A 230686-nucleotide genomic window follows, 5' to 3' on the forward strand; every position below is an offset into this window, starting at 1 on the left:
AACAATCCCCCAACTTTTTCACTTGATCCAATAAGGGCCCAATGCATTGCCCTGTGACCTGGAACTTGTAACCTGTAATTAAAAAACAAAGCGCCCCGTTTTTAACAGAGCGCTTTTGTGAAATCTTGTTCAGGTACTTTGGACGGTTTTACTAAGGACTGGTTTGCTGATAGAGATTTCTGGTTTTCATGATATTGGATACGGGGTACGGATCAAAACCAAAAAACTATGAATAAAAATAATTAGGGTTTAGGGGCTATTCTACTGTTCAGGGAACAAGGCGTTACTTGTTTTCCTGATTCGTTTTATTAGGGTACGTCAACAACGTTTTGACCCTACAAAGATGTAGCTATTTGCGCGGTGGTTGAACTTTATTCGATCAATGGCAGCCCTTCCTCGTTTAATGATGACAAATACCGGTTTAAGCCCGGCACATTCGCTGAAACCCTTACTGGAAGGGCATTTCAAACATACGATTTTATCAAATGTTTGATCTGGATCAACAAAACGCAACCCGTGTTTTGCGCGCTTTCGTAATCTTACCTGACCATTTCAGCAATACTACGCATATCAGTAGTGGATAGCTACTAGTTCTGCAGTAAATACCGAACGATTTAAATCGAGAGTTTCTGCTCTTGTTAACATTTTTAACAATAGTACCTTTGTTCCAGAAGTTGATTGATTACTAATCAATCTATTCCAATGTTCAAAGAAAACCGTCAACGTCCAATATCCAATAGAAAATCAAGAAATCCGGTACCAATCAACTTCAATTTGAATAATCCAATATCATTCATAAAATCCATTATCCAGATCCAATGTCCGTGACAACCGAATATCCCGTGAAAACCACCAAGTATATCCTTTGATTAACCGTAATTAAAATCCAACGTCCAAAGACCGAGGTAGTTCCAATTCCTGTGTGTTAAAAACCGTCTGCTTAACTCCAATAACCCCTCCTGCTAAAACCGACAATGCTTTTAGCAGGAGGAGCAGCGGTCTCCCGATCAAAGTTGCAAAACACGGCTTCCTTCTCAAACCATCCTTTCACTGTTTTTTCCTTTTCCTAAAGAGTAAGAGTAGTTTCAAAAATGTCTGCGGCCTGTGGCTGACAGCTTATCGCCTGGTCTCAATGCGTTGCCTTTTCCTCCTGTAGCCTGCATTTTTTTTGACCTGGTCCTGTATTTAGTACCTTTGGCGCTTTCAAAGCATACCAGTCATCCCATTAATCACAGTAAAAAATGCCAGTCTACATCGATCAGTTGGGCCGTGTTGTTGAGCTGCCGGCTGCACCCCGCAGCATTGTATCGCTGGTTCCTTCCATTACCGAATTACTGTACAACCTGCAACTCGATGAAGCTGTAAAGGGCATTACCAAATTCTGCGTTCATCCCGAAAGCTGGTTCAGGCATAAAACAAGGGTTGGCGGCACCAAGGCCATTAACACCACCGTCATTCATGAAATACAACCCGACCTCATCATTGCCAATAAAGAAGAGAATGTAAAAGAGCAGGTCGATGAGCTGGCAAAACATTATCCGGTTTGGATAAGTGATGTAAACAACCTCACCGATGCGCTGGAGATGATTGAAAAGATCGGCCTTATCACAAACAGGGTGAACAATGCCATACACCTGATCAGCCAGATCAATACAGCCTTTACCTCTTTGAAACCGTACAACGCCTTACGCAATGCCTGTTATCTCATTTGGCGCAACCCCTATATGACCATCGGCAAGGATACCTTCATTCATGATATGCTCAGCCGGTGCGGGTTAAAAAATATCTTTGGTCATACCACTCGGTACCCGGCCATCGATACCTGGCAATTGTCGCAATGCGATCTGTTATTGCTTTCTTCGGAACCCTTCCCCTTTCAGCAAAAACATATTGAAGAACTGAAGCCGCATTTACCCAATACGAAGATGGTGCTGGTTGATGGGGAAATGTTCAGCTGGTATGGCAGCCGGTTGTTACATGCACCTGCCTACTACACCAGCTTATTACAAAGCATAGCGTAACTTTGCGTTGTAAAATTGAAAAGCAGGTTACCAGTTACCGGTTTCCAGTTACCGGGAATTACAAAATGCAGACAGCTATCTGCAATTAGGCCCCGGTAACCGGGACCTGGCAACCGGTAACTTTTCATCATTGACCATTCACCATTGACCAATTATGCATTCGATCGATAATAACGAACCCAACAAGCCTTCACGCAAAAAGCCGATGTTCCCGGTGCACGACCGGTTACGTGCCTATCTTAAAAATCATGGCCGTGAGGTGAAGCTGCCCGTTTTGTACAACGACCTGCTACGCATTACCTACTCACTGCCTTTAAAAGATAAAAAAGGCAACGATACCTATTGGGAAACGGTGGTTTATGATATGCGCGACTGGGAGTTTATCAGGGATGGGCTTGTACAGATGTATGCGATCCTGAAAACAGAAGGTGATCTTACTTTTACCAGCCACCTCGATGTGGCGCGGATCGACTATTGCAGTTTTGGGAATTCGAACCCCTTTCGCATCCGCATCGTGAACAAGTATAACGACAACTACGACCATTACTATATCAAAATAGCCGATGCTTCGCGTATTTATGGGTTAGAACTGGAACATATACTGTCGCCCAACCGCATCACCTATCTTACCAACCAGAATACCCTGGTTGAAGAACATATTCCCGGCATTCCCGGCGATGTATTCATTGCCAACCACCTGAACGATCCGCATACAAACAAGATCAGGCTGGCCAAGGAATTTGTAAAGTTCAATGAACGGTGTTTTGTAAGGTTGCTGGGCGATATGCGTTCATACAATTTTGTGGTTGATATTACACCCGATATTGAAGACTATCAATACCGCATCAGGGCTATCGATTTTGACCAGCAATCGTACGAAGGCCGCAAGAATTTATACATGCCCCAATTTTTCAAGGAGAACAATGAGCTGGTTAACCTGTGTGCCAAACTGCTCAATAAAGAAAGCATTCATCAGTATCAAACCGAAGAGCGAACGATGATGGCTTTCCGCGTGGCCTCCTCCCGCTTCCGGCTGATGGAGCTTTTGAACATTATGGCCAAGGACCATATTTCGGTTCCAGACAAATTACATCAGCTTCGCGCCGAGTTGGGCGATTATTTTCACAACCCGCAATTTTACAAATGCAGCTCCATGGGGCAACTGGTAAAACGCCAGCTGAAACAAACCCTGCAAAAGAACCTAAAATTGATTCAGAAGAACCTGGGTAAGTTTGAAGATTAAGCCAGGATTCGCCAACCAACCAATTCCCGATCGTTCATGCAGTATACTATAACCGGCTATTCAACAGCCTTATTTTCTACCTGGTATTTTATTGAAGAGCTGCGCCTGCTTTTTGATGCCGGCGAAGGCCTTACCTCGAGCCTGTTGCAAAAAAGCCGGAAGATCAATCATGCGTTTATTTCGCATGCTGACCGCGATCATTTAACCGGCTTGTTGCAGTTTAACCAGTTGAATGCGCGGCCTGGTTTTCCTGTTATTCATTATCCGAAGGACAGCGGTTCTTTCCCGGCTTTACAGGAATTTTCAACCCGTTTTGATCCACACGTTGCTGGTTCTGTATGGGTACCGGTATCGCCTGAAACTGAGGTCCGCATCAAAGACGATATAATAGTTAAACCAATTGCCAACGGACATGTGCTGACAGCCAATGGCCTGGTTAAAAGCCTTAGCTATAAAGTCATTCAATCAAAAATGAAAATAAGGCCTGAGTTGGCCAAATTACCGGCTGAAGATATAAAGCACCTGATTGAAGAACGGGGTAAAAGCCGGACCCACACAGAAATACGAACCAATTTAATAAGCTATTCGGGCGATACACCGGTTGAAGACCTCACGCGTTGGGAAAACTCAAAGATCCTGATTCACGAGGCCACCTTTTTGCGCGACGAAGAAGAATTCATAAGCCCCCACAGCAACAAGCACAGCTTTCTCGAAGAAGTGATGGAAATGGTAAGCGGATCGAATATAGAACAGCTCATTTTGGGCCATTTTTCTTCCCGGTATTCTCCTGAAGTGATCGATCGCCGCATATTGGAGCTGTGTAACAAATATGCCATCAATATTCCGGTGTTCAGGATATTGCCGGGCCTCGTGGCAACCGATATCCTGAAAACCAAACCCATCAACTTCGCGTAATTCCGGGCTAAAGCCTGCCAAAGCACATATTACAATCATTTAACATTTCCAACACCCCGGGCGGGGCGCCAATAAATCAATTGGTTATAAAAACGGGCCCTCAATCATGTAACAAATACACCAACTTTCATTGCTAAATTAACTATCTTCGCCGCTTATTAAAAAAAGGGATAATTCATTAAATAATTTCCAACGCTTTTGATATTCAACTAACTAATAACACGCTTTAATACTAAAAATGATGAAGAAATACAAACCAGGGATACTTTTTGGTGAAGAACTGGAGGCCTTGTATAAGGATGCCAAAGACAATCAGTTTGCTTTACCTGCCGTAAATACAATTGGAACTAATACGATCAATGCGACCCTTGAGACAGCCGCAAAAGTGAATTCTCCCGTTATCATTCAATTTTCTAACGGTGGTGCACAATTTATTGCCGGTAAAGGCATGCCCAATGATCAGTTACAGGGCAATATTTCCGGCGCCATTTCAGGTGCGTTGCATATACATAACGTTGCAAAATACTATGGCGTACCGGTAGTGCTGCATACCGACCATGCTGCTAAAAAATGGTTACCCTGGATCAGCGGCCTTATTGATGCCGGTGAGCAATTCTTCAAAGAGAAAAAACAACCTTTGTTCAGCTCGCACATGCTCGACCTGAGCGAAGAGCCTATCGAAGAAAACATTCATACATCTGTTGATTTTTACAAACGCATGGCGCCCCTGGGCATGGGTATTGAAATTGAGCTTGGTGTAACCGGTGGTGAAGAAGATGGTGTTGACAACAGCGGTGTTGAAAACGATAAATTATATACCCAGCCGCAACACGTGGCATATGCCTATGAGCAATTGGGCAAAGTTGGCCGCCTGTTCACGGTAGCTGCAGCTTTTGGTAATGTGCATGGTGTGTACAGCCCCGGTAATGTGGAACTGCGCCCCGAGATCCTGAAGAACAGCCAGGACTATATTCAAAAAACATACAAGACCGGCGAAAAGCCCGTTTACTTTGTATTCCACGGCGGTAGCGGTTCTCCCCAACACCAGATCCGCGAGGCCATCAGCTATGGCGCTATCAAAATGAACATCGATACCGACCTGCAATGGGCTTTCTGGGAAGGTGTGCTGAACTATTACAAAAAGAGCGAGGCTTACCTGCAAGATCAGCTGGGTAACCCCGAAGGAGCCGATAAGCCAAACAAAAAATACTACGATCCGCGTGTGTGGTTACGCAAAGGCGAGGAAACATTTATTAAACGTTTAGAAATAGCGTTTAATGATTTGAATTGCATCAACAGAAACGCCTAAAGTTTAGAATTTAGTTTCCTATTCCGTTACGCGGTTGAACGATTATGATATCAGCCCCCCGATGCATCGGGGGGCTTTCGTTGTATGGCACCCTTCGACGGCATATCTTTGCGCAGCATTCGCAATTGACGAACCTGGCTTGTGGCAAACGAATTGCATTCACGATTGACAATTCACACAATCTAAATAATAAGTATGCCGTCAAAAAAAATCATCGATCTGCTTGGTGACAAAGCCTCTTATTTGCTCGAGCACAAGAGCACAGCCATTGACAAAACAACCATCACCCTACCCTCGCCCAACCACATTGAAGAAATTTGGCTCAACAGCAACCGCAGCAACCAGGTGTTGCGCAGTATACAGGCCCTGTTAAGTAACGGACGTTTGGCCAACACGGGGTTCTGCAGCATCTTCCCGGTTGACCAGGGTATTGAACACAGCGGCGGTTCGGCCTTTTCGCCCAACCCTATTTATTTCGATCCTGAAAATATTATCAAACTCGCCATTGAAGGCGGTTGTAATGCCGTAGCCAGCACGTATGGCGTATTGGGCATCATGAGCCGCAAATATGCACACCGCATTCCGTTTGTAGTAAAGATCAACCACAACGAATTTTTAAGTTTACCCAACAGATACGACCAAACCATGTTTGGCACTATTAAAAGCGCCTGGAACATGGGCGCCGTAGCAGTTGGCGCAACCATTTACTGGGGTTCGGCCGAAAGCGCCCGCCAGTTAAAAGAAGTGGCCGAAGCATTTGAGATCGCGCATGAGCTGGGCATGGCCACCATTTTATGGTGCTATACCCGTAACAACGGTTTTAAAGTTGATGGGGTTGATTATCATACTTCAGCCGATTTAACCGGCCAGGCCAACCATTTGGGCGTTACGCTGCAGGCCGATATTATTAAGCAAAAACTGCCTACCAATAACGGTGGTTACCTGGCTACCAAACATGGTAAAACATCACCACTGGTTTATGAAAAACTTACAACCGATCACCCCATCGATCTGTGCCGGTACCAGGTGTTGAATTGTTACAGTGGCCGCGTAGGGCTTATCAATAGTGGTGGTGAAAGCAAGGGCGCCAGCGACCTGGCCGATTCAGTGTATACTGCCGTTATAAATAAAAGAGCCGGTGGTATGGGATTGATCCTGGGCCGAAAAGCATTTCAGCGGCCATTCAGGGAGGGTATTGAGTTACTCCATTCTACGCAAGATGTTTATCTTGACAAGGATATTACTGTTGCCTAGGAATACGAAGTAAGAAGTAGGAAGTAAGAAGTAGGAAGTAAGAAGTAGGAAGTAAGAAGTAGGAAGTAAGAAGAGAATTATACTTCAGGACTCAATATAAAATTCGAGAAACAAAAAGGTGAGCATCGCATTTAATCGCGAGCTCACCTTTTTATTAACTTCTTATTTCTTACTTCCTACCTCTTACCTCATGCTTCAGCTTCTTTGTACTACGAAGTACCAATTACAGCAAATACTAACTACCAACGATCATGACCACGCCCGTGCCCATGTCCGTGCTCTTTGTAATGGCCGTAAGCATGTCCGCGCGGACCGTCGTCATCATAATCACCACGACCACGATCATAATCACCACGACCCCGGTACCTGCCATATTCATTCGGGCAATCGCGCCACATGCGTTGTTCGCCTCTGTAACCTCTGTAGCGGGCATAGGCTACGCGGTCGCGGTCGAAGTGGCAATACGGCCTTGGGCCTTCACACACCACTTTATAACCGCTGTACAGGTCATAACCGCGGTAGCGTGACGGCAGGTCGTACGAGAATACCCAGTTAGGGCCGCTCATATAAACGAACTGGCGTCTTGGAACATAATAGTAACATTCAATATCGGGCAAATAATAATAATCAACAGAAGCATAACCGGCGGGCCCCCACATGGGTTGCGCACCTATATTTACGCTAACACTTACCTGCGCCTTTGATGAAAAAACTGATGCTGTAGTTAAAATGGCAATGATCGGTAACACTTGTAAAACCCGTTTCATAAATCATCGATTTGGTTACTTCTCAGAATCCAAAAGATATGCCCTGTTTAATGCCAGATGTGGATAAGCCATCTATTAAGAAATTTTTAAGTATAATCTGATTAACAATGCCTTAAATAGTTAAGAACCCTATAAAAATACGGTCCGGCGCAACCATTTGCATTCTTTTAAGAGTTACTATCCTTTCTTTCCCCTGCCATGGCCCTGACCTCCGCCTTCACCATGACCCTGCCCATGTCCTTCACCATGACCTTGCCCATGTCCTTCACCGTGACCTTCTCCATGATCCTGTCCATGGCCTTTACCATAACCTTCACCATAACCTTTACCATGACCTTTACCGGGATTACCACCACTATTTCCCTCGCCCCGCATTTTGTAATGCCCATTTGCATTGCCGGGATGGCCTTTCACCACAAAATATTTGGGGTCTCGGCTATCACGGATCACCACCTGTTTCCCTCTGGCGCCTTTATACCTGGCATACTTCACTTTATACTCGTCAAAATGTAGATATGGTTTTGGCTCATTGATCACTACTTTATAACCTGAATACAGATTGTAACCACGATAACGGGCCGGCAACGAGTTTACAAAAACCCAGTTACCACCGTTCAGATAAATGAACTGATGCGACGGTACATAATAATACATCTGCAGATCGGGCAAATAATAATATTCCACCACATCGTACCCCGCAGGTCCCCACAGCGGCTGCGACCCGATATTGATGTTTACATTCACCTGCGCCTGCGAAGTGGATACAGATAGCCCGGTAGCCAAACAGGCTGCTATCAATAGACAAACTATATGTTTCATAATGGTTGTTTTAAATTGTTCAACCATATTATTTCAAATTACATGCCCTTGTAGCGCTTTATAATGAGGTGGTTATGAATGGCCATGATCGATATTCAGGGAACCGGTTTTCATGTACACAACGGGGAATGGGGAATAACTATAGAATAGTTAGTGTATATAGTTTATTGTGGGCTCACTGGCACAAAAAAAAGACAGCCAGCCATACGGCCGACTGTCGTGATCTAGCAACCCCTAAACCAGCGAAATCATTAAACGGGTAATTTATAAGCAAATCACATCTGCTTGTATGAACAAAGCTTCACCCGCTACTAATTAAAGCCGGTACTAAGACACCTCTCACCTCCGGGATATCTTAATTGTAATTATATATAAACGATTTCAGACAATAGTCTGCACGATCGTAATATGCCTACTTAATCTCTAATTCTTTTTATTTAAATTCAATAAACAGCCCCAGTTGTTTAAAAGCCAGGCTTAACAATAATTTGAAAGCAATTCACAATACGTAGTACAAGATCTAATAGGGAGGAGTTTGCTATATCCGTTTGTTCCTGCAAGTTAGTGGTAAAAAGAACATAAAAAAATTTTTTTACCGTTTTTTATAATAAAACGAATGAGCATTTGATCACGTGAATTGCTTGCCCTGCCAGCATTTGCGCCGATTTGGTGTTCCTGTTTTAAATGCAGTTTTGCGCCTTGTTCATCGCACTGCATTTCAATAAAATACACATAGTCATCATCGTAAAGCCCCCGATTCGCCAGCTGGCAAATCGGGGGCTTTACGATTGTATATTAATCTTTTAGCTTTTAGAACCCTTTTTTAGGTTCTTCCGCTGCTGTAGTTTTCAAATTCTCAGGCATTTGTATCGCCAGGAATTCATTTCCTTCGAGCACCAGTTTGGCCGCCTGCTGCACATCTTTAGGCGTAAGCATTTTAACGTATTTGTCATAATGCACAAACCGGTCAGGATTGCCACCCTGTTGTTTGTATTGCAACAACTTTTCTACCCATACACCATTATCCTTGATGCTCACCTTGTGCTGCTCAAGCCAGGCCTTCTTTACTTTGTTGAGGTAGGTTGTATCAGGGCCCTTCGCAATCATATTGCTGAACTCATTCTTTATGGCTTTTACCAGTGTATCAACTTTTTGCGGGCCGCAAGGCAACTGTACTATAAAACTGTAATTACTGTAAGGATATTTCTCCATTTCAACATAGGTTCCCCCGCCATAAATACCCTGTATCTTTTCGCGCAGCTCTTCAATTATACGAATGTTCAACACTTCGCTCAATGCATGCGCTTTCAGCTCCATATCCTCGTTATATGGCGTTTCTCCTGTATAAAACGCCAGGATCAGGCTTTGCTCTTCTTTCCCTTTATTTACCGTGAAGGTTCTTTTACCACTTATTGGCCGCACCTTATTATCTGCAAAGCTGAATTTTTTACCGGTAACAGGCAGGCTCGCAATATATTTTTCGATCAGGGGTTTTATCTCCGCTTCCTTAAAGCTGCCGGCAAATACAAAATGCATACCGCTGCAATCGCCCAAACGTTCTTTCCTGATTGCCATTACCCGGTCGTAATTGACATTATCGAAGAAGGCACTATTAGGCACAGTAACAGGCGCCAGCGGATTATTATTGAACAATGTTTTATACAGCGTATCAACAAAGCTGGCCCTGGGGTTGGCGCCTATCATGGCAAACTGCGATTTGTTCCTTTGTAAAAACGCCCTGAACAAAGCCGTATCGCCACGCGGCGCCGTACTTTGCAGCCAGGTTAACTGAAACAGGGTCTCCAGGTCCTTTACACTGCTGCTGCCATGAAACCCTTCTGAAATGGCAGTGAACACCGGATCAACGCTCACTGTTTTACCAGCCAGCGCCTTACTTAGATCGGTAGGCGAAAACTGCCCCACTCCCATGGCCACCGTGGCCGGCACCATGTATTCGGCATTGTATTTATCAGCAAGCCCGTAATTGTTCTTTCCGCCCGCGCGGGTAGCACCCATCAGTATTTGATCGTTCTTGAAATCAGTTGGCTTCAGCGTTACCGTAATGCCATTGCTCAATGTATATTCGGTTGTACCCAACATTACATTTTTTGAAATACTAAGCACTTTGCCGGCTTTAGGCGCCTTGCTCAACAGGGAAGTAGCCACTGCTTTTTCTTCATAAGGTTTAATATCGGCATTGGCCTTTGCATCGATGATAGCCAGCAGGTCTTTTTCGGAAGGCAGCTTATCGGTATCCTTCTCGGGACCGCTCATGTATACAAAAAGGTTCTTCTGATCTTTTATTGGTTTCATTACGGCATTCACTTCATCGAGCGTAATAGCTGGCATCAGGGCTTTCACATATTCAAATTCCTTTTCAATGCCCGGTATAGGTTCCCGGGCCAGAAAGTTGTTCATGTATTCATCCACCAGATCGGCTGATTCGGTTTTAGCGCGGTTGTTATACGTTCTTTCATATTGGGCTATGATCGTTTTTTTAGCGCGTTGCAATTCAGAAGCGGTAAACCCAAACCGTTTTACGCGTTCAATTTCTTCGGCCAGCGCATTCGTGGCCTTTTGTATATCGCCGGTTCCCGCCGCCGCCATGGCATTAAAAGATTCATACCCTCTGGCATACGAATCAAAATCAGCGGCCGCATAAATGAACGGTGGATTTTCTTTTTGGGTAAGTTCCTGCAGGCGTTCGTTCAGCATGGACACAAACATCTGTTGTAAAAGTTCGTTGCGGTAATCCCGAACGGTTGCCGTTATGTCTTTCTTAATTGCAGGATAATTGATGGCCACCCGGTAATTGGTAGCTTCTTTATCGGTTACCACCATGGCCTGTGAGTTTGCATAGGGCGGCACATCGGCCAATTCCCTTTTGCGTTCAGTGGCCGGATTGGTTAACCCGGCAAAATGTTTTTTCACCATGGCTTCGGCTTTGGCCACTTCCATATCACCCACCACAATTACAGCCATGAGATCGGGCCGGTACCATTCTTTATAAAAACGGCGAATGTTGTTCGCCGGGAAATTTTTGATGATGCTGTCGACCCCGATCGGTAACCGCTTTGCATATTTTGACCCCTCAAACAGCTGTGGATACACCTTTCTGAAAATGCGTTCATTGGCGCCTTTGCCCAGCCGGCTTTCTTCCAGAATGATGGCCCGCTCACCGTTGATATCCTCATCGAGATAAGTAACGTTATGCGCCCAGTCTTCCAGTACCTGAAAGCCTTTTTCGAGGTTTCCGGGTTTATCGGTTGGTATAGGCAGAATGTACACCGTTTCATCAAAACCGGTATAGGCATTCAGGTCGTTGCCAAAGCCAACGCCAATGTCCTGTAAAAATGAAACGATATCATTTTTTTTGAAATGGGTGGTGCCGTTAAAGGCCATGTGCTCGGCCATATGGGCAAGCCCCTGCTGGTCTTCATCTTCGAGTATAGAACCGGCATTCAGCACCAGGCGCAGCTCTACTTTCTGTTCCGGTTTTTTATTCTGGCGAATGTAATAGGTTAACCCGTTATCCAGCTTTCCGATCTTTACTTTCGCATCGACCGGCAGTTTACTATCCATATTTAACTGGGCCGTGGCAAGGTGCATGATCAATATGCCAGCCAGTAGCAACAGCCACCGGGCCCCGGCACGCAATGAGTATATCATGATAGGTGTTTTTTGGTATACAAAAATATCGTTGCCTGCCTATATTGAACCGCCATTTGTAAAATAAATAACCTCTCAGGTAATAGCCTGGAGAAATAAGAGGTACGAAGTAGGAAATAAGAAGAGAACCATACCTCAAGCCTCACGATTAAAGGCAGAATTTTAATAATATTAATAAAAACAAAAGGTGAGCTTCGCATTTAGCGAGCCCACCTTTTTATTATCTTCTTATTTCTTACTTCCTACTTCTTACTTCCTTTGTCCTATATACAACAAAGCTTAATGTATTACTTAATTTTACTTTGTAACCTCCTCGATCACCTTTCCCACACAACCGCTGGGCATTTGAATATGCAACAGGGCAGCCAGGGTGGCCGCAATATCGGTCATATAGGTTTCGCGATTGGTTTTTCCGGCGGGGATGTGCCAGCCGTAGAACAGCAGGGGAATATGAGCATCATAAGGGTTCCAGGCGCTGTGAGTAGTGCCGGTAGCGTAGCCTTCCATATAACCAGGTTGCAACATCACTTCAATATCGCCGCTCAAATGCTGGTTATAGCCATTGGCCACCATATCCCGCTGTTTGGCTGTTAAAGGCACTTCCATCAGTTTACACAGGTCGAACACCTGCCCTACTTCGGGTTGGCGGTTCAGGTATTCAATTATGGTTTTCTTGATGGCCACTTCATCGAGCTCCATTGAATCGATCAACGGATGATTGAGGTACAGCTGGTGGTTGTAATTGCCAACAAGCAGTTTGGTGCTGCGAAATTTTGCGTTCAGGATCTTTTCCAGGTCTGTGTTCCATTTACTGTTGGGCGCCAGTCCGCCAGGCAATTTATGCTCTTTGCTGAAACCGGGCACATGGGCCACCGCATGGTCGGCAGAAAGGAATACCACGTACTGTCCTTTACCCACTTTTTGATCGAGGAAGTTAAAAAAGCTGCCGAGGTCTTTATCGAGGCGCAGATAATCATCTTCCTGTTCAACAGAATTGGGGCCAAAAGCATGACCGATATAATCAGGCGAAGAAAAGCTGATGGCCAGCAGATCGGTAATGTTATCGGCGCCCAGTTGCTCTCCAACGAGGGCCGCCTTGGCCATTTCAATCGTCATGGAATTACCATACGGAGTGGTGCAAATGTTGCCATAGTTGGTGGTGGCGAATTTCTTCAGATCGTACGGGAATCCTTTTTGTTCGGGGCCAAAAGGTGTGCCTTCGTATGATTTTTCGTCGGCAGTGCTTTGTACATAAGAGTTGATGGGATATAAAGTATTCCACCCCATGCCATAATATTTATCAACCAGTTTCTGGGCATTGAAATCCTGCGCCCATTTTGGCAGTTCTTTCATGTAATAAGTAGAAGTGATCCAGTTACCATTACGTGAATCGTACCAGTAAGCTGCATTGGCCGAATGACCGGCGGGCAAAATACCGCCTCTGTCTTTCACCGCAATGCCAATTACTTTACTTCTGAAGTTGGTGGCCAGGTTCAATTCATCGCCAATGGTGGTAACCTTCATATTGCGGGGGCTCATGGAGCCGGGAACGCCGGCTTCAGCGCCAACGGTAGCAACGGTAGAATCTTCGGTACAATAAACGCTGCGTTTGGTTAAAGGATCGTACCAGCCGTTACCAACAATACCGTGAATGGCGGGCACGCTACCGGTATAAATACAGGTGTGGCCACATGCAGTGATCGTAGGAACATACGGCACCAGGGTGTTCTCGCAGGAATAGCCCTGGTTCAAAAAACGTTTGAAACCACCATCAGCAGCATAACGGTCGTAATAGCGATACAGATAATCCCAACGCATTTGGTCTATTACAATACCAACTACGAGTTTGGGCCGGCTTAATACAGTGGTCGCAGGATTGCTTATTTTGGTTTGAGCGGGTGTAGTAAAACAAAACAGCAAAAAACAGATCGTTGCTAAAAGGAGGCGCATTAAAATTAGTTTTCGCAAAGATAACCGGCAGTGACTTCCACAAGATTAAAATTTCTTAAAATCTGCCAGACAATCGATTGTTTAACCGTCTGATTGTAAAATGTTTTCAGCATGCCGGTTTTGCACATTCCGCATTGTCTTTCAAATATTCAGGCGCATTATCCGTTAATCGATATAGCCCCTAAACAGGTATTAACCCCCTGTCAGGGGGCCAATAAACCATTAAAAACGCTACCTTTGCGCCGGTCAATTAACACAGCAATAACCCTTTAATTAAAATCCATATTATGGCAGATATTTTCGAAAGATTACTAAAGAATTATGGTCCAATAGGTCAACATCGTGAAAGGGCTCATGGTTATTTTGCGTTTCCTAAACTGGAAGGCGAGATCGGGAGCAGAATGAAATTCAGAGGCAAGGAAATGATCGTGTGGAGTTTGAACAATTATCTGGGTTTAGCCAACCATCCTGAAGTACGGAAAGCCGATGCAGAGGGAGCCGCTGATTTCGGACTGGCATTGCCCATGGGCGCCCGCATGATGAGCGGAAACAGTAACAACCACGAGCTGCTGGAAAAGAAGCTGGCCGATTTTGAAAGTAAGGAAGATGCCATTTTGGTGAATTTTGGTTACCAGGGTATGGTAAGCCTCATTGATGTACTGTGCGGCCGTCACGATATCATCGTATACGATGCGGAAAGCCATGCCTGTATTATAGATGGTGTTCGTTTACATCCCGGTCACCGGTATGTTTTCAAGCACAACGATATAGAAGATCTTGAAAAGCAATTGCAACGCGCCACAGCGCTGATCGAAAAACAAAAAGCCGGCGGCATTCTGGTGATCACTGAAGGTGTTTTTGGTATGGCCGGCGATCAGGGCAAGCTGAAAGAGATCGCAGCATTGAAAAAGAAATTTGAATTCCGTTTACTGGTCGATGATGCTCACGGCTTCGGTACCCTGGGTAAAACAGGAGCCGGCGCCGGGGAAGAACAGGGCGTACAGGATGAGATCGATCTGTATTTCTCCACCTTCGCCAAATCAATGGCTTCTATTGGTGCTTTCATAGCAGGTCCCAAATCGATCATCGATTATATCCGTTATAACATCCGCAGCCAGATCTTCGCGAAAAGCTTACCCATGCCGTTGGTAATAGGTAACCTCAAACGCCTTGAGTTGCTGCAAACCCGTCCTGAGTTAAAGAAAAAGCTGTGGGATGTAGCTACAAAACTGCAAAAAGGCCTGAAGGAAAGAGGTTTTGATATCGGTAAAACCGATTCAGTGGTTACGCCAGTATACATGAAAGGCGGGGTTGAAGAAGCCACTGCCATGGTGATGGACCTGCGCGAGAACTATGGTATTTTCTGCTCTATTGTAGTATACCCGGTAATTCCGAAAGGACATATCATTTACCGCCTCATTCCCACTGCAGCCCATACCGATGAGGATATTCAAAGAACGCTGACCGCATTTTCTGAAACCAAGCAAAAGCTCGATGCCGGCGCTTATAAAGTGTCTGCCATCCCCGATATGGCTGAAGCTTAATTTTGAAAATTTATTGCAAATCAATATGTTAATTCGGTTCCTGAACGGAGCCGAAGGATCCCGGAGCCAGCCTCCGGGATTTTTTTATCCACCAGTGATGTAATAAATAAGAAAGTAACCTGATAAGCGTTATTACCTATTAGTGATCAATGGTTTCAAATAGTAAATTGACGAAGAAAAAGTACTCAGCATGAATTGATTTTTATTCCGGTACCCAAACATCAATATCTATGAAAGTGGTGTGTGTGCTGATCTTGCTGATCACGCTTTTAAAATCCGAAACAGCAAGGGCACAAGGAAAAAGAACCCCCGACAGTGTGAACGTCCTGATCCGTTTACACCCCCGGAGTGCCAAAAATCCGCGGGTCGACTCTGTATTGGTGATCTTTGACCGGTTCGATCACACCGGCGCCGGAATTGTTAAAAGAATTTACCACCCAACTGATAATCAATTCTCTATTCCCCACGTGCCTGAAGGCAAATATTTTATTACCATCTATTGCCTGGGTTTTTACCGCGATGTGTTCAATGACCAACTATTCATCAGCAAAAGACATAGCAATAACCTGCGGTATAAATTGAAGCAGTCTGAAGAATATGTTCCCGGCACTTTTATCCCCGATATGGAAATTGATTTTACCAACCTGGCTATTACGAATATCAAGGCGTTCAGATAAGTCGCTTGCGTATTATTTAAGGCCCCGATAAGCAGGTAACAATTAGTTCACAACCTGTTTACAATGAAGTAATAAATAAAAGTTTGATTTGTATAGTTTCCCTGTAGCGACCCTTTCAACTCCCGATAAAAAAATAGCCTCCCGGAGGGGAGGCTGCACTAATCAAATACCATTAACCATTAAACCTTATCCTATGAAAATTCAAATATAGTGTGAATATCTCAAAGTATAGGTCGTATCAATATTAAATTTTTGACTGAACGAATATAATTGACTGAGGTCAATGTAAAAATAATCTAATTTCCGCACGCCTTTTCCTATCTGAATAACCTACGCAACCGTTTGCGTTTACATTTTATTTATCACTATATTAAGTATTATCAGAGCGCTTTGCAGGTTCAAATTTTATAGACCAAACACACTTAATTTAAACAACTGGTTATTATAATTATACGCATATAGTTCACTTCTGTACCATCTTCAGCCTAACAATTTGACGATGGTCAAGTTCTACGGGCTAAAAAGAAGAAATACATTACGTTTATTGCATATTTAAGCATATGTGGCTTTATTTCAAGCGCCCTTCTTCTCCCCTACCAATTCGATTTAAAACTCTTCTGATATTCATCAAACGGCACTTTACCGTATTTGCCTTCGCCGAAATATTTGGCGATGAGCTCAAACTCATTCGGGGCCAGATAACCGGGAATTGCCTGCGGTTCGCCATCAACGGGAATGATCACTGTAGTAGGATATGATAACTGTCCATTCGTGAGATAAATGGCAAAATCATGGGTCTTTTGCGCTGTATTGAAATCGTAGGTTTTTCCATTCCAGGTAATGCTTTTGCGTCCTTCGGCATCAAACTTTACCGGATAGAACTTCTGCTGCACATAGCTGGTGACATCTTTGTTTGAATACGTTTTTTTATCCATCACCTTACACCAGCCACACCAGTCGGTATACAGATCGATCAACACCGGCCGCTTCTCCTTTTTCAGGCCTGCCGCCGCATCATCAATGCTCAGCCATTTCAGTTTTTCTGCTGCCGCTTCATTGCCCGTTGGGCTCAATTTCATATTCTCTGCCGTCACGGCCGGCTTTTCTGCACAGGAAAAAACAACCAGCCAGCAAAAGAAAACCGACATTTTCAATGTTCGCATGTGTACTTTTGTTTAACAACATAAATTTAAGTCTTTTCCATGCATAAAATTGTCTTGGCTATTACAGGCGCCAGTGGAAGCATTTACGCCAAATTGCTGATTGAGAAATTACTTACGATTAAAGATCAATGGCAGGATGTTGGCGTGGTAATGACCGATAACGCCAAACAGGTGTGGGAAACCGAACTCGGAAATGCCAGTTATTCCCAATACCCCGTTAGTTTTTATTCAACCAAAGACTTCACTGCACCTTTCGCTTCCGGTTCGGGCCGTTACAATACCATGATCATTGCCCCCTGCTCTATGGGTACTTTAGGCCGTATTGCCTCGGGCGTTTCGAGCGACCTTATTTCACGCGCTGCCGATGTTGTGCTGAAAGAACGCCGCAAACTTATTTGTGTGGTGAGGGATACGCCGTATAACCTGATCCACATCCGCAATATGGAAACCGTTACCCTGGCCGGCGGTATTATTTGCCCCGCCACCCCTTCTTTTTACAGCCGCCCTGCCACCATTGAAGAGGCGGTGGCCACTGTTACCGACCGGGTGCTTGATTTAGCAGGGTTGGATATCTCTACTTATCGATGGGGCAATGAGAAATAAAACTGACATTAATACCTATTAAAGCGTTACAGGTTACAAGTTGCAGGTTACAGGGCTTTAACTCCTTGTAACCTGAAACCTGTAACCTGTAATTTATATCCTGAATCCAGTACCGAAACCGGTATTCCGGATAAACTATCTTAAGTCTATAACTTCTACCCCGGGGTATTTGCTTTTATCAAACACAAACAGGTTATCGGGTAAGTTAGCGCTGCCATTCATGTTAGGTACAGTATATACCACCACATTGCCCGATTTATCGAGCACGCGGGTGCTGTAAATGGTTTTGGCCTGTTTATCAACGAGCAGGTAAACCTTGTGGAAGGGTTTGGTTTTATCAACCGGCGTCATCTCAATTTCCTGTACCGCTTTCTTGTTCACCACTTTATCGCCATTCAGCTTATACAGGAAGTCCTTATCATAAAAATTGGTAAACAACTTTTGCATGCTGATCGTACTGGCCGAAGGATCGGGTTTGGTGATGGTAACTTCATTGGCCGATTTATCGTACGTCCAAATGTTGGCGCCATCGCAGAAGATCTCCTGGCCGGTACCGGCAACACTGATGCGGTAACGCGAACCTTTCATGGAAGCTGTACCCTTTTTGGTACCCAGCACATGGCCCTTGCTGTCTTCATTGCTCAGGGTAAATACGGCCTGAACCGATTTAAAGGTTTTGAACTTGGCGCTCACGGCATCCAGTATTTTTTTGGCGGCGGGATCGCTTTGTTGACAATAACTTATGGAGGCTATAAAGAATGTAAAAATTAATGCAATTAGGCTTTTCATTATATGTGCTTTGTGTAAAGGCCGCAAAGATATTGGTTATAACCTTTAGCGGCAATAATAAGACGCCAATTGTTAATGGAGGTTGTATTTTAAAAACACATTAACAAATTTCTAACCCTATATTAAATCGGCCAAATGGCGTTCGAGGTCGGCCTCCGTCTTAATAAGTACATCGCGGGCCTTGCTTCCCTGGCTGGGTCCTACAATACCGGCTGCTTCCAGTTGGTCCATCAGGCGGCCGGCGCGGTTATAGCCCAGTTTCATCCGTCGTTGCAACAGGGAGGTAGAGCCCATTTGGCTGGTAACGATCATGCGGGCAGCGCTTTCGAACAGGGTATCGCGGTCGTCGAGGTCGAGTTCCTTGCCTTCGAATTGCTTTTCATCAACATATTCAGGCAGGAAGAAGGCCTGCGGGTATCCTTCCTGGGTACCAATGAAATCGCAAATACTGTCCACTTCGGGCGTATCAACAAAGGCGCATTGCAGGCGGGTGATCTCCCCGTTATAGGAGATCAACATATCACCTTTACCGATCAACTGCTCGGCGCCACCGGCATCGAGGATGGTGCGGGAGTCGATCTTTGATGACACTTTAAACGCAATACGCACCGGGAAGTTGGCCTTGATGGTACCGGTGATGATATTCACCGACGGGCGCTGGGTGGCAATGATCAAATGGATACCTACCGCGCGGGCCAGCTGCGCCAACCGCGCAATCGGCATTTCCACCTCTTTACCAGCCGTCATAATGAGGTCGGCAAACTCATCGACCACCAGTACAATAAATGGTAAGAACTGGTGACCCTTTTGCGGGTTCAGCTTCCGCTTTATAAACTTCTCGTTGTATTCACGAATGTTACGGGCGCCGGCTTCCTTCAACAGATCGTACCGGTTATCCATTTCAATACACAGGGCATTCAGCGTATGAATTACCTTTTTGGTATCGGTAATGATGGCTTCTTCTTCGCCCGGTAATTTGGCCAGGAAGTGCGTTTCAATATTGCGGTACAGGCTCAACTCCACTTTCTTGGGGTCAACCAGTACCAGCTTTATTTGCGAGGGATGTTTTTTATACAACAGCGATACCAGGATGGCGTTCAAACCAACCGATTTACCCTGACCGGTAGCACCGGCCATAAGCAGGTGCGGCATGGTGGTAAGGTCAACTATAAAATTCTCGTTATCGATCTTCTTACCAATGGCTATCGGCAGGCTGAAGCTGTTATGCTGGAATTTCTCAGATGACAGCATGCTGCGCATACTCACTACGGTCTTCTTCACATTGGGCACTTCAATACCCACGGTTCCCTTACCAGGGATAGGCGCAATGATACGGATACCCAGGGCCGCCAGGCTAAGGGCAATATCATCTTCAAGGTTCTTGATACGCGAAATACGTACCCCCGCAGCCGGCACAATTTCATACAGGGTTACCGTTGGGCCTACGGTTGCGCTGATCTTTTGAATATCGATATCATAGTTCTTCAGTGTGTTGATGATCTGGTTCTTGTTGGTCTCCAGTTCGGCAGGGTCCTGAATGATGCGCTCACTGCCATGCAGCTCCAACAAGTCAAGCGAGGGGTATTTATAATCGCGCAGATCGAGCGAGGGATCGTAGGGCTCCTGGTTAACAACAGGCTTTTGTTCAACTTTCGGTTCTTCAACCGGTACTTCTGGCTGGTCTACTTCGGGATATGTTTTGATCTCCAGTTCCAGTTGGGGCGGCGGTTGTTTGCCCTTTCCTTTTTGTACCAGCGGTGTTTCCACGGCCAGCGGGATCTCCGGAGTGTCCTCTTCTTCTTCCTCTTCCATTTCTTCTGCTGAAACAGGTTCTTCCCCAACCGGTTCTTCTTTTTCAACAAAGTTTAACTCAACGGGCAGCTCTTCTTCATTTTGAGTTTTGGGTACTTTTTTCATGGTACCCATACCATCTTTCAGCTTGTTAGGTGTAATGACCTCAGGTGTTTCTGTTGCTGTGGTGGCAACCACCAGGGTGGCCCCTTCCTTAACGGGTTCTGCTGTTTTGGGTTTTGAAAATGTGGGGGCTTTGAACACCGGGTTAAAACGCCAGATGATATACGCCAGGCCGCCAAGCAGCAATAAGGCGCCGGTTCCAACACTGCCAATCATGCGCACCAGCCAGTCGCTGCATAAATTTCCTACAGCCCCGCCCCAGGCAAATGAGCTGCTGCGGAACACAAACGAGAACACCACACTGAAAAATAACAGGCCTACTATAACGTAGCGCACATTGCGCCAGAGGGAAAATATCTTACTGCCCAACAATGCATTTACACCTATTACAAAGAACAGGCTGCAGAACATGAAGGAGGCCGCGCCAAATCCTTTATAAAAGAACAGGTGCGAAATATAGGCGCCGAGATTACCCAGCAGGTTGGTGGTCTTTACCTCTTCACCGGGCAATAATATAGCTGCGCCTCTGAATACCTTGTCCTGGTCTTCCTTCCAGGTAAACAGGTACGATGCAAAGGCGATAAATAAAAACAGGCTGATCAATAAGGCGAAGGCACCAGCTATCTTGTGGGTACGTTCGTCTTTTACCAATTGTTTTACCGAAACCTGAACTTCTTTCTCAGGTTTGAATTTTTCCGGATTAGCTGGCTTTTTCTTGTCTGCTTTTTCTGCTTTTAAGCGGTTGGCCATGTTCGCAAAGATAAGTAGTTTAAGGTATAAGGATTAATGTTGGCAAGGAGGCCATAGCTATTGAAATTGTTAACTTTTGTACTCAATGGTGGCCTTTTTTCGTACATTCACCCTTCGAAACTAACGCCCCCGGCTAAAACCCGGGTACTTTATGAGACCGATAAGCCATCCTCGATTTGTATCCACCAGCGCTACTCACCGTTCTCCTTTTCGTAAGGCCATCAAACATACCTATTTTTATATCCTGCTTTTTTGTTTTGCAACCAATAGTTATGCACAATGGGCCGATTCCATGATCATCGATGTTGCCGAGATCCGTTATCAGAAAACAATATCCAAACAAGCCTTTTTCACTTCCCAGGCCAAACACCAGGTGCCGGATGCCAACATCATAAACCTGCCGTTTAAACAAAATTCGGGCGCCTACCTGCCCCATGACCTGCCCGGCAAATTAATTGAGCAGGATTGTTTTTTACAATTCATATTAAAGAACAGTTCCGATACCGGGATCACGGTTTGTTTTATTCCCGGTACCTATTGCCGGGATATTACCCTTTTTAAAGCGCAGCCTGGTGCGCTGCAAACCAGCTTTGCACGCCTGCCCGACAGCAACACCATCGATGCCCGGTACGCTGGTGTAAGACGGATCGAATTGCAGCCCCATGAACTATCAGTTTATTATTGCCGGTTCAACTTTGTGCGTACCAATGTAAATTCCCTTATTCCCCGCATTATCAGGTACGATTACCTGTATCAATGGAACATGTTGCAACGCGACCGCGACAGCCTGCTCGATGTGTTTTCCTACACGGTATCGGGTGTATTATTGTTCATGATCTTTTATTCGCTGGCCGTTTATATACAAAGCAGGAATAAGGAATTTATCTTTTATGCCTACTATACTTTGCTCACCTGTTCGCTCATGTTCCTTAAGTCGTACCTGAACAACAGCGCATCGGCCTTCAATTATTTTTATGAAGAGTACCTCGACTTTATGATCATGACGGGCAGTGTTGTTACCTACCAGCTCTTCGTACGCAAATTCATAAACAGCAAGGAGAATTATCCGTTACTCGACAGGTTCCTGCATTATTTTTCCCTGTTGCTGGTAGCCTCCAGTATTGTTTTTTCAATGGTGTACTTTTTTACCGACGAGTACATTCTGTTAAATATCATGGAGAACCTGATCAAGCTGTTCTTCTTTTTAACCGGTGTATTCTTTATTGCGTACAGTCTTAAAAAGAAGAATCCCCTGCTCAATTACCTGGCAGCGGGCAATTTCGCCCTGGTATTATTTGCAGTGATCTCCTATATCATTATCATAACGGGCTGGAAGCTGATAGAAAGTAATACCACCTCCATCTTTAACCGGGCCATGTTCTATTATGAACTGGGTTTGGTGCTGGAACTGGGTTTCTTTTTGAGTGGACTGGCCTATAAAAACCGCCGCGATATTATTGAACGGGTAAAAGAACGGGAGCGCCTGAAGCTGGAGAACGAACGGAAAGAATTTGATAAACAAATGGCGGTGATGGCTGCCAAACAGGAAGAACGGAACCGCATTTCGGCCGATATGCACGATGAGCTGGGTTCGGGCGTAACCGCCATCCGCCTCATGAGTGAGATCATGAAGAGCCGGTTAAAGGGCGATGTGGTTCCCGAACTGGAAAAGATCTCCAACTCGGCCAATGAACTGCTGGGCAAGATGAATACCATCATCTGGACCATGAAAAGCAGTAACGATACCCTGGAAAGCCTTATCGCCTACATCAGGGCGCATGCGATAGAATACTTTGATTCAACACCCATTGAATGTAAGGTGCAGTTACCCGCGCTTATACCGCAGGCAGAAGTAAGCGGAGAAAAAAGAAGGAATATCTTTTTGAGTATAAAAGAAGCATTGAACAATGCCCTCAAACATTCGCAGGCCTCGCAAATTCAGATCATCATTGTCACCAATGATAAACGGCTCATCATAAAAGTGGCCGATAATGGCGTAGGCATCGATGCCGATAAACTGCGCCGTTTCGGGAACGGCCTCAGCAATATGCGCCGCCGGATGGAAAGCATTGACGGTTCTTTCAAAATAGAATCGAACAGGAACTGTGTTCTTACCTTTGAGGCGCCGATTTAATACCCCCCACCTCCTAAAGGGGGAGCAAATACCGGTTACCTGATCGCACGATTCACTATGACCTTTATGCTTTCTTATTACCAAGGCCTAAAAACAAAAAGATCCATCCTGCAATAAAGAACACGCCACCTATAGGAGTAATGGCCCCAATGCCGCGTAACCCCACGGTGTTGGTTGCCTGTAATAAAGTAAGGGCGTATAAAGAACCGGAGAACAGTACAATACCGGTAATAAAACAAACGCCGGCATACCTGATATTGCGATGCGGGAATTTTTCGAACAAAATAGCAATGGCCAGTAAAGCGAAGGTATGATAGAACTGGTACCGCACGCCTGTTTCAAAAGTACTGACGGTTTCGGGCGGCACCATTGTCTTTAACCCATGTGCGCCAAAAGCACCCAGGGTTACGGCCAGTGCTCCCAGCACAGCGGCCGTACGCAAAAAACCTTTATGCATGTAAAACGGTTTGTATAAAGTCGTTCATCGAGATGGCATCTTCCTTACTGATAATTACATCGGCCTGCTCATAATACATGCGGCGTTCATTCAATTTACGAATGATGTAATGTTTCAGGTCTTCGTCCCTGATATCTTTCAGCAATGGCCGTTGTACGCGCTCTTTCAGCAGTCGATGCAGCAATACATCAACCTGTGTATTGAGCCATACCACAGTACCATACTTTTTCATGAATTCGATATTATTGAAAAAACAGGGCGTGCCGCCACCGCAGGACAATACCATATTGGTATTTTCATCGACAATTTTCTCCAACACTTCTTTTTCCCTGCTGCGAAAATACTCTTCGCCCGATTCACCGAAGATATCGGGGATGCCTCGCTTTTCTTCTTCCACAATCACTTCGTCGAGGTCATAGAACGGTAAACTCAGCCGTTGCGCAACCTGTTTGCCCCAATGCGTTTTTCCGGAACCCATAAAACCGATCAAGAAAATCCTCATTACCGCGCAAGTTATTTAAAAGCGTTGAAACCGGTAACATCCATACCAGTTATCAGTAAATGTATATCATGTGTGCCTTCGTAAGTAATTACACTTTCAATGTTCATCATATGCCGCATGATGGAGTATTCGCCGGTGATGCCGGCGCCGCCAAGCATTTGCCGCGCCTCGCGGGCAATGGTGGCTGCCACATCGCAACCGTTGCGTTTGGCCATGCTCACCTGTTGCGGCGTGGCTTTCTCTTCATTCATCAAAACGCCCAATCGCCAGTTCAATAACTGCGCCTTGGTGATCTCGGTGACCATTTCGGCCAGTTTTTTCTGCTGCAGCTGAAATGCCCCAATGGGTTTATCGAACTGTTTCCGCTCTTTCGAATAACGCAGGGCGGTATCGTAACAATCCATGGCCGCCCCAACCACGCCCCAGGCTATACCATACCGGGCTTTGGTTAAACAGCTAAGCGGCCCCTTCAACCCTTTTACACCGGGTAAAATATTTTCTTTGGGCACTTTTACATTGTCAAAGACCAGCTCACCGGTTGCAGAAGCCCGCAAACTCCATTTATTATGGGTTAGCGGGGCCGTGAAACCCTTCATTCCCCGTTCCACGATCAACCCGCGGATCTCGCCCTCTTCATCCTTGGCCCATACAATGGCCACCTTTGCGTAAGGAGCATTACTGATCCACATTTTGGCGCCATTCAGGATTACATGATCGCCGGCATCGGTAAAATGAGTGATCATGCTGCCCGGGTCGCTGCCATGGTCGGGTTCGGTAAGCCCAAAACAGCCCAGCCATTCGCCATTGGCCAGCTTGGGCAGGTATTTGCGCCGCTGGTCTTCACTGCCATATTCAAAAATGGGAAACATTACCAGCGAGCCCTGTACCGAAGCGGTAGACCTTACTCCACTGTCACCACGCTCCAGCTCCTGCATCATTAAACCGTAGCTGATATAATCGAGCCCGCCACCCCCGTACTCTACGGGTATGGTTGGTCCAAAGCAACCCAGCTCCCCCATTTGCTGCACTATTTGCTCGGGGAACTCGGCTTTTTGGGCAAACTCTTCAATGATGGGAGAAATCTCTTTTTTTACGTAATTACGAACAGATTCTCTGACAAGTTTCTGTTCGTCGGTCAATAACTCATCCAGTAAAAAGTAATCCGGGCTGGTGAACAAATCGGTTCTGGTACCCATGACTAAACTGATTTTCGATATTAGGCTAAAAGTAAGAAAAACTAATTTGCTAATTCGCTGATTCTAATGAAAAAGGGCTGCCGGTAATTCAAATTGCCTGCTCCCTCCTTTCATCAGGCCATTAAACCATTCGGCCCAACATTTATACTAAAACCATTCCACATGCAACATGCGGCTAAAACGTATGTCTCTTTATAAAACAACCTAAAAAGATCATTTTGGAGCTGACTGCAAACATTATCCGGGATGAACTGGTAGAGGGCTGTAAACGGGGCGATGCCCAGTGTTTCCAGCTTTTGTACCGGAAATATTCCAAAGCCATGTATAACACCAGTTTACGCATAGTAAACAACACAGCCGACGCGGAAGATGTGCTGCAGGAATCGTTTCTGGACGCATTTCGTTCACTACACGATTTTCATTACCGCAGCACTTTCGGGGCCTGGCTGAAAAAGATCGTCATCAACAAATCGATCAACATCCTTCGTAAAAGAAGGCATGACCTTATCGATATGGAAAGCACCGAATTGCAGGACATGACCGAAGATGAACCGGTTGACGAGGCAGCCATGCAATACCGGGTGGATGAAGTAAAAAAAATGATCACCCGGTTACCCGATGGTTACCGTACGGTGCTGAGCCTGTACCTGCTCGAGGGCTATGACCATGAGGAGATATCACAAATACTGAATATCTCTCATAACACGGTTCGTACCCAGTATGTACGCGCCAAACAAAAACTGCTTACTTTAATAAAACAAGGAGTTTGAATATGAGTAAAGGTTTAGAACAATTTATACGTGATAACCGCGACCAGTTTGATACAGATGAACCCGGTGAACAGGTATGGTCGACACTGGAAAAAGAACTGACTGCCAAAAACCAGAACGGGCAACCACAACCTTCAAAGGACCGCAAAACTATAGTGTTCACGATCCTGCGCTGGAGCGCGGCAGCCGCCATACTGATACTCGCCTGCATAGGTATTTACTCCTTATTGGGCAAACGCAATACCACCGGGAACGATGTGGTTAAACAAAATGTCAGGGACACCCCAGCAGTGAATGATCCCATGCTGAAAGCCATTAACCCAGCTTATGCCCGGGAAGTATACCAATTCACCCAGCTCATTGAATTGAAGCAGACCGAACTGAAACAGATGGAAAAAGAGAACCCCCATTTGTATAAAAAGTTTGTTACTGATATCAATAAACTCGATAGCTCCTATAACGCGTTGAAAAGGGAGCTACCGGAAAACCCCAACCGGGAACAATTGCTGGAAGCAATGATTGAGAACCTGAGGCTGCAGACTGAGATCCTCAATCAGCAATTAAGCATTATTAATCAAATCAAAGCATCAAAAAGCACGAATCATGACAGCAACTTTAAAAAAGTATAGCACCCCTTTATTATTTGCCTGTTTGTTAACATCGGCACAGGTACGGGCCGAGGGTCCTGATGTGGAAAAAAAGAAAACCTACACCAAATCCTACACCGTAAGCAACAGCGATAATGTCTCATTCAACAACCAGTTTGGCGAATTGAAAATAAACACCTGGGACAAGAACGAAGTGAAGGTTACGGTAACCATTACCGCGGAGGCCAGCACCGATGAAAAAGCGCAGACCATTCTCGATCACATCAGTATTGAAGATGGCAAAACAAACGAAGGGGTATACTTCAATACAAAATTAGACAAACAGAGAGATAACAATTGGTCGAATGGCGAAAAAACAAGATTTCGCATTGACTATGTGGTAAACATGCCGGCCCGCAATCCGTTGACCGCAAAGAACGACTTTGGCCCCATGGTCATCGATGATTACAGTGGCGAAGTTACGCTCGAAAGCAAATACGGCAGTATGACTACCGGCAAGCTCGGCAACGTTAAAAGAGTGGATATTGAATACGGGAAAGGAACCATTGAAAGTATTAACAATGGCAGCCTGATCATAAAGTATTCAAAAGCATCTATCGGCAACATCGATGGTAATGTAAACGCAGTGATTGAATATAGTACCGTATCAAAACTGGGGGTTGACAATAACGCGAAGGCGCTTACGGTAAAAAACAGTTATTCGAAACTGAATGTTAATGTCAATGCAAACATTTCTGCCAATTTTGACATCAGTACCAGTTATGGTAACCTGCACAACAATACCAATTTCGACATAAAAGAAGAAGGGGCCGATGGTGACCGCTATGGGCCAAGGTTCAACAAAAGATACCAGGGCAAATCGGGCAGCGGGAATATAGCCATGAAAATTAAGTCAGAATATGGGCAGGTAACGTTAACCCATGACTCGAACAGTGACATGAATGACGACGACAACAGGAAGGAAAAGAACAAGAATAAGGATAAAGACAAGGAGAAGGATAAAGAAAAAGACAAGGATAAAAAAACTGCAGTGAGGATCTAAAGCAGCACGCTGATCCTATTGCTCAACTAGCAGTCAGCAGAGTCGAGACTCTCTACAACGGGAAACCTCCCCACTAAAGTCGGGAGGCCCCGTTTTTAACATAAAAAAAAGCTCCCCTCCAGGTTTAGCCTGGAGGGGAGCTTTTTTATAATGAGATATGTAAGTTCGTCAGAACAACCAGTACCAGGTAGCCCACACTTTTGCATCGGCAATACTCACCTGGTCATACGTAATGGAACTGGTTTGAACAAAATAATACCCGCTGGACTGGAACATTTGCTTTCGGGTAAGGTCACCCGGTCCTGTAGCAGGCCATGCCGAACGGATCTGGTATTCATTAAACTTCGATTCACCGGTACTGGTGGTAATGTTCATGGTAACCCAGGACCCCGATTCCACATCGAGTGAGTTATCGAGTGTATCGCGGTAAATGGTAAAGAAGGCATCAACGCCATTGGTATTGGGTTTATACAGCAGGAAGTAGAATTTGGCTGAATCGTTCTTGATCGATTTTAAGTTGTAAGCATCATCTACCCCATTTGAATGGAACCCGTCGAAACAGATCCAGTAATAGTCACTGGCCGCGCCAAACGTCCACCACCGGTTGGCGGCATCTTTTACATCAGGATTAATGGGTGAGCTGAAGCCGCTGATGATGGCCGCAGCCCCATTCACCGTTACATTCATGATCTGCGAACCGGAACTAAAGCTGTTGATACTAAAGCCGGGAATGGAAACAGAACCATTGACTACAGGGTCGGAGAAATAAATACCATTTGCCCAGAAATAATAGCCACGCGTCACCGAATTGGTGCGGGTTCCGCTTATCCAGGATACGGTCACTTTTTTAATAGTGGTATCGAATTGTAATTCGTATTGAGTGCCACTGTAGGTCAACCGCCTGAAATAAAGCAGGAACTTCCAGTAATTTTTAAAATTCACTACTCCATTGGTCACCTGCCCGTTTGCCCAAACAGCACGGTCGCCCTGCGCTGCTTTGCGCAAGCTGAGCTTACTGCCATTGAAACGGCCGGTTAAGCTGATGCTGTCGGTGGTAACGGTATCGACCCGGAACTCAAAATCAGATTTTAACCCCGAACCGTAGGTCCCGTTATTCACGCTGGCATCGGGATCGCTCAGAATGTGGATGTAGGAATACGTATCGAAAATAAGACTGGGTTGCTGCAATGCTTTTAACCGGTAGCTGCTCTCCTTGATAACGGTAGCGGTGGTACTGTCAAAATCACTGTACATCAGTACCCGGTTGCTATCGTTGAAACTAAAATAAAACCGGTAAGAGCCGCCATCGCCGGTGATCAGGTTGGCATTCCAACCATAAGAGGAACCGGTTAAAGCCTTCTGGTACGCTGTCAGGGTTTCATTCAACCGCTCGTCGGGCGATTTATTAAACGCATTGTCATCGTTCTTACGGCACGAAGCAACCAGGGTTATAGCGAGTAAAAAATATAATAGGTTCTTATTCATACCTGTGTCTTTTATGGTGAATGGTCAATGGTGAATGGTCAATTACATGCACCTTTAGCCCATTTCTTATTTCATGACGTTACTTGATCAATGCCTCAATAGAAGCACGCGTGCGGGTTTGTAAACTATAGAAATTTATTCCCCACACGTCTTTATAATAATTTACCACGATGGCTTCTTTCTGGCGCAGTTTGCTTACCGCTGCTGCATTTGATATGCTGCTGATGATGGCTTCATACCCGTTCCTGCCTTCCGACAACATCATGGAGATCATTTCTACAAAGTCTTCATCGGGGCCCGACTGGGCATACGCCGTGATGAATCCTTTTTCATTCGCCTGCTTATCGGTTGTATTGTTCCAGTTAGAGGTATAGTCGCCCACCGAAATGCGTTTCCAATCCTGGGGATACAAAACAGTCTGGTGCAAAATGTGGCCAAACTCGTGCTCGATGGTATGGAACATCATTTTAATATTGATTGAATCGCCGGGCACATAACCGGTCATGCCTTTTACCCTGAAATCGTTCAGCACATACAACACAATACGGCGGCCGCCTTCTGCCGTTCCCAGCGTAATGGTTCCGTCAATATTCCAGTTGGCGCTGCCCACCAGCACAAAGAACTTGGGTACATACTTTTGCATGAATGTTTTTCCGGCTTCCATTACATAATTATCGATCCATACTTTTTTTATGGAGCTCAGCACCGGGATGATCTTTTCTTCTTTGGGCGGGGTAAGTGTTTTATCAAAATCAAGCTCACCCTGGTCCCATTTATATTTGGCCGTTATGTTAAAAGGCTTGGTGAGGGTATCCCTGATCCAGTTGTCGATTGGTGTGGCGGCCCAGGTATCGCCACCCAACCCCGGTATTGTGCTCACATCACCCAGGTCGTCTTCCTTTTTACATGACGCGAATACAGCCAGCGCCAGTATGACAAGGTATATTTTATGTTTGAACATATATCGGTTTGTTATTTGTGTTTTTGGTTTTTGGTTCTTTCTTATTGTTTATCTCGGATTCAAAGGCATACCCGACGATTTAACCGATTCAGGCAACTGGAACACCCGTTGCAATGAGGTTCCCGACAGGGTTAAAGTTTGTCCATCAGTGGTTGTATGGGTAACCCCAATATTATACCGTAACATATCGAACCAGCGCATGCCTTCCTGCACATATTCAGCACGTTTAAAATCGAGCGTTGCATTCAATAAATTCAGCCGCAGATTGGAAGAACCGTAAAAATTCTGCAGCTTGGTGGCGTCGATATTGTGTTGGGAAACATTGTAATTAACAATACGGGTGCTTGCATAGGTGTTAAGGTCCTGCAAGGCGGCTGTGGTATTATTCAGATAGATGTAAGCCTCTGCCCGGTTAAACAATACTTCTTCTGCAGTTAGCAGGGGTACCATTACATACGGATACCCGATATTGGCATTCACCGAAGAGCGCACAAAATATTCATTGATCTTGGGTATTAAATAGTTATTGGTACCGGCCGTGTATACCTGATAGTTGAAAGCCCAATCGCCTCCTGTAACATTACTGCCCAGGATCTCATCGCGTTTGGCTGAATTAAGGCTATAGCGAACGGTATAATAATTACGCGCCCAAAGAGATTGGGTTTCGCACAACAGCAGGTTTGCCGTTTCCGTTGCTTTTTCATAGATCGCAAACATATCGGCCGGCGTCAACGTGCGGTAAGTGGTATTCCAGGGCCGCAACATATTTACTACATTACCTGCAGCAAATACGGCATTGGCATAGGTGACCACTTTGGCAAAATCCTGTTTAAACAAATAGAATCGGGCAGCAAAGGCATTGGCGGCCGCTTTGTTAAAATGATAACGGGGTATTGTGTATTTGGTTTCGTCGATCAATGGCAGGCCCTGGGTAAGGTCCTGTTCTATCATCTGATAAACATAAGCTACCGTTTTACGATCGTATTGTTTGAACACCACTTTTTCCGGCACGGTCACATAAGGAATGCCCATATCGGTACTGGCGGTATTGGGGTTGTATACTTTTGAAAAGAAGGTCACCAGCATAAAATGTGCGTATGCCCTGCATAGTAATGCTTCCCCTTTTTGCGCCTTGTATAACGTTGTATCCGGGGCATTCTTTATTGTTTCCAGTGCCTGGTTGGCTGCTGCAATGGCAGTATAACAGGCATCCCAGTAATACTCCGGTGAGTCCTGATCTATATTTGTTACATCACGGAAAAAATAAGGGTCAATATTGGTTTTGTCCTGCGTACCTGTGCCTTTATCCGTTACATTATCAGAAATGGATTCACAAAAGGCCATATAGTTTGCCTGCGGATAGGCCGTTCCCAGTAATTGTGATACCTGGTCGGGTGTATTCAGCGAAGCCCGGTTATCAGGATTCTTTTCCAGGAACTTTTTACACCCTGTTATGGTGAACAGCAGTGCAAAAGCAGTATATGATAATATTTTTTGCATGTTCGCTTAGTTTCGAGTTACACTTTTCAGATTCAATTGATTTTAGATCCCCAGCTTCACAGTGAGCGTGATCTGCTTTTGAACAGGTTGGGCAACACCACCGGTATTGAAGAACTCGGGGTCCTGACCTTTTAATTTACTATCTGAATAAATCAACCAGGGGTTATTTGCCACTGCCTGTAATGCGAGGCTGTTCACGCCGATCTTTTTGTACATTTTTGCCGGCACCTGCCAGGTAAACGAAACATTCTTTAACCGCACCATATCGCCTCTTGCTACCCGTTCGGTTGAGTAATTGTAGTTTTTATAGGGATTGGTTCCGCCCAGTTGCGATTGCTCAAAAGCACCCAGTATGGAAGGTACATTCGTATATTTTTCATCGCCGGGCATCGTCCACCGGTTATAGAATTCTTTGGGCATGGCATCCAGGTCAGAGTAGTTGTTCTTGAAAGCGGGGTATAACCTGATCTTATTACCGGCCTGGTAAGTGACGAAGATGCTCAGTGTAAAATCTTTATAATTAAAGCTGTTTAACCAGCCGCCGGTGAGTTTGGGATCAACAGGTCCTTCATATACCAGGTAGCTGGTGTTTTGGTCCTGCAGATATACATCGGAGTTTGTTTTACCGGTTGCATCAACAAACGTGGGTTTACCCGTAAAGTGTTCCAACCCTTTAAAATTAAGCGAGAACAAACTATGCACGGGGTATCCTTCTTTATTACCACCTTCTGCTACTACCAGGTCCCAGATGATGGGCTCATTCTTGGCATTGGTGATCTTGTTCTCATTGTAACCGGCTGTTAAATTGGTGCGCCATTTAAAGTTTTTAGTATTTACCAGTACATAGCCTACCAGCAACTCAATACCCTGCGATTCCATATCGGCCACGTTGGCTGCTTTATACGGTTCACCTCCAACGCCCGATGTTTTTACGCGGCTAATGAGGTCGAAGCTGTTGCGATGGTAAATATCAATGCTGAAGTTAAGGCGCTTGTTTAACAGGGTGGCATCCAAACCCAGGTTGGCTGTATATAATTTCTCCCAGGTAAGTTCGCTGTTCTCGAGGTTGGCCAGTTGTATCACCGACTCTCTTTCTGTTAAGTATGTTCTGTTGGTGGTAAGGTTCTTTAATACAATGCTTGAGTTGGTGGCGGGCCCCATGCTGGCGGTTAACCCATAGCTTCCGCGCAGGGTAACGGCATCGACCCAGCCTATATGCTCCATGAATTTCTCCTGTTCCAGATTCCACGAACCGGCCACGCTCCAGGTGGGCAGCCAGCGGGCGCGTGTTGATTTACCCAACCGGTTCGACCCATCGTACCGAACGGTTCCCGTAAGGTTATACCTTGAATTGTAGGTATAAGTACCCGATCCGTAAAAGGCCACAAAGCGGTCATAATCTTTCGACATGCCATAATACGGGAAGTTGAGCTCGATTGTCTGTTTCAGGATGCGGTAATCAATAAAGGGCACGCCTCCATTATCATACTGATATCCATAACCGGTATTCGAGAACTGCTGCCGGTCGGCATATTTTACCTGCTGACCCACCAGCGCGCTGATGGTATGCTTATCGTTGAATGTTTTATTGTAGTTAAGGCTGTTGCGGAAATCATAGTTGAGCAACTGGTCTTCGGTACGGTTATAAAAACCTCCATAAGGCAATACCACCACTGGTTCTGCATCGGGGTCTTCAGGATCGCGGTACAGGAACTTGTTGTTCGAGCGAATGGTAGAGGTTCCGGCCGCCCGGTAGGCATTGGCCATATTCGAGCTTTCGGTGATCTGGTGTTCGCGGCTCGATTTCACAAAGCGCAGGGCGCCTACAAATTCATAGCCCAGCTCGGGCGTGATCTTGTATTTAAGGCTTCCCTGCAAACGCAGGTCAATCACCTTCAGGTCCATGTAATTGTTCTCCAGCTCAGAGAGAATGTTGAACGGAGCGAAGTTGCGGCGGAAATATTCCCGGTTGCCTTTTTCATCGAATGCCGTTAAGGTACGGCTTGAGTTGAGCGCATAGCTGAAAGGATTGATGTCAAAATCACGGTCGAAGCTGCCCTCAACGGGGTTGCTGACACGCGACAGGGCGCCGGGAGCCCGTTGTTGCCGCACCGATCCTACGGTAGTGAAATCGGCCGACAGCTTTTCATTGAATTTATAGTTATTGCGGAAGTTGAGGGTGTAGCGGCTTACTTTATCGGCCACCGTCCATCCGTTATCGCCATAATAGCTGGTAGAAAAATAAGATTGGGAACGGTCGGTTCCGGAAGAAATGCTGAGCGAGTGTTCCTGGATGAAATTATTGCGGAACAACAGATCGAACCAGTCGGTATTGGCCTTTGCATACCGCATTAAAAAAGCCTTTCTTGCGGGCTGCGTATTTTCAAGGGCAAAGGTACCATCGGGGTTCAGGGTGTTCACCAGTTCATACATTTTACCATACACCCCATTATCTGCCCGGTCGAGAATATTGGGGTTGAGGCTGCCTTTACGTTCCAGCTCGGCCAGCACCGACATTTGCTGGGCAGAATTCATGATATTGAAATCGCGATAGGTTGGCTTCAGGTAAGAACTGAAATTACCACTGTAATTTACGTTTGGCTTTCCGGCCCGGCCACGCTTGGTAGTGATCACCACTACCCCGTTCATGGCCCGTGCGCCATAGAGGGCGGCGGCAGAAGCATCTTTCAAGATGTCGAAGCTTTCGATATCGTTGGCGTTTAACCCGGCCACTGCCGAACCCAGCAAGGTTGTGGGGTCGCCGCTCGACAGCTGGTCGTTCGAAATGTTCACAATATCTTCCAGTACCACACCATCTACCACCCATAACGGTTTGTTGTCGCCGTTGATGGAGGTGGCGCCACGCACCCGCACTTTGGGGGCCGAACCAAAGGTGCCCGACACGTTCTGCACCGATACCCCGGCCGCCCGTCCCTCGAGCATGCGGCTGATATCGGTTTGCCCGTTCAGTTTGGCCTCATCCATTTTTACGGTGGCGGCCGCACCGGCAAATTTCTTTTTTTCGATGGTCTGGAAACCGGTTACAATAACTTCCGACAGCGCTTTCCCGCCTTCATTCAACTGCACATCCAAAAACTTTGCGCCGCGGTATATAATGGTTTGCGCCGCCTTTCCGGTATAACTAAACCTTAGACTATCGCCCCGGCGCGCGCTTATAGCAAATTCTCCGTTTGTATTGGTAAAAGTTCCCTTTCCGCTCACCAGGTTCTGAACCGATACCCCTGGCAGTACGCTTCCTTCTTCGGAACCAGTGACCTTACCACGCACCAGCGCGGTATCCTGGAAAAACCGGGTATGTTTTATTGAAGTGGGGATCTCGAATGCGTGGGTGGTTAGCGGCAAACAACCAGCAACAATCAACAACAACAGCAGTCTTTTGCAGGTTGTTGGTACTGCCTTCGCCTCTGGAGCGTTTTTTTTAAAACGCATAGCAATTAGTTTTTGATTAACTGAAGAATAGGTTAACAACAATGGTCCTAAACGTACGTTCAAGTAAGCAGCCAGGCCTGCGCATGGTTGCACGCGCAGGCCCAACGAGCTATCTTATATCTGATTCACTCTCGATTGGAAATAAATACGATTATTCTTTTCATCCGGTTTCCCGGAAAGAATGGTTTCTTTAAGGAAACAGTCTACAGTTTATGAGTTTTGCAGTGTTCTCAGTCTTTAATACCTAAATCCTTTGCCACCTGCTGGTAATTGTTCCAATAACTAGCATCTTTTCGGGCCGGCACACTTCCTGTGATAAGGATGTACCGGTATTGGAAATACTTGTTACCTGCAGAAGTTGTGGTACCGGCATTTACATTCGAAATAAGGTTAATGCTTCCTACTTCAAAATCGGGGTTAATGATCACACCGCCGTCAAAATACGGGATTGGGGAAATATCCGGAGATGTAGGCGTTCCAAAATTAATATACACTTTTATTTCGCCTTTGTCAATAACATCCTTGGTGAGCTTGGGAGCAGAGATAGAAGCCGACCATATAGTATCGCCAGGTTGAGGCACCTGTCTGGTATACGATACATCCTGCCAGGCCGAATAGATCATGTTAGCAACACCAGTATCCCCTTTGGGACCAGTATCACCTTTTTTACAGCTCACATTGGTCGTTGACAGAAAGATCGTGAAAAAAGCCACGCAGGTAACAGAGAGGACCGAGAAAACGTGTTTCATAAAATGTAATTTTGATTATGTAGATGATCACTAAGCCCTATACGTTAAAAAACCCTTAAAGGCTGGGTATTATTGCAATTTAAGGATTTTTACACTCTAACTTCTTTAATATGAAATACTCCAGAAAGCCGGTTGATTTGCGCAAACAGCAATGATTTTCCCCGGCAGGCGCTTCAAACGGCGCCCGGCGCGAACAGTACGACAATGATTACAATAAATATAATGGGAAAAACCGGGATTTCCGGGGCAAAAATAAAGCCCCCGGCGCAACCGGTGAAACCGGAGTCCGGGGGCTTATCAATATTGTTCTTTTCCTTTATTCAGGTGCAGGAATGGCGCGGGTGTAACCTGTGGGAAAAACTCCCTTGCGGTAACCATCATACCTGGCCGTTCATCGATGAACCTTTGCGCATTATCGGCATGAAACGAGCGTTTGTCTATTTCCGTTGCCGATTCGGGCTATTGGTTCAGCATTTTGAACACCACGCGCCGGTTCTTTTCACGGGCTGCGGGGTTATCACTTCCATCGGGGTTGGTTTCCTTCTCAATTGGGCAACATTCACCAAATCCTCTGGGCGATAGCTGCCTGGGCGATACCCCGGCGTTTATAAGGTATTCGGCGCAGGCATTTGCCCGGCCTTTCGACAGGAACTCGTTCGATTTTACCGATCCCAGCCCATCTGTATGCACATCGATCTCCAGCACAACGGTTGGGTTGGCCTTCAGATAGCCGGCAATAAGATCAAGGTATGGGTACGATTCTTTTGCTATTTCTGTTTTCAGCTCAAACACGATCTGGTAGGTAACCTCGGTCTTGTTTTTGAACGGATCGGGCTTTTTGGATAAACATAACTCCTGGGCATAAACGGTATCGCCTTTTGACGGATAGGCCGTCAGCAACCCGCTTTGGTAGTCTTCCTGGTTACCGCTGATCTGCAGGGCCAGTCCGGCATCTGTTTGAATAGTATACCGTCCGCCGGCCTGGGTCTTAATGGTCGCGATCTCATTGCCACGGGGGTCTTTCGCTGTTACGATGGCCCCTTCAAGCGGTTTTTTGCTATCACAGTCGAGCACCACACCCGTAAATACCTGGTGATAATTCTTATGTATGGAGAACAATTCCAAACAACATAATGAGGCGCGATCGCTGCTGATGATCGCATCTTCGAACAATCCTTTTCCCCGGCCTACAAAATAAATATCGTCTTTTTCAGAGTTCACCGGGTAGCCGAGGTTTAGGGCTACCGTCCAGGAACCGTTGAAATTGCCGGTTGTAGAGTACAGGTCGAAACCGCCCATGCCGGTTCGGCCATTGGAGGCAAAAACAAGCGACTGGCTGCCGCCATGGTAAAAAGGCGCCTCTTCATCGCCCGTTGTATTAACGGCGGGTCCCATGTTGGTTATTTGGCCGGGCATCCCTTTGCTATCGAGGGGTGCATACCAGATATCGAAACCGCCAATACCATCTTCGCGGTCACTGGAGAATAACAGGTATTTGCCATCGGGCGTTACCTGGGGCTGCCGTGAGTTGAACGATTGCTCAGTGAGCTTTCCGTCAACAACAACCGGCTCGCTCCATCGTTCGCCATTGCGTTCACTCGTATAAATAGCTGAGATCTTTTTATCACCTTTAACCAGCCAGCTTGTAAAGAACATTCTGGACCCATCGGGGGTAAAAGCTGGTGTACCCAATTGGGCATTTCTGGGCGCGGCTACGTTTATTTTCTCCACTTTTCCGAATCCACCGTCCTGATAGGAAGCACTGTACAGGGCATTGGTATATCCTTCGGCCCGGGTTGAAGTAAATGCCAGGGTATTGTTGTTTACCCAGCTGGCCGCATAATTGGCGCCTTCCTTATTGATGTTATTATTGAGTCTTTCAATTTTAATTCCCGTGGGACCGTTCGACAGCTGCTGCACTATGAATGCACAGTTATCGATTTCCTGTTGCGCCGATTTGGTGTACTGGTCGCCCACGGTGTTCGCCTGCATAAATTTACCCAGTTCCTGCTGCGCAATATTGTAGTTACCATTAGCGCGCAGGCAAATGCCATAATAATAGCGGGCCAGCGGAAAAGTGGTGGAATCTTTCTGCAGCAACAGTTTATACCACTGCTCGGCATGAATGAAATCATTCAGCTTGTAGTAACAATCACCCATACGGTTTAACAGGTTACCATCGAGCCCGCCAAGGTCGTTATGATTGATCAGCGCAGCCCCCTGTTTTTGTACCACATAGGCATTATAGCCCGAATGGGTGGGTGTTTTTCCACTTAAGTACTTTTCAAAGTAGTGAGCGGCTGAATAATAATCGCCTTTGGCATAAAATTGTTCTGCCACCCGTTTAAAATTGGTTGCCTGCGCATGAACCGCAGTGGCAGCCACTCCCAAACCGGCAATTATTATAAGTTGCTTAATCATGTATAATCAATTTGCGAATGTGATAAATTGGTGAATGGTCAATACGTTACGACCTTCTTTTACAATCTCGGACAAACAAACGGTACGGCATCCTGCTTAACCGATTTGCGGCCGATGAGCGTAATGGATATTTCAAAATTATTGGCATTACCGGCTACCTTCCCCAGGTCGCTCATGTTTACATCATAGCTCGCACTGATCATATAATTTTTGTAGTAAACACCAACATAGGGCGATACTGCATCTTTGAACCGGTAGTTGGCACCCAGTAAAAAATCGGTGGTTTCATTCACCCGCATTTGTGCATAGGCGCCTATCATTTTTTCTTCACTTTTCCCCTGGCGCATATATAACAGGTTGGGTGTAATGCTCACATCTTCATTCACGTTGAATTTAAGACCCCCATGGGCTGTTAACCGCATGGGCATTTTTCCATGGGAAGCGGTGTCACCGCTAAGGAACGGGTCCTGTGGTTGTGTTAAATGATAAGCCGAGATACCGCCAAAGAAATTGGCTTTTTTACCGGGGGTACCGTCATAGTACACAGCCCCCACTCCGGCATCGAAGGCAATAGCCGAGGTTTTGGCTAATGGTTCCGAGAAAGTCTCGTTGGTATATCCGGTATTCGGGTTCCACATGGAGCCGGTCGTGAACTTACCGGGATCGAAGCGGCGGTTGATGACCCCGAACGCCATCCCCATTGAAATTTGATGATAGCCAAAGCGAACGCCGTTGTAGGCCATGGTAGCGTAACCGGTTAAATAGCCGTATCCAATGGAGCCGGCCCGCAGGTTCATGATATTCAATCCAAGGCTTACATTTTTATTCGTGACAATATCTGCTGAAACACCGGGTGTTGAAAAGGGATTACTGATACCCCCCCACTGGCTGCGGTACATGGCCGTAACCCGGTAATTACCGTCAATGGCGCCCGTTAAAGCCGGGTTCAGCCATAGCGGGTATGCATAGTATTGTGAAAAATGAGGGTCTGTTTGAGAATGACCTGTTATCGCTGTGACCAATGTCATCAGTAACAAGCCGGTTTTTATAAGATATCGCATTACAAACAGTTTTATTGGATTTTTTTACCGGATCAGATTGAATGTTCCTCTATAAGTTACTTTGTTGCCATCGGGCATTGTACCTACTACCACGTATACATACACGCCAATTGGTTGTGGTTTTCCTTTATAGGTTCCATCCCATTTACCCTGCAGATCGCTGGTTTCAAATATTTTTTCACCCCACTGGTTAAACACCATCCAGTGCACCGATTTCAACACATTGGAATATACCATAAACTCATCGTCCTTCTTATTGCCATTTGGCGTGAATGTGTTGGGGATGAATACGCCATCGGCGAGCGCGCGGGCAGTATCCCTTTGAGAGATATAATCAGGGCAATCGACCCTTGTGCCCAGGGCCTTCACCTGCAACCCTATGCTATCGGTTGGTTTTAAACCGGTATAGGTTTGGGAAAGGCCAAAGGCGCCTGAAGAAGGAATTGTCCAGTTAACACCATCGCGCGATACGCGGTAACCAGTGGTATTTGGAACGGCCGTCCAGGCAAACCGGATAGTATTTACACCAACCGAATCAACCCTGAGCACCGGCGTGGTGAGTGGTTGACATATAGAGAATTCATAAGCGCCGATATCGGGGGTGGTAGTACTTCTGGTAACATTCAGGATGTCGTTGGTAACACCAACGTAGGTACCCTTGTTTTCAAACGGGATCTTGGTAGGGGTAAGATCGCCAACGGCAGGATCGTAGAACACCGGATCCATGGAAATAGAGCTGGCATCTTTACCGGTAGCCTGCCAGCTGCTCAAAGTAGGATAATTTATTCCCGTTGTAACCGAACCTATATGGCCTATGGCATTGGTAGTGCCATTGGCCGCAAGCATGTAATAATTATTATTATTTGCAATCAAACTGGCATTGGCCACACTCAGGTAAATACACCATTTGCCGGCGGCGCCACCCCGCTTTATAACAACATTATTGTCTTTTACTACAATGCCGGTATATGGAGCCCCGAAGAAAGAGATACCCCGGGTATAACCAGCGGCTACAGTAATTGCAGACGTGTCGTCGAGCGCGATCGTATTGTGGTATTCATTCAAATTTAAACTGCTAAAATTATATATCCCATGCTGTACACCATTACCCCTGAAGTTATAGATCACATTATTGCTCACATTGACCGGTTGGGCAACCGTCGTCGTTTGAACCGCGTCAATATAAATGCCGTCCAGCTCAATAACAGAGGTCTTCATTTTTTCCAGTAAATTATGGATCCTGTTTCTTGTAATGTTCAAATTGTAGTTTGCCCTGTTTGCATATATGCCTATGAATGAGTTATTAAGGAAAACCGTACGGGTGGGATGGCTGATATCGTTGCTATCTACCAAAACATTGGTATTACCGGTTATATAGATCCCGAATCTGATGCCATCGTGTAATTTATTACCCCTGAAAATATTCCCCACAGCATTCGCATCGCCTTGATCGGAAACGGAAGTACAGGTAATTCCATAAAAACCGCCATTCACTGTATTATTTAAAACCAGGTTGCTATCGCAATAGCTATTATCAGTACGGTATTCGATAGGGTCCTGATCAGACGGGCTGATCACTATACCTGCATAGTAGTCAATGATAGAGTTTTGGGGCAGGTTCACCGTGCAACGTTTGATGGTATTGTGGTCAGCATTGTTTTTCAGGTGAAAACCAAAACCAAAACCCGGGTCGTTTTCAACGTTTACAGTAAGGCTGTCGAAGGTAATATAGTCAGCATCCTCCAGTTTTATAACACCCCTCTGGTCTGGATCAGTGGGAGTAAATTTAAGCGTTTCCCCATTTCCGTTAAAGGTGACCGTTTTTGTTGGGGAAGTACCCAGATCTGGTATGATCATTTGTTCAGTATAAGGACCGCTGCCGCTTGTTACATTAAATACAACCGACCCTGAGAAACCGCATTTGAGTTGATGCAAAACATCCCTGAATGAAGCAAAATTAATACCTGCAGTTGGCTGGGCTGAGTTAATGGTATAAGTACCGGGTGAAAGCGTATAGCTTACCAGTACGCGTACAGGATTTGAATAGGCAGTAGTAGCACCACAGGTTGATGCAACCCGGTAATACAGGGTGCTACTGGCTGTGCCCGTGTAATATGGATAAACAAGCGCACTGGTAACATCGGTATAGGTACCGGAGGGTGTAGTAGACGTTTGCCATTTATAGGTTTGCCCGGCCCCGCCCGAATTTCCTTTTAAGCCAAGAAACACCGTTGCCGCTCCACAAAACATAGAATCGGGAAGTACGTATGCTGAACCACCTGTGACCGGTGTTGTACAGGGCGCCGACAGAAATTCATAACACCCCGGATCGGGAAAGGTGGCACTGCGTGAAGCACCTGAGATATCATTATTCACCCCCACATACACACCCATGTTATCGATGGTTTGTTGTGTTGGCCTGAGATCAAAAGTGGCCAAATTGGTAAATGCCGGATTATCTTCTCTGGAAGTATAATCATAGCCCATCTGTAGTTGCCAATCGGTCAATGTAACATAATCAACAAGATTAGAATGTCCCCAGGCACATATAAACGCGTTCCCCTGCGGAATATAAAAATCATTCCGGTTCGAGGTTGTATTTAATGGGGTGTTCTCAAAGTAAATTCCATAGTTCCAGTTTGTTGCCACCCGGGTAATGCTAACAATATTATTGGCAACATTCACATCAGTCACTGTGTAAAAATAAAACCCAAATGTTTGGCTGCCCGATACAACCTGATCATCGAACGAAACCGTGTTATGATATACATTAAGGTAAGAACCGGAATAGGTAGTAATTGGATTGGCCGATGCAATGCCATATATCGTCTGGGGCGATTGAAAATCATAAACAGCATTATTGGCTATGAGGCAAGGCTTACCGGCAACGCTTTCTGAAGAAACAAGAATACCATACTGATAGCCGGAAACACAATGAAAAGCATGAATGCGGTTGCGGGTAATATTAATACTTTGGTTGTATTTAACAAGGTATATACCGGTTAAATCATAAATGGCATCGGGCCCGCCAGTTATGTCGTTGGCATCAACCACTGTACCGGTATTATAATACATTTGAATGCCATAGTGAATGGTATTCGTTATTGTATTACTGATTATACTATTCCCCGACATGAAAACACCTGAACCGCTCACCGGTACCGATGACAGGGTTATACCTATGGTTCCCCCCGAAATAGTATTGCCCTGTATGAGGTTATTATCACATTTACTATCGCCCGCGGCAGTGGCGCCGGCGTCATTTCCATTGATCACGATACCCTGGTGATTATCGGGTGCATTCCAGTCAATTTTATTGGTAATGCGGCAATTTTTGATGGTGTTATTATCGGCATCATTTAATAAATGAAAGCCATAACCATACTCACCAACATTGCCTGCCAGCGGTAAAACGGTGAGGTTATCGAAGGTTACATAATTGGTGCCATTCAGCTTTATGCCAGCCCTGCTGGAAGAAGTGGTAGAAAGGAAAGTAAGCGTTACACCATTACAATTAAAGGTAATGGTATTGGTAGCCGATGTACCGGAAATAGCATTAAACACTACCTGTTCATTATACGGGCCACTGCCAGACTGTACATTGAATACAACCGGGCCGTTAACGCCACCGGCCAAAAAAGCAGCAGCTGCCGTAAATGTATTGAAATTGGATCCGCTGGTGGGTAATGCAGAGTTAATGGTAAACGTACCGGACACCTGTGCATGGCTTTCAACCATGAAAGATAAACCTAAGCTAAGGGTAAACAGGATTTTATACAATACGTGCCCGCGTAAAATTTTTCGCATAGCCGATAATTGGATTTTGAATTTCTGTAGGATATCGGATTTCTATTATATTATCAAAGTATTACAACCTTAATAACCAATTATCAGTACTATGTTGATCATTGGTTAATGGTTCCCATGTAACAGTATAACCCATGTATGAATATACTATTCAAACAGGGGTGTACGGGTTGGGCTGTAATGGTGTCAACGGTTAAATACCAGCTGCATTTTATCTACCGAACGTAGTATTACGATTCACCATTTCGTACATCTTCGACCTTCTATTCAAATCACCGATAGCGGCATCGAAAAAAGGCATCTGGTATCTTTACGTCTCAAACCAATTAAGAACGCTTTTTAACGCCCGCAATTGTGTGCACCCCTACCTGTTATTGGAAAAATAATTCACATTTTACAAGTCGAACTGTGTGAAAGTAAATCCCTTATGAAGTTTAAAAGGAATGAAAAATTTGTAAAAGCATCCATTCTAATTAGGTTCTAATCATTTAGCGGCAAACACCTGGGTCCAGTAATTGCCATCCCGGCCTATGCCCATTCCATTACATTGACGCTCATAATATTTTTACAATGGCCTTCGCTTTATAACCAGCCGTTCATGACCGCCTGTTCAGTGGTATGCCCTTAGGCAATATTTATTACAGGTACCCGGCCATTTCCTGTTGATATTCTTTTGCAATTAGCATTGCTTTAACTGCGAAATCTTCCTCACCTGACGCATAAATAACAGCGCGGCTGGCATTCACCAACAGCCCTACTTCTTTATTCATCGCCTTCTCAGAGATCTCTTTCAAACTGCCGCCCTGGGCCCCTACTCCGGGAACCAGATAAAAATTATTGGGTGTTATGCTGCGGATGTTGGCAAATTCTGAAGCCTGGGTGGCGCCTACCACAAACATTAGCTGATCGGCGGTGCCCCATTGAGCGGCGGTGCGCAATACTTTTTCATACAACAATTCATCGCCGGCTTTCTGCAATTCAAAATCACGGGCACCCGTATTGGAAGTTAAACCTAATACGATCGTCCATTTGTCTTTGTATTCCAGAAAAGGCAATACACTGTCGGCCCCCATATACGGCGCCACAGTGATGGCATCAAATTGTAGTGTTTCAAAAAATGCTTTGGCGTATTGGGAAGAAGTATTACCGATGTCGCCACGCTTGGCATCTGCGATCCTGAAATGAGTAGCCGGGATATACGCTGCCGTTTTCTCCATGGCTTCCCACCCTGGTATTCCCAGTGCCTCATAAAAAGCCGTATTGATCTTGTAGCCTACGCAATAATCTTTGGTAGCATCAATGATCTGTTTATTGAATTCAAATATTGGATCGGTTTTGGTCAACAGATGTTTGGGGATCTTCGTGATATCTGTATCCAGTCCTACTATGAGGTATGTTTGTTTGTTGCGGATCTGTTCAACCAGTTGCTGCCTTGTCATGCGTGTTGTAGTTGTAAAATTTGTCGCAAGATATTAGTGAATTGCCATACTTCCTCAAAAGTATTGTATAAAGGTACAGGCGCCAGCCTTATCACATTGGGTTCGCGCCAGTCGACTATTATGCCGGCCCGGGCCAGTTCATCAAACACCTGTTTACCCTGTTGTAACATCAACATAGATACCTGGCATCCTCTTTCCGATTCCTGGCGGGGGGTAATAAATTCAATGACCGGCTCCCTTTGCTGACCATTTAATTCATCGAGCAGGAACCATAACCAGCTGTTTAACAATTGCCGCTTCTTCTGCAACCGGTCGGCCCCCGCTTCCATAAAAATATCCAGCGCTGCTTTATGCGCGGCATATAATAAAGGAGATGGTGTACTGAGCTGCCAGCCTTCTGCCGACCGGGCAGGGTTAAACCCTTTTTGCATCAGGAAACGGCTAGCTTTATCGTATCCCCACCAACCGGCAAAACGGGGCAATGCCGTATCGTTGTGGTAACGTTCATGTATATAGGCGCCACCAATACCACCGGGGCCCGAATTCATGTATTTATAGCTGCACCAGGCGGCAAAATCCACGTTCCAGTTGTGTAATTGTAAGGGAATATTACCAGCCGCATGGGCCAGGTCGAACCCAACTTTGGCGCCCACTGCCTGTGCTGCTTTTGTAATGGCCGCCATATTAAACAGCTGGCCGGTATAATAATTCAAGCCACCCCACAACACCAGGGCCAGTTCATCTTTATGCTGTTGTATTGCCTGCAGAATATCCTCATGGCGAATGGTATGCTCGCCCGGGCGGGGCCCTACTTCAATGAGTACATCTGCCGGGTTGAAGCCACAATATTTTACATGGGTTTCAAGCATGTATTGATCGCTGGGAAATGCTTTGGCCTCACAAATGATCCTATTCCGTTTATTATCGGGCCTGTAAAATGATACCAGCAACAGATGCAGGTTTACAGTAAGCTGGTTCATGACCACCACTTCATGGGGCCGGGCGCCAACTATTTTTGAGAGGGGTTCAATAAGGCGGTCGTGGTACTGCAGCCATGGCTGTTCGCCCATAAAGAAGCCTTCTACCCCATAATTGGCCCATTTGTTCAAAACCTGTTGTAGACAGGCCTGGGTGCGCACCGGTTGCAAACCAAGGGAGTTGCCCAGGAAATAGATCTGTGGCCGCCCATCAATAACAGGCATTATAAATTCATTCCTGAACGAACGCAGTTCGTCCTGCTCGTCGAGCCCACAGGCAAATGAGCGAGAGTTTTCAAATATCATGTAGTGTTTTGTTATCGTGAATGGTGAATGCCCGTCCGACCGGTCATCCGGGCGGGGTCAATGGTCAATATCTACCCATTCTCATTACGCATTCTGCATTTCTCATTTCTACAGCGCCCCGGTCTTTCCCCCATCAATTGCTATACTTACGCCGTTCACATACGATGCCGCCGGTGAGGCCAGGAATGCCGCTACCGAAGCCAGTTCTGCTGCTTCGCCAAAACGTTTCATGGGTATCTCCTGTTTCATTTCCTGTTCTATAACATCGGTAGTAACGCCTCTTTTCTGTGCATTGTTCTTTATCAGGCTTTCCAACCGCTGCGTTTTGGTAAGACCCGGAAGAATATTGTTCACCGTTATATTGAACTGCCCTACTTCATTGGCCAGGATCTTTGACCACATGGCTACTGCGCCGCGAACGGTTCCCGATACCGCCAAATTGGTAATGGGAATGCGGATAGAAGTTGAGATCACATTAATGATGCGTCCATAGCCGGCCTGCTTCATACCCGGAATAACCGCCTGCGCCAACAACTGGTTTACGATGAGGTGCTGATTGAATGCATTCAGAAAAGCTTCCTCTGTGGCATCGAGTACCGAACCGGGTGGCGGGCCACCGGTGTTGTTGATGAGAATATGCACCGGATGCTGTTGTACCTGTTGCGCAATTACCTGCTTCACCTGATCGGGTTTACTAAAATCGGCTATCAGATAGTTGTGCTGTTGACGCAAAGAAATATCAAGCGTTTTCACTGCCTCCTGCAATGCTTTCTCATTGCGCGCCAGCAGGGTGCAGTTAGCGCCCAGCATCGCCAGCTCTTCGGCAATGGCCAAACCAATACCTTGTGTACTTCCGCAAATGACTGCATTTCTGCCTTCCAATGATAAATTCATAGCACCTCTATTGTTCTATGTTCAAAATTCTATTTCAACAGGTCTGGATAATCAGTAATGATCCCATCTACACCCGCTGCTTTCATTTGTTCAATGGCGGCCTTGTCATTCACCGTCCAGGGAATTACCCTGATCTTGCGCTCATGGCATTTATCAACCAGCTCTTTTGTTACCAGGCTATAGGCCGGACTATAAATGGTTGGAAAGAATCCCAATACTTTCAACTGATCTTCCAGCGGCCGTTTATCATCCTCTTCAATCAACGCAGCTGTTTTTACCGTGGGATATTTCTTATGCAATACCTGTAACGTACGAAAATCAAATGATTGAATAATGACCCGGTCACCAATCCTGGCCGACTGCACCACCTTCATCAGCGTATTCACATACTCGTCGGGCGCAGGGTGGTACTGGTTATCGGTTGCGGGGTTCGATTTTGTTTCTATGTTATAAAAAACAGCTTGCCCGCCTTTTAATTTATGATACGCTTCCACATTCTCGATCACTTCTTTCAGCAAGGGTTTAGTAGCCTTTAACCGCCGCTGGTTGGGAAAACGCGGATGCGGTTTCAACCCCACATCATAGGTTTGCGTTTGCGCATAGGTCATGTGGTAAATGTTCAGGTTGCGCTCCTCCTGTTCGGTTACGTACTTCCCATCGGGACCTGTCGTGATCTCATGGTTGAAAAATGGTTCGTGTGAAAGGATCACCTGTTTGTCTTTGGTGATCACCGCATCCATTTCAAGGGTGGTAACGCCCAGTTCCAGCGCTTTCATCATGGCCGGGATGGTATTTTCGGGCATTAATCCCCGGCAGCCGCGATGCCCTTCAATATCAAAAACTGGTAACAATGGATCTGAAACTTTTTTTGATGCGTGGCACGCAAATACTAATGCAACCAGTAACAGTAACTCTGCTACTTCCCTAAATTTACTCATATTAGATATTTACAGTAATGGTTAGGGATATTGGAGGCAGCAATATTCTTAATGTTGACCCCTTGCTGGTGTTTGAACCCTGGTTGTTTAACGAACAGTTAGTCGATCACTTCCGCAACTTTTGCGGCGCTTACATTAGCATTGCGCATGGCAATACTGCGGGTGGCATTGGCGGCAAATTCTTCGAAAGCCTGGCGGGTGATCGTATCATCGCTCATCATGATCGGTATGCCCATGTCACCGCCTTCCCGAATGCTTTGTACCAGTGGTATTTGGCCCAGGAATGGAATATCGTATTCTTCGGCCAGGCGCTTTCCACCTTCTTTGCCAAAGATATAATACTTATTATCAGGTAGTTCGGCAGGAACAAAATAACTCATATTTTCAACCAGCCCTATTATCGGCACTTTTATCTGTGCCTGGCTAAACATGCCGATCGCTTTTTTAGCATCGGCCAGGGCTACGTCCTGTGGTGTGGTAACAATGACGGCGCCGGTAACCGGTACTGTTTGCACCAGCGTAAGGTGAATATCGCCGGTTCCGGGTGGCATATCAATGACCAGGTAATCCAGCTCATCCCACAGTACATCGGTCACAAACTGGCGAATGGCGCTGCTGGCCATAGGGCCACGCCAGATCACCGCATTCTTTTCGTCGACCAGTAATCCGATGCTCATGAGTTTTATGCCGAACCGTTCCAGCGGAACAATCATTCCTTTCTGCCCTTCGCCCATACTTTTCATCATGGGCCGCTCGCCACGCACACCGAACATAATGGGCACACTGGGGCCATAAATATCAGCATCCATCAACCCCACTTTTGCACCGTTCTGGGCCAAAGCCAATGCCAGATTGGCGGATACAGTGCTTTTTCCCACGCCACCCTTTCCACTTATTACAGCTATTATATTCTTTACTTTCGGTAAAACAGCCCCTGGGTCCTGACGGTTGGTGCTGGTATTTGCGGTGAAATTCACTTTTACAATCGCTTCTTTATTAACCAGTAATTTCACTGCATTTTCACATGCCCTGCCTATCATATCTTTCATGGGGCAGGCGGGTGTGGTAAGCACAACAGTGAAAGACACCATATTACCGCTGATCACTATATCTTTAACCATATTCAGCGTAACTATATCCTTTCCCAAATCAGGTTCCTGAACGTTCCTCAATGCGTCTAATACTTTCTCAGGGGTCATTCATCTAAGAGTTTTGTTAAAAAGAATTATTTGCCCACAAAATTAACCATTGAGGGGGGTATTTTGTTGAAGTATTTTAGGCATTATGTATATATTTGACGGGCATGAAAAGACGTTTACAATTTCTGATTCTGCTGGCGATTGCCATCCCCTTTGCTACTAATGCGCAATTTGAGAAACTGAAGGATTCCGTAGTTCAGTTGTATGGTGTTGTGATGACTGCCGACAGCCTGAAAGCCATTCCCTCCGTTACAGTCATGATCAAGGGTCAGAACCGCGGTACCATCACCAATGAACAAGGTGTATTCAGCATTGTAGTAATGAAAGGTGATATCGTTGAGTTTACGTCTATCGGTTATAAACCCAAACTGGCTACCATTCCCCGCGACCTGGAAGGAAACCAGTTCAGCCTGTTGCAATTGTTGGTTACCGACACGGTATACCTGCCCGCCACCATCATCAGGCCACGCCCTACCAAAGAACAGTTCGAACGCGATTTTGTGAACGTATCAATCCCCGACGATAATATAGAAATTGCCCGTAAAAATACCGATGAATCGAAACGCCGCGTACTGGCCCGCACCCTGCCCCGCGATGGTACCGAAAACAGTAATATGTTTTTGCGTAATAATTCCCAACGGTATTATTATAACGGACAGGCCCCGCCACAAAACATCTTCAACCCCGCTGCCTGGGCAGAATTTATCCAGGCCTGGAAACGGGGCGATTTCAAAAATCAGAATTAGTTAATTTGATGATGTGATAATTCGATAATGGAATACAGTAGCCAATTTCCGTGCAATTTGTTGCAGGCTACAGGGTACCAGTTATTTCATTTTATACTTTTTGCGAACACACGTTAGTTTTCCCTTATTTTTGCGCTCCCCTTTTACAAGGCCAATATTGCGGCATATCCGCCAATATTCCGGATCATCTGTATTAGGCGGATATCATTATCACATTTGCTAATTATCGAATTATCACATTATGCATAAGGTTTCCGTTATAGGCGCAGGCACTATGGGCAATGGCATTGCGCATGTTTTTATCCAGAATGGTTTTACCGTTAACCTGATTGACGTAAATGCCGCCCAGCTCGAAAAAGCCATTCAAACCATAGAAAAGAACATTGACCGCCAGATCGCAAAAGGCGCCGTTACCGAAGAGCAGCGGAAAAATGCCCTGGCCAACCTCACTACATTTACCGATATGGCCCTGGGTGTACAGGGCGCTGACCTGGTAGTAGAAGCAGCAACAGAGAATATCGATCTTAAACTGAATATATTCAAACAGCTCGACAGCCTGGCACCCGCCAACGCTGTGCTGGCCACCAACACTTCTTCCATTTCCATTACGCGTATTGCGGCTGTCACCAAACGCGCCAGCCAGGTGATCGGCATGCACTTCATGAACCCGGTACCGGTAATGAAACTGGTAGAGATCATTAATGGGTACGCTACTGCCCAAACGATTACCGATGCTATTGTGGCATTAAGCAAACAACTGGGCAAAGTGCCCTGTGTAGTGAACGATTACCCGGGGTTTATTGCCAATCGCATTTTGATGCCCATGATCAATGAAGCGATATACAGCCTCTACGAAGGTATAGCCGGTGTGAACGAGATCGATACCATTATGAAATTGGGCATGGCCCACCCCATGGGACCGCTGCAATTAGCTGATTTTATCGGGCTCGATACCTGCCATGCCATCCTGAACGTATTATATGAAGGTTTCGGCAACCCGAAGTATGCGCCCTGTCCGCTACTCACCAATATGGTTACGGCAGGATACCTGGGAGTTAAAACAGGAGAAGGATTTTATAAATATACTGCAGGTAGTAAGGAGCTGGTAGTTAGTGACAGGTTCAGTTCCTAATTGCAGACCACCCAAATTCTTTCTGCCATTTTTCAGGCAACGGCAAATTGGGTATGGTATAGGCGGGAACACGTTCGCCATCACAATAAATAAAATGTTCGAGGGTCCATTTGGCTGAATCCGGTTCATTCCATTGATTCGAGGTGTATTCTTCCTGGATCTCCAACTGACCATTCAGCCAGATGTACTTTGCATAAAACCCGGTGCAATGCGCGCCGAGGTAAATAGTTCTTTCTTCTGTTGATAACCCAAAATCAACAAACGATCTTATCTGGGGTATATGATCAAGGTTGTCAGATTCGCTGTTAAAAAGATAGATATCACGGCAACCGGGGCCTGAACAATTACAGGTGCCGCCTGAATAGTTCCAGATAATGGACACATCTTTATACCCATCAAAATTTACATCGCAGAACTGAACGGCGCTGTCTTTTATAATACCATAGCCGTTCATTACCTGCTGCAGCTTCCAGCTATCGTCTTTCAAAAAAAAGAAGAACAGGTTCTTATCTTCAAAACACACTATTGCGTGTTGTTTTTGCTGGGAGCAGATATTTCCTTTGTAGAATTGAATGCGGGTGGTATCGCCGTCAAAAACGGCCAGGGTGTAAAACCGGTCTTCGCCTTTATGGCCTTCCAGTTTTCTGATGCAGTAATCCCTGAAAAAAGCCATTTGCTCGGCACTGTCCATCGCCTTACTTAATAATCTATCATAAGGAACGGAGTGCACCGATAAGGTATCTTTCGACCTGTTTTTGCCCCAGGGACTGTTTCCTGATTTACAGGCAGCGAATACAATGAGGGACAGGATTATAGGAAAAAGCCGTTTCATACGCTATCAGACCTCTATGAGAGAAAGATACTACAAATTATGCTTCGTTATCTCCACATTCCTGATCTCTTTAAATTTATATATCGCTTCATCGAGCCTTCCTTTGGGAATACCGATCACAAGCCGGCAAAACAGGTTCATATCTTTTTCGAGCACCGTGCAATTCAGTTGCTTTACGTGCATCATCACCTCGTTCATTTGCGTATAATCGAACTGAAGATCATAGGCTGTTTCAATGGGTTTTTGAACAATGGGGGTTACCTGCAGTGCCAGGGATGCAGCCGTTTTATAAGCATTGATCAGTCCGGGTACCCCCAACAGGGTCCCTCCAAAATAGCGTACTACAACGACCAATACATTAGTTAATTTTTTACTATCGATTTGACCCAGTATGGGTTTGCCGGCCGAACCCGATGGTTCGCCATCATCACTTACGCGGAACGTATTATTATCGAGCCCTATACGATAGGCAAAACAATGATGCGTGGCCTTGGGATGCTCCTTTTTTATCGCTTCCAGGTTCTTTTTAAAATCGTCGACCGATTGAATGGGATAGGTATAGGCAATAAATTTACTGCCACGGTCTTTAAATTCTGCGGTAGTGGTTCGCTCTATGGTATAGAAGAATTCGGGGTCACTCATAATTCAATGTTATTGATTAATGGCTGCTGTTGGCTATCCATAGGCGATCAGGGCAATAGCGCCGAGAGATAATCCAATACCCAGCCAGTTGATGGCCGAGAGCTTTTCTTTAAAGATCAGCCAGGCCACTACAGCAGTGAACAATACAATTCCCATGTTATTGATGGGAATGATCGCCGAGCTGTTGCCTGCATATCCCTTCAATGCTCCCAGCAAACACCAGATACTAAAATAATTCGGTACGCCAATACCTATTCCCGCCAGTACCGCCCGGCCCGAAAACCGTTGCCGGCCTGTAATGAACAGGAATAACAAAATGATCAATCCCACGGAAGCAGCCACACAAAATGCGGTGATCAGGTAGGCATCCTGGTTACCAGGGTTTATAAAAGCCTGTTCAACATATTTGATCATGGTATCGAGCAGGCCGCTGCCTATAAATAACAACAGGGGCATGGCCCATAATACCCATGATACATGTTTACCTTTTCGCTCTTTGTCATGTGGCCTTGTTGTAAACCACACTGCCAGCAAGGCCAGTGCCACGCCGGTGATCTTCAACGCCGTAGCTTTTTCATGATACAGGTATATGGAAAAAACGAAAGGAATTACCAATGATAACTTATAGGCAACCGTTGCCGGCGCCACCCCTATTTTTTGCACGGTAAAGGCGGCCAGATTGAACAGGGAAATAAAACCACAGCCCATTACCAATGCCCAGGGCAGCCAGGGCTGTTGCGCCAGTGAACCGTTCACCGGAAAACTACCGTTCACGATGCTGCCGGTGATCACGCAAACCATATAATTATACACAATGGCCTGCAGGTTATTGATGCCTAAACGGGCAACTATTTTAAAGGAAATGGTAAGCCAGGCAGTAAGGATGATACTGGCAATGAGGAATAATAAATTGCTCAACGTACCAGGGTTTGCGGGTTCACAAAATAATGGAGGGTATCTGATAACAACGATTCCTGTTTCAATAGCTCACCGCTGTGCACCCGGGGTGCAGGCAGGCCCTGGCGAACCACCAGCTCATTACTGGTGATAATGCGCATTTCATCCCACAACCCTTCATCAATAAACGATTGCAGTAATTGGGCACCGCCTTCTACCAGCACGCTCAGCACCTTTAACTGGTATAAAGCATGCACCACCTGGTGAACGAGGTTTACATCCTGTGTAACCTGGTAATACAATAGATTACCCTGCTCTTCATGTTGCAGGCTGTTAAATACAATGGTTTTTACCTGTTTGTTAAATAACTGTAATGAGGATGGCAGCCGCAGGTTCATATCAACTACCAACCGCACGGGGTTGGCGCCTTTCCATAAACGGGTGGTCAATGATGGATCATCGAACAAAGCGGTGTTGGTTCCCACCAGAATAGCGGATTCTTCACTGCGCCATTTATGCACCAGCCGGTTGGTGAATTCATTGCTGATAAGCAGGCGTTCGCCACCGGGTTCCCCGGCCATTTTTCCATTGGCCGTTTGCGCCCATTTTAAAATAATATACGGGCGATGCTGCGTATGAAAAGTGATAAAGCGTTTGTTCAGCACCCTGCTCTCCTGCTCAAGCACACCCAGGGTAACCTGTACCCCGGCCGCCTGTAGTTTTTCAACGCCTTTGCCATCAACCTGTTTAAAAGGATCGCGGCAACCGATGACCACCTGCGGGATCTTATTTGCAATGATGAGGTCGGCACAGGGGGGCGTTTTACCAAAATGGGCACAGGGTTCAAGCGACACATACATCACCGATTGCGGGATCAGGTGCCGGTCGGCGGCCTTTACCGAGTTCACACAATGCACTTCGGCATGCGGGCCACCATATTGCTGATGATACCCCTCGCCTATAATGCGGCCCTCATGCACCAGTACCGCGCCTACCATGGGGTTGGGCGCCACATAGCCTGCCGCAGTGGTGGCCAGCTGCAGAGAGCGTTGCATGTATGTTTCGTGGGTTGTCAAAATGGGGAATGGTCGGCTTCCTAACTAAAGCCGCAAATATAGTCCAAAATACGCCATCTTTGCCCCCTATGACGGTACACGAGGCGCAGCAACAATTACTCACATCCCTGTATGAGTTGTACGACAACCGCGAAGCGGCGAATATTGCCGACTGGGTGATGGAGCATGTTACCGGCATGCGAAAGATCGACCGCATTATGCATAAACAGTCGCCCATGGCCCCTGAACGCCTGGCGCAACTGGAACAATACACCCGTGAACTGCTGGCGCATAAACCCGTGCAATATGTGCTGCACGAAGCCTGGTTTTGCGGCATGCCGTTCTATGTTGATGAAAATGTATTAATACCACGTCCCGAAACCGAAGAGTTGGTTGAGTGGGTTGTGGCCGAAGCAGGAAATACGCAAAGCATCCTCGACATAGGTACTGGAAGTGGTTGTATTCCGGTCTCTTTAAAAAAGAAACTACCACAGGTGAAAGTATATTCCTGCGATGTGAGTTCACCCGCACTGATGGTAGCTGCTAAAAATGCGGCAGCCCAGAATATTACCGTTCATTTTATACAGGCCGATTTTCTGGATGAAAGCACCTGGCCCCGGCTACCGTCGGTTGATATTATTGTAAGCAACCCGCCATATATTCCACATCACAACCAGCTCAGCATGCTGCCCAATGTGCTGGCATATGAACCACACCTTGCTTTGTTTGTGCCTAATGAAGATCCCCTGGTATTTTATGATGCCATTGCCCGCTTCGCCCAACAGCGTTTATTGCCCGGCGGCAGCATCTTTGCAGAGATACATGAAGACCTGGGTGAACAAACGAAAACATTGTTTGAATCGAAAGGATTTGTTGCAGAAGTGAAGAAAGATTTTCAGGGGAAGTACAGGATGGTGAAGGCGGGGAAATGACACTCTGTAGATATTACACTAACGGACAAATGTAATTGATATTTTCTTTTCTTTGCGGGAAAGTGCTGTAATAGAACCAGATTTCAATGTATTTGGTCTTGTTAAAGATAAGGGCCTCGAACCATTCAGGTCGGGAAAGAATTATATGGCATTTGCTGTTAAAAGAAAAAATAGTAATTTTATTATATAACTACAATATATGGCTGGCAACAAAAAAAACCATAAAAAGATAAGCAAAGTCAAAGGCAAGCAACTCATGGCTCTTGATGTGCGGGATTATCGTAATGATCCTTTTGTAGTTAAAAAATTAGAATCTGCCAAGAAATTAATTGAAAAATACGGTTTGCCCAAAGAACTGCTTAACGATTAAACTAATTTTAAAATAATTTGAAGCATCTGCCAACTGGTAGATGCTTTTTTATTTAGGATGGAGGCCCGATAAAAGTTTATAAAGCTTTCCTGATTTTAGTGGACTACCACTCCCTTATTCACCCTTAATAAAACTCAAAACATAAGGTGAGACAAAATAAAACGCTAACCCAACTCCAACATTAAGGAGGGTGGTTATCCATCTATTTTTATACTTCACATCTACTGCAATGGGAAGTGCCAGAACTCCTGCAAAGGCTGATAGACCTAATACTCCTATCAAAAAGATCCTTATTCGATCTTCATTTGTAATATAAGAAAATGTAGTCAGCCTGTAAGTCTGAAATATTATCTCACTAAACAAAACGATCAAACAGGCAAATATGGCCAAATAAGTCACACTGATAGTATCATCCTCTTTTAGTATCCTTTTAAACACTGTATAAAACAACACTTCATAACATACAAACAAAAACAACCCCGATATAACTATAGGCGTACCAGGAATTCTCTCCGGAAGAAATTCATGCAGTATTAAAAAATCAATAAATAACAGTGTCGTTAGCACTAATACGCTTATTAGTAATAATCTACGATGATCAGGCAAGGGAGAAAGGGTTTTAAAATGGAAATTTTAAAAACAGCCCGCAGTTTCCAAAAGGATCACTGCGGGCTGTTATATCGTTTCTCCGCCAGTTGGCGGAGCCGGGGGTACTACTTCACTTTCGTATCAACCAGCAATGTTGACCTGGCGCCCAGGTCGCGGGCTACACGCATAACCGCCACAACATTCTCGAGCGGAACGGTTTTATCGGCATTGATGGCCACCGTTGCCTGAGTGGAATCTTTCTGCACATACGGTTGTATAAACGCGGTCATCTCCTCAATTTTAACCTGCTTCCCATTAATAATATACTCACCGGTTGGCTTTATATTAACGATAACCGTTTGCTTGGCCTTGGTATCGCTTTTGGCTTTTGGTTGTGATAATTTGATCACATTCGGATTGGCCAGGGTTGATACAATAAGAAAGAAGAACAACAGGATGAACAGGATGTCGTTCAACGCTCCTGCATGTAACTCCTGATGACCTTTTAATCTTCTTCTTAAATTCATTTAACTTATTTTTTAATATTATCTCGTTGGTTCCTGTAGTATATCAATGAACTCGGCACTGGCGGCTTCCATCCGGTTCACAGTTTTATCGATCTGTGCATTCAGGAAGTTATAACCCACATAGGCAAGCAAACCGATGATAAGTCCTGATGCAGAGGTGATCATTTTGGTATAAATACCACCCGCGATCTGGGCCGGTGTAAATTCACCCGATGCGTTGATATTGTAGAATAACTGCAACATACCGAAGATGGTTCCCAAAAACCCGAACATAGGCGCAATACCATATACCAGTGATAAAACCGACAGGTTGCGCTCCATTTTATATACCTCGAGCTTGCCTACATTTTCCATACTTTTTTCAATGGCCTCAATGGGCTTACCGATCCGTTGCAATCCCTTATCAATGATACGGGCTACAGGGTTGGGTGTATTTTTAGCCAATGACCGGGCTGCCGATACATTACCGCTAAAAATATTGTCCCGTATAATGTACATGAAATTGGGATCAATCTTACTGGCCTTGCGAATGGCAATCAGCCTTTCAAAAAAGAAAAATACAGCCAGCACGAACAACAATCCCAGGGGAATCATGAGGGGGCCACCATTAGCCAGCAGGTCCATCACGTTCATAACATGCTCGCCCTGAGCACCGGGCGTTGCGGCTTTGTGTAAAGTGTCGGCGGTGGCTGTTGTCGCGGGATTGGTAACTTGTAAAAAAAACCAATTCATCCAGTTGTTGTTTTAATGGTGTAAATGTAGGCAAATGTGTGCCTAAAACGAATCCAACGATTTAATATTTCTTAAAAGTTTGCTAATTGAATTACCTGATTGTCAAAATCGTACGCAAAGTAAAAGTTAATTCTGGCTCTGGTTCGGATTACTCTTCATTTGCATCATGGCCATTATTTGCTGCATACTCCGCTGCATGCTTTCACTGCTGCCATCCAGGAATATGACATTGCCCTTCCCTACTTCCGCAAAATTCTTGATGGCTTCCGTCCACATGCTGAACAGGATCACATTCGTATCGAGGTTGGCCTGTTTCATTTGCTCAGCTGCCTGGCTCATACCGCGGGCCACTTCTTCCCGGAACAACGCCACACCCTGACCGCGTAACTGGGCAGCAATACGTTCAGCCTCAGCCGCAATTTTTATGGAATTTCCTTCTGCTTCGGCTGCTTTTGTTTTGGTGATCAGTAATGCCTGCCCTTCATTTTCTGCAGCCGCCTTCAGGTTATTACTGGCCACTACCCTGCTCATACTGTCCATAATGGCCTTATCGAATGTAATATCGTTGATCTGCAGATCGAGCAGGTGATACCCCCACTCTTCCAGCAAATGGTCTATCTGTTCTTTTACATATTCCACGATCTCTTTACGCAAACCCAGTATCTCGGCCTGGCGTTTAGTGGCCACAAATGACCTGATGGTTCCCTCAATGGTACGGGTGAGCGCCTGCATGAGGTCGCGTTCGCTAAGGAATTTGAACGCTACTTTTTTAATGGTTTCTTCATCGGCATTCTGAACCGAATACAGCAGCATGCTTTTAAAGTATACATTCGCCTGATCAGCGGTTACTGCCTGAAATTCCATTTCCACCGAGCGGTTCTGGATACTTACTTTACGGTAAATCTGTTCCAGAAAAGGTATTAAAAATCTCAGGCCAGGGTTCAGCACCCGTTGGTATTTACCGAACATGGTAACTACCCCAACAAAGCCCTGGTTAATGGTTTTTACACCGGTAAATAAAAGAAGAAAGAAACCGACTACAATGACCCACCAATATGAAAAATGATCCATAAGATTAAATTTTGATGAAAGTACGGAAAGTTAAGGTGATAATGCGATAATATGCTATGTGACAATGCAGGGCCGGGGCATGCATATTGCTGTTCCATTTGTACCTCGCGATGGCCCAGGCCATTCATGTTGGCAGCTTTCTTATTAACTTTGAGCCAATGAATTCAACCAATCAATTCGACATCATCATAGTGGGAGGCGGCCCTATCGGTTTGGCTTGTGCCCTGGAAGCAAAAAAAGCTGGTTTACACTATTGCATACTTGAAAAAGGCTGCCTGGTAAATTCGCTGTACAATTATCCCGTGAACATGACCTTTTTTTCTACATCTGAAAAACTGGAGATCGGCGGTATTCCTTTTGTAAGCAATAATATTAAACCTACCCGTCCCGAAGCGCTGGAGTATTACCGGCGGGTTGCTACCAGCAACCATGTCACCATTCACCTGCAGGAAGAAGTAAAAGATATTACCCCCGCAAATGGCAAATACCAGGTTGTTACCACTAAACAAACCTATACCACCACGTTTGTAGTGATCGCTACCGGCTTTTATGATATTCCGGTCAAGATGAATATTCCTGGCGAAGAGCTGCCCAAGGTCGTTCACTATTATAAAGACCCGCATTTTTACGCCATGCAAAAAGTAGTGGTGGTGGGAGCCAATAACTCGGCGGTTGATGCGGCCCTGGAAACCTGGCGCAAAGGAGCCGAAGTTACCATGGTCATTAGAAATGAAGGCATTGGACAACGGGTGAAATACTGGGTAAAACCCGATATGGAGAACCGCATTAAGGAAGGCAGCATAAAAGCATATACCAACTCAACGTTAATGGCCATTCGCGAAAAGGAAGTGGATATTCAAACACCTGATGGGCTGGTCACCATTGAAAATGATTATGTGATTGCCATGACGGGTTATCAACCCAACTGCAACTTTTTACAAAAAACAGGTATCCATTTGTCGCAGGATGAAGTGCTGCAACCCGCTTATGATCCCCAAACCATGGAAACCAATTTACCCAATATTTACCTGGCGGGTGTGGTTTGCGGTGGTATGAACACCCATGTTTGGTTTATTGAAAACAGCCGGGAACATGCGTTGTTGATAATAAGGTCTATTAAGAAAAAGATGAACCTCTAGTTCATTCTCTTCGATAAACAAAGATCTCCACGCGCCGGTTTTTCTTACGGCCCGATGATGTTCTGTTACTGGCAATAGGTTGCAGATAAGCATACCCCCGCGCAATAAAGTTCACGCCCAGCGAGTATACTTTTGTCATCAGGTATTGTTTTACCGATACAGCCCGGCTCTGAGATAGCTCTTTATTGTATTCCAAATTTCCGATGCTGTCGGTATGGCCATTTACCACTACCGAATCCATTTGCCCGGTGAGTTTGGCAGCAAAGCTATCGAGCAGATCATAACTCTTTTTCGAGAGCTCATAGCTGGCGGTCACGAAATAAATATCGGGGATTATAAGCGTGTCTATATGTTGAACTGTGGGCATGCGCGTACTACTTAATTTCGGCCGTGGCAATGGCGGATGTTTTAAATGATAGCTGATCGTTTTATCCAGCCTTTCATGGCGGTCATCTGCTTTGTAGATGTCCCATTTCTCCTGGTCGGCCGTTGCACAGATCTTTTCATTCGGGTTCAACGGCATTAACGACACTTTATCGAGCAGGAACAAATACTCATCCTGAAAATCGGGTTTTATTGAACCCGTATAATCGTTCCGTTTAAATAATCCGATCGTAATGAACGATTCATTGCCATCGGCGGTATATACAAAACGTACCTTTTGCCATTTGGTAGAAGGTTGTGATAAGGCAGCGCCGCTTCGAACATACCAGAAATCGGGCTTAATATTACGAAAGCTCCTTTGCTCATATAAGAAATCTTCTGCTGAAAAATAAATACCAATACTATCGAGCACCTTGTTGGTGGCGCTTACATAAAATTCCAATGCATACTGATTTCCTTTTCTTAAACCACATAACAACTGGGTCCTTATGAAATTACGCACACCACCCTTGTTTACACTACCAGCTGTTAACCCTACATACCGGTACCCATCGTAGGCAATATTCATATCACTATAATAATAACTGGCCTCATGTGAAGTGGCGATCCAGGCTTCGGGCGCACAATACTTGTGGAATTCGGTGCATAAATTGGCGTCTTCAAAACTGCCATTGGCTATCAGGTTCTGCGAATGCCCGGTATAGCAGGTAAACAATACCAGGGAAAGGGTGGGAACGAATTGCCTTATTTGTTTCATAGACAGGTTGACAATGGGATGAGCCTAAATTACTCAAAAAACCACAGTGGCGATGGTTTTCTTTTATACTGATAATGAAACAGTTAAATATGAATTTTTGCCTAATCATTATTTTATCCCGTTTAGTACCCCATTGATTCATGTCAATTATTTTTAATACCACTTGCATATTAAAAAAACGCGTTATACTTTTACCTCAGCTTACTTCTACCCATATCCCTTCGAAACTCCACCACCATCAATCATAGCTTTCAAAAATATTTCTTATTTATTATCCTTTTTCATTCATCCTTTTGAAGACCTCCAGGCTTTTGTAATACATGTAACAGAAAGTCATTTCCTCCAATTTTCCTTTGGGACCATCTATTTTATTCATCCCAAAACAATTTGAAATGAAAAAGATCTACTCTTTCATCATGGTGTCTATTATTGCCATGACCGCAAACGCACAAATGGTATTTAATGAAAATTTTTCCGGCTATACAAATGGCAACCTGAATGGTCAGGGTCCGGTTGGAAATCTATGGGCTTCCGCCGGTAGTGGCTCAGATGTTCAGGTAGCCAACACTACCCCGCTTATATATTCTGGTTATACCAGCGGCACTCAATATGTTACAGTAAGTACCGGAAATAATAAAAGTTCATCCAGGGCTTTTACGTCGGACATTTCTACTACCACTGCCAAGACTATTTATATGTCCTTTGTTATAAAGGCAACTGATGCCAAAAAAAACAACGTTGATTATAACATATCATTACTGGATAACAGCGGAACTCCGGTAAACGCACTACAGTTTTATGCAAAAGATGTAACTATTTCCGGTACCGATTTTTTAATGTTTGGCATTAGTACTAATGGGTCAAATGTAGTTTATACAGGAGTCAATTATAGCTTTGCCACCACCTATCTTGTTGTAATAAGATATGATATCATATCGGGTTCAAATAATGACCAGGCATATTTATGGGTAAATCCATCTTTGGGATCAGAACCTACTACAGGAAGTGCGAACATTTCATTAACTGGCGGAGAATCTTATGGTGCTGGTGCTGCATTTCATGCATTAAATATTACACAAACTTCATTAACGCCTAATGCCGCATACGATGCATTTCGGATAGCATACGGAGCTACTTCACCCATTGCCTGGACCAACCTGAGCCCTGCCGGCGCTCCCCTGCCTGTTCAACTGACCAGCTTTAACGCAAACGAAGACGGACTCAATACCAAACTCATTTGGAATACAGTTGAAGAAAGCGGTATCGACAGCTATGTAATTGAAAGAAGTAATGATGGAAGAACTTTCACTGCTATCGGTTCTGTAAAAGCAGCCAACCTGAAAACCTATAGCTTCACTGATGCACAGGCCGCTTCTCAAAACAGTTTCTACAGATTGAAAATGATTGAACAGGATGGAAGCTTTAAATACAGCTATATCATCAGTGTGAAGAGCAAACTGAGCCTGGATATTTCACTGTCGCCTAACCCGGTTAAAAGTTCATTGATGATACAGCACCCGAAAGCTGGTGTAAACGGACATATTCAGATTATAAGCGCTGCCGGTCAAACTTTAAAAGATATACGATTGTCTGCCAATGCAGTTATTTCAAATGTTGATATGAGTGGTTTTACAAGCGGGCTTTACCACGTTGTGTTCAGGAATGGATCAGATGTGTTTAGCAAAACGGTATTAAAACAGTAGACCTGTACCACCATGTGGATGAAAAAAAGCCATCGGAGCAAGATCTGGTGGCTTTTTCTCATTTTATTCCTCCTGCCGGTATAGAATGATCTCTACTCTCCTGTTCAGCTGTCTTCCGGTTGGGGTTTTATTACTGGCAACCGGCCGCCAATAAGCATACCCCCGTGTCTTTGTCTTTTCTTCCAGCCCTGCTACTTTACCCGATAAATACTCTTTTACCGAATTGGCCCGGTTCAGCGACAGGGTTTCATTATAAGCCAGCTTGCCAATGCTGTCAGTATGCCCTTCCACGATCATGGAATCAATTTCCGGTATTTTCAACTGGCTGGCAAAACTGTCGAGCAGGTAATGGCTGGCCGCGGTTAACTCATAGCGGGCAGTAGCAAAAAAAATGTCGGGTATAACCAGGGTATCTATACGTTGTTTCTTTTTTTCTTCTATGGTTTGCGGCAGGGGTTTTACCGGGGGTGGGTTTTGGCGATACAGGTTTACTTTCCGCTCCAGGTAAGAATGCCGTTCATTTTCACTGTATATTTCTTTTTTTACGCTATCGGCCTGTTCGCATAATTTTTCATGCACATCAACAGGCGTCAGCGAAACATCATCGAGAAAAAAATAATATTCGTCGCGAAAATCTGGTCCGGGAATACCGGTTACATCGAGCCGTTTAAAATGGCCAATAGTAACGAACCCTTCCGTTCCATCGGCCGTATACAACAATTCCACTTTTTGCCAGCTGCCTGTTTTTTTAACTGTTGTGTCAAGACCGTTAATAGACCATAACTGCGGAGTAATGAGCCTGAAGTATCTTCTTTCATACAGAAAATCCCGGGCAGAAAAATAAACGCCTATGCTATCCAGTACGGGATGTAAAGAGAAAACATACATTTCCAGTTTATACTGGTGTCCTCTCTGCAAGCCACAGAGCAGGCGGGTACGGATAAAATTCCTGATGCCCTTCATTCCCAGGCTGCCGGCGGCAATCCCTACGAAATGCGTGCCTTCATGGGCTTTCACCATGTACTTCAGGGGTGCTGAAAAATAATAATTAAAATACAGTGAAGTAGCGATCCAGGCTTCGGGTGCACAGGGTTTTTCATATTCAGTGCAAATGTTCTCCTCTTCAAAACCGCCGTTTGCAAGGAGGTTCTGGGAATACGCAGGTATAGCAGATAAGATCACAACACAGCAAGCAAAAATGAGTTTCATATTTATAAGGTTACAGGGTATACGTTTCAGGTAACAGGTTAGAACCTGTATCTGTTACCTGAAACTTTTCCCTTTCCCGACCTTCTGATCTCTATTATTACAAAGCACGTTACGCTTTCTCTTCCCAGATGCAGGCGAGGTGAACGATCGTTTCCACGCTTTTTTGCATATCCTGTACGCTCACATATTCATGCTTGCCATGGAAGGCCATTTCACCGGTGAAAATGTTGGGACAGGGCAAACCCATAAACGATAAACGCGACCCATCGGTTCCGCCCCGCGCACTCATTTCAATCAATGGAACACCGGCCCGTGCAATAGCTTCCTTCGCATATGCCGATACCTGCGGATATTTATCCAGCACCTCCTTCATATTGCGGTATTGCTCGCGCACCCCAAAATCGGCTTTAGCGCCCGGAAATCGTTGCAGGGTTTCGGCCAGCTTTTCACGCAACAGCTCTTCATATTCGGCCAGCTTTGCCGTTATAAAATCGCGAATGATAAATTCAAGCGTTACTTTTTCAGCAATACCATTAATACGCACCGGATGCACAAAACCACTACGCTTTTCTGTTGTTTCGGGCGATAGCGTATCCTTTGGCAGCGCTTCCAGAAAAGCCCCGGCCACTTTCATGGCATTCACCAGTTTATCTTTTGCATATCCGGGATGCGCACTTACCCCATGAAAGGTAATGGTAACGCCATCGGCTGAAAACGTTTCATCTTCATAAGCGCCGCGTTCGCCGGCATCGAGCGTATAGGCAAACTGAGCGCCTAACTTTGCCAGATCGGCCTTATCGACACCACGGCCTATTTCTTCATCGGGTGTGAACAGGATCTTTATAGCCCCATGCGTTATATTGGGGTTGTTCATAAAGTAACTGGCCATGTCCATGATCACTGCAACACCGGCCTTATCATCGGCGCCCAGCAACGTAGTACCCGATGCCGTGATGAGATCTTCCCCTTTCTTTTTACGCAAATACGGATGATCATCGGGTGTGATCACCTGCGAAGGATCATCAGGTAATACAATATTACCGCCATCATAGTTGGGATGCACCAGCGGCTTCACATTAGCACCGGTACAATCAGGTGCAGTATCAACATGCGCGCAATAACAAATCACCGGCACCTGTTTGGCTGTATTGGCCGGAATGGTCGCATACACATACCCATGCTCATCGAGCTGCGCATCTGCAATACCCATTGCCTTTAATTCCTGCACCAGTATGCGGCTCAGGTCCTTTTGCTTTTCGGTTGAAGGGCAGCTGGTCGATTGCGGATCACTTTGTGTATCTATTTGCACATACCGCAGGAACCTTTCCTTTACTGTGAAATTATATTTAGTAAACATGTAAGCTGTATTTTTGGCAAGATAACTAAATATCGATCAACTTATTTTCATAGCCCGAACACCATGACCCCGCTTATTAAACAAGGCTGGATGCGCGCCATATTGTTGCTGCTGGCTTTTATTGGATGTTCCTTACTGGCCGGGTTAATAGCCAGCTTTGCAGTAATAGCACCCGCATTTTCAACCATATCAAAAGCACCGCAGCCCGATCTTGTGCTGCAGGTGATCATCCTTTCCCTGTTCATTTCGGCCCTGCTAAATTGCCTGCTAACGGTCATATTCCGCCGATATATTGACCGCCAGCCGGTAGTAAGCCTGGGATTTCGCTGGCAGCCGTATAAACCCGACGCTATTACCGGTTTCTGTTTAGGCATCGCCTTACTGGGCGCCGGCACGCTCGTGCTGTTCGCCACCAAAAATCTGGAATGGAGCGATGTACATTTTAAAGCCAGGGATTTCTTTATGGGGCTGGCATTAATGGTGCTGATCGCCTTTTCAGAAGAAATGGTTTTCAGGGGATATATTCTTAACAACCTGATGGATTCAATGAATAAATGGGCCGCCCTGGGTGTTTCAGCCGTTTTGTTCACGATAGCCCATGGCGCCAATCCGGGAATATCTTCTGTTGCCGTAGTTAATCTGTTACTGGCCGGGGGGCTGCTGGGCATTAACTTCATCTATACCCGCAATATCTGGTTTGCTATTTTCTTTCATTTCAGCTGGAACTTTATGCAGGGGCCCGTGCTGGGTTATGAGGTGAGCGGACTGCCACTGCAAGGGGTATTACAACCCGACCTGCAGGGGCCCTGGTGGCTGACAGGGGGTGTTTTTGGCATGGAAGGCTCGTTCATCATTACCGTTCTTTTAGCCGGGGCCCTGTTGTTGTTGTATGCCCTATACGAAAAGCATTACGCAAAGGCCATCAGCGCCAGCCTGTAACATATTTGATAAATTGAATAATTCTTTCTACCTTTTTACAAACTAAAGCTGACCAATTATGAAAAAATTATTGATTGGCGCCATTGTCGGCGGCATCATTCTATTCATCTGGCAATTTCTTTCCTGGACTGTACTTAACCTGCATAACAACGCCTACCAGTACACTGACAAGCAGGATGCCATCATGAGCGCTTTAAGTTCCCAGATCGAAAAAGAGGGCCAGTATATGATACCCGGCCTGCCGGCCACTGCCACGAAAGAGCAACATGAAGAATTCATGAAAACACAGGCCGGAAAACCCTGGGCGCTGGTTCAATATCAACAGTCGAGAGACATGAATATGGGTGCGAACATGATAAGAGGACTGATAGTTGATATGCTGATCATAGGCTTTTTCTGCGCACTCATCAGCCGCATGAATGCCCTGAACTTTACCGCTATATTCATTTCGTCGCTGTTTGTAGGCCTGATCGTTTTCTTCAATATCCCTTATACCAATCACATCTGGTTCAAAGGTTTTGATCTGATGGCTTATTTTACCGACTGCCTGGTATCGTGGGGGTTGGCTGGTATATGGCTGGGCTGGTTGTACGGTAAGAAGAAAGCTAAAGCATAGGTCGATTGCTATTAAACGCGCAAATAATAAAGGCGGAACCGTTTTGGAAACGATTCCGCCTTTTAATTTTTTTGGTTACTTCGTTGGCTTCCTGGCCACCGGTTTCTTTTTGACAGCCGGGTGCCCGGCTTTGACGGCAGACCCGGCAGCTTCCTGTGCAGCCACTTCATCTACATAAACGATCTTGCCTTCAGGTATTTCCATAGTGGTGAAAACGGTAGGCAAAATGTAAATAATGTTCTGGATGGAATTATGGCTTGCATCAATAAATTTCCAGTTAATGCCATTATCGGTTGATTCGCCAATGAGGTAAGTATAGATTTTTACTTTCCCGCGCGACTCATCCCATTTATCCCGCACTTTTTCAATAACGCACTGCCAGGTATCAACGTCATTCATCAGGTGCACCAGTCGAAGCTTTGGGATCTTTTCTTCGGTTTTAGGTTCATCACGGTAATGCACCATAACAACGTTTTCTTTATAGCCGTCTTTTCCACCGTAAAACTTAAAAGCGCTGGGGCAACTCAGGTTCAAATAGGTTGTCCATTCAGTGTAAAAATCTGCTTTCACCAAACTATCGGCAAATCGCAAAGCCTGGCGGGTAGCAATGGCCGTATCTGATTCAGGCAATGATTGATCGGGCGGGGCAACAGTGGCGGTTTGGTCCTGGGCATGAACAGTATTAAGTAAACAGACTAATAGTGTGCACGTAACGATGCGTTTCGTGGTTTGTATCATAGGGTATAAATTATGGGGGCCAAAATAGAAAAAAAATTCTGGCAGGTCAATAGGGGAAACTACGTGGGGAAGTTGTAAAGATGCACCCTGGTAAAAGGTATATCGTGCAGTTGCAGGTTTGTGAAGTAAGGGGTATGGGGTAAGAAGTACGAGGCAGAATGGATGAGACTATGTGTATATAAGGCAAAAAGTAGGAGGTAAGAAAATTCAGGTTCTTCCTACTTCCTACTTTTTACTTGCTAATTCGGTATTTACGGCATAATAATGCGGGAAGGAGCTGCGCCAATTTCTACCAGCTCAATATCAAACACCAGGTCTTCACCAGCCAAAGGATGGTTGGCATCGAGCATAACATTTTCTTCACCTATCTCGATAACTACTACCGGAATAACATGTCCTTCAGAATTGGTCATATTTAAACGCATGCCTATTTCCAGTTCCATATCCTCAGGAAATTCACTGGCAGGGAAGGCCACGATCATATCGGGATTTTTAGGACCATATGCTTCAGCAACCGATATCTGGATGGTTTTTTTATCCCCTACCTGCATTCCCATAACACCAGTGTCGAAACCGGGGATCACCATACCACTCCCTACCTCGAATTGAAGCGGTTCACGACCGGCAGAAGAATCGAAAGTGGTTCCATCTGTCAAACGGCCATGATAATGAACTTTTACAGTATCGCCGCTTTTTACTTGTTGCATACTAACTTTTTTGTGTTTAAAATTTGAGGGAGAATCCATGCTTACACTCCACACCGCCGCATTCATATTACCAAAAGATGAACAAAAGCGATAAGATAAAAAAAGCCCAATTCCCTTGCCTGCAAAGTAAAAGGAATAATTTGGGGCAGCCAATAAAAGTTTTTTAGTGAAATTTGGGGCCGGAATTGCAAAAAACAAACCAGAAGAACCAGGAACAAATGCAGGAAAATACACCACAAACCACACACAGCAAACTTCAAACAATAAACAGTCCGCGTATTATTTTTATGGGTACCCCTGAATTTGCCGTTGCTTCTCTCGATGCACTGGTACAGGCAGGTTGCAATATCATTGCCGTAATTACTGCACCCGATAAACCGGCTGGGCGTGGCATGAAATTAACCGAAAGCGCCGTAAAGAAATATGCCGTTGAAAAACAATTGCCCGTGTTACAACCGGTAAAGCTGAAAGACCCGCAATTTCTGGAGTCTTTAAAAGAGCTGAAGGCCGATCTGCAGATAGTAGTTGCTTTTCGTATGTTGCCCGAGGTGGTATGGAACATGCCGCCCATGGGCACTATTAATTTGCATGGTTCATTATTACCTCAATACCGCGGTGCGGCGCCTATAAACTGGGCTGTTATAAATGGCGAAAAAGAAACCGGCGTCACTACCTTTAAACTGCAACATGAAATTGATACCGGCAACATTTTGTTACAGGATAGCTTTCCCATTGGCGACGATGAAACAACCGGTGAAGTGCACGACAAAATGAAAGAGATCGGTGCACAGTTGCTGGTAAAAACGGTGGCGGGTTTAGCTCAGGGCACGTTGACTGAAATACCCCAACCGCAACACAGCAATGAATTAAAGCATGCGCCAAAGCTCTTCACTGAAACGTGTAAAATAGACTGGAACCAACCTGTAACGGTTATTTACAACCTCATAAGAGGTTTATCGCCATACCCGGCTGCATTTACTTACCTCAATGAAAAAATGCTGAAGATCTACAAGGCAAAAAAGGAAATGCATGCGGCCCCAAAACCTGCGGGAACTATTGAAACAGATAATAAAACCTTTCTGAAATTCGCGGGCAAAGACGGGTATATACATATCACCGAACTGCAACTGGAAGGAAAGAAGAAAATGACGGTGGAAGAGTTTCTCAGAGGGTTCAGGTTTACCCCCAATGCCTAAATGATAAATTCGCAAGTTATTGAGTTCATAGTTTTATACAAACCGGCTAACTCAATAACTTGCAAACTGGCTTTAGTACGCAACATCTACATAAAACTTGCCCATTTCAGCGCCCAGTTCGGCGGCAGCGGCATCGCTGAGGCGAACGGTAAGCCCAACGCTTTCGCGCATATCGGGCAATTGTCCCAGTACTTTGGCGTACACTGATTTATTAGTGGAATTATAGCTGATCTTTACAATGGTACCCACTGGTACATTATTCATGAGTGCATAATATTTCCCATCTTTCCAGCCGCTGGTGCTTCTGAAAATTCCGGCATTACCTGCAGTTGATTTTCCACTGCCATTGTAACCCGACTTAAAATAACCGCCTTTATAGCCAGAATAACTGGCGTCTGAAGTGGCCTGGGTTACCGGTGCAGATGTCTTTGACGATTTTTCTTCGGTTGCCGGTGGTGGTGTACCTATTTCTTTTTTAGTGTCTTCTTTTTTAGCTTCCTCTTTCTTCAATTCCTCTTTTTTAGCTTCCACCGCTTTGGGCTCTTCGGGTTTTGTTACCGGTTTTGTTTCGGTAGTTTTTGTCTCCGCAACCTTTGTTTCGGTTGTTTTTGTTTCAGCCGGCTTCTCCGTTTTGGCTACCGGAGCTTCTTCAGCAGGCTTCGTAGCGGCAGTGACCGGGGTGGTAGCCGGAGCCACTATTTTCCTGATACCATTGGCGGCCAGCGGCGAATGGGCGGTCTTTACCTTCAGGTACCCAACAACCAGTTTCATCCCAGCCTGCAGGTGATCATTGGTGACCCCATTCCATTTTTCCAGCGTTTCTACAGGTATTTTGTTATGGTTCTGGCTAATACGGTACATCCATTCTTTTTCCTGAACTATATGATAAACCGGTACAAACACCTCATCGGCATTTTTTTTACCATCCTGTGAAAAGTTCGGGGTTTTCAGCGGCACCTTTAATTGCTGCCCAATGTTCAGCTTATCCATGGTTACTCCGGTGAGGGCAGCTATTTCTTTAGGTTGTATGTTGTAAATACGGCCTATGGCATACCAGGTTTCTTTGGGTTGAACCGTATGCAACAGGTAGAGGTCGGGCGACGTACCCTGCACGGTCATATCTGACTGCGACCACACCAATTGTGAAAGCAATAGAAACGCGATGATTAAAACTCCTTTGAACTTCAACATAGGTTATGCATTTCGTATTCGGGTGCAAAGATGCTGAATAAATTTTAATTAGCGCCAAAGGGGATAACTATCCCATACTGGCTAACTGCTTTCATTGGTACTGTTGGCGCTCCTTTTCAGGATTCGCCAGGTGGGTGGATAGTAATTATTTATTCTATTCTGCAGCACCTTTATCCATCCCAGATTATACTGCTCAAACTGTACCAAAGTCCATCCTTTATGGGCTGTTGATACGGAAACTTCTTCTTTCCGCAAATATTGTATGGCGTCTTCCTTTTTTAACGATACTGCAACAATTGAAGGGTTGATACCGGTACTTAGCGCCAGCGCATGATCGGGCACCAGGTCGTTGCCGGCAATTTTGCCTAAAACGGTTCCGGCCCGGCGTACATAAATATTGTCAACTATAGTAAGCAATTCCTTTTCCAGGTGCTGCGGAAAGGCCATTATTTCCTCTTTTTGTTTCCACAACTGCACCGGCCAGCCAGCCTGTAACCAGGGCTGTATGATGGCTGTTTCGTTCTTCGATGCCTTTTGCAGCAATGATTTTTTAGGGGGGCGTATGGTGTTAGCCCCACCTTCCTGTTTACGGAAACAACTGATAAAAAAACCTTCGCCCCGTACCTTATCAGGGAAGAAACGATATCCAAAAGCCTGGTGTTTGTTTGATCGTGTTTCAACAATACCCCAGTCCGCCTCCACTGCCAGTTGCAGGGGTTGAACCGAAAAAGTATCCATCAACCAGTCGGCTATTTGTTCATCCTCTTCTTTCGAATACGAACAGGTAGAATAGATGAGCACGCCGCCTTCTTTCAATGCCGGAAAAACATCGGCCAGAATGCGTTGCTGCCGCTGATAACAAAGCGCTACATTCTGTTCGCTCCACTCCCCTATGGCCTCGGGTTCGCGCCTGAACAGGCCCGAACCGGAACAGGGCGCATCAATCACAATGACATCAAAAAAATTTTCGAGCCGGGCAAAGGTGGCCGGGTCGGCATTGGTAACAATTACATTGGCGCCGCCCCATTTTATACTGTTCTCTTCCAGTATGGCGGCCCTTGATTTTATCACTTCATTACTCACCAGCAGGCTATCGGCGCTGATGAGCGATTGCAACAGGGTCGATTTTCCGCCCGGCGCCGCACAAAGATCAAGCACCCGCAATGGCTGGCTTACATCGGTTGTTTGGGTAAGCGCCTGCTCCAGGAACATACTCGACGCTTCCTGCACATAATACGCTCCCGCATGTATCAGGGGATCAAATATAAAGGCAGGCCGTTCGGGTAAATAATAACCGTATGACGACCAGGGGATCTTTGCTGATTGAACAAGCGGTAAATGATCAATAGTAAGGCTGGAACCGTTTTTCGCTGCTTTAGCCGCATTCACCCTTACAGAAGTTACCTGTTCGCCGCTTTCATGAATTTGTACGAACGCTTCTTTATTGAAGCCCGCGACACCGGTTAATGAATCAAGAAGTTGTTGAGGAAGTTGCACGCGGCAAATCTAACGAATAATGTGTTAATGGGGTTTTAGAAGGCTCCTGTTGCCGGTTAGCATGTCATTAATGCAAAAACCGCCCTGCAAGGTGCGGAGCGGTTTTTACTATCAATACGATTGTTTGTTGCAATTTTTATTTCACCACCTTGTCGGCTTTGAACTTTCTTTTGGTGATCAAATTACCGCGTATATCGAAAAATTTGAACTCACCTTCTCTTTTATCGTTTATATAACTACCAGTTTCCTTAACTGTTCCGTTGGGATTGTATTCAGTGGTTAAACCGTTGCGTTTTCCATCCCTGTAACTGATGATGATCCTTCTGCCGCCACCTTCAAAAAAGGCGCTGTAGCGATCAACGGCGCCGCTGGTATCGCGGTGTTCCATTTCTTTGGGATTACCATTGGCATAGTAAGTGGTGGTGGTGCCTACCAGCTTTTTAAAATCAACAATGGTATCGGTCTTTATCAGGCGGCCGGTTTTGGTATCGTACGATTTGGCAGCCTGGAACTTGCCTTTTTCTTTAAAATAGATCTCTGTTTTCAGCTTTCCGAATAAGAAAGATTTTTCAATGCCTTCGGTATGCGCGTCGTTCAGGTACTGATACTCATAAGTGAGATTACTTTTTGGTTTTGACACCGCAGAATCATCTACTTTCTGAAACTTAGCATCATCATCCTGAGCATTGCTGATTTTACAGGTAATAAGCAGAACAATAACAGCGAGAAAAGCACTTTTTGTGATCATATAGTACGATTAACAATTATTTGCCGCTAAGATAATGGAGATCTTTTGCGTCTGCAACGACCATAACTCATTCTTTTACAACGAACTGAATTAATTTACAGCAACGCTTTACAGCAATCCCCACGCTGTGCAGCTCCTATAACGGCGTTGCAGGCCAGTTTAGTGTCCTGATAACGCTTGATTACGTTATTTCAGCAATGCGATAGCGGCATTTACCTGCTGGGTAAACGACTGAAGGGTTTGTGTAGCGGTTTCAATACATTCGCCAGCTTCCTGCCAGTTACGTTCTTCAATGCCCTCCCGTATACCCGGTAAGGTTTTTACGCCATAGCCTGTATAATAACCTGGTGCATATATCTGGTGCCTGTACCAGGCACGACGCGGTAATCCTTTTTGTTGCAATAATGATCTTTCTGATTGATACAGGATGCCGTTCAGCTGCTTTTGTTTGTCAACCGGCAACCGGGTGGCATTCGCATATAATTTCTGAAATTCTTCCACACTTGTCTTTAACTGAACCAGGGCATTGTCGAGCTCACTGAAATTCAGGAACGGTACCGCCTCTTTAATGGCCGGTGCGCGGTAAGTTTTAGTTGGATCTTTGGCAAGGTCGAATAATTTTTCTTTGATCATGCGGTTTTGGATCTCCGTTTGGGTACGCATGTTATCGATCATGGTTTTGATATCGGTTGCATAGTCAGCCACTGTTTTATAAAAGCTATTGTAATCAACCGGCAATACATCGGCATTGGCTAACCGCATTACTACCCGGCCTGCTGTTTTCGACAGGGCAACGCCATACTGAAAACCGGGATCTTTAAACCGGGTGAACAGATCGTAGGAATCATAGATGGAATGGTACTCACCGCCGCTTCCTTCACCGCCAAAACCAAGGTTCATGGAAGTAATGCCGAGGTGTTGTAAGAACGGCGAGTAATCTGACCCCGCCCCCAACGCCGCCAGCTTCATGTTTTTATTACCGATCAGTTTGCTGCGATTCGCTTCCGGCGCATCGATCAGGGTCTTTGCATACAGGCGTTCATTGATGGGCACGCCGGTTTGCGGATCTATGACTTCGTGCATCACTTCATTGAAGAACGGCTCCAGGGCATGAGAACCGCCGGCATTGATATAGCCCCGGCTGTTGCCATCCGAATTTATATAAGCCACTGCTTTTTGTTGCAGTTCACTGGCATGGTCCTCGACCCATTCGGTAGAACCGAGCAAGGCAGGTTCTTCCCCATCCCAGGCACAATATACCAGCGTACGCTTGTTACGGAATCCCTGCTGAACCATTTCGCCAATAACACGGGCTTCTTCCAGTTCAGCTACCATACCACTGATGGGATCGGCAGCGCCATTTACCCAGCCATCGTGGTGGTTACCCCTGATCACCCATTCGTTGGGAAACTGAGAACCGGGCAGGGTGGCAATTACATTATACAGGGGTTTAAGGTCCCAGTTAAAAGCCAGCTGCAGATGCACTTTGTCTTTTCCCGGCCCTGTATGATAAGTTACTGGTAACGCGCCCCGCCATGCTGCCGGCACCACTTCACCGCCCAGCGATTGTAACAGCGGTAATGCATCTTCATATGAAATGGGCAGAACCGGGATCTTCATAATGGTAGTGGCCGCTGCACGGTCAAGCCGTTTTGCATCTTTGGTGGCGCCGGTACCCGGTGTAAGCGGATCGCCGGGGTATACAGGCATATCCATTACGGAACCACGCTGCACGCCATCACTGCGCCGGAAAGGTCCCTGGGGATATACATCGCCCCGGGCATAGCCATCATCTTCGGGATCTGAATATATAATGCAGCCCACAGCCCCGTGTTCAGCCGCTACTTTTGGTTTAATACCCCGCCAGGAGCCGCCATATTTGGCAATCACTATTTTTCCTTTAACGTCAACACCCATACGTTCCAGTTCTTCATAATCGGCCGGTATGCCGCGGTTAACGAATACCAGCTCCGCCGTAACATCGCCATCGGCCGAATAGGCATTGTAGGTGGGTAATTGTTCCGCTTTTTGACCACTGGTCTTATCTTCTTTCAATACCGGTTCTTCGAGCCTGGCTTTATAGGGCTTACTGCCTAACAATTCAAGCACCCTGGTTTTGGGTGTTGGAAATAAGGGATAGTAGGTCACTATTTCAGTTTGATAACCCCATTGCCTGAACAGGGCGGCCATATATTCGGCGTTTGCCTTATCATGCGGCGAACCAACATGATGCGGATGTGCGGTAAGGAATTTCATCCAGGTGTCCATATTGGCAGCAGACAACTGCGCATCAAATTGCTTTTCCCAGGAAAGCTGCGAGGTGGCACTTGAATCGGTAAAGCCCATTATCTTTTGGGCCCGGGTGGCAGTAACAAACAACAATACTACTACTAAAGAAAAAGTGAATTTTCTCATGTGCAAATATTTTTAAATTGACCGGATGTTTGTGGCTGAAGCAATCAATACATTCAATAGCGGGTAACAGGGTTCGACAGATCTCAAATCTAACCGGAAAAAACGGAAGTTGGAGAGGGGGAAAGGATTATTTTTTGCATGAATAAAACCGATCATACAAACAGTATAGCAGCAGGCAAAAAACCGCAATCAGGATCAGCCGGGCAATTCGCTTAAAAGGTCGTTGGGATCGGCGGGTTGAAGAGTGTTTTTATTGGAGTAATTGCGAACGACCGCAACAATGAAAAATATTTGCCCAAAGATGATACAACTCCAGCAACCATAATATTCTATTCTACTCACTAAAATGGTAACTAATGGCGAATGATAAGTGCTAAAAGAATAATAAATAAAAAGTATCAATAGATATAATAATCTTAGTATAACGAATCCGAATAAAGAAAGCCATAGATTCACCCACACCCATTTCCGTTCTTTTATCCTTTTTCGTATTACCCAGTAAATAATAGTTTCCACTAAAAGCACCAATGGCAATAACATCACCACATATAAATCTGCTCCCATGCCTACACTTACTGTAGTAGCCTTTAAGATTACATTAAACAGAATAAGGCTCTGTATACAGGCAAAAATCACAACTACTACCATAATCCAGAATGGCGTATACCAGGACCTGGTTTGCATGGACGATTGATTGATGAATTATATATTCTTGATCTCCCCGATCAGGTCCTGCAACACTTTTTTGGCATCGCCAAACAACATGGAGGTCTTGGGTTGAAAGAACAGATCGTTCTCAATACCGGCATAACCGGGTTTCATACTGCGTTTGTTTACGATCACATTCTTGGCCAGCTCCACATCGAGAATAGGCATACCATATATAGGAGAAGCCGTATCAGTTTTAGCAGCGGGGTTCACCACATCGTTGGCGCCCAGCACCAGCACCACATCGGTAGTGGCAAACTCATCATTGGCCTGTTCCATTTCGAGCAGCTTATCATAGCTTACATCGGCTTCGGCCAGCAATACATTCATATGCCCGGGCATACGGCCGGCAACCGGGTGAATAGCGTATTTCACTTCCACCCCCTTGCTTTCGAGTAATTTTTCCAGCTCATGACAGGCATGTTGCGCCTGGGCCACCGCCAATCCATAACCTGGCACTATCATCACCTTGTGGGCATAGCTCATAATAACAGCCGTATCACTCAACGTAATTTCTTTATAGGCGCCCTGGTCTTTTTTAGCGCCACCGCCGCTGGCAGTTGAACCACCAAACGAACCGATCAATACATTTTTCAACGAGCGGTTCATGGCCTTACACATCAAAATGGTGAGCAGGGTACCCGCAGCACCTACCAGTATACCACCAGTTAACATCACCTTGTTATTGTACAGAAAGCCACCACAGGCAGCCGCCACACCGGTGAATGAGTTCAATAAAGAAATGACCACAGGCATATCGGCCCCGCCGATAGGCATTACAAAAAACACCCCATACAACAGCGCCAGCGCAACAGTTGTATAAAAAAGAATATGGGAAAACCCAACATTATATTGATAGGTAAATACCCCCGCCACCAGTACCAGCAGCAACACCAGCAGGTTTACAATATGCTGGCCGCTAAACGACATGTCCTTTATTTTACCGCTCAGCTTTCCCCAGGCGATCATACTACCGGCAAAGGATACGCTACCGATAATGGCCCCGGCAATAATGGTTAAATAATGACCGGCCGGAATGAAATCGGCCATATTACCGAAGTCCAATGTTTTATTAGCCTGGTAAATATGATCGAATTCAACGGCCGAGATCAGGGCGGCGCAGGCGCCTCCCATTCCGTTGAACATACTTACCATTTCGGGCATGGCCGTCATTTTTACCTTTTTGGCGGCCAGGGTGCCAATGATGCCACCAATGAGAATGCCACCGAATATCCAGGGATAATTGCCCAGCTTTTTTCCGTCTTCTTCATACAGGAATATCGTTCCAATAATAGCGATCGTCATACCGGCAGCCGCCAGCAGGTTGCCATTGCGGGCTGAGGACGGGTTCGACAACATTTTTAAACCTATGATAAACGTAACCGAACCTACGAGGTAGCACAGGGTTAGTATACTTAATTCCATAATGCGTTATTAAAATCAAAAAGGTGCGCGCTCTTTGCGAGGCACACCTTATCATTTTATTTAGAACTTTTCTTTTTTCCTTTAAACATTTCAAGCATACGGTCGGTGACCACAAAACCTCCCACCACATTCAGGGTACCCACCACTACCGCCAGAAAACCGAGGATTAGGGCCACATAATTATGTGGCTCGGCCTTACCCATCACAATGATGGCCCCGATAATAACCACCCCATGGATGGCATTGGCGCCGCTCATGAGGGGGGTGTGCAAAACACTGGGCACATGACCGATCACTTCAATACCTACGAAGATCATCAATATAACGATGTAGATCATTTGCTGATTATCGGCTATCCACGCAAGAATTGCTTCCATATAATAAGTTTGAAAATTATTTATTAGCTGAGTAAAGAGCTGAAAGTACAAGAGATGCGACGCAACGAAAGCTGATCAGGGCGCAACAGCCGGCGTCATAAATTATTTCACCCGTTCATGAACAACTTCACCATTGTTTGTGATGCAACAACCCTTTACCAGGTCGTCGTTCCAGTTCAGGTTGAGCTTGCCTTCCTTGTCAATGATCAGTTGTAAAAAGTTCAATACGTTTTTACCGTACAATTTGCTGGCATCGGAAGGCATGCTGGCGGCCAGGTTGCTGTCGCCCACAATATGAACGCCCTTATACAAAACAGTTTGATTATTTTTTGTTACCGGGGTATTGCCGCCGGTTGCGGCTGCAATATCAATGATCACCGATCCTTTGCGCATGCTTTGCAGCATTTCTTCCGAAATAAGTATCGGTGCTTTTTTCCCGGGGATCTGTGCGGTGGTTATCACAATATCGGCTTTGGCAATGCTTTCGGCAATGCGTTGTTGCTGGCGTTGCTGATAATCGGTTGATTGTTCAACGGCGTAACCACCCGCTTTTGACGCATCGGCAGCGCCTTCCACTTCTATAAATTTGGCCCCAAGGCTCATCACTTCTTCTTTCACTGCAGGCCGGGTATCAAACACTTCTACCACTGCACCCAGGCGGCGTGCGGTGGCAATAGCCTGCAAACCGGCCACGCCGGCACCCAGTATTAATATTTTAGCTGGCGCAATACTGCCCGCAGCAGTCATGAACATGGGAAAATAACGGCCGTAGAGATTGGCAGCCTGCAATACCGCTTTATAACCGGCAATATTGGCTTGTGAACTGAGTACATCCATACTTTGCGCACGCGTGGTACGGGGCAGCATATCCAAACTAAAAGTGATAACGCCCTGTTTTGCCCATTGCTGCATAACGGGCACATTGAACAACGGCTGATAAACCCCTATAAGGATCGTTGTTTTCAGATTCGCCGCTTCGGGAAACGGATGTATGGCTAATAGTATGTCGGATGATTGAACAACTTCGCCCCTGCTTTTTATAACCGCACCGGCTTTAACATATTCGTCGTCGTTATAAAAGGCTTTTTCGCCGGCGCCCGATTCAACAAAAACAGTAATGCCTTTTTTGGTGAGGGCGGTTACGGCTTCGGGCAATAATGATACGCGGGTTTCTTCGGATGGTTCTTTTAAAACTCCTATCGTCATAATCAGGTAGTAGTTATATGATTCAAGGTAAGGAAAATTTAAGTTATGTATAAAGCTACGTCCAAATTGCCTTTTTATTGTGGCCCAAGAGAAAAATTGACATGGACTTCATTCGTCAAAGCTTTGCATCGCACGTTGCAATAACTTTAGCCTTGGCTCAGGGCAACGCAGGATCTTGCGGAAGTTGAAAGTGCTTACACTTAAAACCGGATGGTAAAATGCTGTTTAACCTTAAACTGGTCGCTAAAAAATACCAGTCCAATAAAAAACAGGTCAATCGATAAACTCACAGCCTGATCGGCTTTAATAGCGTCCCAGGCCTGTTCCATTTCGGTGCTCCAGTGTATATCATCAAAAATAACTATACTACTGGCATGCAGGTGAGGTAACAATTGCTTAAAATACCGCACCGTGGGTTCGTACCGGTGATTGCCATCGATAAAAGCCAGATCAAGTTTTGGCAGGGTTGTAAGTATGCCGGGCAACGTATCGTCGAAATTACCGGTCACCTGTTGAATATTCGGGCATTGAAGCCTTTCAAAATTCCGTTTTGCCTGGGTGGCAACGGCACTACTGCCTTCGGCCGTAATAATGCGCGCCTGCGGATTGGCCAGGGCCATATAGGCCGTTGAAATGCCCAGCGAAGTGCCTAATTCGAGTATAGTTTGGGGCTGGTAATAATTTACGATTCGAAATAACAGCTGCGCCAGTTTTTTTGATTTGGCCGCATGCCGCGCAATGGATGCAATGGAGCGTTGATTGGTTTTGCTGATGGCCGAACCGGCCCCAAAGTCTTCCACTTCAATCACAGCTTCATCGCGCAGTAATTTCCTGCGTAATGCTTCTACCTGGTTATATGCATAAAAATTGCGTTTGTCGATCATTACCCGGCGTACGAAATCATATACAAAGGGTGAATGAATACCATGGCCCCTGCCATTGGAAGCAGTGAGGTAATAATCGGCATATTTTTTTATGAGCTGCCAGGAAGAGAACATAGGAAATTAAGAATTCAGCATTAAAAATTAGAAATGAAAAAGAGGGGGCGCAAAGTTATCTTTCCTTTTAATTCTCATTTCTCTTTCCGCTGCCACACCTGAAAACTGTAGTCATAAGCGTGTTTTTCATCGGCGGTAAAATCGAGTTGTGAAAGCAATTCCCAATCGGCTTTATTCATTTCGGGAAAGAAGGCATCGCCGTCGATGGTGGTATGTACGCGGGTAAGATACACCCGTTGGGTAACAGGCAGGGTTTGGCGGTAAATTTCACCGCCACCGATAATGAACGCTTCTTTGGCATCGGTCTCTGCAGCTGCGGCCATCGCCTCCTTTATATCGTGCACTACAAACGCGCCTTCAGGCTGCCAGTCCTTTTGACGGGTAATGATGATATTGGTCCTTCCGGCCAGTGGTTTGCCCAGTGATTCAAATGTTTTTCGGCCCATGATCACCGGCATACCCCAGGTGGTATTCTTGAAGAATTTTGAGTCGTTTGGCAACCTCCACAGTAACTCATTGTTCTTCCCTATTGCATTATTTTCGGCTGCTGCCACCACCTGGATTAACATCATGGAAATTAAAAATTAAGAATTATAAATTAGAAATGAAAAGTAAAACTCAACCTCTTTTGCCTTTGTCATTTCTTCCCTATACCGCCACAGGAGCTTTTATCGCCGGATGGCATTGATAATTCAACAGTGTAAAGTCTTCAAATTTGAAGTCAAAGATATTTTTTACTGCCGGGTTCAGCTGCATGGCTGGCAATGGAAATGGCGTGCGGCTTAATTGCAGGTCAACCTGCTCCATATGATTGCTGTAAATATGCACATCGCCAAAGGTATGAATGAATTCGCCCGGCTCCAGATCGCAAACCTGGGCAATCATCAGGGTTAGCAGGGCATAAGAAGCGATATTAAACGGAACGCCCAAAAACACATCGGCCGACCGCTGGTACAGCTGGCACGATAACCGGGGCTTGCCCGAACCGCCCGGGGCTGCACTAACATAAAACTGGAACAGCACATGGCAGGGCATCAATGCCATATTAGGCAGGTCGGCCACATTCCAGGCGCTCACGATAAGGCGGCGGCTATCGGGGTTTGTCTTTATTTGCCTGATCACATCACTGATCTGGTCAATGGTTTGGGCGCCTTCGCCAGCCGACCAGCTGCGCCATTGTTTGCCATAAACAGGCCCTAATTCGCCCTGCTCATTAGCCCATTCGTCCCAGATACTAACTCCATTATCTTTCAGGTATTTGATATTTGTTTCGCCCTTCAGGAACCACAACAACTCATGTATAATGCTTTTAAGATGCAATTTCTTGGTGGTCACCAGCGGAAAACCCTTTTGCAGATCAAAACGCATCTGATAGCCAAAACAACTGGTTGTGCCGGTGCCGGTGCGGTCAGATTTGAACACTCCGGTTTCCTTAATATGCTTTAAAAGTGCCAGGTATTGCTCCATGGCCGCAAGGTACGAAAAGGGATAATGTGCTAATTTGCCAATATGCCAATGTGATAATTCTGCCTAAAGATGGGGATAAGTACAAAAATGAAAGGCCGCCCTAACCTTTCAGTTATTGGGCAGCCTCTCAAATATATTTTGCAGAAAACAAAGAGATCAAAAGCAGTTAGTTTCGGCCCTTCGCCAACCGGCGGAGCTTAATGCCGTTCAGCCAAATTAAACCCGTTCCCGTTTACCACATGGCCATTGGAGCCATTAGTGCCACTCCCGTTCAATTTGGTGCCATTTTGCTGCTGTGCCGCCGGCGGATTGCTCAGCGACTTTGACAGATCGCCATAGATCTTCGACAGCAATTGATTATTGGTGATGAGTTTCCCTTCGAGGTCTTTTGTTTTTTGTTGTTCGCGGTTCAATGATTCCTGCAGCGAAGTGATCATATTCTGTTTGTCATCCAACACCAGTTGCAATACCGCCTGTTGCTGTTGTACTTCATGCAGGTTACGCTCCAGGTTCTCGATATGACCGGTTTTTGAACGCAGGCTTTCCTGATGCTGTCTGATCTCTTCCCGGCTGCGTTCTACTGCCTGTTGCCAGGCCGCCACTTCTTCCCGCTGCTGCTGCAATTCTTCACGCAGGGCATGCATTTCGCGCTCAAAATTCTCTTTTTGCGTTTGGGTCACCTGAACCTGTACAGTCTTATCGGCAGCTTCTTTTTCTACTTCACGGAACGTTTTTATGCGCTGCTCAAGCTGGTTCTGTAAAAATTCGATCTGCAGTTTCTTTTCCTGCAATACATCCTGCAAATATTGTTGATCAGTGATCTTATTCTTTAAAGCCAGCTTTTCATCTTCGGCTTTCGAAAGTACCAGCTGTAATTCCTTTATCTGTTGTTCGTAATTGCCGTGACGTGCTTCTCCGCTGGTCTGTATCTTTTGTTGCAGCACCGCATTTTCGTCTTTTAACTGCTGCACAGTTTTTTGGAACTGCTGTATTTGCATCGCCAGGTCGCTTTTTTCGCTTTTGTACTGTACGCCCAGCTCATCAACCTGTTTGGCATAATAACGCTGTAATTCTTCTGATTCGGAATGCGCTGATTTTGCAGAATACTCCATGTTCTTCACCAGGTTCTCGAGGCGGGTAACCTCGGCGGCATTCTTTTCTTTCTGTTCCTGCAACATGCGCAGCTTTTCCTGTAATTGCAGCACAGAATCCTGCAGGGTTTGCACCTGCAGCTGGCTTTGCTTCAATGCTTCAGGCACCTCCTGCTCGCCATGTACCAGTTTGGCATTGGCCTGGGCCGTATCTAACGCCTGCTGTAACTGGGTAACTTTTAACTTATAGCCGTTTATTTCCAGTTGTATGCGGGCATTGGCATCATCATTCTGCTTTTCGGTGCTGTATGCTTTGTTAAGAAGATCGGAGTATTTGCCCTCCAGCTCGCGAAAATCCTGCTCAAGGGTTGCATAATTCTCCCGGTACCGCCGCACTTCCTGCTCATATTTTTTGATCAACGGCTGGTTATCGGGATTGGTGCCACTGGCCAGCCAGTCAGGCACTTGTGTATTACCATTGGGTTCCGTAGCCACCACCGTATGAAAGCCCCCGCCTTCCATGTAAGCAGGTTCGCCTCCCTCGGCATTCTTTTTTTTACGTTTGTAGTGAAAAAAGGTGGTTACCATAAATGCAATCACAGTACCAGGAATAGCAATCCACAGTACTATTTGCAGAAACTGTTTTAACTCGTACATGGAAACGAGCAGGAATCCCAACATATATGAATATTTATAGGTACACGTTTAGCTAACAGAAACGATATGATGGTTTCAGAGGGACGGTGGATTAATTATGTATACTACGGTGTGGGGGGTATTGGCGAGGCTGGTTACTTTGTCAACTACTTATAAAAAACTTACTTAATACAATTGTTATTGTGCATCGTGTAAAAAAAAATCTGGCGCAGTTTTTTAAAGAAGTTGTAAGCGCGTAATCAGCAACTGAATCTGGGCTCAATAATAATACCAAAAAAAGGTTAAAACAAGCATTGGGGGCTTGTTTTTTCCACAATATGCGATGAAAAAATACGGTCTTCATTTACACATGCGTGCTTTCGCTCATGTGTTTTGGAGGCCAGGAATAACAAAAATTTAGAACTTCGTAGGGGTATTATAATTTTCAGTTGTCCCTATTGATAAAACTTTATTGGAAGCATTTATATTTGAAGCGGATTATCAACGCATTAAAGTGGCTATTCCGAATAACACCATGATTATGAAACCGCCGGCAGCTGCCAGCGAACGGGAATTTGAACAGCTATTTAAAGAACACTTTAAAAGCCTGTATGCCTATGCTTTCACTATTCTGAAGAATGAAGCTATTGCCGAAGAAATAGTTCAGAACGTATTTTACAAGGTTTGGGAAAAGAAGATCCCGGACACTATTCAAATTTCGCTTAAGGCGTATTTATACAAAGCCGTTTATCATGAAAGCCTGAATTATCTGAAACACCAGAAAATAAAAGCCCGGTATCAACTGCATGTTATGCAACAGTCAAATAACCATACCGACCAGGGTGCATCCAGGAAAATACTGGTGAAGGAACTGGAAGAAAAATTGCGCGAAGCCATGAATGCCCTGCCCCAGCAATGCCGTACCATTTTTCAGCTCAGCCGGTTTGAGGGACTGAAATACCAGGAAATTGCCGAACAGCTGGGCATATCCGTAAAAACCGTCGAGAACCAGATGGGCAAAGCTTTAAAACAGTTACGGGTTAAACTGATCGATTATTTACCAATCTTTATGTTAGCATTATTCTATATATAACGCACCTATCAACATTAAAAAATTACCCTTATTGAAAAGCTATACTCAAAATATGGATGACCTGCTGGTAAAACACCTTACCGGAGAAGCTACAGAGGCTGAAATGCGTCAGGTAGAGCAGTGGCTGGCAAACGATGAGGCAAACCGGCACTACTTTGAACATTTCAGGCTCATCTGGGAAGAAAGCGTACAGCTGGCCAATACCACACACATTGATTCGGCCGTTGCCTGGGACCGATTTCAAAACCGGGTACAGCAAGGGTCGTTCCCCAAAGAAAAGGCCCCGGTATGGTCAATGAACAGCAGCCTGATGCGCGCAGCCGTTATAACCGGGCTTATCGTAGGCATTGCCGCCCTCACCTATTTCCTGTTCCATAACAATCCCGGGCATATTGTAGCCATGAATACCATTCAGGCTACCAACGACGTGAAAGCAGATTCCCTGCCCGATGGTTCTGAAGTAACCTTAAACAAACACTCACAGGTATCATTTCCCGAAAAATTCACCGGCGATAAAAGAGTGCTGCAACTGAATGGCGAAGCATTCTTTCATGTTACACCCAATAAGAAAAAACCTTTTGAGATCCATACCAACAATGTGACCATAACTGTAGTTGGCACATCGTTCAACGTAAGAAGCCGTGGCGATACCACTGAGGTAATTGTTGAAACAGGCATTGTTGAAGTTGCTACCGAAAAACAAACCGTTGTGTTGAAGGCCGGACAAAGAGCCATTACCGGCATAACTGAATCTATTCTGCAAAAACAGACAAGTAGCGACCAGCTGTACAATTATTACCGAAGCAAAAAATTTACATGTGATGGTACTCCCTTATGGAAGCTGGTTGAAAAATTAAACGAGGCATATGATGTGCAAATAGTTTTTGAAAATGAAGCGTTACGCAACAAACCGCTTACCACTACTTTCGATAATGAACCGCTCGACAATATTTTAAACATCATTAAATTAAGTTTCAATATCTCTGTAGTCAAAGAAAAAGGAAAGATCATTCTACGCTAACTTGCACGCTGAATTTATAACCATGATAACACTACGGGGAGCCCTGTCAACCATCATTGTATTGATTTGTGTCACCTCGAACATAATTGCACAAGCCCTGCTCGACAGAAGGATCTCAATTGACGTAACCAATCAACGTTTTTCAGATGTACTGAAACTGATCAGCAGCAGGGGCAACTTTTATTTCTCCTATAACAGCAGCATTATTGCACGCGACAGCCTTATTTCCATTTCAGCATCAAACAGACCGGTAAAACAGGTACTCGACCAGCTTTTGGGTAACCAATACCAATGGCAGCAAAGTAACAATTACATCATATTGCGCAAAGCGCCGTTAACCGCTCCTGTGATGATAGCCAGCGCAACACCCAGCGCCGAAAAATTATATACCGTTACCGGTTTTGTATTGAATGGTGAAACCGGTGAAAAGGTGGGCAATGTGACCATCTACGAAAAAGAACGGCTCGTGTCTACAATGTCTGATGACAAAGGCTTTTTCAAAATAAGATTGAAAAGCCGGTACAGCACGGCATCGCTCACCATTAGCCGCGAAATGTTTGAAGACACAACAGTTGTTATTCAACCCAAATATAATCAGCAGGTAACCATTGTTATGACACCGGTTGTTGCCAGCGGCCCCATTGTGACCATAAGCCCGGTCGACAATGAATTACCCGATACCATTGTTGTTAAACCACCCACCGAACCATTTGCGGCTGCGTCACTTTCAAAAGAAGAAATTAACCGGGTTGAAAAAACCCGCTGGGGAAAACGGTTATTGTCGGCTAAACAAAACATTCAAAGTATAAACCTGAAAAAATTCTTTGCCGACCGTACGTTCCAGGTTTCCTTAACACCCGGTTTAAGCACGCATGGTAAATTAAGCGCGCAGGTAGTGAACAACTTTTCTGTTAACATGGTAGGTGGCTATACAGCCGGCGTAAGCGGCGTTGAACTGGCCGGCGCCTTCAATATCAATAAAAAAGACGTTAAGTATATGCAGGCTGCAGGGGCGTTGAATGTTACCGGTGGCTCCGTTACCGGCGTTCAACTGGCCGGCTTTCATAATCATGTATTGGGCAATGTAGACGGCGTTCAGGCATCGGGCTTTTCAAATTATGTTAAAGGTAATGTGACCGGCGTTCAGGCAAGCAGCTTTCATAACCATGTTTCGGGTTCATTAAAAGGTATCCAGGCCAGTAATTTCTCCAATTTTATAAAAGGAAACCTGGTAGGCATTCAGGTAAGCAATTTCTATAACATTTGTTACGACAGCGTATTTGGGGTGCAGGCGGCCACCATAGCTAACTTTGCACATGAGCAGGTATCAGGTATGCAGGCGTCAGTTATCGCCAATATAGCCCACCAGGAATTGAATGGCGTGCAGATCGCAACCATATTCAATTACGCCAAAAAATTACGCGGCGTACAAATAGGGCTGATAAACGTATCAGATACTTCAGCCGGTTACAGCATTGGGTTGGTCAACATTGTATTCAAGGGTATTCACAAACTGATGTTTTCAACCAACGAGGTAATTGATTATAACGTCGCTTTCAAGACCGGTAATAAAAAATTATACAGCATCCTGTTAGGCGGTTATAGTGAAAGAAAAGATACGGCGAGCTTCTACACTTTCGGCTACGGTTTGGGACATGAATTCTCCATCGGAAAAATGTTCAGCATAAATCCTGAGTTCACCACTCAAACCCTGCACCAGGGCAACTGGGACAATACCAATATCATGAACAAATTGCATTTGCAATTCAACCTGAAGCTGGGCAAATTCGTTACACTTTTTGCAGGGCCTTCCTTTACTATGTATTTTTCCGATGTGAAAAAAGGGGCCAGTACCATTCCCCCACCCCTGCCCAACTCCTACCACACATTTGACCTGTGGGATAATAATGTAAAAGGCTGGTTTGGCTGGAATGCCGGCATCGGCTTTTTCTAATTGCACGTAGGGGAACAATATTCGTCAGTTGTCATACTGCAAACAAATTGCTATGATAAATGGACGAATGGCAGTATGCCTTGGCGTGTGTTTTATGTGGAAAACCGTTGTCTTTGCACAAACAACAAACAGTAAGCCCCCAACGATAAAAACACCTGTACGCATAGCGCTCATCCCGGGATTAAGCTCGCAGGGAAAAAATGATAAATATACCACCAGTCATCTTTCGCTGAACGTATTAGGCGGAACAACCGGTGGTGTAAACGGCGTTGAACTTGGCACCCTGTTCAATATTGATAAATTGAACATGCAGGGCGTGCAGGCAGCAGGCTATTTCAATATTACCGGCGGTGATGTGAACGGCATTCAAATGGCCGGTTATTTCAACAGCACCAAAGGTAATTTAACCGGTAGTCAGCTGGCGGGCGATATCAATTATGTAAAAATGAACATGCGGGGTCTGCAGGCAGCGGGCTTGTATAACCAAATATCAGGGAGCTTAACCGGCGCGCAAATGGCCGGTATTTGTAATTATACCCGCCAATCGGTAACCGGTATGCAAATGGCCGGCATTGCAAATATCAATAACAACAGCATCAATGGCTTGCAGGCGGCGGGCATTTTCAATTATACCAAACACCTGCGAGGCTTACAACTCGGCCTCATCAATATCGCCGACACCTCTGATGGTTTTAGCATTGGCCTGGTGAATATAGTACGCAGGGGATATTACAAGATCACGGTCAGCACCAATGAAGTATTGAACACCAACCTGGCCATTAAATCGGGCAACGCCCGGTTGTACAACATTTTACTGGTGGGCGTTAATGCCGGAAACGATAATAAGATCTTCTCCTATGGCTATGGCATTGGTCATGAAATAAAAGCCACCAACTGGTTAACGGTGAACCCCGAGCTCACTTCACAATACCTGTATTTAGGCAATTGGAACTACACCAACCAGCTCAGCAAATTTCAGGTACTGGCCACCGTTAAACTCATGAAGGGCATTGCGCTTTTTGGCGGTCCCTCCTTTGCTGCTTATTATTCCGATCAACCCGCGGCAGAAAAAGGATATAAATTCCTGGTACCCGGCGAAAATTATCACACCTACGATCTCTGGAACAAAAACGTTACCGGCTGGATAGGCTGGACGGCCGGAATAAGTTTCCTTTAACCATAGGGGTAACCCACCCCATAATTGTCACAACACAAACACCCATGATCATGAAATCAAAAATGATCTCCCTGCTTGTTGCGGGCCTGATTTGCTATGCAACAACCTTTTCACAACTAACGCAAACCATCAGGGGCACTGTAACCGACCAGTTGCTGCAAACCCCGCTGGCAGGCGCCACGGTAAGTATAACCGGCACCAACAAAAAGGTGGTTGCCGATTCGCTGGGAAATTTCAGGATACCCAATGTGGCCGCCGGCACTTATAACCTCATGATCTCTCACATCAATTACACCGATGCGTTTGCCAGCAATATTGTTGTGAATACCGGCAAGGAAGTGGTGTTGACCATTGCCATGGAAACAAAGGTGAGAACCGAAAAAGCAGTAGAAGTAAGGGCCGGCAGCAAAAAGAATAAACCACTCAATGATATGAGCGTGGTGAGCGCCCGGGCCTTCACGGTTGAAGAAACACAAAAATATGCAGCGGCCGTTAATGATCCATTACGAATGGTTACGGGTTTTGCCGGCGTGGCCAGCGCCGATGATGGCGGTAATGATATTGTGATAAGGGGAAATGCACCTACCGGTTTATTATGGCGCATGGAAGGGGTCGACATTCCCAACCCCAACCACTTTAGTGAAGCAGGCGGCAGCGGTGGCGGTATTTCCATTCTGAGCTCGCAATTGCTGGCAAACAGCGATTTCCTCACCGGCGCCTTTGCCGCCGAATATGGCAATGCCTTAAGCGGCGTATTTGATCTGAAACTGCGGAAGGGGAATAATGAAAAAAAGGAGTATGCGTTGCAGGCAGGCTTACTGGGTCTTAATGCTGCCGCAGAAGGGCCACTGTCTGCATCGCATAGGGGTTCCTGGCTGGTGAACTACCGGTACTCTACCTTATCACTATTAAACAGTATGGGATTGAAACTGGCAGAAGGCACAACCAATTTTCAGGACCTGTCGTACAACGTTTATATACCAACTAAAAAGCATGGCATTTTTACGGTGTTTGGCTTTGGAGGATTAAGCTCCCAAAAACAGCACATTGAAACAGATAGTTCTAAATGGGAAATGCAGGATGACCGGTACGCCGGCAAATTTATAGCGAACACTGGCGCTACCGGCATCACGCATACTATTCCCATTGATGACCAAACCACCATAAGATCGGCCCTGGCATTTTCTTACACCGCCAACTCATATAATGAACAATATGCAGAGAGCAGTAAGACGGTTGTTGACAATTACAAAGACAACTACATAACCAAAAAGATCCTGGTCTCTTCTACCCTCAATCATAAGATCAATGCCAACAATGCATTCAGGGCAGGCGCCTATGTAAATCTTATCTTTTTTAAATATTACAAGCTGTCGAAAGAGAACCCCAATGCGCCCCTGCTCGAAAACATCAATACCAGCGACAATACGCAAACCGTACAGGCCTTTATACAATGGCAATACAAACCTTACAATAACCTCACGTTTAATGTGGGCATGCATTACCTGGCCCTGTTGTATAACAATACCGGTTCGGCAGAACCCCGGGCTTCGGTTAAGTGGGACCCTGATAGCAAAAGCTCACTTGCCCTGGGTTATGGCCTGCACAGCCAGTTACAGGGCATGGGTGTATACTTTGCCAAAGACGATCATAATTTATATCCCAACAAATACCTCGACCTTACGAAAGCGCATCACTTCGTGTTGTCATATAGCCGCCTGGTAGGCTACCGGTTGCGGGCCCGGGCCGAGATCTACTACCAGCAATTGTACAATGTGCCGGTAACAGTGAACAGCGAGAAAACTTTTTCAACCCTCAATATTTCAAACGAATTCATCACCGACCCGCTTACCAATACCGGAAAAGGCAGGAACTATGGCATTGAATTAACGTTGGAGAAATACCTCGACAATTATTTTTATTACACGGTGAACGGCTCGTTGTATCAATCGAAATATACCGCGGCCGATGGCGTGGAAAGGAATACCCGGTTCAACGGCAATTACCTGTTCAATTCAGTAGCCGGCAAAGAATTTCCGCTGGCAGGCCAACGCAGGGTATTGGGTATAAATATCAAAGTCATTTATGCCGGTGGTTACCGCACCACCCCCATTGACCTCGCTGCATCGCAACAGGGAGGCTATACCATCTATAAAGAAAAAGAAGCATACAGTTTACAGAACGCAGTTTACTTCCGCCCCGATTGCCGGTTCAGCATAAAATGGAACCGCACAAAATTAACCAGTACCCTCTCGCTCGACATACAAAATGTGATCAACCGGAAGAATATTTACAACCAGGAATATGACCTGCTGAAAAACACTACCGTTACCAATTATCAGAACGGGATCATTCCTGTATTGAATTATAAAGTAGAATGGTAATAACATGGCTACCCTGCACATAACACCATTAATCAATATTAAATTAACAACCATGAAAAATTTTCACCTGGCACTTTGTGTAATTTTATTATTCCTTATTTTTTCATCCTGCAGAAAGATCACAGGAAAAGGGCCCGTTGTAACAGAATCCCGGCAAACAGCTTCCTTCAACGGATTGGAATTAAAAATAGATGCAGACGTTTTCTTTACCCAGGATTCAGTTTATAAAGTAGAACTACAGGCGCAGGAAAATGTGCTTGACGAAATAGAAACTACCGTTATCAATAACAACCTGCAGATCCGTTTTCGCCATTCCAATACGCGCATCCATAGTAATGATGGTATTTCAATATATGTGAGCGGCCCCGATGTACGGTCATTGACTGTAGATGGTTCGGGTTACCTGGAAGCAACCGCTCCCGTTACACCGGCTAATCTTGGTTTATATGTAAATGGTTCCGGCAACATCAGGGTTAATAACGCCACTACCACCCAGGTCGATGCTAACATCGATGGGTCGGGACATATAACTGTTAGCAGTGGCAACGCCAATACGGCAAACGTGCGCATCAGCGGCAGCGGATTATTAGATGTTGCGGGAATAATGGTAAAAGATGCAGATGCCAGCATCAGCGGTTCGGGCAATATTAAAGTGTTTGCCACGCAAAACCTACACGCCAGCATTTCGGGCAGCGGAAGTATTATATATAAAGGTAATCCGGCTGTTACTACACATATTAACGGTTCGGGCACCGTAACACATCAATAGTTTTCTCATTTACAAAATTTCACTGACATAAAACAAGCCATAACAATAAGATAATACAAACTTAATACAGGCAGGCTCGTCTCGTTAAAAATCATGATTTTTATCAACAAGTCGCAAGTTTTTTCCACACACCGATTTTCCTATAATGAACAGGTATACATTTGGTGCTTTAAATGAGATTTCCCTAATAATTTCTTAACCCACTAATTGCCGCATTATGAAATGGGTGTATGTTAACCAGCCTTCTGCCTACATTAGAAAATATCAATTGACAGAAGGCGACGATGCTAAACTGGTTATTAAGTATAACCTCGATCAACAATCCGTACGCCTCAGTAGTGAAGAAAACCACCGGCTCTTTTTTATTGACAAAACAGGTTTATGGCATAACAAGACCATTTTAAAGAATGAATATGGTGTTGAAATTGGCCGCCTTGCAATCGATAAAGTGCATGGTACCGGCATTATTGAAATGGAAGGAAAGAAATATTATTACACGCTCCAGAACAATACCCAACTGGTAGTGTTTGAACATTCCATTTCCATGCCCCTGGCAGTTTGTGATATGACGGCAGCGCCTTCTTTCAGTTCACTGGCCGCTACCAAGTACACCAATGAAGAGTACGCCTGTTTTTTACTGGGCATTTGCTGGTACCTGTTCCCGATCACTGCAACCGAGCACCTTGAATATGCTGCTGCCACAGTAGCGTAAGGAATAAATTTTCGCCTCCTTTACATGATAAGAGGGTGTATCTTTTTTGATGCACCCTCTTTTTAATTTGGGCTCTCCCATAAATATCCGTCCCAGCCATCTCCCACTTTCGAAGCCAGGCCTCAGTTGACTCCAGCTTTCGCCGCATCGCCCACACCCCTCTGTCCCTAATCATTCCCTGGCCATCCGCCACCTTCCAAGCCAGGCCTCCGTTGATTCCAGCTTTCGCCGCATCGCCCACACCCCTCTGTCCCCAATCATTCCCTGGCCACCCTCCCCACCCTAAACCTGCCATACCCAGTATCACCCATGCCCCATCCCTCAGGCTCTCTTTAAATATTTTCAGTAAATATTGAAAGTTTGGAACATTCCATTATCTTTGTGTCGTCAAGCGTAGTCAAAATAATAAACCCGATGTTATGAACACGCTGTCATTCATCATTTATCTGCTCATTACCTGGTTTATAACAGTACATGTGGGATTGATCTTCTACCGGAACGGAAAGATCTATATCCAGAATCTGCTTCATGGCGATGAAAAATTCACCCTGTTTATAAACCGCCTGTTACTCGTTGGTTATTATCTGTTGAACCTCGGTTATGTTACCATGACCATCCGGTTCGGAAAACCGCTATACAGCTGGGCAGAAGTAATAACCAGTATTTGTACCCGTACCGGTAAGATCATGTGCATACTGGCTGTGATACATTTTTGCAATATGGCTGCCCTGCTATTGATCAGCCATTATCATCAACAACACGCTACCAATAAAAATTAAGTATATGAAAACTTCCCTGAACTTCATTGCCTACCTTATTTACCTGCCCATTGTAATTGTATTGACCTGGTATGTGGCGCACATCCTTTTCAAGAACAGTAAAACTTTTATGGAAGACATCTTCCATGGCAAAACAGACATTGCGCATTCAACCAATAAATTATTTGAAACCGGTTTTTATTTGCTTAACCTGGGTTTCGCCCTGGTGATTATGGAAGTGACCAGCGAAATTTATGGTAACCGCGATATGCTCGAAATCTTAAGTACCAAGATCGGTGGGTTCAGTATATACCTTGGCATTATGTTGTTCTTTAACCTGTACCTGTTCTTCCGGGGGAGAAGGATCTCAAAACAAAAAGCAAGGATGACAGAAATTCAATATCCTTCCCTGGGGAAATAGTACAGGTAAGACCTCATAATAAAAAGCCCCCTTTCAGCCAGTTGGCGGAGGGGGCTCTTGCATTTGCCGGCCTATAGTTATCGTACAAACATATTTTGCAGTACTGTTCGCTTTTCGCCGTTATTGATAATGATGAAATAAAGTCCCTTCTGTAAACCAGTATAATCTACAGGCAACGTATAATTGCCAGGTGCAAATATTTTGCTTGTTATGGTCTTCACCCAACGGCCATCGGCAGTATACAGGTTCACCAACACTTTCTGCCAACCCGTAACCCCGAAACGCAAATTCGAAATGCCGGTTGTTGGGTTCGGTATTATCATTGGCGCACTCTCCAGTGCGTTAGTGCCGGTAACAGGTGTTTCTGTCGCCATTCTGCTACCCGTAGCCGCACTGCATAATGCCTCGGTTGGGTTGTTGCCATTTATTTCTATCCAGTCGATATTGGCAAATTCAGAAGACACCGTGGTTTCCAGCCTGATCTTATTGGCGCCTGCTACCAAAGTAACCGGCACCCAGTCGGTAGTGGTCCAGGTGCTCCAGGTAGCCGTTTTCGGGAAGGAAACACTGGCATATACCTCAGCGCCGTTTACCAGCACCCGCGCGGTAGTAGCGCTTTGCGAACCGGCATTGGCATAACGCCAGCGGATATTATAGGTTCCGGCAGCACCAGCGCTTACAGCCCAGGTAATGCCCTGCCCGCTCGAATTGCTCAGGTTAATATAATAGCCGCCATCTGCACCCGTATACGTGTTTTGCCGGGAACCGTTTGCGCCGCAATAGCCCGTACCCGTGCCTGATTTATCGTCAATGCGCAAGGTAGTTCCACCAGTGCTGGTGGCAGTAAAGTTGGCCGTAACACTGGTATTGGCATTCATGGTAACAGTGGTTGATGTACCTGTACCACTGGCGCCGCCGCTCCAGCTGCTGAAGGTATAACCACTGGCTGGTGTTGCGGTTAAGGTAACCACGGTGCCCGCTGTATAAGTGGTAGCATCAGGACTGCGGGTAATAGTACCGCCACCGGTTGGGCTAACAGTTGTGGTTAACGTATAAGTTGTACCTGTGCTGGTAGTGAAATTGGCAGTAACCGTTTTATTACTACTCATGGTAACAGTAACAGAAGTTGATGTGCCACTGGCATCGCCGCTCCAGCCGGTAAAGGTATAACCACTGCTGGCAGCAGCAGTAAGTGTAACTACAGTACCTGATGTATAGGTTGTTGCATTGGGACTTCGGGTAACGCTTCCGGCGCCAGACGGATAAACGTTGGTGGTCAGCGAATACGTGGTAGCGGTTCCACCCGATTCAATAGCGCCCAGGTCGGGCGCATTGCCATTATAGGTGATACCGGTGGTGGTAACACCGCCATCGATGAGGTCACTGCCCGAAGCCAGATTCAGGAACCCGCCTGAAGTAGGACTGGCATTGGCGCCTGGTGTTAATGAAACAAAGTCGGCTGCGGTTACGGTAAAGGAACCACTGGCGCCCTGGAATGCATTGGGCGCTGTTGCCGTACCAACAATGCGGTCGTTTGAACCGGCCAAATAAGACAGGTTATTTTTAAACACATGGGTACCCGCGTCGAAACTGAAATTCCGTTCTGCATTATTATAAGAAGTATTATTAGTTACTTCAATGCTGCCCGGGTTGCTGTTATAAGTAAACCCATGATGGCCATTGTTGAAAGCCACGCATCTTCTTACTATATGGTTCACCGCAATGTCTTCACCCCCCAGTTTAAACCCGTTCTTGTCGCCACTGCCCGATGTAGAGCCATCGGTCAATATTCCATTGTCGTGTGAAATACAGCCTTCCAGGGTTATGGGCCCTATTGGGCCCGTATCAGTTTTCGTATACAGGTCCCAGCCATCATCTATGTTATGATGCGAAACGCAATTACGGAAAACATTACCGGTACCGCAGGTAAGCTTGGCCGCAAAACCATCGGCATTTTCATTACCCGCGTCCTTGTTATCATAGGCTTCGCAACTCAAAATAAGGTTATTGCTGGGCCACTGGCTAATGGTAGTATAAGCAGTGTTATACCGGCTAAGCTGCAAACCGGTATCCGCATTCTTTCTGAAAATACAGCTTTCAATGGTATTGTTATCACCCGACAACAGCATACCATTATCACCGGCGCTTTCAATGATCAACCCTTTTAAATGCCAGTAACTACCATCGAGCACAACACCACGGTTTGAAGAGGAAACAGCCATTGAGGCAAAACTTAAAATAGGTACTTCACTACCATAGGCAAACAAATTTTTTGGTGCGGCTGCAGTGCCGCTGTTTGATTCTGCAATAACAACTGTAGCAGTTAAACTGTAAGTACCACCCCGCATATAAATAGTGCTTCCGGCGGTTATTGTGGCCAGCGCATTTGCTAACGTAGTAGGCGCCGAAATAGAAGTACCGGAATTGGAAGCGCTTCCGGATGGTGAAACGTACAGGTCCTGGGCATATGTGCCCACATAAACAGTAAATAAGGCAAGTAAAGACAATAGCATTTTTTTCATATAACAAGCTTTAATTAAAAAATAAAAGACGTTCGTTCAGGCAAAAGAGGGCTCGCATAGTTCTTTTCAAAAACTACGTACGATTGGCTACACATTTAACAGTGGAATAAACAAAGGAGCTACCTAGCTTATGACATGCCTATTACAGGGGAGTGGTTCTAAAAAAATAATAAGCAGGCAATCGCTATTAGCCATAACGGCATCAGGTAAACGGGGTCGGATGAAAATCGAATCTGGGTAATTGTGGAAATATCTGGGGGATGGGTATATAACTAATGGAAAGTTAAAAAGAAGTGAATTATAACGAATGTGCGGGTACACATTTTTTTACGCAAACGTTCCCGGAATTGTTCTCCCTACAGTTATCTATCGTGGAACAGTAACCGTGAAACAAGAGTTTATAATTTAAAGTTTATAGATTACAATTCGCAGTTCGGGATTTTGGCTGGCAGTTTCCGGCCTGCAACCGGCGGCTCCGCCTACGCCAGGGCTTCGGCGGACCTTTAAAACTTCTTTATGTTAATATGAATGCTTTCTATTATACTGACAATGAGCGCCTCCCGCAAGAGGAACGGCAGCCTTTAACAATTAAGGATTTTATGGCACGCTTTTTCAACTACTATCTGTGTGAAATGATTCCCGATAAATCGGGACAGGTACTGATTGAAAAACCTAAAAATGTAGATTATGAAAAGGATCTTATACACAACCACAGCAGTATTAGTGAGCGCAGGTTTATTATTGGCTTCCTGTAAGGATAATAGCAGGTTGGCAACGGAGAGTATACCGGTAGCGCCGGCAACAGTTTCGGCATCGGAATATGCCGAGTTTAAAGAATGGAAACAACAACAATTGGAAAATACCTCCCGTACAACTACTACAGCAACCCGTCCGGTAATTGTACGCAAGTATTATACAGTAAATAAAGTGACGCCTGCGGTTCAACCTGTCGCCAAAAAGAAGAAAGGTTGGAGTAAAGCGGCCAAGGGAACAGCCATAGGCGCCGGTGCAGGTGCGGCGGCAGGTGCATTACTGGTTAAAAATAACCGGGCCCTCGGTGCTGTTATTGGTGGTGTTGTAGGTGGTGGCGTTGGTTATGGTGTAGGCCGGTCGATGGATAAAAAGGATGGAAGATATTAGTCTGAACTGGGATTTATGGGATGCGGGGATTTATGAGATAATGATAATAGAAGGCAATGTTCTCCGGAGGCGGCAGCCCACAATTGGCAACCGGCAGTTGGCAATCCTGAATAAATTCGCGGATTTTCAGAACTAATCACTGGTCGCCAGCGATTCACTCAAAACGAAATATGAAAAACGGCCATAAATAAACAAGCCCTCCGATTTGCCGGAGGGCTGTTTTTTATTTGGTTTAATGGACTTGCGTGTATTTACTTTAGAAGGCGTGTTTGTACTAATTTGAAAGCTATTCTTAACAGAACTTATCAAGTTTTAGGCCACCTGGCTTTGTTTAATGATCGATAACAACATATTATTCAGATCCTGAAAGGGTGCATCTTTTGCGACAAAACCGTCAGCGCCCAATTGAATTCCTTTATTAATATATATACTGCTGTCTTCCATGGAGAAGAAGATGATCTTCATGGCCGGCCATTCCTTCTTCAGGTGAATGGTGGTTTCCAATCCATCCATCACGGGCATGTTAATATCCAGCACACATACATCGGGCATTTTATTCACATGCAGCTTGTCAAGGAACTCCTGGCCATTCTCTGCTTCCATAACCACATTGTAACCCAATGAGTTAAGACGAAATTTCACACTTTCACGGATAAGGGCATTGTCATCTACAACGGCAATGGTAATAGGGAAATCTTTTTTCATAGTTACTTCATTCTTTTTTTTTCAAAAATTCCTGCTTCACGAATCGTTATTTGGTTTAGGCGGAGATATCCTTCAAAAAGGTGAGTATCCCTTTATAAGTAATACACCGGAGTGTAAAGGACGACAAAAGATTTTTTCAGAAAGGCAAAAAATGAATAGTTTTTCATTTTTTGCTAAGTATTTGCACTTAGGAATCATGTATTAAAGGTCAAATTCACGTCTATGCCCTTACGCCAACGGCCCTGATGAGTGTCTTTTCTCCAAACCGCTTTTTTACACTGTCGATGGCCTGGTACAGGTTGATCATTTCCTGGGTATCGTCGAATAAACTTATCTGGTAATTCCCCGGAATGAGGTGGGTAAACCGGATACCCAATAACCTTACCAGTAATCGCCGTTCGTATAACTTACTGAACAGTTCTTTGGCCGTTTTCAATAAAATATGATCTGCATTGGTATAGGGGATGGTAATTTGTTTGGTAAAAGTCTCAAAGTTTGAATACCGCATCTTCACGGTCACACAGCCGGTCAGCTTGTTCTGCTGCCGCAACTGGAAGGAGATCTCTTCGGTCATGCGTACCAGCTGACTATGCAGGAACTCTGTATCAATGGTATCGGTTTGAAAAGTGGTTTCTGTAGAAATGGATTTCTGTTCATAATAAGGGACCACCGGCGTTTCATCGATGCCGTTCGATTTCCGCCACAGATCGATGCCCGGCTTGCCCAGTAAATTCTCCATCATTTCAACCGGAATTTCACTTAGTACTTTTACCGTCTCCACGCCCATCTTCAACAGCTTGTACCCGGTTTCCTTACCAATGCCCGGTATCTTGATAATACTTAACGGCGCCAGAAAGCTCTTTTCATTTCCAAAGGGGATCTCCAGCTGCCCGTTTGGCTTTACTTCATTGGTGGCCACCTTGCTCACCAGTTTATTGGAGGCCAGCCCCCAGGAAATGGGCAACCCGCTTTCTTTATTGATCCTTTTCTTTAATTGTTCGGTGAATTGCAGGCAACCGAAAAACTTATCCATTCCGGTAAGATCAATATAGAATTCATCGATGCTTGCTTTTTCAAACAACGGTACCGTATCTTTTATCACCTCTGTAACCAGGCGCGAATATTTGCTGTAGGTTTCAAAATCACTTTTAATGATAACCGCATCCGGGCACAACCGGCGGGCGATCTTCATGGGCATGGCGCTGTGAACGCCAAATTTGCGCGCCTCATAACTACAGGCGGCCACTACGCCCCTGTCGCTACCGCCACCTACCAGTAATGGTTTACCGCGCAGCCGGGGATTTCGCAAAGTTTCTACCGACACAAAAAAAGCATCCAGGTCAAAATGCGCTATATGTCTGTCCTTTGTTATAAGCATGGTTTGCTATTTAATAGTATCGTAACTGCGTTTCTTAAATCCCACCTTTTCCATTTTGCGCGCTTCAATACTATACACGCCAAAATCATCCACTACCCTGCCGGTTACTTTATAAAAGCCGCCGCTGTGCATGGGATAGGTGCGGGCCGCATCGGGAAAATGAACGGTATCAACCCAATCAAGGTCTTTATCAATAAAAGTTCCGAAGAACATGTAATCATTATTCTTTGTTTGCACATGCTTACTGGCAATGAAGTAAACAAGTACCGTAATTACTTTATGCAGGTGATTGCCTATTTCCCGGGCAGGAATGTATTGGCCGGGGTCTTCATCAACCATGGCAAAGGGGTTCCATAAAGTAAACCCCAGGATCTCCTTCTGATCATACAGATCATCGATGGCATTGTCAGTTAGCTCGGGCAGGGTGAATTCAACCGGTCTTTCTTCAAACAAAGACTCGCTGACGGGAATATGCGCCTTATTTTTTTTCTGCAGAAAATTGGCTTCCCACAATAATTGCTTTTTTGTTTTACCGGTAAACCGGAAGGCGCCAATGCTCACCAGCATGTTCAACTGCTCTAACCCGATGGCCGTGCGCTCAATAAAATCCTGCAAATGCAAAAACAGGCCGCCCGCTTTCCGTTCTTCCACGATCAGTTGCATCGTTTTATCCTGTAGCGCCTTGATATGAATAAAACCGGTATGTACTTCATCACCTTTTATACTGGTATAGATATCGCTGTTGTTTACACAGGGCGCATTGATAATACCGCCGGCCTTCATTAATTCAATAAAATATAATTCGGTTGAATAAAAGCCGCCGAAATTATTGATCACGGCCACCATAAATTCTTTGGGGAAGAAGGTCTTTAAATACAGGCTCATATAGCTTTCCACTGCAAAGCTGGCCGAATGCGCTTTATTAAAACTATACCCGGCAAAGCTTTCCATTTGCCGCCATACTTCATGTGCCAGCTCATCGGAATGCCCCAGTTCACGGCAATTGGCGAGGTATTTTTCCTTAATAAGCCTGAACTTGTTATTCCCCCGGTATTTTCCGCTCATGGCGCGGCGCAGGATATCTGCTTCGCCCAATGACAAACCGGCGAAATAATGCGCGATCTTGATCACATCTTCCTGGAACACCATTACCCCAAAGGTTTCGCTCAGGTGCTCCTCAAAAAGCGGATGCAGGTATACGATCTTATCGCGGTTGTGGAACCGGGTTATATACTCGCGCATCATGCCCGACTGGGCCACCCCCGGCCTTATGATGGAGCTGGCCGCCACCAGCGTAATGTAGTCATCGCACCGGAGCTTTTTCAGCAATTGCCGCATGGCCGGCGATTCTATATAAAAGCATCCAATGGTTTGCGCCTCCCTGATCTGTTTTTTGATGGCCGTATTATGCCTGAAATTGTGGAAGTCATGAATATTTACATCTATTCCCTTATTGGCTTTTATTAACCGCAGGCTTTCCTTTATATGTCCCAACCCCCGCTGGCTCAGGATATCAAATTTATTGATACCAATGTTCTCTGCAACAAACATATCCATTTGGGTGGTGGCAAATCCCTTGGGTGGCATAAACAGTGCGGCATATTCATAGATCGGTTTCTCTGTAACCAGCATGCCGCAAGGGTGAATGGAAATATTATTCGGAAAATTCTTCAACAACCTGCCATATTGCAGTATGGTGCGCTGGATCTTATCAGTGGCTTCTGTAGCCCGTTGCAGGCTTTTTATTTCATCAACCGGCAAACCAAACACTTTACCCAGCTCCATAATAATGGCATCATGCTGAAAAGTGGTATAAGAACCCAGCAGGGCAACATGTTTTTTTCCATACCGCTTGAAAATATAATCCATGATGTCGTCCCGGTCGGTCCAGCTGAAGTCGATATCAAAGTCGGGTGGAGAAGTTCTTTCAGGATTCAGGAACCGTTCAAAATAAAGGTTCAGCTCAATTGGGTCAACATCGGTGATGCGCAGGCAATAGGCTACAATGGAATTGGCCCCGCTCCCCCGCCCTACATAATAAAATCCGCGCGACTGGGCATAGCGTATTACATCCCAGTTGATCAGAAAATATGAATTAAATCCCAGGTCATTGATGATCTTTAACTCTTTATACATCCGTTCCTGGGCCTGCTTATTCTTACGGCCATAGCGGGCTATCAATCCTTCCGTAGCCAGTTTCTCCAATAGTATTCTGTCGTCCTCAGGCGTGGCGCTAAAACTTTTTTTGTTTTTATCGGTACGAAAATCCATTGCAATGCGGCAATCATCGAGCAGTTTGTACGTATTGGTTACAATGGCGGGAAACTGCCTGAACTGTTCAAGCAGCGCTGAGGGGGAAATAAAGGTTTCATCGGGCGAAGCCTGGGTTTCGGCAGGAAGCTTCGACAGTAAGGTATTTTTATCAATTGCCCGCAACAACCGGTGCAAATTGTAATACTGTTTATTCTGAAAGGTTACCGGTTGCCGAACAAGATACTTGTGTTCGAATTGCTTCCAGCTGGTCCCAAACAGTTTATTCAGTTCTGTAGCCAGGATGCCAATGTATTCACCAGCCAACAGATCAGCGGGAGCTTTTCGATCGAAGGGATAAATAATATATACATCAGGGTTATGTTGAAAATAAGTGGCATATTCAGGAAAGTTTTTTTTGAGCTGAAAATGACAGGATAAAAATTCATTGATGGCGGCAAACCCCTGGTTATTTCTTGCCAGCAGTATATAAAGCAGCGTATCTTCATTCCTGATCTCAACGCCAATAACCGGTTTAATATCTTTTTGTTGGCAAAAATTCACAAAGTCCCAGCAATCGCAGGTACAATTAATGTTTGTTAAAGCCAATACCCCAATGCCTTGTGCTGCAGCGGTGTTTACCAGTTCTTCAGTAGAATAAGTGCCGTATCGCAAACTGAAATATGTTCTGCAATTTAAGTACATAATGCCCCGTTGCTTTAGGGCAAAGCTACTCAGTTTACTAACTATTTTAGCATTACAAGACTAATTATATTAGTATATAAAATCTAATTTGTACTATGCAATACAACCATAAAGCAATGATCAACTCTCTATAAATGAAGCGGGTATTGTGTTGCAGGAAAGAGCGCTATTATTGCTGAAGAGTAACATTTGTAACTAAGATTGTTACGGGGGCGACTGAAAAAAGTACGATCTGTACTTTGAAAGGGGCTTTCTTCTTGGTATTGGCTCACGGATTCTAAAAAAACGAAGTAAGAAGTAGGAAGTATGAAGAACCCGATAAGGGTAGTCTCTAATTATTTTCAACTGTATTTCCTACTTCTTACCTTTACCTCCTACTTTCTCATGGCTATACACACAAATGAATACACCTATCTTAATTGGTCTCTGTGTACTTCTTAAAATTATCCAAAATCGCCTGCCAGCCGCCCTGTTGCATTTCAATAGAATGCGTGTTCTCGGCATCAAAAGTTTCCACCACTTTGGTCTCATTTCCACTGCCTGAAAAGGTAACCACCACTTTGCGGCCGTCGCCCATTGTATATTCGATGAGCTCATTTTTCTTTACTTCGTCATACACACCGCCAAAATCAAACCCAAAACTGCCGTCTTTGGCTTCCATTCGGGTCGAAAATTTACCGCCAACTGTTAAATCATTCTCTGCTTTGGGTGCATGCCAGTCGTCAGAAGCGGCACACCACTGTGTAATATGCTCAGGTAATGACCAGAAATTCCAAACTTTTTCAACCGGAGCATTAATAGTGCTTTGTACTGTGATCTTTGTTACATTAGTTGTTGACATTTTTCTCTTTTTTTATTGGTTAAGTATGTTATTCGATTGACAGGACAAACTTACCGCCAATTTTCAATTTCCATGCTGTGTAAATGAGACAAAGAAGGGGTGATTTGTGACTTGTTGTGTTTGCCCCACACGCATGGCGCTATTTATTGAAAACTCCGGCAATTTAGCCTGTTCAGCCTACAACCACCCATTAATAAATATAACGATTGCAATATGTCTCTTACTCACTTACCTCAATGCAGCTGTGCTAATTGTCATGATCACGAGATAAGCCGTGCAGAAAAAGACCTGCATATTGAACTGTCTGAAAACAGCCGCCGTGATTTTATAAAGAAAGCAGGCCGCCTGGGCCTTGGCCTGGGTATAGGGGGCGGACTGGTAACTACCCCGCTGGCGGCGGCTGCCCTACATACTGATGAAGCGGCTTATAAGGCGCAGCAAATGCAGCAAAACAAAGCCGTACAAAATGGCAAGGCCAACCTGTTGTCTTTATTACATACGGCCGATATACATTCACAACTCATGACGCACGATGAGTTCTTTATTGAGCAGGGCAAACCGGTTTATAAAAAGCGGGGCGGGCTGGCCCATCTCAAAACAATGATAAACGCCTTGCGAAATCAAAATGCGGCCAATACCCTGGTATTAGACGGCGGCGACTGCTTTCAGGGAAGCGGTATTGCAGCCCTGAGTGAAGGCAGGGCCATTGTACCCCTGATGAACAATATCGGGTATGATATTATGCTGCCCGGTAACTGGGAAGTAGTGTATGGAAAGGAAATGATGATGAAAGATATGTTTGGTTATGATGCAGTGAAAGTATGCGCCAATATGTATCATGATACCAATGATGACATGAAGGGCGACCTTATTTTTCCGCCTTATTTCGTAAAACATATTGCCGGCATCAAAGTGGGGTTTATCGGTTATAATGATCCGTTAACTCCCAAACGGCAATCGCCCGCTTATTGTGATGGCATAAAATTCACTGCACCTGAAACCAATGTTGCAAAGTATATTAAGATCTTAAAGGAATACGAAAATTGCCAGCTGGTATTCCTGATGACCCATATGGGCCTGGCGCAACAATTCGGCTTATCGAATAAGAGCGAAATAAAAGGAGTTGATTACATCCTCGGCGCCGATACGCATGAACGGCTTCGCCAACCGGTACAGGGCCAATATGCAAAAGTAACGGAGCCCGGCGCGTTCGGTTCCTTTATTGCCAAACTCGATATCGTTGTTGAAAATGGCATTATAAAAGACCACACCTATCAGTTGTTGGATGTTGATCCGCAGAAATACAAAGCAGACGGGGAAATGAAGCAGTTGATCAATAAAGCCAGCGAGCCTTATAAAAAAGAGCTGAGCCGGGTGATCGGCCAATCAAAAAATCCATTGATCAGGTATTATGTTATTGAAACCCCGATGGATAATTTTATCACCGATGCCATTATGTGGAAGTTCAAACCCGATATAGCGCTCAGCAATGGGTTTCGTTTTTGTCCGCCCCTGATCCCCAACCCTGCAACCGGTATGGCAGAAATTACGGTTGATTATTTATGGAGCATGTTACCCGTAGACAGTGAAGCAAAAAAAGGTACCATTACCGGCCAGCAATTATGGACCTGGATGGAAACCGAACTGGAAAATGCATTTGCCAAAGATCCGGCCAAACGGTTGGGTGGCTGGGTGGTGCGCTTTAAAGGAATGGAAGTAAATTTTACATTAGGGAATGAGGCCGGGAAAAGGGTCAATTATATTAAAGTGGGTGGAAAGCCGGTTGAACCGAACCGGGAATACACCTTTGTAGCCTGTGAGCGGGAAGGCGACCCCGACACCACTATTTGCCGCATGCAGGGCGTCAGGAGCCCGCATTTAATGGGAGAAACCATGCACAAGGTGATTGAGGAATACCTGGCGCAGCACTCGCCTATTGCGCCTGTTATAGAAGGACGATGTACCGCCACTGATGCTCCGGCCAACCTGCTTACCCAGGTAATGGGCCTGGGATATGAATTCAGATAAAAAAGTGGGTCGTCTGCGGGCCGGCGAAAGGCTTAACCTTAAACGTTTAGTGCAAAAAAAGATGGGTCCGCCCTTAAAGAGCGACCCACTTTTGTAAAATATTTTATACAACGATTAACTGGCTTTGCCTGATTGTTTTTTCAGGAATTGGGCCAGGGCCTTGATACTGTCTGAATCAATATAATCAACACCCAGTTCAATCACTTTCGACCAGGCATCATCAAAATCAGGCACGTTCCATAAACGAACTTCCTTGCCTAATCCATGCGCCTTGGTAATTAATTTCTGCAGTTTTTCGAAAACATTTTCGGGAATTGGACCGGTTCCTTTCCAGGTTGAATAGGTAACAAAGTTATCGCTGAGCATAATGATACGGCTCAATGCATCTTTTGAATACCGGGTGCTTAACAAACCATCGAACACTACAAAAGAAGGAAAAGAGATATAGCTGGAAGGATCGGGTTTGTTACCACTGATCAATACCTTGAACTTGGGTGTATGAATAAGCTCAGGGTATTTTTGTAATATATCTACTATTTTATTTAAAGTTGGAATGGCTTCAGATTTAATATCCAGCATCAATATCAGTTTGCGGGAAGTATCTGCATATGGATAGCCTTTATTGGCCTGAATGTATCCCTGAATTGGCTTCAGGTACAGTTCTTCCAGTGTACGGTGTTGCGGAACATCTCTTTCAGTGTGTGCCACGAGCAGCTCATCATTCGCTAATATCACATCTGCTTCAACGCTACCAAACTGCAGGTTGTAGGCAGAAAACAAAGGCGCCGACTGCTGGTAATCGTTGTGCGAATGCGCATTGGCTGTTGAATACGTTTTAGGTTGAGCAAAGGCCGCTGTGTAAGAAAAAGCAACTAATAACAATAACTTTCGCATAAAATTGGATTCGATCTTTTTTGCAGGTTTAAATAAATGATCATCTGGCAATTCGGATACATCCTGCAATCGGAGTAAAATGACTGGAATGCGTGCAAAATACAAATTTAAATGTCATTTTCACACCTATCTACAAAAACAATACCTGTTTATAGAAAAGTACTATATCATAAGCAGGTTTTCTGTAATTGAAAAAATTAAACGAAAACAAGTAAAATATATTGCTGAAAAATATGCACTATACCCATTGCCGCTAATAAAATGTTTGAAAAACAATAATTAATGCATGCAACCTGATAACAAAAAATTCCGTCGTGCAACATCATTATCAATAGCGGTCAACAACAGCCATTGATCCATTATGTAATTGTGATCTTTCTAAACGTATTATTAATTACTGATGGTACCGAGGTATACGCTCATTGACTGCCGGCTTCGGTCGGCCGCAACAAATGCAACGTATATGTGATAAGTTCTTTCAGGATCAGCTGGAGGAATGAATAGATTGTCGATTCCTGCATACCTCAACTGTCCGGTGATTTTATATGCTGCCACGCCATTGTCAATATCATAAGCCAGGATCATTACCTGGTCGGCAGCATCGTCGGCCTTCTGATCGCACGCATCCCAGGAAACCTGTAATTCATCAGGGGCTGTTTTTACTGTGGTTATATTAGTGGGTAAAGGCAGGTCTCCATAGCTTACTTTCATCAATGCAGGATTGATTTTCATTTCAGCACCTTCGCCTTCAAAAGCATTTTTTAACAGGTATGACTTTGCTGCCAGAAAACCTTCAACCGTATCGGTATAACCCTTATAACCGGCCCTCACGAAATCTGTAACCGGCTGCAGCCACCGGTGCGCCATGGCGAATTTGTTACGGTTGAGTTGCTCCATTTTATGCGCTGGTATAGTACGCTTTTTATGCAGCGACTTCATATAGGGTTTTCCTTTCCTGGATGACCCTATCACCGTTCCCACCTTGCCCCTGAAGGCCCCATTTATGCCATTATAATAAGTAGCCATACATGTTATAGTTTAATGATTAAATGATTAGTAACACAATATAAATTAGTTTCATACAGATACAAAATAAAAATATACATAACGTACATGAAACACATATAAAACACAGCAAATGCCTGGGTTTGGTCTGGGTTTGATGTGCGTTAGCTCTATGTTTGGTCTGTGTTTTTATAAAGAAAGAACAAACCAAATTAGTGTTCAGTCCCCAGGAAGGCTTCTGTGCGCCCTGGCTACCTTGCCCACCTGGCAACCCCATACAAAGAAAAAGGCGACCCAAACGCAGTGCGTGGTGGTCGCCGTAGTTTTCATGGACAGGTACAGGTTTCAAGCCTTAACCAATGATCATTCACCGATGACTATACTTTCCCAGGGGACTGTTTGGAAAGGGTACAATTTAAAAGGGTACGATCTATAAGGGTTTTTCAATTGTCTAATAACTGCGCAAGCCGGGCGTAAAAAGCCTCGCCACTATTACCATTACCCACAAACCTGCCGATAATATTACCATCTTTATCGAGCAATATTTTTGTGGGAAATGCAGTAACACTGTATTCTTTCACCGCATCAAATTTCACTGCGTTCTCATTATTCAACACCTGTAACCAGGTTATTCCATCTTGTGCAATGGCGTTTTTCCAGGCTGCAATGCAATCTTCTTTTGTTTTGGCGTGCTCTGAAGCAATACCCACTATTTCAAATCCCTTGTCTTTGTATTTCGCGTATAACTCTTTCAGATGCGGATGACTTGCCCGGCATGGCCTGCACCAGCTACCCCAGAAATCAAGCAACACATAACGGCCTTTCAGCGCATTTAAATCAACATTTTTCACCGCCGCAAAAGCGGTGAGTTTTGCTTTATAATAGCTATGCACCGAATCGGTGAGGTGATTGAAATAAGCCTCGCCGCCTGGTATTTTACTGCTGGCGTCCTTGATATCGGCAAGTACCTTTTCTGAGGTTTCTTCGCCGGTTAAATACATGCGGGCCAACACAGCAACGGCTTCTTTCGATTGGCCGGTTGCAGCCAGCGCCATGCCATATGTGTATGCAAGATTATCAGTAAGCTTATAATCTTCCGGTTTGGTCATTATACGTGTTGTTACATCGGAAGGAAATTGCTGACCATTTGCTTTGTACAGGGGCTGTAGGTAATAAACAATTCTATCATTCTTGCCCAATACCTGCAGGCATTTTACATACACAGGCATCAGGGTGTTATACGTGTCTTTGCCAGTGCTGTCTTTTTTGAAAGCGTTGCTAACACTATCGACCATAGGGCGCAATTTAGATTCCACTACGCCTGCATATGCTTTTTCATCCTGGCTCAGTAAATAGCTACCTATTTTTATTCCAGCCCCAACCTTTCCTTCTGCCGTGCGTAATTGCTGAAGCCAGTTCAACCCGGCTGCTTTATCATTAGCTTTAAAATAGGTCAGTGCTATTTCAGAACGCAACATATCGTATGCCTCGGCTAATTTTCCCGAACGGGCAGTGTCGGGAAATTGTTTTAACCAGGTTTCTGTGAACGCTATTTTTTTCTCTACCGGCGCCAGAAAGAATTTCGCGGCAACGATCTCATGCATCAGGGGCCGGTCGGTGGTATCTGTTTGCGCCCACCCGGTTATCGAAAAGCCAATACAAATTAAAACACCAATCAGTTTGTTCATATAATTCATCATTATAAGAGTTACGGATTATTTTCCATACCCGGGTTTTGCGCTATTACGGCCGAGGGCAACTGCAGGGTGAACCGTTCGGGCCGCAAAGTATACGTTGCACTTACCATACCTGTTGGGCTGTATAATGTATGAGTATAGGTATTTGAGGAAAACAGCGGGTCAACCGACAATCTTCTCATATCGAACCAGCGGTAACCCTGCAGAGCAAATTCCCTGAGCCTTTCGTTCAGCACGAACTGTATCAGCTGCAATTGCGTCATTCCAACAGGAATGGCGTTCGCATCTGTGGCGCTCATTCTTTTTACCCGCAGGGTTTTGAGGCTGGCAATAGCTGTAGTAGTGTCTCCCAACCGGGCGGCCACTTCGGCCCGCAACAGGTACAGTTCGGGAATGGTCATGCCATTCAGTAATGCCGAAGGTCCGTTACGGCGAAGTGCACCCGATAATGGATAAGCGGTAGTAACACCGAATGGTTTAGTGGTAAAATAGTTCAGCCGTTTATCGGAGGTTGTATACAATTGAGCCGCCTGCGGACTCATTGTATATTCATTGGCGCTAACGGCCCATGACATGGGAGTAACCTGGCGGCAGACTATATTCTCTGTATAATAGGCCGGAACAGGCGTACCACTGAAAGATCCTGAAGCGTAGGAGGTAGCATTCCAACCCCAGGTACCAGCAGGGATCATGGTAACATTGAAATCGTACAATGCCATATTAGTAAGGGTTGTCCCTGCGCCGGTAGTGGCCAGGTCGGTAAGCGCCGCTTCCAGGTAAGGTTTGGCCGCATCAAATTTGCCCATAAAAACATACACTTTACCGAGCAATAATTCAGCGGCCGTTTTACCAAACCTGATACGAGTACGGATGGTCACGGGAAGGTTGGGGATTGATTCGGTTAGGTCACTCAAAATAAAATCATATACTTCCTGCACCGAGGCGCGCGTAAACTTTGTTTCTGTTACATCTGCTGCAGTTACGATCGGGTAGCCGGGGTCGGTAGCGGCGGTAGCGGCATTGTACGGCTTGCCATACATATTGATCAAATTAAAATAGGTCCATGCCCGGTTGACCCTGGCTTCCGCCAAAAGCGCTTTCTTATCGGCTTCTGTACCATCTGTTGAAGACATTACTTCATTGATGATCTTGTTATAGGTATACAAACTGGCCATTAAGGTTGACATTTCATTGGCAAAAAAGCCATCATCATAAATTACATCGTCCCAACGGAAAAGACGCTGGCTACGGGTTGATGCACTGGAAAAATAATTATCAAAAGCAATCACTTCATCGCCCATGGGCACACCCACATCAACACTATTAGCAGACAATCCTGACGAACTCAACAGCAGATCATAATCAGCGGTAGCCTGCACAATCACTTTGCCTTTAGGTTTAATATCCAAAAAACTCTTGCTGCACGATACCACGCCCGATACAGCCAGTACACAAAGGGTGGTTTTATATATGTTTACAATACTTGTTTTCATGTCGTAATTTTTAATTGATTAGAACCGCATGTTTACCCCGAGCGCAACACTATGTTGAGCAGTGGGCACAGTTCGCTCGGCCGATGTAGAATTATGAAATTCCGGGTCTATGCCATACTTATTAGCCTTCCACACCATAACATTCGACAGGGTTGCCCTGAAAGTGATGTCTTCAGCCCGTAAACGGCTTACTATTTGCGGCGGCAGGGTATACGACAAATTAAGGTCCCGCATTTTTATATAGGCGCCATCAAAATAGTTGATATCGCCATTGGCGTAGTATAACACATACCGTTGGGTGCTGCTGATGCTGGAGCTGGGAATATAGGCCGGAATGTTGGTAATGGTTTCATCACCTGGTTTTTTCCAGCGCTTGTTAAAGTCGGTGTACAAATTTCCCAGGAACTGACCGGCAGTTGTTGAGGTTCTGCCAGTCAACTGGCCGGTAAATGTATTTAAACCAACGGCATCCCGTTTGATCGTTGCGCCGAAATTGTAGATCATATTACAGGTAAGCTGAAAATTCCTGTAGCGAAAATTATTACTGAACCCACCACTCCATGTTGGTTGCCAGGTACCCATATACACCAGGTCACTTGCCAAAGCGCCGGGCTTTTTAGTGATGGTGCCGTCTGCCAGCTCAACCAATGGATCGCCTACATTGTCGAGGCCTTTAAATCTATAGCCCCATTGCGCATAGGATGAATAACCCTCGGCATACCGGGTACTCATAAACAGCAGCGCTGAGGTTTGGGGATTGGCAATATACAGTTTGGTTACTTTATTGTAGTTGTACGATAGTACCAGGGTAGTAGACCAGGTGAAGTTCTTTCCCCTCATGTTCACAGAAGTTAATTTTGTTTCAACACCCGTATTATGAATATCACCCAGGTTGCCGGTAATGGAAGACACACCCCCAAACGCATTGGTAGGCTCATCGCCGATCAAATTGGAAGTGCGGCGCATGTACAGGTCGGTACTTCCCAATAACCGGCCTTTCAGGAATGAATAATCGAGCCCCAGGTTATAATTTTTGGTACTTTCCCAGGTGATCTTCTTGTTGGCATATGCAGAGATGGAATAACTTATACCGCCGGGTGCATATAAATTGGTAGATCCGCTGGCTATATCATAGGCGGCTGCAAAGAATTGCGTTTTTGAGGGCTGATTACCCGATAATCCATACGTGGCCCTTAAGGTAAGGTTGTCTAACCAGGTAATATGTTCCATAAACGGTTCCTTGGCAATTTGCCAGGCCAACCCAACAGCCCAAATGGGTTTGCTTTGTACAGATCTGTCCTGACCAAATAAATTCGATTTATCGCTACGCAAACTGGCGTTGATCGTATACTTTCTTAAATAAGTATACGCAGCATTACCGTACAGGGAAGTTGTGCGGGCCGTTGCTTCTAACTCTTTATAGGAATCATTAGTAAGCGAGCTCCTTATAAGAGACGATGGAAATACCGTACCCGATATACCGGTACCCAGGGTAACATAATCTATCGGTTGCGAAGTTAACAATTGGGGATCGTAACCACGGGCTACCGAAGTGTTGGTATTGGTAAAGGTGCTGTTAGCTTCCTGACCGGCCAGCATAGTGAGTTGATGATCGCCATTACCAATAGTAAGGTCATATACCAATTGATGACGAATGGTAAAATTCCGCTGATTCAAATTGGAGGTGGTCAGTATGCCACCTGTGGTTGGCAAATAATAGGTAGGCGAAGCGCCTGCAGTGGCAGCAGGTACCGTAAACGCAGCCAGCTGATTCCTTACCGTGAAACTTTTCTGGCTGTCAAAAGCAGTTGTTTTTGAGTTTCCCTGCATAAGGCCATACACCCCTTCCAAACGAAGCCCTTTGATGAGCTTTACGGTGATACCGCCCGTTAAATTGGCATGGAATGTATTCCCTTTTGTATTACCATAATTCATTTCATCGAGCGGATTATAATTCAGGTTCAAACCGCTTTTTGTTTGATACAATGCGGTTAATGAATCGGTGCGGTAGATCCAGGGCATGGAAATACTGTTGCCATCCCCATCTTTAAATAACTGGTAGGGTACGAACCTGGTAGTGATCGGTGAAATTGGCCGTGCAGCCGATGTAACGGTATTCACCAGGTTCGAGATCAGGTATACAGTTACTCTTTTGCTCACATTCAGATCCTGCCTGATGTTTATTTTATAAGCATTGTTCTTTTCACCCGGTGTACTGGTGGTGGTGTTGGTATAAGCCAGCGAACCATACAAGCTGTAGTTGCCAAAACCGCCTCTTACCGAAACGGTATGGTTGCTGAGCGATGCATTCCGGTACCAGGTATCCTTGATCTGGCTCAGGTTATCGATGGCTGCCAGACTATCTAATTGCGCATTGGCAGTGGCTTCGCTAATGAGTCCCCGGTATTGTTTAAAGAGGATCTGTTCATGCGGCATGATCGGATTGTTACCACTAACGACTGTGTTTGCCGAAGCATAAGTATTGGCAGTGAGGTAAGCAGGGTCGGCAAACAGCTCCTTCATGGTTTGAATGAACTCAGGGCTGCGCATGTAAGGCAGGTATCCAATATCGGGCTTGCCTTGCATATTGTAAAATCCGTTATATTCTACTTTTAGCTTGTTGGCGCCAAAAGAACCTTTTTTTGTAACGATCACAATAACACCATTGGAGGCCCGGCTACCCCAGATGGAAGCCGCCGTTGCATCTTTCAACAGGGTAACATCCTGTACATCGTTGGGGTTTATATCAGACAGATCATTGACCACCATTCCATCAACCACATACAACAGCGATTTATCGGCATTGATGGTACTATTACCGCGTACCGTAATGGGGTTGCCATTTTGATTAGGCGCATTATATATTACCAAACCAGGTAGCTGGCCTTCGAGGCGTTGCATGAGGTCCATGCTGGTACTGCGGTTATAAATAATATCCATTTTGGGCTTGCTGAAACTGCCGGCGCTTCTTTCTTTCGGAAGCGTTTGATAACCGTTGTTAAAAACGGTGATCTCCGTGAGGTTGCTGACTTCAGGTTTCAGCACCACTTTAACTACTGCATTGCTTTCTGCTGTTACGTTTACGGGCAGGGAGAACGTTTCATAACCTACATAAGAAACCCGTAATACATAACGGCCTGGTTCTATACCGCCTATAACAAATTCGCCATTCTTATTGGAAATAGCCTGCGCATTTCCGGGAAGTAATGTTACAGAAGCCCCACGCATGGCATTCCCAAGGCTATCCCGTATTTCACCATGAAGGGTGACCGGAGGCGCCGCCGGCTTTTTATTGTGGGCGGCAGTATCTGTTTTTGCTACTATGAAAATGGTTTGGTTCTGGACCATATACGTTACAGGCTGCTCTTTAAACACCTGTTGCAGAAAGGCTTCCAGGGGCACATCCTCGGCTTGAATACTCACTGGTTTTGAACCCTTTAACTGACCGGGACGGTAAAAGAAGTAATAACCGGTTTGGTTGGTCACGTTGTCGAACAGGTTTTCAAGGGATACGTTCCTGACCTTTAATGTTACTGTTTGGGATAACCCCGTAGCACTTACGTGCAGTACAGAAACCAGTAAAATGATCGCGGTTAATCTCATTACTCGCAGTGTTTGGTGAAGTAACCGGGAGCGGTTATGCTCCAGCCTGCCAGCCGTAAACGGCCGCAAACGGGCAATACCTTTCCGGTTACAAAGCGCCTTAAAATGCATACTTTTGTAACAGTTTTGGTTTAATAATAAATGAGTCTTTGCTGAGACCTTTTTAGTTAACCCGAAATGTAGCCGGATGTGTTCCACCACACCCGGCTTTTTAATTGTGGGTTATCAACTATAGCGAAGCCTTTTCATGGCTACGGCATTACGATCAAATGTTTTCCTTCTTTTTTTACATGGATACCCATGGCCTGCATACCCTTCAATACCTGCGATAATTGTAAACTTCTTTGCATAGCGCCATTAAAAAGTTCTGTAACGGGGGCGCCGGGTTCAAAGCTGATCTCCACATCGTACCAGCGTGCCAGTTGCCGCATCATTGATTTCAGCTCTATACCATCGAACCGGAACAAACCATTCTTCCATGCCATTACTCCTTTAACATCAGCGTTGCTGATCACCTGCACCTGTTTGTTTTGCGGGGTAAGCAGCGCCTGCTGACCTGGCAGCAGGAAAGCAGGGCTGGCTGTTCCCGGACGGTTAATACTTACCTTGCCTTCAAGCAAAGTGGTTGTTACATGCGGTTCGTCTTCGTAGGCATTTATGTTGAAGTGGGTACCAAGCACTTTTACTTCGGCCTCTCCCGGAATCATAACATTAAAGGGAACCTTCTTTCCATTCTTCCCGAACTGTGGCTTTACTTCGAAATACACTTCACCGGTTATATATACTATCCGGGCCGAGTCATTAAATGTTGCCGGAAAACGGATAGAAGAAGCAGCATTCAACCATACTTTTGATCCCTCGGGCAACGTAAGCTGGTATTGCCCGCCCCGTGGTGTGGTCAAAGTATTATAAAGCAATTCTCCTGGTGCGGCATTCGACGCTTCAGCAGCATCATAAACAAGCTGACGGCCTTGTTGGTTAACAGTGGTTTGCCCCTGCTGGCCGAGCGTTCCATGTTTGGAGCTGTCGAGTGAAATGGTTTTTCCATCGGCCAGCGTAAGAATTGCTCTATCACTACCAGGCATTATATCAGCAGGTTCCGTTTTTGCCACAACGGGCGGTGGGGTTGTTGTAGTAAGCCAATACCAAATACCACCGCCTGCGAGTATAATAATTACAGCTGCTGCCGCCATCCAACGCCAGGCGAGGCTTACTTTTTTTGCAGCAGGCTGTTGTTCAGCGATTTGTTGTTGAATTTGTTGGAACCGGTTCTGCAGCCGTTCACGCAAGGCCTCATCTGTATAGCCTGTGGGCTCCAGATTGTTCTGGAAATGTTCTTTCAACAGTTCTTTTCCGGCAGCCCCCTCTTCCCCATTTTCAATCATCTCAAATAACTGATCTACCTCTGCGGGGGTGCAGGTTTGGTTAATATATTTTTGAAAAAGTTCGGTAAACGAAGGTTGTGACACAACTACGGTTTATAGTATAGACGTTTGGCAAAAGCCAGTCATCTGCTGCCATAAAAAGTTTTTTTGAAAATTATTTATGTGCCAGCCAGGCAGCGAACAACAACAGGGCGCCTGCTGAATTGTCGTGCGAATAAAAATACTGGCGAATACTACGCGTGGCTTTTACGATATGGTCATTGACGGTGGAAGTAGAAATCCCCAACAGGTTACTTACCTGTTCGTAGGTTTGCCCCTGCAATTTGCAGAGCTCAAACACCTGGCGGCGTGTGGGAGGTAAGGAAGCTACAGCTGCCTGCAGCAACTGCTCGTTCTCGCGGAATAAAAGGCTTTCTTCAATATGCGTATATTGTTCTGAGGCTGCGGCTTTTACATGTGCGTACAACACTTTATCGCGCCTCGCCTTCCGGTAAAAATCATACACCTTATTTTCTCCAATGCGAAACAGATAGGCGCGAATGCTGGTATGAATATCGATGGTATTGCGCTTTTCCCAAACCACGATGAAGATATCCTGCAAAATCTCTTCGGCTGTTTCGGGATGCTTAACGAGTTTTAGCAGATTAACAAACAACCGTTCACTATACAGGCTATATAACTGGTCAAAACATGCCTGGTCGCCTTGCCGTAAGCCGTTCAATAGTTGCTGTTCGTTATATGGAATTACCGTGGCCAATAATTTAGGTGGGATGGGTCTTGTAAAATGGTCAGGTAGAATAAGGTTTACACGAAAATAACAATAATGTTATTTTAATTTGAATTATTGCGGCTTTTTTTAGGCGGGGTTAAAACCCATGTAATACCAACCGGTCTTTATATTTTCCTTTTACAATTCTCCACATCACTCCATAGCCGCCTGCCCCATCGCCATTCATGGCCTGGATATAAAGAATGTCGTTTGCCCCATCGTAATTAACTTTTGTATTATGCAGGCCTGGCTCAAAAAGGTCGTCGAAGGCAGTTTTAGGTAACTCAATTATTTTATTTCCCCGGGTAATTGTAATTGATTGGTATGCAAACCGGGGAACACCGCCATCGTTACCCCAATAGGTTTTGCCATTTATTAATTGGTTCTTTCCCTTATCAAATTTTTGCTTTGCTACTTTAACTCTAATCGAGTCCTTACCAAACATGTATGTACCATCGCTTTTTGAAAGAATGGGAAGTTCCCCGTATGCGGAGATCATTTTCAGCCGGTTATTATAAACATAGCCGTCAGGCTCCTCATTATTCTTTAAATAGAAAACGTCGACCCAATTCCCGTTGATTTCACCACATAAAACAATACAACCATTCTCTAATTTATCAATTATGTTATTCCCCTTCTCTGGGTTAACCCTTACATTACAATAGCCATCTTTATCATCAATAATGGCGAATTGTGCATTTACCAGCTTTACAAGAATAAGGAACAAAAAAGTACAGAAGATCTTCATTGCCTGGGGATGTTGATTGAACGGTTCCAAATTAATAAATCAAATGGCAGTTTACCAGTATTTTTCTATATTTAGTACCACAATAACCTTATTAGTCACACTTATATGAAAAAATATTCCCTTCTAACGATCATTGCCATTAGCACTATCTTTAGCACTGCCCGCTCACAGGCCATTCCTTTGGCGCTGTTCAATGGGGAGAACCTGCGGGGATGGCATGCAGATGTTCCGGCTATGGACACGAACACTACTGTGAAAAGCCCTTTTATCGTGCGCAATGGTATGCTGGTAAGCCTGGGCGAACCGAGGGGACATTTAATTACAGATTCAGTATACCAAAATTACCGGTTGCGGGTAGAATACCGTTTTCCCGGCAAACCCGGCAACTGCGGGGTACTTGTTTTTGCTTCAACACCCCGGGCACTCTACCAAATGTTCCCCAAATCAATAGAGGTGCAAATGGAACATAATAATGCCGGTGATTTCTGGTGTATTCAGGAAGATATAACAGTGCCCGACATGGAGAAACGCCGCGGCCCTAAAACTGAATGGGGTGTTTCGGAAGGGAAAAAGCGCCGCATCCTGAACCTGACAGATAGTTCTGAAAAACCATTAGGCCAATGGAATACGATGGTCATTGAATGCAAAGGCAATACTATAAAAGTATGGGTGAATAATGACCTGGTGAATGATGGCTATAACTGCACTGCCGCAAAAGGACAAATAGCCTTGCAGGCGGAAGGTTCAGAAGTAGAGTTCCGCAAAATTGAAATGACGCCTTTAAAATAAATTACTCCACCGGAAAATCTTTCATCTGTTTCGAGAAGGTCTTTCCCAGCCGGCCGCTGTTGTTTACGGCCCATTCAGCCATGGCATAAAGTACCGGTCTTAATGCTTTACCTGATTTTGACAGCTCATACGTAACATAAGGCGGTACCACCGGCTTCGACTTTCTAATCAGCAATCCGTCGTTTTCGAGTTGCTTTAATTGTTGTATCAGTACCTTTTCGGTAATGGTAGGGATCGATCGCTTCAATTCATTATACCGTTTTGTTCCGGATAATAAATTGAACAAAATGATCGGTTTCCAGTAACCGCCAACCTTCTCCATTACAAACGTTACCGGGCAGGCTACAAATGCCTGGCTTTTATTTTCCTGAACAGTAGATGCTTCTTTAATGGCTGCCATAGTATACATACTTTGGGGTAAGTACTTGTACAAAAGTAAGTATCATTTTAAGTTTGTGCAACAAAACAAACAAATATTAAAATGAAAATCACCATTACAGGTTCTTTAGGAAATATCAGCCGGCCGCTTACCCAACAATTAGTAGCACAGGGCCATAACGTATCGGTTATCAGCTCCAATGCGGCAAAAGCCGATGATATTAAAAAACTGGGGGCTACTCCCCTGACCGGTTCTGTAGAAGACTATGACTTTGTAAAGCAGTCGTTCCAGGGAAGCGATGCCGTTTACCTGATGATACCCCCTAATTTCAGCGCCCCCGATTACAAAGCGTTTACTATTGCCGTGGGTAAGAATTATGCAAAAGCCGTACAGGAAACCGGTATTCAGCATGTAGTGAATTTAAGCAGTTCCGGTTCTGCCCTGGCAGGCCACCCACCGCTTACTAATTATCAGAACCTGGAAACCTGGCTCGACGAATTACCAGCTATCAATGTATTGCACCTGCGGCCCGGCGGTTTTTATTCCAATTTTTTTGGCAGTATTGGCTTAATAAAATACCAGGGTATTATCGGTAACAATTTCGGTGAAGATATCAACATGGTTATGTCGCACCCCGAAGACATTGCCGATGCGGCAGCAGCAGCTTTGCACACGCTTTCATTCAAAGGAAAGAATATTCAATACATTGTTAGTGATACAAAAAGCGGCCGGGAAGTAGCTGAGTTATTAGGCACTGCCATCGGCAAGCCTGAATTAAAATGGATCCCCTTTTCTGACGAACAATTATTGCAGGGTTTGCTACAGAACGGGTTTTCAAAAGATGCGGCGCAACACTATATAGTTGATATGGGTATAGCCATCAGGGAAGGACTGCTTGCCAAACACTACCAACAAAATACGCATGCTATTACTGGCAGGCGGAGCTTTGCTGAATTTGCACCCGTATTTGCCCGGGCCTATCAATACGGCGGGTAAATTGTTATTTAAGCTGTACATGAATATGATCATCGTGCCGCACTGCCTGGCAGCCATGGAACCGTATTTTATCGCTGGTTAATTGCAGGCGCAATTTCAGATGAGGTTCTATAAATATTTTGCCGATCCTGTTATCGTGGGCAAATAATTCAACGAGGGATCTTGTTTTTTCAGGATAAAATACAAAATCCTTCTTTCTACCCTGCGGCATCAGGCTTTTCAGTAAACTATATTGCCAGTATCCCTGTTGCACGCAAAAATCAGTCGTATTCTTTTCGGCAGCTGTAGGTTCTTCACAAATACCATAGCCAATGGGTGATGGCGTAGCATTGGTTTCCTGTAACGATTGCTTGTCTTTATAACAGAATGCCAGGTCCATTTTCTTTCCATCGTTATGGCTCAGATGCGGAAATAATGGAAAGCCATTAACAAATGGGAAGTTTGCATCTAAATAATTAATTACTGTACCCGGGTACTTTTTGTTCATTTCACTGGCCACGCTATATGCAACATTCCTCAAATCTTTTCTCACATAATTCCTGTTTAACAAACAGGTCATAAATGTTAAAGGCCGCAGGTTATTTGTAGCCGTAACCGGAAGTTGTACGCGGCCAAATGGTTTGGCCAATACAGGTACAATGATAAAGGTCGTCAGTAAGTAGAGCACAATAAATGTCAGCAATTTACAAAGCCCCAGGAATCGAGTGCTCCGCCATTGCCGTGTAAATAAAATATCAGCCCTTTTGAACTGTCTGCTTTAAACAACAGTCCATGTAGATGTGTATTGTCATTCGTTACTAGGTTAAGCTCTTCAAATGGTTGCGCAAACCCAAAACGGTAATTTTTATCCAGCTTTTGTGGAAAGAAGATCAGTTTCTCCTGATATACATATAACAATGCACAAATAACAAAGTATACCGCAGCGATTATTATGATAGCCTTTATGATCATTCGTTTCATGAAGTGTTTTTACTTAATCTCTCTTAATTTGATTACAGAATGATCCTGACCTTTCAACAATAAACGTAGAAAGAGGCCACATTCTTCGGTGTCTCCACATATTTGAACATTATCAACGACATACGTCCAGTCGCCGCTTTTAAATGTCCAGCTCCATCCGCCCTGGGAGCCATGCATTTCTTCAATGCCATTATATAGAACGATATCCGGTTGGTCAATCATTTTCTTTCCCTTGCTCCAACAGCTATATCTCACTCCCTTTTCAGTTTCATCAATTCTTATCAATAACTTCTCTGATCTGGCAACCAGCCTGTTTTCTTTCCAGTCTTTAACATCGGGATGCATCTCCTTTTTAATTTTGGCTTTCAAGGCCTGCTTCAATTGTTGCTCTTCTGCTGAACTATAGTTAATCGCAATAATTTTACCTTTCTCATTTATCCAGATCTCACCATTAAGACCACCACCTACTAACCCATAATCTCCATTGTGTTGGAAAATTATGTTGTCATTATATTGTTTCAACTGGTCTTTAAATACTTTGTCGAATAGTATCTTGTAGTAGGAAACAAATTCAGCAGCGCTGGTTATATCGGGCAACGGGTTTTCCCGCTTCACCGGATAGGCTATTAACTTCGACAATTCTTTTGCATTGCCTGTTTCAATCAGCTTAACTATTTGCCTGTAACGATTGACAATAAATGAATCGATGGATCCCTGACAGGTAAGGCTCAAAAAGAGAACAGCGATTACGCTTATAACAAAATTTTTCATGACCGGAATATAAAGGCTGGGTTAACGCTTAAATATACGCTGATAACCCCAAATAAAAAACCCTCCTACCGGCCAGGCCGGTAGGAGGGTCATTCACCTTCAATCTTTATTTAATGAACCGGCCGGAAACAATCTTTCCGTTCTTGATAACCGTTACTGTATACACACCTGCTGAAAGCCGCGTTACATTTATCCGGTTATTGGTATTCCTTGTCTGGAACACTTCTCTTCCGGAGAAATCATACACTTTTATCAGGGCGCCTGTCAGGTCTTCCGTACTCCGGAACCGCAATTCATTCAATACAGGGTTCGGATAAACCTGAAGGGTGTTATTGGCTGTTATCAATCCTGTTTGTGGCTTAGCCGGCGCTACCGCATACACCTTCACGGAAGAAGCAACATCATTAAAGCCATTGGTCACCAAACATGAATTGTCGGCGCCAAACGACTGGGAATTACCCAGGAAATTATCATCGGCATACAATTGTATCTGATAACCGCTGTTCACCTTCAATGATGAAATTTCGTCATTGGCAATACCCAGAGCCTGCAACTGCGTGAGGGTATAGGTGCCCGGAGCCAGTGCGGTTGAAGTACCGCCATAGCTGCAATCTTTATACACCGTAGCTCCTGTAACCGCACCTACTGCACTTACTTTTAATGAAGAGGTAAGATCATTAAAACTGTTTGCCGTTAAACAGGTATTGTCGGCCGTAATGGTCACGGAAGTTCCTGCAAAATCATTATCTGCAAACAACTGCACCTGGTAGCCGGCGCTCACTTTCAATGATGAAATAGCATCGTTGGAAACACCGAGACTTTGTAACTGGCTTAAAGTGTAATTGCCTGGCAACAGCCCTACCGCAGTTCCATTATAATTGCAATCTGAATATACAGTGGCCACCGGTACATTGGTGACCGTAATGGTTACCTGTGCCGATGATTGTCCGCCGCGGTCATCAGTAGCTATGGCTGTCAGCGTGTACGAACCGGTTGCTACATTGCTCCAGCTATATGAATAAGGGGAGGCTGTTGCTTCACCCAGTTTGGTACCGCCATTGTAAAACTCCACTTTACTGATGGTACCATCTGCATCTGAGGCATTCACGGTAATACCAACAGTAGCCGGAGCGAGGTACTGACCACCCGAAGCTGGTTTTACAAAGCTTACAGCAGGCGCCTGGTTAGTCAGCGATCTGATGCGAAGCGAAGAAATAGAATCATTCAGATTATTACTTACCAAACAGGCGGTATTGGCGGTAAATGCGGTATAACTGCCTTGCAGGGCATTGTTCTTATACAGCAATACTTCATAGCCGCTATTGATGGTGAAAGAAGAAATGTCTTTGTCGGCTATACCGCTTGCCACCAGGTCCTGCACGGTATAAGCTCCGGGCGCCAGGCTTACAGCATAGCTGCCTGAATAATTGCAATCTTTATAAAAAGTGGTTACGGAGTTTGCCGCACCACCGGTTATAGTACCGCTGATTGAATAATAACCCAGGGAGCCATAATTGGTATAACCTGTAGTGGCGGGGTCACCATAGCCTACACCGGTAACAGAGATATAATAAGTTCCTGCTGCCAGGGTGGCGCTCAGGCCGGCCGACAAATCATCAGGGTTCGACGAAGCAATAAAAGTACCTGCATTGTCATATAAAGTTGCCAGCACATCAAGATTGGGATGGTTAGCTGCCGGGTTGATGTTCAACGAAACCGCCCCACCAGTTGTAGTGAATGAAAAATAGTCCACATCGCTGGTGGTTTCAATAATTCCAGAAATAAAAGCGCTTCCGGTTCCGCTTACCGACAATGCCTTCGCAGCCGTTCTCGTATTGCCATAGTCGTCAGTACGGTACCCTACTCCATTGGCTGTATTGGAAATGATTGCCAGGTCGTCCTGTGTTTGGCTGGGGTTGGCATATTCGCCCTTGCTCCATTGAACGATGGGCACATAATAACCGGCTCCCATAATGGGCGCCCAGTTCCCCTGCCCCAGGTAATATTCTTCAACCGGGCTTGTTCTGCCATCGTGGCTCAATCCAAAGGTGTGACCTACTTCATGAGCTGCTGCGTCACCAGCACCTTTAACGCCACCATTAAAAACCCAACAGGGCGTTTCATTACCCCAGGTAAAGGAATTCAGAAATGCCACACCGCCCGCGCCGGGCGCTGCTGTATTGGTAGGTGTAAAAATGCAACGCATGCGTCTGTTGGCCGGATACGTATTATACACGGCTTCGCTGGTAGTGATATTCAATTTGAAAGGGCTGTAGTCTTCACTGATCAATTGCCACACTTCATATTTTTCAGCATCGGTCAATGTAGATGCTGCCGCATCAATAGGGTTGCCGCTGTTCCAGGCGGTTCCTGATACATACTGTCCGTCGAAGTCGAGCAAAACGCAGCCATTGGCGTTTGAATAACTTTGCAGGCTGTACAATTGCCCGGTGGTTAATGCAGCTGCTGCAGCGCTGGTGCTGGCGCTTGCCGGCGCCTTGTCAAAATCTATACACAACACTTTGTGAATATCTGTTTCAGTAATGTACACATTGCCGTTATCATCGGAAGAATACGTGTAGGCTTTTTTACTGTTACGTAAAATGATGTTCCCCTGAACGCTGGTTCCTTCAATACGGATAAAAAAGGAAGAGCCCGGTACGTTCTCAATTTCACCTACAAAAAATTCCTGTGTGGCCGACAGTGATTGCCGGAAGTTTATTTTACCGGGCAGTGAATCGGTACCACTGGTGCGCAACGACAGCCTGCCTGCGCTACGTTGCTGCGGTGAGGTATTGATCTGTTTGCGAAAAGAAGCCAGCACATCTGATGCAGCGCCCAGCTTTACCGGTTTTACCTGGCTATAGCCGGCCATGCCCAGCAGCAATGTGCCAATGAGCCAAAGAGAGAGTTTTTTCATAATACTCGATTTTTAATGGTTAAATGAAAGATCAGTTGGAGGGGAAAGTGCAGAGGGTATCGGTCCGCGCGCTGATTGCGCGGCTGAAACCTATTTACCGTAGCGGCGTAGTGAAGAAGAAGGTATTACCGGCGCGAAACGGCTGTTATGGAAAGGGATCGTACACCTGGTTGGGGAGACACTTATGTACAACCCGTTCTATTCAATGCTTTTTGTGTGGAGCAATAGTAGCGCCTACGTTCTTTGATGTATAATTTTTATCATGGGACAGGTTTTTATCATGAACACTAAAGATATCCTGTTTAGCAAATTGCTACCAATAGTAAATGTCCCTGTTGGGTTATTTATTTATGAACATAATTGCGCTGTCATTAGCGAATTCCCTTAAAACTTTGAGTAGCTTCTTCACCCAGTTTGATGGTCCCGGCTTCATCTACCTGTCCTCTCTTTGCGAATACGAAGGTTGAGTCGCTGTCGGGTTTATAATTACCGGTGCTATCGCACATGCCATCATATTTAAGTGTATCGGCAATATATACCCTCAGATCCTTATCTATTTGTGCTGTATACGAGCAATACTTCAGACCACAATCAGAACCACACCCATGTACCAGTAATGTTTCCTGGCTTAATTGCCGGCCGGTTTTAGAATAGGTAACCAGGATAGGATAAATTTCTTCACCCGTTCCAAAATAGATCAATGAATAAAATTTTGAGGTATCGGCTAACAGGGCATATCCATAAACCGGAGCGTCTGGTTCCATTTTAAAGAATAACGTATCAGTAGAATTCTTTTTCAGCTTAAAGGACTGGTTTCTATAATACTCATTACGGGCCCAGCCTAAATAATAAAACGGAAACGGAACTACTTTAAACTTTTTGATGAAGTCTTTTATTGGCAATTCCTCTTTTGTATTAATAACCGCACCGGCAGCGTCTGGGGTTGTGGCTGAAACCGGGGCAGGTTTGGTGCTATTGCTGCAGGAATAAAAAATAACCAGGAAAACCGGAAGAATAATTAAATATTTCATGATAAAAAAATAGCCTAAATATAATCACGGTTAACTGTATCTCAAAATGGTTGGCACAATGAGTTGCAAAAGCCGGAAGGAGCCAAATAAGGCCGCCCCTTATTTCAGAGACGGCCCCTTGTGGTGTTCATCAGTACAGGTCAGCTATTTTTTCAGGGCTATCAAAGTTTTGTATAGGCTTCCATGATTCAATACCTGCACATAATACAGGCCCTTGCTCAACCGGGAGATATCGAGGGTAAAAGTATTATCTCCTTTTTCGGCTGTTGCGGGTTGGCGAATCAGCAAACGGCCTGTTACATCGGTCACCTGCAGGTACAATTGTTCTTTAGCCGGCAGGTTCACAAATACTTTTAACCATGGCTGGCTGGTAACAGATGGCCGCAGGTTTATTACAGGTAAATTATCCATCAGGCGGTTTACCGGTGTTCTGTTGATTGGCAGGCTTCCATCGGGTATTGCCAGCACAATAGCCAGGGGCGCCTGGTTCCCCGTACACATGTTCAGGGCATTTCCCGGGGGTACCTGTATGCCTGTATAATATTTTGTTCCTGATGAATAGTTTTGTACCGTATCATGCGCTCCCGAAATCCAGGCGCTACCCCATGCTACATAAGCAGCGGTATCGCCGGGCGGACAAATTGCCCTTACTATATCATTATTGGTAATATTCCCCTGCACATACAGGTTGTTGATAACGGTAATAATGGCAACGCCATACGTTGCAATCGTATTATTATACAGGTTCGAAAACGCTTTTACAAAACCCGTTGCATTGACATTGATAAGTCCGTTGTTGGTTATATTGGTGGCAACATTCAATTTTCCATCTGCGTTGATCACCGATACGCCATAGACACTTCCGGTATTATTCAACAAACCGGTGCTGCCATTAACGGTCATCACTCCAGTGCTGCCGATATTCAGGATGCTGTTATTTGTTGCATTACCTGTAACGGTGAGCGTTCCATTAACAGTAGTGGTATCGGAACCGGTTGTTGTGGGAGCAGACCCATTTATAAAATTACCGCCAACCGTTACTACCCCCGCACTTCCTATTGTAAAATGCCCTGTACCGGCTGTCATGGCCGATGTACTCACCGCGGCATCGTTCACCGACAAATTGCCACTAACATTCAGTGTACCATTGACGTTTAATGAAGTATAAGGCGGATTGGTGGTGGTGGCAACTCCATCGTAAGGAGATGGGTTGGTTGAGCAGGCGCTGGTAACAACAGTTGATCCGTTACCATTTACGGTAAGGTTAACTGCATTCATAGTTCCACCGCTTTCCACTTCAATTCGACTGTAAGCATATTCTACCAGCAAACTGGTGCCGTTCACTTTGAGGGTGCCGCCGTTGTGCACATAAATAATTGCTCTGGGACCCAATACGTTATCGTTTCCATTCATCGTTACAGTAGCGCCGCTGTAAATATGCAGAAATACCCAGTTCTTGAACCGCTTGGTTGAACTGCCTGCCGCCAGGTTGCCATTTACAGTAAGGTTACCCCGGCAATCGATGATCATAGCCTGCGATGTAAGCCCTGCTGTATTTAAACAGGGATAATAATTGTTATTTGTACCCGTATTGCCATCGCCCTGCAAATTGCCACCGATGGTGAGCGCACCACCTGAAGCTATGCTGATGTATGAGGGTTGGTCGAGCCAGGTAAAGCCACCCGTTACATTTACATTGGCACTGCTACCCAAAGTCAGCGTCGTATTGGCGCCGGTAATAGATGCGGAAGGATAGGTAACTGTAGAATTAAGCGAAACTGTTTGCCCACCCGTTAGCGTAAGTTGCGCCTGGATATCAATTGAATAAAAAAGCAAACAGGTTATAGCAAAACAAATAATAATGAAGGCACGGTGTAACCGATTCAGGCTTGTAAAAAGGGTAGATTTGATTAACATAGGTATGGGGGTTTGGATCAATAGCGGCAAAAGAAAGACCCGTTTGGTAATACGGGCCTTTTGGTCTTAATTAGCACATCAAAGCGGATACTGGATATTAAACTCCGTTCTCAAAGGACAAGTCTATGGTATCAAACAGATCATGCGGATTAAATATTTAACTTGTAATCAAATAATTCACAGTTCAGTATGATTACGTTGCTTTCTTAACTTTATAAGTGCAAGTAGCCAATTTTTTGTTGTAGTACAGGTAGTAATAGTTGGAAAAATGGGTAAAAGAAAAACGAGCTTTCATATAACTGAAAACCAATATCTACCGCAACGTTTCGTACTTTTGTAATAGTAACATCGCCGTTCAATAGTATCAAAATTGTTTAAACTCCAAAGTACCACCTTCTTGAAAAAAATTTTAATCGCAGATGATCACACCATAGTAAGAACAGGTTTAAGTGTTCTTATTAATTCGGAATATATAAATGCGCAGATAGATGAATGCAGCGATGGCAATTGCGCCTGGGAAAAAATACAAACGACCCAGTATGATCTGTTTGTAATGGACATCAATATGCCTGCCACCGACTCGGTTAATTTGCTTAAAAATATCTTCAGCGTTCAACCGCATTTGAAAGTGCTGATCCTTAGCATGAGCAGCGAAGAGATCTATGCAAAAAAATATCTGCAGCTGGGCGCCCTGGGATTTATTAATAAAGAATCCGATGCGGTTGAGATCCGCAGGGCCATTACTACTGTTATGAACAACAGGAAATATTTGAGCCCCAAACTGCAGGAGATCATTACCCGGCAGGCGTTAGAGGGAACACCCGCAAGCAGTGCATTTGAGAACCTGTCGGCCCGGGAACTCGAAGTAATGACGCATCTTGTAGATGGAAAGAATGTATCGGAGATTGCCGAGATCCTGTCTATTCACATCTCAACCGTTAGTACGCATAAAGCCAGTATTCTTCAAAAGCTGAAGGTTAAAAATGTAATTGAATTAACCACGCTGGTTAAACGGTTCGATATTGTATAACCCGTTCATTCATTATCTGTCGTGAAACTGAGGGTTATCCTGTTACCGGTATCTCCGGGTTGATCTATCGCCAGCTTTCCATCGATCCTTGCCAATAGTTCCCGGATGATCCTGTACCCTAAACCATGATTGCTATTATCTGCCTGATAGGTATCATTCAGTATTCCGGCTACGATCTCTTTATCCATACTTTTACCGTTATCGGTTATAGTGATAATGACACTGTTGGCAACCTGTACGGCTTCTATTTTTATTTCTCCATTTACGGTATACTTATTGGCATTATCGGCCAGGTTCCGGATGATCAGCTTCAGGATATTCAGGTCCGAGATCAAAATAAGGTCCGGCGGCACCAGGTTAAGCAGGTTATTGTTTCGGATAGTGGCCGCAGGTTCATACAGTGAAACAATACCGGCTACAGTGTCGCGAAGGGCTATTCTTTCCCGTCGTATAACAAATCCTTCTTTCTGAGCATTTGTCCATGTTAAGAAATCCTGTGTAAAGTCGTTCAGGTCATGCGTGGCATTACGGAATTTCAACAACATATCAGTCATTTCAGGCCGGGTTGCTTTTTGATAATTCTCATAAATATATTCGGCCATGATATGCAAAAAGCGCAATGGCGATCGCAGGTCATGCAGAATAACGGCGATCATTTTCTCCTTTACCAGATTGCTTGCCGTTAAGGCTTCCGTTCTTTCCGCTACTTTTTGTTCAAGCTGGGCTGCCCGCCTCACCTCTCGTGTATACAGGAACAGAAAAATAAAAAACAGAATGCTTATTGATACTACTGCTACCAGCAGCAAGAACCAGATGGTTTCGAACCAGTATGGAAGTACAGTCCACGAAATTCGGTTATAGGCATAATGGCCGTAATGTTCCTGCTTGCGAATGATAAGCGTATATTCTCCTTTTCGCAAACCGGTTAACACCAGTCTGCCATCACTATTCACCGGTCGCCATTTATTGTCGAGCTGAGGTATCTGATATTCAATATGCAGGTTGGCCGGGTTGCCGAAATAAGGTGATGAGATCATAAATACCAACGGGCCTGAATCCTGCCGCTGTTTAAAATGATCACCCGGCAACACTTTCTTTTCTTCAGGTATAATGCGGTCAATAAAAACTGGTGAAGTGGGCAGCTCAACAGGAATGCTGTCGGGCCTGAACTGAACCAATCCATCAAGAGAAGGAAGGGAAAAATGACCATTCTGTAAAACTATACCGCAGGGCATGCAACCGCCATTGAATTCATTGGTTGAATACCCGACCGATTTATCGAAATAATAATAGAAAATATTTTCCCTGCTGCCTGCAGCGTAACTGTCGAGTTCTTTTTTCGCCACCCGGTATAATCCTTTGTTGGTTGGCAACCAGAAATACCCAAGCCGGTCTTCCATAAAACAATGAATGGTAGCCAGGTTGTTACCCGGGTCAATGGGCATTTTCAGGAACCGCCCATTGACGTATTTATAAAATCCCTGTCCGTATGTACCAACCCATATACTTCCATCACCGGCCTTATAGAGGGCCCTTACCGAAGCATTTTGCAAAGACAAACGGCGAATCACTCCCTTCGTGAGGTCGTATGAATACAAGCCGCCTGAAGTACCGATCCAAAGATCGTTTGGAAACATTTCATTGATCACCTGTATATCTTCCGACATATTCAGTAAGAAAGTGATATCGTTTCCCCTGCGACGGAACAAATCATGCAAACCGCCAATTAAAATATCTTTATTTCCTGTTTCGGTGATCGCCATCAACCAGGAGCCGAGACGTTGCAGGGTAACAGGTTTACGCAGGCCGGTATCGATCCTTTTTAAAGAATCATAGTTTGAGTACCAGATATAACCGTCAGATGATCGCAACAGGGCAGGCCGGTCGTACAAGCCTGGCGTTGGTTTATTTACCGCATTGTTGCGGCTTAGCACGCCGGATGATGTTAGAATGCGGCCGGGTGATATTTCCACCTGTGCATACATGCTGTTGATCGCATAATTATCACTGGCAAAAAACAGCCGGTCGAAAGCATATTTTCTAAGAATATACAATCCATTGGTTGCGGTTCCCACATATAAGGTGCGGTACACCTCGTCGTAAATGAGAACGTTTATGTTCTTAATAGCAGTGTTGGCAGCCAGTACTTCAAAATCAAGCACCCCGTTCCTGATATTCAGGAGCAGGATATTTCCTTTGTAAATAAGGAATGAATGGCGGGCATCGCGCAAGGCTTTTACTGTATACTGACTGGGGTATGCCCCCGACTCGGCCTGGCTGAAGATCTTCATGAGCCGGTCGCTTAAGGTTATGCTTTTTTGCAAGCGTCCCTGCCTGTAAGCATAAAAGCGATTTTGCCTGTCTAAATAGCAACATACATCGTCTACCATGAACAACATCTTGAATGCATGGCCTTCTGTTTCTTTCAGCAACCTTACTTCGGCCGCATTATCGTTGAGATAATAGAAGCTTGAATCTTTTCTAACATAAGCCTGTCTCTCGTTAGCTGTTACCAGGTCACCATTCAGATCCAACCTGTGAAACAGGCCTTTAAAGGCCGTTGAATCACGCCCCCATTTTTTAAAGATGTTATCATAGTAAAAGAGGCAGCAACTCCACCGGTTAACCTGGTAGGGGTTCGCGGAAAGAATACTGTCGTCTTTTATCTGATAATCATTTGTAACAGTTAGAATGTGGTGGTAGGAATAACCGGGCTCAATCAGTATTTTACCTTTCCTTGATTTAACCAGGGCGCACCTGTTGGTATACAAGGCTGGGGAATTACCCATTGTATACTCCCTAAAGTGTTGCCCGTCGAAGCGTATCATTCCCATTTCGGTAGCCAGCCATAGAAAACCATTGCTATCGAAATCCATGTCATTGATGCTGTTTTGAGGAAGGGCATTATCGCTGTTGTAATTGACGACACTGTAATCGGGCTGGCTGGTTTGTGCATCGGATGGCATATACAGCAACATGCAAAAAGCAAGTAATATAAGCAACCGGGTAAGGGAGAATACCATACTGCTCGATATGGGGCAAAGATTAATAATAGTGTAAATTACAATTAAATAATGTTAATGACGAATAGTCAAACAGCGGGTAAATGGGGATTTTTTTGGAACCGATAGCAAGTATTTTTTAATAGCTCAGGCTAGATCAAGTGTATACAACCAATACTTTTTTCCAAACCTTGGTTCAATTTCTCTTAATATGGTAAATCCCAAACGCTCATAGATGTGTCGTGCCCGGTTCATCATTTCAGAAGTGTGAAGGGCAATGGTTTGTTCGTTGTGGCTTTTTGCCAGTTCAATACACTTCTCTGTTAATTGCCTGCCTATGCCTTTGCTGCCATATTCAGGATCAACTGTTAAGAACCTTATAATACACCATTCAGACTTATAAATTTCTGTAGCATGGCCACTGGGAACGAGAAATGCCATTCCAACAATGGCTTTCTCTGCGGTTTCGCAAACAATACAATCGGCCTTGTCAAGAAGCGTGGTATATGTTTCTAAGTTATTCAGAATATTAAACAGCTGTTGCCAGTTCTCCGGTGTTAGCTCATCCTGAAATTGCGACCAGGACCTTAATGCCAGCTTTCTTAATTGATCGAGATCTTCAATATTTCCCGGTCTGATTGTCATTAAATACATGTTTGTTGATAATTATCAATATTAATGGCGGGCTGCAAGCATTGGATAAGTGAACAAAAAGAAATGTAGTACATTAAAAAAGAAATGGGTTAAAATAGATGCCAGCATACCGCCTTTGTTATACGCCCAACCATAGCCACAACCGGCAATAAAGGCCAACAGCATGAGCGCAGGCCCGCCTGTTGTATGTGCCAGTCCAAATAAAAGCGCTGTAATGAATAATGGAATATAGGGGCTTTTTCCTTTAAAAATTTGCTTGCCAAGAATGCCCTGCAGGTATCCCCGGAAGAATGCTTCTTCACAAACTGCTACTAATAACAGGTTGTTCAGCATCCACAACCAGGCGTTGGCTGGCAGCCTGGGGTCCCAGTTAACAAAATGCAGCAAGAGCGCTGTTCCCAGGCATATGGCGGCTATTGCTATCAATGGTAAAGCGATAGCCTTTAATAAGGTTATTGCATTTGGGCGGTGGCTATACCATACACTTCCAAAACAGGTAAAAAGTATAAAACCATTAAACGGTTTATCGAGGTTAAGATACATGGTGAATGGCGCTGCATCGGGTGTAAAATGCACCTTATCAAAAACAAGCAGGTTATTAAACCCGGGAAGGCGGTGCAGGAACAACAGCACGCTCAGGACAAAAAAAGCACCATGCAACGCAAACTGTTTCCACCCATGCTGGCGAACGGCGAGGAGCAAAGTACCGGCCGTTAGCAACAGCCACCCGAGACCGGTAAAAGTGATCTCCTTTCCTGCAAAAGCCAATGCGTAAGCAGTCAGTAATACGGCCCAGCCTGCGCGCAGGGTATTTTTAAAACAAACCAGTAAACTGCCGGCAAAGAAACAGATCCAGCTTAGGGTAATAATATCAAATTTCATAATAAGGTTTATAGTTATCTTATTTTTTTACCGCCATTCCGTTATCCCTGATCACCCAATTCTCAACTGCCATCATGCTGTCTTTTTCTTTATCGGTGTCATAGTTCAGAATGATATGTTTGAACAGCTTTATCTTTCTGTTATCAACCTGTTGATATTCCATGTAATAATAATCCTTATTGTTTTCGGTGACATCAGCATCTGCCGCATCTTCGATATGAACTTTTGATACAATATCTTTTTTATTCTTTACCGTTAACAAATACTCGTCGGAATCTGTACCGGTACCAAGGTTAAAAATAATTACCGAAACAGAATCATTAATTATCCAGTTACGAACTAATGATAAATGAAACGGGGTGTAGGTTGGAAGTAAAAAATCATCGAGCGCATTTAATTTTTTTGTCCAGTGATCATTTAAGTCTTTTTCGTTTTCAAGTAAGTAAATGAAATAATCACTGGAAGTAGTGTCAGCAGGGATGGCCCTCGGGGGTTCCACTGCTGTTATGGTACCGGTTGCAGGGGAATCCTGGGTTGGAACCGCACCAGCATCCGGTGTTTTTACATGACCGGTATTACATGAAAAAAATATTGCAGATATGGTAATTAATGATCTGGGGGTCATAAGAATGACTGGCAAGGATTTCAGTGATAAAATAAAAATACAAAAGTTGAGAAAAATAAGTAGAGTAGCAAATCATTAAAATTCCGTTACCCGCTCAAAAAAATTTTCCCTTTCTGTCCAATTTCCCTTTATCCGGTCATTATTATGATATAAAAACAATTAATCATGACAACATCCATCAACATGACCGCCAACAAAACAAAAACTTCATTATCCGTAAAAATAAAAATGATCGCATATTGGATCTGCACCATACTTATTGCACTGGAAACTGCTGCCGGCGCTCAATGGGACCTAAGCCGTAATGAATTCGTAAGAGGTATTTTCAACCATCTTGGTTATCCGGTGTATTTACTCACCATAATCGGAATTTGGAAAATACCGGCATTCATTGCCATTCTGGTCCCAAGGATGCTTTTGATCAAAGAGTGGGCTTATGCAGGCTTGTTTTTTGTTTACTCAGGAGCCTTTGCATCGCATCTTGCTGTTGGAGATGTGCCTGCCGCATGGATCGGTCCGCTCGTGTTTATGATGTTAACAGCAGGTTCCTGGTACCTGAGGCCAGCTTCAAGAAAACTGGCTAACAAATAAATTGATCCTTGCTTCTCATAGATAAGGTAAGTTACCCGTTCATCAAAGAGGTTGACCCGGCAATATGGATCAACCTCTTTATATTTTAAGGCCATGTATAGCGTGTCCTTTCCTCTCATAAGCAGCCAACCTGTTTTTGCTATTCGCCGGTAAAAAGATATTTAGCCCAGTATTTTGGATATAAGATCTGAATGCAAACTAATTTTCAGAAAAGCTGCCAACCCCAAAATGATCCCGGTTAAGCTTACAATAGCCGAGAAATAAAGCAGCCAGTTCTTTTGTGTTAAAGCAGTAATTCCGAACATGGCAATAGCTATGGTTAACAAGGCATCAGTCATGTCGAACTGGTCATCAAAAAGGTTGATGTCGTCATATTCCTTTTGAAAACCTTCAGCCTGTGCTTTTATTTCAGTCTTTTCTTTTTCATATCTCTCTATTTGTTCCGAATACTTTTTGATCAACGATTCGTTACCGGCAGGGTTTTGTACTTTAAGCAATTCAAGTGTATTTTCTGCAATAGCCTGTTTTGTACTCTTTGCCTGAAAATATGACCACGCATCAATACTGTGTGCCTGGGCCTGCGACATTGCCTGAACAACATTTCCATCCTTTACATTGCACAGCGCCATAAAAGTGGCAGTTATTGCAACAAAAAGTGCAACTCTTGAATTGATCTTACTTTTGCCCGCCTGCTCAACAGGCTCCTGAATTGTTTCTGAGATATCGCTCATGTTGACTATTTATTTCCCGGTAAAATACTTTTAATAAATCACTTCCCGGTCATTCCGGTGCTTTTTAACAACTGATGCGGCTTTCACCAAAAATAAAAACGGAAGTGAAATTTATCCTTCACTTCCGTTCTATTCTGTGGATCGCACTGGGCTCGAACCAGCGACCCCTACTCTGTCAAAGTAGTGCTCTAAACCAACTGAGCTAGCGATCCGTAACACGGAGACCGAAGGTAAAACAGTCAGCTGCCTTCCCCAAATTTATTACATATTTGAAAATGATATACTATTCTTAAATATCCCCCCCGGCCGGCAGCAGGAAAAATACAGGCATGCCGTCAAAATTGTAATTCGTTAACTTTAGGAAAGTATCACCCATTCAAGCCATTCACATGAAACAGGAAATAATCAACCTCTTCGACGAATATACCCACGCACCGCTTTCACGCGAAGAATTCCTTCGCCGGCTTACCAAACTCACCGGCAGCCTGGCTGCAGCCCTTGCGGTATTACCCATGCTGGAGGTGAATTATGCCCGGGCACAAACAGTGCCAGCTCAGGATGACCGCATAACCACAGCGCATATTACTTATGCCGGTGATGATTGTACTATGAAGGGCTACCTGGCACAACCCAAAGAAAAAGGAAAGTATGGCGCGGTTGTCATCATTCATGAAAACCGGGGATTGAATCCGCATATTGAAGATGTTACCCGCCGGGTGGCTGTGGCCGGTTATTTGGCCCTGGCGCCCGATGCCTTGTCGCCCCTGGGTGGTACCCCCGCCAATGAAGATGAAGCCCGTAATATGTTTGGCAAACTGGATACCCAAAAGAACCTGAACAATTTTATAAAGGCATTTGATTACCTGAAATCACTACCGGCCTGCAATGGTAAAACCGGTTGCGTGGGCTTTTGCTGGGGCGGTGGCCTGGCAAACCAGTTGGCTGTTCATGTGCCCGACCTGAAGGCTGCTGTTGCATTCTATGGCAAGCAACCCGAGGCCGCAGATGTGCCCAACATTAAAGCTGCCGTTCAATTGCATTATGGCTCGTTGGATGAACGCATCGATGCCGGCATACCGGCTTATGAAGAAGCACTGAAAAAAGCAGGCACCCACTATGAATTGTATATGTACGAAGGCGCCAACCACGCTTTCCATAACGATACCGCGCCTACGCGTTACAATGCGGCCGCCGCGAAGCTGGCCTGGGAGCGCACGTTGAAGTTATTCGGAGAGAGGCTTAAGTAATTTTAATAATAAATCTGTAATAATAGCTTTGCGAAGTAAGAAGTATGAGGTAAGAAATAGGAAGTTCAAAATCCGGTATCTTCTTACCTCCTACTTCCTACCTCTTACTTCTGAACCTTTATTACACTATTTATCCAATTTCCCAAAATCAGCTGATTGACTTTCTTCTTTCCATCTCCTTCTTTATCAGCCCTAACTCACGGCCTGTTTGTCCCGATACGGAAGAATTTTCCTGGGCCCTGCGCATAAGGTAAGGGATCACATCTTTTATTGGCCCGAATGGTAAGTATTTGCTTACCCTGAAGGAGTTTATTGCCAAATTAAAAGTAATGTTATCACTCATGCCATACAGTTGCGAAAAATGCACGTGTGGATGATTATGTGGTATTCCTTTTTTATCGAGCAGTTCGGTAGTATATAAATTGCTGTACTCGTTATGCGAGGCTACAATCAGGGCAATGTAATTCAGGTAGTCAATACAAAATTCAAGGGCGGCATTGTAGTCGCGGTCGGTAGCGGCTTTACTGGGTTGTATGGGCGAGGGATAATTCATGTCAGCAGCCCGCTTACGCTCTTTTTCCATATAAGCGCCACGTACCAGTTTGGCACCCAGGATGAACCCCTTTTGTTGCGCCGATGCAAAGCTGTCTTTCAGGAATTGCAGGCGGTCGTGGCGGTACAGCTGTATCGTATTATAGATCACTGTTCGTTGCTTGTTGAACCGCTCCATCATTTGCATGGTGAGCGCATCAACGGGGTCCTGTATCCAGCTTTCTTCTGCATCGATCAACACCCCTATTCTTTTGGCAGCGGCAGCTTCACAAATGCGAACAATACGGTCAACCACCCGTTGCCATTCCGCTTTTTCTGCAGCGTTCAATACATCGGTATGCACTTTTCCTTCGAACCCGCTTTTACTGGTGGCTGCTGCATCCAGTTTTTCAAGCAGGGCAAAGCGCGCCAGGCCGGTCACCTTCACGCTCATAAAAGGAATATTCGGTTGCGTGGCCGCATAATTGATCACCTTGATGAATTCCTCGGTGGCATGATCAAAATTTTCTTCCCCTTCCTTCCCTTCTACCCCATAATCGAGTATTACCTGTACATTGAATTGCTTCAACTTCGCCGCCACCCGGGCAGTTTCTTCCAGGGTTTCGCCCCCTACAAATTGTTCAAATATGGTATTGCGGATGATATTCCTGATTGGCAGGCCAACTTTTATGGCCCAGGGAGTAAGTCTGGTGCCAAGCTTTACCAGACTCTGGTAGCCCATGCTCGAGAACAGGAATTGGGCTTTTTTTAATTCTTTAGCTGATTTGTAAGCAAATGCATTTTCCGTATTATCAAAAGATACAGCAACGGCGGTTTTGGACATAGAACTAACGAATGTTAGGCGCGAAGATAATTCATTAGCTGGTAAATTTTAAGTTTTTTACGTTCCGTTTACGCAATCGATTTCCTTATGAGGCTGATTATCAGCACCCAGTTGCGGCCGGCTTTCAGTAGCCTTGCGTCTTCCTGCTGGTTTTTAGGTGCCCCGAACCTTGTATATTGTGCCCATTATGAGAATCTTACATACCGATATTTATAAGTTCAGCATACCCATGCATCCCTTTACCATTGCAACGGGGACCATGCATTATGCCCAAAATATATTTATCAGGGTACATACCGATGCCGGTATATATGGTGTGGGTGAATGCTCTGCCTTTCCCATGATCGTGGGCGAAACCCAGGCTACCTGTTTTGAAATGGCCAAAGATTTTGCCGCGCTCTGGAAAGACAAAAATGCGGCTGCTATTGAAGAACGGTTGCAGGAATTGCACAGCTTCACCGCATTTAATGCCACTATCAAAAGCGCTTTTGATATGGCACTGTACGACCTGGCAGCCCGGGCCGCCGGCGTACCGCTGTACCGCTACCTGGGTGGTAACAGCAAAAAAGAGCTCGAAACCGACCTTACCATTGGGATCGATACACCCGAAAATATGGCCGCCAAAGCTGTTGATTTTGTAAAACGGGGCGTACGCATCATTAAAATAAAACTGGGCAAAGATGCCGTGACAGATGTGGAACGGGTTCGCCAGATCCGCGAAGCGGCCGGCGCTTCCATTGGTTTACGCATAGATGCCAACCAGGGCTGGAAGTATGAAGATGCGGTATTTGCATTGACCACCATGGCGCCTTATGATATCCAGTTCTGCGAGCAACCCATGCGTCATTGGGATGATGATAAATTACCTGCCCTGGTAAAGCAATCGCCTATCCCGATCATGGCCGATGAAAGCGTTTTTGACCACCATGATGCCAAACGAATTATTGCTGCCGGTGCCTGCGATTATGTGAATATCAAATTCGCCAAATCGGGCGGTATATGGGAAGCCAGGAAGATCCATGAAGTATGCAAACAACATACTATTCCCTGTATGATGGGGGGCATGCTCGAAAGCCGGATTGCCCTGACGGCTTTTGCGCATTTTGCGCTGGCCCACGACAATGTCGTTTTTTACGATATGGATACCTGCATGCTGGGGCATAAAACCGATCCGGTAACGGGTGGTGTGCAATACAATGGATTTTTTCTTGAGGTGCCCGAAACGGCTGGTATTGGGGCCGATGCCGACGAAAATTTCCTCAAAACATTGGAGATGGTCACTGTTTAACCCGGCAAGCAAACAAACTAACCAGCTAATAATCGTTTGTTTATCTTTGCGCAAAAAAAAGAATGGACCAGAATTCCAAAACGGCCAAGGAGTCAGTAGTTACCATGACTGAATTGGTATTACCCAACGATACCAATATGTTTGGCAACCTGATGGGTGGACGATTAATGTACTGGATGGATATTGCGGCTGCGCTGTCAGCCATGAAGCATTGCGGCACACCGGTGGTAACCGCATCGGTTGACAATATATCGTTCGAAAATCCGATCAAGCTGGGAAATGCAGTTCATATTCAGGCCAGGGTTTCCCGGGCTTTTAATACGTCTATGGAGATCTTTATGAGTGTTTGGGGCGAAGATGCCCTGCACCAGTACAAATACAAAAGCAACGAAGCCTACTTTACATTCGTGGCACTCGATCCCAACGGAAAACCACGAAAAGTTCCCAACCTTATACCCGAAACTGAAGATGAGGTTAAACTGTTTGAAGGCGCTTTGCGCAGAAGACAGGTTCGCCTGATACTGGGTGGAAAAATGCAGCCGAATGACGCTACGGAGTTAAAAGCCCTCTTTACCAAATAAATAGGTCAATGTGATAATTTGATAATGTGATAATTGAATACAACCTATACGCGTGAACTTTGCTTTTTATAGGAACTGCACGACCTGAATGCATTATCACATTATCACATTGTGGTTTTCCAATGATGGGGACCCTTCATCATAAATGATTTGCTTTGCTCAATGGCATCCATTACCTGTTGCAAAATATCTTCGACAGATGCTTCATAATCTATTTGCAGCGGTTCCTTGAACGTTACAGAAAGCAGGGTGCCTTTCTTTTTAAACTTCAATCCCTTTTTATTAAAGGCACGCCAGAACCCACTGATCACAACCGGTATAACAACAGGCCTGCATAATTTTATAATATGCGCCGTGCCTTTTCGGCCGGGTGCGTATGGCGTGGTGGTCCCCTGCGGAAAAGTGATCACCCAGTTGCTTTCCAGTGCCCGGGTAATTTTACGGGTATCTGATGGGTCGAGCCCCTTACGCACTTCAGTACCCGCCGAACGCCAGGTCCTTTTTACCGTTAGCGCGCCACCCAGGGTAAAAAGCCGGCTGATAAAACTGCCGCGCATGGTTTCCTCTGCTGCCACATAGTATACATTGGTAAAGGGATTCAATAAATAATAAGGGATGCCCAGCTTGTTCTTTCTGCGCCATTTCACGGCGCAGAAAATATGAAGAAAAGTAATAACGTCGGCAAAGTAGGTTTGGTGATTGCTTACAAACAACACATTCTTCCTGGGCAGGTGGGCAATATGTTCGGTTCCACTGATCTTTAGTTTGTTAATAATAACCAACCCCGGCCACGATATTATACCTATGATGGGGTATAAGATTTTTCGTACCAGTTTAAAATGTCTTAACCTTTCACTAATCGAACTCATGCTGCATTGTTTTGACAACCAATTGTTACCGAAATTAAGGAATTGTTAATAAAGTAATGATCAGGTTTTTCAGCGTTTACTTATTTGTGTAATTTATAGATTTCCGAAATCCTATTGATATAAAATAATCAACCATGAAACAAATTATCACACTCGTTATTGCATTGTTATTGACAACAGGTTTACTAGCCCAGGCGCCTAACCCGTTCCCTAAAACCATCAGTGTTAACGGCAGCGCCGATATGGAAATTATTCCCGATGAAATTTATGTAGTGGTCACATTAAAAGAATATGAAAAAAAGGGTACTGGCAAAATAGAGCTGGAAAAGATAAAGACCGATTTCCTGGCTACGTGCAAAAATGCAGGGCTACCAGATTCAGCAATTACTATTGCTTCATACGAAGGCGCCAATCCCAGGTCGTGGTTGAGCAAAAGAAAGTCAAAGGATGAATTATATGGCAGCATTGCTTACCAGATAAAATTCAGCAACAGCAGAAAGATCGATGAACTGGTAAACAAACTCGATGACGATGCCACCCAGAGCTTCGATGTCGTTCGAGTTTCACACAGTAAAATACAGGAATACCGTAAACAGGTGAAAATAATGGCTATAAAAGCCGCAAAAGAAAAAGCAACCTATCTTACTGAGGCAGTAGGTGAAACCCTGGGCGTAGCGGTGACCATTTCAGAAAACGGCCCCGACAATATACAATCACTGGGTATTAACAATACGCGCGGCTTCTTTGAAAATGTTTCTTACAAACCCTCCATTTCTTACAAATCGGAAGATGCGGGCATTGATTTCAAAAAGATCAAAATCACTATGGATATAAATGTTGTGTTTGCACTTAAATAACTTTCCATAAACCTTATCCTTTATCTTTGCCCCTATGAAATTTTCCGCGGTAATTTTTGATATGGATGGCCTGCTGATTGATTCCGAACCATTATGGCAACAGGCAGGCTCCGAAATGCTGCAACAATTCGGAGTTACGCTCACCGATGAACAATATAATCTTACAACCGGCTTGCGCACACCCGAATGGGTCGATTACTGGTTCTCTCATTTCACGATCGATAAACAACAGGCGAAGGAAGCCGCCAAACGCGTTGAACAGGCTGCGTTGGACAAGATCAAGCAACATGGCGTTTCCATGCCGGGTGTGGAATACATCATGGAGTTTTTCAAAGCCAATAATTTTCTGATCGGACTGGCCTCCTCCTCTCCTATGCAGTTAATTGAAGCAGTGGTTGAAAAATTGAATATTCAACCGTACCTGAATGCCATCACTTCTGCCGAACATCTTCCCCATGGCAAACCGCATCCCCAGGTGTTTTTGAATTGCGCCGAATTACTGAACGTTGCGCCTACTTCCTGCATTTGTTTTGAAGATTCTTTCAATGGAATGATCGCAGCCAAAGCTGCCCGCATGAAATGTATTGTGATACCCGCTCCACATGTTCATCACGAAGGCCGTTGGGATGCTGCAGACAGGAAGTTGCCGTCGTTGTTGAAGTTTAATAACACTGTTCTGGAGACGTTATAACGCAGTACACATAATAATGTGAAGTAGGAAGTAAGAGGTATGAAGAACCTGAACTTCCTGCCTTGCCTTTATTTTTCAGCCTCGAAAATAAGGATCTTCTTACTTCCTACTTCTTACCTCCTACTTCGAATCTCAAACGGGACGCCCCGGTACCCCCCGGAACATCCCGTTGAATGTTACTACCCAAATGAACCTGTATGTAAGAAGTTTGCAGGGGCACAATGGGTCAGCACCGTTCCTAACGGAAACTGTCATCATTGTACGTAATATTTTTGACGGCTGATTAATGGTAGAAATGCGGCTATCGTATATGAACCGGTATTGAATATCCGGATCAGGGCCGGCAGTGTAATGCAAAAAAGAACATAAAGATGCAGATGAACACAAAAGAAATGTATTGCTTTTTCATACGCCACGAATTTATTGTTTTACAATACAATCGGGTCTCTCATCGGAAGAAAAAGGCTCTCATCACAAACCTTTGATCATAACGGGTATGAGGAAGATTGGTTGTTGTTGCGGATAGGATTAAGATTGCGTCCCGTTGATTTGCTGTTATAAATATATAACGGGTATTTTTATAATGCAAGCTTATATGCGATTTATTTCATAACTATTGACCGCGGTCAGGAACCCGTTAAAAGGGTGCCCAAACAGGTTATGAATATCAGGTAGATATAGAAGTTATTGCTGCACCCACCTGTCATTAACTGCAAAAAAAAGCGTCCCGGTAAACCGGAACGCTTATAATCATTGAAGCATACAAGGCTTATTCTTTTGTTTCGGTAGAACCACCTTGTTGTTCTTCCTGCTTTAATTTTTCTTTGATCTCAGCCAGTGCACCCAGGTCACCTAAAGTAGCTTTTTCTACTTTACCCTGAATGTTCTTCACTGCTTTCTTGGTTTTGTCAGCTTCTGCACGGGCTTCTTTCTGAGCAGCTTGTTTTTCTTCCTGCTTAGACTGTTCCCAGATACGGGTATGCGAAACTACGATGCGTTTTTCATTGCGATCGAATTCGATAACCATGAATTGGGTTGTTTCATCAGCACCGATGCTTTTGCCATCTTCGCGCATGAGGTGACGGTTAGGCGCAAATCCTTCCAAACCGTAAGGTAATTGAACGATGCCACCTTTGTCGTCTCTGCGAATAACTGTTCCCTCGTGTAAAGAACCAACAGCGAATGTGCCCTGTAATGCATTCCAGGGATCTTCTTCGAGTTGTTTGTGTCCGAGTTGCAGTTTGCGATTGTCTTTATCAATACCGAGGATCACCACGTCGATGTTTTCACCAACTTTAGTGTACTCAGAAGGATGGTTGAAGCGTTTCAGCCAGCTCAGGTCGCTGATGTGGATCATACCACCAATACCAGGAGCCAGTTCAACAAACACACCGTAAGGAGTGATGTTCTTCACCAAACCGGTATGACGGCTTCCTTCGGGGAATTTAGTTTCGATAGTGCTCCATGGATCTTCGCTCATTTGCTTGATTGACAAGCTCATTTTGCGATTGTCTTTATCCAGGGTCACGATCTTCGCTTCGTACTCATCACCCAGTTTGAAGAATTCCTTTGCATTGATAGGGGTATTGGCCCAGGTAATTTCACTTACGTGTACCAGACCTTCTACACCTGGCATGATCTCGAGGAATGCACCGTAATCTTCGATATTCACCACTTTCCCTTTCACAACAGAACCTTCATGAATATTTTCTGGCAGAATATCCCAAGGATGCGGAGTCAGTTGTTTCAGACCCAGGCTGATGCGTTTTTTCTCATCATCGAAATCCAATACAACCACTTTCAGTTTCTGATCCAGTTTCAGCACTTCGCCCGGATGGCTGATGCGGCCCCAGCTGATATCAGTGATATACAACAGACCGTCTAAGCCGCCCAGATCCATGAAGGCACCGAAATCGGTAATATTCTTGATGGTTCCTTCCAGTACCTGACCTCTTTCGAGTTTGCTCATGATCTCTGCACGTTGTGCTTCGATATCGCTTTCGATCAGCGCTTTGTGAGAAACTACGGCGTTCTTGATAGCTTCGTTGATCTTCACTACTTTGAACTCCATGGTCTTTCCAACAAACTGATCGTAATCAGTAACAGGTTTTACATCGATCTGTGAACCCGGTAAGAATGTTTCCATACCGAATACGTCTACGATCAAACCGCCCTTGGTTTTTGAAGTAACAGTACCAGTGATAACTTCACCAGTCTTATGAACTTCAACGATTTTTTCCCAGGCGCGGGTAATGCGGGCTTGTTTACGGCTGAGGTTCAGGTGACCTTCCCGGTCTTCTTTCTCAACAACCATTACTTCCACTTCATCACCGGTTTTCAGATTAGGCAGGTCACGGAATTCGTTTAACGAAACCAGACCATCGCTCTTAAAGCCGATGTTGATAACCACATCAGTTTTAGTAAGCGCCACTACAAGGCCTTTTACTAATTCACCGTCGGTCACCGCTTTGAAAGTACCTTCGTACACAGCATCATACTTTTCTTTTTGTTCTTTGGTGTAAGATGCTACGTTGCGTTTGTCGATGCTCCAGTCGAAATCGTCGTGTGCACTGTTGTCCACAACTTCAGGAGCCTGCACAGGTGCTTTTGGTGTCGCTGTAGCTTCTGAAGCCTGACCAGCTGCAGAAGACTCCTGTGCATCAGCGTTTAATTGTTTAATAAATTGAAACATGATAAAAAACCCGATGATTTTAAATCGGGCTGCAAAGATAGTCCAAAATGCTGAATTGTAAAGGGTTTGCGCGTTTTTTTTCGTTTAGTAAACGATTGATTTGCACATATTTAAATAAACCTTTTTAGTGCCCGGTTGTTCCCCTTTCCGGTACTGATCGCTGTTCGTATCTGAATTCTCTTAAGATTATAAAAAAAACAGTGTTAATAGTATGATTAACACTGCAAAAACGATTAGCGACCCAACAGTATATACTGCACGAAAATGGCCCGGCTTTATAATTCCGGGAAAACGTGTATAAATAAGATTGTTTTTAAGTAATGAAAATTATTTTTTTGTGCAGTTATTCAGATAGGCACTTTTTCTTTTTACATTTATCGAAAATTTTTCAACTGACTATTTGTTATGATTACACCAGTTTTGATCACATTATTTGAGCGGGACCTGAATAAACTGACGGAAGAAATTTCCCTGTACCCTGATGACAGCAGCCTGTGGGTAGTTAAAGAAGGTATCAAGAACAGCGGTGGCAACCTGTGTTTGCACCTGACTGGCAGCTTACAACATTTTATTGGCGCGGTGTTGGGTGATTCGGGTTACATCCGTAACCGGGAAGCAGAATTTAATTTAAAAAATATCGGCAAACACAAGCTGTTAAACGAAATAGAGAATGCGAAAGTAGCCGTTAAAGATGCATTGGAACAAACCAGCAAAAAAGAGCTGGAGAAAAATTATCCTTTGCCTATCAATGGTGAAACTGTAACAACTGAATACTTATTGTTGCACATGCTGTCGCATTTGAATTATCATACAGGTCAGATCACTTATCATAGAAGATTGCTGGGTTTTCCGCAAGAACAGGAGCAAAAGCAATAATAAAATAAACCAGGAAGCCGGGAAGTCCGGAAGTATTTTTTAAGTCATTAAAAGATCCTTTCGGACCCCGTCATATCCTCACCGGCTTATTACCCTTCCAGCTGTTTTGCAATGGCGCTGGCCGCAATAAATCCGCTCGTCCACGCATGCTGAAAGTTGAAACCACCGGTAATGCCATCTACATCCAGTATTTCACCTGCGAAATATAAATGGGGAATGACCTTGCTTTGCATTGTGTTCGCATCTATTTCCGATAACTGAATACCACCAGCGGTTACAAACTCTTCCTTGAACGTTGTTTTTCCCTGCACTTTGCATTCCTGCGCACAACAATTCGTAATCAATTTATTTTGCTCCTTCGCCGGCAGATCGGCCCATCGTTTTTCTTCATCGATACCGGAGAGTTGCAGTAAATATTGCCAAAGCCGTTGCGGCAGGTTAAAAGGATTTCTATTGCCGATCTTTTGCGTGGCTATTTCGAATCGCAATTGTTGCAGGTATTCGCGCAAGGTTTGCTCATTGTAAGCGGGCAACCAGTTTATTATTATTGAAAATTGCCAGTTGTCTGTTGCCAGTTGCCTGGCGCCCCAGGCCGATAACCGCAATACTGCCGGACCGCTTAATCCCCAATGGGTGATCAGCAACGGCCCTTTGGCCGAGAGGGATGTGCCGGCAATTTTTACAAATGCTTCGGGCACCGATACGCCCATCAGCTGTGTAATGGCATTGCCGGGCATATTGAAAGTGAACAGGGATGGAACCGGTTCTGCAATAGAATGCCCTAATTGCTGCAGCCAGCCGAACTGGGTTAGTTTCGTATAGCCGCCACTGGCGATGCATACGAAGTCACAGGCCAGCTGCCTGTCATCAGAAAGCTCAAGCTTGAATTGTTTTTCACCCTCGGGTCTGAGGCTTTTAACCTCCGACATCATTCTGATCTCAACCCCATACCTGTTCGCCTCCTTCATTAAACAATCAATGATCGATTGTGAGGAATTGGATACGGGGAACATGCGCCCATCCTCTTCTGTTTTCAAGGGCACACCGCGTTCGGTAAACCATTGAATGGTATCGGTAGTAAAAAACTGGTGAAATGCTTTTTTCAGAAAGTTGGCGCCGCGTGGATAATGGCGTACCATATCGGCGATGGTAAAGCACGAATGGGTTACATTACACCGGCCACCGCCCGAAACTTTTACTTTTGAAAGAAATTTGCTGGTCTTTTCGAGAATGATCACTTCCAGTGAAGGATGCAGCCGGGCAGCATTCACTGCACAAAAAAATCCGGCCGCCCCACCGCCAATAACTACCAGCCGTTTTTTTGTTGCCATTACGCCTTTGTAAATAAATTCGGGTTATTCTTCTCTGCTGCTTCTATAATGCTGTAATCTGAAAGAATATCAGCCTTTCCTTTACGTACACATACATCATGCTCAAAGTGAACCGAAGGCTTGTGATCAACAGTACGCACCGTCCAGCCATCTTCTTCGGTATACACGTCCTTCTTCCCCATATTGATCATTGGTTCAATGGCCAATACCAGCCCCTCCCGTAATACCTGACCTGTACCGCGACGGCCATAGTTGGGAACCTGTGGGTCTTCGTGCAACATTTTTCCCAGTCCATGCCCTACCAGTTCACGCACTACACCATAACCATGCTTTTTTTCGGTATGTTCCTGTATGGCATAGGCGATATCACCAATGCGGTTACCCGCAATTGCCTTCTCAATGCCTTTGTACAACGATTCCTTGGTTACGCGTATCAGCTTCATTACATCTTCACCGGGGTTGCCAATGGCAAACGTATAGGCATGATCGCCATGAAAACCATTTTTATAGGTGCCAATATCTACCGAAATAATATCACCTTCCTGCAGCTCATTTTTGTCGGGGAAACCATGCACCACCACGTCGTTCACTGAAATGCAGGAGTTAAAAGGATAGCCTTTATAGTTCAGGAAAGTGGGTTCAGCCTGGTGATCGCGAATAAACTCGCCAATTACCTTATCCAACGAAAGCGTAGTGATACCGGGTTTTAATAAACCGGCAATATGGGCCAGTGTTTTACTAACCAGTAAAGCGCTTTCACGCATCAATGCAATCTCTGCTTCTGTTTTGTAATAAATCATCGCATTAATTTATATTAAAACAAAACCTGACAACTCTACTATCAAGCTGTCAGGTTTGTATTGCTGAAAATATTTTATCAGATGGAAGAAGCCGGGGTAACCTGCTGGCGTCCCTGGATCCGTCCGCTCTTCATCAAGCCATCGTACTGGCGCATCAGCAACTGCGTTTCAATCTGTTGAAGGGTATCAAGAATTACACCTACCATGATCAGCAGGGATGTACCTCCAAAGAAAGAAGAAAATGATTGCTGAACGCTCATTCTTTGTGCAAAACCTGGCAATATACCTACCAGCGCAAGCAATACCGCACCTGGGAATGTGATCTTATCCATAACAGCGCCGATGTAATCAGCTGTAGGCTGTCCGGGTTTTACACCGGGAATAAATCCATTATTACGTTTCAGGTCGTCAGCAATTTGCTTGGGGTTAAATATTAACGCTGTATACAGGAAGGTAAAACCAATTACCATTACTGCATAAATGATCATGTACCAGAAATTGCTATGATTACCAAACACTGCAGCGAGACCTTTTGTTGAGTCGAAATTGCTTAACAGGGTTGGCAGGAACATGATGGCCTGTGCAAAGATGATAGGCATTACACCGGCGCTGTTCACCTTCAGGGGTAAGAACTGGCGGGCGCCACCAAACTGGCGGTTACCTACAATTTGTTTGGCATATTGAACCGGCACTTTGCGAACACCCTGGATCAGGATGATAAGCCCCATGATGATCGCAACCAGGATGGCAATTTCAATTACAAAGATCAATAAACCGCCGCCGCCTCTGTTTGAGCGGGCCGACCATTCCTGCCACAGTGATTGAGGAAAGCGGGCAAGGATACCCACCATGATGATCACTGAGCTACCGTTACCTAATCCTTTGTCGGTGATCTTTTCACCAAGCCACATTACGAACAGGGTACCGGCAGTAAGAATGATGGTAGTAGAAAGCCAGAAGTAAGGTTTGTAAGCTTCAACCATTGCCTGACCGTTAGTAGAATTCAGGAATGCTACGTAAGCGCTGGCCTGTAAAATGGTAACCAGCACAGTCAGGTAACGGGTGTATTGATTGATCTTTTTACGACCGCTGTCGCCTTCCTTTTGCAATTTCTGAAAAGGAGGATACAGGATGGTCATCAATTGAATAAAGATAGATGCAGAAATATACGGCATGATCCCCAACGCTAATATAGAAGCCTGGTGAAAGGCGCCACCTGCGAAGGCATCGATCAGTCCAAGGATGCCACCAGCTGAACTTACAGTGATCTTTTCGGGGTCAATACCGGGCAATACAATGTGTGTGCCTAAACGGTAAACGGCTATCAGGGTAATGGTCACCAGAATTTTACTCCTCAGCTCCTCAATACTCCAGATATTCTTCAGTGTTTGTATGAACTTTTTCACGGATTTACCAAGATTTTTAAATTTCCCTCAAAATAAAAAAGACGCACTTTTAATGCGTCTATGCAAGTTAGGAAAAATTACTTTACCAATTCTACAGAACCGCCAGCTGCTTCAACCGCCTGCTTCGCTTTTTCGCTAATAGCACTCACTTTGAAAGCAACCTTGCCTTTCAGCTCTCCGTTACCTAATATTTTTATTTTATCTGTTTGACCAGCCAGTCCAACTTCTCTCAATGATGTATGAGAAATTTCTGTCAGTTCATACTTTTCAACCAGGTGATCTATTTGACCCAGATTAAACACTTTATATTCAACGCGGAATGGGTTTTTAAAGCCACGTTTGGGCAAACGACGCTGAATTGGCATCTGACCACCTTCATGCGCGTTTTTCCGTTGATAACCAGCACGGCTTTGTCCCCCTTTGTTACCTTTTGTAGAAGTTCCACCTTTACCGGAAGCTTCACCACGACCTAAACGTTTTTCTCTGTGCGTTGCGCCTTTTGCAGGCTTCAGTTCATGTAATTTCATCTTGTTGATTTTTACTTAACGGGGAATCGCCCCTCGCTTTGTTAATGTGATAATTTGCTAATATGACGTCCCGGTTGCACCGGAATTAAATGTGCCTATAAAATCGCCGCGAAAATAATGATTTACTAACATCAAAAGCAATCAATCTGGTTAGAATGACTGCTTTTTATTGGCAATTTGTTTAATCTGCACTAGCTGTTCCCGGATTTCGCCGGGGATAGTTTATGATTAAGCCAGTTCCTCAACTTTCACCAGGTGGGTTACTTTGCGAACCATACCCAGGATTTGCGGAGTAGCTTCTACTTCTTTTGAAGCGTTGGTCTTATTTAAGCCCAGTGCCTGTAACGTTAATTTTTGACGCTCAGGACGGTCAATAGGACTTTTTACTAAAGTGATTTTAATCTTTTTCATAACCCCAATCTCTGCCAACCGGCACAGGAAGTTTTTTAGTTGAAAATTATTTTCATAACGGAACCCTTATTCCCCCTTTAGGAGGCTGGGGAGTTATCCGTTAAATACTTTCTTCAGGTTCAGTTTGCGCTGACGGGCAACAGTAACCGGTTCACGCAGTAAAGCCAGTGATTTGAAGGTAGCTTTCACCACGTTATGCGGGTTAGCAGAACCCAGTGATTTTGCCAGAACGTCGGTAATACCGGCGCTTTCCAGCACAGCACGCATACTGCCTCCGGCGATCACACCAGTACCATGAGCGGCTGGTTTGATCAATACTTTGGCAGCACCTTCTTTAGCCCATTGGTCATGGGGAATAGTTCCATGCATGATAGGCACTTTGATCAGGTTCTTCTTGGCGTCTTCAATACCTTTGGTAATTGCTTCCTGTACTTCTTTTGCTTTTCCCAGTCCATGACCTACTACACCATTTCCGTTACCTACCACTACCAGGGCAGAAAAACTAAAAGCGCGACCACCTTTGGTTGTTTTTACCACGCGGTTAATAGCCACCACTTTCTCTTTCAGCTCTATATCGCCGGCTTTAACCCTGTTTAAATTAACTTTTGCCATTATTTCTATTTGAAATTATCGGAATTGTAAAATGTGATGTCTTAAAATTCTAATCCGCCTTCACGAGCGCCTTCAGCAACAGCCTTTACACGGCCGTGGTACAGGTTACCACCGCGGTCGAAAACGATCTTGGCAATATTCAGGTCTTTTGCTTTGCGGGCAATAGCCTGACCAACCAGTTTGCTTTTTTCAACTTTAGTGATCTTTTGCGCACTGATATCCTTATCACGTGAAGAGGCTGCAGCCAGAGTAAAACCTTGGTTGTCATCAATCAACTGTGCATAAATATCGCTGTTGCTGCGAAATATAGCCAGTCTTGGTTTTTCGGCAGTACCGGCAATCTTCTTACGAATGCGGTAGCGTATCTTCTGCCTTTGCTCTAATTTGGTATTCATTGCTTTTATTTTATGCTCTCCGATGCTGCCGGAGAAGTAATGTGAAAATTTGATAATGTGGTGGTATGCCAAACAGCATACCACCACATTTATTATTTACCGGCTGCTTTACCAGCTTTACGACGAATAACTTCGCCAACGTATTTAACACCTTTTCCTTTGTACGGCTCAGGTTTACGTAAGCTGCGTAATTTGGCAGCAACCTGTCCCAGTAACTGTTTGTCGATACCTTCCAGGGTGATCTTGGGGTTCTCCCCTTTTTCCTGTGCAGTAGCCACTTTCAATTCTTTGGGAACTTCGAATAATATATTGTGCGAGTAACCCAGCGACAGATCGAGCAAGTTACCCTGATTGCTTGCTTTGTAACCTACCCCTACCAGTTCCAGTTTCTTGGAGTAACCTTCAGTAACACCTTTCACCATGTTGGCCACCAGCGCGCGGTACAAACCATGCATTGCACGGTGACGGATCTGGTCGGTAGGACGAGTAAAAATCACTTCGCCGTCTTTTACTTCGGCTTTGATATCCCGGTCAATTGACTGTTTTAATTCACCTTTAGGACCTTTAACGGTGATCACATTTTCCTTACTTACAGTAATTGTAACTCCACTTAAAACAGTTACCGGTTTTTTACCTATACGAGACATAACTTAATTAATTTAAAGTTTGTTTATTGTTTGCAGTTCACCCAACCGGTCAGCTCCTATAGGTTAAGAGCTTAATGTATTGAGGAACCATCCCGATCTCAGCCGGGATTAATAGATGTAGCAAAGAACTTCGCCGCCAACGTTCTGGCTTTTGGCTTGTTTGTCGGTCATAACACCTTGAGATGTGCTCACGATTGCAACACCCAGACCGTTTTTCACTCTTTTGAATTCAGCAGGGCTGGCATACTGACGTAAACCAGGACGGCTAACTCTTTCCAGAGATTTGATAGCAGGTTCTTTACTTTGAGGATCGTATTTCAAAGCTATTTTGATAAGGCCTTGTTTGTTATCATCCTCAAATTTGTATTTCAGAATGTATCCCTGATCGTACAATATCTCAGTAATACGTTTTTTCAGATTAGAAGCCGGGATCTCAACAATCCGGTGGCCAGCCATCTGAGCATTACGAACTCTAGTCAGGAAGTCTGCTATGGGATCAGTTACCATGTTTATTTTAAATTAAAACAGTTTTAAATTTTATTCAAGAGTAGTCCCTGCTTTTCAGGCTTGCTCTCATGTCTTGTGAGGCTTTCCCGATAAATATCGGGAGTTGCCTTTACCAGGAAGCTTTTTTCACACCTGGGATCTTACCATTCAAAGCCATATCACGGAACGTAACACGGCTTACGCCGAAGTAACGGATATATCCTTTCGGACGACCTGTTAACTGGCAACGGTTTTTCAGACGAACTTTCGAAGAGTTCTTCGGCATTTCATCTAAAGCTTTCCAATCGCCGGCAGCTTTCAGTGCAGCACGTTTTTCGGCATACTGCGCTACCATACGTTCTCTTTTCCTTTGTCTGGCTTTAACTGACTCTTTAGCCATAATATATTTTGCGTTTTGAGATTTCTGAATTTATAGATTTCTCCCGGTGATCACCGGGATAATTCTTAATCTTTCTTTGCTCCTTTGAACGGCATACCCAGTTCTTTCAACAGCTCGTAAGCTTCTTCATTGGTTTGGGCAGTAGTTACAAACGTAATGTCCATACCAGTGATCTTGTTTACTTTGTCGATGTCGATCTCAGGGAAGATGATCTGCTCGGTAACACCCAGTGTATAGTTACCACGGCCGTCGAAAGCTTTATCATTGATCCCTTTGAAGTCACGTACGCGGGGCAATGAAGTAGCGATGAGCCTGTCGAGGAACTCATACATTTTGGTACCACGTAATGTAACGCGGGCGCCAATAGGCATGTTCTTACGCAGTTTGAAGTTTGAGATGTCTTTTTTAGACATGGTAGGCGTTGCCTTCTGACCAGAGATCATTGTTAACTCATCAATTGCCACATCCACGAGCTTCTTGTCAGAAACAGCACCGTTCACACCGCGGTTGATACAGATCTTTTCCAAACGGGGAACCTGCATCACTGTGCCGTAGTTGAAATGTTTCATTAAAGCAGGTACAACTTCTTTTTTGTACTTATCTGCCAGCCTCGGCTTGTATTTTGTTGTAGACATTTTATTTAGCTTAGTGCGTTATGTTTAATGCCTGGGCAAACAGCATAACGCAATTGATAATCGATAATTATTTTATTGCTTCACCAGTTTCTTTGGAAATGCGTATCAGCTTACCGTTCTCACGGCTACGTTTTACTTTCACTCCGGCGCCTGCTTTAGCATCCCACAACATCACATTTGAAATGTGGATGGCAGCTTCTTTCTTTACAATGCCGCCGCGGGTATTACGGGCCGAAGGTTTGGTATGACGGGTAACAATGTTTACGCCTTCAACCAGCACGCGCGATTTTTCTGGAAATACTTCCAATACCTTGCGTGGCTTTTTAGCGTCTTTATCATCACCGGCAATAACTACTACGGTGTCGCCTTTTTTAATATTAAATTTCGGTTTGAATCTGTTGCTCATTTTATTTAAGCTTTTAGCTAAAAGCTGCAAGCTGCAGGCTTAAAGCCGTTTTCAATTATATTTCATGCAAGCTGGCATCATTGCCGTAAGCTTGCAGCTTGTTTTTATAATACTTCCGGAGCCAAAGAAATAATCTTCATATATCCTTTATCACGCAACTCTCTGGCAACGGGTCCGAAAATACGGGTACCGCGCGGCTCATCTGACTGATTCAACAACACTACGGCATTGTCATCAAACCGGATATAAGATCCGTCTTTGCGGCGTAATTTGTTCTTTGTGCGAACAATTACAGCTTTTGTAACAGTGCCTTTTTTAATACCACCAGCGGGAATAGCATCCTTTACGGTTACTACAATTTTATCGCCGATCTTGGCGTAATCCTGGCCGCTGTTTCCCAGTACACGAATACACAGTACTTCCTTGGCACCACTGTTATCAGCTACATTTAATCTGGACTCTTGCTGAATCATTTTTTTAGCTTTTAGCTCTCAGCCTTTAGCCCCGATGCTATCGGGACCAATAGCGAATGATTAAAAATTTATTTGAAATCGTCGTTGGCTTACAGCTTGCATTCTGCAGCCAACAGCTATATTACTTCGCCTTTTCTACCACTTCGACCAGTCTCCAGCGCTTTGTTTTGCTCAAAGGGCGGGTTTCCATAATGCGAACAGTATCGCCTATGGTGCACTCATTTTTTTCGTCATGAGCATGGAATTTGGTAGTCTTCTTTACGAACTTACCGTAGATGGGGTGTTTTACTTTTCTTTCTACAGAAACAGTGATGGTTTTTTCCATTCTGTTGCTGGTAACAACCCCTATTCTTGTTTTACGCAAATTTCTGTCGGACATTATACTAAATTTGATAATTTGATAATTAGCTAATGTGATAATTAAGACCAATTAGCATAATAGCACATTGGCTAATTAGTCACCTTACTTTGCCAGTTCCTTTTTTCTTAACTCAGTTTTTAACCGGGCCACATCCCTGCGCAGGTCACGAATGCTCATCGGGTTTTCCAGCGGAGAGATGGCATGTGCAAACTCCAGCTTTTTCAACCGCAGTTCATCTTCCTGGATCCGGGCTTTCAGGTCTGCCTCACTCATATCCTTCAGGCCTTTATTGAAATCTATTTTCTTTGACATAAAATTCGATTTGATATTATTTAAAACCCTATTAGCAATTATGCGCTATAATCGCGTCTTACTACGAACTTGGTTTTGATGGGCAGTTTTTGTGCCGCCAGTTCCATTGCTTCTTTTGCTACTGCTTCAGTAACGCCATCGCATTCGAAAATGATGCGACCTGGTTCAACTACAGCAGCCCAGAATTCAGGGTTACCTTTACCTTTACCCATACGCACTTCAAGTGGCTTGCGGGTAATAGGTTTATCAGGAAATATGCGGATCCAAACATTACCTTCACGCTTCATAGCACGGGTCATAGCCTGGCGCGCTGCTTCGATCTGACGGTTTGTTAACCAGATAGCTTCCTGAGATTTCAAACCGAAAGAACCGAAAGCGATAGTGGTACCGCGTTTTGCAACTTCGCGGATGCGGCCCTTCTGCGCTTTCCTGTGTTTCGTCCTTTTTGGCTGTAACATTTATCTAAAATTTGAAAATTTGAAAATTGAATTAGCACATCAGTTTATCAGCACCCTGGCTAATTAATCCTGCTGTCTGTTTCTATCACCACCTCTGTGACCGCCGCGATCTCCACCGCCTCTTCTGTCACCACCGCCGCCGCCTCTTCTGTCACCGCGATGATGTCCGCGATCGCCACCACCTTCACCTTCTCTTCTGTCTCTTCTGTCGTTCACATCGCTCTTACCACCAACGAGGTTCGGGTTCAGGTCTCTTTTACCAAGTACTTCACCTTTACAGATCCATACTTTGATACCGATCTTACCATAAACAGTCAATGCAAATACGTTTGCGTAGTCGATATCCATACGCAGGGTATGCAATGGTGTACGGCCTTGTTTGATCTCTTCGGTACGGGCAATTTCAGCACCACCCAAACGACCGCTGATCTTTATTTTGATACCTTCAGCACCCATGCGCAGTGCAGAAGCGATTGCCATTTTAATGGCGCGTTTGTAGTTGATACGGTTCTCGATCTGACGGGCAATGGTATCCCCTACGATCATGGCATCCAGCTCGGGACGACGAATTTCAAGGATGTTGATTTGCACATCTTCTTTACCTGTCAGTTTCTTCAACTCTTCTTTAATGCGATCAACCTCGTTCCCGCCTTTACCTATGATAATACCAGGCTTGGATGTGTGAATGGTAACGATCAGTTTATTAAGCGTGCGCTCAATAACGATTTTAGAGATACCACCTTTGTTGATACGGGCGTTCAGATAAGTTCTGATCTTGTTATCCTCGATCAACTTGGTAGAATAATCTTTTTTGTTACCATACCAGTTAGATTCCCAACCGCGGATAATCCCTAACCTGGCACCAATAGGATTGCATTTCTGACCCATTTATTATAATTTGAAAATTTGCTAATTATTTAACGTCAACGATTATAGTTACGTGGTTACTGCGCTTGCGAAGGCGGTAAGCACGGCCTTGCGGAGCAGGCAACATTCTTTTCAAAGTACGGGCGCCGTCAACAAAGATCGTTTTCACGATCAAACCAGCATCAGCAGCGCTTTGTCCTTCGTTCTTTTGCTCCCAGTTACTAATGGCGCTCTTTAATAATTTGTACAGCGGAGTGGCAGAGTGTTGAGGATGAAATTCCAGCAACGCTAATGCTTTTTCCACTTCAACACCACGTATTTCATCAGCCAGCAAACGCATTCTGCGGGGTGATGTGGGATAGTTTCTAAGTTTTGCTACAGCTTCCATTTTTATTATTTCTGATTTCTGAACCCCTGGTGCTTCAACCAGGAATATTGAAATTTTTATTAACCAACTTTTTTACTAGAGTGTCCTTTGAACTGGCGTGTGGGAGCAAACTCACCCAGCTTATGACCAACCATGAACTCGGTTACATATACTGGTATGAACTTGTTGCCATTATGCACAGCAAATGTGTGACCTACAAAATCCGGAGTAATTGTAGAACGACGGCTCCAGGTTTTAATCACACCTTTCTTTGCTTTACCATCGTTAATGTTAAGAACTTTTGTCTCCAGTTTGGCGGCTACATAAGGACCTTTTTTTATTGAACGAGCCATATCTAAAATTTGATAATTCGGTTTGTTTGAAAATTTGATCTACAGACCACTCAATTACTTGGCTAATTTTTTGCCGTTCTTACGTTGAATGATCAGTTTATCGCTTCCTTTACCTCTTTGGCGTGTTTTCAGACCTTTGGCGTATTTACCGGTTCTTGAACGTGGGTGACCACCTGAAGCCTTACCTTCACCACCACCCATCGGGTGATCTACAGGGTTCATCGCTACACCACGGTTGCGGGGGCGGATACCTCTCCAACGGTTACGACCAGCTTTACCCATCATTTCGAGGTTGTGGTCGCCATTGCTTACTACACCTACAGTAGCGAAGCAGTTGATGAGGATCTTTCTCAGTTCACCAGAAGGCATTTTCAATACTGCATATCTCTCTTCCTTGTTGGTGAGCTGGGCCGATGTACCGGCGCTGCGCACCAGTTTGCCACCCTGACCAGGTTGCATTTCAATGTTATGTACATTGGTACCCAGTGGCATGTTCTTCATTTGAAGTGCATTACCAACTTCAGGAGCTACAGCGTTGCCAGATATAATGGTACCGCCAACCTGTAAGCCCTGGGGAGCCAGGATATATCTTTTTTCACCGTCTTTGTAGTTTATCAGTGCGATAAATGCAGTACGGTTTGGATCGTATTCGATAGTAGCTACAGTACCGGGAATATCTTTCTTGTCGCGTTTGAAGTCGATGATACGGAACATCTTCTTGTGTCCGCCACCCATATAACGCATAGACCTTCTACCCTGAGCATTACGGCCACCAGTAGATGTAGTTTTCTCAAGCAGGCTTTTTTCCGGAGTGTCTGTAGTGATTTCAGCGTACGCATTTCCTATTCTCCAACGCGTACCGGCTGTAATCGGTTTGTATTTTTTAAGTGCCATGTTTTCTTCTGTATAATACTGTTAAAAAATCTTTTGTCAATTCTTTGCGGCGATTGACTCGCCATTCTTTATTCCTTGCTAACGGTGTAGACTAGATGTTTGAGTACAAATCAATGCTCTCTCCCTCTGCTACTTTCACATACGCTTTTTTGTAAGCGGGTTTTGTACCGGAAATAAAGCCGGATTTAGTGAACCGGTTCTTTGCTTTACCAGGCACTACCACCGTATTTACCTCTGTAACGTTTACACCGTAAAAGCTTTCAACTGCTTTTTTGATTTCCAGTTTGTTTGCTTTGCGGTTAACCCGGAAAGCAAAAGTTCTTTTGGCATCAGACAGCTTGTTGCTTTTTTCGGTAACGATTGGTTTTATCAGTACTTCTGCGAGTTTCATATTACTCTGTTTGAAAAATTTGTAATTAGCTAATCAGCGCGTTAATTAAGCCTCAACACCCTCTTCACTGAACAACCTGGCTGTGCTCTCAGTGAATAACAATACATCTGCATTTACGATATCGTAAGTATTGATATCAGCGAACTGAACACCCAGTGCATTGGGGATGTTACGTACGCTCTTTTGCAGGTTCTCGTTATACTCAGGCAGTATTACCAGTGTCTTTTTGCTGTCGATCTTCAGGCTGGTCATGATCTCAACAAATTGCTTTGTTTTGGGAGTGTCCAGGTTGATGTCTTCAACAACTACAATAGCACTTTCTTTTGCTTTATGAGACAGTGCGCTGATCTTAGCCAGATCTTTCACTTTACGGTTCAGTTTGAAATCGTAATCGCGGGGTTTGGGACCAAAAATGGTACCACCACCTTTGAACAACGGGTTACGGATGTTACCCTTACGTGAACCACCAGTACCCTTCTGACGGTGCAATTTTTTGCTGGAACCTTTAACTTCCAAACGGGTTTTCACTTTGTGCGTACCCTGACGTTGTGCAGCCAGATATTGCTTTACAGCCAGGTAAACAACGTGGTTGTTCGGCTCTGTACCGAAGATATCATCGGCTAAATCTACAGAGCGACCGGTTTTTGCACCCTTTATACTTAAAACATCTACTTGCATCGTACTTTATATTTAAGATTACCTCCCGATTTTTAACCGGGATAAATCTGCAATAACAAAATTATTTTTGAATGTATACTATCGCTCCGTTGTGGCCGGGAACAGACCCGTTCACCAGGATGTAGTTCTTATCAGGGAATACTTTCAGGATCTTCAGGCTCTTTACTTTTACGCGGTCCTGACCCATGCGGCCGGCCATGCGCATACCTTTAAATACGCGTGAGGCATCTGATGAGTTACCGATTGAACCCGGAGCACGTTGACGGTCGTGTTGGCCGTGGCTTTGTTCGCCCACACCACTAAAACCGTGACGTTTTACAACACCCTGAAAACCTTTACCCTTGGTAGTACCTACAACGTCAACTTTTTCGCCTTCAGCGAAAATGTCAACAGTGATAGCATCACCTAAACTCTTTTCAGTAAAATAATTGCGGAATTCCTTAACAAATTTCTTGGCGGCTGTATTGGCCTTTGCGAAGTGATTTTTTTCAGCAGCGATAGTGTGCTTTTCATTCTTGTCACCGTAAGCTAACTGGATAGCATTGTATCCATCAGTTTCGGTAGTTTTAACTTGGGTCACAATACAGGGACCTGCTTCAATGATGGTACAGGCAGTTTGCTTGCCATCCTGACTGAAGATGCTGGTCATCCCGATCTTCTTACCAATGATTCCTTTCATCGTTGTTCGGTTTGTGCCCTCGTGGTTGAAGAGACATTTGCAGTAATGATTGTAGAACAGGGTGTTCTTTAGGACGCTTATCCGCCAGGCGGCGGACAGGCACAACCATGAGCAACTTCAATCTCCGTTTGCTACCGACCTTTTCTGTTAGCCACCGAAGCTTTAGCTAATGTGGCCTTGCGCCACCGCTGTTAAGCTTCGTCACCCTTTCCGGATGTCCCGACCAAAAGCCGGGATGATAGAAGTACCGGTAGTAAACTAACCTCGAAGGGCTAGTTCATATTTTAAAAAGTTTATAATCCGTTTTAGTCGTAATCTGGCAGTTGCCATCTTACTTCCAACTAGTTAACCCAGCGCTGTTTTATCTATCCGCATTGGCGGGTAAAGTTTACAGATGGGATTGAAAGAACTTTATGAAAAAACCCTGTCAGGATTTTTAGAACCCTGACAGGGTTCATACAATGCTTATCAAGCTTTGATCTCCACTTCAACACCACTGGGTAAGTCAAGCTTACTCAGAGCATCTACCGTACGGCTGCTGGAAGTATAAATATCCAATAACCGCTTGTGTGTGCACAACTGGAATTGCTCACGGCTCTTCTTATTCACGTGGGGTGAACGCAATACGGTAAATATCTTTTTACGTGTAGGTAAAGGAATAGGACCTGTTACCACAGCGCCAGTGCTGCGAACGGTTTTTACGATTTTCTCGGCAGATTTATCTACCAGATTATGATCGTAAGACTGTAATTTTATTCTGATTCGCTGAGACATATTGCAAAACCCAATTTTTCCAATGGGGATGCAAAGGTAGGGGTTGATAGTTATTGTGCAAAAGATTTCTCTCTTTTTTTTAGACAAATCATGAAAAAACTGGTAAAAATGCAGGTTTTGGGCACCATCCGGGGCCAACAACCAGGTTTCAGGCCCAATTTACCCCCTTTCCGCCCGTGTACCCCACCGGCCAATTCCCTCTCTCCTACTTAACCGCCCTATTCCCCACCTGGCTCATACTTTCAGCAGTTGCCACCACCACCGCACTTCCCAGAATGACCCCAAAACCAGTCATGGTTTTTCCATAACCTGTTGGTTCCCGCACATAGAACTGGTTGCCCCGGTAGGCGCTTGTAAGCCAGATGCTTTGCGGATCGTGGGTGGTTGTCAGCAATTCCGAAACATAAAAAGAATGCTCAATGGCTACCGGTTTGGTGGTGGAATCGCCTATCATCAGGGTAAGATAGCTCCGGAACCGCAATGGCGAGCTGGCCTCGCTGAATGTGGCTACTTTTACGGGCACCGAATACCCATCGACCATCGCATAATTTATCTTGTGAAAGGCTGTGTCGGGCACATTTTCGATCAGTTTATTGGTAACCCCCATCGGGTTTTTGGCGATAAACGATTGCGGCGGAATAAAATCCATCGTTGGCGGCAAACTGGCAGTGGCATGAATGCTTCCTGCAGTGGACCCAAAACTACTGCCCCTGTTACCGTAATTATAAGAATGGCCGTAAAAACCACCCTGGATAGTCATTTCGGCAGGCATATAGCTGATGGCCTTGTCGTTCACCACCAGGGCGCTCCGTTGCCAGTCGATATAAACCGGCACGTGCAATTTGTTTTGAATGTTGATGTTTATCGGGGCGTTCTGGCCATTGAAATTATATACTATGCGCAGGCTGTCGTTTTCTGATACAAATTCCAACCTATCGTTCATGGCCACACTTGAACTGCTGAGGGTGGTATACTGATAACGGGCACAGGAAAAACATAACAGGATTAAGCAAGATAAGGGTATAGTTTTCAGCATAACTTTTTTCTACAAGTTAAGCCAAATCAAAAACCGCAGATGTTAAGAGATGTTAAGGATACCTAAAATGAATTCATATAATAAATTACAATCATCGGTTAGGCGCCAGATCTATATACGGTACGTGCAGCTCATCATACAGCGCCCTGTCATCCGGATCCAGGAACGGCGGCGTATGATCGCCAACCAGCAGAATATGCGCTTTGGGCGCACCGGGCTGCCTCAGTTTACCGGCAAGGTCCCTGAAATACTGCTGATGCTGGTAAGCCATTTGAAGCACATGCTCAGTATACCCTTTTTTCTTCCATTTTTCAGCAAACCCGTTGTACCCGTCATCATGTATTTCAAAGAGGGGCAAATGGGTGCTTAAAGTAACCCAGTAATAAAACTCCTTTCGCGCCGGATCGCTTTTCAATCTGTTAATCAACCAGGTGCTGAGCGCCGTATCACAAATACCCTGAAAATTTATATTTCCACAAAGCGGCATGGAAAGTTTCACGAAATCTTCCATGAACATGGCTTCCTGTATGCCCAGTGCCGGCCAAAGTTTTTTTCGATTATAGAAACCTGATTGAAACCCATGCAGCCCCACCACATAATATCCTTCGTGCTGCTTTTTTACAAAAATTGATTTCTCCTGCACCAGGCGGGTTTGCGCCTGGTATGAGTGAAACAGGTAACCGGTGATCTCCCTGAACTCGCCGGCCTGCGTTAAATACCTGTGTTGCGTATAGCCTTCCCGTAATAGGTACAAACTATCTGTTGCCAGTTGATACAACGGAGATAGTATTTCATGCTGTAAAACGCTGTCTTTGACAACGCCCAACGATTCAACCAGGATCAATATTTGTTTTTTATCTGCAGCGCTATCTGGTTTCGGGGCAAATACCCTTTGCGCTACAGACCCCAGGTATTCTACCTTTGAATCATTTTTTGAGTTGTTATCATTGTTGTTTGCCAAAGCATATTGCACCGATTTCATTAATGGCCAGGATGGTGCCGATACTATATTTTGTTTGATATGTAATAAACCAATCGACCACTTACTCAAGGGCCCCTGGCCATTTAAGAAATCGGCCAGCAGCAATCCAAACATAAACGGCCACAAAAATTTAAACCGCAAAAAAGGGTAATACCGGTTATACCGTTCCATGGCAATCACCAGCATTATTGTAAGGGCAACAAAAAGTACCAGCACACCACTCCATTTCAGCATATCGCCTACAGACATGGCCGGTATTTTTACAAGCGCATGGAATATTTCAAAAACGTCCATGAAGTACAGCGAAGAGGCGGCATATCCTATATCATATATTGCAAACAGCACCCAAAAGAGTATGAATATTTTGCGGTTTATATAAGGGTAAAGACAGGCGAGCAGCAAATATTCCCAAACAAAATAGCCCCTTCTGATGAACACAAATGGCTGAACAACCCAGCATATGAGGTTTGGTATTACCAGTATCAACAATGCTGCAATTAACCATTGCCATACATTTTTCTTTTGGATTTCCAACATAGTCAGGGAGCATTAATTTGGTATAAGTTCTATATAGGGTACCCGGTTCGCATCATACATTTTCCGGTCGGCGGGATCAATAAATGGTGGCGCATGGTCCCCTACCAGTAAGATATGCGCTTTGGGTGAACCCGGTTTGCTTAGTTTACCGGCCAGGTCCCGAAACAATCCTTTTTGCTGATAAGCCATCTGCAGGGTATTTTCAGTGATCCCCTGTTCTTTCCATTGCCGGGCAAAATTATTATACGCCTCATCATGCACTTCAACAAGCGGCAAATGCGTATTTAACGTAACCCAGTAATAAAATTCTTTTCTATCGGGTTGCCGGTTCATATTATTGAGCAGCCAGGTATTGATGACTGTATCACAAATGCCTCTGAATTCATTGCTTCCACATAATGGCAGCTGAAGCGTATTCAATTGTTCAATAAAATACATTTCCTGCACCCCCAGCACCGGCCAAAAAACATTGCGACGGTAAAACTTCGAGGTATTGCCGTGCACGCCTATTACATGATATCCCTGCTCCTGCTTTTTTATCAGCAGGGAGCTATCTTTTACCCATTTGTCGCGCACCAGGTAATAATGGAAAACACAACCGGTCAATTCCCTGAACTCACCGGCCTGCGTTAAATATTTATAAGATGCGGTGCCTTCCCTGATCGTGTACTGATGATTCTGCACCAGCTCATATAACGGTTGCACCACATCGCTATGTAACTTTTGATCGGTCAATAAACCCCACGATTCAACCAGTATGAGGGCTTCCTTATTGGTGGCCGCAGCGGCCGGTTCCTGCCAAAAAACTGTTTTTGCAGCAGACCCTAAATAGTCAATATTATGTTTGGCGGTACTTACAAAAACAGCGTGCTGCACCGCCTTTACAACCGACCAGGTGGGAACGGATACTATTTCTTTTTTCGATACAAAGAACACTACCCCAGCCAACACGATCAATGGCCACAGAAACCTGAGATGCATTATCCGGTAAGATGCTTCGTAACGGATAAGCCCTTTCACCAGGGTGAAAATAATGAGTATGAACAGGATCAGCAAACCGCCCCATTTCAGCCAGTCAATTAATGCCAACTCCGGTATTTTGGCCAGGGCATGCACCATTTCCATAAAATCCATAAAAAACAGGGAGGAAGTAGCATACACCAGGTCATACACCGCGAACAGGATCCAGATCGTAATAAATAATTTGCGGTTGATAAGCGGGTATAAACAGGCGATCAATAAATATTCTGCTACGAAAACGCCTCTCGACAAACTTACTTTGGGTTCAAGTATCCAGAAGAGACAATTAGGAACAACAAGGATCAGCAATGCACCAAGAAGCCATTTCCCAATTTTTTGTTTTTGCATTTCCATATGTAGGGTAATTACATAAACCAGTTATACAGGAAATAAACACCCACTGTTAATAGGGCGCCTATTATATCATCTATCATAATGCCAATGCCCTGTTGTATTTGTTCAACCGGTTTAAAGAATGGTTTGAATATATCGAACAATCGCCATACAATAAAAAAAACTAAATAAGGAAGGAGCTTGTGGGGAATAAAACATACAACGATCAGGGAGCCTATTACTTCATCGAGCGTAAAACAGGAAGGATCGTGCCCCACACATTTTTCGAAGCGGTATGCCAGGTAAAACGACAGCGGAAGCAGCGCCAGCAAGGCGCCCACCAGCAGGCCATCGGGGTAAATGAACCAGGCCGCCCCAAAAACAAGCGCGCTTGTAATGGTTCCCGGCCCTTTCATAGTATACCCTACATAAAAAAAGGAGCCCGCTACTTTTTCCCAACCTTTCAATTCCATTTCTTAATAAAGGGTTTAACCAAACCGATGTATGATAAAGAGATGATCACCACTTCAAGCAGGGTATGCACCCTAAAGCGGTCTGTTGAAACTGGTATTATACGGTACAGCTGTTCAACGAAAAGCAGTAATCCATATAAATAGGATAAAGCCGTTTTTAATTTACTGATAAATAAGGTGGGCGTTTGACTGTCTTTATTGCCCGAAAAGGATGCTATGCGTATTATGGTCTGCAGTATTTCACGCGTAAAATACAGGATGGTAAACCACCAACTGATGTCACCGGTTACATAAAAAAAAGCAAAGGCGCCCAGCAATACCACTTTATCGGCAATGGGGTCCAGTAATTGCCCCCATGATGTGCGGGCATTGAACTTTCGGGCCAGCCAGCCATCGACCCAATCGGTAAGGGCAATTACAATAAACCAGCCTACCCTGATGACGGTGATCTTTCTGTCGTAAAAGATCGCCGTAAACAGTATAGCACCTGCCACAATGCGCACAATGGTTATCAAATTAGGTAACCATACGGGCAACCGGTAACTGGTAGTATTTGTCATTTTAATGGCGCAAAGATAATTATCTTCCGCCCGGTTCACAATGTGATCTCAGATAACTGGTATACAAGGAGCTCAGGTGTTCATAAGTACCTGCCCCTTCTGAAATGCTATGGGTTCGGTTAGGGTAACTCATAAACTGGAATTGCTTATTGTATTTGATGAGCTCGTTCAATAACAGCTCGGCATTCTGGTAATGTACATTGTCGTCGCCACTGCCATGAATATATAATAAGTTACCCCGTAAATTTTTTGCATGGGTTATGGGTGAACCCTGTATATAATCGGCCCGGTTTTCCTGGGGCAATCCCATATAACGCTCCTGGTAAATATTATCATAGGTAAATATGCTGCCCACGGCGGCTACTGAAATACCTGTTTTGTAGATGTCGGGGTACTGGAACATCAGGTTCAGGGTGGCAGAACCGCCCCCACTCCATCCCCACACGGCTATGCGCGACGTATCAACAAAGGGCCATTTGCATACTTCGCGGGCAGCCATTGCCTGGTCGCGGATATTCACCTGCCCAATATTGCGATAGATGACCTTGCGCCAGTTGCGTCCTTTTGGCACCGGGGTGCCCCGGTTATCAATGGAAATATAGATATATCCATCTGTTGCCATATCACCTTTGTACAGGAAATTTTCTGCTATGCCATACTGGTCTCTTACGTTTTGTCCCCAGGGTTCGGTATACACATAAAATACAACCGGGTATTTTTTATTGGGGTCGAAGTTCTTCGGCTTTACCATCCAGCCATCCATTTCAATGCCTTCTGCAGTTTTCACTTTGAAGAACTCAATACCATTGGCTTTATCGGCTTTGGCAATGGCCTCGTTCACTTCATTGGCTCCATTCAGTCCTTTGTGATTGGGCAGGGAAACCCATTCATTTGTATAGGGCGTATAATAGTTCGAAAAAATATGCCGTGCATAGGTGCCCGTGGGTGAAACCGAATATTCATGGGTGCCATCCTGGCCGGCAGGCGATACCCGTTCTGCGGGGCCTTTGCCATTCAGTTTGGTACGATACAGGTATTTCTGTGTGCCATTGCCGGGTGAAGCCATAAAATACACATAGCCGTTCTTTTCATCAATTGCCGATATTTCCATTACATCGTAATTGCCATTGGTTATGCGCTCTTCTTTCTTTCCATCGCGGGTGATGCGGTATAAATGCCGCCAGCCGTCTTTTTCAGAAGCCCAGATAAACTCTTTGCCGCCGCTGATCCAGTCCCAGCCGCCCCAGATGTAATCGTTATCCCATAAGGGCTGAATATCGATCCAGGCCGAATCCTTTTCTGTATAAATAACCTTTGAAGCGCCGGTTTGTGTATTGCACAACAACAGATCGCTCTGGTTTTGATACCGGTTCAAATGCTGAACAATGAGCTCATTGTTATTGCCGGCCCACTCCATGCGGGGCACATAGCTTTGCAATACAGGGTCGGTAGCAATATCCATCCATTGTGTTTTGGCAGTAGCCACATCTACCACCCCAATTTTAAAGGGCGAAGGTGGTTCACCGGCAATCGGGTATTCAACCGGTACAGAAAATGGGTAAATGGAATCGGTATTATCAACCATCAGGTAATCCTTTGTTTTGCGGGCATCGATCTGCCAGTAAGCAATTTGCCTGCTGTCGGGGCTCCAGCGAAATCCGTCGCGGCAAAAGAACTCTTCTTCATATACCCAGTCGAAGGTGCCGTTTATGAATTTACGGTTACCATCGAGCGTAAGCTGTTGCACATTGCCGCTGGCCAGGTCTTCTACATACAAATTGTATTCGCTTACATAGGCTACTTTGGCGCCATCGGGCGAAAATTTCGCAAACATCAGGGAGCTGGCGGGCCGGTTTTTGCCCAGTTGCTTTAAAGAGCCGGTTCCTGCATCAAAAACCCAGTAATCGCCCCGGGTTTGCAACCGCCATACTTTTTTGGTATTGGTGAACAGCAGCACCTTTTTTTCATCGGCCGAAAAACTAAAACTGCGCACATTGAGCGGCGTTGTTCTTCCTTCGGGCGTCAATTGCTTTTTTGAAGCGATCACCGTTTTTGTGTTTTGCGGCAGGGTATATACACCCAACTCGCCGTCTTCGATACGATAATAACCATTACCGTTGCCGGTCCATTTTATGGCACCCTGGGCAAATAGAAGAACGGGTACAAATACCGTAAGTATCACCAATAAAAAAGTCATGAGCTGTCCTGAGCGGAGTCGAGGGATCGAAAAATGCATGCTGTTACAATTTGGAGCAGGAAATTAAGACTTTGCAGCCAAACAATCATTACCACAAATAAAAACCCCGCCCAAATGATGAGCGGGGGTGTCTGTACTCCTGATCCGTATAAAGAAGTTATAAAATTTTATCTGGCCCAATAACCGGGAACCCAAACATAACCATGACGGCGGGGCGCCCAGTAACCTTCAACCCAATGACGATGGGGGCGAGGCATTACCCAGTAGCCGTCGGAGTGTACATAGCGTCCATTACGCACTACCCAACCACCTTCTATCCACACATGGCGTGGCGATGGCGCTACGGGACGTACTACAACCGGGGCGGCCGGGCGAACCTTAACGATCACCTGCGCTGAGGAGGCAAATGAAAAACCAACTACCAGGGCTGCGGCTAAAATGATGCGGTTAATATATTTTTTCATACAATGATTTTTAGTTCTACAATTCATTTTCCGTTTATTGGAGCCCTGTTAAAAACAAAAGTTTAAAGCCCTGCTTTTTGTTTTCATTTCATTAACAAATGGTCATTGTATGGGTAAAAAAAGCCCCGATATGTAGCAAAAAAAAGCCTCCCAACAAAAGTCAGGAGGCTCTATATTAAGAGATATGAGAACGCAATTACTCAGCTTTCACTTTGCCTTTCACCTTGGCGATCACTTCTTCAGCGATGTTGGTAGGTGCAGGTGAATAGTGGCTGAACTCCATGGTGCTGGTAGCGCGGCCAGATGACAAGCTACGCAACTGGGTTACGTAACCGAACATTTCGCTCAGCGGCACCTTGGCTTTAATTACCTGTGCATTACCGCGAGTGTCCATGCCTTCGAGCATACCTCTCCGCCGGTTAAGGTCACCGGTAACATCACCCATGTATTGATCAGGAGTGATAACTTCCACTTTCATGATCGGTTCCAGTAATACTGGTTGTGCTTTACGACCAGCTTCGCGGAAACCGGCTCTGGCACACAACTCAAACGACATACCGTCAGAGTCAACCTGGTGGTAGCTACCGTCGAAGATGCGGATCTTCACATTCTCAACAGGATAGCTGGCCAATACACCAGTACCCATAGCTGATTCAAAACCTTTTTGAATGGGTTGAATGAACTCACGGGGAATAGATCCACCGAAGATATCATTCACGAACTGGAAGCCTTTGTCAGGATTTTCCTTCAGCCACTCTTCATCGGCAGGTCCCAATTCAAACACGATGTCGGCGAATTTACCGCGACCACCGGTTTGTTTTTTCAGGGTTTCGCGATGCTCAACACTTTTCCGGAACGCTTCTTTATAAGCAACCTGGGGAGCGCCCTGGTTAACTTCAACTTTAAACTCGCGTCTCATACGATCGATGATGATCTCGAGGTGCAACTCACCCATACCACGCAGGATGGTTTGACCGGTATCTTCATCGGTATTTACGCGCAATGTAGGATCTTCTTCAACCAGCTTGGCAATGGCCATACCCATTTTATCAACGTCGGCCTGTGTTTTAGGCTCAATGGCGATCGCGATCACCGGCTCGGGGATGAACATGTTCTCAAGCACGATCGGATGATTTTCATCGCAAAGGGTATCACCGGTCTTGATCTCCTTGAAACCTACCGCAGCACCAATATCACCGGCTTCGATGAAATCGATGGGGTTTTGTTTGTTGGCGAACATCTTCATGATACGGCTGATACGCTCGTTTTTGCCACTGCGCATGTTCTTAACATACGAACCGGCATCGAGGTGGCCGCTGTAACAACGGAAGAAGGCCAAACGACCTACGAACGGGTCGGTCATGATCTTGAAAGCCAGGGCTGCAAAAGGCGCTTTAGGATCAGCCCTGCGAACTTCCGGTTCTAATGTATCAGGGTTAGTACCTACTATATCATCGATATCAGCTGGTGAAGGCAGGTAGCGGCAAACAGCATCCAGTGCAGTTTGTACGCCTTTATTTTTGAATGAAGAACCGCACATCATCGGAACGATGCTGAGATCGATCGTTGCTTTGCGGATAGCTTCATGTACTTCATCTTCACTGATCGTGTTAGGATCGTCGAAGAATTTCTCCATCAGTTTGTCGTCGTATTCGGCAACAGCTTCAATGAGGTTTTGCCTCCATTCTTCAGCTTCTGCAACCATATCAGCAGGAACAGGGATCTCGTCGAAGGTCATACCTTCTGTTTCCATGTGCCAGATGATACCTTTCATTTTGATAAGGTCAACCACGCCTTTGAAATCATCTTCAGCGCCGATGGGTAATTGCAGGGGAACTGCTTTTGCACCCAGCATTTCTTTAACCTGTTTAACCACCATCAAAAAGTCGGCGCCTGAACGGTCCATTTTGTTAACAAAACCGATACGGGGAACTTTATAGCGGTTAGCCTGGCGCCAAACGGTCTCAGACTGAGGCTCAACGCCATCAACGGCAGAGAACAGGGCGATCAACCCATCGAGTACGCGCATTGAACGCTCTACCTCAATGGTAAAGTCAACGTGTCCCGGAGTATCGATGATGTTGAAATAGTATTTTTTAGTATTGGCATCTGCCTTACCTTTTACGGTAGGGAAGTTCCACTGGCAGCTAACAGCAGCAGAAGTAATGGTGATACCTCTTTCTTTTTCCTGCTCCATCCAGTCGGTGGTAGCCGCCCCATCATGCACTTCTCCTATTTTATGGATCATACCGGTATAGCGCAAGATACGCTCCGTAGTAGTTGTTTTACCGGCATCAATATGTGCCGCAATTCCAAAATTTCTTTGTAATCGTAAGTCTGCCATGACTTTGTTAAATTTTCTTTTTAATGTTCCAGGGTAAAATGCCCTGAAAATGAGCGGGCAAAGGTAAGAAAAATTCCAACGAATTTCGTATGGAACAGGTTAAAAATAAATACCCTGCCGGGGACCTAAAAAGAAAGCCCTGCGTGATTTACAGGGCTTTCAGGTACAGTAACCAACCAGGTAATAGAAAATTAATACAGATAGTTCAAAGCAATGACATCATTGGCATTAAAGGGACGATTCTGGCCCGATCCGATGCAGGACAGCATCCAGCTGTTGGGATCTGCGCCTGTGGGCGTGCCGGGAATATTAATAGCGCCAACCCCTGCAGAGCCTTCATTTACAGCAGATCCGCCGCAACTGTACGACCTGTTAAAGTAGTCGGTATGGCGGAAACCGATACAATGGCCAATTTCATGCGCCAGAATGGAAGCCACGGTGTTATTGGGCTGGCCAGCCACCGCGCTTGAGTTCAGGATCACCTGGCTGTATGGATTTCCGGAAGAAGTGGGGAAACCGGAAGAAGCCAGGAAACTGCCCGAACCATTAACAATTGAAATATTGGCGCCTGAAGTTACCCGGGTAAAAGTGAGCTGCAATCCCAGCGCATTGTAACGGGCCAGGGCGGTGTTCAAAGCTGTAGACCAGGTACTGAGGCTCGAAGACAGGCTTACAGTAATTGTTCTGGGCAGATTTCTTACCAGATTAGTGGTACGGTATTGCTCTTCGCCGCCCACTCTTAAAAGCGATACATCGCCTTTGGCGTTCAGATCGGCCCCGCTAAGCAGAATATCGCCTTCAACAATGTAATTTCCTTTTCCATCAGCAATTACATTACTGTTGCTGAAGCCGAGGTTGTAAATTTTAGTAAGGACGTCGTCTGAAACGCCGGTAGAAGGGGTGTCGCTGGAAGCATTTTTGCGGCAGGCAAATAAGGTGAGCATGCAGGCTGCCGCTACTGCAGTTAACGTGCAAATAGTCTTTCTCATGTGACTGTAGATTTAATGTCGGTTAATGGTATGGTTACTGCACCGTGATCGTTTTATCAATTTAAAGAAAATTATCCTGAGCAATTTGCTGCAAAATGGCAACGGCGTTGCATAAGAGCCGGTATTTACCCAAAAATCGGTATGTATCACCGTTACTGTGGAAAAGTTTTTTCTGAGATTAGTTATTTGCACTATACGTGCAGGTTAGTATAACGTATTAGCTATTTTGTTGAACATAAAAACAAAGGCCCCCAATGCATCGGGAGGCCTCTGTTATATAAGATCGCATAACAATTACTTAATACAAATAACCCAGCGCTATTTTATCGTTGTCATTGAATGGCCGGTTCTGTCCCGAGCCAATGCACGATAACATCCATGAATTGGGATCAGGACCCGATGGCGTTCCCGGTACCTGCACCGCACCAATGGTAGAAGCGCCTTCATTCACCGCCTGCCCACCGCAACTGTAAGCACGGTTCATATAATCGGTATGCCTGAATCCTATGCAATGCCCCAGCTCATGCGCGATCACCGAAGCAATCGTTGCCTGTGGCTGGCCATTAAGCGCATTTGAATTCACTTTTACCAGGTAATAAGGATCTCCGGAGCTGGTAGGGAAACCGGAAGATGCCAGATAACTCCCACTCGCTTTAACAAGGGAAATATCTGCACCCGATGACACGCGTTGAAAAGTTATCAGCAGGTTCTCGGCATTATAACGCCCCAACGCCTCATCCAGCGCTGCCACATACGAAGAAGGCAGCCTTGATGAAAGGCTCACTTTGATAACCCTTGGTAACCGGGTAACGAGGTTATAGGTACGATACTGTTCCTCGGAGCCTACCCGGAGGAACTGCGTGGCGGGCATTGCATCGAGGCTGGCCTGGCTCAATACAATATCCCCTTCAACCAGGTAATTACCATCTTCGTCCATGGTTACATTCTTATTGCTAAAGCCGAGGTTATAGATTTTATTGAGAGATTCTTCGGAAGGAGTGGATTTTTGTTCGCTGGCAACGTTCTTACGGCAGGAAAATAACACAACAACACAGGCTGTGGCTACAGCAGCCACTTGCAAAACTTTTCTCATAAGCGTTTTCTTTTAATAGTTTACAAATTAATGGCCCCTTCAATTTAATTAAAATCATAACATGCTACACCGGCAATAAAAGCAACTGCGTTGCAGAAGAGTGGCTTTTTACCCAAAAACCAGCACATTTTAGATCCCTGTGTATAAAAAACTTGTCAAAGATCAATTTAGGCTGCACGACCAGGTTAGATATTGACATATCCAACCCTTTTTCGTAACACGCCGTATTTCATGGTTATTTATTTATCCGCGGTGCGCCATCATTTCCAAATTTTGTAGATTGTATTATGAAACAAACCGGGCTTCTGCTGCTTATCCTTTCTTTAACCGTACAACTGGTACAGGCACAACCAACCCTTACTTTGGCCAACCGTAAATTGTCGCCTGTTTTACAAAACAACAGCAAGCTATTGGCCAATAAACAGGAACAGGTGTTCTGGATCGTTGCATCGAACATTGATTCGGCCAAAAACTATTTCCGGGCAAACAATTTACCGGTAACCATTCTGCAGGAGCGTAGTGGTGGCCTGCTGGTAGTGCGTGCAAAAGGCACTACCCTCGATGCGCAGGTTTTATCGCAACCCTTCATTCGCTTTGTTGATGTACCCCGCCAGCCGCATGAAGAACTGGCGCTTAGCCCGTTCGACAACAGCCTCAACACCATAAACCTGGCGCACAGTAAGTACCCCCAGCTGAACGGCAGTACTATGGTGGTATCGGTAAACGAGAACAAGCCCGACACCACCGATATCGATTTCAGAGGCCGGTATATTTCAACCCCGCTTAGCTCTCCATTGATATCCTCACATGCTACCTATATGAGCACCATCATAGCCGGTGGTGAAAATTCTTTTTATACAAGCGTAGGCGTGGCCCCGGCCGCTTCTATCATCTCTTCCAACTTCGCCAGCCTGTTACCCGATGCAGATGCTGATTACCGGCAATACAACGTTTCGGTGCAAAACCACTCGTATGGAACCGGTATTGAAAATTATTATGGCGCCGATGCTGCCGCTTACGATGCCAGTACCATCAATAATCCCGGACTGCTGCATGTTTTTTCATCGGGCAATTCGGGCAACCAAACCAGTACGGGGCCCTATGCCGGCATTTCGAACATGGCCAATATTACCGGCAGTTTTAAAATGGCCAAGAATATCATTACCGTTGGCGCCACCGACTCATTTGGAAATGTTTCATTTTTAAGTTCGCGCGGCCCTGCTTATGATGGCCGGGTAAAACCCGAGCTCGTTGCGTTTGGGGAAGATGGCAGCTCCGGCGCTTCGGCCCATACTTCGGGCGCCGTATTGTTAATGCAGCAGTATTATAAAGAAAAACATAACGGCAGCCTGCCGCCCGCTTCGCTGGTAAAAGCGCTGCTGGTGAACAGCGCCGAAGACAAGGGTACCAAGGGCCCTGATTACCTGTGGGGCTTTGGCTGCCTGAATACGTATGAGGCCCTGCAGGAACTGGCCAATGAGCAATACTATTCCGGTTCCCTGACACAAGGCGCCCAACAAACATTCTCCTTAACGGTTCCAGCCAATACCCGGCAATTAAAGCTGACCCTTTGCTGGACAGACCCCGCTGCCGCAGCCAATGCCCCCAAAGCATTGATCAATGACCTGGATCTTGAACTGGTCAATAACGGTAACGCACAGGTTTGGCAACCCTGGGTATTGAGCCCGGCCCCCGTCATAGATTCCCTGCTGCTACCGGCAGTAAGAAAAAAAGATACGCTGAACAATGTAGAACAGATCACGATCGACTATCCCGTTGCCGGCAGTTATACCATCCGCGTGAAAGGCTATTCAATTCCCTCGGGCAGTCAGGCCTTTTTTACCGCCTGGCAGGCGACTGCGGCCGATCAGTTCCAGTGGCAGCTGCCTGCTTCAGTTGATTATGTAACGGCTGGCGAAAACAATCTCCTTCGCTGGTCTTCTACGTTCAACACAACTACCGGTTTGCTTGAATACAGTATCGATAAAGGCGCCAGCTGGCAAACTATAAATAATGCTGCCACCCTGGCTACAGGTACCGCCTACTGGCGGGCTCCTGATACCTGCACTACGGCATTACTGCGTATGACCATCAATGGACAGGTATTTAAATCAGACACGTTTACCATTTCGCCGATCATACCTGTTCGGGTGGGTTTTAACTGTCCCGATTCGGTCATGATCAGCTGGGACCGGGTGCCCGGAATAAAAAAATATGCGGTTTATCAACTGACCGATAAATACCTGCAGTTGATTGCCCCCGCAGCCGACACCAGTTTTATCGTTAGCCAGCCCGGCGGCCGGTTGTGGTATACCGTAGCACCGGTGATCTCAAACGGCCGGTATGGTATGAAGGCCTATACCATCAATGTAACCACCCAGGGAGTCGACTGCTATCTGAAGAATTTCCTGGTTGACCTGGTGAACAATAATACCGCATCCCTGACTGCGGAGATCGGCACCACCTACAATGTAAAAAGCTTTACATTCGAAAAGCTGATGCCCGGCGGTTACCAGTTGTTACAAACATTTCAGCCGGGTAACCTGGCCTTTGAATATACTGACAACAACCTGGCCGATGGCGTAAACACCTACCGGGTTAAAATTGAACTCACCAATGGAAAGGCCATTTACAGCGATCCGCAAAGCGTTTATTATTTCCTCACTACCCGTTATATCGTTTTCCCCAACCCGGTACATTCAAGCGGTCCATTAATGGTGCTGATGAAAGAAGAGTCGGCCAACACGTATTTATTACTGTTTAACAGCATGGGACAGCAGGTGCTGCAATACCAATTAACGCAAACGGTAGAATCGGTTGCATTACCAAACCTCCAAAGCGGGATATACTTTATGCAGATAAAGAAGAATGGGAAGAAGGAATTTATAGGAAAGGTGATGGTGGTGCGGTAAGCACTAAGTTAGCTTTGAGCAAAGGCGCAGCAGCCAGCTAACCGCGTTTAGTCGAATAGGGTATACCTGCACCGGGGTAATTGTTGATAATCAGTTGATAGCGTGCAACAAGCATCCTTTGGGCCGCAAGCAGCTAAACGCGTTTAGTGGCGAGTGCTTCATAGGCACCGGATATTTACATTGATAATCAATTGATAGCGCGCTACAGGCAATCATAGGGCCATAGAACAGCTAAACGCGTTTAGTCGAATAGGGTATACAAGCACCGGGTATTATATTGATAATCAATCAGTAGTGTACATTAAGAAATCCTTTGGGCCGCAGGCAGCTAAACGCGTTTAGTGGCGAGTGCTTCATAGGCACCGGGTAATTATATTGATAATCAATTTGTAGCGCATAGTAAGAAATCCTTTTGGCCGCCGGTAGCTAAATGCGTTTAGTACAATCAGCTGGGTATGCACCGGGTAATTATACTGATAATCAATTCATTGTAGATCCTACGCTATAATACTCAAACTTAGGGTTCCGTTTCGAACAAACTAAAAAACCCACCGGAAAACCGGTGGGTGAATATGGTAAGATGTACTTTACGTATGTTATACGCGGAAGTGAGCAAAAGCCTTGTTAGCTTCAGCCATACGGTGAGTGTCTTCTTTCTTTTTGAAAGCACCACCTTCCCCTTTGCTGGCTGCGATGATCTCGTTGGCCAGTTTTTCAGACATGCTACGACCGTTTCTTTCGCGGCTGTAGCGGATCAACCACTTAATGCTCAGAGAAACTTTTCTATCTGCACGAACTTCGGCAGGGATCTGGAAAGTTGCACCACCAATTCTACGGCTGCGTACTTCTACAGCAGGCGTAACATTGTTCAGGGCTTTTTTCCATATTTCATATCCGTTTTCACCGGTTGTTTTAGAAACGCGGTCCAATGCGGCATAGAACAGGTTGAAAGCTGTATTCTTTTTACCTCCCCACATCAGGTTGTTGATAAACCTGGTTACCATCAAATCGTTATACCTGGCATCAGGCGCTAAGGGAATTTTTTTGACTTTAGTCTTCCTCATTTATAAAAATTTGTAGAACGTCTTACTAATTATTTTTTAGCCTTTTCTTTTTTAGTTCCGTATTTAGAACGGCTCTTCTTACGGTCTTTTACACCGGCAGTATCAAGACTACCGCGAACAATGTGGTAACGCACACCTGGTAAATCCTTCACACGACCACCGCGCACCAGCACGATAGAGTGCTCTTGCAGGTTGTGACCTTCACCGGGGATGTAGGCAATCACCTCAACTTTATTTGTTAAACGTACTTTGGCCACCTTACGCAAAGCCGAGTTAGGCTTTTTAGGAGTGGTTGTATAAACACGGGTGCACACACCACGACGGAAAGGACAGGAGTCTAAAGCCCTGGATTTACTTTTAGCCTTAATGATTTCTCTTCCTTTTCTTACCAATTGTTGTATAGTAGGCATTCTGAACCTTTTGATTTTGGGACGGCAAAGTTAAGCGGATTAATTTTATAACCAAAAAAATCGAGTCCAATTTTCGTGGATAATGTGCTTACCTGCCAATTGTGTGCAAAAATAGTTGAAAAACAGCCCTTTTTCGGGGCAAAATGCCCAAAAAATTATAAAATAACCTTGTTTTACCGGCGGGTGAGCTTTCAAAAACTTCCTGACGACGAAAATTAGGAGAATGTATAAAAAAAGTAAACGAAGGAGCTGAGAACCACTTAAACGACTAACCGGGCTCCATCAGGTACCCGAATAAAAAGAGGCTGCATCATAGAATACAGCCTTTTATTTTAAAGATTTGCTACGTCCTACACCCTAAACATCCACCCGTGCGTATCAGCCGCCTCGCCTTCCCTGATGGCATCGAGGCGGTGTTTAATTTCCGGCGTTACCGTCCATTTTGCCGTATCGAAGCTCATCACAAAGTCTTTATAGCGCAATTCCCTGATCAATGAAACGGTGGCTGCAGTGCCCGTGCCAAACACTTCGCGCAGGTTTCCGGCCTTATATGCATCCATAAGGGTATCGATGGATACCGGTCTTTCTTCCACCTTCAACCCCATTTCTTCCAGAATGGTCATAACGCTGTCGCGGGTAACCCCGGCCAGTATAGTTCCCGAACCAAGGTCGGGCGTAACAGCCGTATCGCCAATTACAAAGAACACGTTCATGGTGCCGGCCTCCTGTACATATTTGTGCTCATACACATCGGTCCATAGTACCTGGTCGTAGCCCTGCTTTTTGGCTTCCGCAGTAACAAACATGGATGCGCCATAGTTACCGGCAGCTTTGGCCTGCCCTACCCCACCCGGCGCGGCGCGGGTATATTTTTCTTCTACATATATTCGCATGGGCGCACTGTAATAAGGACCCGTAGGCGCCAGAATAATGAGGAACTTATATTTTTCTGAAGGCCGCACCCCGATCATTTCATCTGAGGCGAACATGAACGGACGAATGTACAGCGAATGGTCGTGCATGGCCGGGATCCAGTTCTTATCGAGCGCAATCAACTGGCGCATGCCTTCTATAAATATTTCTTCGGGCACCGCAGGCATTTGCATACGGGCGGCCGAGATATTAAACCGGTTATAATTATCAAATGGCCTGAAAATAAAAGCTTCGCCGGCCTGGTTCTTATAAGCCTTAATGCCTTCAAAAATTGCCTGCCCGTAATGCAGGGCAGCCAGGGATGGATTGATCACCAACGGCTGGTACGGTTTGATCTCCACATTCTTCCATTCGCCATCTTCATAATCTGCCTCCAGCATATGATCAGTAAAGGTTCTGCCAAAAGGAATATTTTCGAGGTTTACACCCGGCAACCGGCTATGCTCAATTTTTGTAACAGGAATACTATAAGCTTCTACCATAATCAAGTATTTTTGAGCAGCAAATAAACAAATAAAGTTCGGGGCCGTCAAATAAATTACTAACAAGTGTTCGTACGACAATGCGAAGGGGCGGCCTGATATTTGTTTGATTAAGAATACCTTGTAGAAAATGAGCTTAACTAATATTAAATTACCAGGGTTTGTTATTGCAGACCTGTACCGGAATTCCCTGATTCAGCCTTCGGCTTCCGACTTTGAGGGAGTGCCGCAGGCGATGCCTCAAAACTACCTGCCCCAACAGGAGGCACCCGTAGTTGCCGAACCCGAACCGCAACCAGTAATTGAGGCAAAACCCGTTATAAAAACGCCGGTTGCCGAACCCCTTATAGAAAAAACACCGCCCAAACAGGCAGCACTTCCCCCCTATAAGATCCTGGGTAATAATAAAAAACAGATCGTTGTAGTGGTAAATTACCCCGGCGACGTGTTTGTACCGGAAAGCGATCTGCTGTTCCTGACCAAAATGCTGGATGCCTGTAAACTGAATATGGCCGATGTGGCGATCGTAAATCACGCCACGGCTGCCGTTCAAATCGACAGATTAAAAATTCAGTTACAGCCCAAATTCCTGTTATTGTTTGGGGTAGAACCGGATATTATTCAATTACCCATTAATTTTCCGTCGTATAAAGAACAACCTTACGCCGGCACCACCTACCTGTTCACCCCCGCGCTCAGCGACCTGAACCAGGAAACAGACCAGGCCAAAGGATTGAAAAGGAAATTGTGGGATTGTTTGAAAAGAATGTTTTTATAACACACGCATGAAACTGATATTCGCCACCAATAACCAGCATAAAGTCGACGAAATTCAGGCGGCCATTGGCCATGAACTGGAAGTGATGAGCCTGAAACAGGCTGGTATCGACATCGATATTCCCGAGCCACACGATACGCTGGAAGCCAATGCTTCGGAAAAATCGCAAACCATTCACCGGTTAACCGGTCAGCATTGCTTCAGCGAAGATACCGGGCTCGAAGTGGAAGCCCTGAACGGCGAACCGGGCGTTAAAAGCGCCCGCTATGCCGGGGAAGACAAGGCCTTTGACAAGAATATTGAAAAACTGTTGGGCAAACTGGGCGATTCGGCCAACCGCAAAGCCCAATTTCGCACGGTGATATCCCTGATATGGGAAGGAAAGGAATGGCTGTTTGAAGGCATTTGTGAAGGCACCATTACCCGGCAACCGGTTGGCAGCAGTGGTTTCGGCTACGACCCGGTGTTTACACCCACCGGCAGCAACCGTACTTTTGCCGAAATGAGCATGGCCGAAAAGAATGCGATCAGCCACCGCAAAAAAGCAGCTGAGAAACTTGTATTATTTTTACAGAATCAGGTAACAAAGGCACGATAGACAACATTAACACCCAGAAAAAGATTTTTTGGAGCCAAAAAGCAACTATACCATTTCAGAATCCGACTTGATAAAAGGATGCATTGCAGGAGACAGGCGATTGCAGGAAGAATTATATCACCGCTTTGCTCCCAAAATGTATGCGGTTTGTTTGCGATATGCCAGCAATGTCGAAGATGCACAGGATCTGCTGCAGGAAGGTTTTATAAAGATCTACAGGAATTTGCACCATTTCAGGGCAGAGGGCTCCTTTGAAGGCTGGATCAGGCGGGTATTTGTAAATACTTCTATCGAACATTTTCGGAAAAAATCGACCAAACTGTCGATGGTGACCGAAAAAGAAGAAGGAACAATTGAAGATACCGACATTTCGGCCCTTGAAAACCTGGCCGAAAAAGATATTATAAAAATAGTTCAGGAATTATCACCCGGCTACCGCACAGTGTTCAACCTGTATGTGGTAGAAGGGTATTCGCATAAAGAAATAGGTGATATGCTGGGCATCAGCGAAGGTACCAGCAAATCACAATTGGCGCGGGCCAAATCCGTTTTACAAAAGAAGATCGCCCAGTATTTAAGCGATACGCAAAAATCCTACACCCGGTAACATGGCAACGAATATTAAACATACACTCTATAACCTGGAAGTAACGCCTCCCCCGGGCGTTTGGCCCGACATAGCGGCGAGGCTGGGTGCTGAATTTGACGCAAACGAAACCCCGGTTGCGCAAAAGATGTTTGATCTTTCAATGACCCCACCCCCAGGCGTATGGAACGATATTGCTGCGGAACTGAATTCAGAACTGAAAGCAGATGAGCGGCCTGTTGCTAAAAAACTATTTGATCTTTCCCTAACACCCCCGGCAGCCGTCTGGAAAAAAATAGCCAGCCAGTTATTCGAGCAACAACCTGTTAAAAAAGAAGGCAAGCTCATTACCCTGCATTCGCGCAAAGCAATAGCCGCTGCAGCCGCCATGGTGCTGCTCACCGTAGGCGCCTGGTACTTTTTAGATAAATCAAATGCTATTGACAATACAACGGTAGCCCGGCAATCAACTACTGCAACCCCTGCCGGCAACCATGCAACCGCCCATACAAGAACACGCTCTGCCGATACCGAGATCGGTGAGCGCCCGGCCGAACAAATTGATCAGCTCAATTCAAAGCCACTCGCCGCTTTATCGGGCGATGCATCGGACCTGCTCAACAACCGCTACGCCAACCGGCATGGCGCCCGGCGCACCGCCTTTTTCGATTACCAACCCATTGCCACCAGCTATGCGGGCGTCGATGAAGACCACGCTATTGAGTTCACTGATGGAAACATGCCCAATGTGGAAGCACCGCTTATCCGCGACGCTAACGGACAGGTGATCCTCGATAAAAAACTCGTTGCGCCCGACGAATGCTATATCACCATTACCAGCCCCAACGGTGAACAAACCCGCATCTCCTCCAAATTCCTGCATATCATCAGCACCCTTAACCAGGAAGCAGAACCGCAGGATTATTTTGATTTTATGATGCAGGAAAACAGCCTCTGGAAGATCCGTTTCAGCGAATGGAAAGAAAAGATCCTGAACCAGGCTTCGCAGATGCCCACCTCTACCAGTTTCACCGATATTATGGACCTGAAGGACCTGTTGATGGAGAACCAGTAGGAAATAAGAAATGAAGAATTAGAACGTTAATTACAGTATGGCCAGAATCAAAGTTGAACTCCCTGAACATTTTACTTTCGCCACCACTATTCCTGTACGCATAACCGACCTCAACTATGGCAATCATGTGGGCAACGACACCATTCTTTCCATGATACATGAGGCGCGCGTACAATACCTGAAACAACTGGGTTATGGTGAGTTGAACCTGGCCGGCGTTGGCCTCATCATGAGCGATGTAGCCATTGAATTCAAAAGCGAATTATTCTACGGCGATGAAGTAAAGGTAGCTGTAGCCGCCGGTGACCTTTCAAAGATCTCCTTCGACCTGTATTACAAACTCGAAAAGCGTTCAGGCGATACCACGCAACTGGTAGCCGTAGCCAAAACGGGGATGGTTTGTTATGATTATAGCAAGAAAAAAGTTGCTGCGGTGCCTGTTGAGGTAGTTGAAAAATTAAAAGCAGCAGGTTTCTGAGTTTTTCAGTTTCAGTTATTGAGTTATTTATTGAACACAACTTAAAAACTGAAAACTTACGAACTTATAAACTATTCCAAATTCGCCAGCTCTCTTCTGCCTGAATGATCAGCATATCGTGCCCGTTCTTTATGGCAGCACCCTGCTGCTCCCCTTTTTGCAGGAACAAGGTCTTTGCGGGATTATATACCAGATCGTACAAATAATGTTTAGAAGTAAGAAACTGATATGGCAAGGGTGGGCACTCTTCCACTTTTGGATACATGCCAACCGGACTGGTATTTATGATCAACAAGCATTCATTGATATCCTGCTCTCCTATGTGCTCATATCCAATTTGCCTTAATGTTGAAGGAGTCCTTGACACTTCAATAAAGGCAATGCCCAGCTTGTTCAGTACATAATGAACCGCTTTGGCAGCGCCACCGGTACCCAGCACCAGCGCTTTTTTATGATGGGATTGCAGCAACGGCCTTAACGATTGTTCAAAGCCCACCACATCAGTATTATGCCCCGTTAAGCGGCCATTCTCTATTTTGATACAGTTACAGGCGCCAATGGTTTGCACCACTTCGCTTTGGGCGGTGAGGAAGGGAATTACTTTTTCCTTGTAAGGAATGGTAACATTCAAACCGTTCAGGTCAGGATGTTGCTGTATAAGCGCCCCAAATTCATCTATAGTGGCCAGCGGGAAATTTTCATACACGCAACCCGTGATCCCTTCCCGCTGGAACTTTTCTGTAAAATATTTCTGGGAAAATGAATGGCTTAATGGATAGCCAATCAAGCCATATTTTTTCATGAGGCTTTTTGTTTAATTGATACTTCTGAGGGCTTAATCGTGAATGGTGAATGGTGAATGGCAATCGTGACTAGTTCGCGAATTTTCAGATTAATCCCGATTTTGCAACGCGGGAAAATATATTGACCATTAACCATTGACCATTGCCGAATTAGTGCGTTCCATTGCCGTTCAGGAACAAATTGAAGGTATCGCCACGCAATCCTATACGCATTGTTTCGAGCGGAATAACTTCAGTTGGGGCAATGTTACCCAGGTTCACGTTGCAGCCCAGCAGCTCTATAAAATATAATTGCTGTGCTTTTTGCGGCGCTTCCCACAAGATCTTTTCACCGGGAATTTGTGTAAGGATCTCCTGAACCAGGCCTTCGCGTACCTCGCCTGAACCGCGGTAAATACCCACGTTACCAGCTTCGCGGGCTTCAGCGATCACGTACGTTGAACCGGCATTCAGTTCGGCGCGCATGAGTTCAATCCATTTATAAGGGGGAATAATATGGGCAGCATCCTTACTTCCCACTTCGCTTAATACGGTCCCATGTTTGGCCAGTTTTTCGATATAACCGCATTTTTCAGCGTGGGGAATATTGATTGATCCATCGCTCACCTCCATGTAAGAGATGTTATAATCTTTACAAACGCTGATGTAATCATTAAACTGGTTACGGATCAGGAACGCCTCAAACAAAGTGCCTCCAAAATAAACGGGAATGTCATACGATTTGTAAACTTCTATCTTTTCGCGCAGGTTGGGTGTTACAAAAGAGGTTCCAAAGCCGAGCTTAACAATATCTATATGCGGGTGTCCAACACTCATCATATTCTGCGCTTCCGGAATGCTCAGGCCTTTGTCCATTACCATGGTAATACCGCTGTTGCGTGGTTTCTTAATCCTGTCGGGGATCTGTGTGAGGTTAAAATTCATTCCTTGTTTTTTTGTGCACCAATTTTAAAGCCGCCGCAAAAATAATGGAAAACATCATACGAGGCATATGGTTCAGATCATAAGCAAAAAGGGATGAGCAAAACAATTAGCCCGGTTCCTGCCTATAATCCCAAATATTGCCATCCATCTTGATAAAACGGGCTTCTATCGAAAAAAAGTGCCTTTAAAAGGGAATTAAAATAAAAAGGCAGGCAATCATGATCTCCATGATCCCCTGCCTGTTGTTTATTTCTAATAAAATACTAATTCTTCTTTTTAGAAGCGGCTATTACATCTATCACCAGCTGATGCCGCAATATGGCGGGATTGAGGTGTATCAGCTTCTTCAACAATTTGGGCGAGGCTTCCAACGCCGACTCCAGTTGCAGAAGGGCTTCCTTGGTTTTACCCAATGCCAGGTAAATGGCGCTCAGGTAATAGAGGAATATGGGTTTCTGCTCGGTGATCTTCAGGGCAGCCTTTACCTGTTCCAGCGCTTCTTCATAAAATTCGCCCTGGTACAAACAGCGAATGAGCGCTTCCCAGCTTGAAATATTACGCGGCCGTTGCCGTACCACATTAGAAAAATACTGTATAGCTTCCTTATAATCGCCCAGCTGCATTTTGCATTCACCCATGGCCAGGTTATACTCCGGCTGCAGGCGATGTATCTGCATGGCGCTTTCGAGCTGTTTAACCGCCATGGACCATTGCTGTTCGTTTATATACGTACAGGCTATCTTGTAATACAGCTTGCTATCGCCCTGGTTTAAATGCGAGGCCTTGCGATAGTAGAACCTTGCCTGGGCATAGTTCTTCATTCGGTCGTAGCAATGGCCTATAGCTTCATAGATCACATCTTCGGGGCGCGACAGCTCAAGTACCTTTTCCAGCACTTCTATGGCATCCTTGTATTTGCGTAAGCGAATAAAGGCATCGCCCATATTGCGGTAGGCATAATCGAACTTTTCGTCAATGGCCACTGCATATTTATAGGCGTCAATGGCCTTTTCATACAATTTTAACCCCTGGTAAGCTGCTGCCAGGTTAAACCAGGCCAGCTCACTGTATGGGTTCTCTTCTATGATGTGCTGATGCAACGTGATGCTTTCTTCGTTACGGCCGGTGAAATCGGTCCAAAAGCAGATCTTGTACAGGGCTTCCTCGTTGGTAGGTTCCTGCTCCAGGATCAGCTTCAGGCAATCGAAGATCTTGTCAAATTCTTCGTAATCATCATATACGTCGGCCAGCTCAAACAGCAATTCAATGCGTTCCTGGCCATCGAACAGCTGCAGGGCATTCTCAAGCAGCTCCACGGCTTTCTCCTGCTGGTCAAGCGCCAGGTATACGTCGGTTTTTAATATGTACAGGTTTATATCGTTGCTGTCGAGTAATTCGGCGTGGTTCAGTAATTCCAGGGCTTCATTATAGTGCCGGGTGGCTATTAACAGGTCGGCTTTTTTAATGAGCAATGCCGATGAATAGGGATATTGCTCAATACCCATTTCAGCGGCTTCCAGGGCTTGTGGCAGGTCTTCCACGTCATCAAAATAGTCGATAATCTTTTCAAAGGCTTCTTCTTCGAGGAAGGAATTGCCACGACCCGCTTTCAGATTCTGGAACTGCTTAACTAACTCCCTGATTTCTTCATTATCCTGACGAAACGGATTTTCTCTCATTTATTTAAATAGTAGGTTAATGTAAAATAGAATTTTTAGGGATGTGTACCAATTTTTCTTATGTACAGATGTGAATAATTATGATAAAGTAATAATAATTACTTACTGCACCCTAACAACCGGTTGTTTACCAATATAACGCCTGAACATGCCCATGGTTAAACAATAATCAGCTTTGATTTACAGCAATTTATAAATAACGATAAAGAAATTGTAAAAAAACCAACCCTTTCTTTATGAAATCCGTAACATTTAAGTATCTCAATCGTTAAGGGAAGTATAAACTTTAATCCCGACGGTTAAAGAAAACCAAATTTTTTTTTATATTTTTGTACTCAATATGCAAGTGAACTCTACGCTAAAACTTAACCACATGCTTAAAAAGACCATCATCAGTTGTGCGATGATAGGGGTATTTGCGCTTGCTTTGGCAAGCAGCGGAGGTGGTGACAAGAAGAAAGCAGAGGCGCTTCGCAAGCCCGATTTTACTCCTATCAGAACTACAAATGGCTTTACACTGAAAGCCGGTCCTGCTTATACTGGCAGCCACACTTTCATCAATGTGCGCCCCAATAACTTCATCACACGCAATACGGTGGTGACTTATCAGCAAGGCAACAAGGTATTCATTTTACCTTACAAGCCACGGGTTACAGTAACCAGTGCTGTTGATAATTCAACTTTCCGTAACAACCTGAACGTTCTTGATCTGAAGATCCGGCTCCATAAATAATCAACCGGTTTTTCCCGATCAATTACTTACGTTCATTTTCTTACTTTCTTCATAGGTCATTTCGCGGTAGCCTGATTTAGGTATGTCGAATTTTGAAGCCGGAACAGGGTTCATGTTGATCTTATTGACGGTGTATTTGATGGTGAGCTTTCCCTGTACCAATTCATATTCCAGTGGTAACCCGCTCAGGTTCTTGAACAGGTAATCATAATCATTGTTCTCGGGAACAATGTCGGGCGTATAAAACACGGTGAAAGTGGTTCCATCGGGTAATGTTGCTACCGCCTTGATACAGTTATAACCTGCAATGGCCTTTGTTTCGCTGGTATTGGCGAAAGTTATTCCATCGTAGCGTTTATTATTCTCAGCCCAATTCTCACTGGTCATCCTGATCAGCAGTTTCTGCCCGCTCACTTCCTTTAACACTACAGAAGTACCAGCCTTGGAATCGTGTATGGTAGCGGAAGAAAACAGGGCGCTGGCCATTTCGGCCCGGCTCATATTTCCCTTTATATAGATTGTTTTCGTATGCCCGTCAAGCGCATCGGCCATTTTAGGCTCTTTGCTGCCGCTTGAAATACTGGCATCGTATACCATGGTAAGCTCGCTTACCTTACGCTGCGCGTTGGCGGTAACCAGCATACCTGTACAACTAACTAACAGTAACACAATATGTTTTTTCATGATCTACGGTTGTAATAATAGAAAGATGCGGACAAGGTGCTAAAAGTTGCTGCGTAAAATACAAAGACCAGCCAATTTTAAAAAGGTAAAGCTGGAAATATAGATAATATTGTTAAAAATGAAGCTGTTGTGGCGTCAAAAGCCGAAGTAGGAAGTAAGAAGTAGGAAAATACCCTACATGCGGGCCTCGCCGTTTATTTTAAATCTCAAAAATCAAGCTCTTCATACTTCTTACCTCCTACCTCCTACTTCTAACCCCCACAAAAAAGGTGAGCCCTGTTTAGAACTCACCTTTATATATAAATTTCTATTAAACTTACTTCTTCTGACCGCCTTTGGCTTTCTGGGCCTGCGCCTGGGCTTCCTGCATCGCCTCGAGCCGCTCCTGCCACTTCGATTTGCCCTTTGGCTTCTTCCGGTTCTCATCAATTTTCGCCAGGATCTTGTCGTGGTCGATGATATAGTTCTGAATAACGAACTGCAATATCAACGTAATGAGGTTCGATACGGTGTAATACCAGGTTAAGGCCGCCGGTAATTTGTTGAACACAAATAACAGGATAAAGGGGAAAATGTATGGCATGTACTTGAGTGCCGGATTATTTTGATCGGGCGTCATGTTCATGTTATAGATCGAGATCAGGAAGCTGGTCAATACGGCTGTAATTGTGAACAAACTTAAATGGTTACCAAGGCCCCACACACTGAAGGGGAACTTCACAATTACATCATAAGCCGCCAGGTTATCGGCCCATAAAAAGCCTACTCCCCGCAAATCGATGTTCGAATTAAAGAAGCTGTACAATGCAAAGAAGATCGGGATCTGCAACAACGCGGGTATACAACCGCCCAGGGGGTTCACGCCGGCTTCGCGGAATAATTTCATTTGCTCAACCCCTATCTGCTGCTGATCGGCGCCATATTTTTCTTTCAGTTTATCGATCTCAGGTCTTAATGCCTTCATTTTGGCGCCGCTCAAATAGCTGGTATACACCAATGGCGAGGTAAACAACCTGATGAATAATGTAAGTAACGCAATGGCAATACCCATACTGCCGATAAAGCTTCTGAAGAAACCAAAAACCGGCATTACAATATACTTGTTGATGGGGCGTACAAAGGCGTACATATCGCGGCCCAGGTTCACGATCTTATCCATTTCAGGAACCTGGTCTTTGTGTTGCCGTAAGATGTTGTAATTATTAGGACCATAATACAACTGCATGGGGAAATTAGCGGTGGGCCCTAATGGTAACCGCGTTTGCAAAGAGGTGGTTACCTCAGCTATTTTGGAAGTGGTGTCGGTCAGGTTCTTGATGAACTTAACATCACCACTGGTAAACTTGTCTTTAGCTATGAGCGAGGTATTAAAGAACTGTTGTGATACGCTTACCCATTGTACCGGCTTTTCAAAGTTGCGGGCCGATTTTGACAACATGTAGTCAAACTCATCGTTCTCATAAAAGCACACGGTGCTTTGCTGGCGCTCATACAGTACATCTGTTTCATGCTGCGTAGGTTGTGCCTGCCATACCAGGTTGAAGTTACCCTGGGTAAGCATTTTATCGGCTCCGCTCAGCTGTACGGCCCAGTCAATAAGGTAATCATTGGGCCTGATGGTGAACTGGTGAGTGACATTGCCTTCGCCGGGAACCGGCACCTGGTAGATCACCGTTTGGCTGTTATCGGCATTGTGGGTCACCTTGGGGGCCATGAAATACAGGTCGGCGATCTGCGCCATCTGGTTGTTGCCTGTATTGATACTGTACGATATTTTATCGAACGGGGTATTGTTCAATAAAACCGGCTTATTGTCTTTGAGCGATTTGTAATTTTTAAGCTCAACCTGTTTTGGCTGTCCGCCCTTGTTGGTGAAGCTGATCTTAACCACTTCATTTTCAATTACTGTCAATTGCTCAATGCCGCGGGTAGCCAGTTGGCCGGGCGCTACAGTGGTATCAACTTTGGTTGTATCGTTAGCCAGGGAAATAGAGTCTCGTACCCTTTTAACCCGTGCGATGGAATCTGCCAGATGTTGCTGTTTCGCTTCTAATTCGTGACTGTTGCGGGTAGAAGTAAAAAGATATACAAACAGTAAAAGCGCTAACAACACAAAGCCAATCACCGTATTGCGGTCCATGTTCATTATACTACTAGTTTAAAAGAGGTGCAAAGATAGTTGTAAGTTGTAAGTTTCAAGGTATAAGTTGACAGTTCTGTACTTTTATTACAGAAACTTAATAATTATGCTGCCAGCAGCATGAACTTCAGCAACTTACACTTAATACCTACCCTTACAACCCGCCATCGGGCGGGCCTTATATCATTTCGCTTTGTAATAAAGGATTTTTTACGGTACTCTTTTTCTCGGCATACTCTTTAGCTGCCTTTACAAAATTTACAAAAATGGGATGTGGGTTTTCGACCGTGCTCTTTAATTCAGGATGGTATTGAACCCCAATAAAGAATGGATGAGAAGGCAGTTCCACGATCTCAACCAGCTGGTTCTCGTTATTGCGGCCACTGGCGATCATCCCCGCTTCCTGAAACTGGTTGAAATAACGGTTATTGAACTCCCAGCGGTGGCGATGCCGTTCGCTGATGGTTTCGTGGTTATATATCTTACGGGCCAGGGTTCCCTCAAGCGTTGTGCAGCTATAAGCGCCCAAACGCATGGTTCCACCTTTTGAAGTAATAGCTTTTTGCTCTTCCATGAGGTCAATTACCGGATCGGGGGTATTGGGGTTCATTTCGGTAGAATGGGCGTCTTTCAACCCCAGCACATTGCGGGCAAATTCAATAACGGCCATTTGCATTCCCAAACAAATACCAAAGAATGGCAGCCTGTTCTCACGGGCGTATTTTACGGCCAGTATCTTACCTTCTACACCCCGATGTCCAAAACCGGGCGCTACCAGCAACCCATCGAGGTTAGCCAGCTTTTCCCCTACGTTCTCAGCGGTAATGAATTCACTGTGTACATTCTGGATCTGCACCTTGCATTCGTTCAATGCTCCGGCATGTACAAATGCTTCGAGAATTGATTTATATGCATCCTGCAGCTCAATGTATTTTCCGATCAAACCGATGGTCACCTGACTCTTGGGATATTTCAGTTTGTCAAGCACCTCTTTCCATTTCTGCAGGTCTGGTTCGTGGAAACTATTGATGTTGAGTTTTTTCAAACAAATAAGATCGAGCTTCTCGCGCATCATGGCCAGCGGCACTTCATAAATGGTAGGCGCATCGGCTGCTTCGATCACCGCTTCCTGTTTTACATTACAGAACAGGGCGATCTTGCGGCGCAGATCGGGCGTCAGCGTCTTTTCGGTACGGCAAACGATGATATCAGGATGCACGCCTTCCTGGCTCAGCATTTTCACGCTGTGCTGGGTTGGCTTTGTTTTTAATTCCTTGGCTGCTTTCAGGTATGGGATCAGGGTAAGATGTACCACCACGGTATCTTCCTCGGGCAGTTCCCATTGCAACTGACGCAATGCTTCAATAAAAGGAAGGCTTTCAATATCCCCTACGGTTCCACCCAACTCGGTAATGATGATATCAAATTCATTGGTAGTGCCCAACAGCAGCATCCGGCGCTTGATCTCATCGGTGATATGGGGAACAACCTGAACGGTTTTCCCGAGGTAAGCGCCTTCACGTTCTTTATTAATAACTGTTTGATAAATACGGCCTGTAGTTACGTTGTTCGACTGGCTGGTGAAAATGTTCAGGAACCGCTCGTAGTGGCCAAGGTCGAGATCGGTTTCGGCCCCATCCTCCGTAACATAGCACTCACCATGCTCGTATGGGTTCAATGTGCCCGGGTCGACGTTGATATACGGATCGAACTTTTGAATTGTTACCCTCAATCCCCTCGCCTGCAACAATTTTGCCAGCGAGGCTGCAATAATCCCTTTTCCTAATGATGAAGTTACCCCACCGGTAACAAAAATATGCTTGGCCATATTGTATGGTTATTTGTTTCAGTTCGTTACACGAGCGACGTTAAACCAACGTCTTCACAATTATTTTTCTTGGTAATCCCGATTGACCAGCGGAAACAAAATTCTTAATGGAAAAATAATTCCGGGAGGTCGTGCAAAGTTACGGCAAATTACCGCGCCAGAAAAACCCGATTTTCAGGTGTGGAAAACCAGGCCATTGGCTGTGAATTGCATTAAAAACAGGTTAAAATTGGCGCTATGGACCTTATACAGGGATTTTACTAACCCAATCCTTCGACTTTGCTCAATCCTTCGACTTCGCTCAGGACGCCCTTTAAAACAAAACCCCGTTCTGACAAAACCGGAACGGGGCCTTAATTATTTGAAAGCAGATCACAACGTCATCTTATCTCACTTTAGTAATGCTAAGCGGTTTGAACTGATAGGCTGCAGTGGCAGTAGATTTTTTATCGCTGAAAACCTTGCTGGTCTCAAGCTCTCTATTCTTTGCAGAATGTAATAAAATGATTGCGGCTATCTCTATAAAAAGAATAAAAAAACTAAATCGCTCCTTTTTCATAAGTGTGTGCTAATGGGTTCGGGGTATGGATGCACATTTTTTGCGCGCAACAAAGGAACGAAAATTTTGTTGCTTATGCAAGCAAACATATCCTTTTTTCACCATATTCGTAAAATTACGCATAACATATACTGTAATTCCACAAATTGTAAGTAATACACACATTATATTTTTGATAAATCACCTAAACACAGTTAATGTATATACGATCTATTATGCCTAGCTATCCTTGGCAATTTTATCATAACTGGCCACAATCCCTTTTATAAGAGAAGAACTGAAGCCCTGGTGTTCCATTTCATTTAGCCCCGCAATGGTACAACCCTTGGGTGTGGTTACTTTATCGATCTCCTGCTCGGGGTGTGTGCCTTTTTTCAGCAACAATTCAGCAGCGCCTTTTACTGTTTGCGCGGCAATTAAACTGGCAGTAGCAGCATCGAAACCAATTTCAATACCACCCTGAATGTTTGCGCGAATGTATCGCATAGCGTACGCAGTACCGCAAGCCCCCAGCACAGTGGCGGCATCCATCAGCTTCTCATCTATCCAAACAGCTTTGCCCAGCTGGTTAAACAGGTCTTCAATAAAAGAAATATTCTCCCGGCTCACATCATGCGATGCGGCCAAACAGGTCATACTTTCCTGAATGGCGATGGCAGTATTGGGCATGGCCCTGATAACGGGTACTTTTTGGTCAACCGATTTCAGCATATGACCAATGGTAATACCGGTTATCACCGATACCAGTACATGGCGGCCGGGGGTGAGCAATGGTTTCAGCTTTGCTAATATATCATCAACCTGAAAAGGTTTTACGGCAAGAATGACCATATCGGCAAAACGCACGGCTTCTTCATTATTATCGCTTACGAGCACGCCGCGCTTTTCCAGCGCACCCAGCGTTTTTATATTCCGCTTGGTAATAAGAATATGTTCAGGCAGGGTAAAACCGCTATTGATCAGGCCTTCAGCAATGGCTGTTCCTAAATTACCGCCACCAATGATCGCAATCTTCTTGTTCATTTTTATATTCCTTGATTCTTGTTCTAGTAATATTTTCCTTTTGCGAGGTAATTCCGCACATAATCATTCACCCCTTCTTCCAACGAATAAAATGAATCGGAATATCCGGCGTCTTTCAGCTTTTGCATATTCGCTTCAGTGAAATACTGGTATTTGTCGCGAATGTCAATGGGCATATCAATAAACTCGATCACCGGTTCTTTATCGAGCCCGCTGAATGTTGATTTTGCCAGGTCTTCAAAGCTTCTTGCTTTTCCGGTACCCAGGTTGTATAATCCGCTTGCTACATCGCCATTACCCTTTTCATATTGTTCCATGAGCCAGTAACAGATCTTCAACACATCTTTCACATACACGAAATCGCGCAGCTGCTGGCCATCTTTATATCCTTCTTTATGGCTCCTGAACAATTTCACAAATCCCTGCTGGTTGATCTGTTTGAACGAATGCCATATTACGCTGGCCATACGGCCTTTATGATATTCGTTGGGACCATATACATTAAAGAATTTCAGTCCGGCCCAAAACGGCGGCTGTTCCGTTTGCTGCAAGGCCCATTTATCAAATTCATTTTTTGAAACACCGTACGGGTTCAGCGGTTTCAATGAATATACCACTGCATGATCATCATTATATCCCTGCTCGCCCGAGCCATAGGTGGCTGCAGAAGAAGCATATACCACAGGTACCTTATTCGCCGCGCAATAATTCCAGATCTTTTGTGAATAGTCGACGTTCAGGTGCTGGTGCACAGCATAATCAAACTCGGTGGTATCGGTACGGGCGCCAATATGGAAAATAAAACTGATGGCGGGTTTATGTTCAGCCAGCCAGTCGAAAAACTGTTCGCGCTCCACTTTCGCCTCGTATTTTTTTCCTTCGAGGTTCACCTCTTTTTCGAGCTTGCTGAAATCATCGACCAGGATAAGCCGGTTATATCCTTTTGCATTCAGAAAACCGGTTAAACAACTTCCTATAAAACCGGCTGCGCCGGTCACTACTATTAGCCTGTTTGATAAATCCATTTATTATAAGATATTTGATAAAAGATATGTCATCACGCCGGTATTTTCACACGTTTAATGCGTTACGTTTTTTCGCGTGCTTTCGTATCTTCCTGTTACACCTTCCAAAACCCGAAGGTAAACAGTTTTTTAATACACTTATTTTTGACGGTGGGGAAATTGGGGTTGACTTTTTCTTCGTATTGAGCGGCTTTTTGATCACCTACCTGCTTACTTATGAATACACCCAAACCGGAAAGATAAACGCAAAAGATTACCTGTTACGCCGTGCCTTTCGCATTTGGCCCTTATATTTTGCCGGTGTTTTTATAGCCTACTTCAACAATTTCATTTCAGCGCATTTTAATATAGGCAATAATGCGGGTTATACGCCCAACCTGTTCTTCTCCCTCACCTTTCTGGAGAATTACCAGATGCTATTCCACGATAATTTCCCCAATGGCGCCCCTTTGCGGGTAATGTGGTCGTTATGCGTGGAAGAACATTTTTATATGCTATGGCTTTTACTGTTCCTGTTGATACCGGCCAGGCATTTTATAAAGGCAGCGGGTATTTTATGGGTACTGGGCATCGCGTATCGCGGGTGGTTTCATTATCAGTTTCCAACCAGGCAATATGTTGACCTGGATATAATCTCCAGGCTCGATTATTTTTGTGCCGGTGGTATAGCTGGCTATTTGACCGCCAGCTACCCCTCACCCGTAAAACAATACTTATTACGCATTCAACGGGCCATTCGCTATGGTGTTACCATAATAGCGATCGCGTTCTTCTTCGCTCATCATTTTATTCAGCTGAAGTTACCCGCCTTGTTCTTTCCGGTTGTTCCGGCATGCCTGTTTGCGGTTTTACTGTTACTGATTGCCTCTTCCACCACTTTCATTCACATAAAAGAAAGTAATATTCTTTCATGGCTGGGCAAGATCAGTTATGGATTTTACGTATTCCATACAGTTATTATTTTAACCCTGATGGCCCTGGCAAAAAAAGCCAACATCGATGTGCTTTCCGCCAACCTGTATTATGGGTTTGCGGTACTGGCCTTTTTATTGACTACAGGGGTAAGCTGGCTTTCGTGGAATTACTTCGAATCTTTCTTTCTTGGCTACCGGAAAAAATATATAAACAAAAAGCGTGCGGCATCAACTACCAGCACGCTTTAGGATATTTTTTGACCACCAATTATAATGCACTCAACGCATGCTCGCTCTCATGACCAGCCAGCAAATTCTCAATGGCGGTGTCATATTTATTTTTCCAGGTATCAATAGTACCCCAACCGGCACCATCTATTGAAACAGCGCCGCTGGTTACCTGCCCCAGTTGTTCGTATGGATGACTGCCCAGCACTTTTTTAAACGCTTCCACTTTATCGGCTTTCACGCTTACCACCACCCGGCTTTGCGCTTCGCCAAACCAATAGGCATCTTTACGAATTTCTGCTTTGGCGGCTTTTACGTCAACACCCAGGTTGCGGTTGAAACAGCTTTCAATAAGCGTTATGAACAAACCACCTTCGCTGGTATCGTGCGCCGAAGCAATTACACCGGCTTTTATCAGTTCTGCGATCTTGTTCTGCAGGGTAGCTTCTTCTTCCAGGTCGAAATGCGGGGCCGGAGAGAACTCTACCTTTTTGATCTTATGTAAATATTCCGAAGAATTGATGTCGTTCCTGCTGGTTCCAACCAAAAACAGCTGATCGCCGGCCTGTTTGAAATCCATTGTCATTTTATCATTCACACTATCCAGCAAACCTACCATGCCAATGGTGGGCGTGGGATATACCGGCCCATCGGGGTTCTGGTTATAGAAGCTTACGTTACCACCGGTTACTGGCGTATCGAATTTCAAACACGCTTCGCTCATGCCTTTTAACGCATATACGAACTGATAGTATACCTGCGGATCGTAAGGATTACCGAAGTTGAGACAGTTGGTAATGCCCAGGGGCTGACCGCCACTGCATACGATATTACGCGCCGCTTCGGCCACAGCGATCATTCCACCGGTGAACGGATCGGCATATACATACCGGCTGTTACAATCGGTAGTAAGCGCCAGTCCTTTGTTGGTTGGTTTGGCAATTACCACCGCTGCATCGGCAGGGGTATTGGTAGTAGATGTACCTGCACCCACCATGCTGTCGTATTGCACATATACCCAACGTTTGTTGGCAATGTTGGGGATGCTGATGAGCTGTTCGGCTACAGCTTTCAGATCGGCCGGCACTTCTACAGTATCGGCTTTGAATGCTTTTATTTTTGAGAAGTAAGCGGGCTCTTTATAGTCGCGGTTATATTGCGGAGCGCCGCCACCCAGTACCAGTTCATGGGCGGGAATGGCAGCTTCCAGCTCGCCATGCATATAAAAATGCAACATGCCATCGCCGGTAACCTCACCTATTTCAGAACAGGGCAGGTCCCATTTATCGAAAACGCGTTGCACTTCGCTTTCACGGCCTTTTTCCACCACCATGAGCATACGCTCCTGGCTTTCGCTCAGCAACAGTTCCCAGGCCTTCATATTTTTTTGGCGGGTAGGCACTTTTTCGAGGTCGATGCGCATACCTACTTCGCCTTTGGCGCTCATTTCGGCAGTAGAACAAATAATACCGGCAGCACCCATATCCTGCATACCCACTACAGCGCCGGTCTTTATTACTTCCAAACAGGCTTCCAACAGTTTTTTTTCCTGGAAGGGGTCGCCCACCTGTACGGCAGGTAATTCTTCGGCGCTTTCGGCAGTAATGTCGGCCGAGGCAAAAGAAGCACCCCCAATACCATCTTTACCAGTGGCAGAGCCTACAAAGAAAACGGGGTTACCGAGGCCTTTTGCAGTAGCCGAAATGGTTTCGCCATTCTTTACAATACCAACGCTCATCGCATTCACGAGCGGGTTGGTATGATAACATTGTTCAAAATATATTTCACCGCCAACGGTAGGAACGCCAAAGCAATTGCCGTAATGGCCAATGCCATGCACTATACCCGCCAGCAGGTGCTGGGTTTTGGCTTCTTTAAGGTTACCAAAACGCAGGGAGTTGAGCGAGGCAATTGGCCTTGCGCCCATGGTAAAAATATCGCGGTGAATACCCCCTACCCCGGTAGCAGCGCCCTGAAAGGGTTCAATAGCCGAAGGGTGGTTATGAGATTCAATTTTAAATACAACACCAAAGCCATCGCCAATATCCATTAAACCCGCATTTTCTTCACCGGCCTTTACCAGCATCTTTTTTCCTTCGCGGGGTAATGTTTTTAAATACTTTATTGAATTTTTGTAACTGCAATGCTCACTCCACATACCGCTGAAGGCACACAGCTCGGTAAAATTGGGCGTACGGCCAAGTTTTTGTTTTATCAGTTCGAATTCTTCTTCGGTAAGACGTAATTGTTTAGCCGTTTTTACTGTTACTTCCATGGTTTTTTGTGTAAAATGCTGATTAATAGCAGCTTTCCGACTTTCAGGCCGGCAGTTTTTTAAAAGAAAGCGCAAAAGTACTCCAAAGTCGGCAATCGGCAATCGTGAATCGGCAATACGTATTGCCCCGGCTCCGGCGCACCAATCGGTCATACGTCTATTCGGCCCAATCGGCATTCAACGTAGCCACATACTCATCGATCACATGCCTGATATCGAATTTTTTAATCACCAGGGCGCGGCCCTGGCGGCCAAGGCGGCTGCGCTCTTCGGCGGGAAGGTTGAGTATTTTTTCCATTTTATCGGCCAGGTCAAAGGGGTCGTGCACATGGCACAGGAACCCGGTGGCATTATTCAACACCACTTCCTTACACCCCCGGTTATTACTGGTGATAACAGGCAGTTCCATACAGGCCGCTTCCATAAGGCAGCGCGGAATGCCTTCATTATAAAAAGAGGGGAAAACAAAACAATCGGCCCGCCGCAGGAAGGGGCGTACATCTTTGGCAAACCCGCCATAATGGATCAGTCCTTCTTTTTGCCAGCGGTCGAGGTCATCGCGGGAAATAGAATCGGGATGATGCTGTTCAAAAAAACCGATGAGCTCAAACCGCACGCTGTAATTCTTTTTCTTTAAAATGCGGGCGGCATCGGCATACAGTCCAATGCCCTTGCTCTTAAGCAGGCGGGTGCTCATTAAAAAAGTAAAAGGTTCGCTTTCTTTTTTAGCGCTATGGTTCCCGAAAGAGAAATATTCCGTGTCGATCCCTTCACCCGGCAGCACCTTTACCTTTTCAATATTCACAATATGTTCATTGATGAATATTTTAGCGTCCTCATTATTCAGGAACCACACTTCGCGGGTTTTGCGCAGGGCCCGTTTGTATAATTGTTTAACCACCTGGAACAACCAGTTGCGTTTGGCAAACGGATACCCCAGTCCGGTGATCACGGCAACGGAAGGAATGCCAATGGCGGCGGCGGCCAGTGAACCGTAGATATTGGGCTTGGCCACATAATGAAAAATAAAATCGGGGCGGTGCTGGCGGTACAGGGCTTTTAATTGACGGTAGAAAGCAAGGTCAGCAACGGGATTTTCGGTCTTATTATTGAAATGAAGTGGAATGAACCGGCAGCCGCTTTGCTGCAGGTAGGCAGAATACTCATCATCGGGGGCCATTACCATCACCTCAAAGCCCTGCCCCATCAGATAACGGATCACATCTAACCTGAAATTGTAGACAGACCACGCGCTGTTTGACACAAAGGCGATGAGCTTATGAGCACGTACCATTACATAAAATTATCATCAAAAGTATATATTTGTCCGCATTAGTTAAACTTACGACTCTGTAATGACCATCATTGGAATCATATTTTACAGCATAGTATTCATATTTCTGTTATACCGCCTTACCCGTAAAAAGGTGCCCTTAACAGTGGTCGAACTGTCGCTGGCCTTTCTTTTTAAAGTGGCCCTGGGTTGTTTATACGGTTATATTTACCTGCATGTGTATAATGGCGACGATACCTGGAAGTTGCATAACTATTCGTTGATTGACCTGCAAAAACTACTGCACAATCCTGTTTATTATTTTACCGAGCTGGGACCGGCCGAATCTTTTGCCTGGGCCGGCGGTGGGTTTTGGGATGGGCTCAGCGCCTATATTCATACGCTCGAAAACGACAGCACCATCAAAATACTGAGTATAGCCAATTTGTTCACCCGGAGTAATTATTATATTAATGTAGTGTTCTTCAATTTTATCCTTTTCTGGGGGCCTTACTGGCTGTTCGGCCTGCTTGTAAAAGAATTCCCCGAAAAAAGAAAGCCGCTGCTGTTGCTGATCTTTTTCTTCCCCCCCCTGGTATTCTGGTTGAGCGGCATTAGGGGCGATGGGTTGGTGCTGTTCTTTATGGCCCTTACCCTGGTGCACTTTCGCCGCTGGGTATATGAAAACAAAAAATGGTCGATCTTATATTGTATACTGGCCCTTATTGGGGTTGTTATTTACAGGACCCAGTTCGTATTGCTGTTGATACCGGCCCTGCTTGCCTGGTATATATCGGTAAAATTTAACCGAAATGCGGTTGCCACTTTTTTGTGGGTGTTTGGCATTAGCGGGGTGCTGTTCTTTGCATCGGCCTGGGTATCGCCACAAAAAAACGGTCCACTGATCGTAACAGAACGGCAGCAATCATTTATGCAATTGGAGGGTACGCGTTTTCACTTAGATACCCTGCAGCCTACGGTCACCAGTTTTATAAAAGTGTTGCCGCAGGCGGTAAGCCATACTTTTTTACGGCCATATATATGGGAAGCAAAGGGGGCGTTACAGCTGATGACCGCGGCGGAGATCATCGTTTGCTGGTTACTGGTACTTACAGCCATTATAAAAAAAGAAATGCATTGGCGGCAGCCCCTGCAAAAGCCGGTTTTGGTGTTTTGTCTGGGGCTGGGCATCACATTATATATATTTATAGGTTACACGGTTCCTTTCCCCGGCGCCATCGTCAGGTACAAGGCTATTCCCGAGCTTTTATTGCTTACCATACCGGTAATTTGTACCAATTGGGCCTTTTTACAGAAGATTAACAAAAAACTATATATTTAAAAAAATCGCATTTTTCACCCACTTTTAGGTCCAAAACCCCCATTCTACCCCAGTTTTTATGTTTTTTATCAAAAAAACAAGCGCTCAAATTCAAAATTTTTTTTTGGATGTGTATTTGTCGTTTATTTGCAAAAAGCAAAAATTTTAGTGATGGAATCATTACGTTTTAAAGCAATCAACGATCTTACCTCACAGGCTAATGGCCTGGAAGTGGAAGGTCCAGCCAAAATTACCGGCATATTCGGAGAAAATGTATTTACATTAAAGACTGCTCGTGAATTTTTGAGTGACGAGGCGTACAAGAGCCTGAATGCCTCCATTAAAGGTGCCAAGAAAATTGACCGCGCCATGGCAAACCAGATCGCGGCCGGCTTGCGCCAATGGGCTGAGAGCAAAGGTGTAACCCACTATACGCACTGGTTCCAACCCCTTACAGGTACAACTGCAGAAAAACACGACTCTTTCTTCACTATTAAAGGCGACGGCAGCGCTATTGAAACTTTCGACGGCGATGCGTTGATACAACAAGAGCCAGATGCTTCTTCGTTCCCCAGCGGTGGCATCCGTGCAACTTTCGAAGCCCGCGGTTATACTGCATGGGATCCTTCTTCACCCGCTTTCATCATGGAGATCGGTCTGGGAAAAACACTGTGCATTCCTACCATCTTCGTTTCTTATACCGGTGAAACACTCGACTACAAAGCTCCTTTAATTAAATCGCTCGAAGCGTTGAATAAAGCAGCTGTTGAAGTGTGCCATTATTTCGACAAAAACGTAAGCAAAGTAGTTGCTACCCTGGGATGGGAGCAAGAGTACTTCGTAATTGACGAAGCACTGTTCAATGCCCGTCCTGACCTGGTATTAGGCGGCCGTACCGTATTCGGACACTCTCCTGCCAAAGGTCAACAGCTGGAAGACCATTACTTTGGCGCCATTCCTGAAAGGATCTACGCTTTCATGCGTGATTTTGAGCAGGAATCATACAAACTGGGTATTCCTTTAAGAACCCGTCACAACGAGGTAGCACCTTCACAGTTCGAGTGCGCCCCCATCTTCGAAGAAGTTAGCGTGGCAGTTGACCACAACACCCTGTTGATGGATGTTATGGACCGCGTTGCCCGCCGTCATAAATTAAGAGCGTTGTTGCATGAAAAACCATTCGCCGGCATTAACGGAAGTGGTAAACACAACAACTGGTCAATGGCAACCGATACCGGCATTAACCTGCTGGCTCCCGGTAAAACACCAAAGACCAACCTGATGTTCCTGACTTTCTTCGTGAACACCATCAAGGCTGTATATGATTATTCTGATGTACTGCGTTCGTCTATCGCATCAGCCGGAAACGATCACCGCCTGGGTGCCAACGAAGCGCCTCCTGCTATCATCTCTGTATTCATTGGCCAGTACCTGAACAAAGTACTGAACGATGTTAAAGAAAGAGTAGGTGGTAAATTCGACGAACAGGATGAAGCCATCCTGAAGTTAGACCTGCACAGAAGCATTCCTGAGCTGTTGCTCGATAACACCGACCGTAACCGTACTTCACCGTTCGCGTTCACCGGTAACAAATTCGAGTTCCGCGCTGTAGGTTCTACTGCAAACTGCGCCAACCCCATGACCGCGTTGAACACCATCATGGCTGAAACGCTGAAGAACTTCAAGAAAGATGTAGATGCATTGATCGATAAAGGCGAGAAAAAAGAGATCGCTATCATGCACGTTATTCGCGAGTACATTGTAGCCAGCGAAAAAGTATTGTTCGAAGGCGACGGTTACAGCGACGAATGGCACCAGGAAGCTGCAAAACGCGGTTTACCCAACGTACGCACCACGCCGCTGGCGCTGGATGCTCAGGTAAGCGATAAAGCAAAGCACCTGTTCGAAAGCAACAACGTGTTAACGCATGTTGAAATTGAAGCCCGTCATGAGATCGAGCTGGAAAAATACATCAAGAAAGTACAAATTGAAGCCCGTATAATGGGTGAGCTGGCCACCAGCCACATATTACCGGCTGCTGTTAAATATCAGAACGAGCTCATCGCAAACATCAAAGGTTTGAAAGAGATCGGTATGAAAGAAGAAACATATGCTAACCAGAAACAAATTCTGGTGAAAGTTTCTGAACACGTGAACAAAATGGCTGAAATGGTTGAAAAAATGATCCAGGCTCGTAAAAAAGCAAATGCCATTGCTGATACACGTGAGAAAGCGATCGCCTATTGCGATACAATCAAAGGCGAGTATTTTGATCAGATCCGTTACCATGCCGACAAGCTGGAATTGCTGGTAGGCGATGAGTACTGGCTGTTACCAAAATACCGCGAAATGCTGTTCTTGCGCTAAAAATGCCCCTTCGCCAACTGGCGAAGAAACAGATAAAGAAGGTATACTGACATGACAAGCAAGGCCCCGTTCTGAATAAGGATGGGGTTCTTCTTTTATACCCCCAGGCTCCCCCGACTAGTCGGGGCTGGCAAAGAGGAGTAATAAAGACATGCCGGGAATCAATTGGCAATCCCTGGCCATTTGGCCCGTAAGCCGTTCCTGAATTGATCTGCGGACCATTTCTACATCAGCGAAGGCCGTTCGGTGATCTCGTGGTATTTGATCACATCGCTGGCATAGTAATGCACTACCATGCTTTTTCGGGTAAGCGCCGGGTTTTTAATGGGGGTGCCACCATGTACCAGGTTGGCATGCCAGATAAGTACATCGCCTTTTTTGGCAATCAGCTCTTCACGCTTATACTGGTTCTTCTGAAGCAGTTCCTCAATCATATCTTCATAATCGGGATAATCATGTTTTCCCAACGATAAAAAAGAGCTGTTGGTGTTCCAGTCATTATTGAGCAGGTAAGGCAGTTTATGGCTGCCGGGATAATAAAAGAGCGGACCGCTATCAGGATGCACATCTTCCAAAGCAATCCAGATGGCTAACAGATAGCCCAGTGGGTAGGTGGTCATATGCACGCTGTCGGAATGCGCCCGCTGGCCGCTACCAGCAATAAAGTTGATGGTTTGAAAAGGGACCATTTCTTTATCCAACAAAAAATTGAGCAATTTACTGATGGCCGCATCCTGGGTTATTTTGCGGATAAGCGCCGATCTTTTGTTGGCAAACATGAGCTTGTTGCCCCATTTAAACTGGAGGATCCCTTTTTTCATCAGCGTTTCAATTTCGTGCATAACGGCATCGCAGTCCGCTGGTGAAAAATGGTTTTCCAGTACCATATATCCATTGTTGCTCCACTGCAGGATCTTTTGTTGTATTTGGGGTGAGAATTGCTGAAAGCCTTCCTTTTGCGGGGCCAGAACGGCAGAATCACCTGTATCGAGCCAGGCGCGGGATTCCCTGTCGGGAAAATCTTTGCTTGAAATGGAAGCGAACAGCGGCTTGTGAAGGTTGTATTTTTTATATGCCTTTCTATTATGTAGCAATTGTTTGTAATGAAGCAGGTTATATACCCAGTGAACAGGTTTAAAATGCTTTAGATTCATTTGTTGCTGATATTATGAGGCATTATATGATCGGGTAAAAATAAGCATTATAGATTATTAGAAAAACAACCAGCACCGCTGCAGCAGGCTGGTTGTTGGTTGGTTTTATTTTGCCCCGTCCTTCGACCCTTCGACTTTCCGCCGGCAGGCGGACAGGTGCTCAGGGCTTTACCTGGCGACATTTGGCGGTCTTTATAAATAGAACTACCTATTGACTCATCAGGAAATTTCACTTTTAAACGAGCACAAATAACAGACGTTTACTACGGTTATCTATACCTGACCGATTGACGATTCAAAAATAATTTAGAAACTGGGTTCGAAAAGATGGTAAAGCTGGATCCATCCCCATTAACGCAATGATTATGAAGGAGAAGAATTCTTAAAATAGTTTGGGCAGCGTGCAAAATTGGTCGAATTGGATAGGGTTAGCGGTTTACAGGCACTCGCCCCCCGGCTTTCAATTCAAGTATTTACCTGGTGCTTATGAATGGCTAACGAGCTGGTTTAACCGTTTACTTTCTGGTTTTTACTTTTCAGCACAACAACTTTTATCTTTAGAAGTATGTTTTTAACTGTTGGTTTACCTGATTTGAATGCTGTCGCCTGTTTTTAACTGTTTGCACAGCCACTTTGATCATCGGTTCCTTATTTTTATCTGTTTACTTAACGAATTATGCTATCAGCATTTCATTTTTAATCACCTGCTTAATGATTTTACAGAAAAGCTTTTCAAGCTTTATCGTTTGCTTATAGGATTTAACCACTTGTTTAACGGTTTTAACCGCCTGTCACTAAGCTTGCATGGCGTGCATGCGCGCTTTTCACTTGTGCATGTGTGCTTTTCACTTTCGCAGACATCCTTTCATTCACGCATGCGGTCTTTTCACTAATGCATTCGTGCTAAACAACGAAACCTGCGTTGCAAACTTCGCAACCTTCCATGTTAAATAATAAACCCGCACAATAGCCTTGTAAAACCCACTGCAAACAATATAAACTGAAATGCAAATCCTGTAACCCGCTATGTTGAATATAAAAACTGCAAATAATGTATATAAACTCGTCATACAAGAGGCGAAACCCGAAAATCCCTGTCTGATAGAACCTGATCCTGATCAACCACACTACATTAATATATCCTGCACAAACCAAAAACGCACTAACTTAACCCTATGAAAAAGAGCGCCGGCATTTTACCATACAAATTCGTGAAAAAGGAATTATTCTTTTTCATCGCCCACCCCGGCGGGCCCTTCTATCGCAAAAAAGACAATGGCTTTTGGGGTATTGTAAAAGGAGAATTTGACGACAGCGAAGAACCCCTGCAGGCAGCCATCAGGGAATTTAAAGAAGAAACCAATCTTGATCTGGAGGGCCCCTTTCTGGAATTAACACCCCGCAAACAAAAAAGCGGCAAAATGGTATATATATGGGCCATAGAAACCGATTTCCCCGCCGATAATCTCCAGTGTAATACCTTTCAACTGGAATGGCCGCCCAAATCGGGCAAAATGATAGAGGTGCCCGAACTCGACAAATTTGAATGGTTCAATATTGACACCACCATTACAAAACTGATCCCCGCCCAGGTGGGCTTTGTGGAAGAATTGCTGCAACATCTCCACATCAAAAGATAAAAATTATAAAAGCTTCGTTTGCCAAATTCTACAAACCCGTACCTTTAGCCGCGAATTAAGTTCACAACAATCCATACTCTATGCGTAAAACCCTTTTCGCCCTTACCGTATTTGTAGTAAGCAATGTAACTATTTATGCCCAGTCGGTTCCGGTAGATTCTCACAAACGAATTGTTGAACAGGCCCAGGGACTAACTACCGAAAAATTCCTTCGTTTTTTAGAACAAGGTAAAATTGACGAGGCCCTGCCACTGATCGACACTTCCTATTTAGAATCAAAAACCCATTATGAGGATACCCTCACCAACTATCACCAGGAACTGTCGAAATATTTAAGCACCTCGAAACTATCAATAGTAGTTGTTACCCCCGATAAAAAATACAACACCTACCGTTGCATATATCATAACAAGAAAGGATATAACTTTACCATAGACCTGTATTACAAAAAAGGGAAATCGGGTTCAAAGATCACCCGCATTGCGAAAAAACCCGAAAAGTCAAAAACAGGATCTGCAAAAACAGGCTCAGCAAAAACAAAGACTGCTTTAACCTCCGCTAAACGAAAAACCGCCAGAAAAACAATAGCTAAAAGTTGAATACGATGAGCGCTCGTACCGGCATTCAAAGACAATATGCTAAAAAATTTCTGACGTTAAATGAGATCATTCTCCTGGGCTGTGTTATAGGCGGGCTGTACGGCATTGTACACGATCAGCTCACCTATACCATTTCGCCGGAGTATTATACAAAATTCAAATTTTACCAGTTTGGCCTGGCCGAATCAGGTAACGAAGCCCTCTTCCCTACTCCGCGGCTCCAGGTTTCCCTCGTAGGGTTTATGGCCACCTGGTGGATGGGTTTGTTCATAGGCATCATTCTGGGCATAATAGGGCTCATCCATACCGAAAACAGGCAAATGTTGTTTGTGACCCTTAAAGCCATGCTGGTGACCATGGCAGTGGCATTAGCGACCGGGTTCATTGGCCTGGCTTATGGCAAATGGGTGCTGGCCAAAACCGGGGTCAACTGGCGGTTTCCGCAAAACCTGGTAGATAAGGAAAGCTTTATCGCCGTAGGTTCCATGCACAACTTCAGCTACCTGGGCGGCGCTGCGGGGTTGATAGCCGCTGTCATTTATAGCATACGGCAAAGGAAAAAAACCGCCCCAGCCCGCACCAGAAATAAAAAGAAAGCCCGCAGCAAGTGACTGTTAACCTATTTTATCTAATTTCAGCCCTTTAAAATGTGATATATGGAAATAAGACCCAAAAAAGGAATAGGAGATTTTACGTTCGGCATGAAAGCAGAAGAAGTAGTAGCCAAACTGGGAAAGCCCGATAAAATATACCAGGATGAAGATGATGAGAACCAGTTGCTGTATCAATATAACAAGAGCAAACTCAGGCTTACCTTTTTCGAGGACCATGAAGGAAAGCTGGGTTATATCAGGTGCTCAAGCCCAACGCTCACCTATCAGGGAAAACCCATCATAAATAGCTCCATTGAAAAAGTAAAAAAGGAGGTCTTTGGAAAGCATATTGAGGAATGGGAAGAGGAAGACTATGATTTTTTTGCTACCTACGTTAATGAAGAATACTGGATCGTTTTAAATGTGGAATACGATGAAGTAACAGAGGTTGAAGTAGGTGTGCCGTTTAATGATGATGAGGAGTATGAGTGGTAGTGATTTAGCATACTTGTAACCGTATAGTCAATGCCTACAATGAGGATCCCGGCTATTTGCAAACGAACGCCATTTCAGGTGACCATCATTTTATTCCTGACACTTTATTTGGCCATAGTTTTATTTACCGGTTACTCATTAACCGGTTTCTGAACCGACATAATTTTCTCCGTCCTATATTGCGCGTTTGCGTTGGTATTAGTTTTTAAAACCAAAGCAAACGCGCTTTGGTTAACAGTGCTGCTTAGAAGCCTGGCAACCATTTGCGCCATAACGGTATATGGATTGATATTCCTGAATTTCACCAACCCATTTATTGCAGACCATTTCAAACTACGCAGCTTAAAAATTCTGTAGAGTCTACGCGAAGCTCGATCCCCCTTGACCATAATCAACAAATTCCACCCCACCCTCCTATAACCGCTTGCTACACAATCTCACTAACGGAACTTGTCCTTCGTCAATTCGTCATACCACCAATAATCTCTATCATTACCCCCTTAATTCAAAACCCTCAATTATGAAACGAATACTTGCCGTATCCGCCCTGGTGGCTGTTGCCGCCTTTGCTACCGCTTTTTCCAGTTATTCTTACAGCCTTAAAAAACATCACGAAACCTGCAAAGGATCGCGCTATTGCACTGCCTGTAAAAACTGCAGCCGGTGCGGTCATTGTGCCAAAAACGGGGGCACCTGCGGTGTTTGCCGGTAATGCACCAACTGAAAGAGACCCCGATGTTTTACCGGGGCCTCTTTGCTTGCCTTTTCCTTGTACTTTCCTATAAAACCACAATCTTCTGCGCCAGCCGCTCTGTGGTCGCTTTATTCGTTATGATCAGCATGTACATGCCCGTGCGCAAACCTCCGATCACCATATTATCGTCATGGTAATTATTCCATTGCTTCAAAATCCTTCCGCCCATATCAGTGATAATTATATCACGGATGGCACTGCTGCCAAATAATACATTCATATTTCCCGATTTACCCGGGTTCGGATATACCGTCACTTTAGAAAGCTCTTCCAACCCGCGTACGCCTTTTACCGGCATTACTGTACGGGTTCCATCCTTATCAATCTGTACGAGCCGGTACCAGCTGTTTCCTCTGGCCAGGTTCTCTTCCCTGAACTGATAGGCCAACTGCGTACTGCTATTGCCATTATCTGCTTTCGTTGCAACAAATCCCACTTTTTCATAGGCACTGTTGCCAATACTGCGTTGTATTTCAAAACCGGTATTATTACTTTCAAATGTGGTGGTCCACTGTAATGTTACATTATTTCCACTGCGGCTGCCGGTATAATTCACCAGCGAAACAGGTAATGGAGCTGCTGGCGGCCAGTTAACAGTTACCGTAGCATCGTCGTACATATTGTCGGCAGTGGTAGCGAAACTATTGTCGGGACCGTTATCAGATAACCGGTAGGTAAAGATTAACTGTGTTACCGATATGGAATTCCTGGTAATGGTAAAAGTTCCATCGCTGTTCACGGTAACTGTTCCATTGGCAGGCTGCGTCAATACCGACCATTGTAAATTGTTATAGTTATCGTTCTCGTCATTATCTGTACCGGTAGCATCTACCGTAAAGCCACTGGGGTAATCAAGGTTGGAACCAAATAAGGCGCCACTAAATGAAGTTTCCGCCAGGTTACTCCGGTTAAATTGATCGTTCAGGGCTACGGGCGGACAATTGCTTCCTCCACATATCAGCGCTACACCACTAATAGATACATTATCGATCACATATTTAAAGCCACCCTGGCCGCAATCAGCATGAAAGGATAGCACCACTTTAAAATCACTTGCAGTTACAGCTGCAGGAAAATCAAAAGTAAAACAGTTACTTCCGCCATTCTGTGCTAATACGTAATTATCTATACGGGCGATAACATTAGCGGGGTCTTTCGCGTCCTGAAAAGTAGAGACAGAAGAATATACAAACAGTACATCCATGTAGGTAGGATTACATGGAAATGGTATCTGATAATTCATATTGGTCTCATAAGCCCAGATATCAAGACACACCTTTACTTTATTGGATGTTTTATTAACCGAAGGCGTGCCGATAATAGAAGGTACATTATCGCCTGCACCTGACGTAAGCACTATGGCATTACCGTTTAGTGGCGTAATCTTGGCGCCTTTATCCAATATCCACCCTGTAGGTTCTGGATCAAAATCTTCTTCTAACTGAGCTTGTGCAATTGATGTGACTGCAACAAATAATGCAAATAGTAAAAACCGCTTCATAGTACATACTTTTTTGTGGTTAGGAATTGTGGGGATTGGCTTACAGCGGTATATTGGCTTTATAGCTTCTAAGGGTAATGAAAAAAGTATCCTGTACGCTCCGGTAATGCGGAGTGAAATAAGTTGTTGTTCGTTATTGATTATTGCAGGTATGAAGCTGTGCTACCTTAATAGCCGGAGGTATATGCATGAGGAGTCATTCAATGCATACTTTCTTTTTACGGTAATAGAGGTGCACGCCGTTCAGAGAATACTGGCTATGTGAATTTTTCGAGGATGGGAATTAATCTTTATTTACTCAGGAGGCTTTTGAGATTTGAAAACAAGGAAGTATTGGATACTGACATATAAAAATAATATGCGTTCCTCAAATATGCAATAGAGACAATATTTAATTGACTTAAAACAAGTTTATTTTAAACATCCGGGCATCCGGGGAACTCTTGGTAATTCTTTAACTCCGCTCTTCTTCGGCGACCCTCAGAACAGAAAAGCCTTCCCCGGTTCAACCCGGGGAAGGCTTTTGGCCTGCAAACGCAGTTATACTACCTTTTGATAATTAATTTTGAAACGGTCTTCGCAGCCGTGTTCTTATCGTAAACAATGAACATATACATACCGGTTTGTAATCCAGTGATGGTTATGTTATCATCGCTGTAACTATTCCAGCGTTTTATTAATTTACCTCCCAGGTCGGTGATCGATACATCACGCACTGATGAACTGCCGAATAATACATTCACCGTGCTGCCCGGATTCGGATAGATCAGCATCTTTTTCAGATCTTCCAGTCCACGAATGGCCAGTGATGGTAATATTTTCTTCGTACCATCTTTATTTACCTGTACCAGCCGGTACCAGCTTACTGCATTGGTGAGGTTCACTTCTGTGAACGAATAGGTTTGCTGCAGGCTGCTGGTTCCATCAGCTGCCTTGCTGTTCACAAAGCCTACGGCTTTGAAATCGCCGTTCACGATGCGTTGCACTTCAAAACCTACATTGTCGGTTTCAGTAGTGGTTGTCCATCTTAATGTAACATTGTTGCCATTGCGGTTGCCGGTAAAGCTCATGAGGGTAACCGGCAAAGGAGCACCAGCGCCAAAATTCACCGTCACTGCAGCGGTATCGCAATTGCCATCGGGATCGCACAACTGATATACAAAGGTCATTTGGGTAACTGCTATACTGCTACGGGTAACAGTAGCGGTACCCTGCCCACCGGGGTTCATGGTAACTGTACCATTTGACGGGGGCGTAAGCAATGACCAGGTCAATGCGCTATAAGCATCATTGGGATCATTGTCAATACCAGCTGCATATACCATGTAACCTGCAGGCGCTGCCGGATAAGCAGGATTATTACCATATAATACTACATTCTGTGATAAGCCGGGCGTAGGGGTATTAAACACATCTGGTAAAGCTACCGGTGCACAGGCCGCGCCGGTACACACTTCACTTAAACCGGTGATCACAAAATTATCGAAAGCATAACGGGTGCTGCCCATAGCGCAACCATCGTGTACTACCAGGAATACCCTGAACGAGGTGGCAGTTACAGATGCAGGAAAAGTAAAGGAGTTACAGTTTGTTCCACCACTGGCTGAAATGGTCAATCCTTTTACCGACCCATACACGCTATTTGGATCGCTTTCATCAATCTGATTGCTGTTATTTACAGCTGTGTTGGTGAAGAAAAGATCATACGTTGCAGCGCAGGGCAATGCGCCAAGGCCACCGCTTGATGTATAACCAAAAATGTCAAAGCAAAAGTTCACGGTTGCAGCGCCGGTTGTTTTCTTTACCTCGGGTGTGCCTATAGTGCCGGGGCTGCTTCCATTTGATGAAAGAATAACATCATTGCCGTTTACAGTATGGTAACTATACCCGTTGGCAAGGATCCAGTTTGCAGGATGTGGTGTAAAATCTTCTTCTAATTGTGCCTGAAGTAAGCCTGTCCATAAAGCGCATACTAATAATAATGCACCTGAATGTAACATTCGATTCATAAAACATGCGTTTTAAAATGTTGTCAATGTAAATGCGGAGTTACATAGCGTACGGATGATAATGTAGGCAGCTTTAGAACAGAATAATGGATTGAACAAAAAACAGGTTGTTCAGATTGTTGGAGTTCAACAGAGGTTTATAAGGAATGAATGTTGGATACTGAGGGTTTCATAAGTACGGAAATGCACAGTCGAATGCCTAACCAGAGATATGCGGTAGGACAAAAAAGAATAAAGCTTACAAAGCTTATAAATGAGCGAATCACTTCAGAGCACAACAAATGTACTTCACCTGTTTCAAATTAACAATAAGGTGAATATAAAATATTTAAATGTAAAAACTACGGTAAGTCAGCCTAGTTAATATACTATTTAATTAATAATCAAGGAGTAAGTAGTGAATTGACAACTTGTTCGCGGAAACCCTGGCGTAGGTGCATTGCCGCATAACAATTACCGTTGCCGGTTTTCTCAGATTGGGAATTATTCTCAAAAATCTATTAATGATTGGTAATGGTTGATCCGGGCACCCTTTCAACCACCCATTTTTTGGCAATTTCAAGCTGTTCTTTTATGGTTAAATTAGTATTATCAAGCACCAGGGCATCGTCGGCCTGGCGAAGCGGGCTCACTTCACGGTGAGAATCAATATAATCGCGCATTTCAAGGTTGGCCCTTACCTCTTCCATGGTAATGTTCGGATTTTTTTCATACAATTCCTGGAACCGGCGTTTAACCCGGATCTCGTTTTCTGCCGTCATGAAGATCTTGAGCTCAGCATGGGGGAATACCACCGTACCTATATCGCGGCCATCCATTACAATACCTTTGTTCTTACCCATCTCCTGCTGCTGCTTTACGGCAAATTCACGCACTTCCCTGATCGCTGCCACCTCGCTTACCTTTTCGGCCACCACCAGGTCGCGGATCACATACTCCACGTTCTCGCCATTCAGGTGCATTTCGCTTTGGCCGCTCTTGTGGTTCGACATAAACGTGAGCCTGATATGCTGCATAGCCTCATGTACGATCTCGGGATGGGTCCAGTCAACGTGATTACGTAAAAAATAGAGGGTAATAGCCCGGTACATAGCTCCACTGTCAATATATATGTATCCCAACTCCCGGGCCAGCTGTTTGGCTAAGGTGCTTTTTCCGCAGGACGACCATCCGTCGATGGTGATTATGATCTTTTGTTGCATAGGTATTGTTGCAAAAATAAGCCAGGGATGGCAGAGATGAAAAAGTTTAGTTGCCGCAAGTGTATGGTTACCAGCCTTGCCCGCCGTAGCCCTGGCATAGGCGAGCCTCCTGCATAAATTGGCACTCCCTCACAAATAAATGTCGCCCCGGTTTAGGGACGACATCCATTTTGTAGTGGGACTAAATTGGCACACTACGCTGTGTCACCTGGTTAGCAGTCCATCACCTTAGAGGATGCCCTGAATAATATGCCGGCATAACGAAAATGCCACTTACAACGAGGGGTATTGTAAACCGAGGGACGCAGTTCTATTAACGAAAGACCAGGTATTTAGTTGTTCAGCCCCCTGAAAATGCATAAAAAAAGTCCTCCCGATATATCGGGAGGACTGTATATACTGTTATCAAATGCTTTTTAAGAAGCTTCAGATTTTTCCTTTTCTGTCTTCAAAGAGAATTTGATCTTCGAATTCTCCTTGTCAAGGTCGGCCACCAGGGTGTCGCCTTGTTTAATGTGCAGGCTCAGGATCTCTTCTGCTAAAGGATCTTCCAGGTATTTCTGAATGGCCCTGTGCAAAGGACGGGCGCCAAATTGCTGGTCGTATCCTTTTTCAGCGATGAAATGTTTGGCATCAGGGGTTAACTCGAGCGTAAACCCTAAGTTGGCCAGCCGTTTCATTACGCCTTTCATCAGAATGTCGATGATCGAGAAGATGTGCTCTTTGTTCAGTGAGTTGAAGATGATCACATCATCGATACGGTTCAGGAACTCGGGCGAGAACGTACGTTTCAACGCTTTTTCAATAACGGCTTTGTTATTTTCATTTGCGTTTTGGGTGCGTGCCTGGGTTGCAAAACCTACACCATCACCAAAATCTTTCAACTGCCGTACACCAATGTTCGAGGTCATGATGATGGTCGTGTTCTTGAAATCAACTCTTCGGCCCAAACCGTCGGTCAATTGTCCATCATCCAATACCTGTAACAGGATGTTGTAAATATCCGGGTGTGCTTTTTCAATTTCGTCGAGCAGGATCACCGAATATGGTTTGCGGCGAACCTTCTCGGTCAGTTGACCACCTTCTTCATAACCTACATATCCGGGAGGCGCACCGATCAACCGGCTCACCGTGAATTTTTCCATGTATTCACTCATGTCGATGCGGATGAGCGCATCTTCAGAGTCGAACATATAACGGGCCAGTGAACGGGCCAGCTCGGTTTTACCAACACCGGTAGGTCCCAGGAAGATAAATGTACCGATCGGCTTTTTAGGATCTTTCAACCCTACGCGGTTACGCTGAATGGCTTTTACTACTTTATCAATAGCTTCATCCTGCCCTATCACCATTTCGCGCATATCTTCGGCCATCCGGCGCAGTTTTTCGCTTTCGGCCTGCACCATTCTCTTCACCGGTATACCGGTCATCATGCTCACTACTTCGGCAATGTTCTCTTCGTCTATGGGATAGCGTTTATGCTTGCTTTCTTCTTCCCAGCTTGCTTTTGCTTTCTCCAACTCTTCCTGCAGGCGTTTTTCGGTATCGCGTAAAGAAGCTGCTTCTTCAAACTTCTGGCTCTTTACTACTTTATTCTTTTCAACCTTTACATCTTCGATCTTCTTTTCGAGGTCAAGGATCTCTTTAGGCACGTTGATGTTCTTTAAGTGAACACGGGCGCCTACTTCGTCCAGTACGTCGATGGCCTTGTCGGGCAGCAAACGATCGGTAATGTAACGGTCGCTCAATTTTACGCAGGCATCAATGGCATCGTCACTGTAAGTAACGTTGTGATAGTCCTCGTATTTCGATTTGATGTTGTTCAGGATCTGAATGGTTTCGTCTACACTTGGCGGTTCAACCATTACTTTCTGGAAGCGGCGATCGAGAGCGCCGTCCTTTTCAATATACATTCTGTACTCATCGAGTGTAGAGGCGCCAATGCACTGGAGTTCGCCACGGGCCAAAGCAGGTTTGAAGATGTTGGAGGCATCGAGTGAACCGCTTGCACCGCCTGCGCCCACTATGGTGTGAATTTCATCGATGAACAGGATCACATCCCGGTTCTTCTCCAGCTCATTCATGATGGCTTTCATGCGCTCTTCAAACTGACCACGGTATTTTGTACCGGCTACCAGGGCAGCAAGGTCTAATGAGATCACACGTTTATCGAACAGAACTCTGGAAACTTTACGCTGAACGATACGCAGGGCCAACCCTTCAACGATAGCTGTTTTACCTACACCGGGTTCACCTATCAATATCGGGTTGTTCTTTTTACGGCGGCTCAGGATCTGCGATACCCTTTCTATTTCTTCCTCACGTCCAACGATAGGGTCAAGGGCACCACTCTCGGCTAAACGCGTAATGTCGCGGCCAAAATTGTCTAATACCGGTGTCTTGCTTTTTGTATTTCCGGCAGCGCGCGATTTCTGCTGCGAATATTTCTTTTCATCATCAAAATCGTCTTCGTTCTCGTCGGCATATTCGCTGCGTACGTCGTTGCTTTTAACAACGCCTAATTCGTTTCTGAATAAATCGTAATCCACGTCGAACTGATTTAAGATTTGAGTTGCTATGTTTTCCTTATTCTTTAGAATGGAGAGCATTAAGTGTTCCGTTTCAACTGTCGGGCTCTTCAGGGCCTTTGCTTCCAGCACAGTTACGCGTATCACCTTTTCGGCCTGCTTGGTGAGTGGCAAACTGTTTATGTTAGCAATGTTTTTACCGGTTTTGTCTTTGACTGCCAGTTCTACTTCTTTCCGCAATTCGTACAGATCCACATTAAAGCTTTTCAATATACGGACAGCAGTGTTCTCTCCTTCACGGATCAACCCCAGCAACAAATGTTCAGTTCCGATAAAATCGTTCCCAAGCCGTAAAGCCTCCTCTCTGCTAAAAGAAATGATCTCCTTCACCTGGGCTGAAAAATTGTTGTCCATTTTATTTATAATTTGTTGTGTGTTATACAATAATAACGAATATTTTTGACATTCTGTTGTTCCCTTTTATTAACGGCTGTTAGCGCTAAAAAGTACTTAAAAGGTCTATATGCAGTTCAAAATTGATACCAGTGAAAAATTTCATGCCATTCAGATCAAAGAGCCAGTTTTATCTGCTAATATGACAGAAGAATTGGACGCCTGTTTAATGCCTCTCTTGCAACAGGAAGTTAAAAATGTGGTGCTTATATTACAAGACATTCAAACCATTGATAACGCTGCCGGTGAGCACCTCGTTAAGTTACAACAATGCTTTTATGATCAAAATGCATCGTTTGTACTCTGTTGCCTGCAAAAACAGGTGGAAAAAGCACTTGACACCTTCGATCTGCTCGAATTATTGAACGTGGCGCCCACTGAAAGCGAAGCATGGGATATAGTTCATATGGAAGAAATTGAACGCGAACTGGGCGATTCCTTTTGATTGAATTTTACAAGTGAACGCACATCAAGCACTTCGGCAGTGAGCCAAAAACAGCATTGCAGTTAAACCGCCGTTGTGTCACACATACAACAGTATAAAAACCGGAAAAACACCCTTTTTCCGATATGTTAAAATTTGAATCTGAAGAAAGAACGCGAAGAAAGGCAAACAGGCATTGAGAAAACAACATTCTAAAACATAAAAAGTCCTTGAAGGAGTTGGAGTTTTTAACTCCCCCTTTAGGAGGTTGGGGGTATACTTGAAAAAATACGCAGTCATAGTTGCCGGAGGTTCGGGGTTGCGCATGGGTGCTGCCCTGCCTAAACAATTTCTTCCGCTGCGCGGTAAACCGGTGCTGTGGCATTCGCTCAATACTTTTCTGCAAGCCTGGCCCGATCTGGAGATCATTCTCGTTGTTCCAACCGATCATTTACCCGCTGGCCGCGATATTGTGAATACCACTTCAGACCCCGCCCGTATACGCATCACGGTGGGCGGCGAAACCCGTTTTCATTCCGTAAAAAATGGGCTTCACCTTATTTCAGAACCCGGCATTGTGTTCGTACACGACGCCGTGCGCTGTTTGATCACCACTCACCTTATTCACCGCTGTTACGAGCAGGCCCTTGAAAAAGGCAATGCCATTCCGGCCATTCAACCCATCGACACGCTTCGTATTGAAACTCCTGACGGCAGTCAGTTAATCGACCGTCAAAAAGTTCGCATCATTCAAACCCCGCAAACCTTTTACAGCGACATCATAAAAAAGGCTTTTGAACAGCCTTACGACGCCTCCTTCACCGATGAGGCCAGCGTAGTAGAAAAAATGGGCGTTGTTATACAGCTTATTGAAGGGGAAGCCACCAACATTAAAATAACAAGGCCGCTCGATCTGTTGCTGGCCGAAAAAATACTGGAACAAAGAATGTTATAATGATGGCTGTTGGCCCCGGGCCTGTTTCTTCAGCAAACGAAGTGGCCAGGGCAGGCGGTTATAATGATAGAAAAAATAAGGTTGATCAATGGTTCCAAAACTCCGGTAAAAATGCGCTACACCCGGTAATTCACTTCCCTCAAAATCAAGCGTCAGCTCACTTTCAGCAAATTCATGGATCACCCTGTCGAGCAAAAAATGATAGGCATCGCGGGAGCGTCCTTCGGGCCAGGTTACCGAAACCAGCAAATACAACCGGTTCTTATAACGCAGCATCAATGCCGCCGACAACAGTTGGTTGTTTTCCTTAACAACCCTTACTACCCTGCTTTCGTTGGGAAGAAAAGTGCAAAGCGTCTCGAAATTGATATAATCTTCATTGCTTACATGCGGCATGCGGCCACCGTACATTTCTTTATAAGCATGCAATACCATTTTATGACCGGCTTCTTCACAATAAGTGAGGTTGAATCGCCTGCATCGTTTAAGGCTCTTCACCAGGCCTGGCTTATAGTTTTGTTGCAATTGTTCGTAGGAACGCTGAAAAGACAAAACAAAATTGGCGCAAGCTGGAAGCGCCTTTACCCCATGCGCATAGTTCAGAAAAATTTCTGCAAACCTAAAGCGGGCTTCCACTTCTTTCAAAAAAGCAATTACCAGTTCTTCTGTAATGACAACATGGGTAAAAATGCCGAGTTGTTGGGTAAATGCCGGCTGATACAGATACCTGATACCAATTTTTTTTCGCCAGGTCAGGGGCATTACCGCCTCATAATCTCCCAAAACCAGGGCATCCCAATCATCTGTTAAACAGTCAAGATAAAACGTACGGGCATATATGAGGCCATTGGCTGCGTTATCGATACATTGGTCCCATTTGCCGGTATCGATCTGGTTACGATGCAGGTATTGTATTTGGTGGCGCCCCATGCGGTTGAAAGGTACTAAAACGGGATCTTATTACCCGTTGCCTTGTGTATATTGAACCGTTGCACGTCGATGCTGAAAGAGATCTTTTTAAAGAATTTATCTTCCTCAGGAACCGTTTTCAGGTTATCCCTGAATTCCTTGCTGTATAAGACCGGTGCATACACCTGAATGAGGTCTTTAAACAGGGTAACCTGCAAACCGGCCACATACAGGAACCGGCTGGTTTCGGCATTCTTTTTCCAGGCTTCGGCATAAGTGCCCGCATCGAAGAATATTTTTATGGGCAGTGGAAACGGCAACAGGTTTCGGGGTAAGGTGCTGTTCAGGTTCATGGAAGCGATCCAGTTGTCGCTACGGCCCTGCAATCCCTGAAAAAGATCGGTGCGTATTTTTAATCCGCCATCGCGTATCATGATCTGCTGGCTGAACAACCCGGTTTGTTCATTGCGACCCAGAAAATAGTTGCTGTAAGTATAATCTTCATTACCCCGTACGGCAGTTAACTTTGGCTGGTATACTTCTGTTTGTATCTGCTTTGCCAGGGTTTTCCCGCCTATATAACCGAATTTGGCCGCGAACACCCGCATTTGCAAACCGCCATAGCTGCTGTAATTGAAGTAATAATTTCCGGTGGCCGATGCGCGGTAAAACCCTTCGCCCTGCTGCACCTGCAGCCGTACGTCGTAGGGATACAGGGCCCTGTAATCGGCAATGTTGAAACTAAGCTGGTTCAGGTACCGGCGGGTGGTTTTGCCTTCGGTAGGATAATACGCGGCATCGCTGCTTTTCAACACATACCTGAAATCCTTTTCCCAGATCAGGTACGTACGAAACTCCAACCATTTTTCCAGATTGCTGCGGGGGTCTTTATTGTTGAACGTGACCTTCAGGGCAGGCGACAGTTTATAAAAGCCCGCAAATATTTTATTGGCATTGCTGTCGGTTCCATCGAGGGTCGAGAAATGAGAGCCGCCTACCGACAGGTCGATCTTCTCGAAAGTATTGTTGGGCCGCCACGTATAACCGATGCGGCCAATGCCATTCACCTGTTTGCTTACGGTAGCATACATGGGGGCTACAAAGAACTGCAGTTTATGCGCAGGGAATGTATAGTTGTGCAGGGCCAGCCCAAACATAAAATGATCATACGCACTATACCCTATCGCCGGCATCCAGTTGAGATAATTTATGCTGTCGTAATTCCTGAAGTTGAATAAAAAGGCCGGTTTAAACTTTTTATGCCGGGCCATGGTGTTCACCCCGCCTTTTTGCTGCAGCGAATCAAAGAAGGAATGAATGGCTTTGCCATCACCAACGCTGAAACTTTTTTCAAAATCCTGCGGATAAGGGTGTTTGAATTGCCATTGCTGGTAATAGGCCTGCATGCAGCTGTCGAACCGCTGAACGCCTACTTTATTTTCCAGGTGTTTTAATAAAACACCGGTCTTCAGGTAGGTCATTACCATGTAGTTCACGAAAGTAAAATCAGCGGAGGGCGTGGCTATTGGCTGGTCTTTTTTAATTGTTGCCAGGGCATCGATGGGTAATTCTTCTATAGCAGCAGGCAATCTTTTCTGTACGTATTTCGGATAATCGGGCCCGGGGTATTTCATGGCCTTGTACCGGTTATCGTAGTAGGTGTTCACGCCTTCATCCATCCAGGGATGATCGCGTTCATTGCTGCCGAGGATACCATAAAACCAGTTGTGCCCCACTTCATGTTCTATGGTCATGTCGAGCTCTTTTTCATTCATACCGGGCGAAATGCTGGTGATGGTAGGATATTCCATACCGCCTTCGAAACCAATTTTAGCTTCTACCGCACTCACTACGTTATACGGGTACTCGCCAATGAGGTTCGATCTGAAATGCACCGCATCTTTGAGATATTGAATGCTTTTGGCCCAGGCTTCGCTTTTGGGTGAGCGGTAAAAGCTCATGGCCTGCACTACCCGGCCCGATGACAATTGAATGGTATCCTGTTTTACGATAAAGGACGAATCGGCAAACCAGGCAAAATCGTGAATATTGTTTTGTTTGTATTGAAGCGTTTTAAAAGTTTGTACGGGCCTAACTTTTGCAGCTGGCGCTTTAGCATAAGCGGTTGGCTTGTGATTTTTGGAAACAGGCTTATGCGCAACCGGCTTTTTTGCCTTGTTCGCCGGGGCTTTGGCGAAGGCGGAGCGCTTTTTGGCGTCCAGCTTCTTTTTCATCACAGCGATCTGCATGGGAGCCATCTCCGCTTTTCCTCTCAACCATTGCTTCTCCTGTTCATTCTGCAATTCGCCGGTAGCTGCCACCACATATTGATCAGGAACGGTAATGCTTACGTCAAAACTGCCGAACTCACTGTAAAACTCGCCCTGATCGAGGTAGGGCATTTCATGCCAGCCGCTGCGGTCGTATACAGCCGGTTTGGGATACCATTGGGTAACCTGGTAAGAATGACCGGTATGGCCGCCCCGGGAAAAATTCGCCGGTAACTGTATATGAAAAGGTGTGGTGAGCTCGGTTTCCTCACCGGGCAGCAACGGCGCCGCCAGGTTCACTTTTATGATATCGATGTATTCGGGATGATCTTCTGTTTTTAAAGTGGTATTGCCGGTCCTGAAATCGAGCCGGTTGATGTACCCTCTTTTTTCACGGGTAGAAAAATAAAAATCGGTGCGGCCGTTTTGCAGGGTTTGTTCGGTGAAAGCCGTTTTATCGTTCTTGAACGCATTAGGCCAAAGATGAAACCAGATAAAACGAAGCGTATCGGGCGAATGGTTAATATACCGCAGCTTTAAAAAACCTTCCAGGGTATGTTCGGTATCGTTCAGGGATACATCAATGGTATAATGTACTTCCTGTTGCCAGTAGGGGTTCTGGGCAATCGCCTGCATCCTGATAACCGAAATAAATAGTAATAGGTAGATTTTTTTCATGGTCAACGGTGAATGTTACCAGTTACCAGTTGCCGGTTACCAGGGCTTTCTACCCGGTAACTGGTATCTGGTAACCGGTAATCTGTATTTTAATAGCACATTGATATTACAGTTTCCCTTCTTTGTCTAACATCGAAAAATACGAGTCCAAATTTTTCCCGCTCACTTTCTCCAGCTCCTTTTTGAAATCTTCGGGTGATGGATGCCTGAACTGCCAGTCTTTAAAATAGGCCTGCAAACCCTGGTCCAGTACATCGCGGCCCACAGCATTTTCAATCAGGTACAACCATACAGCCGTTTTCACATAAATAACGATGCCATAGTCATCTTTATTGGTAAAACCGGTTGAACCGGTATTGATGGGTTGTTGCGCCGGCACTGAATTCAATACGTTATAGATCCTTGACTGAAACTCGGCTTCGGGCAGTTCCTTCACATCTTTGGGTATCATTGACCCAAACAAACTGTTGGTGCGGTATTTTTCCGCTTCGTACCTGAACTGGAAATAGGTATTGATGCCTTCGTCCATCCAGGGATGATCGCGTTCATTGCTCCCCAAAATGCCATAAAACCAGTTATGCCCCACTTCATGCGTGATCACCGCATCCATTTCCTCTTCTTTTGCGTTCGGACTGGTTATTAAGGTGATCATGGGATATTCCATTCCACCCGATGACAGGTTTTTCGGTCCTTCCACTGCCTGTACCACGGGGTAAGGATACTGACCGATCCATTTGGAATAATGGCGTACCGCATCCTTGATATAATTGATGCTGTTCTTCCACGTTTTATTTCCCGACGATTGCCCATAGGAGAACACGTTCACCGTATCGGTTGCCGTCAGCTGCAGGGTATCGTACCTGATAATAAAATCCTTGCCGGCAAACCAGGCAAAATCATGAATGTGATCGCCCATGTACTGCAGGGTCTTTTGTTTGCCGGGGGTGGTGGTTTTATAGGTCACCTGTTTGCCGCCCCTGTTATTTTCTATTCCTATTTGTTTGTACCGGTTCAGCTCGGCCAGGGTTTGCAGGGAACCGGTGGCGCCCACCACATACTCGGCCGGTACGGTTATGTTTACCTTAAAGCTTCCATATTCGCTGTAAAACTCTCCCTGGTCCAGATAGGGGAACTGATGCCAGCCGGTATGGTCATACACTGCCGGTTTGGGATACCACTGGCAAATCATGAACTGTTGCCCGGTATATCCTGAACGGGAATAATAGTTGGGCAGTTGTACAAAGAACGGGGTGGCAATGGTCACCTGTTTCCCGGGTAACAAAGGCTGGGGCAACAGCAGCTTCACCACATCGATATTGGTATCGCTTGGGGCGGTAACGGCCGGTTTTCCATCTACCGTAAACCGCAGGCTGTCGATATACCCTGGTTCAGTAACAATTTTTTTCTCGTTGGTTTTATCGGCCGCCATTTGTTTGGCCAGGGCTGTGTTACTGTTCTTATACGCATTGGGCCATAAATGGAACCAGATAAAGGTAAGCGTATCGGGCGAATGGTTAATATAGTTAACCGTTAAGTCACCGTTCAATGCATGCTTCTTATCGTTCAGGGCTACCTGTATGTTGTAATGAACTTCCTGCTGCCAGTAGTCGGTTTGTGAAATGGCAATTTGTGGTAATACCGCAATGATCAGTAAAGCACAGAGTGTTTTCATAGTTCTTAATTCCAGGTTTTTTAAATGCTATCTTCCTTCTCCCATAAATATAATACGCAACGTGTATACCATGATCTTAAAGTCAACCGCCAGTGAAATATTTTCAATATAGATCAGGTCGTATTTCATTCGTTTGATCATTTCTTCCACGTTCTCGGCATAACCGAACTGCACCATGCCCCAGGAGGTTAAACCCGGCTTTACTTTCAGCAGGTACGAATAGTACGGAACGCGGTCACTGATCTGTTTAATATAATAAGCCCGCTCGGGCCGGGGCCCAACAAGGCTCATTTCTCCTTTAATAATGTTCCAGAGCTGGGGCAGCTCATCGAGCCGCCATTTGCGCATTACCCGGCCCCAGGGCGTTACGCGCGGATCGTGGCTCGAAGACAGCTGCGGTCCGTTCTTCTCGGCCGGATGGTACATGGAGCGGAACTTGTATATCCGGAATTTTCTGCCCTTGTACCCTATTCGCTCCTGTGAGTACATAACGGGCCCCGGTGATGATAATTTCACCCTGATGAGCACATAGATCAACAGCGGCGAAAGCAATATGCCTGCAAACACCGCTACCGCCACATCAATTACCCGTTTAATATTCTGTTGCCATTGCGGCATGAGGCCCGATTTTATGTCGGTTAACACCGCCCCGAACAAATTGCTGGTCTTCACCGATCCGGAAAGAATATCCAGCACATCGGGCACTATTTTAACCTCTACATCCATTTCGCTCAGCCGGTTCACGATCTTTTCTATCTGCTGGCTTTCTTCCTTTTCCATGGCGATCACCACCAGGCTGATATTGCGGTCATGGATCACTTTCTCCATATCCTGCAGCCAGCCATGCCAGGGTATATGATTACTGATACCGTTGGGTTCACCGGCGCTAATAAAACCGGCATAATGGTAGCCGGCGGTGCGCAACCCATCGCGGGTATCAAAATAGATCCTTTCGGCTATGCTGTTGCCGCCGATAAGGAGGGTATTAAAACGCAGCCGGCCCTGCAACAATTGTTTCTTTACCCGGTTCAATAGCAATACCCGCCCCAACCAGGTAAATACCAGCTGGGCGGTAATGTAACCGGTAAGTGCTTTATAATAATAGGTATACTCTGTTTGCGGGTCGTTTATTACAATGGCAAAGAAGATGACCGTACAGCCAATAAGACAACAAAGCAGGGTGATGATAAATTCATTTAACCGCGATTTGCGGTAGAGGGAGTTGTAGGCGCCCACCAGGGCGTAAAAGATGACCCAGGCTAAAGGTACCAGGCTAATGCCCACCCAGAACCGGTTGTTCAGGTACGGGCCGCCGTACTCGTTGTAAATATTTTCATGTAACAGGTACCGTCGTGAAAAATACAAAACGGTCCAGGCCAGTATGGCAGCTAAATAATCGCTTAGCAGGTACCAGGTGCTATGGATACGTTTTTCGGACGGCATGTACAGGGTTACACAATAATATTATTGTTTTTTATCTTTTGCAATATTTGATGAGCTACATCCATTGCGCGGTAACCATCCACTTCCGATACCTGTGTGGGAGTATTGTTCACAATGGCATCTCGAAATGATTCAAGTTCCCTTTTAATGGCATTGACTTCGGGCACCTGTGGATTTACCACGGCAATTGTTTTTTTGCCATATTGGGTGTCCAGGTCGAAGGAAAAGGCGTCAATATCCTGAGGTGATTTTAATTTAATGATCTCAGACTTCTTATTCAGAAAATCAATGCCAATGTAAGCATCTTTCTGGAATAACCGCATTTTCCGCATCTTCTTCATGGAAATACGGCTCGAAGTGAGGTTGGCTACACACCCATTATTGAACTCGATGCGTACGTTGGCAATATCGGGGGTATCGGTCATAACCGCCACGCCGCTGGCACTGATCTGTTTTACTTCACTTTTTACCAGGCTTAAAATGATGTCGATGTCGTGGATCATGAGGTCAAGAATAACACTAACCTCGGTTCCGCGCACATTGAACTGGGCCAGGCGGTGTACCTCTATGAACATGGGGTTCAGGTCCATTTGCCGAACCGCCAGAAAGGCCGGGTTGAACCGTTCTACGTGACCTACCTGCAGTTTAATGCGCGACTCCTTTACCAGGTTCACCAGTTCCTGCGCTTCCTGCATGGTATGGGCCATCGGCTTCTCCAGGAACACGTGCTTGCCTTTCCTGATGGCCTTTTTTGCCAGGTCATAATGATAGTTGGTGGGGGCAATTACATCAATAACATCCACGGCATCGATCAGCCGCTCAGCATCGAGGAAACGGGGAAGCTGGTATTTTTCCGTTACATCCTGGGCCGCATCGTCAGAGGGGTCGTAAAAGCCTACAACTTCTACATCCTTGATCTCCTTCCAGTTATTAAGATGAAATTTTCCAAGATGTCCTACACCGAATACACCGATCTTTAGCATACATACAATTAAAGGCGCAAAGATAACGGGAAGCTCCCGTTACCAAACGCTTTTTTATTACCAGTAATTGTATTGGATGTGAATAAGTTAGACCGGGACTGGGATAATGGGATCTTTGGGATGATTGGGATTTGGGATGGTAAGATTTATGGGGTGCAATGGGATGGTTGGGATTTTGGATATTTAGAATTTCCCGGATCGAATCCCAGCGATCCGATAAATCCCAATCCCAGTAATCCCATTCATCCCACTATCCCGGTTCAGACTATTTTACCATCGACGATTTGGCCGTATAGGCAGCCGTTGGCGCATATATAAAGAGGCAGGAGCCTTCTTTTAACAGGTCGATCAGCTGTTCCGAAATTTCGGGTGCAACGGCCGGGCAGCCCCAGCTGCGGCCAATATAGCCCTGGCTTTCGATCAGCCCTTCGCACACATAATCGGCCCCGTGTATCACAATGCCGCGGCGCATGGCGCCATCATTGATGCCTTTTTCCATTCCCTGCAGCTTTAACGAATAACCATTGCTGCCCTGGTAGGCGTTGCCGGTTACGTAAAAACCCAGACTGCTTTTGCATGAAGAAGCTCTATTGCTGAAAGAGGTAGCATTTAACTTCCCGGTCTTCACGCCGTGGGCCACCCAGGTATTGTATAATAACTGCGAAGTATTGAGGTCAATTACGTACAGCCGCTTATTGTTACTGGGCTGACTGAAATCAACGATCGCCAGCAGATTATCTTTAATATGACGGGCCCTTACCAGCTTGGCCATACCTTTTAAGGCCATGGTATATATCTTTTTCGAAAGGCCTGCCGCCTGTAAATGGAGGCTGTCGTAGATATTTAGCTTGTTGGAAATTGAAAAGAAGGAGGATACAATTGCCGGTGAGGCAGAATCAGAATGCACATGGTCAATCGAACTTTTACCGGCCAAAGTGGGGGTAAAAGACGATAATGACGCTACAATGCCTACCAAAAGGCATAAATAAAACCGTTTTCCCGGTTTTACGATTAATGGATTTTGCATAGAGCCGTTCCCGTTTTACAAGACAGGTTGAATGGAGCAAATCGCAACCAACCCATCGGTACAGAAATATGAACGCTTATCTTAAAAGAATATTACCCCTGGCGACCCCGAAAATTGCCAAAGGGCAAGTCTTTAAAAATAGCCTTTTTTCCTGCAATAATCAATCCGGAAACCGGCTCTATTACACATTAACGATATCGTTAAACCATTTTTAGCTTTTGTACAGGCGTGTTTCCCTGAAAATGTGAATAACTTTTAAAATATGGGGTACCGGTTGCCGGGTACCGGTTCCCAGGCCTCTAATGCCGGCAAACCCGCCAGTATCCGGCATACCAAAAGTTTGTGCCCCGGTTACTGGTAACTGGTAACCGGCAACTGGTAACCGGCAACTGGTAACCGGCAACTGGTAACTGGTAACCGGTAACTGGTAACCGGCAACTGGTAACTGGTAACCGGCAACTGGTAACCGGCAACTGGTAACTGGTAACCGGCAACTGGTAACTGGTAACCGGCAACTGGTAACCGGTAACTAAGTCGACTTATCCTTATTGAACAGGTAATTGACCACCACATAAAAGAAACCGAACACATTGGCCGTAGTGGTAGTGATAAGGGTGATGAGCACCCCGTCGGAAAGCACAAACACCCCGCGGCTGCATTGTAATACGATCATCAATACCATGAACATCCATAGTACGGTTAATGCGAAGATCCAGATACTGAATGATTTACGAGCTTTATTATCGTCGATCAACCGTCTTAGCTGCGCCCGGGAAAACTCTTCGTCGAGGTCGCGCATCTCTACTTCATCCTCATTCGCTTCTTTCAAATTCACCCTTATATCCTCCGATCCGTCCTCTCTTGGATATAACAGGTCCTTTGCCTCACTTACAGAGGCAACGCTGGGAGGAGGCGGTGTTTTCATCAGGGTTTGATTAACAATTTTTCGAAGTATTGTTTAATATCGGTGTTGTGGATGGGGGTTGATTTTGCATCGGGGTCATACACTTTTGACCAGGGCCCATCGGCGCGGTGCGTCCATTTAGAAAGGGACATGGCCGAGAAATCTTTTAAAACCGCCCAACTATAGTTGATGGTATCGAGGGCTTCATCATCGAGGCGAAAAGGCGGTTTATAAGTTGCAGAAGGGGTAAAATCGGCAGTATTGGTAATGGGCCGGCTGCCGTATAGTTTAAAATCCTGATATATTTCGGGAATGACCGGGCCGTACATCCAGGCCTGGAAGGTTTCATTAATAAGGGGCTGGTGGTATTTGGCCAAATGAACGCCTTGCGCAAAATATACCAGCTTTTGTAACTTCATTTGCGTTACAAACAACCCTTCATCAATACCTTTTTTGACGAAGGCAAAAGCGATAAGCGATGCAGGATAAGCCATAGGTTACATCGGTTTTTGATTTATTGCCGAACCAAATGTAAGTATTTATTTTTAATTACTAATTTTCTTAGCTTTCCCGGTTATCGGTACCCGGGAGTGGCCATTACCGGTAACAGCCCCCCAGCCTGGCCTGCGTTATAACTTCTCCCCGATTATCGAATACAACATATTACGATAATGCTCACTGCATGGCAATTCCGTTTCGCCCAGCAGCACCGCCTTGCGCGAAACCGTATCTACTTTTCGAAGGGAAATAATATACGAACGGTGAATGCGAATGAACTCATCCTGCGGCAGCCTGTTCTCAAAGTATTTGAGGCTTTGCAGGGTCACAAAAGGCTTCTTGCTTTCGACCAGGTGAATTTTGGTATAGTCTTTCAGCCCCTCGAGGTACAGGATATCGCTGTAGAAGATCTTCTGGATCTTGTGCGAGGTTTTAATAAAGAGGAAATCGTCTTTTTTCAGTATTGTTCGCGACTTTCTTAAACTGATATACTCATAGGCCTTATTAACAGCCGCCATGAACCGGTCGAACGGAACCGGTTTCAGCAAATAGTCCACTGCATCCAGCTCAAACCCTTCCACTGCAAACTCGTTGTGTGCAGTAACAAAGATCACCGCCGGCTTTTTGTTCAGGGTTTTCAGGAACTGGGTACCGCTGAGGTCGGGCATCCTGATATCGAGCAATACGAGGTCGATCTCTTCACTTTCAAAATACGGATACGCCAGAACCGGGCTCTCGCAACGGGCAACCAGGTTCAAAAACGGGACCTTCTGAATAAAATCTTCTAACAGGTCAAGCGCCCAGGGTTCATCGTCGATAATAATGCAATTAACTTTCATGTTCCAATTCGATTTTCAGATTAACAATATACAGGTGATCATTATCAATGACATCGAGCATATGGCGGCCGGGATAAATAACATCGAGCCGCCTGCGGGCATTGATAAGGCCGACACCGCCGGCCGATCCCCTGCTTGATTGGGTTTTGGCGTTTCCCACTGTTAGCGATAGCGCTGAGCCTGTAACGGCAATGGCTATTTTTATTTCTGATGGTGCTGTATAACTAATTCCGTGTTTGAAAGCGTTCTCGATGAACGTGATCAGCAGCAGCGGCGCTATCGACAGGCCGTTCACCGGCCCCGAAACATCGTACAGGATGGTGATATTCTTCGACAACCGCAGCTTCTGCAGATCAATATAATTACTGATGTATTCCAGGTCGCGCGAAAGCGGTATTTTGTCTGTGGCCGAATCGTACAGCACATACCGCATGATGCGCGAAAACTTCAGGATGCTGTGCTCGGTTTGCTCCGATCTGAAATGCGCCTGCGAATAAATACTGTTGAGTGTATTGAACAGGAAATGCGGGTTTATCTGCAGCTTCAGGAAATTGAGCTCGGCATTCAACCGTTCATTCTCCAGCAATTTTTTTTGTTTCTCGCTTATGAAAAGCGAATGGGCAAGCTTTATAAATCCGCTCAACAACAGGATCACAATGCCCGAGCTCAGGGCGTCTTTCAATGTAATGATATAGACCATGCGCGGAAACCGTTCGTGAATAAAATGCGGCGGCATGGTATTGTAGGCAGGGGCCGGACCTTTATGGTTTGCCACATAAACGGGTGCTGAATTGCCTGTTGCGGCTACCTGTATGGGGCCGGGGGCCGGCGCGCCGGTGATGGCAATACTATACCCTTCCTCGCCAATAATGATCTTGCGGGGATCGCCGGTTAACAGCTCTTCCCGAACGGGTGCGGTGTCGGCCTGCAGGCCTTCGGGCCGGTTGTTCCAGGCTTTTGCGATGAACGGGCGCTGTTCGCTCATAAAGAACCGGCCCATCCGTTTGGTATGCGTCTTTAAAAAATATACTTCCAGCACCAGTTGCTGCGCACACAAAATAGCCAGGGCGCCAACAAGACACATTGTGTAATTAAACAAATTTCGGTTCCGGAAAAATCGCGGCAATAAATAATAAAAGTTGAAATAGAACAGGACGATGAGGAAGCTCTTATTGATGATCTCGCGGTAGTAGAAGCTAACATCGGGAATACGGATGCGGTAGATGAACAGGGGCATTATGAGGAAGAGGCCCCAGAGCAAAGCGTGTACGCTAATTACCAGCAGTTTTTGTCGTACTGTTTTTACCGGCTTAAACCCCAATACAGCAGCCAGGGCATCCCGGATCTTTTCTTTGGTCATTACATTTATTGAGTACGTAAGACGCCAGAACGTTGCTGCTGCTTTTGACCAAACAAGGGAAATTCTCCTGATTTTATCTTTTCTATAACAGTTTTGGCATCGGCTCCTGCTGCTTTCTCCGAATCAAAACCACTGCCGCCCGATTTACCGGGTATCATTGGCTGGTGAATAAGCACCCTTTCATTATACAGCACATCGTAGCCCCAGCCATTTTCTGTTTTAAAACAGTTATAGTGTAACCCATTTGCTGAAGGCGCCTGCTTCACGGCCAGTAAATAAAAAGTACTGCTGACAGCAATGAGGATCGCTGCCAGCAGTACCAGTTTATGCGTTCTATTAATTGTCATTGGTATTATCTTCCAGGGTTGGCTGCAGTTCGTACATGTTATCGAACGGAGCAGTACCGCTGCGGCCGGTCATCACAAAACCACGGTCAGTGCCATTGGTGGTGAGGGTAAAGGCCAAAGCACCGGTACGGGCTGTACCGCTGAAAGCAGTCTTTTCGGCCCAGGTATCATTAGATGGGTCATACTCCCAGGTATGAGAGTTCATGCTGCCGTTTTCACCGGTAGCCAGGTAAGCTTTGCTGCCAATAGTAAAGCCAACTGCATTGTAACGGATGATAGAAGTGTATTTATCATCGTAGCTTTCGTCGCTGGAATTGGTGAGTTTTCTTAAGGCAGTCCAGGTGTCGGCAGAAGGATCATACACCTGAATGTCGTTGAGGGCAGAACCATTGTTGTTGCCGCTTACCAGGTATACTTTTCCACCTACATTGAATACAGTAGCCTGGCTTCTTTTTGAACCGGCGATACCTGCCTTTTGTGTCCAGCTGTCAGAAGCAGCGTTGTATTGCCAAACATCTTTCAGGAAGTTATTATCATAACCGGTTGCTACATAAGCGGTGTTATTAACCGTGAAAGCAACGGCCTCCACACGGGCTGTTGCGCCGCCCGGATTTGATGCGGACCAGCCAAAAGTATTCCTGGGGGCCCAGCCATTGCTGTCGACGCTGTATTGCCACATGTCGTTCTGAAAGTTTGAACCATCAGTACCGGTTCCAACATATCCTTTTTTATTGAGGGCGAATGCGATAGCTGAGCTGCGAAGACCGCCTTTGAAATCGGCGATGCGGGTCCAGTATCTTTTACTCAGGGAATATTTCCAGAAGTCGTTAAATCTTTTTGTGTCTGATAAACCGGTGCCTACAAATACAGTATCGGCAATCTGGAACAACACTGCTTCACTGCGTGCAGGGCCATCAAAATAATCACTGATTGCCCAGTTACCCACCAGGTCGCTCGAGCTGCTCGAACTTTTACTACAAGCAGGAATGATCAAAATTGGTGCGGTAGCAATCACAAGGGCCAGGGAGTAAACTAGAACATTCTTCATTTTGTTTTTTTTTCTGTTTTGTTTTAAAACATCCACCGGCGACAGGGTTGTTGTCTCTCTGCCGGTAAGCATTTTCACATGCGTCGGTTTATTAATTTATATTATATCGACAGGTAAAAATATTTCTGTGTATTCCAAACAACTTTATAAAATAGATAGATAAGGTTAATAACTCGACCAGTGTTGTTTTATGATCTTCAGGCCTGGCGGGGGATACGCCCTCCCAGCCCAAATCGCCAACCAATCGACATGTAAACAACAATTTCTGGTAAAAAGCTGCAAGCTTACAGAAACAACCAACATGTTAAATACTGGTAACCACAAGATTAACCAAGTATTAACATATTCTTATACCCATATCATTTTCCTGTACGCACATTTGCACTTTTTAACGGTGCTTATTATAAATTTGCAAATTTGCACAATTTCGGTTGCACATTTGAAATTTAGTTTCCACCGGCAAAAATAATCGGTTCGTCGATTATGTGGTAGCAATAATATATAATAACAAAATTTCGTGACGCCAGCCTGATAAATTGTGCCATTGGAACTGTCAATAGATAACCACCTCTTTATTTTGCGAGGCACAAGCTAGGGCAAGACGGGGGTAAATGAACACAAAGAGGTGTTAAAATGAAAACAAATATTGCCCCATACCGAAAGTTTAAACCTTATATTCCATTACTTTACATCCCGCCGGAAAAGCCGGGCAACCGGGTATTCAGTTAACCATAAACCTTATACAGCTTAACAATCACTCACTAACCATAATATGCGTATACACAAAAGGGTACCTTTCATTGTTACTTACTGCTTCTTGTTTATCAGCCTGCTTTCTTCGTGTTATAAAAAGGATATTCAGGTAGGTAGCGACCAGGCCGAAAGCCATACCCGAATTATCACTGTAGATACGGTTTCCGTGGTACTTTCAAGCTATGTGGTCGATTCATTCATTACCAATGGTAACAACTGGGCCATAATAGGCCAGTACAGCGATGCCTATGCCGGCAAAACCACTGCCAGCACCTTTTTTCAACCCGGATTACCTGCCCTTTCTGAAGACGTAACCACCCTGTTGCCCCCAAGCGCCAGGTTTGATTCGCTGATGCTGTATATGCGGCCCAGCGGTTACTATTACGGCGATACCACCAAGCCATTTGATATTGCGGTGTATGAGCTCGCTGCGCAGCCCGATTACACCTATCTGACCTACTTATACAACAATTCAAATGTTGCCATAAAAAAGTCGTGGATCAGCAGTTATTCACAAAAGATGAGACCTTCTTTGAAGGACTCGCTGAAAATTAGGCTGCCCGATAACTATGGCCAGGATTTCTACGATAAGATCCAGGCCAAATCGAACCAGGTTATCAACGAAACCAGCTTCCTCGACTATTTCAGAGGACTTAGCATTCAGCCCAATGCCGGCAACGCCGCCGTTTATGGCTTTAACCTGGCCGACAGCAGCGTAAGAATGCGCTTGCATTACCACCTTACGATCCCTTACCATGTTGATAAATACCTTGATTTCATCATTACACGTACGGGCTACCAGTTTAACCGCATAATGACCGACCGTACAGGCACTACACTGCAAAAAACGTTTGCTGAGCAACGTGAGTTCTTTGCCAATTCCACCAATCCGTTCTCTATTTCACAAACCGGGACCGGGGTATACCTGAAAGCAAAGTTCCCGAGCTTGCGCGATGTGCTGAAGATAAACGAGGTGGTGCGCCTGATGAATGCCAAACTGGTATTGAAACCCATAAAAGGCACGTACGATTACTACGGTAATAAACTGCCCAGCCCGCTGATGTTGAGAGTAACAGATGCCAGCAATGTGGCCGGCAGCCAGCTGCTCGATACTACCGGTCAGGCCGTTCAATACCGCGTTCCATCTATTGACGATGTGTACGGCATCAATACCAACTATACTTTCGACGTAACCTCATATGTAGGCGCTTTACTGAACACCTCGGGTACGGCAGAACGCGCGCTGTTTATACTACAGGAAGACGTGGGTGCAGCCAAACAGATCACCCGCGGCGTATTTGGCAGCCGGCAGAATGATAACTATCAAACCAAACTGGTCTTAAACCTT

The 230686-nt window shown here is 45.1% G+C and carries 202 protein-coding genes and 1 tRNA gene (1 of these 203 cut by a window edge); 60 read left to right on the forward strand and 143 right to left on the reverse strand.

All coding sequences use genetic code 11. From position 1 onward, the window contains the following. The first annotated feature begins 1241 nt into the window (after window positions 1-1241). The 5 genes from A3860_RS07505 (at window position 1242) to A3860_RS07525 (ending at window position 6742) form a co-directional block, all read left to right on the forward strand. On the forward strand, window positions 1242-2021 hold the full coding sequence (locus A3860_RS07505) for a helical backbone metal receptor (protein ID WP_081145940.1): 780 nt from the start codon (window positions 1242-1244) through the stop codon (window positions 2019-2021). Window positions 2022-2175: 154 nt separating this feature from the next. Next, window positions 2176-3264, forward strand: a complete 1089-nt coding sequence (locus A3860_RS07510; RefSeq protein ID WP_081145941.1) for a hypothetical protein — start codon at window positions 2176-2178, stop codon at window positions 3262-3264. A gap of 36 nt (window positions 3265-3300) precedes the next feature. Next, entirely contained in the window at window positions 3301-4179 is an 879-nt protein-coding gene (locus A3860_RS07515; protein ID WP_081145942.1) for an MBL fold metallo-hydrolase, read from the forward strand. A 238-nt stretch (window positions 4180-4417) separates the two neighbouring features. Beyond that, window positions 4418-5488 (forward strand): class II fructose-bisphosphate aldolase, encoded by a 1071-nt coding sequence (gene fbaA, locus A3860_RS07520; RefSeq protein WP_245843494.1) that lies wholly within the window; start codon window positions 4418-4420, stop codon window positions 5486-5488. Window positions 5489-5683: 195 nt separating this feature from the next. Then, window positions 5684-6742 (forward strand): class I fructose-bisphosphate aldolase, encoded by a 1059-nt coding sequence (locus A3860_RS07525; RefSeq protein WP_081145944.1) that lies wholly within the window; start codon window positions 5684-5686, stop codon window positions 6740-6742. A 239-nt stretch (window positions 6743-6981) separates the two neighbouring features. Here the strand turns inward: A3860_RS07525 and A3860_RS40465 are convergent, their stop codons facing one another. From A3860_RS40465 to pafA, 4 genes are all read right to left on the reverse strand, one after another. Beyond that, window positions 6982-7509: a hypothetical protein gene (locus A3860_RS40465; RefSeq protein WP_143773994.1), complete on the reverse strand. Its 528-nt coding sequence runs from the start codon at window positions 7507-7509 to the stop codon at window positions 6982-6984. Between the two features lie 177 nt (window positions 7510-7686). Further along, on the reverse strand, window positions 7687-8328 hold the full coding sequence (locus A3860_RS07535; RefSeq protein ID WP_143773995.1) for a hypothetical protein: 642 nt from the start codon (window positions 8326-8328) through the stop codon (window positions 7687-7689). Window positions 8329-9138: 810 nt separating this feature from the next. Continuing rightward, window positions 9139-11997 carry a M16 family metallopeptidase gene (locus A3860_RS07540; protein WP_081145946.1) on the reverse strand — a complete coding sequence of 953 codons (2859 nt, stop codon included), beginning with the start codon at window positions 11995-11997 and terminating at the stop codon, window positions 9139-9141. A gap of 297 nt (window positions 11998-12294) precedes the next feature. Beyond that, entirely contained in the window at window positions 12295-13947 is a 1653-nt protein-coding gene (pafA, locus tag A3860_RS07545; protein WP_245843495.1) for an alkaline phosphatase PafA, read from the reverse strand. Between the two features lie 287 nt (window positions 13948-14234). Between pafA and A3860_RS07550 the strand changes: the two genes are divergently transcribed. Both A3860_RS07550 and A3860_RS07555 read left to right on the forward strand, forming a co-directional pair. After that, window positions 14235-15491, forward strand: a complete 1257-nt coding sequence (locus A3860_RS07550; RefSeq protein ID WP_081145947.1) for an aminotransferase class I/II-fold pyridoxal phosphate-dependent enzyme — start codon at window positions 14235-14237, stop codon at window positions 15489-15491. A 230-nt stretch (window positions 15492-15721) separates the two neighbouring features. Next, a complete protein-coding gene (locus tag A3860_RS07555; RefSeq protein WP_081145948.1) occupies window positions 15722-16168 on the forward strand; it encodes a hypothetical protein in 447 nt (148 codons plus the stop codon). Window positions 16169-16761: 593 nt separating this feature from the next. Here A3860_RS07555 and A3860_RS07560 read toward each other — a convergent pair. Next, a complete protein-coding gene (locus A3860_RS07560) occupies window positions 16762-17331 on the reverse strand; it encodes a thioredoxin family protein (protein ID WP_081145949.1) in 570 nt (189 codons plus the stop codon). 39 nt (window positions 17332-17370) lie between these two features. Here A3860_RS07560 and A3860_RS07565 point away from each other — a divergent pair, with 39 nt between their 5' ends. Continuing rightward, window positions 17371-17934 (forward strand): UbiX family flavin prenyltransferase, encoded by a 564-nt coding sequence (locus tag A3860_RS07565; RefSeq protein WP_081145950.1) that lies wholly within the window; start codon window positions 17371-17373, stop codon window positions 17932-17934. A gap of 135 nt (window positions 17935-18069) precedes the next feature. Here A3860_RS07565 and A3860_RS07570 read toward each other — a convergent pair whose 3' ends face one another. Further along, the gene (locus A3860_RS07570) at window positions 18070-18723 is read right to left on the reverse strand and encodes a LolA family protein (protein WP_081145951.1); all 654 of its coding nucleotides are present in this window, start codon (window positions 18721-18723) and stop codon (window positions 18070-18072) included. 117 nt (window positions 18724-18840) lie between these two features. Then, window positions 18841-21387 carry an FtsK/SpoIIIE family DNA translocase gene (locus A3860_RS07575; protein ID WP_081145952.1) on the reverse strand — a complete coding sequence of 849 codons (2547 nt, stop codon included), beginning with the start codon at window positions 21385-21387 and terminating at the stop codon, window positions 18841-18843. A gap of 151 nt (window positions 21388-21538) precedes the next feature. On the opposite strand from A3860_RS07575, the gene A3860_RS07580 reads away from it, so the two are divergent. Continuing rightward, entirely contained in the window at window positions 21539-23521 is a 1983-nt protein-coding gene (locus A3860_RS07580) for a sensor histidine kinase (RefSeq protein ID WP_081145953.1), read from the forward strand. A gap of 64 nt (window positions 23522-23585) precedes the next feature. On the opposite strand, the gene A3860_RS07585 is transcribed toward A3860_RS07580, so the two are convergent. From A3860_RS07585 to A3860_RS07595, 3 genes are read right to left on the reverse strand one after another with little or no spacing between them, the layout of a single operon-like run. Continuing rightward, window positions 23586-23978, reverse strand: a complete 393-nt coding sequence (locus A3860_RS07585) for a DUF423 domain-containing protein (protein ID WP_081145954.1) — start codon at window positions 23976-23978, stop codon at window positions 23586-23588. Next, entirely contained in the window at window positions 23971-24480 is a 510-nt protein-coding gene (locus A3860_RS07590) for a shikimate kinase (protein ID WP_081145955.1), read from the reverse strand. Before A3860_RS07590 ends, A3860_RS07585 begins: the two co-directional genes overlap by 8 nt. 11 nt (window positions 24481-24491) lie before the next feature. Then, on the reverse strand, window positions 24492-25676 hold the full coding sequence (locus tag A3860_RS07595) for an acyl-CoA dehydrogenase family protein (RefSeq protein WP_081145956.1): 1185 nt from the start codon (window positions 25674-25676) through the stop codon (window positions 24492-24494). 218 nt (window positions 25677-25894) lie between these two features. On the opposite strand from A3860_RS07595, the gene A3860_RS07600 reads away from it, so the two are divergent. Genes A3860_RS07600 through A3860_RS07610 form a run of 3 tightly spaced genes read left to right on the forward strand, consistent with a single transcriptional unit; the run spans window position 25895 to window position 28096 of the window. Beyond that, window positions 25895-26446, forward strand: coding sequence for an RNA polymerase sigma factor (locus A3860_RS07600; RefSeq protein WP_081145957.1), 552 nt, complete (start codon window positions 25895-25897; stop codon window positions 26444-26446). Between the two features lie 2 nt (window positions 26447-26448). Further along, window positions 26449-27075, forward strand: a complete 627-nt coding sequence (locus tag A3860_RS07605; protein WP_081145958.1) for a hypothetical protein — start codon at window positions 26449-26451, stop codon at window positions 27073-27075. Continuing rightward, complete coding sequence (locus A3860_RS07610) at window positions 27050-28096, forward strand: DUF4097 family beta strand repeat-containing protein (protein ID WP_081145959.1); 1047 nt, start codon at window positions 27050-27052, stop codon at window positions 28094-28096. Before A3860_RS07605 ends, A3860_RS07610 begins: the two co-directional genes overlap by 26 nt. A gap of 168 nt (window positions 28097-28264) precedes the next feature. On the opposite strand, the gene A3860_RS07615 is transcribed toward A3860_RS07610, so the two are convergent. From A3860_RS07615 to A3860_RS07675, 13 genes are all read right to left on the reverse strand, one after another. Next, window positions 28265-29581 carry a DUF4302 domain-containing protein gene (locus tag A3860_RS07615; protein WP_081145960.1) on the reverse strand — a complete coding sequence of 439 codons (1317 nt, stop codon included), beginning with the start codon at window positions 29579-29581 and terminating at the stop codon, window positions 28265-28267. Window positions 29582-29660: 79 nt separating this feature from the next. Then, complete coding sequence (locus A3860_RS07620) at window positions 29661-30542, reverse strand: zinc-binding metallopeptidase (RefSeq protein WP_081145961.1); 882 nt, start codon at window positions 30540-30542, stop codon at window positions 29661-29663. Between the two features lie 48 nt (window positions 30543-30590). Then, window positions 30591-32042, reverse strand: coding sequence for a RagB/SusD family nutrient uptake outer membrane protein (locus tag A3860_RS07625; RefSeq protein WP_081145962.1), 1452 nt, complete (start codon window positions 32040-32042; stop codon window positions 30591-30593). Window positions 32043-32084: 42 nt separating this feature from the next. Next, window positions 32085-35492 carry a SusC/RagA family TonB-linked outer membrane protein gene (locus tag A3860_RS07630; protein ID WP_081145963.1) on the reverse strand — a complete coding sequence of 1136 codons (3408 nt, stop codon included), beginning with the start codon at window positions 35490-35492 and terminating at the stop codon, window positions 32085-32087. Between the two features lie 230 nt (window positions 35493-35722). Further along, window positions 35723-36241 (reverse strand): hypothetical protein, encoded by a 519-nt coding sequence (locus tag A3860_RS07635; protein WP_081145964.1) that lies wholly within the window; start codon window positions 36239-36241, stop codon window positions 35723-35725. A 459-nt stretch (window positions 36242-36700) separates the two neighbouring features. Continuing rightward, window positions 36701-38662: an OmpA family protein gene (locus A3860_RS07640; protein ID WP_081145965.1), complete on the reverse strand. Its 1962-nt coding sequence runs from the start codon at window positions 38660-38662 to the stop codon at window positions 36701-36703. A 59-nt stretch (window positions 38663-38721) separates the two neighbouring features. Continuing rightward, window positions 38722-39723: a PorP/SprF family type IX secretion system membrane protein gene (locus tag A3860_RS07645; RefSeq protein WP_081145966.1), complete on the reverse strand. Its 1002-nt coding sequence runs from the start codon at window positions 39721-39723 to the stop codon at window positions 38722-38724. A gap of 24 nt (window positions 39724-39747) precedes the next feature. Beyond that, on the reverse strand, window positions 39748-43530 hold the full coding sequence (locus A3860_RS07650; RefSeq protein WP_081145967.1) for a right-handed parallel beta-helix repeat-containing protein: 3783 nt from the start codon (window positions 43528-43530) through the stop codon (window positions 39748-39750). Between the two features lie 638 nt (window positions 43531-44168). Then, complete coding sequence (gene pyrF, locus A3860_RS07655; protein ID WP_081145968.1) at window positions 44169-44969, reverse strand: orotidine-5'-phosphate decarboxylase; 801 nt, start codon at window positions 44967-44969, stop codon at window positions 44169-44171. Then, window positions 44966-46252: a kynureninase gene (kynU, locus tag A3860_RS07660; protein WP_081145969.1), complete on the reverse strand. Its 1287-nt coding sequence runs from the start codon at window positions 46250-46252 to the stop codon at window positions 44966-44968. Before kynU ends, pyrF begins: the two co-directional genes overlap by 4 nt. A 108-nt stretch (window positions 46253-46360) precedes the next feature. After that, entirely contained in the window at window positions 46361-47146 is a 786-nt protein-coding gene (locus A3860_RS07665) for an SDR family oxidoreductase (RefSeq protein WP_081145970.1), read from the reverse strand. A gap of 29 nt (window positions 47147-47175) precedes the next feature. Beyond that, complete coding sequence (locus tag A3860_RS07670; RefSeq protein ID WP_081145971.1) at window positions 47176-48084, reverse strand: glycerophosphodiester phosphodiesterase; 909 nt, start codon at window positions 48082-48084, stop codon at window positions 47176-47178. A 98-nt stretch (window positions 48085-48182) separates the two neighbouring features. Beyond that, window positions 48183-49283 carry an Mrp/NBP35 family ATP-binding protein gene (locus A3860_RS07675; RefSeq protein ID WP_081145972.1) on the reverse strand — a complete coding sequence of 367 codons (1101 nt, stop codon included), beginning with the start codon at window positions 49281-49283 and terminating at the stop codon, window positions 48183-48185. Window positions 49284-49387: 104 nt separating this feature from the next. Between A3860_RS07675 and A3860_RS07680 the strand changes: the two genes are divergently transcribed. Together A3860_RS07680 and A3860_RS07685 are read left to right on the forward strand one after the other, a co-directional pair. Next, window positions 49388-50029 carry a carboxypeptidase-like regulatory domain-containing protein gene (locus A3860_RS07680; protein WP_173820187.1) on the forward strand — a complete coding sequence of 214 codons (642 nt, stop codon included), beginning with the start codon at window positions 49388-49390 and terminating at the stop codon, window positions 50027-50029. A gap of 241 nt (window positions 50030-50270) precedes the next feature. Beyond that, complete coding sequence (locus A3860_RS07685) at window positions 50271-51161, forward strand: 3-hydroxyacyl-CoA dehydrogenase family protein (protein WP_081145973.1); 891 nt, start codon at window positions 50271-50273, stop codon at window positions 51159-51161. Here the strand turns inward: A3860_RS07685 and A3860_RS07690 are convergent. The 4 genes from A3860_RS07690 to ribD are packed head-to-tail and all read right to left on the reverse strand — an operon-like array spanning window position 51151 to window position 54608. Further along, on the reverse strand, window positions 51151-51993 hold the full coding sequence (locus A3860_RS07690) for an XAC2610-related protein (RefSeq protein WP_081145974.1): 843 nt from the start codon (window positions 51991-51993) through the stop codon (window positions 51151-51153). The two genes, A3860_RS07685 and A3860_RS07690, sit on opposite strands and share 11 nt — an antisense overlap. A gap of 30 nt (window positions 51994-52023) precedes the next feature. Further along, window positions 52024-52635: a YigZ family protein gene (locus A3860_RS07695; RefSeq protein WP_081145975.1), complete on the reverse strand. Its 612-nt coding sequence runs from the start codon at window positions 52633-52635 to the stop codon at window positions 52024-52026. 33 nt (window positions 52636-52668) lie between these two features. After that, a complete protein-coding gene (locus A3860_RS07700) occupies window positions 52669-53553 on the reverse strand; it encodes an EamA family transporter (protein WP_081145976.1) in 885 nt (294 codons plus the stop codon). Then, window positions 53550-54608, reverse strand: a complete 1059-nt coding sequence (gene ribD, locus A3860_RS07705; protein WP_143773996.1) for a bifunctional diaminohydroxyphosphoribosylaminopyrimidine deaminase/5-amino-6-(5-phosphoribosylamino)uracil reductase RibD — start codon at window positions 54606-54608, stop codon at window positions 53550-53552. The genes A3860_RS07700 and ribD overlap by 4 nt, the downstream gene beginning before the upstream one ends. A gap of 68 nt (window positions 54609-54676) precedes the next feature. Here ribD and prmC point away from each other — a divergent pair, with 68 nt between their 5' ends. Both prmC and A3860_RS40990 read left to right on the forward strand, forming a co-directional pair. Beyond that, window positions 54677-55519 (forward strand): peptide chain release factor N(5)-glutamine methyltransferase, encoded by an 843-nt coding sequence (gene prmC, locus A3860_RS07710; RefSeq protein WP_081145978.1) that lies wholly within the window; start codon window positions 54677-54679, stop codon window positions 55517-55519. Between the two features lie 199 nt (window positions 55520-55718). Beyond that, a complete protein-coding gene (locus A3860_RS40990) occupies window positions 55719-55889 on the forward strand; it encodes a hypothetical protein (protein WP_158085163.1) in 171 nt (56 codons plus the stop codon). A gap of 114 nt (window positions 55890-56003) precedes the next feature. Here the strand turns inward: A3860_RS40990 and A3860_RS07715 are convergent, their stop codons facing one another. From A3860_RS07715 to A3860_RS07730, 4 genes are all read right to left on the reverse strand, one after another. Further along, window positions 56004-56495, reverse strand: coding sequence for a hypothetical protein (locus tag A3860_RS07715; protein ID WP_081145979.1), 492 nt, complete (start codon window positions 56493-56495; stop codon window positions 56004-56006). 107 nt (window positions 56496-56602) lie between these two features. Next, window positions 56603-57004 (reverse strand): ExbD/TolR family protein, encoded by a 402-nt coding sequence (locus tag A3860_RS07720; protein ID WP_081145980.1) that lies wholly within the window; start codon window positions 57002-57004, stop codon window positions 56603-56605. Between the two features lie 18 nt (window positions 57005-57022). Next, window positions 57023-57736 carry a MotA/TolQ/ExbB proton channel family protein gene (locus A3860_RS07725; RefSeq protein WP_081145981.1) on the reverse strand — a complete coding sequence of 238 codons (714 nt, stop codon included), beginning with the start codon at window positions 57734-57736 and terminating at the stop codon, window positions 57023-57025. A gap of 126 nt (window positions 57737-57862) precedes the next feature. After that, the gene (locus tag A3860_RS07730) at window positions 57863-58807 is read right to left on the reverse strand and encodes an SPFH domain-containing protein (RefSeq protein ID WP_081145982.1); all 945 of its coding nucleotides are present in this window, start codon (window positions 58805-58807) and stop codon (window positions 57863-57865) included. A 158-nt stretch (window positions 58808-58965) separates the two neighbouring features. Here A3860_RS07730 and A3860_RS07735 point away from each other — a divergent pair, with 158 nt between their 5' ends. Beyond that, window positions 58966-59946: a YpdA family putative bacillithiol disulfide reductase gene (locus tag A3860_RS07735; RefSeq protein ID WP_081145983.1), complete on the forward strand. Its 981-nt coding sequence runs from the start codon at window positions 58966-58968 to the stop codon at window positions 59944-59946. A 1-nt stretch (window position 59947) separates the two neighbouring features. Here A3860_RS07735 and A3860_RS07740 read toward each other — a convergent pair whose 3' ends face one another. Next, window positions 59948-61087, reverse strand: a complete 1140-nt coding sequence (locus A3860_RS07740; RefSeq protein WP_081145984.1) for an OmpA family protein — start codon at window positions 61085-61087, stop codon at window positions 59948-59950. A 392-nt stretch (window positions 61088-61479) separates the two neighbouring features. On the opposite strand from A3860_RS07740, the gene A3860_RS07745 reads away from it, so the two are divergent. Then, window positions 61480-62790 (forward strand): T9SS type A sorting domain-containing protein, encoded by a 1311-nt coding sequence (locus A3860_RS07745; RefSeq protein WP_081145985.1) that lies wholly within the window; start codon window positions 61480-61482, stop codon window positions 62788-62790. A gap of 63 nt (window positions 62791-62853) precedes the next feature. On the opposite strand, the gene A3860_RS07750 is transcribed toward A3860_RS07745, so the two are convergent. Together A3860_RS07750 and pepT are read right to left on the reverse strand one after the other, a co-directional pair. Beyond that, complete coding sequence (locus A3860_RS07750; protein WP_081145986.1) at window positions 62854-63999, reverse strand: OmpA family protein; 1146 nt, start codon at window positions 63997-63999, stop codon at window positions 62854-62856. Between the two features lie 109 nt (window positions 64000-64108). Then, window positions 64109-65356: a peptidase T gene (gene pepT / locus A3860_RS07755; protein ID WP_081145987.1), complete on the reverse strand. Its 1248-nt coding sequence runs from the start codon at window positions 65354-65356 to the stop codon at window positions 64109-64111. Between the two features lie 63 nt (window positions 65357-65419). Between pepT and A3860_RS07760 the strand changes: the two genes are divergently transcribed. Further along, the gene (locus A3860_RS07760; protein WP_081145988.1) at window positions 65420-66295 is read left to right on the forward strand and encodes a CPBP family intramembrane glutamic endopeptidase; all 876 of its coding nucleotides are present in this window, start codon (window positions 65420-65422) and stop codon (window positions 66293-66295) included. A gap of 58 nt (window positions 66296-66353) precedes the next feature. After that, a complete protein-coding gene (locus tag A3860_RS07765) occupies window positions 66354-66911 on the forward strand; it encodes a hypothetical protein (protein ID WP_081145989.1) in 558 nt (185 codons plus the stop codon). Between the two features lie 75 nt (window positions 66912-66986). Here the strand turns inward: A3860_RS07765 and A3860_RS07770 are convergent, their stop codons facing one another. Together A3860_RS07770 and A3860_RS07775 are read right to left on the reverse strand one after the other, a co-directional pair. After that, a complete protein-coding gene (locus A3860_RS07770; protein ID WP_081145990.1) occupies window positions 66987-67649 on the reverse strand; it encodes a hypothetical protein in 663 nt (220 codons plus the stop codon). Between the two features lie 251 nt (window positions 67650-67900). After that, window positions 67901-68356, reverse strand: coding sequence for an FKBP-type peptidyl-prolyl cis-trans isomerase (locus A3860_RS07775; RefSeq protein WP_081146456.1), 456 nt, complete (start codon window positions 68354-68356; stop codon window positions 67901-67903). Window positions 68357-68541: 185 nt separating this feature from the next. Here A3860_RS07775 and fmt point away from each other — a divergent pair, with 185 nt between their 5' ends. Beyond that, window positions 68542-69552, forward strand: a complete 1011-nt coding sequence (gene fmt, locus A3860_RS07780) for a methionyl-tRNA formyltransferase (protein ID WP_245843496.1) — start codon at window positions 68542-68544, stop codon at window positions 69550-69552. 72 nt (window positions 69553-69624) lie between these two features. Here fmt and A3860_RS07785 read toward each other — a convergent pair whose 3' ends face one another. The 12 genes from A3860_RS07785 to A3860_RS07840 form a co-directional block, all read right to left on the reverse strand. Further along, on the reverse strand, window positions 69625-70743 hold the full coding sequence (locus A3860_RS07785; protein WP_081145991.1) for a LysM peptidoglycan-binding domain-containing protein: 1119 nt from the start codon (window positions 70741-70743) through the stop codon (window positions 69625-69627). Between the two features lie 81 nt (window positions 70744-70824). After that, complete coding sequence (locus A3860_RS07790; RefSeq protein ID WP_081145992.1) at window positions 70825-72240, reverse strand: methyltransferase RsmF C-terminal domain-like protein; 1416 nt, start codon at window positions 72238-72240, stop codon at window positions 70825-70827. Between the two features lie 136 nt (window positions 72241-72376). Further along, window positions 72377-72988, reverse strand: coding sequence for a toxin-antitoxin system YwqK family antitoxin (locus A3860_RS07795; RefSeq protein ID WP_081145993.1), 612 nt, complete (start codon window positions 72986-72988; stop codon window positions 72377-72379). A gap of 186 nt (window positions 72989-73174) precedes the next feature. Beyond that, window positions 73175-75403: a transferrin receptor-like dimerization domain-containing protein gene (locus tag A3860_RS07800; RefSeq protein ID WP_081145994.1), complete on the reverse strand. Its 2229-nt coding sequence runs from the start codon at window positions 75401-75403 to the stop codon at window positions 73175-73177. Between the two features lie 195 nt (window positions 75404-75598). Next, window positions 75599-76087, reverse strand: coding sequence for a hypothetical protein (locus A3860_RS07805; RefSeq protein ID WP_081145995.1), 489 nt, complete (start codon window positions 76085-76087; stop codon window positions 75599-75601). An 18-nt stretch (window positions 76088-76105) separates the two neighbouring features. After that, window positions 76106-77536, reverse strand: a complete 1431-nt coding sequence (locus A3860_RS07810; protein WP_081145996.1) for an NAD(P)(+) transhydrogenase (Re/Si-specific) subunit beta — start codon at window positions 77534-77536, stop codon at window positions 76106-76108. Window positions 77537-77592: 56 nt separating this feature from the next. Further along, window positions 77593-77913, reverse strand: coding sequence for an NAD(P) transhydrogenase subunit alpha (locus tag A3860_RS07815; RefSeq protein ID WP_081145997.1), 321 nt, complete (start codon window positions 77911-77913; stop codon window positions 77593-77595). A 102-nt stretch (window positions 77914-78015) separates the two neighbouring features. Continuing rightward, a complete protein-coding gene (locus tag A3860_RS07820) occupies window positions 78016-79119 on the reverse strand; it encodes a Re/Si-specific NAD(P)(+) transhydrogenase subunit alpha (RefSeq protein ID WP_081145998.1) in 1104 nt (367 codons plus the stop codon). A 200-nt stretch (window positions 79120-79319) separates the two neighbouring features. After that, window positions 79320-80117: an O-methyltransferase gene (locus A3860_RS07825; RefSeq protein ID WP_081145999.1), complete on the reverse strand. Its 798-nt coding sequence runs from the start codon at window positions 80115-80117 to the stop codon at window positions 79320-79322. A gap of 74 nt (window positions 80118-80191) precedes the next feature. After that, entirely contained in the window at window positions 80192-80689 is a 498-nt protein-coding gene (locus A3860_RS07830) for a dihydrofolate reductase (protein ID WP_216823401.1), read from the reverse strand. 76 nt (window positions 80690-80765) lie between these two features. Continuing rightward, the gene (locus tag A3860_RS07835) at window positions 80766-81584 is read right to left on the reverse strand and encodes a thymidylate synthase (protein WP_081146000.1); all 819 of its coding nucleotides are present in this window, start codon (window positions 81582-81584) and stop codon (window positions 80766-80768) included. A gap of 197 nt (window positions 81585-81781) precedes the next feature. Continuing rightward, complete coding sequence (locus tag A3860_RS07840; protein ID WP_081146001.1) at window positions 81782-83356, reverse strand: coiled-coil domain-containing protein; 1575 nt, start codon at window positions 83354-83356, stop codon at window positions 81782-81784. 496 nt (window positions 83357-83852) lie between these two features. On the opposite strand from A3860_RS07840, the gene A3860_RS07845 reads away from it, so the two are divergent. From A3860_RS07845 to A3860_RS07890, 9 genes are all read left to right on the forward strand, one after another. Beyond that, window positions 83853-84404, forward strand: a complete 552-nt coding sequence (locus tag A3860_RS07845) for an RNA polymerase sigma-70 factor (RefSeq protein ID WP_245843497.1) — start codon at window positions 83853-83855, stop codon at window positions 84402-84404. A 31-nt stretch (window positions 84405-84435) separates the two neighbouring features. Beyond that, on the forward strand, window positions 84436-85425 hold the full coding sequence (locus A3860_RS07850; protein WP_143773998.1) for a FecR domain-containing protein: 990 nt from the start codon (window positions 84436-84438) through the stop codon (window positions 85423-85425). 22 nt (window positions 85426-85447) lie between these two features. Then, the gene (locus A3860_RS07855; protein WP_143773999.1) at window positions 85448-87379 is read left to right on the forward strand and encodes an STN domain-containing protein; all 1932 of its coding nucleotides are present in this window, start codon (window positions 85448-85450) and stop codon (window positions 87377-87379) included. A gap of 52 nt (window positions 87380-87431) precedes the next feature. Next, on the forward strand, window positions 87432-88556 hold the full coding sequence (locus A3860_RS07860) for a hypothetical protein (RefSeq protein ID WP_143774000.1): 1125 nt from the start codon (window positions 87432-87434) through the stop codon (window positions 88554-88556). 50 nt (window positions 88557-88606) lie between these two features. Further along, window positions 88607-90940, forward strand: a complete 2334-nt coding sequence (locus tag A3860_RS07865; RefSeq protein WP_081146005.1) for a TonB-dependent receptor — start codon at window positions 88607-88609, stop codon at window positions 90938-90940. 52 nt (window positions 90941-90992) lie between these two features. After that, a complete protein-coding gene (locus A3860_RS07870) occupies window positions 90993-91709 on the forward strand; it encodes a head GIN domain-containing protein (RefSeq protein WP_158085165.1) in 717 nt (238 codons plus the stop codon). 217 nt (window positions 91710-91926) lie between these two features. Then, window positions 91927-92421, forward strand: coding sequence for a hypothetical protein (locus A3860_RS07875; RefSeq protein WP_081146007.1), 495 nt, complete (start codon window positions 91927-91929; stop codon window positions 92419-92421). Window positions 92422-92840: 419 nt separating this feature from the next. Continuing rightward, window positions 92841-93200, forward strand: coding sequence for a hypothetical protein (locus A3860_RS07885; protein ID WP_081146009.1), 360 nt, complete (start codon window positions 92841-92843; stop codon window positions 93198-93200). 4 nt (window positions 93201-93204) lie between these two features. Next, on the forward strand, window positions 93205-93600 hold the full coding sequence (locus A3860_RS07890) for a hypothetical protein (protein WP_081146010.1): 396 nt from the start codon (window positions 93205-93207) through the stop codon (window positions 93598-93600). A gap of 77 nt (window positions 93601-93677) precedes the next feature. On the opposite strand, the gene A3860_RS07895 is transcribed toward A3860_RS07890, so the two are convergent. Next, a complete protein-coding gene (locus tag A3860_RS07895; protein ID WP_081146011.1) occupies window positions 93678-96122 on the reverse strand; it encodes an InlB B-repeat-containing protein in 2445 nt (814 codons plus the stop codon). Between the two features lie 687 nt (window positions 96123-96809). On the opposite strand from A3860_RS07895, the gene A3860_RS07900 reads away from it, so the two are divergent. After that, window positions 96810-97262, forward strand: coding sequence for a glycine zipper domain-containing protein (locus A3860_RS07900; RefSeq protein WP_081146012.1), 453 nt, complete (start codon window positions 96810-96812; stop codon window positions 97260-97262). A gap of 312 nt (window positions 97263-97574) precedes the next feature. Here A3860_RS07900 and A3860_RS07905 read toward each other — a convergent pair whose 3' ends face one another. The 4 genes from A3860_RS07905 to A3860_RS07920 form a co-directional block, all read right to left on the reverse strand. Next, complete coding sequence (locus A3860_RS07905) at window positions 97575-97967, reverse strand: response regulator (RefSeq protein ID WP_081146013.1); 393 nt, start codon at window positions 97965-97967, stop codon at window positions 97575-97577. A 220-nt stretch (window positions 97968-98187) separates the two neighbouring features. Continuing rightward, window positions 98188-99345 carry a DNA polymerase IV gene (gene dinB / locus A3860_RS07910; RefSeq protein WP_081146014.1) on the reverse strand — a complete coding sequence of 386 codons (1158 nt, stop codon included), beginning with the start codon at window positions 99343-99345 and terminating at the stop codon, window positions 98188-98190. A 6-nt stretch (window positions 99346-99351) separates the two neighbouring features. Continuing rightward, the gene (locus tag A3860_RS07915) at window positions 99352-102300 is read right to left on the reverse strand and encodes a DNA polymerase III subunit alpha (RefSeq protein WP_081146015.1); all 2949 of its coding nucleotides are present in this window, start codon (window positions 102298-102300) and stop codon (window positions 99352-99354) included. A 415-nt stretch (window positions 102301-102715) separates the two neighbouring features. Then, window positions 102716-103141, reverse strand: a complete 426-nt coding sequence (locus A3860_RS07920; RefSeq protein WP_081146016.1) for an SRPBCC family protein — start codon at window positions 103139-103141, stop codon at window positions 102716-102718. Between the two features lie 213 nt (window positions 103142-103354). Here A3860_RS07920 and A3860_RS07925 point away from each other — a divergent pair, with 213 nt between their 5' ends. Next, window positions 103355-105169, forward strand: a complete 1815-nt coding sequence (locus A3860_RS07925; RefSeq protein WP_081146017.1) for a bifunctional metallophosphatase/5'-nucleotidase — start codon at window positions 103355-103357, stop codon at window positions 105167-105169. A gap of 114 nt (window positions 105170-105283) precedes the next feature. On the opposite strand, the gene A3860_RS07930 is transcribed toward A3860_RS07925, so the two are convergent. The 8 genes from A3860_RS07930 to A3860_RS07975 form a co-directional block, all read right to left on the reverse strand. Next, entirely contained in the window at window positions 105284-106063 is a 780-nt protein-coding gene (locus A3860_RS07930; protein ID WP_081146018.1) for a PI-PLC domain-containing protein, read from the reverse strand. Window positions 106064-106453: 390 nt separating this feature from the next. Continuing rightward, window positions 106454-107089, reverse strand: a complete 636-nt coding sequence (locus A3860_RS07940; protein WP_081146020.1) for a DUF6266 family protein — start codon at window positions 107087-107089, stop codon at window positions 106454-106456. A gap of 422 nt (window positions 107090-107511) precedes the next feature. After that, on the reverse strand, window positions 107512-108756 hold the full coding sequence (locus A3860_RS07950) for a TlpA family protein disulfide reductase (RefSeq protein ID WP_158085166.1): 1245 nt from the start codon (window positions 108754-108756) through the stop codon (window positions 107512-107514). A gap of 20 nt (window positions 108757-108776) precedes the next feature. Further along, window positions 108777-110258, reverse strand: a complete 1482-nt coding sequence (locus tag A3860_RS07955) for a RagB/SusD family nutrient uptake outer membrane protein (RefSeq protein ID WP_081146023.1) — start codon at window positions 110256-110258, stop codon at window positions 108777-108779. Between the two features lie 18 nt (window positions 110259-110276). Continuing rightward, on the reverse strand, window positions 110277-113861 hold the full coding sequence (locus A3860_RS07960; RefSeq protein ID WP_158085167.1) for a SusC/RagA family TonB-linked outer membrane protein: 3585 nt from the start codon (window positions 113859-113861) through the stop codon (window positions 110277-110279). A gap of 251 nt (window positions 113862-114112) precedes the next feature. Beyond that, window positions 114113-115330 (reverse strand): FecR family protein, encoded by a 1218-nt coding sequence (locus A3860_RS07965; RefSeq protein ID WP_081146025.1) that lies wholly within the window; start codon window positions 115328-115330, stop codon window positions 114113-114115. Window positions 115331-115400: 70 nt separating this feature from the next. Further along, the gene (locus tag A3860_RS07970) at window positions 115401-116003 is read right to left on the reverse strand and encodes an RNA polymerase sigma factor (RefSeq protein WP_216823403.1); all 603 of its coding nucleotides are present in this window, start codon (window positions 116001-116003) and stop codon (window positions 115401-115403) included. 109 nt (window positions 116004-116112) lie between these two features. After that, a complete protein-coding gene (locus A3860_RS07975; protein ID WP_081146027.1) occupies window positions 116113-116763 on the reverse strand; it encodes a hypothetical protein in 651 nt (216 codons plus the stop codon). Window positions 116764-116868: 105 nt separating this feature from the next. On the opposite strand from A3860_RS07975, the gene A3860_RS07980 reads away from it, so the two are divergent. Beyond that, on the forward strand, window positions 116869-117552 hold the full coding sequence (locus tag A3860_RS07980) for a 3-keto-disaccharide hydrolase (RefSeq protein ID WP_081146028.1): 684 nt from the start codon (window positions 116869-116871) through the stop codon (window positions 117550-117552). A gap of 1 nt (window position 117553) precedes the next feature. On the opposite strand, the gene A3860_RS07985 is transcribed toward A3860_RS07980, so the two are convergent. Further along, complete coding sequence (locus A3860_RS07985; protein ID WP_081146029.1) at window positions 117554-117952, reverse strand: winged helix-turn-helix transcriptional regulator; 399 nt, start codon at window positions 117950-117952, stop codon at window positions 117554-117556. Window positions 117953-118033: 81 nt separating this feature from the next. Between A3860_RS07985 and A3860_RS07990 the strand changes: the two genes are divergently transcribed. Then, the gene (locus A3860_RS07990; RefSeq protein ID WP_081146030.1) at window positions 118034-118927 is read left to right on the forward strand and encodes an NmrA family NAD(P)-binding protein; all 894 of its coding nucleotides are present in this window, start codon (window positions 118034-118036) and stop codon (window positions 118925-118927) included. A 4-nt stretch (window positions 118928-118931) separates the two neighbouring features. On the opposite strand, the gene A3860_RS07995 is transcribed toward A3860_RS07990, so the two are convergent. The 6 genes from A3860_RS07995 to A3860_RS08020 form a co-directional block, all read right to left on the reverse strand. Beyond that, entirely contained in the window at window positions 118932-119459 is a 528-nt protein-coding gene (locus A3860_RS07995) for a penicillin-insensitive murein endopeptidase (RefSeq protein WP_216823404.1), read from the reverse strand. A gap of 143 nt (window positions 119460-119602) precedes the next feature. Then, window positions 119603-119887, reverse strand: a complete 285-nt coding sequence (locus A3860_RS08000) for a hypothetical protein (RefSeq protein WP_143774003.1) — start codon at window positions 119885-119887, stop codon at window positions 119603-119605. Window positions 119888-119896: 9 nt separating this feature from the next. Then, on the reverse strand, window positions 119897-120658 hold the full coding sequence (locus A3860_RS08005) for a hypothetical protein (protein ID WP_081146033.1): 762 nt from the start codon (window positions 120656-120658) through the stop codon (window positions 119897-119899). Between the two features lie 106 nt (window positions 120659-120764). Next, window positions 120765-123578, reverse strand: coding sequence for an Ig-like domain-containing protein (locus A3860_RS08010; protein WP_081146034.1), 2814 nt, complete (start codon window positions 123576-123578; stop codon window positions 120765-120767). Between the two features lie 371 nt (window positions 123579-123949). Continuing rightward, entirely contained in the window at window positions 123950-124609 is a 660-nt protein-coding gene (locus A3860_RS08015) for a hypothetical protein (RefSeq protein ID WP_081146035.1), read from the reverse strand. Window positions 124610-124753: 144 nt separating this feature from the next. Further along, window positions 124754-126445 carry a T9SS type A sorting domain-containing protein gene (locus A3860_RS08020; protein WP_216823405.1) on the reverse strand — a complete coding sequence of 564 codons (1692 nt, stop codon included), beginning with the start codon at window positions 126443-126445 and terminating at the stop codon, window positions 124754-124756. 478 nt (window positions 126446-126923) lie between these two features. Here A3860_RS08020 and A3860_RS08025 point away from each other — a divergent pair, with 478 nt between their 5' ends. Continuing rightward, the gene (locus A3860_RS08025) at window positions 126924-127556 is read left to right on the forward strand and encodes a response regulator transcription factor (protein ID WP_081146460.1); all 633 of its coding nucleotides are present in this window, start codon (window positions 126924-126926) and stop codon (window positions 127554-127556) included. Window positions 127557-127561: 5 nt separating this feature from the next. Here A3860_RS08025 and A3860_RS08030 read toward each other — a convergent pair whose 3' ends face one another. The 4 genes from A3860_RS08030 to A3860_RS08045 all read right to left on the reverse strand — a co-directional run bounded on the left by A3860_RS08030 (window position 127562) and on the right by A3860_RS08045 (window position 132719). Next, on the reverse strand, window positions 127562-130579 hold the full coding sequence (locus tag A3860_RS08030) for a ligand-binding sensor domain-containing protein (RefSeq protein WP_081146037.1): 3018 nt from the start codon (window positions 130577-130579) through the stop codon (window positions 127562-127564). A gap of 126 nt (window positions 130580-130705) precedes the next feature. Continuing rightward, the gene (locus tag A3860_RS08035; protein WP_245843498.1) at window positions 130706-131203 is read right to left on the reverse strand and encodes a GNAT family N-acetyltransferase; all 498 of its coding nucleotides are present in this window, start codon (window positions 131201-131203) and stop codon (window positions 130706-130708) included. 30 nt (window positions 131204-131233) lie between these two features. Next, the gene (locus A3860_RS08040) at window positions 131234-132094 is read right to left on the reverse strand and encodes a CPBP family intramembrane glutamic endopeptidase (protein WP_143774004.1); all 861 of its coding nucleotides are present in this window, start codon (window positions 132092-132094) and stop codon (window positions 131234-131236) included. Window positions 132095-132113: 19 nt separating this feature from the next. Beyond that, window positions 132114-132719 (reverse strand): hypothetical protein, encoded by a 606-nt coding sequence (locus A3860_RS08045; RefSeq protein WP_081146039.1) that lies wholly within the window; start codon window positions 132717-132719, stop codon window positions 132114-132116. Window positions 132720-132884: 165 nt separating this feature from the next. Here A3860_RS08045 and A3860_RS08050 point away from each other — a divergent pair, with 165 nt between their 5' ends. Next, the gene (locus A3860_RS08050; protein WP_081146040.1) at window positions 132885-133310 is read left to right on the forward strand and encodes a DoxX family protein; all 426 of its coding nucleotides are present in this window, start codon (window positions 132885-132887) and stop codon (window positions 133308-133310) included. A gap of 161 nt (window positions 133311-133471) precedes the next feature. Here the strand turns inward: A3860_RS08050 and A3860_RS08055 are convergent, their stop codons facing one another. Next, window positions 133472-134041: a DUF4337 domain-containing protein gene (locus A3860_RS08055; RefSeq protein ID WP_081146041.1), complete on the reverse strand. Its 570-nt coding sequence runs from the start codon at window positions 134039-134041 to the stop codon at window positions 133472-133474. Window positions 134042-134178: 137 nt separating this feature from the next. Continuing rightward, window positions 134179-134253: transfer RNA gene (locus tag A3860_RS08060), tRNA-Val, on the reverse strand. A gap of 177 nt (window positions 134254-134430) precedes the next feature. Between A3860_RS08060 and A3860_RS08065 the strand changes: the two genes are divergently transcribed. Further along, window positions 134431-135288, forward strand: a complete 858-nt coding sequence (locus tag A3860_RS08065; protein ID WP_081146042.1) for a dienelactone hydrolase family protein — start codon at window positions 134431-134433, stop codon at window positions 135286-135288. Between the two features lie 148 nt (window positions 135289-135436). Here the strand turns inward: A3860_RS08065 and A3860_RS08070 are convergent, their stop codons facing one another. Beyond that, a complete protein-coding gene (locus tag A3860_RS08070) occupies window positions 135437-136663 on the reverse strand; it encodes a proline dehydrogenase family protein (RefSeq protein WP_081146043.1) in 1227 nt (408 codons plus the stop codon). A gap of 187 nt (window positions 136664-136850) precedes the next feature. Here A3860_RS08070 and A3860_RS08075 point away from each other — a divergent pair, with 187 nt between their 5' ends. Beyond that, complete coding sequence (locus A3860_RS08075; protein WP_081146044.1) at window positions 136851-137951, forward strand: mandelate racemase/muconate lactonizing enzyme family protein; 1101 nt, start codon at window positions 136851-136853, stop codon at window positions 137949-137951. A gap of 62 nt (window positions 137952-138013) precedes the next feature. After that, window positions 138014-138532, forward strand: a complete 519-nt coding sequence (locus A3860_RS08080) for an acyl-CoA thioesterase (protein ID WP_081146045.1) — start codon at window positions 138014-138016, stop codon at window positions 138530-138532. 104 nt (window positions 138533-138636) lie between these two features. Here A3860_RS08080 and A3860_RS08085 read toward each other — a convergent pair whose 3' ends face one another. Further along, window positions 138637-139401 carry a lysophospholipid acyltransferase family protein gene (locus A3860_RS08085; protein WP_081146046.1) on the reverse strand — a complete coding sequence of 255 codons (765 nt, stop codon included), beginning with the start codon at window positions 139399-139401 and terminating at the stop codon, window positions 138637-138639. Between the two features lie 134 nt (window positions 139402-139535). On the opposite strand from A3860_RS08085, the gene A3860_RS08090 reads away from it, so the two are divergent. Further along, window positions 139536-140258: an SIMPL domain-containing protein gene (locus A3860_RS08090; RefSeq protein ID WP_081146047.1), complete on the forward strand. Its 723-nt coding sequence runs from the start codon at window positions 139536-139538 to the stop codon at window positions 140256-140258. A 34-nt stretch (window positions 140259-140292) separates the two neighbouring features. Beyond that, complete coding sequence (gene hxpB, locus A3860_RS08095) at window positions 140293-140949, forward strand: hexitol phosphatase HxpB (protein WP_081146048.1); 657 nt, start codon at window positions 140293-140295, stop codon at window positions 140947-140949. 769 nt (window positions 140950-141718) lie between these two features. On the opposite strand, the gene rpsA is transcribed toward hxpB, so the two are convergent. After that, window positions 141719-143641, reverse strand: a complete 1923-nt coding sequence (gene rpsA, locus A3860_RS08100; protein WP_081146049.1) for a 30S ribosomal protein S1 — start codon at window positions 143639-143641, stop codon at window positions 141719-141721. 405 nt (window positions 143642-144046) lie between these two features. Between rpsA and A3860_RS08105 the strand changes: the two genes are divergently transcribed. After that, on the forward strand, window positions 144047-144517 hold the full coding sequence (locus tag A3860_RS08105; protein ID WP_081146050.1) for a DinB family protein: 471 nt from the start codon (window positions 144047-144049) through the stop codon (window positions 144515-144517). Between the two features lie 89 nt (window positions 144518-144606). Here the strand turns inward: A3860_RS08105 and A3860_RS08110 are convergent, their stop codons facing one another. From A3860_RS08110 to A3860_RS08275, 34 genes are all read right to left on the reverse strand, one after another. Beyond that, a complete protein-coding gene (locus A3860_RS08110; protein WP_081146051.1) occupies window positions 144607-145848 on the reverse strand; it encodes a BaiN/RdsA family NAD(P)/FAD-dependent oxidoreductase in 1242 nt (413 codons plus the stop codon). After that, window positions 145848-146648 (reverse strand): type I methionyl aminopeptidase, encoded by an 801-nt coding sequence (map, locus tag A3860_RS08115; protein ID WP_081146052.1) that lies wholly within the window; start codon window positions 146646-146648, stop codon window positions 145848-145850. The genes A3860_RS08110 and map overlap by 1 nt, the downstream gene beginning before the upstream one ends. Window positions 146649-146725: 77 nt before the next feature. After that, window positions 146726-148054 (reverse strand): preprotein translocase subunit SecY, encoded by a 1329-nt coding sequence (secY, locus tag A3860_RS08120; RefSeq protein WP_081146053.1) that lies wholly within the window; start codon window positions 148052-148054, stop codon window positions 146726-146728. 77 nt (window positions 148055-148131) lie between these two features. Further along, entirely contained in the window at window positions 148132-148581 is a 450-nt protein-coding gene (gene rplO, locus A3860_RS08125) for a 50S ribosomal protein L15 (RefSeq protein WP_081146054.1), read from the reverse strand. Window positions 148582-148809: 228 nt separating this feature from the next. Then, window positions 148810-148992, reverse strand: a complete 183-nt coding sequence (gene rpmD, locus A3860_RS08130; RefSeq protein WP_081146055.1) for a 50S ribosomal protein L30 — start codon at window positions 148990-148992, stop codon at window positions 148810-148812. Between the two features lie 93 nt (window positions 148993-149085). Continuing rightward, entirely contained in the window at window positions 149086-149604 is a 519-nt protein-coding gene (gene rpsE, locus A3860_RS08135) for a 30S ribosomal protein S5 (protein WP_014220834.1), read from the reverse strand. Window positions 149605-149645: 41 nt separating this feature from the next. Beyond that, window positions 149646-149999 (reverse strand): 50S ribosomal protein L18, encoded by a 354-nt coding sequence (rplR, locus tag A3860_RS08140; protein ID WP_081146056.1) that lies wholly within the window; start codon window positions 149997-149999, stop codon window positions 149646-149648. A 92-nt stretch (window positions 150000-150091) separates the two neighbouring features. Then, entirely contained in the window at window positions 150092-150646 is a 555-nt protein-coding gene (rplF, locus tag A3860_RS08145; protein WP_081146057.1) for a 50S ribosomal protein L6, read from the reverse strand. Between the two features lie 108 nt (window positions 150647-150754). Then, complete coding sequence (gene rpsH / locus A3860_RS08150; protein WP_081146058.1) at window positions 150755-151153, reverse strand: 30S ribosomal protein S8; 399 nt, start codon at window positions 151151-151153, stop codon at window positions 150755-150757. A gap of 109 nt (window positions 151154-151262) precedes the next feature. Further along, complete coding sequence (rpsN, locus tag A3860_RS08155) at window positions 151263-151532, reverse strand: 30S ribosomal protein S14 (RefSeq protein WP_081146059.1); 270 nt, start codon at window positions 151530-151532, stop codon at window positions 151263-151265. A gap of 65 nt (window positions 151533-151597) precedes the next feature. Beyond that, the gene (rplE, locus tag A3860_RS08160) at window positions 151598-152167 is read right to left on the reverse strand and encodes a 50S ribosomal protein L5 (RefSeq protein WP_081146060.1); all 570 of its coding nucleotides are present in this window, start codon (window positions 152165-152167) and stop codon (window positions 151598-151600) included. A gap of 67 nt (window positions 152168-152234) precedes the next feature. Next, window positions 152235-152573, reverse strand: a complete 339-nt coding sequence (gene rplX, locus A3860_RS08165; RefSeq protein ID WP_081146061.1) for a 50S ribosomal protein L24 — start codon at window positions 152571-152573, stop codon at window positions 152235-152237. A 104-nt stretch (window positions 152574-152677) separates the two neighbouring features. Further along, complete coding sequence (gene rplN, locus A3860_RS08170) at window positions 152678-153046, reverse strand: 50S ribosomal protein L14 (protein ID WP_014220841.1); 369 nt, start codon at window positions 153044-153046, stop codon at window positions 152678-152680. Window positions 153047-153167: 121 nt separating this feature from the next. Then, entirely contained in the window at window positions 153168-153425 is a 258-nt protein-coding gene (rpsQ, locus tag A3860_RS08175) for a 30S ribosomal protein S17 (RefSeq protein WP_081146062.1), read from the reverse strand. A gap of 84 nt (window positions 153426-153509) precedes the next feature. Beyond that, a complete protein-coding gene (gene rpmC / locus A3860_RS08180; protein WP_081146063.1) occupies window positions 153510-153719 on the reverse strand; it encodes a 50S ribosomal protein L29 in 210 nt (69 codons plus the stop codon). A 38-nt stretch (window positions 153720-153757) separates the two neighbouring features. Then, window positions 153758-154177, reverse strand: a complete 420-nt coding sequence (rplP, locus tag A3860_RS08185; protein WP_081146064.1) for a 50S ribosomal protein L16 — start codon at window positions 154175-154177, stop codon at window positions 153758-153760. 63 nt (window positions 154178-154240) lie between these two features. Beyond that, the gene (rpsC, locus tag A3860_RS08190) at window positions 154241-155065 is read right to left on the reverse strand and encodes a 30S ribosomal protein S3 (RefSeq protein WP_081146065.1); all 825 of its coding nucleotides are present in this window, start codon (window positions 155063-155065) and stop codon (window positions 154241-154243) included. A gap of 25 nt (window positions 155066-155090) precedes the next feature. Beyond that, window positions 155091-155432, reverse strand: coding sequence for a 50S ribosomal protein L22 (rplV, locus tag A3860_RS08195; RefSeq protein WP_081146066.1), 342 nt, complete (start codon window positions 155430-155432; stop codon window positions 155091-155093). Between the two features lie 59 nt (window positions 155433-155491). Further along, the gene (gene rpsS, locus A3860_RS08200) at window positions 155492-155764 is read right to left on the reverse strand and encodes a 30S ribosomal protein S19 (protein ID WP_081146067.1); all 273 of its coding nucleotides are present in this window, start codon (window positions 155762-155764) and stop codon (window positions 155492-155494) included. Between the two features lie 54 nt (window positions 155765-155818). After that, complete coding sequence (gene rplB / locus A3860_RS08205; RefSeq protein WP_081146068.1) at window positions 155819-156658, reverse strand: 50S ribosomal protein L2; 840 nt, start codon at window positions 156656-156658, stop codon at window positions 155819-155821. A gap of 91 nt (window positions 156659-156749) precedes the next feature. Beyond that, on the reverse strand, window positions 156750-157049 hold the full coding sequence (gene rplW, locus A3860_RS08210) for a 50S ribosomal protein L23 (protein WP_081146069.1): 300 nt from the start codon (window positions 157047-157049) through the stop codon (window positions 156750-156752). 45 nt (window positions 157050-157094) lie between these two features. After that, window positions 157095-157727, reverse strand: a complete 633-nt coding sequence (gene rplD, locus A3860_RS08215; protein ID WP_081146070.1) for a 50S ribosomal protein L4 — start codon at window positions 157725-157727, stop codon at window positions 157095-157097. Between the two features lie 61 nt (window positions 157728-157788). Next, window positions 157789-158406 carry a 50S ribosomal protein L3 gene (gene rplC, locus A3860_RS08220; protein WP_081146071.1) on the reverse strand — a complete coding sequence of 206 codons (618 nt, stop codon included), beginning with the start codon at window positions 158404-158406 and terminating at the stop codon, window positions 157789-157791. 468 nt (window positions 158407-158874) lie between these two features. After that, the gene (gene rpsJ, locus A3860_RS08225; RefSeq protein WP_014220852.1) at window positions 158875-159180 is read right to left on the reverse strand and encodes a 30S ribosomal protein S10; all 306 of its coding nucleotides are present in this window, start codon (window positions 159178-159180) and stop codon (window positions 158875-158877) included. Window positions 159181-159385: 205 nt separating this feature from the next. Next, window positions 159386-160123, reverse strand: a complete 738-nt coding sequence (locus tag A3860_RS08230; protein ID WP_216823406.1) for a hypothetical protein — start codon at window positions 160121-160123, stop codon at window positions 159386-159388. Window positions 160124-160307: 184 nt separating this feature from the next. Continuing rightward, complete coding sequence (locus A3860_RS08235) at window positions 160308-161735, reverse strand: sulfatase-like hydrolase/transferase (RefSeq protein WP_081146072.1); 1428 nt, start codon at window positions 161733-161735, stop codon at window positions 160308-160310. Window positions 161736-161747: 12 nt separating this feature from the next. Next, window positions 161748-163103, reverse strand: coding sequence for an alkaline phosphatase family protein (locus A3860_RS08240; RefSeq protein WP_143774005.1), 1356 nt, complete (start codon window positions 163101-163103; stop codon window positions 161748-161750). Between the two features lie 17 nt (window positions 163104-163120). Continuing rightward, entirely contained in the window at window positions 163121-163561 is a 441-nt protein-coding gene (locus tag A3860_RS08245) for a phosphatidylglycerophosphatase A (RefSeq protein WP_081146074.1), read from the reverse strand. Next, window positions 163552-164121, reverse strand: a complete 570-nt coding sequence (locus A3860_RS08250) for a CDP-alcohol phosphatidyltransferase family protein (RefSeq protein ID WP_081146075.1) — start codon at window positions 164119-164121, stop codon at window positions 163552-163554. The genes A3860_RS08245 and A3860_RS08250 overlap by 10 nt, the downstream gene beginning before the upstream one ends. A gap of 19 nt (window positions 164122-164140) precedes the next feature. After that, a complete protein-coding gene (locus A3860_RS08255; protein ID WP_245843499.1) occupies window positions 164141-166357 on the reverse strand; it encodes a S9 family peptidase in 2217 nt (738 codons plus the stop codon). Between the two features lie 128 nt (window positions 166358-166485). Next, a complete protein-coding gene (locus A3860_RS08260; protein WP_158085168.1) occupies window positions 166486-166782 on the reverse strand; it encodes a YXWGXW repeat-containing protein in 297 nt (98 codons plus the stop codon). A gap of 196 nt (window positions 166783-166978) precedes the next feature. Beyond that, entirely contained in the window at window positions 166979-169126 is a 2148-nt protein-coding gene (gene fusA, locus A3860_RS08265; protein WP_081146077.1) for an elongation factor G, read from the reverse strand. 191 nt (window positions 169127-169317) lie between these two features. Continuing rightward, window positions 169318-170115 (reverse strand): M57 family metalloprotease, encoded by a 798-nt coding sequence (locus tag A3860_RS08270; RefSeq protein ID WP_081146078.1) that lies wholly within the window; start codon window positions 170113-170115, stop codon window positions 169318-169320. Window positions 170116-170413: 298 nt separating this feature from the next. Further along, complete coding sequence (locus A3860_RS08275; protein ID WP_081146079.1) at window positions 170414-171208, reverse strand: M57 family metalloprotease; 795 nt, start codon at window positions 171206-171208, stop codon at window positions 170414-170416. A 287-nt stretch (window positions 171209-171495) separates the two neighbouring features. Here A3860_RS08275 and A3860_RS08280 point away from each other — a divergent pair, with 287 nt between their 5' ends. Further along, window positions 171496-174120, forward strand: coding sequence for a S8 family peptidase (locus A3860_RS08280; RefSeq protein WP_081146080.1), 2625 nt, complete (start codon window positions 171496-171498; stop codon window positions 174118-174120). 596 nt (window positions 174121-174716) lie between these two features. Here A3860_RS08280 and rpsG read toward each other — a convergent pair. The 3 genes from rpsG to A3860_RS08295 all read right to left on the reverse strand — a co-directional run bounded on the left by rpsG (window position 174717) and on the right by A3860_RS08295 (window position 177009). Beyond that, window positions 174717-175184: a 30S ribosomal protein S7 gene (rpsG, locus tag A3860_RS08285; protein ID WP_081146081.1), complete on the reverse strand. Its 468-nt coding sequence runs from the start codon at window positions 175182-175184 to the stop codon at window positions 174717-174719. Between the two features lie 29 nt (window positions 175185-175213). Continuing rightward, the gene (gene rpsL / locus A3860_RS08290) at window positions 175214-175594 is read right to left on the reverse strand and encodes a 30S ribosomal protein S12 (RefSeq protein ID WP_081146082.1); all 381 of its coding nucleotides are present in this window, start codon (window positions 175592-175594) and stop codon (window positions 175214-175216) included. Window positions 175595-175944: 350 nt separating this feature from the next. Next, entirely contained in the window at window positions 175945-177009 is a 1065-nt protein-coding gene (locus tag A3860_RS08295) for a branched-chain amino acid aminotransferase (RefSeq protein ID WP_081146083.1), read from the reverse strand. A 130-nt stretch (window positions 177010-177139) separates the two neighbouring features. Here A3860_RS08295 and A3860_RS08300 point away from each other — a divergent pair, with 130 nt between their 5' ends. The 5 genes from A3860_RS08300 to A3860_RS08320 are packed head-to-tail and all read left to right on the forward strand — an operon-like array spanning window position 177140 to window position 180524. Next, complete coding sequence (locus A3860_RS08300) at window positions 177140-177787, forward strand: hypothetical protein (protein WP_081146084.1); 648 nt, start codon at window positions 177140-177142, stop codon at window positions 177785-177787. Between the two features lie 7 nt (window positions 177788-177794). Further along, a complete protein-coding gene (rdgB, locus tag A3860_RS08305; protein ID WP_081146085.1) occupies window positions 177795-178385 on the forward strand; it encodes an RdgB/HAM1 family non-canonical purine NTP pyrophosphatase in 591 nt (196 codons plus the stop codon). Window positions 178386-178413: 28 nt separating this feature from the next. Next, window positions 178414-178992: an RNA polymerase sigma factor gene (locus tag A3860_RS08310; protein ID WP_081146086.1), complete on the forward strand. Its 579-nt coding sequence runs from the start codon at window positions 178414-178416 to the stop codon at window positions 178990-178992. Window position 178993: 1 nt separating this feature from the next. Beyond that, the gene (locus A3860_RS08315) at window positions 178994-180046 is read left to right on the forward strand and encodes a hypothetical protein (RefSeq protein WP_081146087.1); all 1053 of its coding nucleotides are present in this window, start codon (window positions 178994-178996) and stop codon (window positions 180044-180046) included. Between the two features lie 37 nt (window positions 180047-180083). After that, window positions 180084-180524 (forward strand): acyl-CoA thioesterase, encoded by a 441-nt coding sequence (locus tag A3860_RS08320; protein ID WP_081146088.1) that lies wholly within the window; start codon window positions 180084-180086, stop codon window positions 180522-180524. Window positions 180525-180588: 64 nt separating this feature from the next. Here the strand turns inward: A3860_RS08320 and A3860_RS08325 are convergent, their stop codons facing one another. The 3 genes from A3860_RS08325 to A3860_RS08335 all read right to left on the reverse strand — a co-directional run bounded on the left by A3860_RS08325 (window position 180589) and on the right by A3860_RS08335 (window position 183930). Beyond that, window positions 180589-181326, reverse strand: a complete 738-nt coding sequence (locus tag A3860_RS08325; protein ID WP_081146089.1) for a shikimate dehydrogenase family protein — start codon at window positions 181324-181326, stop codon at window positions 180589-180591. Between the two features lie 151 nt (window positions 181327-181477). Beyond that, complete coding sequence (locus A3860_RS08330) at window positions 181478-182251, reverse strand: phosphosulfolactate synthase (RefSeq protein ID WP_081146090.1); 774 nt, start codon at window positions 182249-182251, stop codon at window positions 181478-181480. Between the two features lie 263 nt (window positions 182252-182514). Then, window positions 182515-183930 carry a tetratricopeptide repeat protein gene (locus A3860_RS08335; RefSeq protein WP_081146091.1) on the reverse strand — a complete coding sequence of 472 codons (1416 nt, stop codon included), beginning with the start codon at window positions 183928-183930 and terminating at the stop codon, window positions 182515-182517. A gap of 373 nt (window positions 183931-184303) precedes the next feature. Between A3860_RS08335 and A3860_RS08340 the strand changes: the two genes are divergently transcribed. Continuing rightward, complete coding sequence (locus A3860_RS08340) at window positions 184304-184663, forward strand: hypothetical protein (protein ID WP_081146092.1); 360 nt, start codon at window positions 184304-184306, stop codon at window positions 184661-184663. A gap of 18 nt (window positions 184664-184681) precedes the next feature. Here A3860_RS08340 and A3860_RS08345 read toward each other — a convergent pair whose 3' ends face one another. The 6 genes from A3860_RS08345 to rfaD all read right to left on the reverse strand — a co-directional run bounded on the left by A3860_RS08345 (window position 184682) and on the right by rfaD (window position 191922). Then, window positions 184682-185347 (reverse strand): hypothetical protein, encoded by a 666-nt coding sequence (locus A3860_RS08345; RefSeq protein ID WP_081146093.1) that lies wholly within the window; start codon window positions 185345-185347, stop codon window positions 184682-184684. Between the two features lie 316 nt (window positions 185348-185663). Further along, entirely contained in the window at window positions 185664-187493 is a 1830-nt protein-coding gene (gene yidC, locus A3860_RS08350) for a membrane protein insertase YidC (protein WP_081146094.1), read from the reverse strand. Window positions 187494-187665: 172 nt separating this feature from the next. Next, window positions 187666-189315 carry a CTP synthase gene (locus A3860_RS08355; RefSeq protein WP_081146095.1) on the reverse strand — a complete coding sequence of 550 codons (1650 nt, stop codon included), beginning with the start codon at window positions 189313-189315 and terminating at the stop codon, window positions 187666-187668. Between the two features lie 385 nt (window positions 189316-189700). Next, on the reverse strand, window positions 189701-189874 hold the full coding sequence (locus tag A3860_RS40995; protein ID WP_158085169.1) for a hypothetical protein: 174 nt from the start codon (window positions 189872-189874) through the stop codon (window positions 189701-189703). Between the two features lie 219 nt (window positions 189875-190093). Continuing rightward, a complete protein-coding gene (gene proC / locus A3860_RS08360) occupies window positions 190094-190897 on the reverse strand; it encodes a pyrroline-5-carboxylate reductase (protein WP_081146096.1) in 804 nt (267 codons plus the stop codon). 23 nt (window positions 190898-190920) lie between these two features. Then, complete coding sequence (rfaD, locus tag A3860_RS08365; protein WP_081146097.1) at window positions 190921-191922, reverse strand: ADP-glyceromanno-heptose 6-epimerase; 1002 nt, start codon at window positions 191920-191922, stop codon at window positions 190921-190923. Between the two features lie 26 nt (window positions 191923-191948). On the opposite strand from rfaD, the gene A3860_RS08370 reads away from it, so the two are divergent. Next, window positions 191949-193085 (forward strand): acyltransferase family protein, encoded by a 1137-nt coding sequence (locus A3860_RS08370; protein ID WP_081146098.1) that lies wholly within the window; start codon window positions 191949-191951, stop codon window positions 193083-193085. A gap of 19 nt (window positions 193086-193104) precedes the next feature. Here the strand turns inward: A3860_RS08370 and purL are convergent, their stop codons facing one another. After that, window positions 193105-195339 (reverse strand): phosphoribosylformylglycinamidine synthase subunit PurL, encoded by a 2235-nt coding sequence (purL, locus tag A3860_RS08375; RefSeq protein ID WP_081146463.1) that lies wholly within the window; start codon window positions 195337-195339, stop codon window positions 193105-193107. Between the two features lie 157 nt (window positions 195340-195496). Continuing rightward, window positions 195497-196633, reverse strand: a complete 1137-nt coding sequence (locus A3860_RS08380) for a glycosyltransferase family 4 protein (protein WP_081146099.1) — start codon at window positions 196631-196633, stop codon at window positions 195497-195499. Window positions 196634-196694: 61 nt separating this feature from the next. Between A3860_RS08380 and A3860_RS08385 the strand changes: the two genes are divergently transcribed. Next, on the forward strand, window positions 196695-197954 hold the full coding sequence (locus A3860_RS08385; RefSeq protein WP_081146100.1) for a hypothetical protein: 1260 nt from the start codon (window positions 196695-196697) through the stop codon (window positions 197952-197954). Between the two features lie 150 nt (window positions 197955-198104). Beyond that, the gene (locus A3860_RS08395; protein ID WP_081146102.1) at window positions 198105-200300 is read left to right on the forward strand and encodes a glutamine synthetase III family protein; all 2196 of its coding nucleotides are present in this window, start codon (window positions 198105-198107) and stop codon (window positions 200298-200300) included. 224 nt (window positions 200301-200524) lie between these two features. On the opposite strand, the gene A3860_RS08400 is transcribed toward A3860_RS08395, so the two are convergent. Then, a complete protein-coding gene (locus A3860_RS08400) occupies window positions 200525-201454 on the reverse strand; it encodes a phytanoyl-CoA dioxygenase family protein (RefSeq protein WP_081146103.1) in 930 nt (309 codons plus the stop codon). A 1175-nt stretch (window positions 201455-202629) separates the two neighbouring features. Between A3860_RS08400 and A3860_RS08405 the strand changes: the two genes are divergently transcribed. From A3860_RS08405 to A3860_RS40470, 5 genes are all read left to right on the forward strand, one after another. Continuing rightward, window positions 202630-203094, forward strand: coding sequence for an NUDIX domain-containing protein (locus A3860_RS08405; RefSeq protein ID WP_081146104.1), 465 nt, complete (start codon window positions 202630-202632; stop codon window positions 203092-203094). Between the two features lie 80 nt (window positions 203095-203174). Continuing rightward, window positions 203175-203693 (forward strand): hypothetical protein, encoded by a 519-nt coding sequence (locus A3860_RS08410; RefSeq protein WP_081146105.1) that lies wholly within the window; start codon window positions 203175-203177, stop codon window positions 203691-203693. Window positions 203694-203698: 5 nt separating this feature from the next. Beyond that, window positions 203699-204304, forward strand: a complete 606-nt coding sequence (locus A3860_RS08415; RefSeq protein WP_245843500.1) for a hypothetical protein — start codon at window positions 203699-203701, stop codon at window positions 204302-204304. A gap of 45 nt (window positions 204305-204349) precedes the next feature. Continuing rightward, window positions 204350-204781, forward strand: coding sequence for a hypothetical protein (locus tag A3860_RS08420; RefSeq protein WP_081146106.1), 432 nt, complete (start codon window positions 204350-204352; stop codon window positions 204779-204781). 520 nt (window positions 204782-205301) lie between these two features. Further along, a complete protein-coding gene (locus tag A3860_RS40470) occupies window positions 205302-205493 on the forward strand; it encodes a hypothetical protein (protein ID WP_143774006.1) in 192 nt (63 codons plus the stop codon). A 67-nt stretch (window positions 205494-205560) separates the two neighbouring features. Here A3860_RS40470 and A3860_RS08435 read toward each other — a convergent pair whose 3' ends face one another. From A3860_RS08435 to A3860_RS08455, 4 genes are all read right to left on the reverse strand, one after another. Beyond that, window positions 205561-207036 carry a T9SS type A sorting domain-containing protein gene (locus A3860_RS08435; RefSeq protein ID WP_081146109.1) on the reverse strand — a complete coding sequence of 492 codons (1476 nt, stop codon included), beginning with the start codon at window positions 207034-207036 and terminating at the stop codon, window positions 205561-205563. Window positions 207037-207581: 545 nt separating this feature from the next. After that, entirely contained in the window at window positions 207582-209045 is a 1464-nt protein-coding gene (locus A3860_RS08445; RefSeq protein ID WP_081146111.1) for a T9SS type A sorting domain-containing protein, read from the reverse strand. Window positions 209046-209545: 500 nt separating this feature from the next. Then, entirely contained in the window at window positions 209546-210247 is a 702-nt protein-coding gene (gene cmk, locus A3860_RS08450) for a (d)CMP kinase (protein ID WP_081146112.1), read from the reverse strand. A 416-nt stretch (window positions 210248-210663) separates the two neighbouring features. Next, window positions 210664-213189 carry an ATP-dependent Clp protease ATP-binding subunit gene (locus A3860_RS08455; protein WP_081146113.1) on the reverse strand — a complete coding sequence of 842 codons (2526 nt, stop codon included), beginning with the start codon at window positions 213187-213189 and terminating at the stop codon, window positions 210664-210666. Between the two features lie 109 nt (window positions 213190-213298). Here A3860_RS08455 and A3860_RS08460 point away from each other — a divergent pair, with 109 nt between their 5' ends. Continuing rightward, window positions 213299-213673 (forward strand): STAS domain-containing protein, encoded by a 375-nt coding sequence (locus tag A3860_RS08460; protein WP_081146114.1) that lies wholly within the window; start codon window positions 213299-213301, stop codon window positions 213671-213673. Window positions 213674-213932: 259 nt separating this feature from the next. Beyond that, window positions 213933-214607, forward strand: a complete 675-nt coding sequence (locus A3860_RS08465) for a 2-C-methyl-D-erythritol 4-phosphate cytidylyltransferase (protein WP_081146115.1) — start codon at window positions 213933-213935, stop codon at window positions 214605-214607. Here A3860_RS08465 and A3860_RS08470 read toward each other — a convergent pair. The 13 genes from A3860_RS08470 to A3860_RS08530 form a co-directional block, all read right to left on the reverse strand. Further along, window positions 214602-215537: a hypothetical protein gene (locus A3860_RS08470; RefSeq protein WP_081146116.1), complete on the reverse strand. Its 936-nt coding sequence runs from the start codon at window positions 215535-215537 to the stop codon at window positions 214602-214604. The genes A3860_RS08465 and A3860_RS08470 overlap by 6 nt on opposite strands. Window positions 215538-215551: 14 nt before the next feature. Further along, window positions 215552-218464, reverse strand: coding sequence for a M1 family metallopeptidase (locus A3860_RS08475; protein WP_081146117.1), 2913 nt, complete (start codon window positions 218462-218464; stop codon window positions 215552-215554). A gap of 106 nt (window positions 218465-218570) precedes the next feature. Beyond that, window positions 218571-220136: a M1 family metallopeptidase gene (locus A3860_RS08480; protein ID WP_081146118.1), complete on the reverse strand. Its 1566-nt coding sequence runs from the start codon at window positions 220134-220136 to the stop codon at window positions 218571-218573. A 27-nt stretch (window positions 220137-220163) separates the two neighbouring features. After that, on the reverse strand, window positions 220164-221579 hold the full coding sequence (locus tag A3860_RS08485) for a sugar transferase (RefSeq protein ID WP_081146119.1): 1416 nt from the start codon (window positions 221577-221579) through the stop codon (window positions 220164-220166). Window positions 221580-221587: 8 nt separating this feature from the next. Beyond that, window positions 221588-222562, reverse strand: coding sequence for a Gfo/Idh/MocA family protein (locus tag A3860_RS08490; protein ID WP_081146120.1), 975 nt, complete (start codon window positions 222560-222562; stop codon window positions 221588-221590). Window positions 222563-222827: 265 nt separating this feature from the next. Further along, window positions 222828-223589: a murein L,D-transpeptidase catalytic domain family protein gene (locus A3860_RS08495; protein ID WP_081146121.1), complete on the reverse strand. Its 762-nt coding sequence runs from the start codon at window positions 223587-223589 to the stop codon at window positions 222828-222830. 299 nt (window positions 223590-223888) lie between these two features. After that, on the reverse strand, window positions 223889-224104 hold the full coding sequence (locus A3860_RS41000) for a hypothetical protein (RefSeq protein WP_394334789.1): 216 nt from the start codon (window positions 224102-224104) through the stop codon (window positions 223889-223891). 14 nt (window positions 224105-224118) lie between these two features. After that, window positions 224119-224514 (reverse strand): hypothetical protein, encoded by a 396-nt coding sequence (locus A3860_RS08505; protein WP_081146123.1) that lies wholly within the window; start codon window positions 224512-224514, stop codon window positions 224119-224121. Further along, entirely contained in the window at window positions 224514-224987 is a 474-nt protein-coding gene (locus A3860_RS08510) for a Panacea domain-containing protein (RefSeq protein ID WP_081146124.1), read from the reverse strand. Before A3860_RS08510 ends, A3860_RS08505 begins: the two co-directional genes overlap by 1 nt. Before the next feature lie 135 nt (window positions 224988-225122). Beyond that, window positions 225123-225830 carry a LytR/AlgR family response regulator transcription factor gene (locus A3860_RS08515; RefSeq protein WP_081146125.1) on the reverse strand — a complete coding sequence of 236 codons (708 nt, stop codon included), beginning with the start codon at window positions 225828-225830 and terminating at the stop codon, window positions 225123-225125. Next, window positions 225820-227190, reverse strand: coding sequence for a sensor histidine kinase (locus tag A3860_RS08520; RefSeq protein ID WP_081146126.1), 1371 nt, complete (start codon window positions 227188-227190; stop codon window positions 225820-225822). Before A3860_RS08520 ends, A3860_RS08515 begins: the two co-directional genes overlap by 11 nt. Window positions 227191-227195: 5 nt before the next feature. Then, window positions 227196-227537, reverse strand: a complete 342-nt coding sequence (locus A3860_RS08525) for a DUF4907 domain-containing protein (protein WP_081146127.1) — start codon at window positions 227535-227537, stop codon at window positions 227196-227198. Then, window positions 227527-228585 (reverse strand): Kelch repeat-containing protein, encoded by a 1059-nt coding sequence (locus A3860_RS08530; RefSeq protein WP_158085170.1) that lies wholly within the window; start codon window positions 228583-228585, stop codon window positions 227527-227529. The genes A3860_RS08525 and A3860_RS08530 overlap by 11 nt, the downstream gene beginning before the upstream one ends. A gap of 772 nt (window positions 228586-229357) precedes the next feature. On the opposite strand from A3860_RS08530, the gene A3860_RS08540 reads away from it, so the two are divergent. After that, window positions 229358-230686, forward strand: partial view of a DUF4270 family protein gene (locus A3860_RS08540; RefSeq protein ID WP_081146130.1) — the 5' portion only. It continues 15 nt past the right edge of the window; only the first 1329 of its 1344 coding nucleotides appear in the window; its start codon is at window positions 229358-229360; its stop codon lies off the right edge, out of view.

Source organism: Niastella vici, from assembly GCF_002077945.1.
Taxonomy (GTDB): Bacteria; Bacteroidota; Bacteroidia; order Chitinophagales; family Chitinophagaceae; genus Niastella; species Niastella vici.

Bases quoted from the DNA above. Each gene is read 5' to 3' on its own strand.
- A3860_RS08230 (WP_216823406.1), bottom strand. From the start codon at position 160,123: ATGAACGATAGGTTGGAATTTGTATCAGAAAACGACAGCCTGCGCATA.
- A3860_RS08090 (WP_081146047.1), top strand. From the start codon at position 139,536: ATGAAACAAATTATCACACTCGTTATTGCATTGTTATTGACAACAGGT.
- A3860_RS07845 (WP_245843497.1), top strand. From the start codon at position 83,853: ATGAAACCGCCGGCAGCTGCCAGCGAACGGGAATTTGAACAGCTATTT.
- A3860_RS07650 (WP_081145967.1), bottom strand. From the start codon at position 43,530: ATGCGAAAAATTTTACGCGGGCACGTATTGTATAAAATCCTGTTTACC.
- A3860_RS08110 (WP_081146051.1), bottom strand. From the start codon at position 145,848: ATGGCAACAAAAAAACGGCTGGTAGTTATTGGCGGTGGGGCGGCCGGA.
- A3860_RS40465 (WP_143773994.1), bottom strand. From the start codon at position 7,509: ATGAAACGGGTTTTACAAGTGTTACCGATCATTGCCATTTTAACTACA.
- rpmD (WP_081146055.1), bottom strand. From the start codon at position 148,992: ATGAAAAAGATTAAAATCACTTTAGTAAAAAGTCCTATTGACCGTCCT.
- A3860_RS08420 (WP_081146106.1), top strand. From the start codon at position 204,350: ATGGAAATAAGACCCAAAAAAGGAATAGGAGATTTTACGTTCGGCATG.
- A3860_RS08515 (WP_081146125.1), bottom strand. From the start codon at position 225,830: ATGAAAGTTAATTGCATTATTATCGACGATGAACCCTGGGCGCTTGAC.
- A3860_RS08325 (WP_081146089.1), bottom strand. From the start codon at position 181,326: ATGAAAAAATATGGCTTGATTGGCTATCCATTAAGCCATTCATTTTCC.
- A3860_RS07745 (WP_081145985.1), top strand. From the start codon at position 61,480: ATGAAAAAGATCTACTCTTTCATCATGGTGTCTATTATTGCCATGACC.
- A3860_RS08030 (WP_081146037.1), bottom strand. From the start codon at position 130,579: ATGGTATTCTCCCTTACCCGGTTGCTTATATTACTTGCTTTTTGCATG.
- A3860_RS07630 (WP_081145963.1), bottom strand. From the start codon at position 35,492: ATGCGTTTTAAAAAAAACGCTCCAGAGGCGAAGGCAGTACCAACAACC.
- A3860_RS07505 (WP_081145940.1), top strand. From the start codon at position 1,242: ATGCCAGTCTACATCGATCAGTTGGGCCGTGTTGTTGAGCTGCCGGCT.
- A3860_RS08000 (WP_143774003.1), bottom strand. From the start codon at position 119,887: ATGAAACGAATGATCATAAAGGCTATCATAATAATCGCTGCGGTATAC.
- A3860_RS08510 (WP_081146124.1), bottom strand. From the start codon at position 224,987: ATGGCTTATCCTGCATCGCTTATCGCTTTTGCCTTCGTCAAAAAAGGT.
- A3860_RS07815 (WP_081145997.1), bottom strand. From the start codon at position 77,913: ATGGAAGCAATTCTTGCGTGGATAGCCGATAATCAGCAAATGATCTAC.
- A3860_RS07770 (WP_081145990.1), bottom strand. From the start codon at position 67,649: ATGATACAAACCACGAAACGCATCGTTACGTGCACACTATTAGTCTGT.
- A3860_RS07690 (WP_081145974.1), bottom strand. From the start codon at position 51,993: ATGAAACGGCTTTTTCCTATAATCCTGTCCCTCATTGTATTCGCTGCC.
- rpsJ (WP_014220852.1), bottom strand. From the start codon at position 159,180: ATGTCTCAGCGAATCAGAATAAAATTACAGTCTTACGATCATAATCTG.
- purL (WP_081146463.1), bottom strand. From the start codon at position 195,339: ATGGAAGTAACAGTAAAAACGGCTAAACAATTACGTCTTACCGAAGAA.
- A3860_RS08385 (WP_081146100.1), top strand. From the start codon at position 196,695: ATGACCATCATTGGAATCATATTTTACAGCATAGTATTCATATTTCTG.
- A3860_RS07695 (WP_081145975.1), bottom strand. From the start codon at position 52,635: ATGAGTGACCCCGAATTCTTCTATACCATAGAGCGAACCACTACCGCA.
- rplE (WP_081146060.1), bottom strand. From the start codon at position 152,167: ATGTCTACAACAAAATACAAGCCGAGGCTGGCAGATAAGTACAAAAAA.
- rpsE (WP_014220834.1), bottom strand. From the start codon at position 149,604: ATGGCAAAAGTTAATTTAAACAGGGTTAAAGCCGGCGATATAGAGCTG.
- A3860_RS08460 (WP_081146114.1), top strand. From the start codon at position 213,299: ATGCAGTTCAAAATTGATACCAGTGAAAAATTTCATGCCATTCAGATC.
- A3860_RS07635 (WP_081145964.1), bottom strand. From the start codon at position 36,241: ATGAAACACGTTTTCTCGGTCCTCTCTGTTACCTGCGTGGCTTTTTTC.
- A3860_RS08335 (WP_081146091.1), bottom strand. From the start codon at position 183,930: ATGAGAGAAAATCCGTTTCGTCAGGATAATGAAGAAATCAGGGAGTTA.
- A3860_RS08455 (WP_081146113.1), bottom strand. From the start codon at position 213,189: ATGGACAACAATTTTTCAGCCCAGGTGAAGGAGATCATTTCTTTTAGC.
- rplC (WP_081146071.1), bottom strand. From the start codon at position 158,406: ATGAAAGGAATCATTGGTAAGAAGATCGGGATGACCAGCATCTTCAGT.
- A3860_RS07885 (WP_081146009.1), top strand. From the start codon at position 92,841: ATGAACACGCTGTCATTCATCATTTATCTGCTCATTACCTGGTTTATA.
- A3860_RS07985 (WP_081146029.1), bottom strand. From the start codon at position 117,952: ATGGCAGCCATTAAAGAAGCATCTACTGTTCAGGAAAATAAAAGCCAG.
- A3860_RS07610 (WP_081145959.1), top strand. From the start codon at position 27,050: ATGACAGCAACTTTAAAAAAGTATAGCACCCCTTTATTATTTGCCTGT.
- rplO (WP_081146054.1), bottom strand. From the start codon at position 148,581: ATGAAATTACATGAACTGAAGCCTGCAAAAGGCGCAACGCACAGAGAA.
- A3860_RS40995 (WP_158085169.1), bottom strand. From the start codon at position 189,874: ATGAAAAAGGAGCGATTTAGTTTTTTTATTCTTTTTATAGAGATAGCC.
- yidC (WP_081146094.1), bottom strand. From the start codon at position 187,493: ATGAACATGGACCGCAATACGGTGATTGGCTTTGTGTTGTTAGCGCTT.
- A3860_RS08080 (WP_081146045.1), top strand. From the start codon at position 138,014: ATGGACCAGAATTCCAAAACGGCCAAGGAGTCAGTAGTTACCATGACT.
- A3860_RS08415 (WP_245843500.1), top strand. From the start codon at position 203,699: ATGAGCGCTCGTACCGGCATTCAAAGACAATATGCTAAAAAATTTCTG.
- rpsQ (WP_081146062.1), bottom strand. From the start codon at position 153,425: ATGTCCGACAGAAATTTGCGTAAAACAAGAATAGGGGTTGTTACCAGC.
- A3860_RS08280 (WP_081146080.1), top strand. From the start codon at position 171,496: ATGAAACAAACCGGGCTTCTGCTGCTTATCCTTTCTTTAACCGTACAA.
- A3860_RS08435 (WP_081146109.1), bottom strand. From the start codon at position 207,036: ATGAAGCGGTTTTTACTATTTGCATTATTTGTTGCAGTCACATCAATT.
- A3860_RS08245 (WP_081146074.1), bottom strand. From the start codon at position 163,561: ATGGAATTGAAAGGTTGGGAAAAAGTAGCGGGCTCCTTTTTTTATGTA.
- A3860_RS07925 (WP_081146017.1), top strand. From the start codon at position 103,355: ATGTCTCTTACTCACTTACCTCAATGCAGCTGTGCTAATTGTCATGAT.
- A3860_RS07585 (WP_081145954.1), bottom strand. From the start codon at position 23,978: ATGCATAAAGGTTTTTTGCGTACGGCCGCTGTGCTGGGAGCACTGGCC.
- A3860_RS07620 (WP_081145961.1), bottom strand. From the start codon at position 30,542: ATGTTCAAACATAAAATATACCTTGTCATACTGGCGCTGGCTGTATTC.
- rpsC (WP_081146065.1), bottom strand. From the start codon at position 155,065: ATGGGTCAGAAATGCAATCCTATTGGTGCCAGGTTAGGGATTATCCGC.
- A3860_RS07720 (WP_081145980.1), bottom strand. From the start codon at position 57,004: ATGAATTTAAGAAGAAGATTAAAAGGTCATCAGGAGTTACATGCAGGA.
- A3860_RS08405 (WP_081146104.1), top strand. From the start codon at position 202,630: ATGAAAAAGAGCGCCGGCATTTTACCATACAAATTCGTGAAAAAGGAA.
- rfaD (WP_081146097.1), bottom strand. From the start codon at position 191,922: ATGGATTTATCAAACAGGCTAATAGTAGTGACCGGCGCAGCCGGTTTT.
- A3860_RS40990 (WP_158085163.1), top strand. From the start codon at position 55,719: ATGGCTGGCAACAAAAAAAACCATAAAAAGATAAGCAAAGTCAAAGGC.
- A3860_RS08005 (WP_081146033.1), bottom strand. From the start codon at position 120,658: ATGAAAAATTTTGTTATAAGCGTAATCGCTGTTCTCTTTTTGAGCCTT.
- A3860_RS08055 (WP_081146041.1), bottom strand. From the start codon at position 134,041: ATGAGCGATATCTCAGAAACAATTCAGGAGCCTGTTGAGCAGGCGGGC.
- A3860_RS07865 (WP_081146005.1), top strand. From the start codon at position 88,607: ATGAAATCAAAAATGATCTCCCTGCTTGTTGCGGGCCTGATTTGCTAT.
- A3860_RS07835 (WP_081146000.1), bottom strand. From the start codon at position 81,584: ATGGAGCAATACCTGGCACTTTTAAAGCATATTAAGGAAACCGGAGTG.
- A3860_RS07890 (WP_081146010.1), top strand. From the start codon at position 93,205: ATGAAAACTTCCCTGAACTTCATTGCCTACCTTATTTACCTGCCCATT.
- rplP (WP_081146064.1), bottom strand. From the start codon at position 154,177: ATGTTACAGCCAAAAAGGACGAAACACAGGAAAGCGCAGAAGGGCCGC.
- A3860_RS07905 (WP_081146013.1), bottom strand. From the start codon at position 97,967: ATGAAAAAAGATTTCCCTATTACCATTGCCGTTGTAGATGACAATGCC.
- A3860_RS08040 (WP_143774004.1), bottom strand. From the start codon at position 132,094: ATGAAATTTGATATTATTACCCTAAGCTGGATCTGTTTCTTTGCCGGC.
- A3860_RS07940 (WP_081146020.1), bottom strand. From the start codon at position 107,089: ATGGCTACTTATTATAATGGCATAAATGGGGCCTTCAGGGGCAAGGTG.
- A3860_RS08340 (WP_081146092.1), top strand. From the start codon at position 184,304: ATGCTTAAAAAGACCATCATCAGTTGTGCGATGATAGGGGTATTTGCG.
- A3860_RS08295 (WP_081146083.1), bottom strand. From the start codon at position 177,009: ATGGTAGAAGCTTATAGTATTCCTGTTACAAAAATTGAGCATAGCCGG.
- A3860_RS08355 (WP_081146095.1), bottom strand. From the start codon at position 189,315: ATGGCCAAGCATATTTTTGTTACCGGTGGGGTAACTTCATCATTAGGA.
- A3860_RS07980 (WP_081146028.1), top strand. From the start codon at position 116,869: ATGAAAAAATATTCCCTTCTAACGATCATTGCCATTAGCACTATCTTT.
- A3860_RS07555 (WP_081145948.1), top strand. From the start codon at position 15,722: ATGAAAGTGGTGTGTGTGCTGATCTTGCTGATCACGCTTTTAAAATCC.
- A3860_RS07895 (WP_081146011.1), bottom strand. From the start codon at position 96,122: ATGAAAAAAATGCTATTGTCTTTACTTGCCTTATTTACTGTTTATGTG.
- A3860_RS08370 (WP_081146098.1), top strand. From the start codon at position 191,949: ATGTCATCACGCCGGTATTTTCACACGTTTAATGCGTTACGTTTTTTC.
- A3860_RS07765 (WP_081145989.1), top strand. From the start codon at position 66,354: ATGAAAAAATTATTGATTGGCGCCATTGTCGGCGGCATCATTCTATTC.
- A3860_RS07760 (WP_081145988.1), top strand. From the start codon at position 65,420: ATGACCCCGCTTATTAAACAAGGCTGGATGCGCGCCATATTGTTGCTG.
- A3860_RS07805 (WP_081145995.1), bottom strand. From the start codon at position 76,087: ATGCAAACCAGGTCCTGGTATACGCCATTCTGGATTATGGTAGTAGTT.
- A3860_RS08065 (WP_081146042.1), top strand. From the start codon at position 134,431: ATGAAACAGGAAATAATCAACCTCTTCGACGAATATACCCACGCACCG.
- A3860_RS07750 (WP_081145986.1), bottom strand. From the start codon at position 63,999: ATGAAACTCATTTTTGCTTGCTGTGTTGTGATCTTATCTGCTATACCT.
- rdgB (WP_081146085.1), top strand. From the start codon at position 177,795: ATGAAACTGATATTCGCCACCAATAACCAGCATAAAGTCGACGAAATT.
- A3860_RS07685 (WP_081145973.1), top strand. From the start codon at position 50,271: ATGCATAAGGTTTCCGTTATAGGCGCAGGCACTATGGGCAATGGCATT.
- proC (WP_081146096.1), bottom strand. From the start codon at position 190,897: ATGAACAAGAAGATTGCGATCATTGGTGGCGGTAATTTAGGAACAGCC.
- A3860_RS07900 (WP_081146012.1), top strand. From the start codon at position 96,810: ATGAAAAGGATCTTATACACAACCACAGCAGTATTAGTGAGCGCAGGT.
- A3860_RS07930 (WP_081146018.1), bottom strand. From the start codon at position 106,063: ATGCGAAAGTTATTGTTATTAGTTGCTTTTTCTTACACAGCGGCCTTT.
- A3860_RS08495 (WP_081146121.1), bottom strand. From the start codon at position 223,589: ATGCAAAATCCATTAATCGTAAAACCGGGAAAACGGTTTTATTTATGC.
- A3860_RS08035 (WP_245843498.1), bottom strand. From the start codon at position 131,203: ATGACAATCAGACCGGGAAATATTGAAGATCTCGATCAATTAAGAAAG.
- A3860_RS07605 (WP_081145958.1), top strand. From the start codon at position 26,449: ATGAGTAAAGGTTTAGAACAATTTATACGTGATAACCGCGACCAGTTT.
- A3860_RS08050 (WP_081146040.1), top strand. From the start codon at position 132,885: ATGACAACATCCATCAACATGACCGCCAACAAAACAAAAACTTCATTA.
- A3860_RS08270 (WP_081146078.1), bottom strand. From the start codon at position 170,115: ATGAGAAAGACTATTTGCACGTTAACTGCAGTAGCGGCAGCCTGCATG.
- A3860_RS07525 (WP_081145944.1), top strand. From the start codon at position 5,684: ATGCCGTCAAAAAAAATCATCGATCTGCTTGGTGACAAAGCCTCTTAT.
- A3860_RS08445 (WP_081146111.1), bottom strand. From the start codon at position 209,045: ATGAATCGAATGTTACATTCAGGTGCATTATTATTAGTATGCGCTTTA.
- A3860_RS08380 (WP_081146099.1), bottom strand. From the start codon at position 196,633: ATGGTACGTGCTCATAAGCTCATCGCCTTTGTGTCAAACAGCGCGTGG.
- A3860_RS08505 (WP_081146123.1), bottom strand. From the start codon at position 224,514: ATGAAAACACCGCCTCCTCCCAGCGTTGCCTCTGTAAGTGAGGCAAAG.
- A3860_RS07990 (WP_081146030.1), top strand. From the start codon at position 118,034: ATGAAAATCACCATTACAGGTTCTTTAGGAAATATCAGCCGGCCGCTT.
- A3860_RS08400 (WP_081146103.1), bottom strand. From the start codon at position 201,454: ATGAATCTAAAGCATTTTAAACCTGTTCACTGGGTATATAACCTGCTT.
- A3860_RS08045 (WP_081146039.1), bottom strand. From the start codon at position 132,719: ATGACCCCCAGATCATTAATTACCATATCTGCAATATTTTTTTCATGT.
- A3860_RS07830 (WP_216823401.1), bottom strand. From the start codon at position 80,689: ATGATGTTAATCCAGGTGGTGGCAGCAGCCGAAAATAATGCAATAGGG.
- A3860_RS08475 (WP_081146117.1), bottom strand. From the start codon at position 218,464: ATGAAAAAAATCTACCTATTACTATTTATTTCGGTTATCAGGATGCAG.
- A3860_RS07825 (WP_081145999.1), bottom strand. From the start codon at position 80,117: ATGTTCTCTTCCTGGCAGCTCATAAAAAAATATGCCGATTATTACCTC.
- A3860_RS07840 (WP_081146001.1), bottom strand. From the start codon at position 83,356: ATGTTGGGATTCCTGCTCGTTTCCATGTACGAGTTAAAACAGTTTCTG.
- A3860_RS07725 (WP_081145981.1), bottom strand. From the start codon at position 57,736: ATGAATTGGTTTTTTTTACAAGTTACCAATCCCGCGACAACAGCCACC.
- A3860_RS07645 (WP_081145966.1), bottom strand. From the start codon at position 39,723: ATGCGATATCTTATAAAAACCGGCTTGTTACTGATGACATTGGTCACA.
- A3860_RS07960 (WP_158085167.1), bottom strand. From the start codon at position 113,861: ATGAGATTAACCGCGATCATTTTACTGGTTTCTGTACTGCACGTAAGT.
- A3860_RS08490 (WP_081146120.1), bottom strand. From the start codon at position 222,562: ATGCTAAAGATCGGTGTATTCGGTGTAGGACATCTTGGAAAATTTCAT.
- dinB (WP_081146014.1), bottom strand. From the start codon at position 99,345: ATGCTTATAACAAAGGACAGACATATAGCGCATTTTGACCTGGATGCT.
- A3860_RS08315 (WP_081146087.1), top strand. From the start codon at position 178,994: ATGGCAACGAATATTAAACATACACTCTATAACCTGGAAGTAACGCCT.
- A3860_RS07580 (WP_081145953.1), top strand. From the start codon at position 21,539: ATGAGACCGATAAGCCATCCTCGATTTGTATCCACCAGCGCTACTCAC.
- A3860_RS07590 (WP_081145955.1), bottom strand. From the start codon at position 24,480: ATGAGGATTTTCTTGATCGGTTTTATGGGTTCCGGAAAAACGCATTGG.
- A3860_RS08320 (WP_081146088.1), top strand. From the start codon at position 180,084: ATGGCCAGAATCAAAGTTGAACTCCCTGAACATTTTACTTTCGCCACC.
- A3860_RS08235 (WP_081146072.1), bottom strand. From the start codon at position 161,735: ATGTTGGAAATCCAAAAGAAAAATGTATGGCAATGGTTAATTGCAGCA.
- pepT (WP_081145987.1), bottom strand. From the start codon at position 65,356: ATGTTTACTAAATATAATTTCACAGTAAAGGAAAGGTTCCTGCGGTAT.
- rplX (WP_081146061.1), bottom strand. From the start codon at position 152,573: ATGAGCAACAGATTCAAACCGAAATTTAATATTAAAAAAGGCGACACC.
- fbaA (WP_245843494.1), top strand. From the start codon at position 4,418: ATGATGAAGAAATACAAACCAGGGATACTTTTTGGTGAAGAACTGGAG.
- A3860_RS07870 (WP_158085165.1), top strand. From the start codon at position 90,993: ATGAAAAATTTTCACCTGGCACTTTGTGTAATTTTATTATTCCTTATT.
- A3860_RS07640 (WP_081145965.1), bottom strand. From the start codon at position 38,662: ATGATTAAGCAACTTATAATAATTGCCGGTTTGGGAGTGGCTGCCACT.
- A3860_RS07540 (WP_081145946.1), bottom strand. From the start codon at position 11,997: ATGATATACTCATTGCGTGCCGGGGCCCGGTGGCTGTTGCTACTGGCT.
- A3860_RS07785 (WP_081145991.1), bottom strand. From the start codon at position 70,743: ATGTTGAAGTTCAAAGGAGTTTTAATCATCGCGTTTCTATTGCTTTCA.
- A3860_RS08105 (WP_081146050.1), top strand. From the start codon at position 144,047: ATGATTACACCAGTTTTGATCACATTATTTGAGCGGGACCTGAATAAA.
- A3860_RS07735 (WP_081145983.1), top strand. From the start codon at position 58,966: ATGAATTCAACCAATCAATTCGACATCATCATAGTGGGAGGCGGCCCT.
- rpsG (WP_081146081.1), bottom strand. From the start codon at position 175,184: ATGAGGAAGACTAAAGTCAAAAAAATTCCCTTAGCGCCTGATGCCAGG.
- A3860_RS08520 (WP_081146126.1), bottom strand. From the start codon at position 227,190: ATGACCAAAGAAAAGATCCGGGATGCCCTGGCTGCTGTATTGGGGTTT.
- A3860_RS07510 (WP_081145941.1), top strand. From the start codon at position 2,176: ATGCATTCGATCGATAATAACGAACCCAACAAGCCTTCACGCAAAAAG.
- cmk (WP_081146112.1), bottom strand. From the start codon at position 210,247: ATGCAACAAAAGATCATAATCACCATCGACGGATGGTCGTCCTGCGGA.
- pafA (WP_245843495.1), bottom strand. From the start codon at position 13,947: ATGCGCCTCCTTTTAGCAACGATCTGTTTTTTGCTGTTTTGTTTTACT.
- rpmC (WP_081146063.1), bottom strand. From the start codon at position 153,719: ATGTCAAAGAAAATAGATTTCAATAAAGGCCTGAAGGATATGAGTGAG.
- rpsS (WP_081146067.1), bottom strand. From the start codon at position 155,764: ATGGCTCGTTCAATAAAAAAAGGTCCTTATGTAGCCGCCAAACTGGAG.
- A3860_RS08260 (WP_158085168.1), bottom strand. From the start codon at position 166,782: ATGAAAAAATATATTAACCGCATCATTTTAGCCGCAGCCCTGGTAGTT.
- fusA (WP_081146077.1), bottom strand. From the start codon at position 169,126: ATGGCAGACTTACGATTACAAAGAAATTTTGGAATTGCGGCACATATT.
- A3860_RS08250 (WP_081146075.1), bottom strand. From the start codon at position 164,121: ATGACAAATACTACCAGTTACCGGTTGCCCGTATGGTTACCTAATTTG.
- A3860_RS07570 (WP_081145951.1), bottom strand. From the start codon at position 18,723: ATGAAAAGCCTAATTGCATTAATTTTTACATTCTTTATAGCCTCCATA.
- A3860_RS08485 (WP_081146119.1), bottom strand. From the start codon at position 221,579: ATGCCGTCCGAAAAACGTATCCATAGCACCTGGTACCTGCTAAGCGAT.
- A3860_RS07675 (WP_081145972.1), bottom strand. From the start codon at position 49,283: ATGACCCCTGAGAAAGTATTAGACGCATTGAGGAACGTTCAGGAACCT.
- A3860_RS07550 (WP_081145947.1), top strand. From the start codon at position 14,235: ATGGCAGATATTTTCGAAAGATTACTAAAGAATTATGGTCCAATAGGT.
- A3860_RS08525 (WP_081146127.1), bottom strand. From the start codon at position 227,537: ATGACAATTAATAGAACGCATAAACTGGTACTGCTGGCAGCGATCCTC.
- A3860_RS07625 (WP_081145962.1), bottom strand. From the start codon at position 32,042: ATGCAAAAAATATTATCATATACTGCTTTTGCACTGCTGTTCACCATA.
- A3860_RS08010 (WP_081146034.1), bottom strand. From the start codon at position 123,578: ATGAAAAAACTCTCTCTTTGGCTCATTGGCACATTGCTGCTGGGCATG.
- A3860_RS07560 (WP_081145949.1), bottom strand. From the start codon at position 17,331: ATGCGAACATTGAAAATGTCGGTTTTCTTTTGCTGGCTGGTTGTTTTT.
- A3860_RS08480 (WP_081146118.1), bottom strand. From the start codon at position 220,136: ATGAAAACACTCTGTGCTTTACTGATCATTGCGGTATTACCACAAATT.
- A3860_RS07820 (WP_081145998.1), bottom strand. From the start codon at position 79,119: ATGACGATAGGAGTTTTAAAAGAACCATCCGAAGAAACCCGCGTATCA.
- A3860_RS07680 (WP_173820187.1), top strand. From the start codon at position 49,388: ATGAAAAGACGTTTACAATTTCTGATTCTGCTGGCGATTGCCATCCCC.
- A3860_RS07565 (WP_081145950.1), top strand. From the start codon at position 17,371: ATGCATAAAATTGTCTTGGCTATTACAGGCGCCAGTGGAAGCATTTAC.
- rpsH (WP_081146058.1), bottom strand. From the start codon at position 151,153: ATGGTAACTGATCCCATAGCAGACTTCCTGACTAGAGTTCGTAATGCT.
- A3860_RS07800 (WP_081145994.1), bottom strand. From the start codon at position 75,403: ATGAGAAAATTCACTTTTTCTTTAGTAGTAGTATTGTTGTTTGTTACT.
- A3860_RS08395 (WP_081146102.1), top strand. From the start codon at position 198,105: ATGGAATCATTACGTTTTAAAGCAATCAACGATCTTACCTCACAGGCT.
- A3860_RS08075 (WP_081146044.1), top strand. From the start codon at position 136,851: ATGAGAATCTTACATACCGATATTTATAAGTTCAGCATACCCATGCAT.
- A3860_RS07515 (WP_081145942.1), top strand. From the start codon at position 3,301: ATGCAGTATACTATAACCGGCTATTCAACAGCCTTATTTTCTACCTGG.
- A3860_RS08240 (WP_143774005.1), bottom strand. From the start codon at position 163,103: ATGCAAAAACAAAAAATTGGGAAATGGCTTCTTGGTGCATTGCTGATC.
- A3860_RS07955 (WP_081146023.1), bottom strand. From the start codon at position 110,258: ATGAAAACAAGTATTGTAAACATATATAAAACCACCCTTTGTGTACTG.
- A3860_RS07975 (WP_081146027.1), bottom strand. From the start codon at position 116,763: ATGAAGATCTTCTGTACTTTTTTGTTCCTTATTCTTGTAAAGCTGGTA.
- kynU (WP_081145969.1), bottom strand. From the start codon at position 46,252: ATGATATTTGAAAACTCTCGCTCATTTGCCTGTGGGCTCGACGAGCAG.
- A3860_RS08275 (WP_081146079.1), bottom strand. From the start codon at position 171,208: ATGAGAAAAGTTTTGCAAGTGGCTGCTGTAGCCACAGCCTGTGTTGTT.
- A3860_RS08255 (WP_245843499.1), bottom strand. From the start codon at position 166,357: ATGCATTTTTCGATCCCTCGACTCCGCTCAGGACAGCTCATGACTTTT.
- rpsL (WP_081146082.1), bottom strand. From the start codon at position 175,594: ATGCCTACTATACAACAATTGGTAAGAAAAGGAAGAGAAATCATTAAG.
- hxpB (WP_081146048.1), top strand. From the start codon at position 140,293: ATGAAATTTTCCGCGGTAATTTTTGATATGGATGGCCTGCTGATTGAT.
- A3860_RS07915 (WP_081146015.1), bottom strand. From the start codon at position 102,300: ATGTACTTAAATTGCAGAACATATTTCAGTTTGCGATACGGCACTTAT.
- A3860_RS07665 (WP_081145970.1), bottom strand. From the start codon at position 47,146: ATGAATTTATCATTGGAAGGCAGAAATGCAGTCATTTGCGGAAGTACA.
- A3860_RS07740 (WP_081145984.1), bottom strand. From the start codon at position 61,087: ATGAAACAAATAAGGCAATTCGTTCCCACCCTTTCCCTGGTATTGTTT.
- map (WP_081146052.1), bottom strand. From the start codon at position 146,648: ATGATTTATTACAAAACAGAAGCAGAGATTGCATTGATGCGTGAAAGC.
- A3860_RS08410 (WP_081146105.1), top strand. From the start codon at position 203,175: ATGCGTAAAACCCTTTTCGCCCTTACCGTATTTGTAGTAAGCAATGTA.
- A3860_RS07615 (WP_081145960.1), bottom strand. From the start codon at position 29,581: ATGAATAAGAACCTATTATATTTTTTACTCGCTATAACCCTGGTTGCT.
- rplW (WP_081146069.1), bottom strand. From the start codon at position 157,049: ATGAAACTCGCAGAAGTACTGATAAAACCAATCGTTACCGAAAAAAGC.
- pyrF (WP_081145968.1), bottom strand. From the start codon at position 44,969: ATGACAAGGCAGCAACTGGTTGAACAGATCCGCAACAAACAAACATAC.
- A3860_RS40470 (WP_143774006.1), top strand. From the start codon at position 205,302: ATGAAACGAATACTTGCCGTATCCGCCCTGGTGGCTGTTGCCGCCTTT.
- A3860_RS08330 (WP_081146090.1), bottom strand. From the start codon at position 182,251: ATGAATTTTAACCTCACACAGATCCCCGACAGGATTAAGAAACCACGC.
- rplV (WP_081146066.1), bottom strand. From the start codon at position 155,432: ATGGAAGCTGTAGCAAAACTTAGAAACTATCCCACATCACCCCGCAGA.
- A3860_RS08070 (WP_081146043.1), bottom strand. From the start codon at position 136,663: ATGTCCAAAACCGCCGTTGCTGTATCTTTTGATAATACGGAAAATGCA.
- A3860_RS07795 (WP_081145993.1), bottom strand. From the start codon at position 72,988: ATGATCACAAAAAGTGCTTTTCTCGCTGTTATTGTTCTGCTTATTACC.
- A3860_RS07730 (WP_081145982.1), bottom strand. From the start codon at position 58,807: ATGGATCATTTTTCATATTGGTGGGTCATTGTAGTCGGTTTCTTTCTT.
- A3860_RS07810 (WP_081145996.1), bottom strand. From the start codon at position 77,536: ATGGAATTAAGTATACTAACCCTGTGCTACCTCGTAGGTTCGGTTACG.
- rplB (WP_081146068.1), bottom strand. From the start codon at position 156,658: ATGGCACTTAAAAAATACAAACCGATTACAGCCGGTACGCGTTGGAGA.
- A3860_RS07860 (WP_143774000.1), top strand. From the start codon at position 87,432: ATGATAAATGGACGAATGGCAGTATGCCTTGGCGTGTGTTTTATGTGG.
- A3860_RS08470 (WP_081146116.1), bottom strand. From the start codon at position 215,537: ATGGGGCGCCACCAAATACAATACCTGCATCGTAACCAGATCGATACC.
- A3860_RS07670 (WP_081145971.1), bottom strand. From the start codon at position 48,084: ATGAGTAAATTTAGGGAAGTAGCAGAGTTACTGTTACTGGTTGCATTA.
- A3860_RS07535 (WP_143773995.1), bottom strand. From the start codon at position 8,328: ATGAAACATATAGTTTGTCTATTGATAGCAGCCTGTTTGGCTACCGGG.
- A3860_RS08015 (WP_081146035.1), bottom strand. From the start codon at position 124,609: ATGAAATATTTAATTATTCTTCCGGTTTTCCTGGTTATTTTTTATTCC.
- A3860_RS07855 (WP_143773999.1), top strand. From the start codon at position 85,448: ATGATAACACTACGGGGAGCCCTGTCAACCATCATTGTATTGATTTGT.
- rplF (WP_081146057.1), bottom strand. From the start codon at position 150,646: ATGTCTCGTATAGGTAAAAAACCGGTAACTGTTTTAAGTGGAGTTACA.
- A3860_RS07775 (WP_081146456.1), bottom strand. From the start codon at position 68,356: ATGCAACAAGTAAAAAGCGGCGATACTGTAAAAGTTCATTATCATGGC.
- rplR (WP_081146056.1), bottom strand. From the start codon at position 149,999: ATGAATACCAAATTAGAGCAAAGGCAGAAGATACGCTACCGCATTCGT.
- A3860_RS08085 (WP_081146046.1), bottom strand. From the start codon at position 139,401: ATGAGTTCGATTAGTGAAAGGTTAAGACATTTTAAACTGGTACGAAAA.
- rplD (WP_081146070.1), bottom strand. From the start codon at position 157,727: ATGCAAGTAGATGTTTTAAGTATAAAGGGTGCAAAAACCGGTCGCTCT.
- A3860_RS08300 (WP_081146084.1), top strand. From the start codon at position 177,140: ATGAGCTTAACTAATATTAAATTACCAGGGTTTGTTATTGCAGACCTG.
- prmC (WP_081145978.1), top strand. From the start codon at position 54,677: ATGACGGTACACGAGGCGCAGCAACAATTACTCACATCCCTGTATGAG.
- A3860_RS07920 (WP_081146016.1), bottom strand. From the start codon at position 103,141: ATGTCAACAACTAATGTAACAAAGATCACAGTACAAAGCACTATTAAT.
- A3860_RS07595 (WP_081145956.1), bottom strand. From the start codon at position 25,676: ATGGGTACCAGAACCGATTTGTTCACCAGCCCGGATTACTTTTTACTG.
- A3860_RS07875 (WP_081146007.1), top strand. From the start codon at position 91,927: ATGAAATGGGTGTATGTTAACCAGCCTTCTGCCTACATTAGAAAATAT.
- A3860_RS07950 (WP_158085166.1), bottom strand. From the start codon at position 108,756: ATGAACAAACTGATTGGTGTTTTAATTTGTATTGGCTTTTCGATAACC.
- rplN (WP_014220841.1), bottom strand. From the start codon at position 153,046: ATGATTCAGCAAGAGTCCAGATTAAATGTAGCTGATAACAGTGGTGCC.
- A3860_RS08530 (WP_158085170.1), bottom strand. From the start codon at position 228,585: ATGAAGAATGTTCTAGTTTACTCCCTGGCCCTTGTGATTGCTACCGCA.
- A3860_RS07575 (WP_081145952.1), bottom strand. From the start codon at position 21,387: ATGGCCAACCGCTTAAAAGCAGAAAAAGCAGACAAGAAAAAGCCAGCT.
- rpsN (WP_081146059.1), bottom strand. From the start codon at position 151,532: ATGGCTAAAGAGTCAGTTAAAGCCAGACAAAGGAAAAGAGAACGTATG.
- A3860_RS08345 (WP_081146093.1), bottom strand. From the start codon at position 185,347: ATGAAAAAACATATTGTGTTACTGTTAGTTAGTTGTACAGGTATGCTG.
- rpsA (WP_081146049.1), bottom strand. From the start codon at position 143,641: ATGTTTCAATTTATTAAACAATTAAACGCTGATGCACAGGAGTCTTCT.